The sequence below is a fragment of the Halobacterium rubrum genome (assembly GCF_021729015.1).
Classification (GTDB): Archaea; Halobacteriota; Halobacteria; order Halobacteriales; family Halobacteriaceae; genus Halobacterium; species Halobacterium rubrum.
In genome coordinates, this window is record NZ_JAJQQZ010000003.1 from 1 (window position 1) to 220,300 (window position 220,300).

The following is a 220,300-nucleotide window of genomic DNA, read 5'->3' on the forward strand; positions in this document are numbered from 1 at the left end:
TTCGGGCATAGACACTCAGAAAACGCTCCGCCTCGCCTTTCAATCCTTATCTGAACACCACCGTCACACCCGCCCACGCTTTTATGCGACCGTGCGCCGAATCCCGAGTATGGCCAGTGTGAACCTCCGCACGGACCTCGACCTCGACGACCCCACACTCGTCGAAGGCCTCCCCGGCGTCGGCCTCGTCGGCAAGATCGCCACCGACCACATCGTCGAGACCTACGACATGGACCTCGTCGCCAGCATCGACTGCGACGGCATCCCGAGCGTCGCCGTCTACGACGACGACTCCCGCGACGTCGTCCCGCCCGTCCGCATCCACGCCGACGAATCACGGGACCTCCTCGCGCTCCAGAGCGACGTCCCCGTCGCCCGCAGCGGCTCCAGCGACTTCGCCGACTGCGTCACCACCTGGCTGGACTCCCACGACGTCACCCCACTGTACCTCTCCGGGCTCCCCGACGAGAACCACGAACCCGGGGACCTCCCCGCAGTCTTCGGCATCGGCTCCGGAGACGGCACCGACCGCCTCGCCGACCACGACATCGACACCCCACCGGAACGCGGCGTCGTCGGCGGCCCCACCGGCGCCCTCGTCAACAGCGCCGCCGAAGCCGACCTCGACGCCATCGCCCTCGTCGTCGAATCCGACCCCCAGTTCCCCGACCCAGCCGCCGCCCGCCGCCTCATCGACTCCGCCATCGCCCCGGTCACCGGCATCGACGTCCCGACAGACGATCTCGTCGAACGCGCCGAGGAGATCCGCGACCAGAAAGAGAAACTCGCCCAGCGCATGCAGGAAGCCAGCGAAGAGGAATCGACGCAAGCGAAACCGATGCGGATGTTCCAATAGTACCTTTTTGCTGCGGGGGATTGCCTTGCTCGCGCCTGCGGCGCTCGCTGTGGGAATCCCCCTTGCAAAAAGCTACGCTAAAAACTCCCCGCGCTCACTTCGTTCGCGCGGTGAACCGCGAGCGCCGACGGCGCTCGCGGATGCTTGACGTGGCTGCCGGCAGTCTGGTCGGTCACAGTGACCGTGGGACCCGGATTGTGTGACACAAATCAGTTGTCCGGACAACAGTTAAGCGAGATCGCCGCGACGCGCCGGTATGGTCGACGTCGTCCTCTCGAAACAGGAGATAGCCGACGGGAAGACAGAGCGACTCCGGGAGTGGGCCGAGGAGGTACAGCGTCGCAGCGACGAGGCGGTAGAGACGCTGCGGGACGAGGGGATGCACTCGGAGACGGCGTTCGTCGAACACACCGACGACGGCGACTACCTCGTCTACTACATGAAAGCCGACGACATCGAGGCCGTGTACGAAGCGTTCGAGGCCTCCACGCACGACATCGACGAGGACCACAAGCGAGTGCTGGCGGACGTGCTCGCCGACGGCGAGGAAGTCGGCGACTACGAGTTCCTCTACCATCTGGAGAACCCCGAGCGCCAGTGAGCAGGCTGGTGCCACCGGACGGCTGCCCGGTTCGCCAAGAGTTATCAGGTGTCCCGTCCCCGTCTGTGGTATGACGGAGTTCTCCGAGCGCGTGGAGCAGGTCTCCATCAGCGGCATCCGCGAGGTGTTCGAGGCGGCGGGCGAGGACGCAATCAACCTCGGACTCGGGCAGCCCGACTTCCCGACGCCCGAGCACGCCCGGCAGGCCGCTGTCGACGCCATCGAAGCCGGGAAGGCCGACGGCTACACGTCGAACCGCGGGACGCCCGACCTCGTCGACGCCATCGTCGAGAAACACGCCCGCGACCAGGGCGTCGAGGTCGCGCCCGAGGGCGTCATCGCGACGGCGGGCGGCAGCGAGGCGCTGCACATCGCACTGGAGGCCCACGTCGACCCCGGCGAGGAAGTGCTGTTCCCCGACCCCGGGTTCGTCTCCTACGACGCGCTCACTCGCGTCGCGGGCGGCGACCCGGTCGGGCTCCCGCTGCGCGACGACCTGACGCTCGACCCCGAAACTGTCGAGGACCGCATCACCGAGGACACGGCCGCGTTCGTCGTGAACTCGCCGGCGAACCCCACCGGCGCCGTGCAGTCCCCCGACGACATGCGGGAGTTCGCGCGCATCGCCGACGAACACGACGTGCTCTGCATCAGCGACGAGGTCTACGAGCACATCGTCTTCGAGGGCGAGCACCGCTCCCCGATGGAGTTCGCGGAGACAGACAACGTCGTCGTCGTGAACGCGTGCTCGAAGACGTACTCGATGACCGGCTGGCGGCTCGGCTGGGTCGCCGCCAGCGAACGCCGCGCCGAGCGCATGCTGCGCGTCCACCAGTACGTCCAGGCCTGCGCCAGCGCCCCGGCACAGTACGCCGCCGAGGCTGCGCTGTCCGGCCCGCAGGACGTCGTCGACGAGATGGTCGCGTCCTTCCGGGAGCGCCGGGACGTCCTCCTCGACGGGCTCGAAGACATGGGGCTGGACGTGGCGACGCCCGAGGGCGCGTTCTACGCGATGCCCGAGGTCCCCGACGGCTGGGTGGACGAGGTCGTCGACCGCGGCGTCGTCGTCGTGCCCGGGGAAGCGTTCGGCGAGCACGGTGAGGGCTACGCCCGCATCTCGTACGCCACGGACATGGAGTCGCTGCGGGAGGCCGTCGACGTGATGCGCGCGGCGACCGACGCCGTCCAGTAGGACCCGACCGGGGCCCGGTGCGGGTTCTGCATCGTGCCCTGACAGTTATGCCGGCTCCGTTCATTGGTACCACCATGCACGTTTCGCGGCACGGCCGAGGCGCGCGAGCGTCCGTGGCCGCGCTGGCTTCCCAGGTCCACCCGGTGTTCATGCTGCCGCCGCTGGCGGCGTCGGCGTTCGGCGCCGTGCTCGCCGGCTCGTTCTCCCTCGGCGTCGCCGCCGTCCACCTCGCGGCGATGTTCTTCGCCGTCTACACCGCCCACGTCAAGGACGGCTTCGTCGACTTCCACGTGCGTGGCGAGGACGACGACCACCCGCTCACGAGGGCGGGCTGTCGGGCCGCACTCGCCGGTTCCTCGCTCGGATTCTTCGCGTGCGCCGGCGGCCTCTGGGGGCTCGTCGGTCCGGGTGCCGCCGCACTCGCGCTGCCGGCGTGGCTCATCGGCTACCACCACGCCCCCCAGCTGGACACGAACCCCGTCACGACGACGACGGGCTACCCCGCCGGCATCGCTGTCTCGCTGCTCGGCGGCTACTACGCGCAGGCCGGCGCCCTCGGCGTGCGGTCGCTGGCGTTCGCGGCCGTCCTGCTGGTTCTCCTGACCGGCGTGAAGGTCGTCGACGACTCGAAGGACTACGACTACGACCAGACCATCGACAAGCGAACGGTCGCCGTGGTGCTCGGCAAGCCCGCCGCACGACGCTTCGCGTACGGCCTGATGGGGGCTGCGATGGTCGGCGTCGCGGCGTTCGCGGCGCTGTCGGTGTTCCCGCCGAGCACCGTGCTCGCCGTCGCCGCCTTCGGCGTCGTCGCGGCGTTCGCCGCTCGCAGCACCCCACGCGTCGCCACGATGCTGCTCGTGCGGGGCTGCTACGTCTTCCTCGCCGTGCTCGTCGCCGCCGTCTGGTTCCAGCCGCTGGCCTGACGCCCCGTAGCCGGTGGCCTGAAGGCGTCCGACCACGACGCTCCGGACATGAGCGACTGGCAGGACGACGACGTGGTCGCCGACCAGTACGAGGACGCCGAGAACCTCGGCGCCCGCCAGGTGCTGCACACCCGCTTCTCCACCAGCGAGCGGTCCCTCCACGAGTGGCTGTTCGACCAGCTCGACCTCCCCGCGGACGCGTCGGTACTCAGCCTCGGTGCCGGCCCCGCGACGTTCTGGGCGACGAACGCCGACCGGGTGCCCGACGGCTGGGACGTCACCGTCACCGACGCCTTCCAGGGGATGGTGATGGACGCGATGGAGGCCCTCGAGGAGTTCCCCCGTGAGTTCAACTTCGACGTGGTCGACGCCCGCGACATCCCCTATCCGGACGACACCTTCGACGCCGTCACGGCGAACCACCTGCTCTACCACCTCGACGACGCCGACCGCGAGCAGGCGCTCGCCGAGATTCGGCGCGTCCTGAAGCCCGGCGGCGAACTCCACGCCGCGACGAACGGCGACGACAACCTCGCCGAACTCTGGGCGGTCGCCGCCGACTACGGCGACGCGCCCAACGAGCTCGGGTTCTCGCTGCAGAACGGCGGCGACCAGCTGCGGGAGTACTTCGACAGCGTCGAGTGCCGCCGCTTCGACACCGAACTGGTCGTCGACTCGCCGGAGCCGCTGGTGGCGTACGTGCTCTCACTGCCCGGCTTCGACCCCGAAATCGGCCCGGACGTGGAGCGCGACTTCCGGGAGCGCTTCGAGGACGGCGAACTCCGCGTCGAGAAGGACGTCGGCGTCTTCGTCGCGAGACTCGTCGACTGAAGCGAACGGAGCTGTTCCGGGCGGCTACTTCGCCGTGGAGACGATTTTGACCACGTCGCCCTCCTCGAGCTCGTAGTCTTCGCCGACCTCCCGCTTGGTCTTGGCGTTGACGGCGTGGAGGTAGCCGTCGCCGATGTCCGAGTGGACGGCGTACGCCAGGTCGACGGGCGTCGACCCGGACTCCAGCAGGAAGGCGTCGGGGAGGACGTTGCCCTTCGCGTCAGTCCACTTCGACTGGTCCTGGACGGGGAACGCCGTCACTATCTCCAGGAGGTCGTAGACGGCGTAGTCGAGCGCGCCCTGAACGCCCGTGCCGCCGTACGCCTGCATCGTCTCCCGGAGGTCCTCGAGGGCGTCGCGCTGGTCGCCGCTGACCTCGCCCGTAATCTCGAAGTCGTCGTCGCCGGGGTCGTAGTCGAGGAAGCCCGCGTCGTCGCCGCGCCGCAGCGCCAGCTCGCCCTGCGCCGTCGCCGGAATCACGGGCTTGTCGAGGTCCAGCAGGCGCTGGACGTTCTCCTCGGGCGCGACGTCGACCTTGTTGGCGACGACGACGATTGGCTTCGTGCGCTCGCGGACGCCTCGGGCCAGCGCCTCGCGGTCCTCGTCAGTCCACTGGATGGGGTCCTCGGGGTAGTCGATGTCCCGGAGCACAGCCGCGACCTGGTACTCGCTGGCGCCGAAGCCCGTCATCATGTCCGTGACGGCCGCCTCGATGTCGAAGCCCGGCGACCGGGACGCGCGCTCGACGCTCTCCCAGTTGTCCTCGACGATGCCCGCCAGCCAGAGGTCCATCTCCTCTTCCACGAAGTCGATGTCTTCGACCGGGTCGTGCTCGCCGATTTCGACGGGTTCGCCCTCCTCGTTCGTCCCGCCGGAGGCGTCGACGACGTTCACGATGACGTCGGCGTTCGACAGCTCGTCGAGGAACTGGTTGCCGAGCCCGCGGCCCTCGTGAGCGCCCGGAACTAGCCCCGCCACGTCGAGCAACTCCACGGGTACGTAACGCTTCCCGTCGTGGCAGTGCTCGTGGCCGCAGCGCTCCTCGCGCTCGAGACACGGGCACTCGGTCCGCACGTGGGTCACGCCCCGGTTCGCGTCGATGGTGGTGAACGGGTAGTTCGCCACGTCCACCTCGGAGCGCGTCGCCGCCGTGTAGAACGTCGACTTCCCGGCGTTGGGCTTCCCGGCGAGCGCGATAGACAGCATACCACTACCGTTGCCCGACCGCCGGAAAGCGTCTTTCGGTTGGCGGAACCCCACCGGGCGCGAACGCCCGAAAGAGTCACGGGGCTCTCTCCGAAACGGCTCCGGTGATGAACGGACTCGAGGTCGCTGTCCGACTTGTCGCCGGTGTCGCGCTGATACTGGCCAACGGCTTCTTCGTCGCTATCGAGTTCGCGCTCACTCGCGCACGGCAGTTCACCGAAGACGAGTTCGTCGACGGCAACAGACGTCTGGAGCGCGCCTGGGAGATGACCGACGACCTGGAACTCTACCTGACGACCTGCCAGGTCGGCATCACCGCCTCGTCCATCGCGGTCGGTATCGTCGCCGAACCCGCGCTCGCCGCCATCTTCGAACCACTCTTCGCGAACACGCTCCTCGCCTCGGTCGGCGGCGGCGCCATCATCGCGTTCCTCATCATCAACCTCGTCCACCTCACGCACGGCGAGCAGACGCCGACCTACCTCGGCGTCGAGCGCTCTCGGTTCGTGTCGAAGTACGGCGCCACGCCGCTGTACTGGTTCCACTACCTCATCTCGCCGGTCATCACGCTGGGCGACGGCATCGCGAAGGGGACGCTGCGGCTGTTCGGCGTTGAGATGACGGGCGCGTGGCTGGAGACCGAGGAGGACGTCGTCGAGTCCCGGGCGGACCTCCGGCACCGCCTCGACTCGGTGCTCGGGCGGGGCGACCTCTCCGAGGAACGCCGCGAGGAGGTCATCGGCGCACTCGACATCGACCGCATCTCCGTCGGCGACGAGGCCGTCCCGATCGACGAGGTCGTCGCCGTCTCGACGACCGACGACCTGGAGACGAACCTCGCCCGGATGGCCGACACACCCCACGTCCGGTACCCGCTGGTCGGCGAGTCGACCGAGGACTTCCGGGGCATCGTCTACCTCCCGGAGGTCTTCCGGGACCTCGAGGACCTCCGGGACGGCACGCTCACCCTCGAGGACGTCGCCCACCCGCCACTGGAGTTCGACGCCGAAACCTCCGTCAGCGAGGCCATCGACCGCTTCCAGGCCGAACGACAGGAGCTCGCGTTCGTCACCGACCCCGACACCGGCAGCGTCGTCGGCATGGTCACGATCACGGACGCGCTGGAAGCCATCGCCGGCGAGGTCGAGGACCCCTACGACGACGAGGCCGAGACGACACAGTCCTAATCCAGCCGGGTGGCAGCGCTCCCGACGGCCGCTGTGAGGAAGTAGACGCCGACGAACACGAGCGCGCTGTCCCACAGCAGACTGGGGACGCCGTATCCGACGTGCGCGGGGTTCGACTCGCCGAGCATCCACCAGACGCCGTGAACACCGGTGAGCAGCGCGAGTACGCCGAGCCACGCGAGTACCGCCGCCGGAAGCAGACGGAGGCCCAGCCACGGCGGACCGTGGTCGCTGTTCACCGACCGGTTCTCCGTACCGTCCCCGTCAGTGGAGGGCATCACCGCTGGCTGGTCGTGGAGCCGTCAAGAAACCCGGCGGTCCGACCGCGTCACTCGGCGTCCCGGTCGGCCGAACTCCCGAGGCGCATCTCGCCGCGAGCGCGGATGACGCCGTCGACGTCGGCGTCCTCGTCGATTGTGACGTCCTCGCCGGAGACGTCCCCGAGGACGACGGCGTCGCCCTGCACGTGGACGTCGCCGTCGCGGGTCGTCACGTCGCCGTGAATCTTCGTGCCGGCGCCCACCGCGACGTCCTGCTGGGCGCGCAGGCTCCCGAAGACGTTGTTCCCGGAGCCGACGTCGATCTCGGTCGCGCGGATGTTGCCGTGCAGCCGGCAGTCGTCGCCGATGGTCGCCGGCGTCGACACCCGCCAGGCGTCGTCGGAGACGCTCGCGGACCGCGGAATCGTCAGCGGGTCGCGGTCACCGTCCGCCGCCAGCTCCTGGACGAGCTCTTCGGCTTCCTCCTCCTCGCCGAGCTGCAGGAGGTGCGTGAGGTACATCACGAAGAACGTCAGCGTCGGCATCGGGTTCCGGATGACGATCCAGCCGGAAGCCTCGAAGCCCTCTTCGATGTCGACGTCGTCGCCGATGTCGAGGTCCCCGCCGACGACGAGCCGGCCCGTGATGTGGGCGCGCTCGCCGAGGTAGGCGTCCTGCTCTGCGAGCACGTTCCCGTCGACCTCACACCACATGTCCAGCCGGCAGTCGCCCTCGGCTTCGATGTCGCCGTCGAAGGAGACGCGTTCACCCGCGACGACGCTGCGGCCGCGAACCCCGAGTTCGACCGTCGACTGGCCGCCGACGAGGACGTCGCCGTCCGTGACGAGGTCGTGTTCCTCGACGGTGGTCTCGTCCGGAATCAGGAGCCGGTCGATCGGGTTCGGGCCGAGCACACCCGGTCCCAGAGCGCGCACCGCTATAAACCCCGCGAGAGCGTCAGACGACCGTCAGACGACGGTGTTTAGTCTGTGCGCGCGTACCTCCGGACATGACGACGCTCTCCTTCGAAGACGACGGCGTTGACGTGGTGTACGAGGGCACCGAGTTCTGGATGGAGAAAGACCTCATCGAGCAGGCGACCCAGAAAGACTACCAGAACGTCACCGACCACGAGGTCCTCCAGCTCGTGGAGCCCAACCCCGCGCTCTCCGGGGAGCCCCGCCGCATCGGCGACATCGTCGACTGACGCGAACGGCCGGTCGTCGCCGCCGCCGCCGACGTCGGCCGTTCTGATGGCAACGCTTACGGCGCGCCGCCCGGACACACGGGTATGGACGCGCTCGACCAGTTCGACCACGACTCGTGGTGGACGGCGCTGGGAACGTTCGTCAGCTACGGGCTCGTACTCGCCGCGATGACCGCGCTGCTGTTTCTCGTTCCGTACTTCCTGTTCACCGCGCTCTGAGGCGGACTCCGGCCACTACCCGGCACTCACTCGGTGACCACCGTGGAAGTTGTCGATTTCCCGTCTAGTGAGAGAGATTAACTAACGGGAAACCGTCTGTCCGGTGTGGCGATAGACGACTCCGCCGACCGCAGCGGGCCCGAGGAAACCGGGCGCGCTCGCGGTCACGACTCTCCGGACTCGGCGGCAGCCGCCGCCGACCTCGCGGCGGACCTGCGGGACGCCGTCGACGGCGACGTACAGTTCGACGAGTACGCACAGGTGCTGTACGCGACCGACGGCAGCGTCTACGGCGCCCGGCCGGCCGGTGTCGTCCTCCCCGAGGGCGTCGACGACGTGCGGGCGGCGGTCCGCGTCGCAACCGACCACGACGTGCCGGTGCTCCCGCGGGGCGCAGGGTCCTCGCTCGCGGGGCAGACCGTCGGTCCAGGGTGCGTGGTGCTCGACCTGAGCAAGCACATGGACGACGTGCTGGCCGTCGACCCGGAGGGGCGGCGCGCGACCGTCCAACCGGGCGTCGTGCAGGACGACCTCGACGCCGTCCTCGCCGAGCACGGCCTGCAGTTCGCGCCCGACCCCGCCTCGGCGAACCGGGCGACCATCGGGGGCGGCATCGGGAACAACTCCACGGGCGCCCACTCCGTCCGGTACGGCATCACGGACGCCTACGTCGAGGAACTGCAAGTCGTGCTCGCGGACGGGTCGCTGCTGCACGCCCGCGAGGTCGTCCTCGACTCCCCCGAGTGGGACGAAATCGTCGCTGGCGACGACCGCGAGGCCGACATCTACCGGACGGTCCGCCGGCTCGTCGAGGACAACGCCGACGAGATAGACGCCCGCTACCCGGACCTCAAACGCTGCGTCTCCGGCTACAACCTCCAGAAGGCCGTCTACGAGAACGACGACGGCGAGCGCGTCCTGAATCTCGCGAAACTCCTCGTCGGCGCCGAGGGAACGCTGGGCACCGTCGTCGAGGCGACGCTTGACCTGGTGACTGTCCCCGAGGAGACGGCGCTCGCGCTGTACTGCTTCGAGGACCTCGTGGACGCCGTGGCGGCGGTGCCGACGGCGCTCGACTACGACCCCAGCGCCGTCGAACTGATGGACGACGAGGTGTTCCGGCTCGCCGCCGACTCCCAGGAGTACGCGGAGTACGCCGCGCCCATCCCGGCGGGCTGCGAGACTGCGCTGATGCTGGAGTTCGACGCCGAGTGCCACGACGACCTCGCGGCCGCCATCGACGCGACGACCGCCGAGTTCGTCGCCGGCGGTGCCGCCTTCGACGTGCTCGAGGCCCACGAGCAGGCTGAGCAGGACGCGCTCTGGAAACTCCGGAAGGCAGCGATTCCCCTGTTGATGAGCCTGGAGGGCGACGCGAAGCCCTACCCGTTCATCGAGGACGCGTCCGTGCCGCCCGAGGAACTCGCCGAGTACGTCCAGGCCTTCGAGGCGGTCCTCGACGACCACGGCACGTCGGCGGCGTACTTCGCCCACGCCGGCGCCGGCACACTCCACGTCCGCCCCATCCTGAACCTCAAAGACGAGCGGGGCGTCGAGACGATGCACGCCATCACCGAGGACGTGACGAGTCTCGTGCTGGACCACCACGGCGCGTTCTCGGGCGAGCACGGGGACGGCCTCGCTCGCACCGAGTTCAACCCCAAGATGTACGGGCCGGAGCTCTGGGCGGCGTTCAAGGAGCTGAAGTCGGCGTTCGACCCCGACTGGCGGATGAACCCCGGCAAGGTCGTCTACCGGGACGAGGGCGACGTCGCGGAGCCGAGCGACCTGCGGCCGGGCGAGCCAGCGGACGCCCGTGAGTGGCTCCGCTACGGCGCCGACTACCAGTCAGTCGAGCCGACGACGACCCTGGACTTCGCCGACGAGGGCGGCTTCTCGGACCTCGTGGAGCTCTGCAACGGCTGCGGGACGTGCCGGCAGACCGGCTCCGACGTGATGTGTCCGACCTACCGCGCGTCCCGGAACGAGGTCGAGTCCACGCGCGGCCGAGCGAACATGCTGCGAGCCGCCATCTCCGGGGACCTCCCGGAGGACGAACTGTACTCCGAGCGCTTCCAGGCGGAGGTCCTCGACGTCTGCGTCGGCTGCAAGGCCTGCGCGAGCGACTGCCCGACGGGCGTCGATCTCGCGAAACTCAAGGCCGAAGCGAAACACCGGTACCACGAGCGTGAGGGCGCTGGCGTCCGCGAGCGACTGTTCGCCGACGTGCACCGCCTGCTCGCGCTCGGTAGCGCGCTCGCCCCCGTCTCGAACTGGGCGACCGCCCTCCCGGGGTCCGACTGGGTCGCCGCACGAGCACTCGGCGTCGCCCCAGAGCGCGACCTCCCGACGTTCCAGCGGGAGACGCTCACCGACTGGTTCGAGGCTCGCGACTCCAGTCCGCCGGCCGACCCCACGGACCGGGTTCTGCTGGTCCCCGACGCCTTCACCGAGTACACGAACGCCGCCCCCGGGAAGGCTGCCGTCGAGGTCCTCGAAGCCGCCGGCGTGGATGTCGCGCTCGCCAACCCACGACCGTCTGGCCGGCCGGCGTACTCGCTGGGGTTCCTGGACCGGGCGCAGCGCCGCGCGGCCGACGTGGTGGACGCGCTCGCACCGAGAATCGAGGACGGCTGGACCCCGGTGTTCGTCGAACCGGCGGACGCCGTGGTCGTGCAGGACGACTACCGGGACCTGCTGGACGGCGCAGCGGTCGACCGGGTAGCGGGAGCCACGCAGGGAATCATGGAGTACCTCGACAGGGAACGCCTGGACGAACAGATCGGCTTCGCGGCCGGGGACGAGCACCTCGCGTACCACGGTCACTGCAACCAGAAGGCCGTCGGCACCGACCACCACGCCGTCGGCGTGTTACGGCGCGCCGGCTACCGGGTCGACCCGCTGGACTCGACGTGCTGCGGGATGGCCGGGAGCTTCGGCTACGAGGCCGAACACTACGACCTCTCGCAGTCCATCGCCGACATCCTCGTCGATAAGGTCGCTGCCACAGACTGCGACGAGGTGGTCGCGCCCGGGACGTCCTGCCGCACGCAACTCGAGGGCAGGGACGACGTGGCGGCCGACGGTGACCCCCTGCATCCAATCGAGAAGGTGGCGCAGTCGCTGGCCGGTTGCGAGTGAGACGGCGAAAACCGCGAGAGCGGGAGAGACTTACGCGAACGTCCGGGACGGCTCGGCGGTCGCTTCTGCCTCGGTGTCCTGCTCGAGCTTCTCGCGGGCGGACTGGAAGTCCTGCATCGTCACTTCCTGGCGGTCGTCGCGGATGGCGAACATCCCCGCCTCCGTGCAGATTGCCTTCACGTCGGCGCCGGAGAGGTCGTCCGTCTCGGCGGCCAGCGCCGCGAAGTCCACGTCGTCGGCGACGTTCATCTCGCGGGTGTGGATGCGGAAGATCTTCTCGCGGCCCTCGACGTCCGGGACCGGCACCTCGATGAGGCGGTCGAACCGGCCGGGCCGGAGGATGGCGCGGTCGAGCATGTCGAAGCGGTTGGTGGCGGCGATGATGCGGATGTCGCCGCGCTCGTCGAAGCCGTCCATCTCGCTCAGGAGCTGCATCATCGTCCGCTGGACCTCGGCGTCGCCCGAGGTCTTCGAGTCCGTTCGTTTCGAGGCGATGGCGTCGATCTCGTCGATGAAGACGACGGCGGGCTCGTGGTCGCGGGCGACCTGGAAGAGGTCGCGGACGAGCTTCGCGCCCTCGCCGATGAACTTGTGGACGAGTTCGCTGCCGGCCATCTTGATGAAGGTGGCGTCGGTCTGCTTCGCGACGGCCTTCGCCATCAGGGTCTTCCCGGTGCCGGGTGGGCCGTGCAGCAGCACGCCGCTGGGCGGGTCGATACCCACGGTCTCGAACAGCCCGGGGTCCTTCATCGGGAGTTCGACAGTCTCGCGGACCTCGCGGAGCTGCTCGTCGAGGCCACCGATGTCCTCGTAGCCGACGTCGGGGGACTGGTCGACCTCCATGACGCGGGCGCGGACGTCCGCCTCGTCGTCCAGCCGGCGGACGACGGACAGCGAGTTGTTGACGGCCACGCGGGCGCCGGGTTCGAGGTCTTCGCGGAGTTCGTCCGTGACCTCGGTGAGGGCTTCCTGGTTGTTGCCGTGCTGTTTGATGACGGCGCCCTCGTCGTTGAGTTCCTGGACGGTCGCGATGAACAGCGGGGACTGCTTGAGTTTCTTGTTCTCGTGGGAGAGCCGCTCGAGTTTCTGCTGGTACTTGTTGTTCTCGGCGTTGGCGTCGAGCAACCGGTCGCGCATCTCCTCGTTCTCCTCTTCGAGGGTAGAGAGTTGCTCCTCTAGCGCCTCGAGCTTCTCCTGCTGAGAGGCGCTGTCGTCGTAGGGGAGCTCCACGTCCTCGACGGTGTCGGTCATCACACCGAGGTAGGGGGGTGCCGCACAAGAGGCTTCGGGTGGTCGTACCCCCACCCGACGAGATTACCACAGTGTATATTCAATTCCGAAACCATTATGCGGGTGCATTCGGTATCGGTAGGTATGAGCGCGACAGCCATCGACGCCGACACCGTGGAAGCCCTCGAAGACCTGCCGCCGAGCGCGAAGCTCGTCGCGAAGGTACTGGAGTACAACGATACCCTCTCGCAGAGCGAACTCGCCGAGGAAACGCTGCTGCCCGACCGCACAGTCCGGTACGCGCTGACGCGACTCGAGGAACACGACGTCGTCGAGTCGCGCTTCTCGTTCTCGGACGCCCGCAAGCGCCTCTACACGCTGAACTGACCCGGCCGCCGCCCTCCACGACGGCCCAGCCACCACTCCTGCATTCGAGGCCGCCCGCGCTCCCCGCGCTCACCGAACTACTGTCGAGCGCCGAAGCTTTATCCGCCGTACCGCTACACTCTGCCAGTACATGGCTCGCGTCATCCACACGGGGGACACCCACCTCGGGTACCGACAGTACCACGCCCCCGAGCGACGACAGGACTTCCTCGACGCCTTCCGGGCCGTCGTCGAGGACGCCGTCGACGAGTCCGTCGACGCCGTCGTGCACGCCGGCGACCTCTACCACGACCGCCAGCCCGGCCTCCGGGACATCCTCGACACCATCGCCGTGCTGCGGCCGCTCGCGGACGCCGGCATCCCGTTTCTCGCCGTCGTCGGCAACCACGAGGGCACGCGGGACGCGCAGTGGCTCGACCTCTTCGAGACGCTCGGGCTCGCCGAACGCCTCGACGACTCGCCCCGCGTGGTCGACGACACCGCCTTCTACGGGCTGGACTACGTCCCCGAGTCGAAGCGCGACGACCTCGACTACGCGTTCGACGGCCACGACGCGGACCGCGCCGCGCTCGTCTCCCACGGCCTGTTCACGCCGTTCCCGCACGCCGACTGGGACCTCGACGTCGTCCTGAGCGAGTCGACGGTGGACTTCGACGCCGTCCTCCTCGGCGACAACCACGCCGCCGACACCGCGCAGGTCGGCGACACCTGGGTGACGTACTGCGGGTCGACCGAGCGCGCGAGCGCGAGCGAACGCGACCCCCGTGGCTACAACGTCGTCGAGTTCGACGGTGAGGCCGACGGCGCCGGGAGGGACGGCGTCGCCATCTCCCGGAAGGGCATCGACACCCGCGAGTTCGTGTTCGTGGACGTCGACCTCGGCCCGGAGGACGGCACGGCGTTCGTCCAGGAGCGCCTGCGCGAGCACGACCTCACGGACGCCGTCGTCGTCGTGACCGTCGAGGGCGACGGCGAGAACGTCACGCCGGCCGAGGTCGAGCGCTTCGGCGACGACCACGGCGCCCTCCTCACTCGAGTGAACGACCGCCGCGAGGTCGACGACGAGACCGACGTCGACGTCTCCTTCGCCGACCCGGACGACGCCGTCAGGGAGCGCGTCCGCGAGATGGGGCTGAGCGAGCCGGCCCTCGACGTCGACGAGACCGTGCGGGACGCCACGGTCGCCGACGCGAACGTCCGGCAGCGAGTGAAGCAGCGCGCCGAAGCCGTCCTCGACGGCGACGACGCCGGACTCGACGCCGAGCGCGAGGAGGACGCCGACGCCGAGACGGAGGCGAGCAGTACGGAAGAGCCGGCTGTCGCCGCCGACGACGCCGACGTCGCCGACGACGACACCGCCGGCACCGACGACGGAGCCGAGCCAGACGCCCAGACTGCTACCATGGAGGACTTCCAATGAGGTTCACGCGACTGTCGCTGACGAACTTCAAGTGCTACGAGGACGCCGACGTGGCGCTGGACCGCGGGGTGACGGTCATCCACGGGCTGAACGGCAGCGGGAAGTCCAGCCTGCTGGAGGCGTGTTTCTTCGCGCTGTACGGCACCAGTGCGCTCGACAAGACGCTCGACGAGGTCGTCACCATCGGCGAGGAGGAGGCCGAAATCGACCTCTGGTTCGAGCACGCCGGCGGCGACTACCACGTCCACCGACGCGTGCGGTACACGGGCGACCGCGCCCAGACCGCCGACTGCGTACTGGAGACGCCATCGGGCCAGATCGAGGGCGTGCAGGACGTCGAGGGCCACGTCGCAGACCTGCTGCGGATGGACGCCGAGGCGTTCGTGAACTGCGCGTACGTCCGGCAGGGCGAGGTGAACAAGCTCATCAACGCCTCCCCGAGCACCCGCCAGGACATGATCGACGACCTGCTCCAGCTCGGGAAGCTCGAAGACTACCGGCAGCGCGCCGGCGACGCCCGCCTCGGCGTCGAGGACGTCAAGAGCAACGTCGAGGGGAAAATCGACCAGCTCGACGACCAGATTTCGGAGAAGGAGGCCGCAGACCCCCACGACCGCCTCGCGACCCTCAAATCCGAGCTCGCTGACGTGAACGAGGACATCGAGAACTTCGACGAGCAGCGCGAGCAGGCCCAGGAGACGCTGGACGAGGCGGAGGATGTCCTCGAACGCTACGAGGAGAAGCGCGAGGAGCTGGCGGGCGTCGAGGACACGATAGCGGAGGTCCGGGAGGCCGTCGTGGAGGCGGAGAGCGAGCGCGAGGACCTCGCCGACCGCGTCAGCGAGCACCGCGAGCGAGCCGGGGAACTCGACGACGAGGCCGCAGCCCTCGCAGACGAGGCCGGGCTCGACGACCCGGACGCCGAGTCGGCCGCGGCTGAACGCGACGCCGTCGCCGAACAGCGGGAGGCGGTGACCGAGCAGGTGAGCGACCTCGCGCCCGAGGTGTCGCGGCTCACCGAGCAGGCCGACAGCGCCGCCGAGCGAGCCGACGACCTCGAAGAGCGCGCGGAGGCGCTGCGCGAGGAGGCGGCCGACCTCGACGCCGAAGCGGACGACGCGGCTGCGAAGCGCGACGAGGCAGCCGACCGCATCGAGGCGCTGGACGCCGACATCGAGGACGCGAAGACGGCATTCGACGACGCACCGGTCGAGTTCGGTGACGCCGAGGCGTTCCTCGCCGACGCCGAGACCGAGCGCGAAGAACTGCGTGAGCAGCGGGAGGAGGTCCGTGCCGACCTCCAGTCGGCCGAGGACCGGGTCGCGGAGGCCGAGGAGCTCCTCGACGAGGGGAAGTGCCCCGAGTGCGGGCAGCCGGTCGAGGGCTCCCCGCACGTCGAGAGCGTCGACGAGTACCGCGAACGCGTCGCCGACCTCGAGGCCGACCTCGAAGCCGTCGAGCGCGACCTCGACGAGGTGGCCGAGCGCGTCGACCGCGCCGAGTCGCTGGTGGACGCAGAGCGCGAGGTCGCGGACCTCCAGCGGGACCGCGAACTCGCCGTCGAACGCCGCGACGAGCGGGACGAAGCCGCCGAAGCGAAGCGCGAGCAGGCGGCGGAGAAGCGCGAGCGCGCCGACGACCTCGACGACGAAGCCGAGGACGCACGCGAAGAAGCTGAGCAAAAAGAACAGAAAACTGATGAGAAACAGCAGAAGTTGGGTGAACTTCAGTCCGAGAAGCTGGAGCTCGAGCAACGAATCGAACAGTTGGACGACCTCGTCGACGTCCTCGAAGCAGCTGTCGAGGCACGGGAGACGGCCGAGCGCCTCACCGAGAAGCGCGAGTCGCTGGCCGACCAGAACGAGGAGCGCCGCGACCGGCTGTCGGACCTGCGGGAGCGCAAGCGCGCCCTCGAGAGCGAGTTCGACGACGACCGCGTCGAGGCCGCCCGCGAGGACAGAGAGCGCGCCGAGGACTACCTCGAACAGGTCGAGCCGAAACTCGAAGCCCTCCGAGAACGGAAAGACGACCTCACCGAGAACATCGGGGACCTCAAAGGAGAAATTAGACGATTAGAGGAGCTGCGCGAGGAGCGCGAGCGCGTGCAGTCCCGGTACGAGGACCTCCAGGCGCTGCACGACGAGGTCTCGGAACTGGAGTCGACGTACGGCGAGTTGCGGGCGGAGCTCCGCCAGCAGAACGTCTCGAAGCTCGAACGCCTCCTGAACGAGACGTTCGAGCTGGTGTACCAGAACGACTCGTACGCCCGCATCGAGCTCTCCGGCGAGTACGAGCTCACCGTCTACCAGAAGGACGGCGAGCCGCTGGAACCCGAGCAGCTCTCCGGCGGGGAGCGCGCGCTGTTCAACCTCAGTCTGCGGACCGCTATCTACCGGCTGCTCGCGGAGGGCATCGACGGCGAGGCGCCGCTGCCGCCGCTCATCCTCGACGAGCCGACGGTGTTCCTGGACTCCGGGCACGTCTCCCAGCTCGTGGAGCTCGTGGAGTCGATGCGCCGGCTGGGCGTCGAACAGATCGTCGTCGTGAGCCACGACGAGGAGCTGGTGGACGCCGCCGACGACGTGGTGCGCGTCGAGAAAGACGCCACCTCGAACCGGTCGAAAGTGGTCCGCGACGAGACTGTCCCGCTGGCTGACTAGTCCCGGAAGACTCCTTACCGTGGAGGGCAAGTGGCCACTATGCCGACGAGTCAGGGCACGTCCTCGGGCACCAGGACGACAACGACGACGGCGGGGGAAGCAGAGAACAGGGGCGGGAGCGCGGCGATGCGGCAGCTACTGTGGCTGGGCGGGGGACTCGCACTGCTCGGCGCCGCCCTCAGCGTCGGCGGTATCGCGGCGTCGACGCCGCTTTTGTGGGCGTTCGGGCTCGGAGCGGTGGCGGTGTCGCTGTCGGTGCTTGCGGTCACCGGCTATCACGGCCGCGCTCAGTCGGCCTGACGGAGTGCGTCGACGCCGTCGCGGCCGTCCGCTGTGAGTTCGTACGCGCGTTCGCCACCGACAGTCGTCTCCGCGAGGAGGCCGGCCGCGCGGAGTTCGGTGGTGGCGCCGAGGAAGTCGCTCTCGCAGGCCGCGGCGTCGGAAAGCAGTTCTCTGACCGGCTGCGGACCGTCGTCGGCGAGGGCGACGAGCAACCCGAACTGCCAGTCCTCGTGGCAGGAGCGGGCGACGCGGCGAGCGGGCCCGGGGACGCTGCTGGCGAGCGCCTCGAAGGGGGACTCGCCGCCCGCGGGCTCGAGCTCGTCGTTCGGTAGGAAGGCCTCCTCGCCGGTCTCGGGGTCTCTGACTCTGCTGCTCTCGGAGCTCTCTTTGAGGAGGAGCCAGCGGCGGCCGTCTGCGTCCCGTACCGTCTGCACGCCCGGCAGAACGAGGTCGGCGGCGTTAGTCCTTGCGGGTGTACGTGCGGTACCTGAAGCCGCCGTAGACCGAGAGGACGATGCCGGCCGCGAGCAGGCTGCCGCCGGCGTCCCAGTCCCCCTGGAAGCCGACGAGCATCGCGCCGATGCTCAGCGAGAGGATGGCGGCGTTGAAGACGAGGACGAGCGTCCAGAACTTGCGCTGGAGTTCGGTGCTGGCGGCCGACGCGTCCGGGATGTCGACCGAGGGTGCCAGCTCCTGCTCGGTCTCGGATTCTTCGTCGGCGAACGGGAGGTCGTCGAGCACGACGGAAACTGGGGTGTGTGGGAGGAAAGCGTTACTGGTTCTAGAGGGCGTCGCCCAGTGGCACGGCGTTCGTGCCTTTGAGCCACGCGAGCGGATTCTCCGCGTCGTAGAGTACGACCCCGTCGTCTGTGTCGTAGGCTTCGACGCTGTCTCGTGCGTCGTCACCCTCTGGCAGCTGTGGGACGTCGTTGTGGCGATGCCGGTCGCCCGCTGCGTGGTCTGTCACGTCTGTCACCTCGAAGTGTGGTATGGAATCACATGGTATAAGCCTTCTCCCCGTGTCCGTTTCTGCCGCGCCGAAGGGCGAGTTTTTAGGGGAGACGGACGAATCCGGGGACAATGGGAAACACCGAGCTCTCCGAGTTCATGCACGAGAGCGACGGGGGCGGCGGCAACGGCCCCGGCGAAGAGACGGTCCGCGAGGAGGCCGCGGTCGTCGCCGGTGACGCCGACCCCGTCGTGAACGAGGTGCTGACCGCGGAGAAGGACGCGCTGCCCGACGCCGAGGGCGAGGTCGAACTGATGGTGACGCAGGTCGACTACACCGTCGAGGGGTCGGGAGACCGCGAGCGACCCGTTCTCCACGTCTTCGGCCGCACGGCGGACAACGAGGCCGAGCACGTCCGCGTGCACGGATTCCGGCCGTACTTCTACGCGCCGACCGAGACGCTCTCAGAGGACGACCTCACCGACGAAGTCATCACCGGCACCGAGGACGGCTACGAGTCCATCCGGGGCGAGGAACTGACGAAGATCTTCGGTCGGACCCCGCGGGACGTCGGGAACATCCGCGACGAGTTCGAGCACTACGAGGCCGACATCCTGTTCCCGAACCGCCTGCTCATCGACAAGGACGTCACCGAGGGAATCCGGGTCCCCGAGCGCCGCGCCGACGACGGCGCCGTCTACGTCCACCACGACGAGGTCGAGGCCTGCGAGGTCACCGCCGACCTGCGCGTCAACACCTTCGACATCGAGGTCGACGACCGCAACGGCTTCCCGGAGGACGGCGAGGAGCCGGTCGTCTGCCTGACGAGCCACGACTCCTACCGCGACGAGTACGTCGCGTGGCTGTACACGGCCCCGGACGCGACCGTCGAGAGCCCCGAGGACGTTCCGGGCTACGACCCGCTGTCCGACGACTTCGACGTCGACGTCCGGGTCTTCGACAGCGAGGAGGCGATGCACGAGGCGTTCCTCGCGTACATCGAGGAGACGGACCCGGACGTCCTGACGGGCTGGAACTTCGACGACTTCGACGCGCCGTACCTCATCGACCGGCTGGACGAACTCGACTCTGGAACGAGTCACGACCTCGACTCCGACCGGCTGTCGCGCGTGAGCGAGGTCTGGACGTCCGGGTGGGGCGGCCCGAACGTGAAAGGCCGGGTCGTCTTCGACCTGCTGTACGCCTACCAGCGCACGAAGTACTCCGAACTCGACTCCTACCGGCTGGACGCCGTCGGCGAGCAGGAACTCGGCGTCGGGAAGGAGCGCTACCCCGGCGACATCGGCGACCTCTGGGAGGACGACCCCGAGCGCCTGCTGGAGTACAACCTCCGGGACGTCGAGCTCTGCGTGGAGATCGACCGCAAGCAGTCCATCGTGGCGTTCTGGGACGAGGCCCGCAAACTGGTGGGCTGCAAGCTCGAGGACGCGACGACGCCCGGCGACGCCGTGGACATGTACGTCCTGCACAAGGCGTACGGGAACTTCGTGTTGCCGTCGAAGGGGCAACAGGAGGCCGAGGAGTTCGAGGGCGGCGCGGTCTTCGACCCCATCACGGGCGTCCGGGAGAACGTCTCCGTGCTCGACCTGAAGAGCCTCTACCCGATGTCGATGGTGACCATCAACGCCAGCCCGGAGACCAAAGTCGACCCCGACGAGTTCGACGGGGAGACCTACCAGACGCCGACGGGCGTCCACTTCCGGAAGGAGCCGGACGGCATCATCCGAGAGATGGTCGACGAGCTCCTCACCGAACGCGAGGACAAGAAGGCACTCCGGGACGACCACGACCCGGACAGCGAGGACTACGAGCGCTACGACCGCCAGCAGGCCGCCGTGAAGGTCATCATGAACAGCCTCTACGGCGTGTTCGGCTGGGACCGCTTCCGGCTGTACGACCGCGCGATGAGCGCGGGCGTCACCTCCACGAACCGCGAGGTCATCTCGTTCACCGAAGAAGCCGCCGAGGACTTCGGCTACGAGGTCGCATACGGCGACACCGACAGCGTCATGCTCGAACTCGGCGGCGGGATGACCAAAGAGGAGGCCATCGAGGAGTCCTTCGACATCGAGGACCACATCAACGCCGCCTACGACGAGTTCGCCAGCGAGCAGCTGAACGCCGACGACCACCGCTTCCAGATCGAGTTCGAGAAGCTCTACCGTCGGTTCTTCCAGGCGGGCAAGAAGAAGCGCTACGCCGGCCACATCGTCTGGAAGGAGGGCAAGGACGTCGACGACGTCGACATCACGGGCTTCGAGTACCAGCGCTCGGACATCGCACCCATCACGAAGCGCGTCCAGAAGGAGGTCATCGACCTCGTGGTGCGGGAGGGCGACGTGGACGGCGTCGAGGACTACGTCCACGGCGTCATCGAGGAGTTCCAGGACGGCGACGTGGACCTCGACGACATCGGTATCCCGGGCGGCATCGGCAAACGCCTGGACAACTACGACACGGACACGGCGCAAGTGCGTGGCGCGAAGTATGCGAACCTCCTGCTCGGAACGAACTTCGACCGCGGCTCGAAGCCCAAGCGGCTCTACCTCGCGAAGGTCCACCCCGAGTTCTTCCGCGAGTTCGAGGCCGACCAGCCGGGCGCCGACGACGACCCGCTGTACATCGAGTTCAAGCGCGACCCGGACGTCATCTGTTACGAGTACGCCGACCAGATCCCCGACGAGTTCGAGGTCGACTACGACAAGATGCTGGACAAGACCCTCAAGGGACCCATCGAGCGCATCCTCGAGGCGCTGGACATCTCCTGGGACGAAGTGAAGTCCGGGCAGACACAGACCGGCCTCGGGAGTTTCACGTAGCGCTCCGGGCGCGGCCCGTCCCGCACTCGGTCAGAAGTGCGAGAACTTGTCCTGCCGGTAGACGTCGATTTCGCTGGTCGTCGCGGGCGGGTCCTGTGTGGCCGCGAACGCGATGGCGCCGGCGACGTCCTCTGGTTCGCAGACCTCGCCCTCGTCGAAGGCGTCCTCGAAGGCGGTGCCGTCGGTCTCGTTGAACCGGGTACGGACCTCGCTGGGGTTGACGACGGTGACGGCGACGCCGTCGTCGCCGTAGCGGGCTTCGACGCTGTGCGCGAACCCGCGGGTCCACCACTTCGTCGCGGCGTAGACGGGGTTGAACGGCCGGGGGTACTGGCCGGCGAAGCTCCCGACGAAGACGAGGTTCCCCTCGGACTCCTGGAGGTGGGGGAGCGCGGCGCGGGTGGCGTAGAACATGCCGTCGCAGTTCACGCGCATCATCTGGTGGTACTGGTCGTCGGTCATCTCCGTGACGCCCTCGCCGCGAGCGAGGCCCGCGTTGTTCACGAGAATGTCGAGGCTGCCGTACTCCTCGACGGTCGCGTCGACGAGCGCGTCGACGGCGTCCCGGTCCGCGACGTCGGTCGGGACGACGTGTGCGTCGGTGCCGTGCTGGGCGGTGACCGCGTCGGCCACGTCGCGGAGGCGGTCCTCGCTGCGGGCCGCGAGCACGACGTTCGCGCCCTCGCTGGCGAGGGCGTGTGCGGTCGCTTCGCCGATACCGCTGCTGGCGCCGGTGACGACGGCGATGTCGCCGTCCAGTTCGGTCGAGGCCATGTCTGGAGCGTCGTGCGGGAGGGTCTTGGTGGTTCGCCCGGCGAACAGTTATGGAGACCGCCAGCGTACGTTATTCTGTACCAATGTCAGGCAAGCAACTGCTGATGGTGACCGGCGACTTCACAGAGGACTACGAGACGATGGTGCCGTTCCAGGCGCTGCAGGCCGTCGGCCACGAGGTCCACGCCGTCTGCCCGGAGAAGGAAGCCGGCGAGACGGTGAAGACGGCGATCCACGACTTCCGGGGCGACCAGACGTACCTCGAGACGCGGGGCCACGACTTCGAGCTGACCGCGACACTCGACGAGGTCGACCCCGCCGACTACGACGGCCTCGTCGTACCGGGCGGCCGGGCGCCGGAGTACCTCCGGACGTACGACGAGGTCATCGAAACCGTCCAGCACTTCTTCGACGCCGAGAAGCCGGTGGCGACGCTCTGCCACGGCCCACAGTTGCTCGCCGCGGCGGGCGTGCTGGACGGCTACGAGCTGACCTCCTACCCCGCCGTCCGCCCCGAGTGCGAGGCGGCCGGCTGCACGTGGGTCGACGAGGTGACGACGGACGGGAACCTCGTGACGGCGCAGGCGTGGCCGGACCACGCCGAGTGGATTTCGCAGTTTCTGGACGTGCTCGGGACGACCGTCGAGCACGGGGACCCGGTGGCCGCCGACGACTGACGCGATTTTCCGAAACGGAAATTCATTTTTGCGGTCGAGAAAGCACTTACAGTGAAATCCGCAACGGTTATGGTGCTCTCTGACGTTGTTTAGGATGACCTAATCGATGGCTACGCTCGAACTCAAAGACGTACACGCGAAAGTGGCTGAGGACGGCGGCGAGACGATTCTCGAAGGCGTGGACCTCGAGATTCCCTCCGGAGAGATCCACGCCCTGATGGGGCCCAACGGCTCCGGGAAGTCCACGACGGCGAAGATCGTCGCCGGCCACCCCGCGTACGACGTCACCGACGGCGAAGTCCTGCTCACGCTCGAAGACGGTGACTTCGACGGCGTCGAGGCGGTTCCCGAGGACGAACGCACCTTCGACCTGCTGGAGCTGGAGCCGAACGAGCGCGCCGCGCTCGGCATCTACCTCGGCTTCCAGTACCCCGCAGAGATCGAGGGCGTCACCCTCGTGAACTTCCTCCGCACGGCGCTCAACGCCAAGCTCGAGGAACGCGAGGAGCTGCTCTTCGAGGACGAGGAAGAGGAGGCGGCTGACGACGACGACGAGGAGGACGCGGGCTACGAGACCTCCCCGATGGAGGGTCCCGCCGACGAGGGCGAGATCGGCGTCGCCGAGTTCCAGGAGATCCTCTCCGAGAAGATGGACGTCCTCGACATGGACGAGAAGTTCGCGAACCGCTACCTGAACGCGGGCTTCTCCGGCGGCGAGAAGAAGCAAAACGAGGTCCTCCAGGCCGCCATCCTCGAGCCCTCGATCGCGGTGCTCGACGAGATCGACTCCGGGCTCGACATCGACCGCCTGCAGGACGTCTCGAAGGGCATCAACGCCCTCCGCGACGAACAGGGCACCGGCATCCTCCAGATCACCCACTACCAGCGCATCCTCGACTACGTCGAGCCCGACCGCGTCCACATCATGCTGGACGGCGAAGTCGTCATGGAAGGCGACGCGGAGCTCGCACAGAAGCTCGAGGACGAGGGCTACGACTGGGTCCGCGACCAGGTCTACGAGACCGCGTAACGGCTCCCGGACACGCGACCCCCCACAAACACAACACATGAGTTCCGAAGACATTCAAGAGACCGACACCGAGGCGCGCTTCGAGTTCAAGAAGGAGGAGCACTCCGCCTTCGAATCCGAGAAGGGCCTGACCGAGGAGACCATCCGCGTCATCTCCGAGGACAAGGACGAGCCCGACTGGATGCTCGAGCGCCGCCTCCGCGCGCTCGAACAGTACAAGAAGATGCCGATGCCGACGGACTGGCCGGGCCAGCCGGACCTCTCCGAGCTCGACGTCGAGGAGATCATCCCGTACATCCGCCCCGACGTCGACAAGCGCTCGGGCGCGGACGAGTGGGAGGACCTCCCGGACGAGATCCAGGACACGTTCGAACAGCTGGGTATCCCCGAGGCCGAGCGCAACGCGCTCTCCGGCGTCGGCGCCCAGTACGAGTCCGAGGTCGTCTACCAGAACATGCAGGAGCGCTGGGAGGAGAAGGGCGTCGTCTTCTGCAACATGGACGAGGCCGTTCGCGAGTACCCGGAGCTCGTCAGAGAGCACTTCATGACGAGCTGCGTGCCGCCGAGCGACAACAAGTTCGCGGCGCTCCACGGCGCCGTCTGGTCCGGCGGGAGCTTCGTGTACGTCCCCGAGGACGTCACGGTGAACATGCCCGTGCAGGCCTACTTCCGGATGAACTCCGAGGGGATGGGCCAGTTCGAGCACACGCTCATCATCGCCGAGGAGGGCTCGGAAGTCCACTACATCGAGGGCTGTTCGGCGCCGAAGTATGCGAGCCACAACCTCCACTCCGGCGGCGTCGAGGTGTTCGTCGGGGAGGACGCTCACGTCCAGTACTCGACCGTGCAGAACTGGTCGCGAAACACGTTCAACCTCAACACGAAGCGCGCGGTCGTCGAGGAGAACGGCACGATGGAGTGGGTCTCCGGCAGCATGGGCTCGAAGGCCACGATGCTGTACCCCTCCACGATTCTGAAGGGGCGCGGCGCGACTGACAACCACATCACTATCGCGTTCGCGGGCGAGGGCCAGGACATCGACACCGGCGCGAAGGTCTACCACAACGCGCCGGACACGAAGTCCACCATCGAGTCGAAGTCCGTCGCGAAAGACGGCGGCCGCACGAACTACCGCGGCCTCGTCCACATCGCGGACGGCGCCGAGAACTCGAAGACGAACGTCGAGTGCGACGCGCTGATGTTCGACAACGAGTCCACCAGCGACACCATGCCGTACATGGAGATCAACGAGTCGAAGGTGGACGTCGCCCACGAGGCGACCGTCGGGAAGATCGGCGACGAGGACGTGTTCTACCTCCAGAGCCGCGGTCTCGACGACGACGACGCCAAGCAGATGATCGTCTCCGGGTTCATCGAACCCATCACGGAGGAACTGCCCATCGAGTACGCGGTCGAGCTGAACCGCCTCATCGAACTCGAGATGGAGGGGAGCCTCGGTTAATATGAGTACGCAGCTACACAAGGACATCTCCGAAGACACGGTGCGGCAGCTGGCCGAGGAACGCGACGAGCCCGAGTGGCTCCTCGAGGCGCGACTCGACGCCCTCGAGGCCATGGACGGCCTCGACTACCCGAGCGTCATCCAGACGCCGGGCCGCAAGTGGACGAACCTCGAGGACCTGGACTTCGATGCGCTCGTCGGCGACCCGCTCGCGCAGACCGAGGACAAAGACCAGGTCGGCGCCGAGAACGCACGCGTGGAGTCCTTCCACGACGCGCTCCAGGACGACGACCTCGCCGAACACGTCGAGGACGCGTTCGGGAGCGTCGTCGACCCCCAGCAGAACCGCCTGACGGCGCTGTCGACTGCGCTGTTCACGACCGGGACCGTCGTCTACGTCCCCGAGGGCGTCGACGCCGAGGACGTCACCATCCGGACGTCGATGAACTCGCGGTCGCTGTTCAACTACACGCTCGTCGTCACCGAGACCAGCGCCTCCGCCACCATTCTGGAGCGCCAGAACACCGGCGACGACGTCGAGGGCGAACGGTACTACTCGGGTATCGTCGAGGTCGACGCCGGGGAGAACTCCTACGTCCAGTACGGGAGCCTCCAGGACTTCGACGAGCAGACGTACAACTACACGGTCAAGCGCGGCGACGCCGACACCTACAGCACCGTCAACTGGATCGAGGGCAACCTCGGTAGCCGGCTGACGAAGACCAGCGTCTCGACGGAGCTCAACGGTGACGGCAGCGAGACGAAGATCGTCGGCGCGTTCTTCGGCCACGACGACCAGCACTTCGACCTCGACGCGAAGGTCTGGCACCGCGCCGAGCACACGACCGCCGACCTCGTGACCCGGGGCGTCATCGACGACGAGGCCCGCAGCGTCTACGAGGGCGTCCAGGACGTCGGCAGCGGCGCCTGGGACACGTCGAGCTATCAGCGCGAGAACACGCTGATGTTGAGCGACGAGAGCGAGGCCGACGCCTCCCCGAAGCTCATCATCAACAACCACGACACCGAAGCCAGCCACTCGGCGACGGTCGGGCAGGTCGACCAGGAGACCCTCTTCTACATGCAGGGTCGTGGCCTCACCGAGCAGCAGGCCACGGACATGCTCGTGGAGGGCTTCTTCGTGCCCGTCCTCGAGGAGGTCGAGGTCGAGGAGCTGCGCGAGGACCTCCAGACCCGCATCGCCGAGCGGCTCGCGTGAGCCGTCCCCGAGAGGGAACGGCTTAAGTCCGCTTCGGACGACTACTGACTCACATGGAGACTGTATCGCCCGCGAGGTGGCTGTTGCCGTGAGTTCGCTCGCTGCGCGCGTCGACTCCGACGCCCAGCTCGCGCGCCTGCTGCAGATCGGCGTCGTCCTCGAGGAAGTCGTGGAAGTGCGCGCTCACCGGCACTACCAGTCGCTGCCCGAGGCCGAGCGCGACGCGGACATCGAGGCGCTGCTGTCGGACGCCAGCGAGGAGTCCGCCGAGCACCGCGAGCGCCTCGAGGCCGTCATCGACGACCTCGACGCGGACAGCATCCCCTTCGACGAGGTCGAGGCGCTCGTCGCGGAGAGCTACGGGCAGACCGGGCCCGAGGACTTCGACGGCGTGCTCTACGACCAGCTGCACGGCGAGGAGACCGCGTACAAGTTCTACGACGACCTCGTCGACGCCATCGAGGCCAGCGAGGACGCCGAGTTCAGCGTCGACCGCGGCGAGCTGCTGGCGACGCTGACCGACATCCGGGAGGCCGAAGCGGCCGGCGTCGAGGCCGTCGCGGACCTGATGCAGGCCGAGGAGCCCAGCGACGACGACGGAGCCACCGAGGACTCGGAGGAGGCAGACAGCACATGAACACCGCCGACCAGTACCTGAAAACGATCTTCCTCGTGGAGGAACTGAACGACGGCCCGGCGGCGACCGGCGAGCTCGCCGACCGACTCGGCGTCAGCCCGGCGAGCGTCAACGAGATGATCGGGAAACTCGAGGAGCGCGGGCTCGTCACCCACGAGAAGTACAAGGGCGCCACCGTCACCGACGACGGCGAGGCGCGCGCACGGGACGCCCTCCAGACGTACTGCATCCTCGAGCGCTTCCTCGCGAACGTGCTCGACGTCGACGACTACCGCGCCGAGGCCCGACAGCTCGAACCGGTCATCGACGAGACGGTCGCCGACCGGCTGGACATGATCATCGACCGCGAACCCCAGTGTCCGGACTGCTTCGACGCCGATGCCGACGCCTGCGGCTACCTCGTCGAGGAGGAAGCCGTCGAAGCCAACGACTGACGGTCGGGCGACTGCGGAGGCTTTTCAGCCATCGCGACTCACTCGCAGTATGGACTGTCCGACGTGCGGGAAGTCTCTCTCGTCGGAACGGGGGATGCGCCAGCACCACACGAAAGTCCACGGCGACCCGCTCCCGAACCGGAACTGTGCGGACTGTGGGACTCGCTTCTACGACCCGAAAGCGAGGCGGACGTACTGTGACGACTGCTACTCGGAAGCCGGCGAGAAGAACGGCAACTACTCTGACGCGGGGGAGTCGGCGGAGTGCAAGCGCTGTGGCGACACCTTCGAGTACTACCCGTCGAACAAGGACGGCGTCTACTGTCCGTCGTGTGTGGCAGATAGCGACGACTTCCTCGGGACACCTTACGCGGACCTCCTCGATGTAGACCGGATTGCCCGAACGTGTGAGTACTGCGAGCAGGAGATGCACGTACTGCCGTCGACAGTCCGTCAGGGACACGGACGATTCTGTAGCAACGAGTGTCTCTACGCGTGGCTGTCAGAGGACGAAACGGCTGTCTACGACGGCCGGTGGCGGGAGATGCGACGGCAGGTTCTGGAGAGAGACAATCACAGATGCCAGAAGTGTGGTGAGACGGCGGAGGAAATCGGCCGGGAGCCGGATGTCCACCACATCAGGCCAGTTCGAACGTTCGACGCCCCACAGAACGCCCACGTACTGGACAACCTCGTCGCCCTGTGTCCGAGCTGTCACGCGACTGCGGAACACGGCAACATGGAGATACTGCCACCGAAGTAGTCACCGTCTCGCAATGCATATTAGACCAGACCAAGAACGGGCCAACGTGGAGCCCTGTGGTGTAGTGGCCAATCATATGGGCCTTTGGAGCCCATGACGGCAGTTCGAATCTGCCCAGGGCTATTTTGCCGTTTCAGGGGCTGAATGTAGTTTCCGGCCGCTGATGAATCACTGCGGTCATGACAGCTCACAATCAACTCCTTCGCGAGCATTCGTGATCGTAATCAACACCGTTAGGTGCGTGGGTTCGGTACGCGGTCCCAATGACCGAACGGGTCCGCGTGCTCCACGTCGACGACGAGCCCGGATTCGCGGAGCTCGCGGCGGAGTTCCTCGAACGCGAGGACGACCGAATCGAGGTGGTGACGGCGACGAGCGCGGCGGACGGGCTGGACGTGCTCGCCGACGAGCCGGTCGATTGCGTGGTCTCGGACTACGACATGCCGGGGCGCAACGGCATCGAGTTCCTGGAGGCGGTCCGGGGGGACCACCCGGAGTTGCCGTTCGTGCTGTTCACCGGGAAGGGCAGCGAGGAGGTCGCCAGCGACGCGTTCTCGGCGGGTGCGACGGACTACCTCCAGAAGGAGGGCGGCACCGACCAGTACACGCTGCTGGCGAATCGCGTCCTGAACTACGTGGAGACGGCCGCGGCGGAGGCCCAGCGCAAGCGCCAGCTGAACGCCATCGAGGCGGCACAGGAGGGGATCTCCATCCTCGACGAGGACGGCGAGTTCATCTACGTCAACGAGGCGTACACGGACCTCTACGGGTACGACCGCGAGGAGATGCTCGGCGAGCACTGGGAGCTCGTCTACCCGGACGACGAGGTGTCGTTCGGGTCGGACGTGGTGCTGTCGGCCGTCGACGAGCACGGGAGCTGGGGCGGCGAGTCCGTGGGTGAGCGCGCCGACGGCACGACGTTCGTGGAGAACCACACCGTGGCGGCGACCGACGCGGGCGAACTCGTCTGTACCGTCCGGGACATCAGCGACCGGAAACAACGGGAGCGCGCGCTGGCGGCGCTGCACGACGCGGCGACGGACCTGGAGGCGGCCGACTCGGAGGCCGCGGTGTACGAAGTGTTGCTGGAGGCCGCCGAGGACATCCTCGAGTTCGACCTGGTGGCCGTCGACGTGGAGGTCGACGGGGCGCTCGTGCAGAAGGCGTGGACGCTGGACCTGGACACGGAGGGGTACTGGGAGGAGACGCCGCTGGAGGAGGACACGTTCGCGACGCGGGCGTACAACCGCCAGGAGACCATCGTCGCGGACGACCTGCGGGCGTACGACATCACGCCGGCGGACCCGGAGTACCGGTCGGCGCTCACGGTACCGATCGGGGACCACGGGACGTTCCAGGCGGTCTCCCGGGAGACGACGGCGTTCGACGACGCCGACCGGGAGCTGACGGAGTTGCTCGTCGGGCACGCCCGGGAGGCCCTGGAGGGGCTGGCGCGGGAGCGCGAACTCCGGTCGCGGACGGAGGCGCTGGAGCGCCAGAACGCCCGCCTCGAGGAGTTCGCGACAATCGTGAGCCACGACCTGCGGGCGCCGTTGAACGTGGCCGACGGCCGGCTGGAGCTGGCCGCAGAGGACTGTGACAGCGAACACATCCAGGTGGTACAGCGGTCGCTGGACCGGATGGACGCGCTCATCACGGACACGCTGGCGCTGGCGCGGCAGGGCCAACTGGTGACAGACACGGAGTCCGTGTCGGTCGGGTCGGTCGCCGAGGAGTGCTGGGGGCGGCTGACGACCGGGGACGCGGAGCTGGAGGTAGTCGAGGGTGGAACTGTAGCGGCGGACCCGCAGCGGCTCCAGCAGGTCGTCGAGAACCTGGCGCGCAACGCCATCGAGCACGGCGGATCGGGCGTGAACGTGCGGGTCGGCGTGACCGACGACGGGTTCTACGTGGCCGACGACGGCCCGGGAATTCCGGCGGCGGACCGCGTGGAGGTGTTCGAGCGGGGGTTCACGACGAGCGACGACGGGACGGGGTACGGGCTCGCTATCGTGGCCGAAATCGCCGACGCGCACGGGTGGTCCGTGTCGGTGGGAGACAGCGACTCTGGCGGCGCCCGCATCGACGTGGTCACCGCCGACAGCGACGAAACCGGGGGCGAAGGTGACGGCGACGAGACTGCGGAGTCGGACGCCAGCGGGAGCGTCGACGCGTAGCCCGGCGCAGCGTTCAAGTGACCGGCTGGTAACGGTTCACGTGGGTCTGAACCATGGCAACCGGCACGGTTGACTTCTTCAACGACCAGAAGGGCTACGGCTTCATCGAGACCGAGGACGCCGACGACGACGTGTTCTTCCACATGGAGGACGTCGGCGGCGCCGATCTCGAGGAGGGCCAGGAGGTAGAGTTCGACATCGAGGAGTCGGAGAAAGGGCCGCGTGCGACGAACCTCACGCGGCTGTAGGCGGGTGACTGTTCGGCGCGGCGTTACGACCGTGTGGCGCGGGCCTCGCGGACGTCGGCGCCGTCCCGGACCATGTCGGGGCACTCGGGGCAGACGCGCGGGCGCTCGACGCCGGGCGGCGTGAAGACGCGAGCGTAGTCCGTGGTCACGAAGGACCCACAGTTCTTGCACTCCGGCATCTCGTTGAGAGCATGGAAGTTTCGGTATATATGCTTTGTGTGTATTTTCGGGGCGTGAATAAAACACTGGCCGGGAGCGACAGGCCTACCCGTAGCCGCCGCCTGCCGCCGGTATGAGCGATTCGCTGGGCTCGCTGCCCGACCGGCCGCTGCGACAGCGGGAGGTGACCGCGCTGAACCACGCCGACGCCTTCTCGCTGGTAGTGCCTGTCGACCGCGAGGACGCCGTCGAGGCCGACACCCGCGAGCCGGTGGTGGTGACCGAGCAGCTGATTCTGGGGACCGACGACTGGGTGAAGGGGCTCGTGTACGACGGCGGCTGGGTGACCGTCGAAACCGTCGCTATCGACGACCCCGACGAGGAGCGCTTCGACGCGATGCGGGAGTGCGAAGTTGCTGTCTCTGCACACGAGCGGTAGCTTGATTCCGGGGCGCGTCGATGCGTCGAGTGGAGTCCCCCGCTCCACGTTGCCCACTATGGACGCAACCGAAGTCACCGCCGAATTCGAGGCGACCGACAGCGACGCACCGTTCCAGCTCGAGAACAGCTACACCCTCTCCGTCGACGTCGACGGCTCCGTGCTGGCGAAAGCCGGCGCGATGGTCGCCTACGAGGGCGACCTCTCGTTCACCGGGAAGCGGTCGGCCGAGGGCGGGCTCACCGGGATGCTGAAGGAGGCGGCGACCGGCGAGGGCACCCCCGTCATGACCGTCGAGGGCGACGGCGAGGTCTTCCTCGCGGACGACCGGAAGAAAGTCCAGGTGCTGCACCTCGACGCCGACGACCGCATCACGGTCAACGGCGAGGACGTGCTCGCGTTCGAGGACGGCCTCGACTACGAGGTCACGACGATGGACAGCCTCGCCGGGTCGTTCGCCGGCGGGTTCACGAACGTCGAACTTGCCGGCCCCGGGTACGTCGCGCTGACGACGCACGGCGACCCGCTCGTGCTGGAGCCGCCCGTGACGACCGACCCGGCGGCGACGGTGGCGTGGAGCGCCACGTCCCCGACCGTGGACGTGAACGCCAGCCTCTCGGACATGGTCGGCCAGGAGTCCGGCGAGCGCTTCCAGATGGCCTTCGACGGCGACAGTGCCGGCGAGGGCGTCGTGGTCGTGCAGCCGTACGAGGAACACGGCGCTCAGTAATCGACCCCTCCCCAGACCCGCCGCCGGTCAGTCCCGGAGTTCGAACCGGACGCGCTCCTCGCCACTGCCCGCCGTCTCGCGGCCGGTCACGACGAACTCCCCGACGTCCGCCGTGTTCCCGACGTGCGTCCCGGCGCAGGCCGTCCGGTCGACGTCCCCGCCGCCGATGTCGACGATTCTGACCTCGGTCACCGAGTCCGGCAGGAGGTCCAGACGGGTGCGTTCGGGGTCCAGTTCTGTCTCGGCGGTCTCGCGGTCGAGCGTGTACCACTCGACGTCGTGGCCGGCATCGAGCACGTCGTTGACGGCGACCTCGAGGTCCGCGAGGTCGGTGTCGTCGAACCGCTGGTCTCGCGCGCAGTCCAGCCGGGCGCGGTCGGCGTACAGCTGGTTGCCCGTCGTCTCGGCGCCGTACTCGTCGAGCAGCACCGCCGACAGCACGTGCTGGGCGGTGTGGTACCGGCTGTGTGCGCGCCGCCGGTCGGCGTCGAGCTCGCCGACCACCCGGGTGCCGGGTGCCGGCGGCTCGCCGCCCTCGATCGCGTGGTGAACTGTCTGCCTGCCCGACACGTCGGTGACGCGCCACGCTCGGTTCGGCGCTTCGTCACCGGCGTCGCCACTGTCGTCGACCTTCCGCAGCTCGCCGGTGTCGTGTGGCTGCCCGCCCCCGGTCGGGTAGAAGTGCGTCCCGTCGAGTACGACGCTGCTGCCGTCGTCGGCGACCGCCTCGACGGTCGCCTCGAACTCGGTGACGGTGCTGTTCGTCAGGTATCGCTTCTCGGTCACGTCGGCGTGGACGTGGCGGCGCCACATAACCACGTGGGCTGCAAAAGGCCTAAGACCGAAACAGACCTCTGTTGATATAATGATACAGATAGTTCGCCGCGCAACGGAGGTGAGACGGTGGGCGTCGAGATAAAGGAGTCCCCGGTCGGGGACGCGGAGTTCGACGAGATGGCCGCGTTCGTCCGGGACTACCTCGAAGCCAGCGTCGAGAACGAGGACGACGGCGGTCGGATGCGGTGGTACCCGTGGCACTCCGCGGAGTACCGGTTCACGCACATCCTGAACGTCGTGGACATCGGGGAGCGCATCGCCGAGCGGACGGGCGCCGACGTCGACGTGGTGCGGGTCGCGGCGCTGTTCCACGACATCGCGAAGCTGGAAGCCGACCAGGAGACCCACGCCGAGGAGGGCGCGCGCATCGCCCGGAAGTACCTCGAGACGCACGGCGACTTCCCGCCGTCGTTCGTCGACCAGGTCACGGAGGCGGTCGCCCGCCACTCCTACCAGGACGACCTCGAGGACCTGCCACTCGAGATACGGTGTCTCGTGGAGGCAGACCTGCTGGACAAGGCGGGCGCGAACGGCGCCGCGCTGATGTTGCTGCGGATGGGCTACGAGGCGCGGACGCACGTCGACGCCGCCGAGATGGTCGACCGGGTGCTGGAGCGCGGCGAGGACGCCGCGGCCCGCGTTGAGTCGGACGCCGCCGAGTCCATCGCGCACCGGCGCCTGAAACGCGTGCGGTGGCTCAAGGAGTGGCTGGAGGAGGAAGTGCCCGGGATGGACGCCCGCAGCTAGCTACACGCCGGCCGCCGTCCCGAGGAACGCGACGCCGAACAGCGCCAGTACGAGCGCGCTGGCGTACGCGACGGCCGTGCCGAACGCGTCGACGCGGTCGCCGGCCGCCCGCAGCGACGCCGGGAACACTGTTATCCAGGCGAGGATACCGCCGAAGAATCCCGCGACCGTGAGCACGCCGTTCGCCGCCGGCAGCGAGTAGCCGAACGCTTCGATGCTGCCGGGGTCGAGCAGGCCGACGCCGGCGGTCAGCCACCACGTCACCTGGTAGGGGTTCGCGAGCGCGAGCGCGAACGCCTTCCGGAAGCCGCGGCCGTCCGCGGCCTCGGACTCGGAGAACGACCCGGCGTCCTCGACGGCGCCGTAGGCGTAGTACAGCATGAGGAGGCCGCCGACCGCGAACAGCGCCGCTTCCAGTGTCGGGTACTGCTGGACGACGGCGACGACGCCGACGAGCGCGAGCACGAAGAAGACGGCGTCGGCGGTCATCGCGCCGAGGCCGGCGGCGAACCCCGACGTCCAGCCGCGGGTGACGCTCTCCTCGGCGATGACGGCGTTCATCGGCCCGGGTGGTGCCGCCAGCGACAGGCCGAGGGTGACGCCGGCGACCAGCGAGACGGCGGCTTCGAACACACGCTGAGGTCGGTGTGCCTCGACTAAAGCCCGCCGGTCACGGCAGAACCACCAGCAGCGGGAGGACGGCGTCGAGGACGCCGGCGGCGACGGCCACCAGTTCCTCCCAGACGGAGAACCCGACGGTGACGGCAAGCACCGTGTCCAGTGCGAAGAAGAAGAACAGGGCGGCCGAGCCGAGGTGGGCCTTGCGGGCGTCGAACTTCCCGGAGAACCGGTCGAAGAAGTAGGCGTTCGCCATGCTGACGGGGATGATGGCGAGCATCTCGCCGACCCAGATGGCCGGCGTGGCGCCGTAGTCGGCGGCGAGCCCGATGGTGATGAGCTGGGTCTTGTCGCCGAACTCGCCGGCGAACATCATCGCGAAGATGGGGATGAAGCCGCCGGCGGCGGTCGTGAGGCTGTGCCCGAACAGGCTGGCGTTGCCGAGCCGGCCGCCGACGTCGACGACGCCGCCGTCGCTGGTCATCGGGCCGCTGGCGCCCTCGGCCGGCATCGACCGGAGGAGTAGCAGACCGAAGACGACGAAGAGGGCAGCCGTGGCGACGTCGAGGGCGACGCCGGGGACGACCCGCTGGAGGGCCTCGCCGACGAGAATCTCGATGGCGGTCCAGATGGCGAACGCCGAGCCGGCGGCGGCGACGACGACCTTCGGGTCGTACTCGGTGCTGAGGCCGGCGATGATGAACTGCACTTTCTCGCCGGGGAGGACGGCCAGCTGGGCGGCGAACGCGATGCCGGCGATCTCGAGGAAGGTGCTCACGCGTCGGCCACCTCCTGGTCGACGTCGGCGCCGGTGTCGGCCGGCCGGACCTCCAGCGTCTCGGCGACGCGCTCCGGGAGGTGGACGTCCTCGCCGTCGATGTGCACGACGAACATCCCGATGGGTGCGTGTTCGACGAGCTCGAGTTCGGTACCGGGCTGGACGCCGACGTCTGCGAGGTACCGGAGTTCGTCGTCGTTGCGGTCGCTGACGCGGGCGACGACGAGGCGGTCGCCCTCGTCGTGGTCGGCCAGCACCTCGGTGTCGGGGTCCTCGGGCGGTTCGAGGTCGGCACCCGGAATCGGGTCCCCGTGAGGGTCGACGGTGGGGTCGCCGAGCTTCCGGGCCAGCCGGCGTTCGAACTCCTCGCTGATGTGGTGTTCGAGCGCGTCGGCCTCGTCGTGGACCTCGTCCCACTCGTAGTCGAGGTGGTCGGCGAGGAACGCCTCCAGCAGGCGGTGGTGGCGCAGGACTTCCACGGCGACCGTCTCGCCGTCGGCGGTGAGTTCGACGCCCTTGTACTTCTCGCGTTCGACGAGGCCGCGGTCTTCGAGCTTCTCGACCATGCTGGTGACCGTCGGCGACGTCACGTCGAGGTGGTCGGCAATGGTGGAGGTCTTCACCGGCGGGCCGTGCTCGCGCTCGAGCGCGTAGATGGCCTTCAGGTAGTCCTCCATCACGTCAGAGAGCATCTGGGTACTACGGATTAGATACGTCTAAAGTAAATATTTGACGATGGGTGTACCCGGGTTTCGGGGTGTGCGTCTCTGTCGGTGAGACGTAGTTACGACCGCAAAACGAGGCCGGAGCGGGGGATTACGCGGACTCCGCCGGCTCCGTGGCGGGTGCCGTGCTGCGGCTCGCCCGGCGGTTCCGCGCGAGCAACGCAGCGAACACGACCAGCCCGACGCCGCGCAACAGGAGGTCGAGCGCGATGCTCGTCTCGCCGGCCGGCACCCCTAGCAGGCCGAGCACATCGTAGACCGCTGACACGGCGATGGAGGGCGCCATCAGGAGCAGTGCACTGAGTGCGTAGACCGCGCGCTCGGTCCGACCGACGTCCGTGTACACGAAGCCGATGACGGTCGCGGCGAGCGCAATCACGCCGAGGAACACGCCGACCACCGGGAGCAGAATCTCGGGCACCGAGTACCACACGTCCAGCAGGTCGGGGATGCCGACGACGCTGTACTGGTCGCCGACCGGCAGGTCGCCCTCGTTGCGCCGCAGCAACACGATGCCGGGGGTCACGACGAACGCGAACGGCACGATGGCCTTGTTCAGGGACAGCGAGAACGCCTCCACGCCCGTCTGGAAGGCGTCGGACTTCGCGATGCCGGAGGCGGCGTAGGCCGCGACGGCGACCGGCGGCGTGATGTCGGCGATGACACCGAAGTAGAGGATGTAGAGGTGTGCCGCCAGTTCGGGGATACCGAACGGTGTCAACACCGGCGCGAGCAGCACGGAGAGGATGATGTACGTGACCGTCGTCGGCATCCCCATCCCGAGGATGATCGAGGACACGGCGGTGATGGCGAGCACGACCACTATCGAGCCGCCGGCGACCGACCGGATGAGCGCCACCAGGTTCGGGCCCAGTCCGGAGATGCTGATGACGCCGGGGATGATGCCGGCGGCTGCGACGGCGACGACGACCGGTACGGCCGTCCGGGCGCCGTCCTCCATGGACTTCAGCGTGAACACGCCGTAGTTGAACAGCCCGTTCTCGGTGAGCGACGGGCGGCCCAGCTCCGCTGCGGTGATGTCGGCGGCGTCGTCGACCGCTTCGTCGAAGTTCAGGCGGCTGGCGTCGGCCTGCGGGTGGATGGCCATCGTGAGCACGCCGGCGGCGATGGCGAGCCAGCCGACGTCACCGAGCATCGCCGCCAGCGCGGCGTCCGGAGACATCGCACCGGTGCCGCCACCCGTGGCCGCCGCGACGAGGCTGCCGCCGACGAGCCACTCCGAGAGGAACGTCCCGCCGAGGAGCAGCGCCAGCAGCGCGGCGAGCAGCCACCGGGTCTCGTCGCCGTAGGCGGCGATGAGCGCCATCAGCGCGCCGATGGCGACGAGCGTGAACCACGCCGACCGCGCGACGGACAGCCGCTCGATGATGAGGAAGTACAACAGCAGGCCGATGGGCACCAGGTAGAACCAGCCAGCGACGAGGTGCGAGCGGATGTCCACGAGTTCCGAGGCGTCGAGGCCCCCGATGCCCTCCTTGCTGGCCTCGAAGTGCACCATCACCCAGACGCCGAAGAAGAACACGATGGCGGGGATGGTCGCGGCGACGATGACGTCGGCGAACGGCGTCTGCGTGTACTGGACGATGAGGAACGCCGCCGCCCCCATCACAGGGGGGAGAATCTGGCCGCCCGAGGACGCCGACGCCTCGACGGCGCCCGCGAACTCGGGGCGGTAGCCGGAGCGCTTCATCAGCGGAATCGTGAACGCGCCGGTCGTGACGGTGTTCGCGATCGAAGACCCCGAGATGGTGCCCATGAAGCCGGAGGCCAGGATGGAGGCCTTCGCCGGGCCGCCCTTCCGGGTGCCGGTAGCGGCGTACGCGAGGTCGATGAACCACTGGCCGGCGCCCGACATCTCCAGGAACGCCCCGAACAGGATGAAGATGTAGATGAACTGCACCGACACCGTCACCGGGATGCCGAACACGCCGTTCTCCGTGTTGTACCAGAGGTTCTGGACGATGCTCGCCCAGTCGAAGGGCGGAATCGAGAGCACGCCGACGTACTGAGCGTTCAGCGGGATGAGGTAGCCGAAGCGCGCGTACACGACGAACATCCCGACGATGACCATCAGCCAGAGACTGATGGCGCGACGGGTCGCCTCCAGGACGAGCAACACGCCGACGACACCGAGCACGAACGCGTAGGACGTGTCGGCGAGCGGCCCGAACAGCACCGAAACCGGCTCGAGGAACGTGAAAACCTCCTGTACCGGCCGGCCCGCCTCGAGACCGAACCGCCGCATGGTCCGGATCTCGGAGAAGTCGGTGACGAAGTACGCCGCCGCGAGCGCCGATAGCCCGGCGAACACGACGTCGATGGGCGAGATGTGGTTGAGGTCCTCGTCGACGACCGCCCACGCGAGGAACCCCCCTATCGACCGGACGGCCCGCGTGACCGGGTGGTCGGCGCCGAGACGGTCCTCGAGGCCGGCGGCGAGCGCGACGCAGCGCCGCGCGAACGGGCCGTCGCCGGTGCTGGCAGGGTACAGCAGGAAGGCCAGCACGAGCGCGAAGGCGACGTGTATCGCGTTGATCTGGAGCAACTGGAGTCTCGCGAGGACGAACTCCCCGACGACGGGGAGTGTCACGGAGAGCACGGACCCGCGGGCGGCCAGCCACATCTGGAAGATCGAGAACGCGATGCCCACGGCGGCCACCGCGACGACGGCCGCGCCCTCGAGGTCGCGTTTCCGTTCGATTTCTTGCAGTACCGAGTCCGCGTCGGGCGTGTCGTCTGTCGGTTGTTCGTTAGCCATAGATGCTGTGGAGAGTCTCTGTCAGTAGCGTCCGGTGGACGAGGTGGACGTCGACGGACTCCGCGTCGCTCACGGCCACGAGGTCGTAGGTCGCGCCGTCCACGTGGAGCTCGTGGCCGGCGACCCGACCCGGGGCGACGGTGAGTCTGGTCGTGTTCCCCGGCGGGTCGTAGACGAACGTGCCGTTCTCCTCGGTGACGTTCGCGCCGGCCGGCAGCCCCCAGCCATAGGACTCGAACTCCATGCGCGTCATCTCGAGGCGGTCCCCGCGGACGGTGTACCCGTCGTAGACTCTGGACTGCTCGACGCTGTGTGTGTACTCCAGTGCGACGGTCGACCCGTCCTCGACGGGCACGGTGAGGTACTGTTGCCCCGTCTCGGCGTCCTCGACGACGAGGACGCGCTCGCCGGGGACGGCCGCCGCAGCCGTCGCTGTCGCGACGGCGAGCGCGACCAGGACGAGGACGACCTGTCCGGAGCGTTGCATTCGAATGTGCGTGGGCGCCGGCTCGCTGACCGTTCTCGATGGCGTCGACGCCGCCCGGGCGACGGGTGTGAGCGCCCGGCAGCGAGCGGGCGCGCGAGACGAGCCGTACCGGGGCGGTCGTCGCGGTGGCGTCAGCCGAAGTAGGCTTCGGCGCCGGGGTGGAGTTCGATGGACATCCCGTCCTGGGCGGAGTCGGCGCTGATGAAGTCGGTCTTGATGGTGAGGTCGTCGACGTTGTCGAAGATCGCGGCCGTGACATCCTCGACGGTGCCGTTCTCGAGGCCGTCGTGGGTCGCAATCATCGCCTGCACGGAGACGGTTTCGACGTCCTCGCTGACGCCGGAGTACGTGCCGCCCGGGATGGTGTCGTCGGCGAACCACGACGCCGCGTCCTTGACGGCTTCCCGGTTCTCGCCCTCGATGGGGATGATGTGGATGTCGTTCGTGTTCGCGAGCTCCTCGATGGCGCCGACCGGCCAGCCGCCGACGACGAACGCCGCGTCGATGTCGCCGTTCCGGAGCTGGTCGGCAGCCTGCGAGAACGACGCGTTCTGTTCCTCGAAGTCCTCGACGCCGACGGCCTCCAGAATCTGGAGCGCGTTCACCTGCGTGCCGGACCCGAGGTCGCCCGTGTTGATGGTGGCGCCCTCGAGGTCACCGACCGTCTCGATGTCCGTGGTCTGGAGCGTCAGCAGCGTGATAGTCTCCGGGTAGAGCGTGGCGACGCCCATGATGTTCTCGACGGGGTCGTCCTGGAAGGCGTCGATGCCGGTGCCGTTCTTCGCGAAGAACGCGATGTCGTTCTGGATGAGCGCGAAGTCGGCGTCCTCGTCGGCGAGGCTGCCGACGTTCTCGACGCTGGCGCCGGTCGACTGTACGTTCAGGGTGAAGTCCGTGTTGTCCTCGACGACCGTCTTGACCTCGTTCGAGAGCGGGAAGTACGTCCCGCCCTGACCGCCAGCGTGCCAGGACAGTCGCGTGCCACCGCCGCCGCCGTCGCCGCCGAGGCAGCCAGCGAGGGCTGCGACGCCCGTGAATCCTGCCGCCTGCAGGAACCGCCGACGTGTACGGTTATCTGACATACGGTCCGTAGGTCGGGTCTCGTCCGTATGGTTATTTAGCGTGTACCCGGAGTAAGGCGGTCTTACGGCCGGTAGGGAGGAAATCCGGGTTTCGCTTCCCGAAACGGGCCCGACCAGTACCGTCGGTGCTTCAGATGCCCTTGCTCATCAGGTGCGACCGCAGCACGTCCGCGTCCTTGTTCGCGGTGCCCGTGTTCAGGAGCACGACGGTGTCGTCCTCGCCGAACGCGCCCCGGTCGGCGAGCTCCCACGCGCCGGACGCCGCCGCCGCGCAGGTCGCCCCCATCTCCACGCCCGCGCGGCTGGCGACGGCGGTGCCCGCCTCCAGAATCTCGTCGTCGCTGGTCGCGACCGCGCCGCCGTCGCTTTCCCGGAGCGCGTCCAGAATCAGCGGGCTGGCGCCGGGGTCGGGAATCTCGATGCCGCCACAGATGGTGTCCGGCGCGTCCCACGGCTCGTGGACGTCCCGCCCCTCCTGTAACGCCCGAACGACGGGCGCACAGCCCTCGGCCTGCGCGGCGTACATCGCGGGCAGGTCCTCGGTGATGCCGAGCTCTCGAAGCTCCGTCGCGGCCTTGTGCATCCCGACGAGCCCGACGCCGCCCCCGGTCGGGTAGACGACGTGGTCGGGGGTCTCCCAGTCCAGTTGCTCGACGGTCTCGTACAGCATCGTCTTCTTGCCCTCGTGGCGGTACGGCGTCACGAACGTCTTCACCGAGTACCAGTCGTCGCCGTGCTCGTCCATCGCGTCCTCGTAGGCCGCCCCGGCGTCGCCGATGCGGCCCTGCACGACGTTCATCTCGCCGCCGTGGACGTTCACCATCGCCTTGTTCGTGAAGCCCGCTCGCGACGGCAGGAACACGTGTGCGTCGAGGCCGGCGCGCCCGGCGTACGCTGCCGCCGACTGCCCGGCGTTCCCCGCCGAAGCCAGCGCCACGTCACTGGCGCCGTGCTGGACCGCCGCCGTCACCGCCACGGTCTGCCCGCGGTCCTTGAACGTCCCCGTCGGGTTCCGGCCCTCGTCTTTGATGTAGAGCTCCCCGACGCCCAGTTCGTCGGCCAGCCCCGGGCACTCGACGAGCGCCGTCCCGCCTTCGCCCATCGACACGGCAGACTCCCGCGAGAACGGCAACAGCTCCTCGTAGCGCCACATCGAGTCGAACCGCCGCGACTCGAACGTCTCGGCGTCCACGTCGATTGCGTCGAAGTCGTACGTCGGGTCGAGGATACCGCCGCACTCCGGACACCGGTGAGTGGCCGCCTCGGCCTCGAACGATTCCCCGCAGTCCACGCACTCCAGCCCCTCGAACGCCGGCGTCGTCTCCATACTCCGGGGTTCGGACGCCCGGACAAAGGCCCTGTCCCTTCCGGCACGCCCGCGCCGGAAGCACCCACGTTGATGACGACACCGGACAAACGACCAGCCATGACCGACGACGAGGACGTAGTCGTGGCGGGCGGAGGGCTGGCGGGGCTGGTGGCGGCGCGACACCTCGCCGAGGACGGGTTCGACGTGACGCTGTTCGAGCGCGAACCCGAGGTCGGTGGCCGGGTGCGGTCGACGCACGCCGACGGCTTCACGTTCGACCGGGGGTTCCAGGTGCTGTTCACGTCGTACCCGGCGGCGCGCCGGGAACTCGACTACGAGGCGCTGGACCTGCGGTCGTTCTCGCCGGGCGCAGTCATCTGCCGGGGGGACCAGCGGGCGGTGCTCGGCGACCCGCTGCGCGACCCGGGCGCGCTCGTCCCCTCCATCCTGAACCGGGAGGTGTCCACAGCGGACAAACTCCGGACGCTGCTGTTGAAGCGCGAACTCGCCGGAAAGTCACTCGACGACATCTGGAGCGACGAGGACGCGACCATCGAGCAGTACCTCGCCGCCCGGGGGTTCTCCGAGCGGTACGTCGACCGGTTCGTGCGGCCGTTCTACGGCGGCATCACGCTGGACCGGTCGCTGTCCACCTCCAAGCGCGTCTTCGAGTTCACGTTCAAGCTGCTCGCCGAGGGACAGACGGTCGTGCCCGCCGACGGGATGGGCGCCGTCACCGACCAGCTCGCCGACCGCGTGCGAGACGCGGGCGTGACCGTGGAGACGGAGACGCCCGTGGAGGTGGTGGACGGCGAGAGCGGCGACGCCACCGTCGAAGTGCCGGGAGAGACTGTGGACGCCGATGCCGTCGTCGTCGCCGCGGACCCCGACTCGGCCCGCGACCTCACGGGCGTCGACGCCGTCCCGACCGAGTGGAAGGGCTGTGTCACCCAGCACGTCGCGCTGCCCGCCGGCCACCCGCTGGCGGACAGCGACCGCATCCACCTCAACGCCGAGAGCGCGGTGCCCAACACCGTCGCGCCGATGTCCGGCGTCGCGCCCGAGTACGCGCCCGAGGGCCGGGAGCTCGTCGCCGTGACGACGCTCGGGACGCCCGACCGGCCGTCGACGGACCTCGCGGCGGCCGCCCGCGAGACGGTCGCCGGCTGGTACCCGCAGGCCTCCCTCGGCGAGTTCGAGGTGCTGCACACGCACCGGGTGCCGTTCTCGCAGTTCGCGCAGCCGCCCGGCATCCACGAGACGCTGCCGGACGCCCGCGACCCCGACGGTCCGGTGTACCTCGCCGGCGACTACACCCACAACTCCTCGATAAACGGCGCGATGGACAGCGGGCTGGCGGCGGCCGATGCCGTCCGCGCGGACCTACAGTAGCCCGCGCAGGTCGCCGAGGGCGGGGAACCCGAGCGCCTCGCCCTCGCTGACGACGATGGGGCGGTACGCCGCCGGGTCGGCCAGCAGCGGCGACACCGCCGTGCCGTCGGAGAGCGTCTCGACGGGCGTGCCCGCCGCCAGTCGCGTGAACGCCGGGAGGACGAGCACGTCGCCGTCCTCGTACTGGCCGGGGCCGTAGAGGAAACAGGGGTGGCGCCGACCCTCGATTTCGACGGCGGGGTGCTGGTGGCCGACGACGTAGCGGTCGGCGCCGGTCGGCGGCTCCTCGTGGCCGTGGCAGACCACCGTGCCGTCCTCGAGCTCGACGCTGTCGGTGGCGTCAACGGCGACGGCGTCCAGCATCGTGTCGTGGTTCCCGGCCAGCACGTCCAGCGCGGCGTCAGCGTCGTCGACGGCCGCGACCAGCTCGTCCACGGTGTCGCGGACGCCGTCGGGCACCGAGCCGTGGACGTGCAGGAGGTCGCCCGCCAGTACCACCCGAGCGGGCTCGAAGCGGTCGAGGTGGTCGGCGAGCCGGTCGAGGAGGTCCTCGCGCTCGCCCAGCGGGAGCGCCACGTCCGAGGCCGCGTCCCTGCCGGCGTGCACGTCGGCGAACACGAGCGCGTCGGCCGCCGGGAGGTAGGCGACGCGACGTCCGAACACCACCCAGTCCGGCGTCTGTGTCACGTCCGCCACTCGGGCGTCCGGCGAGTTAGGCGCGGCGGTCCACGAGCGACCGACGCACGCACCCACCCGACGCCGGAGCGCTCCGTCGCGGCCACACTCAGGACGCCTGCGTGGCCGTGGCGTACGCCTCCCGGACGCGCTCGAAGGTCTCCCGGTCGCCGCCGTGGTCCGGGTGGGACTCCTTGACCTGCTCCCGGTACGCCGCCTTCAGTTCGGCGTCGCTGGCACCCGCCGGAACGCCGAGCAACTCGAAGGCGTCCTCGACCGACTGCTGCTCGCCCTGCTCGCCGCCGCCGGCCGCGTCGTCGAACAGGTCCCCGGCGCTCGGCGTCTCGAACGGCAGCCGGCCGCCCAGCGCCCACCCCGGTAGCTCGTGTTCGGCGAGGACCGCGTGCGTCTCGGAGTTCCGGATGCGGAAGTAGGCTGGCGCGTCGAACGTCACCGCGACGTCCCGCCGTGGCAGGTAGAAGGCGACGTGCCGGCCCGCGACGAAGTGGTCCTCCGCGAACGGCTCGCCGATGGCGCGCAGGTACTCGCGGATCTCGGCGCGGCGCTTCCACTCGCCGGACCGCGCGGACGACGCCGTCGCCACGGGCTCCGTCGGGAACAGCCGCTCGCCGGCGACGAACACCGCAGCCACGAACACGGTGACGCAGCCGGTGATTGCCAGCCCCCAGGCGAGCCAGCCGGGTAACACACCACCCACTGGGGGCTGCTTGGAGAAGAATCGTTCGCCGGTGGCGGGGACCGACCGGCTGGACCGTCGGACAGCGGGGACCGGGACGTAGCGGCTACTGCTCGTCTAGCGTCAGGTCCGCCCAGGCGACGGTCTCTTGCTCGACGACGTTCGCGGGGTCCAGCTCCGGGGCGCCGAGGACCCGTGTCACGTTCGCCGGGAGGTTCTCCGGGGCCGACATCGCAAACGCCTCCGAGGAGAGGTCCGTCGTCTCCGGGTCGGCGACGACGACCCGCATCACCATCCCGAAGCTCAGGTGCGGGAGGCAGAGCACGTCGTAGACGCCGGCCGCCTCGAACTGGTAGAGCCACGACTCCCCGTCGACGATGGGCGGCGACGTGAACCCCTCGACGCCGTCCGGAATCCGGTTCGGCACGGGCCGCTGTGGAATGCCGTACTTCTCGTGGAACGCCGTGACCGTGTGCTCGCCGGCCGCCGACAGGAAGTGAACGACACCGCCGGGCGGGACGTGTATCCCGGCCGGGTCGAAGTAGAACTCGAGCGGAAACGGCTCGCCGCTCTCCGGGTTGAGCGGGAAGTTCTCGTGGACCCCTTCGCCCTCTTCGGTCACGAGTTCGACGACGGTGTCGATGTCGACGCTGTCCGTCTCGTCCGCCGCCAGCGGGTAGCCCCACGTCGGGTCGACGAGGTCCTCGACGAAGCTGCTGTCGTCACCGTCTTCGCCGTCCTCCTCCTCCTCCTCCCCGCTCTCGTCCCCGTCGTCCCCGTCGCCGTCGTCTTCCTGTGCTGTGCCGACGACGCTCGCACCGCCGAGCCCGGCGAGTGCGACACTCGCGCCCGTGGCCTTCAGCAGGGTTCGCCGCGACCAGTCCGCGAGCGTGCTGTTCGCCTCCTCGGTCGGGTCGCTGGTATCTCGGGACATCCACTGTCAATCTCGCCCGCCAGAATGAATGTTATTAGTAGTAATATTCTGCCGGGCGCTCGCCGACAGAAACGGGTCCGCCAGTAGTCACAGCAACGACACACGTCTGCGGCGGTCGAGGCGACGGCGAACCGTCCCCGGCGCTTCCTCTCTCGCCACCCTAAGCCACGATTTCTCCCGGAGAAGCCGCTGAAAGACGGCGTTTATGAAACGAACGTGTCAGCTCTTCGCTGCGGACGGCGGGCGACACTGTCCCCGCCCAGCTGTCCGGCCTTCAGCCGATGTACCGGAGGTCCTCGTCGCCGGGGCTCGGCCCGTCCTCCATATCCTGCAGGCGGGAGACGACCTCCTCCATCTCGTCGGCGCGGTCGTCCAGCGCCTCCTCGTCCACGTCGAACCCGAGGAGCTCCTCGAGCACCGCGAGGACAACCTTCGCGGCCTTCGGGTCGACGAGGTAGCCGGAGGTCTCGCCCATCAGACAGACCGCGTCGAACCCGCGCTTGCCGCCCAGCCCCACGAGCAGGCCGCTGGAGCCGACGATGCCGCCCGCGGGCTCCTCGCTGCGGAACTCCACGCCTGCCTCGGCCAGCTCCTCCTTGAGGTCGGCGTCCGACACCGACCCGACGACGTCGTGCTCCTCGACCAGTTCGCCCGTCGGGACCCCGCCGAGCGCGAACACGTCGGTCGTGTCGAACGTCTCGGCGACGTCGAGGAACGCGTCGGTCACGCGGTAGTGGCCGACGTTGTCCTGCGCCTGGTGGTTGCCCGTCAGAACGAGGAGGTCCCGGCCTTCGGTCTCGACGGCGTGAATCTCGGCGGCCGCCAGCTCCGCGACGCTGTCGTCGTCGACGGTGACCTGTGGCGGGAAGTGCTCGCTGTGCACGCGACACACGAGCTGGCTGTCGGCCTCCTCGACGACGTGCTCGGCGACGAGTTTGCCGACGTGACCGACACCCGGCAGCCCCTCCACGAACGCGGGGTCGTCGAGCTCCGGCTCCGCGACCCACTCCGTGCTGATTTCGTCCATACGCCTAGGCCCGGCGGCGCTCCTTAAGAGCGCGTCGGTACCTGCCGTGTGGGTCCTCGGGGTCGAACGGCGCCGGCGCGCTGTTCGCCACGTCGCCGCCGCACTCCGGACACGTCGCAGAAAGCGTGTACACCGGGCGGTCGTGGCGGTCGCGCCACGACGCACACACCCGGATGTCTGACTTCATTACTCGTCGTCGAGCTGGCGCTCCCGGTGGAACTCCCCACTCCCACCGACCTCGCCGATCTCCGCGACCGCGCGGTCGCCGGCTTCCTCGAGTTGCGTCTCCGCGGTCTTGTAGTTCGGCGCCTGCACGCGCAGCCGGTACTCGGGCGCGCCGACGTACGTCACGTCGAGGTCGACCTCGTCGGGGACCTCGCCGTTGCCCTCGGCCGCCTGCAGCGCCGCCTTCACGTCGTCGACGCCGTCGGCGTCCGGCGACGTCAGCGTGACGTACCCCGTGACCGTGACGTACGGCACGGAGACGTTCTCGCGGGCGGTCTCGACGACAGCGTCGACCTCGTCGTCGTCGAGCTCGGTGTCCTCGAGGGCCTCGTGGCCGTGGATGGCCGCCTGCTCGAAGCCGTCGTAGAGGCTCCCGAAGTCCGCCAGCAGGCCGTTCGCGATGCGGCGGAACTGGTCGTCGGCCATGTCCTCGCCGAACGCCAGCGTCAGCCACTTGTCGGCCTTCTGCTCGTTCTTCCAGTCCTGGATCTTGTCGGAGCGCTGGTGGTCGTTGACGTCTTTCAGCGACAGGTCGATCTGCTGGGACTCCGTGTCGACGTCGAGGACCTTCGCGACGACGGTCTGGTCTTCGTTGACGTGGTCGCGGACGTTCTTGATCCACCCGCTGGCCACCTCACTGACGTGGACCAGTCCGCGCTTGTCCTGGTACTCCTCGAGGTCGACGAAAACCCCGAAGTCCTCGATGTCGTCGACCTTCCCGACGACCAGTTCGCCCTCGTCGGGCCAGCCCTCGTACTTCATCTGGCCTCGACGGTTTCGACGACCTCACCGAGGAGGTCGGCCTCGCCGCCGGTCGGACGCGCGAGCGTCGTCCCGCAGACGGCACAGGCGACCTCCGTGGAGGCCTTCCCGAAGACGGTCTGTTCGTTCTCGCAATCCGGACACTCGACTTTGTAGAATCCTCCGGACATAGTTACTCCTGGAGCTTCAGTCGACCGGCGCGCCATCCTTCGCGGAGGTGGGCGTTGCCGCACTCGCTGCAGCGGTACTTCAGGTCGGTCCGGTTGGTCGGCTTGTTGCCGACCGGGACCTTCGAGAACCGGCCGTGGTTCCCGATGGACGCGTTCGCGCGCTTCGTGCGGCGAGCGTCCCACTTCATGCCAGACGAGCGGCCGGAGCGGACCTTCTCGACCTCGAGCTGGTGGTGTTCGTCACAGTTCGGGCAGTAGCTGTTGAATCGGCGTGGCATCTCCATAGGCGGAATCAGCTCTGTTGTCCCTCGCTATGACTCGGCTGTTTAAAATCCGTTTGGTTCGGGGGCGGCGGGACGCCCGAGACTTCCGGGGGAACTCCACCCGCCACGGAGAGTCAGCCTTTTCACAGGTCGCCGCGACCCAGCGAACGTGTCACCGCCCTCCCCACGCTGGTTTTCACCTACAGCGAGCGTCAGCCTCGCCGCGACAGTCTCCCTCCTCGCCGCCGTCACCGTCGCCGTGGCAGTCCTCACCGCCGGCGCTGCCGTGCCGGCCGCGGCGGCGCCGCCGCCGACGGACGCCTGTGGCGCCTGCGGAACGAGCTTCGAGGACGCCGCAGCAGCCGCCGGCGGCGACGACGTCACGGTCGACGCGTCCACGATGAACGTCCACGTCGCCGCGAACGGGAGCGCGCGCGTGACCGTCGACCTGACTGTCGGCTCCGGAGACGCCGACTGGCTCGCCGCCGACGCCGACGCAGTCATCGCCGAACTCGCGGCCGGCGACGACCCCGACGCCACCGCCGGCATCGCGCCAGTCCCGACAGCCGCCACCCTCACTGCCGACGGCGACACCGTCCGAATCCAGTACGACGCACCGGGCGTCGCGCACACCTCGCCGGGCGGCGTGGTCGTCGTCGACGCCTTCGCCGACGGCAGGACCACCGGCTGGGAGGTCGACGCCGACGCGGTCCGCCTGCACGCACCGACCGCCCACGCCGTCACGCACGGGCCCGCCGACGCGCCCGTGACCACGTGGACGAGCGGCGACCACGTCGACGACGTCCTCGTCGCGTACGCCGCCGACGACGGACTCCTCGCCACCGCTGCCACGCAGGTCGCCCTCGCTGTCGAGACGGGGCCGGCGTTCCTCCAGTACGCCGCTATCGTGCTCGCGCCGACGCTCGCCGTGCTCGCCGGACTGCTGTGGTCGACGCGCACGCTCGCCGCGCGTGTGCCGACCGTCGGTACCGCCCGAACCGGCACCGTCGTCGCTACCGCGGGTGGGGCCACTGCCGTCGCGCTCGTCGCCACGGGTGGGGTTTCCACGTACCTCGAGCTCCCGACGACGATCGCGCTGTTCGTCGCGCTCACCGCCACTGTCGTCGGTGCGCTCGCGGCGACCGAGCGGCTCCAGACCGCTCGCGGCCTCGCGGCGGCAGCAGTCGGTTTCCCGGTCGCGCTCGGCGCGCTCGGCGCCGTCGCCGGCGCGCTCGCACACCCGGAGGTCGCATCGTGGACCGTCGGCAGAGCAGTCACCGCAGGGGCCCTCGCAGCTCAGCTCGGCGCGTTCGTCGTGCTCGGTGCGACCCGAGACCGCCCCTCGACGGGCCGCTGGCGCCGGCTCGCCACCGTCCTCGCACCGGCTGTCGTCGTCGTCGCCACGCTCGGACCGACGGCGCTGCTCGTCGCCTGGCTCCCCGTGCTCGTCGTCCTCGCCCACCCCGCGTACTGGTTCGGGGGCACCGTCGCAGGGGGGCTTCGAAGCGTTTAATCCGCGTTACGCCGAACCCCGGCGCATGGAGCGGCTCATCATCCACGGCGACGCCGACGTCCGCCGGGAAGGCATCGTCGAGGTCGACGGCGAGGAGAAACACCTCTTCCAGGTCACCCGGAACGGCGACTGGCACGGCCCCGACGAGGTCCAGCTCTGGTGTATCGCCGGCGACGAAGACGAACTCGAGGACTACGAGAAGCGCAACTTCGTCCCTCACTGGCTCGACGTCACGGCCGTCGACGCCGAGGACGTCACCGTCAAGAAGCGCGCCGGCGACCTCGCGGTCTGACTTCTCGTCTCTGTCTCTCTCGGGTCTACGCTCGCCGGGCCGCCAGTCCGGACTGTGTCAGGTCCCCGGCTGCGCGTCCGTCAGCGCCGACTGGTTCACCTGGTAGACGACGACCGTCGGCGTCGCGTACGGCGTGCTGATGCCGGGCTCGTCGCCCATTCGCGCCACGTCGTAGCGCTCGCGCTCGACGGGACCGACCCAGACGTACTCGACGTCGTGCTTGCGGAGCAACGCGGCCCGCGACGCCGCGTCGGTCGTCTCGTAGACGATGCCGACGTCGCTGACGCGCTGGTCCCACGCCGACTGGCTGTGGTAGTTCGCCTCGTGTACCCAGCCGGCGACCGTCGGAATCCCGGTCAGACTCGACGCCGGGTTCTGCCACGAGTACGGCGTCGTCCCGGGCGCGGAGACGATGTGTGGCTGTCCGGGTTTCTCGTGCAGCCACTCGATGGCCGCTGCCTCGCCCGGCCGCTCCTCGTGGACGTACTCGAAGGCGTCGATGGTGGCCTCGCCGTCGGCGCTCCCGAAGTGCGCGGACAGCGCCAGCCCGCCGTAGATGGACGTCGAGACGACGAGCCCGACGACCAGCAGGGTGCCGCCGACCGACCGGGCCCGGGACGCCGACGGGACGCGCGACGCCAGCGCCGCCAGCGCGACGCCGGCGGGAATCGCCCAGAGCGCCCAGACCTGCGCGTACACCTTGAATATCGTGTTGAAGCGCTCGAAGGACGCCGCGTCGGCGAGGTAGACGTACTCCACGAGCACCACGAGCCCGGCGCCCGCGACCACCAGCACGCCCTCGAAGCCGACGCCGGCGCGCCGCCGGAGCGCCCACGCGCCGGCGAGCAGCGGTCCCGCGAGTAGCACCGCAACGACGCCCAACCGGACGCCGGCGACGACGGGGTCCACAGCGTACGCGAGGCCCACCAGTCCCAGCGCCGCGAGCCCGGCAGCCAGCCAGCCGGCGGCGCTGTCGGCGACCCGCGAGACGAGGTACGCCGCGAACGCCACGAGGAACAGCCCGTGGACGAACAGGAACGCCCCCAGCAGCGACGGCTCCGGGAACGCGGCCGGGTGCTGGTTGCTCGCGCCCGAGAGCAGGACGTTCCGCACGAACGGCCACGCGACCACGAGCGCGAGCGCGGCGACGACCGCCGCTGCGACGACCGCCAGCAGCACTCGCTGGACTTCCCGGCCGACCGTCGAGCCACGGTCTGCCCACGCCCGGGCGCGAGCGGGTAGCAGCGTCCCGGGTGCGGCGTCGGCGAGCGCGACGGACAGCGCCGCCACGCCGAGGACCGCCGGGAAGCTCCACGTGTTCACCGCGAGAATCGCCGCGGCGGCCACCGGGAAGCCGCCGAACAGCAACGCCAGCCGCCTGCCTCGTTGCTCGGGCGGCGTCCGGTAGTACGCCAGCCCGACCGCCACCGCGAGGAACAGCACGGGGACGCTCATCATGTGTGCGTGCAGGTCGCCGTTCAGGTACGCGAACAGCGGGAACTCGTTGATGCCGGTCTCCACGAACCGGCTGCCGTGCCAGGCGTCGAACTCGCTCGGTGTGATGGCGGGCTGTCGGTTCGAACTGATGCCCGCGGCCGCCACCGCGTCCCGGACGACGTCGACGCGCGCGGCGAGCAGCCGCACCGGCGTCCCGAGATTGCTCGCGAACCCGTAGACGAACGCCGCCAGCACGCCCGCTCGCACCCGCCGCGACCGCGTCACCGCGAGCGCCGCGCCCGCGGCCGGGAGCGCCAGCAACACCCAGTCGACGCCCGTCGCCAGCAGCATCGCCACGAACACGACGCCTGCGGCGCCGAGTGCGGTCGAGGCCCTGATTCGACCGGCAACCCGGTCGTCGTCCCCGGTGGCTGAACCGTCACCACCGTCGTCGCTGCCGAGTGCTGCGGCGAGCGTGCTGGCGAGGCCGTAGGCGGCCGTGACAGCCATCGCGTAGAAGCCCGCCAGCGCCGGGCTGTACGCGAGCCGCCCCTCGGTCGCCGTGAGGTGGGCGCCGATGGCCGTCATCAGGTGCCCGCCGTAGTAGTAGACGACGCGCTCGCCCGCGAACCACATGTCCTGTGGCGGTAGTCGACTCCCCCGCAGCAGGCTCTGGACCAGCCCCATGTCGAGGAACTTCTCGCCGCCGTAGGGGTGGACGCCGTCGGCCGCCACCCGAATCGTAATCAGGAACGCGAACGCGACTGTGAACACCGCCACGACCTCCGCGAACGCCCGCCGGGGAACGCCCACGCCGCCACGCGCGAGCCACGCCGACGCTGCCAGAAACGCCACGAACACGACGGCGACGGCGACCGGCCCGAACGCGACCTGGCCGACCCAGAGCGTCACCAGCGTCACCACCACCAGCGACAGCGGCATCGCCACCGACGCTCCCCGGTCGGGCGCGTCCGGCAGCAGGCGCGCCGTCAGCGGCAGTCCCGCCACCAGCAACACCTGGAAGAACAGCCACCACCGGACGACCACGCCGTACTCCATTGCCGGAGTCGTGGGCAGCACTCGCCAAACGCTTTCGGGTTCCGTCCGAGCGTCCCGCCCGCTCAGCTACCCCTCGTCGGTTGCCGGGATTCTGCGGACCGAATGGCTTAATCGGCGAAGCGGACTCCCGGAAGACAGACCGATGCCGGACAGCGCCGACGGCCACGAGGCGACGGGAGCAAGGGAAGCGGTACCCGACGAAGAGCGCGACGCGCTGTTGACTATCGCCCACGGCGCTGTCGTGACGTCTGGCGGCGTCTCCGCCCAGCGCGCGCTCGTCGCGGCGGTGGAGTTCGTGCTCGCGCGCGGCCTCGGCCCCGTCGCGTACGGCGTCTACGCGCTCGCGTGGCGGGTCGCACAGCTGCTGTCCCGGCTCGTTACCTTCGGTAGCGTCCCCACCCTCCAGCGGTACCTGTCCGCCGACGACGACGCCGAACGCCGCTCCCGCGTGACCGGGCTCGCCTACCTCACCACCGCCGGCGTCGGGCTCCTCATCACGTTCGGCGTCTGGCTGGCCGCGCCGTGGCTCGACGCCACCACCGTCGACCACCCGATGTTCCCGGCAGCGATGCGGTTGCTCGGCGCGTTCGTCCTGCTCGTCGGCCTCGTGATGGTGTACGCCGCCACCTTCCGCGCCGACGGCTCCGCTCGCGGCGAAGTGCTGTTCAACAAGCTCCTCCGGCCCGCCGTCCGGCTCGTCGGCGCGCTCGCGGCGCTCGCGCTCGGGTACTCTGTGGTCGGCGTCGCCGGCGCGTACGTCGCCAGCATGCTCGTCCTCGTCGTCCTCGGCTTCCCCATCACGGCTCGCATCACCGGTGTCACGCCCACGCTGCGAGGCTTGCGTCAGGACGCCCGCCAGTTCTACGACCACGCGGCCCCGGTCGCGATGAGCAGCTTCGGGAAGATCTTCCAGAACCGCGCGGACATCCTCCTCGTCGGCGCGCTCCTCACGGCCGTCGCGGCCGGGGTCTACAACGTCGTGCTCGTGCTCATCTCCGTCGCGTGGATTCCGCTGATGTCGTTCAATCAGCTCCTCCCGCCCGTCGCCTCGCGGCTCCACGCCAGCGGCGACGTCGAGACCCTGAACGCCGTCTACTCGTCGGTGACGCGACTCATCGTCACCACCGTCGTCCCGATTCTCGCCGTCCAGCTCGTCTTCGGCCGCGAACTTCTCGCGCTGTTCGGCCCGACCTACACGCGGGGGTACGTCCCGCTCGTCCTCTACCTCGCGGGCGTGTTCGTCGGCAGCGCCGTCGGCGCGACCGGCTGGCTGCTCATGATGACCGACCACCAGTACGCCCGCATGGCGCTGGACTGGCTGCTCGCCGTGCTGAACGTCGCACTCACGTACGTCTTCGTCCTCGAGTTCGGGCTCGCGGGCGCGGCGCTCGGCACCTCGCTGGCCATCGCCATCCAGAACGGACTCCAGGTGCTCCTCCTCCGGCGCTTCGAGGGCCTCTGGCCGTTCGACGCCACCTTCCTCCGCCCGCTCGCCGCCGGCGCCGCCATGACCGCCGCGATGTTCGGCGTCCGATCGCTGCTCGCCGACGGCCCACTGGCAATCGCTGCCGGCGCCGCTGTCGGCCTCCCCACCTACCTCGTGGCGCTCCACGTACTCGGCGTCGACCCCCGCGACCGCATCGTCGTCCGCGAACTCTCCGCGCGCTACCGCGACGACGTCGCCGACGCCGTCCCGCTCTGAGCGCGCGGACTACCCGGACGGCGAAACCCACACAGCCGAGACTGCGTGGTCGAACGTCCGAAGGAGAGTAGCGGGAGGGAGATTTGAACCGGGGCCAGACGGTTGCTCACTTCGTTCGTGCTGCGACTGGCTGGGTTCAAATCTACGCCCGGACTACACGGATGGAACCAACTGCGCAGACGAGACTGCGCAGTTGGTTTCGCAGGAGAAGTAGCGGGAGGTAGATTTGAACCGCCCGTCAGACGAACCTCGCTGCGCTCGGTTGCGACTGACGTGGTTCAAATCTACTCCGCCACATCGCAGGAACTCTCGGGACGCCTCGCACGGAGGCGAGGCTCAGGAGTCGAGTTCCAGAGGAGTAGCGGGAGGTAGATTTGAACTACCGATCTCCGGGTTATGAGCCCGGCGGAATCTCCTGGCTATCCCATCCCGCTGATTCCTCGTAACCCCGTTTTACAGTTAAGGGTTCTGATTCCGTCGCCGTATGGGAGATATCCCTACACGTCGAGTTCGTCCAGCAGGGTCTGCGCGGCAGCCGCAGAGGACGCCGGTCCGCGGGCCGTCAGCAGGTCGCCGTCGACGGTGACGCTGGTGTCCGCGTCGAGCTCCGCGTCCCAGTCGGCGCCCGCGGCCGTCACCTCGTCTTCGACCCAGTACGGGAGCTTCCGGCCGTCCGGCATCCGGTCGAGGTCGTCGACGATGCCCTCCTCCCAGGCGTTCGGGAAGCCCGTGACGGAGCGCCCGTCGACGAGCAGGTCGCCGTCGTCGTCGCGCGCCCACGCCAGGATGCCGACCGCGTGACAGACGACCAGCGCCTTCTCGCTGTCGCCGCCGACCGCGTTCCGGAGGATGCGGCGCGCGTCGACGTCCTGATTGACGTCCCACGCGGTGCCGTGGCCGCCCGGGAACACGACCGCGTCGTAGTCGGCGGCCGCCTCGGTGGCCACCGGCTCGGGGTCGTTCAGTCGTTCGTCGGTCTCGTGGACGTCGCGCACCCACTCGGCCGTCTCCTCGTCGACGTTCTCGGGGTCGACCGAGCGCTCGTCGAGGACCGCCGGGCCGCCGCTCGGTGTCGCGACCGTCACGTCGAAGCCCGCGTCGTCCAGCGTGGTCAGCGGCTCGACGCACTCTTCGCCCCAGTACCCTTCCTCGCTCACGACCAGTAGTGCCGAAGGCATAGCTGTCCCACCGTAGGTCGGGACGGAGGAAAAGCCGCCTGCCGCCCGCGAGTCCCGCCGGGTCCGTCAGTACCGGCCCAGTCCACCGAGTCCACAGGTCCCGGTCGGCTGTGCCGGGTCTGCCAGTGTCGCTCAGCTGGCTGGCGTGTCAGTCGTCGCCTTCCGCGTCGACGATGACGACGTCGCCGTCCTCGACGTCGACGTTGATGAGCGTCTTCACGTCGGTGTCCGTGTCGTCGAGTTCGTTCGGACCGGCCTTCTTGATGACGGCGACCACGTCAGCGACGTCCGCGCCGATGTGTTCGAGGGCGTCCGTGATGGCGCGCAGCGTGCCGCCCGTCGACAGCACGTCGTCCAGCACGAGCACGCGGTCGCCCTCGTGGACGTCGTTGATGTACATCTCGTTCTCCGAGTAGCCCGTCTGCTGGCTGAGCGCGACCTCACCGGGCAGGCCGTACTCGCGTTTCCGGATGACGACGATGGGGATGTCGGTCATCAGGGAGACGGCCGTGGAGATGTGGATGCCCATCGCGGCGGGCGTGACGATCTTGTCGACCTCGTCGAGTTCGGCCTTCCGGATGATTCGGATGACGATCTCCCGCAGCAGTTCCGGCTCCAGCATCGGGACGCCGTCACTGATGGGGTGGACGAAGTAGTGGTAGCCGTCCTTCTCGATGATGGGCGCGTCGAGCAGGGACTGCTTGAGCCTATCCATGCAGGGAGTACTCGCGGGGTGAGGAAAAGGTGACGGAACGAACCCCGCCGTGTGAGTGTCTACAGGGAGACGCTCGCGGCGACGAGCACGGCGAGCACGACGGCGACCAGCAGGATGCTCGTGCTGTAGTCCGCGCGCAGCGACACCGGGTCGTCGCTGCCGGTGACACGCCCGGCGACGGCGCCGGGTGCACGCACGGCGGCGGTCGTCGCGCTCGCGGTGGCGACGACGACGCGGTCGACGGCGGCGTACAGCTCAGTCACACCGACGACGAGGGCACGGGTCGCGTAGAACGTCACAGAGTTGTGGACGTTGTCGACGTCCGGCACGCGCCCGAGGCCCGACAGCGGCTTCTTGACGAGCGCGAACCCGACGAGGCCGAGGGCTGCCAGCGCCACGCCCTCGAGGATGTGACTGGTCGTGTACGTGTGGTAGACGTGGGCGACGACGGCCGCCGAGGTCACGTCGAACGGCAGCAGCGCGAACAGGGCGCCCGGGAACAGCCCGTAGACCACGCAGAGCGCGGCGACGGTGACCATCGCGACGGACTGCCCGCGGTTGGCGTCTCTCACGGAGCCGTCGTAGGTGCCGTGGAAGAACGCGTAGTAGCCGAACTTGATGAAGGACATGAACGTCCCGACGCCCCCGACGAGCAACAGCAGTTCGAGCGTGTAGAACTCACCGAGGACGACCGGCCCCTTCTCGAAGGCGTAGTGGCTCGCGGAGATGACGATACCTTTCGACACGAAGCCGTTGAACCCGGGGAAGCCGGCGATGGACAGCGCGGCGACCGAGAACGCGCCCGCGGTGATGGGCATCTCCGACGCGAGCCCGCCGAGCTTCTTCAGGCTCTCCTCGCCCGTGCGGTAGACGACGACGCCCGCCGTCATGAACAGCAGTCCCTTGTAGAGGATGTGGTTGAAGACGTGCGCGAACGCGCCGGCCTGCGCGAGCGCGCCGCCGATGCCGACGCCCGCGACCATGTACCCGACCTGCGACTGGATGTGGTAGGAGAGCAGGCGCCGCATGTCGTTCTGGAACAGCGCCATCGTCGCGCCGAAGACGGCCATCGCGCCGCCCATGTAGGCGACGGCGACGTTGCCGTCCTGCGGGAACACGCGGTACATGCCGTAGACGCCGGTCTTCGTGGTGAACACGCAGAGGAAGACGCTGGCGGCGACGTGGGGCCGGGGGTAGGTGTCGGGCAGCCACGCGTGCAGTCCGATAAAGCCGACGTTCACGCCGATGCCGAGGGCGGCGAGAACCGGCGCGACGCCGCCGGCCATCCCGGCGGTCTCCGGGCCGCCGGGCACCGAGCCGAACAGGAACGTCCCGGTCTCGGCGAAGTGCCAGATGACGGCGCCGAGCAGGAGCGTACCGCCGATGCCGTGCGCGAGCGCGTACCGGAAGCCCGCGCGGACGGCCTTCCCGCCGTAATGCCAGACGAGCAGCGTGCTGGTGACGGCCATCAGCTCCCAGAAGAAGATGAGGCTGAGCCAGTCGCCGCCGAAGACGGCGCCCAGACTGGTGCCGACGTAGCCCAGTGCGAACGCCGTCTGGAGGTTCTCGGCGTCGCTGGCGTACGAGTACAGCACGCCGATGGCGCCGATGAACCCGAAGATGACGCCCATCAGCGTCGAGAACGGGTCGACGTTGAACAGCACGGCGTCGAACCCGAACAGCTGCACCGGCAGGTGGGCGCCCTCGGTGACGAGCCAGACGTAGGGCACGACCGCCGCCGAGGCGAGCGCGCCGAGCGCGTGGCCCGTCCGGCGGCCGAGGAACGGCAGCAGGACGGCGGCCAGCAACACCGGGACGAACGGCGGGACGAGCGGGTCGACCATCAGACGACCACCCCCATCGCCGTCGCACCGGCGACGATCTCACGCACGACCTGCAGGAACACCGCTGCGTCCGGCACGACGCCGAGCACGACGGAGCCGGCTGCGGCGAACAGAATCGGTGCGACGACGAACCACGAGCCCTCGGCGCCGTTCGGCGCGCGCCGCTCGAACGGTCCGTGGTCGTCGCTCTCGCCGTGGTGGCCGCCGTCGGCGCGCGCCGCGCGACCGAACCGGCCGCCGAGCACGCCCGAGAGCAGCGGCTTCTCGTCGCTGTCGCCCTGCGACTCGAAGAACGCCGTGTAGACGACCGGCCAGAAGTACGCGATGTTGAGGACGCCAGACACCAGCAGGGCCGCCGTGAACACGAGGTCGCCGGCGGTGACGGTGCCCAGCAGCAGGAAGTACTTGCTCACGAACCCGGCGACGATGGGGATGCCGGCCATCCCGGCGGCGGCGACGGCGAACGCCCCCATCGTCAGCGGCATGCGTTTGCCGATGCCGGCCATGTTCGAGATGTCGTCGGTGTGAGTCTCGACGTGGAGCGCGCCGGCACAGAAGAACAGCGTGAGCTTCATGAACGCGTGTGCAGGGATGTGCAGCAGTCCGCCGACGAGCGCCCACTTCGTCGCCTCGCCGGGCGCAGCCGCGGCGCCTACCGAGAGCCCGAGCACGATGTAGGAGAGCTGGCTCACCGTCGAGAACGCGAGCCGGCGCTTGAGGTTGTCCTGGCGGAGCGCGATGACCGACGCGACCACGAGCGTGAACGCCGCGACGGCGGCCAGAACCGTGCCGACGCCCAGCGCGGCCACGAGATCGACGCCGAAGACGTCCAGCAGGACGCGCGCGATGCCGAACACGCCGCTCTTGACGACCGCGACGGCGTGCAGCAGCCCGGAGACGGGCGTCGGCGCGACCATCGCGTCCGGCAGCCACGAGTGCAGCGGCATCAGCGCCGCCTTCACGCCGAAGCCGGTGATGAGCAGCGCGAACGCCGCTCGCGCGAGCGTCGGGTCGGCGCCGGCGAGGCCGCTCATTCCGCCAGCGACGAACGTCGTCGTGCCGGCGAGGTGGACGACGAGCAGGATGCCGGCGAGCGCAGCGACCCCGCCGCCGAACGTGTACGCGAGGTACTTGCGGCCGGCCGCCCGGGCTTCGTCGGTCTCGTCGTGGGCGACCAGCGGGTACGTCGCGACGGTCAGCAGTTCGTAGAACAGGTACAGCACCACGAGGTTCGCGGCGAACGCCACGCCCACCGCAGACGCGACGCTGCCGGCGAACGCGGCGAAGTACCGGGTCTGGCTGTGTTCGCCGAGCCCCCGCATGTAGCCGACGCTGTAGAAGCTCGTCGCCAGCCAGAGTGTGCTCGCCAGCAGCCCGAACAGGATGCCGAGCGCGTCGGCGTGCAACGCGAGGTCGACGTACGGGACGAGCGACCCGAGTTCGGTGACGTAGACGTCGCCCGCGAGGACGCCGGGCACCATGCTCGCGACGAGTCCGAGCGTGAGCACGGACGCGAGCACGGTCCAGGCCTCCCTGAGGTTCGGGCGGGCGCCGGACGCCAGAATCGGCGCCACGGCGACCGCCGGGGCGAGTACCGCAGCGAGTGGCCGGAGTGAGGGGATTTCATTCATGGCGAGAGCAGGAGGCGTTCGATGGTCGGTTCGAGGAGTTCGCCGTAGCCGAACGCGGCGAAGCCGAGCGCTACCGCGAGCACGGCGGCGCCGACGACGGTCGCGTACATCCCGAGCGAGGCGCCGCGGGGGTCACCGCCGCCACCGTCGGCGACGGCGTCGGCCGGCTCCGCGGACGTCGTCGCGCCGGCCCGCTCGACGGCTGGCTGCGGCGCGGGCTCCCGGAAGAACATGCGTTCGACGAGCCGCGCGAAGTACGCGAGCGTGAGCAGCGTGCTCGCGACGATGACGGCGAGCAGCGCCCACGCGCCCGACTCGGCGGCGCCGACGGCGACGTACCACTTGCCTGCGAAGCCGACGGTCGGCGGGACGCCCACCATCGACACGGCGAGCACGCCGAACGCGCCGGCGCCGACCGGGCTGCGATCGACGAGGCCGTTGAACTCCTCGACGGTGCGAGCGCCCGTCTCGGTCGCGACGAGCCCGGCGGTCAGGAACAGCCCGCCCTTCATCACGGCGTGACCGACGAGGTGGATGGCCGCACCGACGAGCGCGGTGGTGTTCCCGATGGCGACGGCAGCGACGATCAGCCCGAACTGGGAGACCGAGGAGTACGCGAGCATGCGCTTGACCTCGGACTGGGACACCGCCAGCAGGCTGCCGACGACGATGCTGACGACGGCGCCGCCGACCAGCATCGCCTCCGCCACCGGGTTCGATTCGAGGAAGCCGGTGCCGAACACCGTGTAGACGACGCGCAGCAGCGCGTACGCCGCGACCGTCGACACGAGCGCGGAGATGAGGCCGCTGACCGTGTCCGGCGCGCCGGCGTAAGCGTCCGGCTGCCACGTGTGCAGTGGGAACACGGCGACCTTGATGAACAGTCCGACGACGATGAGCGCGAACGCCGCCTGCGCGAGCGTCGGGTCGACGGCGGCGCTCTCCGCGAGCTTCACCGCGAGGTCCGCCATGTTCAGCGTGCCGGTGCCGATGTACGCGTACCCGATACCGAGCAGGAACAGCGACGCGCCGAACGTCCCGACGATGAGGTACTTCAGCGCCGCGACGGGCGACCGACCGTCCTCGCCGGAGGCGACCAGCGCGTACGCCGCCAGCCCCGTGATCTCGAGGAAGACGTACATGTTGAACAGGTCGCCGGTGACCGTCATCCCCGAGAGCCCGGCGACCAGCAGCAGGTAGGTCGCGTAGAACGGGTTCGACCGCGGGCCCGCGCGGCGAGCGTACGCGAGCACGCCCAGCGCGACGCCGGCGACCAGCAGCAGCACCGTCGCCGACAGGCCGTCGACGACGAGCTCGATGCCGAACGGCACGTCGAAGCCGCCGACGACGTAACTGATGCGCTCGTCGCCGAACGCCGACGCCGCCAGCGTGCCCGCGACGGCGAGCTGGAGGACGGACGCGCCGACCGCGACCGCCCACCCGCTCTTCGACCGGAAGACGCCGGCGGCCAGCGCGACGATGGACCCGAAGATGGGGACCGCCACCGCGAACGGGACGAGGTCACTCACTGTGACGCACCTCCTGGAGGGTGTCCTCCTCGAGGGTCCCGTACTCGGCGTAGATGCGGACGATCATCCCGAGCGCCACCGCCGTCAGCGCCACGCCGACGACGATAGCGGTCAGGATGAGGACGTGGGGAAGCGGACTGACGTATGGTCCCTCCGTCGTCAGTATCGGCGGGTTCCCGCCCTCGACGTACGCCGACGCGATGAAGAACAGGAAGATGCCGGTCTGGAAGATGTTCATGCCGATGACCTTCTTCACCAGGTTGCCGGCAGCGATCATGACGTACGTCCCGATGCCGAGCAACAGGAACGTCGCGATGTAGTAGTCTTTCGCGGCGATTGCCTCTATCATTGGTCGTCGTCACCTCCGCTATTCTCGTCTTTCCCGGCGTCGATGGCGACGAACAGGCCGGTGATGGTGCCCGCGACGATGACGCCGATGAACAGCTCTACCGCTTCGATGCCGTACTTGCTGGCGTGGTGGATGCCGAGCGCGGGGTAGTCGAGGAACGCCCCGCCGAGCGCGACCGTGCCGACGGCCATGGCGAGGAACGCCGCGACGCCGCCAGTGACGATGCCGACGAGGACGGACTCGCCGACCCACTCCCGCAGCGGGTCGATGCCGAACGCGATGCCCAGCATCAACATCACGGTGGCGACGATGACGCCGCCCTGGAAGCCGCCACCGGCGGAGTCCGCGCCGTGGAACATCACGAACAGGCCGTACGTGAACACGAACGGCGACACCACGCGGACCGTCGCCATGATGATGGAACTCTCGACGTACGACCGACCCGCAGCCGTGGTGTCCGGTTCGGACTCGCTCACGCGAACACCTCCTTGCCGAGCACGACCAGCAGTCCGACGCCGGCCGAGTAGACGACGACGGCCTCGCCGAGGGTGTCGAACCCACGGTAGGCCGCGAGCACCGCCGTCACGGCGTTCTTCACGCCGGCCTCCTTGTAGGCGTTCTCGAGGTAGTACGTCGTCACCTCGGACGTGAGAACGGCGGTGTCCGGGCTGCCGACCTCTGGCAGTGCGCCGAGCGTCGTCAGCAGGACGCCGACCAGCAGCACGGACACGCCCAGCGCCGGGACGTCCAGCCGCTCGAAGACGCGTTCGCCGGTCGGCCGCACCGTCTTCGCGATGGTGAGCAGGAACAGGACCGTCGTCACGCCGGCGCCGACGGCAGCCTCCGTCAGGCCGACGTCCGGCGCCTGCAGCACCACCCAGACGACGGAGATGCCGAGGCTGTACGTCGCGAACGCGATGATGGCGCCCAGCACGTCCCTGAGGACGGCCGTCGCCAGCGCCGACGCGAGCACGAACGCCAGCAGTGGCAGTTCGATGTTCACTCGTTCCCACCTCCGCTCTCGTCGTCGTCGACGGTCCACGGCTCGATGCCCTGGTCCGCGGCGGCCCGAGCGATCGCGTGCGCGGCCGTCGGGTTCGTGACGAACATGAACAACACCAGCAGCGCCGCCTTGACTGTCGGCAGGTCTGCGCCGAACGTCACCGCCACGGCGGCCAGCGCCAGCCCAGCCCCGAGCGTGTCGCTTTTCGACGCGCTGTGGGTGCGCGTGTAGACGTCCGGCAGCCGCAGCAGGCCGACCCCGGCGACGAACGTGAAGAACACGCCGCCGGCGATTAGCACAGCGACCGCGATTTCGGTCGGCGTCACAGCACACCACCCCGCTCGACCGTGAACTTCGAGATGGCGATGCTCATCAGGAAGTTCAACAGCGCGTACACGATGGCGATGTCCAGCGCCGCCGGCGTGTCCGTCGCCGCCCCGACCAGTGCGAGGATGACCACGATGTTCGTCCCGATGGCGTTCACCGCGATGACGCGATCCTGCATCGTCGGCCCGTCGAGCACCCGGTAGAGCACGACCAGCGAGATCAGGATGAACGCGCTCGCGCCAGCCAGCAGGATGTCCGGGACGAGGCTCACTCGTCACCACCCCCGGAGTCGGCGTCGACCTCGACGCGCTCGACGGCCGACCGGACTTCCTCCGGCTCGTCGGTGCCAGCGCCGTCCACGCTGCCATCCGGTGTCTCACCGCGCTCCGCGGGCGTCGGCAGCCGCATCGCCGTCCGCCCGTAGAACACGAACCGGACCGCCCGCTCCAGACTGCCCGCGAGCAGGTCACTGCGAGCCCCCTTCGTCAGGCTGTGTACGGTGAAGTGGCGCTGGGTCACGTCGACGGTCAGCGTCCCCGGCGTCAGCGTGATGCTGTTCGCGAGCGTCGTCGCCGGCAGCTCCGACCAGACCGCCGCGTCGAACTCAACGACGGCCGGGTCGATAGGGAGCCGCGGATGCAACACGACCTTCGCGATGTCGACGTTCGCCTTCACGATCTCCCAGAGCAAGTACGGGACGTACACGACCATCCGGGCGACTCGCCCGGCGAGCTGGCCGAGCTCGACCGACCCCTGCGTGGAGATGCGGCGCAGCACCGCCGCCACGATAGTGGCTGTGACGGCACCGGTCGCGAGGTTGAACGGCGTCAGAGTGCCGGCGATGAGCAAGTAGAAACCGAACGTCGACCCGAACAGCAGCGCGAACTGGTCGAGGCCCGCCGGCCGGGTCAGCGGCCCGCGGCGGGTCGCACGGTCGACGGGCGCCAGCTCCACTGCCAGCCCCGCGCCCTCGAGCTCTCGCTCCAGCGGCGGGAGCAGTGGCGCCATCCCGAGCGGATTGAACTCGGGGTCGAGCACGACGGTGTCGACGTCGTTCCGGCGCGCGTACGCCACCAGCACGTCGGCGTAGTCGCCCGGGTTGAACAGGTAGACGTCTGCGCCGACGACGGCCGTCTCGACCGTCACCCGGGTGGGTTCCTCGCCGAGGTCCTCGTCTGCCCAGACCGCGACCCGGTCAAGGAGCTCCTCGGCTTCGCCCGCGACCGCACTGTCCTCGCCGCCCAGTGGCCGCTCCGAGACGGGACAGACGAAGTGCAGCGTCACCGCGCCGTCCGCGTCCCGCGCCCGACCGACGGCGTGCGCGACCGTCTGCCTGAGCGTCACGGAGTCCTCGACCGGGACGAGCAGACTACTACCCCCCGACATCTCTCACCTCCGGTGGTTCGGGCCGCAGACCGCACGGCGGCCGCGTGGCTGTCGTCATTGTCGTGTTCGGCAGGTGGGGGTGCCCGATGTTGATACCTTCGGTTTCCCGGATGGAGGCGGTACCGACGGCGGTCTCACTGCTGGACAGCTGGTCAGGCACCCGAAGCTCTCACTGCGGTACCTCGGTCACGCATCGGACGCCGGTGGGTCGAGGGCTCCGTAGTCGGGGCTTAGAGCCGGTCGGCGAGCTCGTCGGCGACCCGGCCGCCGAGTTCGCGCTTGTCGCCGACGTACTCCGTGGCGTCGTCGCCGGTGACGAACAGGGCGCGCGTCTGCTCGTCGCCCATCACACCGGCGTCGTTCGCCACGACGAACGAGAGCCCGCTGCGGTCGAGGATGCCACGGGCGGCCTCGACCATCGCGTCGTCGTCACCGCTGGTCTCGGCCTTGAAGCCGACGATGGGGAGGGCGGGGTGGTCGTCCCGGACGGCATCGAGGAGCTTCGGCGTCGGCTCGAGGTCCAGCGTCAGCTCCCGACCCGACCGGATCTTCTCCTCGCTTGGCTCGACGGTGTAATCGCTGATGGCGGCCGCCGACACGAGCGCGTCCGCGTCCTCGCAGGCGTCGAGGGTGGCTGCCGTCATCTCTTCGGCCGTCTCGACGTCCCGAACCTCGGCGTACGGGACGCCGCCGTCGCCGTGGACGAGCGTCACGTCGGCCCCACGGACGTAGCAGGCGGCCGCGACCGCTCGTCCCGTCTTCCCCGACGAGCGGTTCGTGAGCACGCGCACGGGGTCGATTCGCTCGCTCGTCGCTCCGGAGGTGACGACGACGTGTTCACCGTCGAGCGGCCGGTCGCCGGCGGCTCGCGCAGTCGCGAGCACGATGGCCTCCTCGCTGGCGATCTTCGCCTTCCCTTCCTCCACGCGCGGGTCGACGAAGTCGACGCCCCAGGACTCTACGCGCTCGATGGCGTCGAGCACGCCCGGGTGGTCGTACATCGGCTCGTGCATCGCCGGCGCCACCACGACCGGGACACCTGCGCCGAGCGCCGTCGTCGCCGTCGTCGTCACCGGCGAGTCGTCGATGGCGGCCGCCACCTTTCCGACGGTGTTGGCGGTCGCCGGCGCGACGAGGAACACGTCCGCCCAGCCGTCGCGGCCGCAGAGCTCGACGTGCTCGACGGCGCCCGTGATCTCCGTGACGACGGGGGCGTCGGTCGCGAACTCGACGGCCCACGGGTGGACGATTCCCTGCGCGCTCTCGGTCGTGACTGCGCGGACGTTCGCGCCGTGGCGGCGCAGCTCGTGGGCGAGCTCGACGACTTTCACCGCCGCGATGCTGCCCGTCACGCCGAGGGCGACGTTCACTCCGGAGAGCATTCGCGTGTGAGTCAGTGGGGTGAGAACTTAAATCGCGGCGGTGGCGGGCGCTGGCGGGAGGGGCTGACAGGCGACCCGGTCCCGGTGCGCTACTGGCCGCTGGTCAGTGTCGCGCGTTCGGCCGCCCGGCAGTGGGTCGCGCTCCCGCAGGGCTCCCGGGCGTCGACTGTCACGTCACGTCGCAGTCTGGCCCCGGCTTCCGGGAAGAAGGTTCGCCCCACCGGGCTTCGTCGCTCCGGCAGGCCAGTGTCGCGGTACGCCTAAACCCCCGGCGTCCGAGGTAGAAGCGTGGACACGCTCGAAGTGACTACCGACGTTCGCGTGCCGCCCGGCGAAGCGTACGCGTTCCTCGAGGACTTCCCGGGGTACGCGCGGTACTCGAAGTACCTCGAGTCGGTCCGGCAGCACGGCGACGGCGGCCCCGGCACGGAGTACGAGCTGACGTTCTCGTGGTGGAAGCTCTCCCAGACGTTCCGGTCGCGAGTGACCGACACCGAGGCGCCGTCGCGCATCGACTGGGAGGTGCTGGGAACGCTGAACGCCAGCGGCCAGTGGCTGGTCGAGGAGACGGCGGACGGTTGCCGGGTGTCGCTGGTGGTCACGTACGACTCGGGGAGCGCGCGTGGCGTGCTGGACCTCCCAGTGTTCGCGTCGTTCGACTGGGTCGCACAGCGCGTCGTCGAGAAGATCGCCGAAGAAGGGGAGCGCGTCGTCGAGCGCGTCGTCGCAGACCTCGAGGGACAGCGCCGGAACGTGGACCTCGACGTCGAGACGCGGTAGCGGAACCGAACGGGCTCGTTACTCCTCGATCTCGTAGTCGCCGCCGTACTTCATGAAGAAGTACGCCATGCCGAGCACGGACGTCATCGACCCGACAGCGGCGACGGCCATCGTCTTCGCGGAGTCCGGGACGATGGTCTGGTAGCCCTCGTTTTTCGGTGGGCTGTCCGTCACGATGATGGTGCCCTCCATGCCGACGGAGGCGTGAGGGTCACAGACGTACGTGTACTCGCCCATCGGCCCGTCGAACGTGTACTCGTACTCCATCGGCGGCCCGGTCACTTCGGTGTTGGCGCTCCAGTCGGCGCCGTCGGGGACCTCCGTCGCGTGGACGTTGTGGGGGCTGGACTCCCAGACGAACCGGACCGTCGTCCCGGGCGTGACGTGGAGTTCGGCCGGCTCGAAGACGTTCTGGCCGTTCGGGCCGACCTTCACGACCTTCTCGCTACCGCCGCCTCCTCCCTCCTCTTCCTGGGCAGCCGCAGTGCCAGTGGCGGCGGTCGCCGCGGCCGCGGCCGCGCCAGCGCGGATGACGCTCCGGCGGGAGACCTGCCCGTCGTCGCCGTCGTTCTCGGAGTTCATATCGCCCGCTAGGGAATCACGGGTACTGAATACTTTGGTTTGGGCCTACCCCAGAGTGGACCGGCTACCGGCCGTTCAGAGCGTGAAGTCCTCGGTCCCGTCGATGCTCTCGAGGAACGCCGTGGTGAGGTCGACGACGGCTTCGACGTCGTCGGTGTGGACCGCCTCGACGGGCGTGTGGAGGTACCGGGTGGGCGTGGAGACGGCGCCGACCGGCGTCGCGCCGTGGTTGCGCTGGAGCGGGCCGGTGTCGGTGCCGCCCGCACCGAGCACTTCCCGCTGGTGGTCGACGCCCGCCTGCTCGGCGACGTCGACGAGGTGGTCGACGACCTTCGGGTTCGGGATGACGACGCCGTCCTTGAACTTCACGCCGGCGCCCTCGCCGAGTTCGGTGACGTAGTCCTCCTCGTAGACGAACTGCGGGATGTCGTTGGCGACGGTGGTGTCGAGGTTGAGGACGAGGTCGGCGTCGAGGTCCACGCCAACCGCCTCTGCGCCCCGGAGGCCCACTTCCTCCTGCGTGGTCGCGACGTAGTGGACGGTCACGTCCGGCTCGACGCGCTCGGCGACCGCGAGCAGTTCGTAGACGCTCACGCGGTTGTCCAGCGCCTTCCCCGTGACGAGGTCGCCGACCGGCTCGAAGCGCTGGGAGAGCGTCACGGTATCCCCCACCTGCACCGCGTCCTCGACCTCGTCGGCGGGCAGCCCGAGGTCGATGAAGACGTCCCGGACCTCGTCTTTGTCCCGAGTGTAGGGGTTCTCGTCCGTGTGCGGGGGCGGCGACCCGATGACGCCCGGGAGGTCGCCGTCGTCGGCGTGGACGGTCGCGCGCTCCGCCCGCAGAATCCGTGGGTCCCAGCCGCCGAGCGCGTCCACCTGCACGAAGCCGTCGTCGTGGACGTGCTTCACGATGAACCCGATTTCGTCCATGTGCGCGGGCACGAGCACCTCGAAGTCGGGGTTATCGCTGCCCTCGACGGTCGCGACGAGGTTCCCCATCGCGTCGGTCCGGACCGCGTCCACGTCGTCCGGCAGGTGGCTCCGGACGACGTCACGAACCCGGCGCTCGTGGCCGGGCGCGCCGCTGGTCTCCGTCAGTTTTCCCAGAAGGTCGACATCGAGTGCCATACACAACCACGGGAACGGACGCGAATAAAGGCAAGCGTCCCGGTAGGCTGGGAGCACAGACTGCCAGCGAGCGGGGAAACTCCCCACAGGAGGTTGGGGGTTCCAGAACCCTTTTGCCGAACGCCAGAGACGTAACGCTCATGTCCGACACCGAAGCCGAACTCCGCGAGGAACTCACCGAGGCGTTCTCCAACGCAGACTACCCCGTCAAGAACCAGATGGGCCTCGTGCCCGCGCTCCCGAACGGCCCGTCGACGTCCTTCGAGGCGGGCGGCGAGTCCTGGACGGCGATGGAGCTCGCGACGAAGCTCTCCAGCCGCGCCGAGTTCCCCTACGACAACGTCGACGACCTCGTCGACGACGTCATCGAGGGCCTCAAGGACGAAGACGAGCTGTAAGCCCACTCCGAAATCCGGGAGCCAGCCCCGGTTCCCCGACCACAACTTCTTAGCGCGCGTCCCGCGTCCGGCCAGCCATGGCTCCCGACTGGATTGGCGACACCTTCACGAGCGACACCGGCTGGACGCACCTCGAACGACTCGTCGACGTGCGGAACCGGATGGCGGGCAGCGACGGCGAGCGCGAGGCCGCCGAAGCGACCCGGGACGCGCTCGCCGAGTACGCCGACGACGCGTGGCTCGACGAGTTCTCGATTCAGGGCTGGACGCGCGGCGACAGCGCCGTCGAGACGCCGACTGGCAGCGAGGAGGACGCCATCGCGCTCCCGCGGAGTCCGAGCGGCGACGCGACCGGCGAGTTCGTCGACCTGGGTCACGGCCTGCCCGAGGACTTCGAGGAGGCGGACCTCGAGGGCAAGGTCGTGATGGTGGCGTCGGACGTGCCGGACTGGTACGACCGCTACCTCCACCGCCGCGAGAAGTACTACCACGCCGTCGAGGCCGGCGCCGCCGGCTTCGTCTACCGGAACCACGTCGAGGGCTGCCTGCCGCCGACCGGCAGCGTCGGCACCTCCGAGGACCCCATCGGGGGAATCCCGGCCGTCGGCGTCTCCAGCGAGGTCGGCGCCAGGCTCGCCCGGCGATTCGACGACGACGAACTCACCGTTTCCGTCGACGCCGACGTGCACGACGCGACCAGTCAGAACGTCCACGCGACACTCGGCCCCGACACCGACGAGGAACTGCTCGTCACCAGCCACGTCGACGCCCACGACATCGCGGAGGGCGCGATGGACAACGGCGCCGGCACGGCGATGGTCGTCGAGGCCGCTCGCGCGCTCGCCGCCCGCGAGGACGAACTCGACACGACGGTCCACTTCGTCTGCTTCGGGTCGGAGGAGGTCGGTCTGGTCGGTGCCGCTCACGACGCCGAACACCGCGAGCTCGACGACGTCCGGGCCGTCCTCAACTTCGACGGTGTCGTGCGCGGCCGCACGCTGAAGTTCTACGCGCACGGCTTCGACGCCCTCGCCGACGCCGCGCGCTCACTCGGCGAGGACTTCGAGCACCCCGTCTCGGTGACGCCGAAGCTCGGCCCGCACTCGGACCACTGGGAGTACGTCCAGCACGGCGTCCCCGGCTACCACGTCGCCAGCGACACCGACGGCGCCGGCCGCGGCTGGGGTCACACGTTCGCGGACACTCTCGAGAAACTCGAACCACGGAACTTCCGCGAGCAGGCCATCCTCCTCACGGAGCTCGCCGTCCGCCTCGCCGACGACGGGTTCGCCGTCGCGCACGCCAGCGAGGCCGACATCGCGGCCGCCCTCGAGGACGAGGACCTCGCGGAAGGCATGAAGATCACGGGCGACTGGCCGTACTGACCCGGCCGCCAGCCACCCGTCACCGGAGACACCGAACCGGACTGCCGGTCCGCTACCGGCCCCGCGCCCGCGGGGTTTTTGTGACTGCCGCGCCCCACTCCGACCGATGACACGGACGCCGACCAGTGGGACACAGCCGGCAGCGAGGACGCCACGCGGCGGGTGGTTCCGGTGACGACGCGCGTCGCCGTCCTCGGGCCCGGCGCGACCGACGCGGCGGACACCGTCCGGGCCGCCGGCGGCACTGTCGTCGGGGCGCCCGCGGACGCCGACGTTCTCGTCGCACTCGGCGAGGACGCGCTCCTCGACGCCGCCGCGGCGGACGAGCAGTTCGCGCCGGTCCTCCCGGTCGGCGCCGGCCGCGAGTACGGCGGTGTCGCGCCCAGTGACCGTGAGGCAGCCCTCGACGCAGTAGCAGCGGGCGACTTCGTGGTCCGCGACCGCCAGACGTTCGCCGTCAGCACGCCGGACCGTGGGGCACGAGCACTCGCCGACGCGACGCTCGTCACGACCGAACCGGCGAAGATCTCGGAGTACACAGTCACCGCCGGCGACGACCGCGAGGTCGCGTCCGTGCGCGCCGACGGTGTCGTCGCCGCGACGCCGACCGGCAGCCGCGGCTACGCGACCGACGCAGGCGGCCCCCGCCTCGACCCCGAGGTCGACGCCGCTGCGGTCGTCCCCATCGCGCCGTTCCGCGTGGACCGCACGAACTGGGTCGTCGAGCCCCCGCTGTCCATCACCGTCGTCCGCGACGAGGCCACGGTCGAACTCCACGTCGACGGCCGCACCCGGGGCGAGATCGACGTCGGTGACGGCGTCACGCTCTCCCGGGGCGCCCCCCTGTCGGTCGCCGCCGTGCCCGCCAGCCGTCGGCCGCCGCAGGGCGATTGAGCGATTGGAAAAGACATAATACCGCGTCCCACCGAAAGCCGACTATGGTAGACCCCTCGGTCGCGCTCTTCGGACCTCTCGATACTCTGGTCGCGCCATACATCGAGTTCGTACTGCTGGCGCTCGTCCTCCTGAACTTCGTCAGCCGCCGCGTCGCCCACGGACAGCACGTCGAACAGGCCGAAGACGGCCCGGAGGCCATCACCCGACACCCGTTCCACTCGTTCACCTCGTGGGGGCTCATCCTCGCGAGCTTCTACTTCCTCACGCTCCACCACCACGCCGGCATGGTGCTGTCGACGCTAGTCATCGGTACGTATCTCGCGGACTTCTTCGAGTTCGAGGCCCGGAAAGTCGAAGCCCGCGAGGGCCACGGCCTCGACCGGCCGAAGGGTGCGCTCGTCGCGGCCTCCTTCACGTTCCTCTACGTCGGCTACCTCAGCGTGTTCTTCCTCATCGAACCGCTCTGGTCGGCGGTCATCTGAGGCTCTCTCCCACTCTCCGTAGCTGCTTCGGGCGTCCCTGATTCTCCGGCTGTCTGCTCTCCCGAGACCTTCTCGCCCCGCCGCGTGCTGTCCACCGACCACTGGAGTGGTGGCACCAGGCCGGCCGACTGGCGCTCTCTGGAGACGCCGACTGCGACCCACAACCCGGTAGTTCACTCACGGGACCGCCCGCACGGAGGCTCGGGCTGGGCAGACAAACACCGCTACTGGCAGTGGCGGCACCTGCGAGAGGACGGCGGGCGGTCGGTGACGGACGGACACCGGCCGGAGTCGTGGCTCCGCATCACTCCGGAGGCTCGCTCGCAGAGCCGCAGCTACGACAGGCAGTGAACCGGCTGGAACGCAGAACTCTCGGGAGGAGACTCGCCGATTACTCGCCGTTGTACTTCGCGTACAGCTCGCGGCCCAGCGGGATGCCGACCCAGAACAGGATGGCGCCGAAGATGGCGAGCCAGAACATCCCCTCGAGGAGAATGACGGCGAGCTGGTCGTACATCGTCAGGTTGTCCGGCACCGCGCTGGTGAGCTGTCCGCCGGCGAAGCTCGGCGTCTTGTACCAGCCAGCCAGCACCATCCACACGAGGCCCGCACCGCTCAACAGGCCCAGGCCCTTCATGAACTCGTCAGCCATTGTCCGCTGATTGGTCGTCGCTGTCCTTATCCGTTGCCATTCCGCGAGCCCGGAACCGGGACGCGAACGCGTACACCACGCCGCCCGCCGCGATGAGCGCGACGCCGAGCAGCGACATCGGCACGCTCACCTCCTCGGGCGCCGCCGACCCGGTGTCGGTCGCCACGTCCAGCGCCACGAACCCACCGACGACCGCGACGACGGCGAACAGCGTCGAGAACACCGTCACGGTCTTGTAGAGGCGCTCGGGGACGACGACGTCGCGCTCGCGGGAGTCGTCTGCCATCGACGACCACTCGGGCTGCTGGCTACTTTACTGCGGCGGAACCCCCGCCGTACACGCACTCCGCACGACGACACGGACAGGGCCGGCGCCACCACTGCTGGTCGAGTGCAACGAGCGCGCGACTCGCCACGAAGAACCGCGAGAACGAGAGCCGAATCGACGCCAGCAGCGCGAACGGACTGCGGCCGGTTACTTCGGCGGCCGCAGCTTGTAGTACCGCCGGTTCAGGTCGTACATGTAGCCCTCGCGCATCGTCTTCAGCAACGCGTACGCGATCGCGCCTGCGATCGGCGGCACGAGGAACGTCAGGTCGAACAGCAGGTGGGGGTCCAGCGGGATGAGGTTCTTCGCGGAGTACGTGCTGATGGTGAACGCGAACACCACGCCCATCACGCCGACGGACGCCCAGAACGGCTGCTCGACGGGGCGCCGGGCGCTCCCCTTGTTGAGGAACGGCACGATGGCGATGAACCCGACGATCACGACGTTCGCGAGCACGCCGTACGTCCGGTCGGCGAGCAGTTTCTCGCCGCCGAGGATGGCGAGCTCGGGGTTCAGCGGCCCGAGCTTCAGCAGGCCGAACGACCAGTACAGGTACCAGTCCGGCAGGATGATACTCGGCGTCGTCGACGGGTTCGCCGGGTCGCCGAGGTGCGGCGGCAGCGTCGCCGCCAGGAACAGGATCATCCCGACGAAGAAGCTCGTGAGCGCGAGGTTGCGCACGAGCTCGTGGGGCCACGTCGGGAACGCCAGCACGTCGCGTTCCACGTAGTCGGACTCCTCGCGGAGGTCCTGGTCCTCGCGGCGGGACCGCTCGAAGTACTCGTACGTCAGCCGGGACAGTCCCGTGGTGCGCTCCTTGCGCTCGCTCCACGTCGGGGTCTCGTCGTCCGGCGGGACGATGCCCGTGCCGTCGGTGCGAGCCTCCTTCTCGGTGGTTTCGTCGTCAGTCATTGTGTTCTTAGTGGGGTTCCGCGATGCCCTGCATCCAGACCAGTCCGAGGTGGATGGCGATGACCGTCGTCACCACGAACGGGAGCAGGAACACGTGCAGCAGGTACATTCGCTGGAGCGTCGCCTGACCGAGCGAGAAGCCGCCGAACAGCAACTGGGCGACCCACTCGCCGATGAACGGAATCGAGAGACTCATCTCGACGCCGATCTGGCCCGCCCAGTACGCCAGCTGGTCCCAGGGCAGGAGGTAGCCAGTGTACCCGAAGACCATCGTCAGGCTCAGCAGGACGATGCCGACGAGCCAGTTGACCTCGCGGGGTTCCTTGTACGCGCCCGTGAAGTAGACGCGCAGCATGTGCAGGAAGACCGCGGCGGTCATCACCTGCGCCGCCCACCGGTGCAGCGACCGGAGGAAGAACCCGAAGTTCAGCTCGGTCATGATGGCTGCGACGGTGCTGTACGCGACCGTCGCGCCCTCGATGTCGGCCGCGCCGGCTGCCGCCGACGGCGAGTAGTAGAATCCGAGCAGTGCGCCGGATATCGCCGCGACGACGTACGCCAGCGTGGAGAAGAACCCCAGCGAGTACAGCGGGTACCAGTACCAGAACTTGTTGTCGAGGTTGTACTGTTCGGTGTGGCTCTTCGGCATCTGGAGGTTGACCCGGTAGTACAGCGTCTCCAGCAGTTCCAGGTAGTCGACGATGCGCAGCCGGCGGTCGAGCCAGACCAGCACCGTCAGGAACGTGCTCTCGACGGCCGTCAGGTCTTTCTCCTGGATCCAGGCTTCGTGGTCGTGTTCGTCCTTGCGTTCGATGCTCATTGTATCAGTTCTCCGGCCGCGCGAACGCGACGAAGCTCCGTTTCACGATGCTGAACGGGTCGTACAGCGACTGGTGGCACTGGCAGTAGATCTTGTCCTCGCCACCGCCGTAGGACGCCGTCCGGAAGCCACTCGGCGCACAGCAGAAGTGCGTGCACTTGTTCAGGATGGCCATGAAGCCGCTGTCCGTGGCGGCCTCCAGCCAGTCGACGACCTCGCCGTCCTCGGACTCGATGGTGTCCTCGAGGACGGTGCTCCGGATGATCTGGACGGGGATGGTGTTGTCCGTGCCGTCCGACCGCCAGGTCGCCTTCGCCGGCTTCCCGATGCCGGCCTCGCCGTAGTCGTTCTCCCAGGTGTCGTAGTCCTGGAAGTCGTCGACGTTCACCTTCCCGGAGCCGGGCTGCCAGTCGTACGTCGACGTGCCCGAGTACCGGAGGTAGTTGTCGCCGTCGTAGTCCGGCCGCAGGCCCTCGTAGCCCTGCACGCCGCAGTACTGGAACCAGTCGGTGCTGTACTCGATGCCGCCGAGTTCCATCCGTGGCTCCTCGACGATCTCCCCGGTGTCGGTCTCGACCTCCTGGAGGTCGGGGTAGACGCCGCGGAGGTTGCCCTCGTCGTCGATCTCGATGGGGAGCATCGGCATCCCGCGCGGCGCGGGGCCCGCGGTGTTCTCGACGGCGTAGTAGTCCGTCGGCCCACCGCCCGCTCCCGTGGGGCTGGTCGTGGTCTCGATGGCAGCGACGCCCGCCGTCCCGGCGCCCGCTAGCGTCGCGCTTCCCACGACGCCCTTGACGAATCGGCGGCGACCGGAGCTCTCTGGGTACTTGTCAGACATTGTTATTTCTCCTTGTAGGGGTAGACTGCCTTCTTGAACTGCTCGACGGTGTCGCCGAACAGCGACGTGCCGTCAGCCTGTTCCTCCCGGATGTAGAGGTCCTCCCACTTGCGGCGGCGCTTCTTCACAATCATCACGTCCGGCAGGAACTCTTTCCGGTAGAGCATGAGGACGAACGAGAGGTCGATGAAGATGGCCGCGAGCAGGAAGCCGAGGTACATGTTGCCGACCGGGTCGGTACCGAGGCCGGTGACGAGTCCCCACGTGAACAGGGCAACGAGCACCACCTCGATGATGGTGAGCAGGACGATGGCGATCATCGCCGCCGTGCTCTCGCGGGCAGGTTCGTACCGGTGAATGTCGCCGTAGTTGGAGCCTTTCGAGGACATTATTCCTTGCTAGGTGCGCTGGCGTGCTGGGACTCGCCGTACTTCAGCACGAAGAACGTGTACACCAGACTCACGATCATCATGAGAATGGTGGCGATGCCGACGAAGTGCGCCTGGAACGGCACACCCATCTCGTGGGGCGTCCGTTCGGCTGCGCCGCCTTCGCCCTCCGGTGGTGCGCCGGACTCGTTGACCACGACTGTCCCCTCCATGCCGACGGAGGCGTGAGGGTCACAGACGTAGTTGTACTCGCCCGTCGGGCCCTCGAAGGTGTGGGAGTACTCGAACGGCGCCGAGACGACCTCCGTCTGGGCGCTCCAGGCCGCTTCCTCGGGGACGTCCGTCGCGTGGACGTTGTGGGCGACCGAACCCTGCCACTCCCACTTGACGGTGTCACCGGGAGCGACGTAGACGGTCTCGGGGTCGAAGACGTTCTGGTTGTTCGGTCCGACTGCGACGGTCTTCGTCGTGCCGCCGCCACTGTCCCCCTCGCTGCCGGACGTGGTCGTACCGTTGCCCGCTGTGCCATTGCCCGTCGTCGTGCCGTTCTCCGTGGAGTTGTTACCCTCCTCCTGCTGCAGGACGGCTGACGAGGACGAGGACGACCGCGCACCGGCTGCTCCGACGGCCGCCGCGCCGCCGGCCGAACCGGTCGCAATTTTCAGAAAGTCCCGCCTCTTCATACACTCCAGAATCAGGATGGGAACTGCATAAACCCACCGATGGCTCGGTGCCGCTACGACGCCCGTATCGGCGTCTTACGGGGCGTCTTCGTCCGGTTCGGCGTCCCGGTCGTAGCCGTCGGTCTCTGGCACGAACGGTGGCCGTTCCCCGCCGCCGACGCCCGCCGACCGAAGCCGGTTCCGGAACTCTTCTGCCCGGAAGCGGTCCGACAGCCGAGCGTTCGCCACGAGCATCAGCATGAACACGCCGAACACGACGAACCCGACGCCGGCGATGGCGGCGATGACCGCCGAGTCGCCCAGCGGGTGGAGGTTCATCGTCACACCTGCAATCTCACACGCGCGAGCGGACGACCCCTGCACTGGAGGGCAGCCCCGGACGAGCGGGTCGTAGATGAACGGCGACAGGAACAGCAGGACGCCGGCGGCCAGCTGTACGATGCCGACGTACTGGAGCAGCGACGTGCCCAGCCCGCCGCTGCCCTCGGGAATCTCTGCCGGGTCGGGGAGGCCCGCGCCCTCGGGTGGGTCGGGCGTGTCGTAGGTGTCCATCGAGCAGAGCGCGACCGTCGGTTTGACGTCCCGCAGCACCGTCCCCGACCCCTGCACGGTGCCGTCCGGGTAGACGACGGCGTACCCCTCGTCGGAGTACGCGAGCACGACCGGTTCGCCGTCGATGCTGTCGCGTTCGACGACGGCGAACACGTCACGCGTGGCGACCCGGTGGCGGAGGTCGTCAGCCACGCGGTCGAGCAGGTCGGCGCCCGTAATCCAGGTGTCGGGGTCGAACGCCGCCTCCCACTCGTCGGCGCTCATCTCCGCCATCTGCTGTGGCCCGAACTCCTCGAAGTCGTACTCCTCGTCGACCTCGGCGGCGATGTCGCTGGCGGTCACCGACTCGACAGTCCGGTCGGCGCCGTCGCCGTCCTCGTCGCCGCCGCTGCTACCGTCGCTCACCCGCGCTGCGTGGTCCGCCGGCTCCGTCTCGTCCCCGCCGGCGCTGGAGTCCGTCATCGACTGGAGGTTGCGGGTCGAACGGGTAAACGCTTCCGACCGACTACACCGCCGTCAGGCTGACACTCGTGTCGTTCTCGGCCACCGTCAGCCGGTAGTACTCGTACCCCCGGACCGCTCTGTCGAAGACGACCGCCCCGTCGCGCTCGACGACGACGCGGACATCGTGGCCGCGGTCGTGAACGGGCTGCGTCAGCCAGTGCTTGTCGCCGCCGAAGAGTTCGAACTGGGACCTGTTGCCGTCCGGCGCCACCGTGGCCGTGACACCGTCGACGTCGCTCGCCACTCGCACGGAGAAGTGGTCTCCTGCATGTGTTGTCCCACGCGCGGTGTGTAGCTCGGTCGTGTCCGTCGCCGTCGTGGCTGGTGCCGTCGTCGCTCCGGTCGTCGGCGTACTGGCTGTCGGTCCGCCTCCGCTGTTTGGTGTGCCGACGCCCGCACAGCCGGCCAGCACCACGAGGAGCGCGAGGACCACTGCAGGTCGGGGTGACATGTTCGGACCTTCCGGGAATGCTGGAATGCGTCTCGTGGGCCGCGAGTCGAACGCGTTTTGTCGCGTCGGTCGAACGACGATACATGGTCGAGGACGTGGTGGTCGCCAGTGTCGCCGGGCTGCTGGTCACCCTGAGTTTCCCGTTCTACATCTACGGCGCCTGGATTGTCATCGACGAGGAGACCGTCACGTGGGGCGTGCTCCGCCACCACCTCGCGTACATCTTCGTCGGGCTCACGCTCAACACGGTGCCCGTCGCGGTCTGGATGATACCCCGGCTGTTCGAACAGCTCGGCGGGTTCGCCGCGCTGCACGCGTTCTTCGGCGTGCAGGCGTACGCCTTCCTCGCGTTCGCGCTCACCGGCATCGTCCCGATTCTGCGCGCGAAACGCGAGTACAACCTCTACAACGACCCCGACCCCACGCTGGACATCGACGACATCCACGAAGACATGGGGGCGTGGCGGATGCGGCTCCGCGCCGGGGTCGCGGGCTACGTGCTCTGCTGGCTGATCGCGTGGGTCCTGGGCGTCATCCGGTGGGCGATGCGGTACCCGGAGATACCGGTCTAGCGCTGCCGGTACCAGGCGTACCCGAGGACGACCGCGAGTACCAGCAGGCCGCCAGCGAAGAACAGTACCCCGGGCGGAATCCCGCCCGCGGCGGCGTCCGCTACCTCCGCCGTGTAGTTGACCGCCCCCGAGTCGCCCGCTTCTCTCGCTGTCTCCGTCGTCGTCTCGACCGCGTCGTTCGACGCGATGCCGACGGCGTCGTCTCCCCCACCGCCGCCGTCGGTCGCCTCGGTGGCCGTCCCGTCGCCGGGCTGCCCGCCCAGCAGCCGCTGGACGACCAGACTCGCCGCGCCGAGCACGCCGACGACGCCGAGCAGCCTCGCCAGCCGGCTCTTCAGGGACGGCGAGGAGGCCTCGTCGGACGCGAACAGGACCAGCGAGTCGCTGGCGGGCGCGTACACCTTCATCTCGCGGCCCTGCTCGGAGTACCACGTGTCGGCGACCTCGACCAGGTCGGCGTCGACGAGCTTCTCGATGTGGTAGCTGGCGTTCTGCAGGGACGTGTCGACCCGGTCGGCGACGCTGGACGCCGTGTCGGGGTCCTCGTAGAGCGCCGCCAGTATCTCGCGGGCCGTCCGCGAGGACAGGGCCTCGAACACCTCGTCGGCGGCGTCCTCCCGGATGCTCACGACCTCCGAGCCGTCGCCGGTCTCGACGGACGAGCCGCCCGGGAGAAGACGGTTCGCTGTCATTAGCGTGTGTCTTGTCTCTCCCGTAGTAAAACTACTCGCGAAACTAAAACCACGGTTTCACCCCGGGGGTTCCGGGGACAAACGGCGACTTACCGCGCGTAGTCCCGCGGTTACCACTCGCTGCCGTCCGCCAGATCGACGTCGTGGTCCTCTTTCGACGACGGACAGACGTCCTCGAGCACGCAGCTCCCGCAGTCGGGGTTCCGGGCCGTGCAGGTGTCGCGGCCGTGGGAGATGAGCCAGTGCGTGTAGTTCTTCCAGTGCTCGCGGGGAACCAGCGGCATCAGGTCCTCCTCGATGGCCTCCGGGCGCTTCTCGTCGGTGATGCCGAGGCGGCGGGAGAGCCGCTGGACGTGCGTGTCGACGACGATGCCCTCGGTCAGGTCGTGGCCGTGCTGCAGGACGACGTTCGCCGTCTTCCGCCCGACACCCGAGAGGTCGGTCAGCGCCGACATCGTGTCCGGCACCTCGCCGTCGTGCTCCGTGAGAATCGACTGTGCGGCGCTCTTGATGTAGCCCGCCTTGCTGTTGTAGTACGTGATGGAGTTCAGGTCCTCCGCAAGCTCCTCCTCGTCGGCTTCGGCGTAGTCTTCGACCGTCTCGTACTTCTCGAAGAGGTGTTCGGTCTCCGTGTTCACGCGCTCGTCCGTGCACTGCGCGGACAGAATCACGGCGACCAGCAGCTCCATCCGATTCGAGAAGGTCAGCGAAATCTCGGGGTCGGGGTACTCCGCAGAGAGGCGGTCGATTACCTCCTCGACCTGTGCCTCGCGCGACTCCAGACGTGTGCCCATACCGTCGACTGGGCGTCGCCGCCCTTCGCTGTACCGGAACCGGGCGAACGTTCAAGTGCGGAGCCGGGACCACACCCGCCACGGCAGTGACCTGACCACTGCGGCGGGGCGTCCGCGGGAGCGCGGCACGCCGCCCCGCCGACCGCCACGTGCCGCCTGTCAGCCCCCAATGGAGAGCCACTCCGTTGCCCAGCCGCTACTCCCGGGGCGCTTCCGGGACGTTTATGCGCGCGACCGACCCGGGTCGAGGTATGAAAGCGACCGCGCGAGCCCACCCCATCCAGGGGCTCGTGAAGTACCACGGGATGCGCGACGAGGAGCTCCGGTTCCCCTACCACGACTCCATCAGCCTCTGCACGGCGCCCAGTAACACCACCACGACGGCGGCATTCGACCCGGACCGCGACGAGGACCACTACGTCGTCGACGGCGAGGTCGTCGACGGCCACGGCGCCGACCGCATCCGGAGCGTCGTCGACGAGGTCCGGGAGCGCGCCGGCTTCGACTACCGCGTCCGCCTCGAGAGCGAGAACAGCTTCCCGACGAACATCGGTCTCGGTTCTTCCTCGTCTGGCTTCGCGGCGGCCGCGCTGGCGTGCGTCGAAGCCGCCGGTCTCGACCTCTCGCTGCCCGAGGTCTCGACCATCGCGCGCCGCGGCTCCTCCTCGGCGGCTCGCGCGGTCACCGGCGGCTTCTCGGACCTCCACGCCGGCATGAACGACGAGGACTGCCGCAGCGAACGCCTCGACGCGCCCGCAGACTTCGCCGACGACGTGCGCATCGTGGTCGGGGAGGTGCCGGCGTACAAGGAGACCGAGGCGGCCCACGAGGAGGCCGCGGACAGCCACATGTTCGACGCGCGGCTCGCGCACGTCCAGGACCAACTCGTCGAGATGCGTGACGCAGTCCGCGAGGGCGACTTCCACCGCGTCTTCGAGACGGCCGAGCACGACTCGCTGTCGCTGGCCGCCACGACGATGACGGGGCCGGCCGGCTGGGTGTACTGGCAGCCCGACACGCTGGAAATCTTCGAGACGGTCCGGGACCTCCGCGAGGACGACGACGTCCCCGTCTACTTCTCGACGGACACCGGCGCGACCGTCTACGTGAACACGACGGCCGAGCACGCCGACGAGGTCGAGGCGGCGGTCGCGGACTGCGGCGTCGACACCGAGGTCTGGGAGGTCGGCGGTCCTGCGCGCGTGGTCGACGACGAGTCCGACGCGCTGTTCTGAGGCCGGCCTCGCCGCCGGGCGTACGGTTTTCCCGCCGCACTCCCTAGCGTGGGGTATGCGTGTCGCTGTGCTCGGCGCTGGCTACGCGGGCGTGGTCGTCGCCAACCGACTGGAAGACCTGCTGCCGGCGGACGCAGATTTAGTCGTCGTCGACGAACACGACTACCACCTCGTCCAGCACGAGCTCCACCGCGTGATCCGCCGGCCCGAGCTGGCCGAAGACGTGCGCGTCCCGCTGGCGGACGTCTTCGACCGGGCGCGGGTTCAACAGGGCCGGGTCGACGCCGTCGACCGGGACCGCCGTGTCGTCGAGTTCGCCGACGGCCGCGAGCTCGAGTACGACGCGGCGGCGGTGTGTCTCGGCGCGGAGACGGCGTACTACGGGCTGCCGGGCGTCGAGGAGCACTCGATCCCACTGAAGCGGCTGGGTGACGCCGACGCTATCCGGTCGGCGTTCGCGGACGTGCTGGAGACCGGCGGGACGGCCGTGGTCGGTGGCGCGGGGCTGTCTGGCGTGCAGACTGCGGGCGAGCTGGCGGCGTACGCTCGCGAGGAAGACGCCGAAGGCGACGTCGACGTCGTGCTCCTCGAACAGGAGGCACAGGTGGCGCCGTCCTTCCCGCCGGCGTTCCAGGACGCCGTCCGGGAGGAACTCGAGCGCGAGGGCGTGGACGTCAGAACTGGCGTGACCGTGACGGAGGCGACAGCAGACGCCGTGGAGACGGAAGCCGGGACGATTCCCCAGGACGTGTTCGTCTGGACAGGAGGCATCCAGGGTCCGGCTGCGCTCGGCGGCGAGCGAGCGGCCGTCCGAGCGGACCTCACCGTCGACGACCACACGGCGGTCGTCGGGGACGCCGCCCGGGTGGTCGACGCCGAGGGGAGTGCGGTTCCAGCGAGCGCGCAGACCGCCGTCCGGGAGGCGAGGGTGGCGGCGGAGAACCTCGCCTCGCTGGTCGTCGAGCGCGGCGACGGCGAGCTCGGACCGCGGCTCTCGCGGTACACGTTCGAGTCGCCGGGCTGGCTCGTGTCGGTCGGCGACGGCGCCGTCGCGCAGGTCGGACCGAGCGTGTTCCGTGGGACTGCGGCCACAGTCGCGAAGGCGGGTGTGGGCGTCGGGTACCTGGCGACCGCCAGCGGGGTCGAGGACGCGGTCGGGCTGCTGCGCGAGGAGTTCGACATGACCAACCCACAGAAGTAGCGGCCTACGTCGCTTGCGGGAGGTCGACGACGACGGTCGCGCCCGGTGCGTCCGTGTCTTTCGCCCAGGCGTCGCCGCCGTAGTGGTCGACGAGCGTCCCGGCGAGCCGGAGGCCACCGGCGTCGTCGACGGCGTCGATGCTGTCGTGGACGGCCGAGTCGTCGAACCCGGGGCCGTTGTCGGTGACTTCGAGGCGGGTGCGGTCGCCGTCCCGCTGCACCGCGACCACCACACGGGGGTCGTCGGCGTCGTTGTGCTCTGCGGCGTTCTCGACGAGGTTGTGGACGACGGAGCCGACGCCGTCGTCGGCGACCACGGGCGCCGAGTCCGGGAGGTCGGTTTCGACGGTGACGTCGTGGGCACCGGCGACCCGATCTGCGCACTCGACGGCGACGTCGGCGAGGTCGACGGCGTGGAGGTCTGCGTCCTCGGTGAGCGTCGCGACCATCTCGCCCGCGCTCTCGATGCGGTGGAGGGCCTCGTCGGTCTGGTCTTGGATGGCCGTCGCGCGTGACGCTAGCTCGCCGTTGTCGGTGCGTTCGGCGACCAGCGAGGCGTTCCCGTTGACGACGTTCAGCGTGTTCCGGAGGTCGTGACGGAGGACGTCGTTCACGAACGAGAGCGCGTCGTTCGCGCGGCGGGCGCGGTCGGCGTCTGCGAGCGCCCGGACGTAGAAGTAGCCGGCGACGAAGCCGGCGGCACCGCCCATGCTCGCCGACAGGAGCAACGAGAAACTCGGTTCGGCGAGCGTTCGTCCCTCGTGAGCGCGGATGGCGAGACTCGCGCCGGTGATGGTGGTGAACGTGACGGCGCCGAGGCAGCAGCAGACGAGCACGCGCCACTCGTGGTCGCGAGAGTACCCGGCCCGCTGGAGCCAGACGCTCGCGTAGACGAGTCCGCCGGCGGGGAGGGCGTCGAGCGCGAGCGAGAGCAGTGGTCCTGTCGGTTCGCTCACCGCTGTGAGTTCACTGGCGTGGTGGACGACGGCAGTGGCTGCGAGCATCACCCCCAGCAGAGCGACGAGTCTCGACGGACCGGCGACGGGCTGTCTCACGGTCGACACTTGATGGCGGGGTCGTCTTAACTCTTTGACACTCGCGGCTGGGTCACACCTGCCCGAGGCACCCCCGCCGCTCTCGGAAGTGCACGGACGGCGGTGTCGATGGAAACGACGTGGAACTATCCGGTGTCGGATAGGTCTCTCGCGTTGCTGGTAGAAACGCCGGCGTTACCCGCCACTCCGTCCTGCTGGCCCCCTCCTCGTGAGGTCGTGTCACAGGCGGAACGAATTTATATTATACCCACGCAAGGTCGTGGTATGACACAACGAATCAATCGTCGCAACGTCATTCGTGGCATCGGAGCGGCAGGCATCGCAGGCCTCGCTGGCTGTACGGGAGACGGCGGTGGTGGCGACGGCGACGGCGGCGAGGATACGACGACCGAGTCCGACATGGGCGGCGGCGAGGACACGACGACCGAGTCCGACTCGGGCGGCGACGGCGCCGACATGAGCCGCACCATCATGCAGGGCGTCCTCCTGCCGACAACCGGCGACCTCGCCGACCTCGGCGGCCCCATTCGGGACGGCGCCGTGCTCCCCCAGATCGTCCTCGAAGGAGAGACGGACTTCGAACTCGACTTCCAGGTCGAGGACACTCAGACGGACCCGAACGCCGCACAGTCGGCTGCCCAGTCGCTGCGCGCGGGCGGCTATCCTGCGGTGACGGGCGCGGCCTCCTCGGAGGTCACTATCTCCGTCGCGGAGAACGTCTTCATCCCGTCCGGAATGGTGGGGTGTTCGCCAGCGAGCACGTCGCCGGCCATCACCGACCTCGAGGACAACGACCTCATCTATCGGACGCCGCCGACGGACGCCCTCCAGGGCGAGGTGCTCGCACAGGTCGCCCAGGAGCGCCTGGACGCCTCGAACGCGGCGACGATGTACGTGAACAACTCCTACGGCCAGCTGCTCTCGGAGAGCTTCGTCACGGCCTTCGAGGAGATCGGCGGCTCGGTCGGGAGTCAGGTGTCTTTCCAGAAGGCGCGGTCGTCGTACACGTCCCGGCTGGAGTCCGCGCTCGCGGACGACCCCGGTGTCGTCGTCGTCATCGGGTACCCGGAGAGCGGCAAGCAGCTGTTCCGGGACTTCTACTCGAACTTCGACGCCAGCACCCCGATTCTCGTCACGGACGGCCTGCGGTCCTCGAGCCTCCCGTCCGACATCGGGAACCCGATGGACAACGTCACGGGCACCGCGCCGCTGGCAGCCGGGCCCGGCCGTGAATTCTTCGACGAGCAGTACCAGGCCGAGTACGGCGAGGAGCCGGGCGTGTTCACGTCGCAGGCGTTCGACGCGACCGCGGTCTGCCTGCTAGCGAACGCGGCCGCCGGCGAGAACGACGGCGCCGCCATCGCCGAACAGATGCGGGCGGTCGCCAACCCCGGCGGCGAGGAGGTCACGCCGAGTACGCTGGCCGACGGTCTCGCGATGGCCGCCGAGGGAACCGAAATCCAGTACAAGGGCGCGTCCAGCGCCGTCGACTTCGACGAGAACGGCGACCTGACGGCCGCGACCTACGAGTACTTCGGCTTCCAGGAGGGCGGCGGCATCGAGACCATCGACGAGATCCAGTTCTCGGCCTGAGCCCGACCCACCACGTTTCTTTCGCGCTCACCCCCACCAGCGCCGCAGCCCGCCGTCCAGCGGTGAGACGACAGCGACTTTCCTGCTCGCACTGGAACTGACGTACGTGACAGACACGCCCTCCGACTCGTTCGGCCCGGACGCACTGCTCGTACCCGCGCTGGCGTTCGCAATCGGAACGCTTGCCGCGGGCTACGCGACGCTGACCGCGTGGACGAACGCGTACCTCAACGCGAACCCCGAGACTGGCACTGTCTCCGGCGGCTCCGGGTCCTTCACGCTCGGCCTGTTCGTCGTGGGAGCGGTTGTCGCGTTCCTCGCGGTGTTTGTCGCACTGCACAGGACCGTCGACGCGAGCGAGTAACGGTCTCGGAGAACCGGCGACGGCCGGTCAGCCGCCGAGGAACTCCTGGCGGACCTCCTCGTCGCCGAGGAGCTCGTCGCCGTCGTCCATGTAGCTGTTCTCGCCCTGCACGAGCACGTAGCCGCGGTCGCAGCGCCGCAGCGCCTCCTTCGCGTTCTGCTCGACCATCAACACGGAGGTGCCGTCTGCGTTGATGCGGTCGATGCGGTCGAACATGTCCTCGACGAGGTCGGGCGCGAGGCCCGCAGACGGCTCGTCGAGCATCAGGAGGTCGGGGTCGAGCATCAGCGCCCGCCCCATCGCCAGCATCTGCTGTTGGCCGCCGGACAGCGACCCGGCGGTCTGCTGCTTGCGCTCCTCGAGAATCGGGAAGCGCTCGTAGACCGCGTCCAGCGCGTCCTGTGGGACCTCGTCGAGGATGTACGCGCCCATCTCGAGGTTCTCCTGGACGGACAGCCCCGCGAACACGTTCTCGTTCTGGGGGACGTACCCGATGCCCTCGTGGATGATGTCCTCGGGGTTCGACCCCTGAATCTCGGCGTCGTCGAACGTGACGGTGCCGCCCATGTACGTCGTCAGCCCGAACACGGACTTCATCACGGTCGACTTCCCCGCGCCGTTCGGGCCGACGATGGTGACGTACTCGCCGTCCTGGACGTCGAGGTCGACCTCGGAAAGCACCTGGAGGTCGCCGTAGCCGGCGTCAAGGTCCCGGACGGACAGCAGCCCCGCCTCGTCGTCCGGCAGGCGGGCCTCCCGGGACGCCTGTGCGCCGCTCATACTTCACCCCCGAGGTAGGCCTCGACGACGTCCTCGTTGGCCTTGATCTCCTCGGGCGTCCCCTCGTCGAGGACGCGCCCCTGGTGCATGACGATGACGTGCTCGCAGTTCTCCATGATGAGGTCCATGTCGTGTTCGACGAGCAGGAAGGTGAGGTCCTCCTGCTCGCGCAGGTCGTGGATGCGGTCCAGCAGCTTCTCCTCCAGCGTCGGGTTGACGCCGGCGAACGCCTCGTCCAGCAGCATCATCTCCGGGTCGGTCATGAGCGCGCGAGCGAGTTCTAGCAGCTTCCGCTGCCCGCCGGAGAGGTTGCCGGCGTACTCGCCGGCGAGGTGGTCGATCTCGAAGAACTCCAGGGTCTCCCAGGCGTCCTCGCGGAGCTCCGACTCCTGGCGGACCACGTCGCCGCGCAGCCCCGGCAGCACGGACCGCGTGATGGACTCGCCGCGCTGGTGGCCGGGCGCCAGCATCAGGTTCTCGAGGACCGTCATCTCGTCGAGTTCGCGGGCGATCTGGAAGGTGCGGACGAGCCCGCGGTTGGCGATGGCGTGGGGGCGTTCGCCGGTGATGTCCTCGCCGCGGAACTGCACGGTGCCGGCGGTCGGCTCGTGGACGCCCGTGATGCAGTTGAACGTCGTGGACTTCCCGGCGCCGTTCGGCCCGATGAGGCCGGTCAGCGAGGCCTCCTCGACGCTGAACGTGGCGCCGTCGACGGCCGTGATGCCGCCGAACTCCTTGCGGAGCCCCTCCACCTTCAGGGGGACGCCGCGCGGAACGCGCTTGGCGGCCTCCTCGACGGCCGAGTCGTCGGCCTCCGGTTCGAGGTCCTCGGTGTCGGGCGCGTCGACGTCGTCGGGGAGGTTCGCGTCGGCCGGCCCGTCGCTGCGTTCACTCATCGCCGTCACCTCCGCCGTCGGCGGCGGCAGTCGGACGTTCCGGTGCCGTCCCCGGTCGGGTGTCGTCGGCGAGGCTGACGGCGGACGCCGTCTCCTTGCGGGCGCCGAGCAAGCCCTCCGGCCGCCGCTGCACGAGCAGGATGAGCAACACGCCCATGCCGATGAACCGGAGCGTGTCGATGTTGTTCAGCAGGAACCCCGCCAGCGGCATCAGATCCCCTTCGACGACCGGGGCGAGCGCTTCGACGAGGTTCGCGGGGTCGGCGGCGACGTCGAAGCGGTCGCCGATGATGGCCGCGATGCGCGGCGGCGCCTCGAACAGCAGCGAGGCGAACAGCGCGCCGCCGAGGATGGAGCCGGTGTTCGACCCGGAGCCGCCGATGATGAGGGCGATGAAGATGTAGAACGTGAGCTCCGGCCGGAAGTTGACGGGGACGATCGAGGCCCGCGGTCCCATTGCGTACCAGAGGATGCCCGCCAGCCCCATCAGCCCGCAGCCGAGGCCGAACGCCCGCACCTTGAAGTTCTGCGTGTCCTTGCCGAGCGAGCGCGTCGCCACCTCGTCCTCGCGGATGGCTTTCAGTACGCGGCCGAACGGCGACCGACCGATGCGTTCCAGCAGCAGGTAGACGCCGAGCAACACGACGAGCGTGCCGACCGTGTAGACGGTGTTGACGACGGTGAGCCGCTGGATGCCGTACTCGGTGGCCAGCGAGAAGATGGGCTGGCCCAGCGGGGTCGGGTCGGAGATGATGCTACCGGGTTCGGTCAACAGCAGCGTCCGGACGGGGTTCGTCGGCAGGTTGTCGAAGCCGCTCGCCCCACCAGTCACGTTCGCGAACGCGGGGGAGTTGAACGTGATGCGGATGATCTCGGAGATGGCGACGGTGACGATGGCGAGGTAGTCGGCTTTCAGCCGGAGTGCGGGGAGCGCCGCGACGAGCCCGATGACCGTCGCAGCCAACACGCCGCCCAGCACCCCGAGTGGGAGCGGGAGCCCGAGGCCCGGCGGGCTGCCACCCGGCGACCCGGACAGCATCGCGGTGCCGTACGCGCCGACGGCCATGAAGCCGGCGACACCGATGTTGAACAGGCCCGCGTACCCCCACTGGATGTTCAGCGCGAGCACCGCGAGCGCGTACACCGCCGAGAGGAACGTCACGCGGCGCACGAGTGCGAGAATGAACGGGTCGGTGTACCCGAGCTGGTTGCCGAACCAGTAGAACAGCAGCCAGATGCCCGCGAACATCGCGAACACCTTGACTGCGTCCGGCGCGAACACGCGCTCGAGGACGCCGCGGGCGTCGTCGACGGCGCTCATGCGGTGCTCACCCCACCGAAGATGCCCGACGGCCTGAACAGCAGGATGAGGATCATCAGCGCGAACGCGGCCGGACTAGTGAACGACGAGAAGTCACCCTGCAGCCAGACGAGGGAGACGCGGCTCGCCAGCCCGATGACGAGGCCGCCGGCGATGGCGCCGTAGATGGACCCGATGCCGCCCATGATGACGGCGGCGAAGATGAGCAGGAGGAGCCGCCAGCCGGTCGTGAACCCGAGGCCGGCCTGCGAGAGCACGAGCAGGAAGCCGGCGGCGCCCGTGAGGCCGGCGCCGAGCATCCAGGTCGTGCGGATGACGCGCTCGGTCGGGATGCCGGTGACGCGGGCGAGGTCGCGGTTGTCCGCCATCGCGCGCATCGCCTTCCCGAGCTTGGTGCGCTGGAGGAGGACGTGCATGCCGAGCATGAGCAGGATGGCGACGACGACCAGCGTCACCTCGTGGGCGTCGATCCGGGTGCCGATCAGGGTGACCTCGGGGAGCTGGTCCGTGGAGGTGACGATGCGGCGGCTGTTCCCGAACACGAGCGCGACGAGATACCGGATGCCGAACGCGACACCGATGGAGGCGATGAGCAGCGAGATGCCGTCGGCACCCCGGATGGGTTTGTAGACGAAGCGGTCGATGACGAGCGCCATCGCGATGGTGAGCACCACAGCGACGGCGAGTCCAACGACGACCGCGATGGGGGACAGCCAGACGTTCGCCCCTGCGGTGCCCGGTGGCGTTTCCAGGAGCACGAGACTGACAAGGTCGGTGTTCCGGATTGTGCGCTGGCCGACGCCGGTGACGGCGTGGACGGCGGACTCGACGATGGGGAGGAGGCCGCCGAGGCCGGCGATGATGTAGGTGGCCGCCCACCCCGAGAACGCGCCGGCAGTGAGGTAGTCGCCGTGCGCGAAGTTCGCGAAGTTGAGGATGCTGTACGTCAGTGACAGCCCGATGCTCGCCAGGCCGATGACGAGGCCGATGACGAGGCCGTCCCACGTGTAGCTGACGAGGCGCGTGAACGGCATCTCGCCGCCGAACGGACCGAGGTCGATGCCGGCGACCGTCAGCGGTCCCAGACTGAACCCCACCAGTTTGGCGAGGAGGTCGAGGAGGAGAATGGCGCTGAAAGCGACGACGGCGGTGGCACCGGGGCTGGTCCGAACGTACCGGACGCCGTGGTCGAGTGCGTTGGTTCGGTTCATGTGTACGAGTCTCGTGGGACCGTGGGACACGGAAGAATAAATAAACCTCGCATACCCCGGCAGGATCTGCCTGAAATCACGGCGTCTCACCGCGAGTGACCGGTCAGAAGAGCGACGGACCGACGCTGTACGCCCACGTCGACGTGCCGATGGCGGCCAGAGCGAGCGCGCCGCCGGCGAGCGCGACGTTCTTGAGGAAGCCGGTCATCTCGTCCTGGACCTGGTCGTCGGGGACGGCCCAGAAGTCGTGCATGGTGGCCGCCGAGACGAGCAGGAACGTCGCGAGGGCGAACCCGGCCAGCACGGGGAACGCGCCGAGGGCGACGGCGAGGCCCGCGAACACGAGGAGGCCGCCGGAGAGCAGCACCGACAGCCGGGGTGCGGGCAGGCCCTTGTGCTCGGCGTATCCGGCCATGCCGTCGACCTGCTGGAAGTGGTTGAGGCCCATGAACGCGAGGACCCCGCCGAACAGCAGGCGCGCGACGAGGAACAGCAGTCCCTCGGTGCCGCCGGCGACCATCAGGCCGCCACCTCCCGGGAACCGGCGAGCAGTCTCGATTCCGTACTGGCTGATGTGTAGTGAGTAGGTTTCACGACGTTACTTGATTCACTCGGGCACCTACTTGTAGATTCGGCGACGGCAGCGCCACCGGGTGACACCGACGTCGCCGTCTCAACAGCGGCCTGACCGGTTTCGTCGTCGAGTCTGCACCGACCGCCAGCCGTGCCCCGTGCTGCCGTACCACACGACTATGGGCAGCGAGTCCGAAGGCCCGTGTATGCAGTCCCTAGAACGCCCGAGTTTCCGGTCGGAGGCTGCCAAACACGTCTACCAGTACGTCGAACGCCACGGCACTGCCGCCCGCCACCGCGCCCGCAGCGTCCTCGACCTCTCCCCCGAGACGTTCCGGACCGAACTCGAGTGGCTCCTCCAGAAGGGGTACCTGGAGGACGACGGCGGCACGCTGCGCGTCGGCTTCAACGCCGGCTCCGTCGAAGAGCACGTCGGCGGCGACATCACGTACACCGTCCGGCCCGCGCGCCAGGAGGACTTCGAGGGGCTGCTGGACACCATCCGGGCCGTCACCGCCGAGGACACGTACGTCGTCGCCGAGAGCGTCGCGGAACGCCTCCTCTACGAGGACACCGTCGCCCGCCACAACACCGTCGAGTCCCGGGTGTTCTTCGTCGCCACCGACGACGGCGACATCGTCGGGTGGACGCACCTCGACGTCCCACAGGTCGAGAAGCTCAAGCGCGCCGCGAAGCTCACGGTCGGCGTCCGCCCGGGCTACCGCGGCGACGGCGTCGGCAGCCACCTGCTGGAGCGCGCGCTCGACTGGGCGGAAGCAAACGGCTACCAGAAGCTGTACAACTCCGTCCCCTCGACGAACGACGAGGCGCTGTCGTTCCTGGAGTCTCACGGCTGGCACACCGAGGGCATCCGGCGCGACCACTACGAGATCGACGGCGACCCCGTCGACGAGGTGATGATGGCGTACTCGCTGTGAGTGTCGGTCGCTCCCGTCAGACGCCGGCGCCGGTGTCGGCGTCCGGCAGGTCGGCGGGCTCGGCGTCGATGCCGAGCTCCTCGAGGGCCTGCTCCATGTGGCGGTCCTCGGCGTAGTCGGCGCCGTCCGCCTCGCGGATGCGCTGGGCGGTCGCCAGCACCTCACCCCGTCGGTCGTCCGGGATGTCGTACTTGTCCGCCGCCAGTTCGACGATGAGCCCGTTGTTGTCCTGCGTGTACAGCGAGAAGAAGATGCCCCGGTCGAAGACGTTGTAGCCGTGCCCGGCGTCGTCCAGTGCGTCCATCACGTCCTCGAAGTCCTCGGCGGCGATGGAGAAGGAGAGGTGGTGAACCCCTCCGACCTGCGTGCGGAGGCGGCCGTGGTTCGACGACCGCTCGTCGCTGACGAAGACGGTGAGGATGCGGCCGTCGCCGGTGTCGAAGAAGAGGTGCGTCTGGGACGGGTCGTCGAGGTTCGGCTGCCGCATCACGAGCGGCATCCCGAGCAGGTCGCGGTAGAACGCGATGGTGTCCTCGGCGTTGCTCCCCCAGACCGTGATGTGGTCGGTGCCAGTGGTTCGGAACGGGCTGTCGGGCGCGTCGGCGCTCACGGGAATCGAGTCGTCTGCCATACCGCTAGTAGGCGCCGCCCGGGGAAAAGGACTCGCGGGCGTCCGCGCCACCCGGTGACGGCCGTGTCACCCCGGTCGCGACCGCGTCTGCCACCGGTCCGAGCGACGCGGTTCGCGGCGGAGCGCCACCGCTTTATTCCGGACCTGCCTACCGGGAGGCGTGCAAGTCGTCGGGTACGAGACCATGCCGGGCGAGGGGGCTGCCGCGCTCCGCGTCGCCGACGCCGGGACCGTCGACCGCGTCCCGCTCGAAGCCGGGTCGGAACTCGCCTACGCGCTCGGCCCCCGTCACTGCGCGGGTGTCGACCGTGGCGAAGAGGGCCACCAGTCCTGCCAGCAGCCCGACGCGCCGTACTGCGACAGCCACACGTCGACGTGGCCGTGCGCGCGCTGCACGGGGAACTGCACGAAGCCCCTGGAGTCCTGCGACGAGGAGCACGCCGTTTACCTCGCGGCGTTCGCGCCCGACACGTTCAAAGTCGGCGTGACGCGCTCGTGGCGCCTCGACACCCGGCTCCGCGAGCAGGGCGCCGACCGCGCGGCGCACATTCGGACCGTCGAGGACGGCAGGCGCGCCCGCCGCGTCGAGGCCGGCATCGCCGACCGCGTCCCAGACCGGGTGCGCGTCCCCACCAAACTCCGGGGGTTCGACGACGACGTCGACGAGTCGGCGTGGCGCGCGCTCGTCGCCGACTTCGACCCCATCGAGGAGTTCGCCTTCGACTACGGCGTCGACGTCGACAGCCGGCCCGTCGCGGAGACGATGCTCACGGGGACGGTCCGCGGGACGAAGGGTCGCGTGCTCGTGCTGGACCGCCGCGGGACGACCTACGGCGTCGACATGCGGGACCTCGTCGGCCACGACCTCACCGAGGGTGCCGACGACCGCGAGGTCCAGTCGAGTCTCGGCGCGTTCTGACGGCGGGCGGCGGCGGTCGACCGGGAAGCCGGCTTTTTTCAGTGCGGGCGGCGAATCTGTGGGCATGGCAGACGAAGACCCAGAGACAGGTGACGCTGCCGAGAACGGTGACGACGACGGCGACGGGGAGGAGAAGTCCTTCCGGGAGCGCGTCGAGGAGATCCGCCAGGAGCGCGCCGAAGGGCGCGACGAGGGCGAGGGCGAGGACCCCCGCGAGCGCATGGCCGACGCGATGGGCGGCGGCGGTGGCGGCCCGCCGGGCATGGGCGGCGGCGGCGGCGGTGGCGGCGGCGGCGGCAACCCGTTCGCGCAGATGATGGGCGGCATGATGGGCGGCGGTGGCGGCCCGCCGGGCATGGGCGGCGGCCCGGGCGGCGACGAGTCCGCGGGCGGCGGCACCAGCGAGAAGGCCGAGCGCGAACTCGAGATGCTGCGGAAGGAACTGGAGCGCACGAACAACAAGCTCGACCGCATCGCGAACGCGCTCGAGGACTAACCCAGCAGGTCGCGGTAGCGGGCGGCGAGGCGGTCGATGGCGCGCGCCACGCCGACGTCTTCTCTGCGCGCCAGACAGTTCTCGGAGAGGCGCTCGTGGTCGTCGAGCGTCCGCCGTATCGCGCGCCGGAACCCCGGGATGTTCCCGGGCTCGTAGTGGTAGCCGGTCTCGCCGTCGACGACCGTCTCGGAGAGCGCGCCGGCGTCGACGCCCGCCACCGGCGTCCCGCAGGCGTTGGCCTCCAGCGCGACCAGTCCCTCCGTCTCGACGGGGCTGGGGAACGCGAACGCGTCCAGCGCCGAGTAGAACGCCGGCAGCTCCGCGCGGTCGAGGAACCCCAGGAAGTACGCGTCGACGCCGCGCTCCTCGGCCTGGGTTTCGAGGTCGTCGCGGGCGGGGCCGTCCCCGCCGAACACGACCGGGACGTCGAGGCGTTCGGCGGCGGCGACGAGGTCCGAGAGGCGCTTCTCGTAGCCGTGGCGGCCGGTGTAGCCGACCAGCGGCTCGTCCTCGGGGAGGTCGTGGGCGTCGAGGAACCCCGCGGGGTCGGTCGGCTGGAAGTGCTCGGTGTCGACGCCGTTCGGCATCGCCTCCACGGGCGTGCCCACGCCGAGGTCCCGGACCTCGTCGCGGGTGCGCTCGCTCGGCGTCAACACGAGGTCCGCGCGCCCGAGGAACCACCGCTCGTAGCGCTCGCTCGCCCGACGCACGGTCTGCGTGACGGCGTCCGGCCCGACGTACTCGGCGTACTCGGCGGTCGGCGTGTGGTAGGTCGCGACCAGTGGCACGTCGTTGCTGCGGGCGAACCGGAACGCCGCGAGCCCGAGCCCGAACGGCGTGTGGGCGTGCACGAGGTCGGCGTCCCTCACGGCGTCGGGCGCGCTCGGCAGCGCCATCCGGTAGCCGTCGTAGAAGGGGAACGGCAGGCTCGCGACAGGGTGCTCGCCGTCCCGGGGGTCGTGACTCGACCGGGGGTAGACGACCGGCATCCGGCCCCCGCGGGCCTCGTACTCGTCGTGCCACGTCGAGACGGTGTACGTCACGCCGTTGACCGTCGGCAGGTAGGAGTCGGTGAACGCCGCGACGGTCGGCAGGTCCCCGGACACGCTACCCCTCCGAGGTCGTCGTCGTCGTGCTGGCACCGGCGGCCGTCGCGACGTCGCCGTCGAGCAGGGCCTCGTAGACGCCGGCGAGCTCGTCGCCGATGCGGTCGAGGCTGTGGGACTCGGCGGTTTCGCGGGCGTTCTCGCCGAGGCGCTCCCGCAGCTCCGGGTCGTCGGCGAGGCGTTCGAGTGCCTCCCGGAACTCCGCGAACGTCGAGCACATCAGACAGTCTTCGCCGTCCGTGAAGAACTCCCGAAACACGTCGATGTCCCGGAGGACGACCGGCTTCCCGCAGGCCATCGCCTCCAGCACAGCGATGCCCTGGTTCTCCACTTTCGCCGGGAACAGGTAGACGTCGCCCGCGCCGAACGCCGCGCGCTTGTCCTCCATGTAGCCCGTGAACGTCACGTTCTCGGGCGGACTGTTCACCCACTTCCGGGTCGCCCTGCCGGCCTGCGGGCCCTCGTCGTAGGGCCCGAACCACGCGAAGTCGTAGTCCGTCGCCTTCGCCAGCTCGCAGAACATCGTCAGGCCCTTGCGCTCGAACACCTCGCCGACTGCGTACACCACCATCCCGTCGAGGTCGAAGCGCTCCCGGGTCTCGTCGCGGAACCCCTCGTAACCCTGCATGCTCTCGACGTCCACGCCGTTCGAGAGCTGGCGTATCGGCGCGTTCACGGGGTAGTCCTGGAGCACGCCCTTCGTGTACTCGCTGGGGCACAGCACGAGGTCGGCCTGCGAGTAGAACCACCGCAGGTACGGTTCGAGGGCGGGCGCCAGCGTCGACGACCCACGGAAGGACTCCGCGAAGTCCTCGCGGGTCAGGTGCGCGTGCAGCACCAGCGGGATGTCTTCGCGTTTCGCGTGCCGGGCGACGGCGACGCTGCCGGGCCCGACGAGGTTGCAGTGCGCGACGTCGAATTCCGTGAAGTACCCCTCGCCGGCGAACAGTGTCCCCAGCGACTGCACGGGGTTGCCGGCGCGCCACGGCGTCTCGACTACCTCGACGTCGGTCGTCCCGAGGGCCGTCCGCTGCTGGCGGGCCGCAGTCAGCATCCCCCCGCGGACGGTCTCCTCCAGTTCGAGGTAGTTCAGCGCTCGCATCATCGGGTGGACGAACGCCGCCGCCGATAACCCTACCGGAACTGTCTTGGGTCGGACACGCCCACTCCCGGTATGTCCATCGCGGCCGAGCGAATCGACCGCCTGCACGCGCTCGCCCGGGAGGCGGCGCGCGCCGGCGACGACGACCGCGCCCGCGAGTACGTCCGACTCGCGCGGCGGCTCGCGGAACGCAACCGCCTCCGGCTCCCCCGCGAGTTCCGGCGGTTCACGTGCGACGCCTGCGACGCCTTTCTCGTCCCCGGCCGGAACGCCCGCGTCCGCACCCGCAGCGGCCACGTCGTCGTCACCTGCGACTGCGGCCAGCAGGCCCGCTACCCCTACGAGGACTGACCGCTGCCGCTATCCTGTCGCGTCCCGGCAGCCGACCGGTCGCCATGCAACAAGCTTCAAACAGCCCGGGCCGCAAACAGAACGAGTATGTCCGACGATCTGGCGACGAAAGCCCACGAGGCGGACGTCACCGTCTGGGTGGGGAAGGCAGGAATCGAGTCCGTCGTCGACGAGCTGCACGACCAGCTCGACGACCGCGACGTGGTGAAGGTGAAGTTCCTCCGGTCGGCCCGGGGTGGCGACGAGACGGCGGACCTCGCAGCTGACCTCGCCGAGCGCGTCGGCGCGGAGGTACTGGACGTCCGCGGTAACACGGCGGTGTATCGCTGATGGCGGTCGACCCGCTCCCGTTCGTCGAGGACGTGGCGGGCGGGTACGCCGTCGGCATCACGCAGGCGGTGTACTTCGTCGTCGCGTTCCTCGCGGTCTACTTCGCGGGCCGGCTGGTCGTCCAGCCGCTGTTCACGCGCGTGCTCCGGCGCCGGAACCTCGACGAGCACGCCCGCAAGCCGCTGAAGAAGGTCCTGAGCGGCGGCATCGTCTTCATCGCGGTGTCGGTGGCGTTCGGGTTCGCGCAGTTCGGGGACTTCCTGACAGCGCTTGCGACCATCGCGGCAGCCGCGACGCTCGCCGTCGGGTTCGCGCTGCAGGACGTCATCGCGAACTTCGTCGCGGGCGTGTTCATCTACACCGACGAGCCGTTCCGCATCGGCGACTGGATCGAGTGGGACGGCAACTCGGGCGTCGTCGAGGACATCAGCCTGCGCGTGACCCGCGTCCGGACGTTCGACAACGAACTGTTGACCGTGCCGAACTCCTCGCTGACCGACGGCGTGGTCAAGAACCCGGTGGCGAAAGACCGGCTCCGGCTCCAGTTCCTGTTCGGCATCGGGTACGACGACGACATCGACAGGGCGACGGAGGTCATCGTCGAAGAGGCCGAGGCGCACGACGGCATCCTCGACGACCCGGGCGTGACGGTTCGGCTGACGGAGCTCGGCGACTCCCACGTGGGCCTCAAGTCCCGGTTCTGGATTGCGGACCCGTCGCGGGCGGACTTCGTGAAGGTTCACGGCGAGTACGTGCAGGCCGTCAAGGAGCGCTTCGACGAGGAAGGCATCGACATCCCGTACCCGGTCCAGACACTCGACGGCGACGTCGAGGTGGCTGTGACCGGGGACGCGGTGACCGACCACCTCGACGCGTAGCGTCGGACGCACACTCTCTGTTTCGTTCTCCGCGACGCCGACGAGGCAGCCGTTCCGGCGGCGACCGCGTCGGCCGGCACCGAGTGGCCGGCCGGGCAGTAATCCGGCTGAAGTTGGGTCGAGTCGTCCGTGGTCTCCTGCTGGGTCGTCTCGACCCGGTGTTGATGTTACTTCTGGTAATATACTGGCTGCAGTCGCGTCACGACTCCGTTCGTGCAGAAGAGAAACGCCGGGTTCCGGTGGACTCAGGGCTCGACGTCCGTCTTCACGACCGTCAGCGGCCGGTGGGTGAGCCGGAGCACGCGGTCGGTGACGCTGCCGAGCAGCGACCGGTACTCGTCCGGGCGGCGTTTCGTTCCGAGCACGAGCAGGTCGGCGTCCTCGTCGTCGGCGTACTGCACGACCGCCTCGGCCGGCCCGCCGTACAGCATCTCGTCGACGACTTCGACGCCGGCGTCCGCGGCGAGCTCGCGGACGCTGTCGAGGACGTCCCGGCCGTGCTCTTCGAGGCCGTGCTCCGGGCCCTCGGCGCCGTCGACGTACTCGTCGCCGCTGTACGCCGTGGTTACCGCCTCGTCGACGACGTACACGACGTGAAGCGTCGCCCCGACCGACGCGGCGAGGTCGACGGCGTGCGCTTCTGCGTCCTCGGAGGCGACACCGCCGTTCGTCGCGAGCAGGATTGTCTCGTACATACTCTCAAGTGGCACGCGACGAACAATAAATTCGACCCGCGGTTCTCGCCGACCGAGACGAACCAACGGGCGTCCGCGAGCGCCACGAGACGGAGCGACCCACAGCCCCCGAAGCACGACGACCGGCTCGGACTGTCGCGGAGCCGTCGCTGCTGTTGTCGTTGTTGTTGCTGTCGCCGTAGCTGCGGCTGTCGCCGTTGCCGTAGCTGTCGCGGTCTTTTAGCGTAGATTTTACGAGCCCGAGCCCGCGGCTCGGGCTCGTAAAAGGTACGTATGAATGGTCGGACAGCCGGGGTGGCCCGGCGTTCCCGGCCGGGTAGTCCCGGTCGCCTCCTCCACCCCGCGACCCTCCGAGCGACGGGCGTTCGGTGGTCCGCTGCTCACTTCCGTGCCTGGCGGGCTGCCACCGTCGAACCACGACGGAACGCCCCTGCGGGCGCACGCCGTGGACCGCCGTCCCCGAAGGACGAGGCTTCCACGTTGGCTTCCGGGGCCCGACCGCGTCGGTCGGACGCGCCCGGTGTTCGGCCCCCGCTAATGACTGTCTCACGGGTGGAGGGCGGAGCCAAACCGCCCGGCCTAGTCCACTTCCCCCTACCCGGGTCGTTCTTAAGGGCCTTTCGGGTTCGAGCGTTCGCAGTACGGTACCGTGTCTCGAATTAGCACTATTTGCGGGGCGGTGGAAGCAAGGAGTATGTCCGCGCTGCCAGCGCACTACGAGGCCCTCCGCGACGCGTTCGGGTACGACCAGCCAGCCGTCGACGTCGGTGACCTGGACCGTGGGGTCGTCGAACGGGCGTTCGCCGCGACGACCAACGAGAGCGCGCTCAGTGCTGCGGCCGGTGGTGACGGCGACGGCCGGGAGACGCTGTTCGTCGCGAGCGCCGGGCTGTCCGGGACGCCACACGTTGGAACCGTCGCGCAGATGTTCGCCGTGAAGCGCCTCGAGGAGGCGGGCTTCGACACCGAGTTCCTGCTCGCGGACTACGAGAAGGTGGCGGCCAGCGGCCGCGACCTCGAGGCCGTGCGGCGCCTCGCCGACGACTACCGGGCGTTCCTCGACGGCATCGGGTACGAGGGCAGCGTCCGGACGCAGTGGGGCGCGACCGACGTGATGCAGACGGCGCTCCGGCTGGCGCCCCACGTCGACCTCGCGGACACGCCGGAGTTCGACGTGGAGCCGACCGAGTGGGTCGACGCGCTGCAGGCGGCGTACAGCGAGCACAGAGACGGGCCCGAGGACGAAGCTGACACGACCGACCTCGGCGGCGACCTCGCCAGTCTGCTGTGTCTCGCGGACTTCGTCCACCCGACGCTCGCCGACGGCTACGACCAGACGGTGTTCGTGCTCGGCGTCGACGAACACGCGCTCGTGCTCGCGAACGACCACTACCTCACCGACGCGCCGTTCGACGCGGCCTTCGAGGGGCTGTTCACGCGCATGGTGCCCGGGCTCGACGGCCACCCGAAGATGGCCAAGACCATCCCCGGGTCGGGCATCACGATGGACCAGGACCCGAGCGACGTGCGGCGGCTCGTCCACGAGGCCCACGCGGCCGACGGCGACGTCCCACCGGCGGAGTCGACCGTCTTCCAGATGCTGTGTCTCGTCTCCGACTACGGCGCCGACCGGCTCGCCGACGTCGAGGCGGCCTGCCGGCGCGGCGGCGACGACTGGGAGGCCGCCGTCGACGCGTACGCCGACGACCTCGCGGCCCTCTCGCGGGCGTGGCCGGCGTAGGGAAACGGTCAACCCACAGGGACTGCTAGGCGGTAGTATGGGATTCGGTTCGACCGCGAAGAAGCTCCAGAAGGTCACGGAGATGGCGGACAAGCTCTACGAGCGCTTCGAGAAGCTCCGCGAGCAGGTCAGCGACCTCACCGGCACCGTCGAGGAGACTAACGACCGGGTCGCGGACCTGGAGGCCGAGCTCGCCGAACAGCGCGCCATCGTCGAAGCGCTCGCCGAGCGACGCGGCGTCGACGTCGATACAGTCGTCGAGGACGCCACTGCCGGCGAGGAGGCGGCCGCAGACGGCGGAACCGGGGGCGAGTAGCGCGTCCGAGACGCCGGCAGCCGCGGCCCGGATGGCAACGACTAAAGAACGCAGGCAAAAATTTCCGACTCGATGACCACCCACCGGAAGCCGCTGGAGTCCGTGCTCGACACCGTCGGTGAGACGCCGCTGGTCCGCGTACAGGCCGCACCGGAGTCGGTGCCGGTGTACGCGAAACTGGAGTCGTTCAACCCCGGCGCCAGCATCAAGGACCGCATCGGCCTGTACATGGTCGAACAGATGCTCAAGTCCGGCGAGCTTTCCGAGGGCGGCACAGTCGTGGAGCCGACCGCCGGCAACACCGGCATCGGGTTCGCAGTCGCCGCCGGCCAGCTCGACGTCGACGCCGTCTTCGTCGTGCCAGAGCGGTTCAGCGTCGAGAAACAGCAACTGATGCGCGCACTCGGCGCCGACGTCATCAACACCCCCACCGAGGACGGCATGGGTGGCGCCATCCAGCGCGCCCACGAACTCGCCGAGGAGCTCGACGACGCCGTCGTCCCCCAGCAGTTCTCCAACCCCCTGAACGCCGAGGCGCACTACGAGACGACGGGCCCGGAGATCGACGAGGCGCTCGACGGCGAGGTCGGCGCGCTCGTCGCCGGCTGTGGCACCGCTGGCACCCTGATGGGGACCGGCCGGTACCTCCGCGAGCAGGTGCCGGGCCTCCACGTCACGGCCGTCGAACCACAGGGGTCGCTGTACGGCTCCACGAAGGGCCAGGACCTCGAGGAAGCCGAGTACAAGACCGAGGGCATCGGCACCCACGACCCGTCGACGAACGAGCTGTTCGACCCCGAGTTCGTCGACGACGTCGTCCAGATTCCCGACGAGGACACCCACGCCGAGATGCAGCGACTCGCCGCCGAGGAGGGCCAGCTCGTCGCGTCCAGCGCCGCCGCCAACAGCCTCGCCGCGCTCGACGTCGCCGAGCGCGCCGCGGCCGGCGACATCGACCTCCCCCACGACTGCGTGGTCACCGTCTTCGCCGACTCCAGCGAACGCTACCTCTCGAAGGGCGTCTACGGCAGCTACGAGGAGTGGGAGGGCTGACGCCCGGCCACAGCCGGACGGGCTTCCGCCGGTCAGTGCTTCAGCCGGCCGTGCTCGACTTTCATGCACTTGTCCTGGACGACGCGCAGCCCCGCGTCCTCCGCGCGCGCCGCCGCCTCGTCGTCCGTGATGTCTAACTGCAGCCAGACGGCCTCGACGTCGCTGCGCTCGATGGCTTCGTCGACGATGCCGGCGACCTCCTCGCTCGGCCGGAACACGTCCACGACGTCGACATCCTCTTCGACGTCGGCCAGCGAATCGTAGGCCGCCCGGCCGAATATCTCGTCGGCGAACGGGTTCACGGGAACCACGTCGTAGCCGTGCTCGCGGAGGTACGCCGGCACGTCGTGGGCGGCCTTCCCGGGCGAGGTCGAGCACCCGACGACTGCGACGGTCTCCAGGTCCAGAATCTCGGCGAGCTCGCTGTCGGATTCGACGGGCATGCCGGCGACTACGCCGGCCCCGAGGATAAGTCTACAGTTCGCGCCAGGCGTCGTCGTCGCCCACACCCAGCAGGCGCGTGCGGAACCCCTCGTCGTGCTCCTCGACGGAGATGACGCCGTCGAACAGCTGCTTCAGCGTGCTCACCGTCTGCTCGTCGTGGGCGGTCGAGTCGACGACGAACACGCCCAGCGCGTCCGCTGACTGTACGCGCCCCGTGAACACGTGCATGAAGCGGAAGACGGTCTGGAGGTCGGAGTACATCAACAGCGTCGACAGCGAGTGCAGCAGAATCCGGTTGCGCGTGACGTTGCGCTGCTCGTACAGCGCCCGCAGCAACTCGGAGAGCTCGATACCGATGCCGGTCAGGTCGTTCGGCGAGGACGCGTACCGCACGAGGTCCGACTCGCGGCGGTCGCCCATCCCCTGCTGTTTCGTGACGCAGTCCACGACGCCGACCGTCGCGTCCGCTACCCCCGCCGCGTCGGCGAAATCCGTGACGACGCGGTCGGCGCCGTCCTTCGTCGTCACGACGATGGCGCCCTCGCCGTTCTGTACGCCGTCGGCGAGAATCTGGAACCCGAGGTCGCGCTTGCCGCTCATCGGCGGTCCCTCCACGAGGAGATTCGTCCCCTCCTCGACCTCGATGCCCGAGAACGCCGCCCCTAGTTCGTACATGTCAATCGTCACCTCCCGACTGTGGCCGGGGGCGGTCCAGTCGGTCCTGTGACTCCCCCGTACTCATCTGCCCTGATTGTGTTCAGTTTCAGTTATATTCCTTTTGATTGGGCCGTCACGTCGGCGCCAGCCGACCGACGACGAACGCCGCCGCCGCGAGCAACTGCCCGACCTTCAGGAGCCGCTGGCCGGCCGCAGCGTCCCCGAAGCTCCGGGACGCCGCTGCCAGCATCACGACGTCGGCCGGCACGACCACGACGAGGTACCACCAGCCGAACGTCCCAGCGAGGTACGGTACGGGGCTGGCGGCCACCGCGACCGCGAGCAACGCCGCCCCCAGCAGGAGCGCGCGCCGCTCGCCGACGGCGACCGGGAGCGTGCGCAGTCCCTCCTCTCGGTCGCCCGCCACGTCCTCGACGTCTTTCACCACCTCTCGCGTGAACGTCGACAGCGCCGCGAGCACCGCCAGCACCGCGCCCGCCAGCGGGTCGCCGACCGCCGCAGCCCCGAACAGGAACGTGCTCCCGCCGAGGTACGCCACCAGCGCGTTCCCCGCGCCCGGCAGCCCCTTGAAGTACTGCGTGTAGGTCACTAGGCCGAGGAGGTTCACCGCCGCGATGGTGAGCGCCAGCACCGGCAGCGTCACAGCCAGCGCCGTCGCGCCGACGAACAGCACGAGGCTGTACGCCAGCGCGCCACGCGCCGACACCGCCCCCCGAGGTATCGCGCGCTCCGGGTCGTTGATGCGGTCGACCTCGCGGTCGAAGTAGTCGTTGATGGCGTTCCCGCCCGCCGTCGCCAGCCACGTCGCACCCACGGCAGCAGCCGTCGCCGTCGGGTGGGCGAACGCCCCGCCCGCCACGAACGCTCCGATGAACGTCAGCAGCCCGGCCGCCAGCGTGTTCACTGGCCGCGCAAGCTCTACCAGCCCACGAACCGTCTCCCCGGCCGTCGTCATTGCTCGAACCCGCGAGTGCCCGCCACAAAAAGCGAGCGAAACCGCCGTCGGCTCCACCCGCTCCGCCCCGGCACACTCCCGGCCCGCTGGCCGCCCACCGGCACTTCCGAACCACGGGGTTTAAATTCGACCTCCGAGTATCCGGGAGTGCAGGGCGCTTAGCTCAGCTTGGACAGAGCACTTGGCTTCGGACCAAGATGCCGCGGGTTCAAATCCTGCAGCGCCCATTCCTTTGCGGTGCGACGATCGTCCGACACCAGCTGGAAACTCCCAGTCGAACGCCGTTTCGTCGCTATCGTTTGGTAGCGTCTGAAACAGGTCTCTCAGGGCTCGCGCACGGCCAGTACCGCTGGAATCAGATTCGTTCGGTGTGGACAGCTGGTGCAGCCAGTACGGGACAATTGTCCGCGGACGACTCCCGGCGCAGTGTCGCTGGCTCCGTTCGCGTTCCTTGGGGCTGCAATAGGTTCGAGGGACTGGAAACCCAACAGTCACTAGATGCGGTCCGTCATCCAGAATCTCCAGCCCGATGTTCCGTACCGCGTGAGACAGTTGCTCGGGCCGGGATTCACTCGACTCGGGCGGACTCTCGGACAGCCCGAGTACCGCCTCCGGGATACCGAGTACGTCGGTACCGTCCAGCAGCCACTAGACGAGTTCACGGAGACACTCCGGGACAACGGGTTCGAGTGGGACCCGCTGGCGTGGTACCACCAGCCGTCAGTCGGGTCGGACCCGAACGGTAGCTGGACGTATCGACGGACCACGCTGGCCGACAGACAGCTCCACGTCATCCTCATCGCTCACTCGCCGGAGTACATCGACGTCTTCGCCCACGATGAGTACAACTGGGTGCGACATCCGATCAGACATCTCCGGCAGGTCGGCATCGAGCGGGAGGCCGGTCGGAGTGAAATGCGACGCTGGGTCAGGAGTCACGGCATTGAACTCGACGTCAATTCGCGTCACCGTCGACAGGTCACCGACGCGGTGAGAGACCTCCGGAAGTACGTTGGGTCTATCGTCCGGTAGCGTGGATTCGACCCATGCCTCCGTCTCCGTAGTTGCCGGTCTGGCGAGGAGCGACGTGCGCCACGATTCAGCAGGCACCCGGGGACGGTTCCCCGCCTGAGTGGTTCAACTGGGGCCCATAGCGCGCATTCTGCTGCGACGGAACAGAGCGGAATCGCGGCGCGGTCAGACGAACTCGGTGTTCCGGGGGCCGTTCGTGATGTGGACTTCGAACGGCTGAGTGCTGGGGTCGTTCCGTTCGACGAGGTGCCAGTACGTCTCGGCCAGCTCGTCGGGGTCGAGGAAGGTGTCGTCGTCGCGGTCGGGGAACTGCTCGCGGACGCCCGGCGTGTCGATCTGGCCGTCCACGACGACGTGGGCGACGTGGATTCCGTCGGGACCGAACTCCTGTGCCATGTCCATCGCCATGCCGCGGGCGGCGAACTTCGCGGCCGTGAACCCGATTGCGCCGCCGAGGCTCCGCACCGCCGAGGTCGCGCCGGTGAAGATGACCGTCCCGCCGTCGGTCTCGAGCATGTCGCCGACGGCTTCCTGCGAACAGGCGAACGCCCCGCGGCCGTTGACCGCCCACGCCGCCTCGAACTCCTCGACGCTGATTTCCATGAGCCCGCTCCAGGAGGCGGCGCTGGCGTGGTTCACGAGGACGTCGACGGGACCGAACGCCTCGCGGACCGCCTCGAACCCCTCCCGGATCTGGTCGACGTCCGTGAGGTCGGTCCGTACGGCGAGTCCCTCTCCGGGGTCGGGCAGGTCGTCGGCGAGGCCTTCGATGTAGTCCGCCGACCGGGCGAAGAGTGCGACTTGGCAGCCCTGAGCTGCGAATTTTCGGGCGAGCGACTCACCGAGCCCGGGACCGACACCCGCGATGACTGCTGTGCGAGTCATACGCTAGCCTACAGTTCGAACCGGCAAAGTCGTGCTGACCGAACCGTCTGGTTCGTGACCGACGGTCGCAACGACATCCCCGCCGCCGCCGGCGGCTCCGCTAGTGGGAGTGGCTGCCTCGAGTGAACTGGCCGGAGAACGCGCGCTGGACGACCTCCGGCAGCGCGGGATGGATGTGGATGGACTCCCGGATGTCCTGTACCGTCCCGGACCCGACGGTCATCGCGGTGACGACCTCCTGAATCAGGGTGGACGCGTCGGGGCCGACGATGTGGCAGCCGAGAATCTCGCCGTCGAGGTCGATGATTGCTTTGACGAAGCCGTCGGCGTGCATCGCGTCGCCGCGAGCGGTGTCTGCGAACGCGTAGGTGTTCGTCGCGTACTCCCTGTCTGCCTGTTGGAGGGCCGACTCGGTTGCGCCCACGCCGGCCACCTCGGGCGACGCGAACACCGCGTACGGCATCGCCGAGTAGTCCACCGGCGTCAGCTCGTCGCCGAAGACGTTCCGGGCGACCGCCCGCGCCTCGTGGTTGGCGTTGTGTTTGAGGAGGTACTCGCCGACGATGTCGCCGAGCGCCCAGACGCCGTCGGCGTCGGTCCGCAGGTACTCGTCCGTCTCCACGAACCCCTGGTCGTCCGTCTCGATGCTCGTGTTCTCGAGGGCGAGGGTGTCCGTGTTCGGGCGCCGGCCGGCCGCGACGAGCAGCTCGTCGCCCGTCACGCGAACCGGCTCTGCGTCCGCCACAATCCCGCCGTCCTCGCCGTACTCGTACTCGCGAGCCTCGACAGTAATCGCTCCCTCGGACTCCGAGACGCTGGTCACCTCGTGGCCGGTGTGGACCTCGAAGCGGTCGGCGTAGCGCTCGGTGAACGCTTCGGCGACCTCCTCGTCGGCGTCCGGGAGGAGAGCCGGGCGCCGCCCGACGATGGTCACGTCGGTGCCGAACGTCCCGAAGAAGTGCCCGAGCTCCGCCGCGATGTAGCCGCCGCCGACGACGACGAGGCTGTCTGGCCGCTCGGTCAGCGTGAGCGCGTCGGTGCTCGTGAGGTAGTCGACGTCCTCGATGCCGTCGATGGGCGGAATCGCGGGCCGCGTCCCCGCCGCGACGAGAATCACGTCCGCACGCAGTCGGGCGCCGTCGTCGTCGCCGCCGTGGACCTCGACGGTGTGGTCGTCGACGAACCGCGCCTCGCCGTCGAACAACTCGTGGCGCTCCGAGGACTCCAGCCCGCGCCGAATCGACTCGGCGTCCCCGTGGACGTCCTCGGTGACCTCCTCGACGATGTCCGCGAACGCCACGTCGTCGACGGACGCCTCGATGCCGAACTCGCCGGCGCGCTCGATGGTCTCCAGCACGTCGGCGTGGTACAGCAACTGCTTCGACGGAATACACCCCCGGTTCAGGCACGTCCCGCCGACCCGCCCCTTCTCCACGATGGCGACCGACTGTCCCTGATTCGCCGCGACGTTCGCCACGTCCAGCCCCGACCCAGTGCCGATAACGAGGAAGTCGAACTCCTGCATACCTCCGGGTACGCTCGCTCGCCCCATCAAAGACGGGTGGCTCCGGGGACACGCTGCAGTCCAGCGTCGCTCGGCGCGCTGGCGGCGGCCGCGGGGAGAGCGAAACTGATTCACCGCTCTGCGACACAGCTTCCGACGATGAACGAGGCTCTGCGCCGGCTCAAGCGGCCGCTGCTGTACCTGATGGCGCCGGCGTACGTGGTCGCTGGCGTCCTGCACTTCGTGGTGCCCGAGGTCTACGTCCAGATCGTCCCGCCGCAGCTCCCCGCTGCGCTCGCGCTCGTCTACCTGTCGGGCGTCGCCGAGATAGCCGTCGGTGTGGGGTTGCTCGTGCCGCGGACGCGACGGTATGCGGCGTGGGGAACTGTCGCGTTGCTCGTCGCGGTGTTCCCAGCGAACGTCTACATGGCGACCAGTGGCGTGGTCGTCGAGGGAGTGCCGGGCGGGGGCGACCCGTCTGCGCTCGTCCGCTGGGGGCGGCTGCCCCTGCAGGGCGTGCTGATGCTGCTCGCACTCTGGTACACGCAACCGCCGGCGGACGCGAACCGCGACTGAACTGGTAAGCCGCAGTTCGACGTGGAATCTCGGCGGCCAGCGGCGCCGCTGGCTGCGGGGCTGTGCGACCTCGGCGGCATCGGTCGTTCCACAGCACGTGTCGTAGCCAGAGCCCACCCGGACGGACCGGATGCTCGCTCGGAGAACGACCACCGCGTTCAAGACGGCAGCCGCGGAACAGGTCGTATCCGCACCGACGATGGTCTCCCTCCAGGCGCTCGTGGCGGTCTCGGTGAAGGCGGCTGCAGTCGCGTTGCTCGCGTCGGTCACGCTGACGGCCGTCCGTGCGCGAGCGCGACCGAGCGCGGCGCCGTTCGCGACGTTCTCCGGGTCGCTGACCGTTTGGGCTGGCGCCACCTATCTGGGGCAGCTTCCGGAGGTGGTGCTCGTCGGACCGACCGGGGCGCTGCTGGGGCTGGCGTCGCTCGGTGGCGCACTCGCCGTCCCGGCGACGCTGGCGTTCTACGCGCTCAGCTACACCGGTCGGGGCGTCGGGCTGACGTGGCGGCGGGGCGTGGTGCTCGTGCTCCTCGCTGTCCCCGTCTTCGTCGCCACCGTCGTCGTCGGCGCGCTCGGGCCCGACTCGGGGGTGGTGCCGGAGCTCCTGCGGGCGCTGCTCGTGTCGGAGGTCTCGCTGCTGGTGGTGTTGTTCGTGTACGCCGTCTACCTCCTCGTGGGGCACGCGCGGAGCCGGACTCGCGTGTCGATGCTGCAGGTGGGGATGGTGCTTGCCGCCGCGACGGCGCCCCTGTTCGGCAGTGACTCGGCGTCGGCGGTGACGGTGCTCGACGGCGAAGCGTGGGTAGTCCTCGCGTCCGGCGTTCTGCTGACCGTCGCAGTCCGGATGTACCCCGTCCTGACCGGGTTCCCGAAGGCGAACCACGTCGCTCGGTCGCGGCTCGTCGAGGACCTCCAGGAGGCCGTACTCGTGCTGGACTGGGACGACCACGTGCTGGACGTGAACGAGTCGGCGGGCCGGCTGTTCGGGTTCCGGCGGGCGGACGTGGTCGGTGAGCCGCTCGGCGACCACGTCGCGGGGCTCGCGGGACGGTCTCTGCCCGCCGGCGACGCGGGGACCGTGGGGCTACAGACCACTGCAGGACGCCGGGAGTTCCGGTACAGCGTCTCGGCCGTCGGCGCCAGCGACGCCGGTGACAGCCGTGAGGCGGCCCGCCGGAGGGGGCCGAGTGCCGCAATCGACTCCGCCCGTGACCCGGTCTCCAGAGTGCTGCTCCTCCGGGACGTGACCGACCGAGAGACCCGTGGACAGCGGCTCACCGTCCTGAACCGGGTGCTGCGGCACAACCTCCGGAACGGCCTCGACGTCGTCCTCGCGCACGCCGACCACGTCGAAGACGCCGACACCCGGGCGAGCATCCGGTCGACGACCAGCGACCTGCTCGCCGTCGCGGACAAGGCGCGTGCCGCCGAGGAGTGCATGGCGGCGACGACCGACCCGCCCGAGTCCGTCGACCTCGCGGCGGTCGCGGCCTCGGTCGCCGAGCAGCACCGCGAGCGCGCCGGCGACCTCACCGTCGACGCCCCCGACAGCCTCGTCGTCGAGTCCCACCGGCCCGTGCTGGAGCGCGTGGTGTCGGAGCTGGTGGACAACGCAGTCACGCACACCGACGACCCCGACCCGACCGTCGAAATCACCGCTCGCACTGTCGACGGGCCACAGACGAGGGGTCGTGGCATCGGTGGCGGTGGGGGCCGCAGCACCGGTGAGGGGGCTACCGGCCAGAGCGGTGAGACGGTCGAAATCGCCGTCTCGGACGACGGCCCGGGCATCCCCCAGCACGAGCGGGACGTCATCGACGCCGGCACGGAAGCCCAGCTCCAGCACGGCAGCGGAATCGGCCTCTGGTTCGTCGACTGGGCGGTCACCCAGCTCGGCGGCGACCTGTCGTTCGGCGAGTCGACGACGGGCGGGAGCCGCGTGTCGGTTCGGCTCTATCGTGCCGTCGACCACGACGAGTGACCGGCGGGGCGCTCGCGACAGACCCCGCAGTCGGTGGTCACGCGAACCGGTCGGTAAACCGCCTGATTCCGTCGTTGGTGCCGGCGACGACCAGTTCGTCGCCGACCCTGATACGGACCTCCGGCCCGACCTCGGTGAGCGTGTCGCCGTCGCGCTCGACTGCGACGATCGTACATCCGGTCTGGGTGCGGACGAGCGCGTCGCCGACGCGCTGGCCGACCAGCCCCGGTGCGGGAGTGCGCACCACCTCGATCTGGCTGTCGAGCGCCAGCACGTCCTCGTCCGCGAGGATTGTCGAGGCGATCATGCGGCCGCTGACCGTCGCCAGCGAGAGCACGTAGTCGGCGCCCGCGCGGTACATCTTCTGGATGCTCCCGGGTTCTTCGACGCGAGCGATGACCTCCGTCTCCGGGCTGACGTCCCGCACGACGAGCGTCGCGAACTCCGTGGTGGTGTCGTCTGGGAGCGCGAGGATGACCGAGCGTGCGTCCTCGATGCCTGCCTCGTGTAGCGTCTCCGGCTCCACGGCGTCTCCGACCACGTCGACGCCGTCGACGTCGCGCTGGTCGACGACGGTGTGCTGGATGCCGGCGTCTGCGAGCTCCCTGGCGATCGCCCGTCCGACCTGCCCGTACCCCACGACGATTGTCTCGCCGCGCTCGAACCGCCGGAACTCCGACTGCGTGAGCTCGACGAGCTGCTCGAGCTGGTCCTCGCGCCCCGTCACGAGCAACACCGTCCCGGTCGTGAGCCGCGTCTCGGGGTCCGGCGGCGTCTCGAACTCGCCACCGAACCACGCCCCGACGACGTTCACGCCGGAGCGCTCCCGGATTTCGCTGTCCGCGAGCGTCGAGCCGAGCAGTTCGCTGCCGCGGTGAATCGGGAGCTCGGCCATCTCGAAGCCGTCACCGATCTCGACGGCGTCGGCCGCGTCCGTAGACACCGACATCGTCACCTTCGACGCGAGACTCCGGCCGAGCAGCGGCCGCGGCGACAGCACGTCGTCGGCGCCCGCGAGCCGGTGGTATGCCGCTCGGTCGGGGTCCTCGACGACGCTGACGACGGGGACGTCCTCTGCGACCTCCTGTGCGGCGAGGACGATGCTGGCGTCGACGCGGTCGGAGACGTCGGCGACGAGCGCGCGGGCCGACCCCAGATTGGCGGCCTCCAGGCCCTCGACAGACTCGGGGTCGGCGTGCACTACGTCGAAGTCGTCCTCGTAGAGCTCGGTGGCCTGCTCGCGGTCGGGCTCGACGACGACGTAGTCCGCGTCCCGCGATTCGAGGTCGTCGACCAGGGCCTCCGCTCGCGACGTGTACGTGCAGATGACGACGTGACTCTCGAGGTCACCGTCGACGGTTCGGGGGACGGTCGTCGAGAACGCTTCCTCCATCAGCGGGAACACCAGCACGGGCAGCGCGAGAAAGATGAGCGCCACCCCGGTGAGGTCCATGATGGCGACGAAGGCGTTCATCTGGGGGGTCTCCCAGGGCGCGTCGGACCCGTAGCCGGTCGTCGTGAACGTCTCCACGACGACCCGCAGCGAGTGCAGGAACGTCTTCGGTTCGCCCTCGAACACCCGCATTCCGTGGTGGTAGGCGACGGCGAACGCCAGCATCAGGGCACCGAGTGCCAGCGAGTAGTAGGCGGTGCGGCGCTGCCACTTGTCCATGGGTTTCCTCTCGCACGCAGCACATTAAACGGCCCCGGGAGCGTTCGGCGACCAACTGTCCCGGAAGCGTCCGATGACCGACCCGCGGCGTTTTTCCGCGAGCGCGGCGGCTATCTGTGTATGGCTACGCTCGGCGCGAAACTCGTGGGGATGGACGCGGTGCCCGCGACGCTGCACTACGAGGACGGCGGACTTGACGGCCCACTGGAACTCCGGCACGTACAGGTCGAGGAGGGATCGGACGGCGGCACAGACACCGTGCAGGCGGTGGTACACGTGCAGGCCGGCGGCACGCAGTCGCTGGCTCGCATCGTCGGGTCCGTCGAGGCCGAGGAGCTCGAACTCCAGATTCCGACCGAGCCCCGGGAGTTCGACTCCGTGGAGGCGTTCCTGGCGGCCGACGACATCTTCGAGACGGCCAGGACCGTCGTCGACGTGACGACCGACCTGTAGGTCACCCGCCAACAGCCCCTTAGGACGGGGGCGCGTCACACGCACTCGATGCCGGACGACGAGCGACCCGGGGACGGGTCGACGGCTGTCGAAGGCGACGGCGAGGCCGACGACGCGACTGCGCCCGACGGCGCCGACGACCGCGTCTACTACGTCGTCAGCGACCTCCACGTCGGCGGTGACGAGCAACTCGGCGAGGTGGAGTTCCTCGACGAACTCCTGGGGTTCCTCGCGGACCTCGAGACGACCGACGAGAACGCCGAACTGGTCGTCAACGGCGACGCCTTCGGGCTCTGGGAGCTGACCACAGCCGAGGGTGTCGAGAAGTTCGACGTGCTCGTGGAGTCGTACCCCGAACTGTTCGAGCAGCTCCGGGAGACGGGGGCGAACGTCCAGATCACGCTGCTGCCCGGGAACCACGACCACGAACTCGCCGCCTACGACGAGTACGTCGAGCGGTTCGCCGAGTACAACGTCGACCTCGTGCCAGAGCAGTCGATGCAGCGCCGGGTCGGCGACAGCGTCGTGCACTTCGAGCACGGGAACCAGCAGGACCCGAACAACCGCATCGAGGACTGGGGGAACGAGCACGCGACGCCGCTGGGGTACTACTACAACACGCTCGTGACGAGTCGCGCCGGGCAGCTGTCGGACCGCGGCCGGTACAACTGGCTGAAGGACGTACAGGCGGTGACGCCCACCGAGCGGATGCCGGTGTGGCTGCTGTCGAAGTACTTCTACCGCGAGATGAACCCCGTGCTTCGGTACGCGCTGGTGCCGTTCCTGCTGCTGTTCAACGTCAGCGCGGTGCTCGCGGTGCTGGCGGGGCTGGACCTCGTCGGCGTCTGGTCGACGCCCGTGGAGTGGGCGACAGCGATGCTCGGCCAGTTCGGCACCGCCGGCACCGCAGTCTGGTTCCTGCTGGCTATCAACGTCACCGTCACGGGCGTGGTCCTGCTGGTCGGGGTGCCGCTGTACTTCCTGCGGCGGGACGTCCGGAAGACCATCGACCGCTTCGGCGTCTTCGAGACGGACCTCACCGTCGACCACGAGGCGCCCTACGAGCGCGCCGCCCTCGAGACGTTCGACGAGAACGGCGACGTCCGAGTGTTCTGCCACGGCCACACGCACCGACCGTCCGTCCAGTCCGTCGACGGCGGCGTGGTGGTGAACAGCGGCACGTGGCTGAAGCGGCTGCACCGCCGCGACGGCGTCATCGGGATTCTGCCGCCGGTGTTCTACCCCTCGTACCAGCTCTGTGCCGTCCGTATCGAGACCACGGGCGGTGACGGGCAAGTCGGGAACCCGGAGCGCGGCGGCGGCGTCGCCGTCGAGCACGTCCCGGTGAAGAAGCCGAGTCCGAGCCCGGAGGAACTGACGCTCACCGAGCGACTGCTCACGCTCGGGCGGAAACCCGACCCGGGGCTCCCGGGTGGCGTCGTCGTCGAGCCCGACGGGTCGGTGCGGACTCGCGGCGGCGATTGACCGAGCGGACACGAACCTGTTCGCCACCGACGTGGTTCGGGCGAACATGTTACCGTCGAGTGTCGTTCGGCAGGATTCGGCTCTCCATTCATTGCGCTGCAGGCGAACGCTGAAACATGCAGCTCGAACGCTCAACTATTGCGAAGGTCATCGCCGTCGCGTTCGTGTTCAACCTCGTCGTCATGGGTGGCGGTGCGTGGTTCGCCTACCAGGAGGCGCCGCCCATCCCCGAGCAGGTCGTCGGCCCCGACGGCGAGACGGTCGTCACCGACGAACAGATACGTGACGGCAAGCGCGCGTTCCAGCAGAACGGCCTGATGAACCACGGCTCGATTCTCGGCAACGGCGCGTACTACGGCGAGGACTACACCGCCGACGCGCTACAGCTGAAGACCCAGCACATGCGGTCGTACTACGCCGAAGAGCGCTACGGCACCGAGTACGACGCGCTCGACGCCGAACGGCAGGCAGCCGTCAACGAGGCCGTCAAGCAGGACCTCGACGGCGCCTACGGCGGCGGCAGCATCGAGTACTCCGCCGCCGAACTGTACGCCCACAAGCAGGTCCGCGAGACGTACGTCGACCGCTACCACGACGGCAGCCACGAGCGCGGCGTCGCCGAGGAGATGATCGACTCCGAAGTCGACGCCCGCGAGTTCGCCGACTTCGCCATGTGGACGGCGTGGTTCTCTCACACCGACCGCCCCGGCGGCGACCACTCCTACACCAACGACTGGCCGTACGCGCCCGGCGCCGGCAACGACGCCACCGGCGCTGCGATGACGTGGAGCGTCATCGCGATGGTATTGCTCGTCGGCGCCGCCGGCGCCGGCATCTGGCTCTATCAGGCCGTCGAGCTGCCCGAGCCGTCGACCGACGGCATCTCCGTCCCCGAACCCGGCGACGTCAGCGTCTTCCCCAGCCAGCGCGCCGCGCTCCGCTTCGTCCCCGTGGCGGCGGGGCTGTTCCTCGCGCAGGTTCTGCTCGGCGGGCTGCTCGCGCACTTCTACATCGAGCGCGCCGGCTTCTTCGGCATCGAGGAGGTCTTCGGCGTCCACATCCTCCAGCTGGTGCCGTTCGCCATGGCGAAGACCTGGCACATCGACCTCGGCATCCTCTGGATCGCCGCCACCTGGCTCGGCGCCGGCCTCTTCCTCCCGCCGCTGTTGACCGGCCACGAACCGGACAACCAGGCCACCTACGTCAACGGCCTGCTCGGCGCCATCGTCGTCGTCACGGTCGGCGGCATGGCGGGCATCTGGCTGGGCTCCAACGGCTACCTCCCGGGCGACCTCTGGTGGCTCCTCGGCAACGAGGGCCTCGAGTACCTCGAAGTCGGCAAGGTCTGGCAGGCCGGCCTGCTGGCCGGCTTCCTGCTGTGGGCCGTCCTCGCGGTCCGCGGGCTCAAGCCGCTGCTCGACCGCGAGCCCGTCTACGGCCTCGCGCACATGATTCTGTACGCCGGCGGCTCCATCGCGTTGCTGTTCACCGCCGGGTTCCTGTTCACGCCGTCGACGAACATCGCCGTCACCGAGTTCTGGCGGTGGTGGGTCGTCCACATGTGGGTCGAGGGCGCCTTCGAGTTCTTCATCGTCGCCATCGTCGGCCTCACCCTCGTCTCCATGAACCTGCTGTCCCGCCGCAGCGCCGAGAAGGCCGTCATGCTGCAGGCGCTGCTCGTCATGGGAACTGGCGTCATCGGCGTCAGCCACCACTACTGGTGGGTGGGGATGCCGGACATGTGGATCCCCATCGGGAGCGTGTTCTCCACGCTCGAACTGCTGCCGCTGGTGTTCATCCTCTACGAGGCGCTGGGCCAGTACGCCGCGATGACCGAGAGCGGCGACTTCCCCTACAAGCTGCCGTTCATGTTCATCGTCGCCAGCGGCGTCTGGAACTTCGTCGGCGCCGGCGTCCTCGGGTTCTTCATCAACCTCCCGCTGGTGAACTACTACGAGCACGGCACCTACCTCACCGTCGGCCACGCCCACGCCGCAATGTTCGGCGCGTTCGGCCTTCTGGCGCTCGGCATGGTGACGTACATGCTCCAGCTCTCCATCGACGCCGACCGCTGGGACGGCTCGTGGCTGCGCGCGGCGTTCTGGTGCTGGAACGTCGGGCTGGCGCTGATGGTGTTCGTCTCCGTGTTGCCCGTCGGTTTCATCCAGCTGGAGGCCGCGTTCACGGAGAGCTACGCCGTTGCCCGCGGCGTCGAGTTCTACGCGCGCCCCCTCGTCCAGGACCTGTTCTGGGCGCGGCTGCCTGGTGACACGCTCATCATCATCGGCACCGTCATCTACGCCGCCGACCTCGTGCGGAAGCGCTTCGTCCTCCGTGGCACCGAGGACGAGCCCGGCGTCGACGACATGGCGGTCGCCGAGGGCGTACTCAGCGACGACGACGACGACTGAGGAGTCCCGGCGTCCGTACCCTTGTTTTGCCCGCCGTCCTCCGGCACTGGTACAGCGTCGCTAGCCGGAACGGGGCGGCGTGGCCCCGTCCGTTCAGAACAGGCCGTCGACGGAGCCGTCCTCGTCGTCGACGGTGATGTCGGCGGCAGCGGGTTCGCTCGGCAGCCCCGGCATCGTGAGCACGTCGCCGGTGAGCGCGACGACGAACCCGGCACCGGCGGAGGGGTAGAGCTCCCGGACCGTCAGCTCCCAGTCCTCGGGGACGCCGCGCTTGCCGGGGTCGTCCGAGAGCGAGCTCGGCGTCTTCGAGATGCAGACCGGTACGTCGTCCAGTCCGAGGTCCCGGATGTCCTCGAGGTCGGTGCGGGCGCCGGACGTGAACTCGACGCCGTCGGCGCCGTACACCTCGGTGGCGACCGCTCGAATCTTCGACTTGACGTCCTCGCTCGGGTCGTAGACCGGCTGCAGACGGCCGGTCTCCGCCTCGACTGCCGCGACGACCTTCTCGGCGAGGTCGACGCCGCCCTCGCCACCGTCGCGGTGCAGCGTCGACACCGCCACCTCCACGCCCCGCGCCTCGCAGTGGTCGACGATGGCCTGCACCTCCTCGTCGGTGTCGTCAGGGAAGCGGTTGACTGCCACCACCGGCGGCAATCCCCACGACCGGACGTTGTCGACGTGGTGGTCGAGGTTCGGGAAGCCGGCCTCCAGCGCCGAGAGCGAGTCCTCGTCGGCGTCGACGGCGGGCGCACCGTGGTGTTTCAGGGCGTCGGTCGTCGCGACGACCACGGCGGCTTCGGGCGGCACGCCCTCGCGGGCGACGATGTCCACGAACTTCTCGGCGCCGAGGTCGGCGCCGAACCCGGCCTCGGTGACGAGGTAGTCCGCGAGACGCAGCCCGACGTGGTCCGCGAGCACCGAGTTCGTACCCGTGGCGATGTTCGCGAACGGGCCGCCGTGGACGAACGCCGGCGTCCCCTCGATGGTCTGCACGAGGTTCGGGCGCAGCGCGTCCTTCAGCAGCGCCACCACCGACCCCGTCGCCTCGATGTCGTCGACGGTCACGGGCTCGCCGTCGGTGTCGTACGCGACGACGATGCGAGCCACACGCTCCCGGAGGTCCTCGATGTCCGTCGCGAGCGTCAGCACGGCCATCAGCTCCGAGGACGCCGTGATGGAGAAGCCGTCCTCGCGGGGCGGGCCGTTCGCCGACCCGCCGAGGCCGACGACCGTCTCCCGCAACGCCCGGTCGTTCACGTCCAGCACCCGCCCCCACGTCACGCGGTCCGGGTCCACGTCGAGGCCGTTGCCGTGGTGGCGGTGGGCGTCCAGCATCGCCGACACGAGGTTGTGCGCCGCCGTCACGGCGTGGATGTCGCCCGTGAAGTGGAGGTTGATCTCCTCCATCGGGAGCACCTGACTGTACCCGCCGCCCGCCGCGCCGCCCTTGATGCCGAACACCGGCCCGAGCGACGGCTCGCGGATGGCGACCGCGCTGTCCTCGCCGAGGCGGGCGAACGCCTGCCCGAGTCCGACGGTCGTGACTGTCTTCCCGGCGCCCCGGCGGGTCGGGGTCATCGCCGTCACGAGCACGAGGCTGCCGTCGGCCGGCCGGCCGAGCGCGCGCTGGACGGCCGGCCACGTCAGTTTCGCCACTTCGTCACCTCGAATCTCGAGGTCGTCGGCAGTCAGTCCGAGGTCGCCGGCGACGTCCTCGATGGGGCGTCGGTCCACCTGTTCGGCGATGGCCGCGTCGGTCGGGAAGTCGTCGTCGTCCATACCTCGACGTTACCACGCCAGCCCGTAAACGCGTACTCCGGTTCCCGGCGGCTGGCAACGGCCCGAGCACGCGACGAACGACGGACGGCGCTGGTGAGGACGGAACGCGGTCGAAGAAAATCGGCTGCAAGTATCGGGTGGTTGCTGCTCTGTGGCGCGCTGCCTACCGGCGCGGCGCCGGACCGGGCCCCGAGTTCGGGCCGCTGGGCTCGGGCATCGGCGTCCGCTCGCCGGTCACCAGGTAGTCCACGAGGTTCCCGAGGAGGACCTCGTTGTCGGCGACGTACGCCCAGTCCGGGTCGAGGACCGAGCTGTCACCGAGCACCGCGAGGTTCCCGGAGCGTGCGAGCACGCCGTACGCCTCGGCGTCCCGAGTCGTGGAGAGTTCGGCGGACGAGTCCGTCCGCAGCAGGACGTTCTCGCCGGACACGGGCGTCGCCTCGTGCACGACGACTTCCTCGACGCCAGCCGTGAGGTTCCCCTCACCGGCCGGCGACACGCGGAGGTTCGCGTGGTTGTTCACGTTGTCCGTCGTGTCGTAGAGGTAGCCGCTCCCGACGGTCAGCCCGTGCGGGGACAGCGCGGGCGCGAACTCGGCGCTGGACGCACCGCCGCCTCCGCTGAACGCGATGCCGAAGACGCCGCCGCCGAGGCTGCTACCTTCCGGCTCGCCCGCCGCGAGCACACGGCCGCCGGCGTCGAGGAACGCCTCGATGGACTTGGATTCACTCGTGGAGAAGCGGTTGTCCGGAGCGACCGACACGAACGCGTCGGCGCCTCGGAGCGTCTCGTTCAGCGTCTGCCCGCTCGGCCCGCGGTCCGGCCGATAGAACCGCACCTCGTGGCCGTTCTCGGTGAGCGCGTTCACGAGTGGGCGCAGCTGAATCTCGTCGACGTCGTTGCCGTGGGCGTCGTCGATGACGACGACCTTCCCGCTCGTCGACGCGGAGACGCCTATCGTCCCCTCTTCGGTGGGCGGGCTGGCGATGTCGACCGACTGGTGGGCGTCGACTGTGAGTTCGTCGGCGGAGTACCCGCCGCCGCTCCCGCCGGCGACCATGCCGCTGCCGACGATGGCGCCGGCGACGAGGATTGCAACCAGCACGAACGCGCCGACGCGAGAAGCGAGGTCAGCAGGACGCATTCATGATCACCTCCAGGTCGGGGCCGGCCTGCGGAGCGTAGGCGAGGTACTGCTGGCCGCAGAGGCTCGGTGCTGCGAACGCGTCCTCGCTCTCGACGTCTTCGCCGTCACCGCTCCCGACGAGCAGCCCGAGCAGGCCGCCCGCCGCGGGGTTGCGGTACGTGACGTCGTAGTTCGAGAGGTCGGCGCGGTCGGCGGCGTCCTGGATGGCCGCCTCGGTGCCGCCGATCTCGTCGGCGAACCCGAGCTCGACCGCGCGGTTGCCGGCGTACAGCTTCGCCTCGCCGACCGTCTCGCGGTCCACCTCGAGTTCGTCACCGCGTTCGTTCATCACGACGTTGAGGAAGGACTTCCGGAAGGTCGCTGCGCGGGCCCGCGACACGTCGGCCGGCCCGGCCGTCCCCTTGTCGGGGGCGGACTTCCACCGCGACGGGACCTTCTCGTTCTCCGTCACCGAACTGATCACGCCGACGCTCCCGACGAGCGAGCCGGGCGAGGCGTAGATCTTGTCGGCGGGGATGGCGGTGTAGTAGCCGCCGGAGGCCGCGTAGTCGCGGACGCTCGCGACGACCGGTTTCTCCTGCGCGAGTCGCTTGACCGCGCGGTACTGTACTTCACTCCCGGTGATGGAGCCGCCGGGGCTGGCGACCCGGAGGACGACCGCGTCGATGGAGTCGTTCGTGCGGACCTCCCGCAGCTCCCTCGCGGTCGTGTCGGCACTGCTGCCGGTAATGGACATCGAGTCGAGCGTGACGACCGCGACCGAGCTGTCGGACCCACCGTCCGAGCCCGACTGGAGGGCCACACCGCCGACGCCGCCGACGATGGCGGCGAGGACGATGACGACCGTCCAGCTGGTCGCGAGCGTCTTCGCGTGTTTGTCTATTGGGTTCGTCATGTCTGTCTGCGGACCGTCTGTCGGAGGACAGGACGGCGTCCACGCTGGCCCACTCGGCGCGCTAACTTAAAGGCGGAACCGCGCTCGCAGCCCCTGCGAACCTCACCGCAGTCCGACAATTTAATCAGCCAGGGTCAGTCGCCGCGGGCCATCGCGTAGAACTCGTCGTTCGGTCGCATGTCGGCGACCGTCGCCAGCCGGTTCGAGAGGTTGAAAAAGGAGACCACCGCCGTCACGTCCCAGACCTCCTCGCGAGAGAAGCCGGCGTCGCGCAGCGCCGCCACGTCCTCGTCGGTGACCCGCCCGGGGGACTCCGTGAGCTTCACGGCGAAGTCCAGCATCTCGCGGTGTGCCTCGGAGAGGTCCGCCTGCCGGTGGTTGGTCGCGAGCTGGTCGGCGAGCTTCGGCGCCTCGGCGTACACCCGGCAGAGGGCCCCGTGTGCGACCACGCAGTAGAGGCAGTCGTTCACCCCCGAGGTCGTCACGATGAGCATCTCCACCTCCTCGCGGGCGAGGCTAGTGTCGTCGACGAGCGCGTCGTGGTAGTCGAAGAAGGCCCGGAAGTGGCTCGGCTTGTACGCCAGCGCCGAGAACACGTTCGGCGTGAAGCCGGCGCGCTCGGTCTCCTCGTCGATGCGCTCCCGGAGGTCCTCGGGGAGGTCGTCGTACTCGGGCACGGGGAATCGCCCCATCGCGTCGTCGTTCATACGTCGACCGCCGGGTGCCGCGACCAAAGCCGTTGTGCCGGGCCGGCGAGTCGTGTCCCTCCACGCCGGGCGCTGCGTCAGACGCCAGGTCTGCTACCGGAGGCGGTCTGCGGCGGCGAGCCCGCTCTCGACGGCGGCGTGGACGCGCGCCTGCCCCGCCACCCAGTCGCCGGCGACGTGCAGGCCGGCCTCGCGGGCGGCTTCGACCGGCGAGGCCGGGACGGCTTCGTCCGGGAGCGCGTACCGCCACCCCTGCGTGTCGGTCCAGTCCGGGTCGCGCAGGCGGTCGTCGTCGAGCAGGTCGGCCGCCCGATTCGTGGCCACGGCAGTCTGCTCGCTCGCTGGGGTGTCGTATTGTTCCTGCGACCAGTCGGGTGCCATCTGGACGACGAGCAGTTCCTCGCCGTCCGGGACGTGGCCGTCCTTGCAGGCCTCCCGGGAGAGCCAGCCGACGTCGTGGTCGTCGTCGACGTTCACGAGCCCGTACCACTCCCGGTCCAGTTCGAACGGGTAGTGCAGGACGGCGGTGACGATGCTCCGGTACGGCACGCCAGCGACGGCCGACTGGAGCGCCTCACGGCGCTCGTCGGCCCAGTCGGTGGCGGCCAGCAACTCGGCCGTCTGCGGCGCCGGCGGCGTCAGCAGCACGTCGTCGAACTCGCCGAAGCGCCTCGCGTCCGTGTCGGTCAGCGTCCAGCCGTCCGGGGTCCGGGCTAGCGAGTCGACTCTCGTCTCCTTCCGGACGGTCGCGTCCGTCCGGGCGAACAGCCGCTTCGCGAGCTGCGTGAGCCCCGTCTCCCACGTCCACTTCGCCCCCTCGTTCTCCCGGCCGGGCGCAATCTCGCCGGCGCCGTCGAACGTCCAGACGGGCTCGTCGATCTCGACGAGGCCGTCCTCGCCCAGCTCCCGGACGAGGTCCGCGACGGGGCCGTCCCCGGGCTTCACGTAGTTCGCGCCGTAGTCGTAGTGACAGCCGCCCCTGCGGCGGGTCGCGGCCCGCCCGCAGACGCCCCGCGACTTCTCGAACACCGTCACGTCGCGGTCGGCGCCGCGGAGCCCGTACGCGGCCGCGGCCCCCGCGGCGCCGGCACCGACTATCGCCAGTGAATCCATACGCCTGCTAGGGGATGCGACCGGAAAAAGCCCGACGCGGACGACTGTGGTCTCTCGGCCGGGTCAGTTCGTGTCGTCGTCGTCGTCGGGACCGACGACCATCACGGGGACGTCGGCCTCGCGCTGGACGCGCGGCGCGAGCGTGTCGGGGTTGACCAGCCGACCGAGGCCGGTCGGCCGCTCGGAGCTGACGACGATGAGGTCGACGCCGTGGGCGTCGGCGTAGTCCAGCACCTGGTCGTGGCCGTGGCCGTACCGGAAGCGCTTGCGGACGTCGACGCCCGCCGCGGCGCCGCGCTCGGCGACCGTTTCGACGGCGCTCTCGCCGACGGACTCCTCGCGCTCGACCACGACGTCCCAGTGGGTGGCGGTGTCGACGACGTAGAGGGCGTCGACCGCGGCGTCGAATCGGGCCGCCACCTGCACGGCGGTCTCCGCGGCGGCGTCCCCGTGTGGGCCGTCGTCTGTGACGACGAGCACGCGGTCGAACAGGGCGTCCGTCGCGGCGGCCGCTGCGGCGTGGTCGGTCGCGGGCGAGGCGGTCTGGGTGTGCGTTGAGTCAGTCGACATCTGTCTCGTGCGCCGGCGGTCGGCGCGTGTTCGGATTCGGGTAGTTGCGCCGTACGTATACAGTTTTTCGCGGCTAACGACTATTATAATGAACTATTACCCCTTCGACTGAGTGCTTCCGGCACCTGATTTCGGGAAAAACGAAACGAATGTCACGTACTGGTGCGCGAGTCGGTGTGCACGTCCGCAGAACACCGTCGAACTGGCCGCTCTGTCGGGTTTCGAGCCAGAAACGCTCCGTTCGTGTGGTCTGGGCGGGGGACGACCAGAAGAGAAAACGGTATGAGCGAGTCCCCGTCATCGAAGACCATGAAAGTGCGAATCGGTGGCGGCGCGACCGACTCCGAGGCCGAGGCGGTCGCGGCCGCGCTCGCCGAGCACGTCCGCGACGACGTCGAGGTGTACCTCGGCGACGCAGACGAACCGGCGGCAGTCCACGAGGCGCCCGAGGACGCCGGCGAGGGCGCGCCGGCCGGCGGCGACGGGACCGACGGCGACGACCTCGGGCCGACCGAGCGCGAGGAACTGCTCCGCGAGGAGATCGCGGACATCCTCGAGGGCGGCCCCGAGAAGTACAAAGAGCGCCTGCCCGACCAGGACAAGCTGTTCGTCCGCGACCGCCTCGACCTCTGGTTCGGTGACGAGGAGGACGGTGACGGCGACGGCGACCTCCTGTTCGAGGACGGGAAGTTCGCGCACTTCGACGGCTGGCACCCGAACAGCCCGGACGTCGACGAGGCCGACGACGGCACCCGCCTGCCCGCCGACGGCCTCATCACGGGTGCGGCGGACTTCGACGGCCGCGACGTCCACTTCATGGCCAACGACTTCACCGTGAAGGCCGGCTCGATGGCCGAGCGCGGCGTCGAGAAGTTCCTCCGGATGCAGCAGCGCGCGCTCAAGACCGGCAAGCCCGTGCTGTACCTGATGGACTCCTCCGGGGGCCGCATCGACCAGCAGTCCGGCTTCTTCGCGAACCGGGAGGGCATCGGGAAGTACTACTTCAACCACTCCCGGCTCTCCGGCCGCGTCCCCCAGGTCTGCGTACTGTACGGGCCCTGCATCGCCGGCGCTGCGTACACGCCCGTGTTCGCCGACTTCACCATCATGGTCGAGGGGATGTCCGCGATGGCCATCGCCAGTCCCCGGATGGTGGAGATGGTGACGGGAGAGAACATCGAGATGCAGGACCTCGGCGGCCCGAAGGTGCACGCCGAGCAGTCCGGCAGCGCCGACCTCGTCGCCCGCGACGAGGAACACGCCCGCGAACTCGTCGCGAACCTCGTCCAGTACCTCCCCGACAACAGCGACGAGCAGCCGCCGAGCCAGCCGGCGAAGCCGCCGGCGAAGCCGACGTCGGGCATCGACGGTCTGATTCCCGAGGCGCCGAACCGCGCCTACGACATGCACGACCTCATCGACCGCGTGGTCGACGAGGACTCCTTCTTCGAGCTCCGGCCGGAGTACGGCAAGGAGATTCTCACGGGGTACGCGCGCATCGACGGCCGCACCGTCGGCATCGTGGCGAACCAGCCCGCGCAGCGCGCCGGCGCCATCTTCCCGGACGCCGCCGAGAAGGCCGCGGAGTTCGTCTGGAAGTCCGACGCCTACAACATCCCGCTGCTGTACCTCTGTGACACGCCCGGCTTCATGGCCGGCTCGTCGGTCGAGAAGGACGCCATCCTCGAGAAGGGCAAGAAGATGATCTACGCCACCAGCGAGGCGACCGTCCCGAAGCAGTCGGTGGTCGTCCGGAAGGCGTACGGCGCCGGCATCTACGCGATGTCCGGGCCCGCCTACGACCCCGAGTCCACCATCGCGCTCCCCTCCGGCGAAATCGGTATCATGGGGCCCGAGGCAGCTATCAACGCCGTCTACGCGAACAAGCTCGACGCCATCGACGACCCCGAGGAGCGCAAACAGCGCGAGCAGGAGCTCCGCGAGGAGTACCGCGAGGACATCGACGTCCACCGGATGGCCAGCGAGACCGTCATCGACGAGATCGTGCCGCCCTCGGAGCTCCGGACGGAGCTCTCGAACCGCTTCGACTTCTACGAGGACGTCGAGAAAGACCGGCCGTCGAAGAAGCACGGCACCATCCTCTGACGGGCCGGTGCCCTACTCGTTGCGGAGCGCGTCGACGAGCACGGCCAGCGCCAGCCCCGTGAGGCCGACGTCGCGGGCGACGACGTCACCGAACGCGCCGGTGTCGAGCCAGACGACCGCGAGGTAGGCAGTCGTCGCGGCCAGCGAGACGGCCGCTACGAGCGCTGCGAACGCCGTATAGCGGTCCGCGAGCAGGAGCGCGGCGAACCCGAGTTCGAGGTAGCCGTTCGCGAGCATGAACGTCGTCGGGGAGACGACGAGCAGCGGCGCCAGCCAGTCCGTAACGTAGACGGTCCAGCCCGCGGGGTCGAGGAGTTTGTGCGCGCCGGCCGCGACGAGCATCAGCCCCAGCCCCCAGCGGGCGAGCGCCGACGGAGCCGGTGCGCTCGCGGCGAGGCCGCTCACCCGGTCGCCGAGCGCGTCGACTCGGTCGCCTGCGGTCACGGCTACTCAGTCTCCGGTCTCGGCGTGCTCGCGCTTCAGTGAGAGCACGGTCCGGTCGAACTCGCAGATCAGCGGCTCGTCCTCGCGGTTCACGGCGAACGCCTCGACGTGGAAGGTGACGACGCCGCGCTCGCCGTCGCTGGTCTCGCGCTTGTCGGTGACGGTCGACTGCACCCGGATGGTGTCGCCGTGGAAGACGGGTGCGGGGTGCTCGACGTCGTCGTAGGACAGGTTCGCGACGATGGTACCGTCGGTCGTCTCCGGGATGGTGATGCCGACAGCGAGGCTCATCGTGTAGAGGCCGTTGACGATGCGCTCGCCGAACTGCGTGTCTCCGGCGAAGTCGGCGTCCAGGTGCAGCGGCTGCTGGTTCATCGTCATGTCGCAGAACTCCTGATTGTCCGACTCCGAGACGGTACGTCGGGTGGCGTGTTCGATGGTCTCGCCGACCTCGAAGCCCTCGTAGTAGCGGCCGGTCATGTCTGGGAGGTGGACGGCGGCGGTCAAAGTCGCTCCGGAAACGTACAAGGCGGGGGCCGTCGTCGTCCCGTACATGGTTCGACGCAGCGTGCTGTTCTCGCCCGGTGACCAGCCCGACCTGATGCGGAAGGCCCCGAGGGCCGGGGCGGACGTCGTCGTCTTCGACCTCGAAGACGCCGTCGCGCCCGGGCAGAAAGACGACGCCCGGCAGGCGGTCAGCGACGTCCTGAACGACCCCGAGTTCGCGCCGGACTGCGAGGTCTGTGTGCGCGTGAATCCCGCCGGCGCCGGCGCCGGAGCGGACGTCGACGCGGTACTGGCGGACGCCGGCGCGAGCGTCGACTCGGTGATGCTCCCGAAGGCCGCCGACCGAGAGGACGTCGAGACACTCGGCCGACTGCTCGGTGAAGTCGACGCCGAGGCGCCGGTGCTCGCGCTCGTGGAGTCCGCGGCGGGCGTGCTGAACGCCCACGAGATCGCCCGGGCCGGGCCGACGGACGCGCTCGTGTTCGGCGCCGAAGACCTCTCGGCGGACATCGGCGCCACCCGCACAGACGAGGGCACGGAGGTCCTCCACGCCCGCGAGCACGTCGTGCTCGCGGCGAGCGCGGCCGGTGTCGACGCCATCGACACCGTCTACACGGACATCGAGGACACAGAGGGGCTGGCCGAGGAGACCAGGTTCGCGGCCGGCCTCGGCTTCGACGGGAAGATGGCGATTCACCCGGCGCAGGTCGACCCGATCAACGACGCCTACACGCCCGCCGACGATGAGGTCGAGTGGGCCGAGCGCGTACTGGCAGCGAAAGCGGAAGCTGAGGAGGCGGGACGGGGCGTGTTCCGGGTGGACGGCGAGATGATAGACGCTCCACTGGTTGCGCAGGCCGAGCGCGTCGTCGAGCGCGCCCGGGCCGCCGACAATTAATATACCTTAAATCACGTATTATCATACACAATCCGCCATCCTTATTCGTCGGGTCGAAATCGGTCCTAGTAATGCCGGAAGCTAACCCATTCGAGAGTCTGCAGGAACAGATTGGGGACGCCGGCGAGTTCCTCGACGTCGGCGACGACGTCCTCGAACGTCTCAAACACCCGGAGCGCGTCCTCGAGACGACGCTCTCCGTCGAGATGGACGACGGCACCATCGAGACGTTCAAGGCGTTCCGCTCGCAGTTCAACGGCGATCGCGGCCCCTACAAGGGCGGCATCCGCTACCACCCGGGCGTCACCCGCGACGAAGTGAAGGCGCTCTCGGGCTGGATGGTGTACAAGACGTCGGTCGTCGACATCCCGTACGGCGGCGGGAAGGGCGGCATCGTCATCGACCCCAGCGAGTACTCCGAGGGCGAGCTCGAACGCATCACGCGAGCGTTCGCCGCGGAACTCCGGCCGTTCATCGGGGAGGACAAGGACGTCCCCGCGCCGGACGTCAACACCGGCCAGCGGGAGATGAACTGGATCAAAGACACCTACGAGACCCTCGAGAACACCACCGCGCCCGGCGTCATCACGGGGAAGGCCCTCGAGAACGGCGGGAGTGAGGGTCGCGTGGAGGCGACCGGCCGCTCGACCATGTTCGCCGCTCGCGAGATCTTCGACTACCTCGACCGCGACCTCGAGGGCGCCACCGTCGCCGTCCAGGGCTACGGGAACGCCGGCAGCGTGGCCGCGAAGCTCATCGACGACCAGGGCGCCGACGTCGTCGCCGTCTCAGACTCCTCGGGCGCCATCCACAACCCCGACGGCTTCGACACGCGCGCGGTCAAGGACTTCAAGAACGAGACCGGCAGCGTCACCGGCTACGACGAAGCCACCGAGGAGTTCTCGAACGGCGACCTCCTCACGATGGACGTCGACCTCCTCGTCCCCGCGGCCCTCGAGAACGCCGTCGACGAGGACCTCGCTCGCGACGTCGAGGCCGACGTCGTCGTCGAGGCCGCCAACGGCCCGCTCACGCCGGACGCCGACGACGTGCTCACCGAGCGCGGCGTCACCGTCGTCCCGGACATCCTCGCGAACGCCGGCGGCGTCACCGTCTCGTACTTCGAGTGGGTGCAGAACCGCCAGCGCTTCCAGTGGACCGAGGAACGCGTCAACGAGGAACTGGAGGCCGTCATCACCGACGCCTTCGACGCGATGACCGACGCCCACGAGGACGCCGGCACGCCGAACCTCCGCACCGCCGCCTACGTCGTCGCCGTCCAGCGCGTCGTCGACGCCTACGACGGCAGCGGTAGCTGGCCGTAGCGACTCGGCGACGACCCCCAGCGCCGGACCACCGACGTTTTTACTGATACTCACCGGTCTCCAGCGGCCGCTCCGCTCACTGGCGCCAAAACACCACTGCAGAACAGGCGGGGCCGAGCGAGCCAGCTACAGGTAGCCGGCGTCGACGAGCCGCTCGACGGCTTCTTCGAGCCGCTCGGTGCTGGCGGCGTAGGAGAGCCGCGCGTAGCCGGGGGCGCCGAACGCCGACCCGGGGACGGTAGCGACGTGGGCGTCTTTCAGCGCCTCCTGGCACCACTCCTGGTCGTCGTCGGCGACCGGGAGCATCAGGTAGAACGCGCCGTCGGGGGTCGAGACGTCCTTGCCGTGCTCGGCGAACAGGTCGACGAGCAGGTCGCGTCGCGACTCGAAGGCGTCGACCATCTCGTCGATTGCGTCGTCAGTGTGCTGGATCGCTTCGACGCCCGCGCGCTGCACGAAGTTCGCCGCCGACGAGACCGAGTGCGACTGCACTTTCCCGGCCTGACTCACGATCTCCTCGGGCGCGGCGAGGTAGCCGAGCCGCCAGCCCGTCATCGAGTACGCCTTCGAGAACCCGTTGACGGTGACCGTGCGCTCGAACATGCCGTCGAGGCCGGCGAGGCTGACGTGCTCGGGGCCGTAGTTGATGTGCTGGTAGATCTCGTCGGAGATGACCGTGACGTCGTGGTCGACGGCGAGGTCGCGGACGCCCTCCATCGCGGCCCGCGAGTACACCGCACCCGTGGGGTTGCTCGGGGAGTTCACGACCAGCAGCTCGGTGTCGTCCGAGACGGCCTCGGCGAGGTCGTCGAGCGCGGGCTCGAGCTGGAAGTCGTGGGGGGCGAGGTCGACGCGGTTCAGCTCGCCGCCTGCGAGCTTCGCCATCGCCTCGTAGGACACCCACGCCGGGTCAAGGAGGACAACCTCGTCGCCTGCGCGGGACGACGTCCCGCGGCCCGACGGGCCGACGACCGTCTGGAACGTCTCGTACAGCGCCTGCTTCGCGCCCGGCGTCACGATGACGTTGTCCGCCTCGTAGCCGAGGCCGTCGCCCTGCAGCTTCTCGGCGATGGCGTCCCGGAGTTCGGGGACGCCGTTCGACGGCGCGTAGCCGGTGTGGCCGGCGTCCATCGCCGCCTTCCCGGCTTCCACGATGTTCTCCGGCGTGTCGAAGTCTGGTTCGCCGACCGAGAGGTCGACGACGTCCACGCCGTCCGCTTCCAGTTCGCTCGCGAGGTTGCTAACCGCGAGGGTCGCACTCGGTTCGACGCTGGTGACTCTGTCACTGAATTCCATCATAGTGCCTCCGTCAGACTGACCGCGCTCTCGACTGCCTCCGCTCCCTTCTCCACACGCTCTCGGGCTTCCGCGCCGGACATCCCGGGGCCGGCGACGCCGAACGTCACCGGCGTGTCCCGGTCGAGGCTCACGTCCGTGAGCTTCTCGGCCGCCGCACTCGCGATGACCTGGTCGTGGTCCGTGTCCCCCGTGACGATGGCGCCGACGACCGCCACGGCGTCGACGTCGTCCCGTCGGGCGAGCCGGTCGGCCGCCAGCGGCGCGTCGTACGCGCCCGGCACGTGGGTCGTCGCTACGAGTTCGGCGCCGGCGTCGGCCGCCGCGTCGCGGGCCGCCGCCTCCATCTGTTCGGTGACGCTGCGGTTGAACTCCGCAACGACCAGCCCGAGCCGTGTCATACCAGACCCGTCACCGGGCGGCGACTAATGCCTACCGTTCCCGCCGCCACGGCGACACGGAAAACTTGTATGCACCCCGTTCCCTTGCACGGACGATATGGACTCGACGGGCCGTCGCCGCCGCCGCGTCGTCGCTGCCGCCCTCGCCGTCGTCGTCGCCGCCGCACTCGCCCTCCGGTTCGTCGGCCTCGGCGACCGGGTGTTCCACTGGGACGAGGCCCGCGTCGGCTACTGGATTCTCCAGTACCGGGCGACCGGCGAGTGGGAGTACCGGGCGTTCGTCCACGGGCCGTTCCTCTTCCACGTGAACGAGGCGCTGTTCGGCGTGTTCGGGAACTCGGACGCCGCCGCTCGCGCCCCGGTCGCGCTCGTGGGCGGGCTGCTCCCGGGCGTCGCGTGGCTGTTCCGCACCCGACTGGACGACACCGAAGTGCTCGCGCTCGCGGGGATACTCGCGCTCAATCCCGTGCTCGTCTACTACTCGCGGTTCATGCGCAACGACGTGCTCGTCGCGGCGTTCAGCCTCGCCGCGCTCGGGTTCGCCGTGCGCGCCTACGACACCGGCCGCCGCCGGAACCTGCTGGCGGCCGGCGGCATGCTCGCGCTCGCGTTCACCACGAAGGAGAACGCGCTCGTCTACCTCGGGATGTTCGTCGGGGCGGCGGCGCTGCTGTTCGACGCCCGACTGTTCACTGCTCGCGTCGAGGGCGAGTCCTGGCGGTCGCGGACCGTCGGGTACGCGTCCTGGGCCGTCCGCGGGCTCTGGGACTGGCGGCGTACACTCGTCGGCTCGCTCGTGGTCTTTCTCGCCGTCTTCGTGGCGTTCTACGCGCCGCGGCCGGCGCTGTACGACGCGCTCGCGAACCCCACGGAGCTCCCCGCCGCGCTCGGGGCGGGCACGGTCGGCGCCGCGAACGAACTCTGGGGCGTCTGGGGGATCAGCGGGTCGGCGAGCCGCGACCACAGCTACGTCGCGTTCCTCAGAGAGGCCGTCGCGACGATGGGGTCGGCGGCGCTCGTCGTCTGCGTGGCGGGCGTGTTCGGCTTCCTCGCCGAGCGGTACGTCGCCGACGACCCCCGCGACCTCGTGCTGTTCGCGGGCTACTGGGCGGCGGCCTCGGTCGTCGTCTACCCCGCCATCACGGACATCGCCGGCGTCTGGTCGGTGACCCACGCCGTCGTGCCGCTGACGATTCCGGCGGCCGTCGGCATCGCCCTCGTCGTCGGCAAGGGCCGGAGCGCGCTCGCGTCCGACGACCGGGTCGGCGTCGCGCTCGCGGCGGTCGTCCTGTTCGCCGTGGTCGCCCAGATGGGCGTCGTCACGGCGGAGACGTCGTTCGTGATGCCGCAGGACGACGACAACGACCTCGTGCAGTTCGGGCAGCCGGCCAGTGACATGACCGAGACGCTGGCGACGGTGGAGTCCGTCTCGACGGCCCACGACGACGGGACGGACGTGGTGTTCTTCGGCGACCACTTCTACGTCGCTCAGGACTACGACCCCAGCGACCCTGCGAGCGTCGCGGGCACCGACTGGTTCAATCGCCTGCCGCTGAACTGGTACCTCGAGCGTGGCGGCGCCACCGTCGATTCCACCCGGACGACCACCGCCCTGACGGCCTGCGGCGGCGACGCGGCACCCGACGGCTCCGACATCTGTGACGCGCCCGTCGTCGTCATGCGCGTCAGCCACTACGACGACCTCGCGCCGTCGCTGACCGAACGTGGCTACGAGAGCCGCACGTACGAACTCACCTCGACGAACACCGTCATCGTCGTGTTCGTCGACACCGACGCGCCCGGCTACCAGCCACACTGACCCTCATTCTACACACGTTTGTGGATACTCGCCGGGACAGTTCGGCAATTCTTATGCAGGAGTAGGCGGAAGCCGGAGGTGATGCAACGCGTGCCCGGTGCGACCGTCGGCGTCGTCGGCGGCGGCCAGCTCGGCCGGATGCTCGCCGAGGCCGCCAGCCCCCTCGGCGTCGACGTGGTCGCGCTCGACCCGACCCCGGACTGTCCGGCCGTCCCGCCGGCCGGCGACCAGGTCGTCGCCGACTTCGACGACCCCGACGGCGTCCGCGAGCTCGCCGAGCGGGCGGACGTCCTCACGTACGAGATCGAGCTCGCCGACCCGGACGTGCTCGCCGACGTCGCCACGGCCCACGACGTCGAGGTCCACCCGACGCCCGAGACGCTCCGGACGATTCAGGACAAGCTCGTACAGAACCGCGCGCTGGCCGACGCCGGCGTCCCCGTCCCGGAGTTCCGCGCGGTCGACGGCGCCGACGACCTCGAGGCGGCGTTCGACGCGCTCGGCTCGCCGCTGATGCTGAAACGCCGCACCGGCGGCTACGACGGCCGCGGCAACGCCCCCGTGGACTCCGTCGCCGACGCTCGCGAGGAGTTCGGCGACGACCTCCGGAACTTCGTCGCCGAGGACCTCGTCGACTTCGAGCGCGAACTCTCCGTCATCGCCGTCCGGGGCGACGGCGAGACGGCGACGTTCCCCGTCGCGGAGAACCTCCACGAGACCGAGATTCTCCGGGAGTCCGTCGTCCCCGCGCGGACCAGTGAGACGGTCCGCGAGCGAGCGACCGAAGTGGCCGAGGACGTCCTCGGGGCGCTCGACGGCCGGGGCGTCTTCGGCGTGGAACTGTTTGAGTGCGTGTCCCCACGGAACACGGAAGAGACGGGCGGCGGCAGCCGCGAGCACGACGGGCGCGTGCTCGTGAACGAGATCGCGCCCCGGCCGCACAACTCCGGCCACTACACCATCGAGGGCTGCCGGACGTCGCAGTTCGAGCAGTGCGCTCGCGCCGTCCTCGGCCTGCCGCTGGGGGACACGACGCTCCGCGAGCCGACCGTGATGGCGAATATCCTCGGTGAGCCGGACGCCGAGACGCGACCCGCTGTACTCGGCGGGGTCCCGAGCGCCCTCCGCGACGGCGGCGTCACGCTGCACTGGTACGGGAAACGCGAGGTCCGCCCGCTCCGGAAGATGGGCCACGTCACTGCCGTCGGCGGGGACGACCGCGGCGACCTCCTGACCCGAGCGCGAGCAGCCCGCGACGCCGTCTCGTTCGCCGACCAGCACGACGCCGACCACGACTTCACTACCACCCAGTCATGACCACCGTGTCCGACCTCGTCGACCTGTTCGAAGCGGAGGCAACGCGCGACCGACCGTCCGAGGAGACCCCGGACGTCGGCGTCATCATGGGCAGCGACAGCGACCTCGACGTGATGGCCGGCGCCCACGACGCCCTCACGGACCTCGGATTCACCGAGGTCACGGACTACGACGACCCGCCAACGGGGTACTCCTTCGAGTCCTGGGTCGTGTCCGCCCACCGGACGCCGGACCTGATGTACGCCTACGCCGAGACGGCCGCCGAACGGGGACTCGACGTCATCATCGCGGGCGCCGGCGGGAAGTCCGCCGACCTCCCGAACATGACCGCGTCGCTGGCCTACCCGATTCCGGTGGTCGGCGTCCCCGTCCAGGAGAAGTCCGTCGACTCCGTCATCGGCATGCCGACCGGCGCCCCCATCACGGCCGTCGACGCCGGGAAGTCGTACAACGCCGGCCTCTCCGCCGCCCAGTTCCTCGCCACCAGCGACCCCGCCCTCGCCGACCGGCTCCGCGACCTCCACGCCGACCGCCGCGACGGCGTCGCCGACGTGTCCGAGCGCCTGCATAAACGCGGTACCGAAGGCTTTCGGGCGGACCGAGACTGACGACCCGGCGCCGCCCGGGCCCCGCAGGAGGCTTGAAACCCTCGAGAGCGCCGTTCTACGCCCGTAAGGCCATAAATCAACGTTTATGGGTGTGCGGTTCGAACCCCAGTTCGTCACGGAGATAATCCTATGAATCCATGGATCGCCATCGGTATGCTGGCGCTCGTATCCGTTCTCATCCCCGTCGGGATGCTGAGCGTCTCGGCACTCATACGGCCCAGCGTACCCGAGCAGGGAAAACGAGCCACGTACGAGAGCGCGGAGGTACCGACCGGAGACGCGCGACTCCAGTTCAACACCCAGTACTACATGGTCGCGCTGCTGTTCCTCGTCTTCGACATCGAAACCGTGCTCATCTTCCCGTGGACCGTCATCTACCGCGACGCACTCGCGATGGAAGGCGTCGGCCTCGTCGAGGTACTCGCGCCGATGCTCGTCTTCATCGGCATCCTCGTCGTCGGCCTCGCCTGGGCCTGGCGCAAGGGCGTCGTGCAGTGGATGCGGACCCCGGCACACGAACGGAGGACCACACATGAGTAGTGACCAACCAAGAGACAGTATCACCGGTTCGAGCGACCCGCTGACGTCGACTCGTGACGCCCGCATGGGAGAGGGCGTCGACAGTCGATTCAACTCCCGGCTCCGGGAGGCGTTCGGCTCCACGCCGTTCATCCTCACCAAGTTCGACAAGTTCATGAACTGGGTCCGGGGGTCGAGCATGTTCATGCTGCAGTTCGGTATCGCGTGCTGCAGCATCGAGATGATGCACACGTACTCGGTCAAACACGACCTCGACCGCTTCCACGCGGGGGTGCCGCGCGCCTCGCCGCGGCAGGCGGACGTGATGATCGTCCCCGGCACCATCGTCTCGAAGTTCGCGCCGCGCATGAAGCGCGTCTACGACCAGATGCCGGAGCCGAAGTTCGTCGTGAACATGGGGAACTGTTCCACCTCCGGCGGCCCGTTCCAGGAAGGGTACAACGTCGTGAAGGGCGCCGAGGAGGTCATCCCCGTGGACATCCACATCCCGGGCTGCCCGCCGCGGCCCGAGGCGCTCGTCTACGGCGTCGCGAAGCTCCAGGAACGCATCGCGAACGGCGAGACCTCGCCGGTCACGGTCAAACCCTACGAGCTCGAGGAGTTCGGCGACCTCGACCGGGACGAGATCGTCGACAAGCTCGCCGATGACATCGACGAGGAGACCCTCGTCATGCGGTACAACTGGGCTGATTCGCCATGAGCACGCAGAAAGAAGAAGAAACGGAGGGCGCCGACGCGCCGGTCGCGGCGACCGAAGCGGGCGCCGACGGCGACGCGCTCGAGGCGCTCGTCTCCGAGCACGTCCTCGAACGCGAGGACCACCTGAACGCGCCCGGGTTCGTCATCCGTGCAGACGCCGTCCAGGACGTCCTCTCGACGTTCAAGGAGGAGGCCGGCTTCGACCACCTCTCCTGTGTCACGGCCGAAGAGCACGAGGACCGCTTCGAGAGCATCTACCACCTCCGGAAGTACGACGACCCGACCCAGGAGGTGTCGGTCATCGTCCCGACGAGCCGCGAGGAACCCGTCAGCGAGACGGCCGAACCGGTCTTCCGTACCGCCGACTGGCACGAACGGGAGGCCCACGACCTCGTCGGCGTCGAGTACGACGACCACCCGAACCTCGAACGCATCCTGCTGCCCGACACCTGGCAGGGCCACCCGCTGGGGCTGGACTACAACCAGGACAAGCCCCAGATTGTCACCTTCGAGGAGAACAAGAACCCCCTCGAAGACCACGAGCGGGCCGCCGGCGACTCGGACACGATGTTCCTGAACATCGGCCCGCACCACCCGGCGACCCACGGCGTGCTGCACGTCGAGACGGTCCTCGACGGTGAGCAGGTCGCGGACGTCAACCCCGACATCGGCTACCTCCACCGCTGCGAGGAGCAGATGGCGCAGAACGGCACGTACCGCCACCAGATCATGCCCTACCCGGACCGCTGGGACTACGGCCCGGGCGGCATCATCAACGAGTGGGCGTACGCCCGCGCGGCCGAGGACCTCGCGGACATCGAGGTCCCAGAGTACGCGCAGGTGCTGCGGACGATGGGCTCGGAGCTGTGCCGCATCGCGTGTCACATGCTCGCCCTCGGGACGTTCTGTCTGGACATCTACGGCGACTTCACCGCTATCTTCATGTACGCGATGCGGGACCGCGAGGTCGTCCAGAAGCTCCTCGAGGACCTCACCGGCCAGCGGATGATGTTCAACTACCTCCGCCTGGGCGGCGTCGTCTGGGACGTCCCGGAGCCCCGCGAGGAGTTCTTCGAGAACGTCCGGGACTTCCTCGACGAGCTCCCGGAGCGCCTCGACGAGTACCACGACCTCATCACGGGCAACGAGATCTTCCAGGCCCGCACCATCGACACCGGCGTCCTCGACGCCGAGACGGCCAAGAACTACGGCGTCACCGGGCCGGTGGCTCGCGGGTCGGGCGTCGACTACGACGTCCGCCGCGACGACCCGTACGGCTACTACGAGGAGCTGGACTGGGACGTCGTCACCGAGGACGGCGGCGACAACTACTCGCGGCTCCTCGTCCGGATGCGGGAGGTCGAGCAGTCCGCGCGCATCATCGAGCAGTGCATCGACCTGCTCGAGGACTGGCCGGAAGACGAGCGCAACATCCAGGCCAACGTCCCGCGCACGCTCAAGCCCGAAGCCGGCAAAGAGACGTACAAGACCGTCGAGGGCGCGAAGGGCGAACTCGGCATCTACATCCGCGCTGACGGCACGGAGAAGCCCGGCCGCTTCAAGATCCGGAGTCCGTGCTTCTCGAACCTCTCCGCGCTCAAGGAGATGTCCACCGGGGAGTACATCCCGGACCTCGTCGCGACGCTGGGCAGCCTCGACGTGATTCTCGGGGAGGTGGACCGATAGATGACGGCGACACCGCTCCCCGACACCATCGCCGACCTGCTCGGCGTCGAGGGCTTCCTCGGCGAAGCCGTCGCGATGCTGCTGGCGGCCGCGCTCGTCGGCACCATCATGCTGACGATGACCGCGTTCGCCGGCCCGTGGGCGAAGCGGAAGATCACCGCGTCGTTCACTGACCGCATCTCCGTCAACCGCATCGGCCCCTGGGGACTGGGGACCATCATCGTCGACGCCGTCCGGCTGCTCTCAAAGGAGCTCGTCATCCCGGAAGGCGTCGACCGGCCCGCCTACGACATCGCGCCGATCGTGCTCGCGGGCTCGGCACTGTTCGCGTTCGCCGTCATCCCGATGGGCAGCGGCATCCAGCTCGCCGACCCCGAAGTCGGGCTGGTGTTCGTGTTCGCCATGGCGTCGATTGCGAGCCTCGGCCTGCTCATGGGCGGGTACGCGTCGAACAACAAGTACAGCCTGCTCGGCGGCCTGCGCGCCGTCGCACAGAACATCGCGTACGAGATCCCGCTCGTGCTCACCGCGGCCTCGGTCGTGCTGTTCACGGGGACGCTGCAGCTCAGCGAGATCGTCGCAATCCAGCAGAACACCACGCTCGTAACCCTCGCTGGCGTCCGCATTCCGGCGTGGTTCGCGTTCGTGAACCCGTTCGCGTTCGCGCTGTTCCTCGTGGCGAACCTCGCCGAAGTCGGGCGGAACCCGTTCGACACGCCCGAGGCACCGACCGAGATCGTCGCCGGTTACCAGACCGAGTACTCGTCGGCGTACTTCGTGCTGTTCTACCTCGGCGAGTTCGTGCACATCTTCCTCGGCGGCGCCATCATCGCGACGCTGTTCCTCGGCGGCCCCGGCGGGCCGTTCCTGCCCGGGTTCGTCTGGTTCACGATCAAGATCTGGGCGGTCTACCTCTTCACCCAGTGGTGCCGCTCGGCGATTCCGCGCGTGCGCATCGACCAGCTCATCGGCATCGGCTGGAAGGGTATGCTCGTGCTGTCGTTCGCGAACCTCGTGCTCACCGCGGCCATCCTCGGGGTGACTGGAATATGATCGGCCTACTCAAATCGATGGCAACGACGATGAAACACGCACTCGACGGCGACACGTTCACCGTCGAGTACCCCGAGGAGGCGCCGGAGGTCTCGGCGCGCTTCCGGGGCGTCCACAAGTTCAGCCAGGAGCGCTGCATCTGGTGTCGCCAGTGCGAGAACGTCTGTCCGAACGACACCATCCAGATCGTCACGGACAAGCAGCGCAACGGCGAGCAGTACAACCTCCACGTCGGCCAGTGCATCTACTGCCGGCTCTGCGAGGAGGTCTGCCCCGTCGACGCCATCCTGCTGACGGAGAACTTCGAGTTCACCGGGGACACGAAACACGACCTCGTGTTCAACAAAGAGCAACTGAAGAACGTACCGTGGTACAACGACATCGACCCGCTCGCCTCCCGCGAACCCGACCGCGGCGCCTGGATCGGTGAGGGCGAGGGCGAGGTCGACTACCAGTAAGAGAGCGTCTCGAAACCTACATAGGGCGCTCCATCAATCCATCAGGTGACTAATCCAATGCCATACGAGACACTCGCGTTCGCGCTGTTCGCCCTGATTACGGTGGCGAGCAGCCTCGGTGTCGTTCTCGTGCGGGACGTGTGGCACTCCGCGCTGTTGCTGGGCGTCGCGTTGCTCAGCATCGGCGTCCACTACGTGATGCTGCAGGCGCCGTTCCTCATGGCGATGCAGGTTCTCGTGTACGTCGGCGGAGTGCTCATCCTCATCACGTTCGCCGTGATGCTCACGAAGAAACAACCGGGGGTGGCGTCGTCGTGACGTCGCGCCCGGAGTTCGCGGACGACCTGGACTTCCTGCCCGGGTTGGCCGCAGTTGCGCTGTTCGCCGTCATGGCCGTCGTGTTCGTCACGGCTGCCTTCGAGTCGACGACCGCCGGGTTCCCGGCAGACCCGTCCATCACAGCGAGCCTCGGGTACGTGTTGATGGACCTCAACGGCACGACGCTGGCGGAGGCCACCCCGGGCTTCCTCGCGGCGCTCATCATCGTCGCGGTGCTGCTCGACGCAGCCCTCGACGGCGCCGTGTTCCTCGCGAACCGCGACGACGAAAGCAGCCAGGGAGGTGACCGGTGATGGTGCCGATGGAGTACTACCTCCTGCTGTCCGCCGCGGTCTTCTGTATCGGCGTCTTCGGCGTGCTGACGCGCCGGAGCGCGCTGATGTTCCTGATGTCCGTCGAGCTAATGCTGAACGCGGCGGGCATCAACCTCGTGGCGTTCTCGTGGTTCCACGGGAACCTCTCGGGGCAGGCGTTCACGCTGTTCGTGATGGCGCTGGCCGCCGCCGAAGTGGCGGTCGGTCTCGGCATCATCCTCACGCTGTATCGGAACTTCGACGACATCGACGTGACAAACGCGACGACGATGAGGTGGTAAGATGGCAGGTGCACTCGACTTCACTCCGGCGATTCCGTTGCTGCCGTTCGCGTCGTTCCTCGTCGCTCTGCTGGCGGGCTACTTCGCGCCCAAGCTGCTGCCGAAGGGCGGCGCGATTCCCGGCATCGTAGCGACCGCTGGCTCGCTCGTGCTGTCCGTCTGGACGTTCTTCGCGGTGAGTCAGGGAGACTACCTGTCCGAGACCCTCTACACGTGGGTCGTCGGCCAGGACACGTTCAGCCTCCACTTCGGCGTGCTCGTGGACCCGCTGGCGGCGATGATGCTCGTCATCGTGTCGCTGGTGGCGTTCCTCGTGCACGTGTTCAGCCTCGGGTACATGAACGACGAGGGCGAGACGGGCCTTCCCCGGTACTACGCCGGCCTCGGCCTGTTCACGTTCTCCATGCTCGCCTTCGTGGTCGCGGACAACCTCCTGATGGCGTTCATGTTCTTCGAGCTGGTGGGGCTGTGCTCGTACCTGCTCATCGGGTTCCACTTCCGCGAGCAGGGCCCGCCGAGCGCGGCGAAGAAGGCGTTCCTCGTCACCCGCTTCGGTGACTACTTCTTCCTCATCGGCGTGGTGGCCGTGTTCGCGACGTTCGGCACGGCGCGGTTCGTCGCCACGGGCGACGGCGCACACGCCTTCCCGCACATGGCCGAGCAGGCGCTGGCCGCCGCGGGCGGCGAGGGCACGATGCCCGGTCCCGTCGCGGACTTCCTCGACGTGGTCGGCATGAGCGCCCAGAACTGGTTCAGTGTCGTTGGCCTCCTCGTGCTGGGCGGCGTCGTCGGGAAGTCCGCGCAGTTCCCGCTGCACACGTGGCTGCCCGACGCGATGGAGGGTCCGACGCCCGTCTCCGCGCTCATCCACGCCGCGACGATGGTGGCGGCCGGCGTCTACCTCGTCGCGCGCATGTACGGCTTCTACGCGCTGCTCCCGACCGTCCTCGCCATCATCGCGCTGGTCGGCGGGTTCACGGCGCTGTTCGCCGCGACGATGGGCGTCGTCAAAGACGAACTCAAGCAGGTGCTCGCGTACTCCACCATCAGCCAGTACGGCTACATGATGCTCGGACTGGGTACTGGTGGGTACATCGCTGCGACCTTCCACCTGATGACCCACGCGTTCTTCAAGGCGCTTCTGTTCCTCGGCGCCGGGTCGGTCATCATCGCGATGCACCACAACGAGGACATGTGGGACATGGGCGGCCTCCGCGAGAAGATGCCCGTGACGTACTACACGTTCCTCTCGGGCAGCCTCGCGCTGGCCGGCATCGTGCCGTTCGCGGGCTTCTGGTCGAAAGACGAGATTCTCTACGAGGCGCTCATCTACGGCGCCGGCGAGAGCCCGATTCTGCTCGTCGCGTACGCGATGGGTCTGCTCGCGGTGTTCTTCACCGGGTTCTACACCTTCCGGATGGTGTTCCTCACCTTCCACGGTGACGCCCGCTCGGAGACCGCGAAAGACCCCCACGGCGTCGGCTGGAACGTCAAGTTCCCGCTCGTCGTCCTCGGGATTCTCGCGGCGACGGTCGGCCTCGTGAACATGACGCCGGTCGCGAAGTTCACGGGCGCCCACATCGAGTTCCTCAAAGACTGGCTCGCCGGCACCGAGGGCACCGCGTTCTCGAACCTCGGCTACGAGCACTACCACCACCTGCTCGTGGACTTCGCCGGCTACGGCGCCGCGGACATCGCGCCCTACGTGCCGGCGGCGATCTCGCTGGCGCTCGCACTCGGCGGCGCCGGCCTCGCGTGGGTGCTGTACAACGTCGACGAACCCGTCGAGCACACGGAGAAGCTCGGCGGCGCGAAGACGGTGCTGTACAACAACTACTACCAGGACGAGTACCAGGTGTGGCTCGCAGAGGGCGTGACGCTCCCGCTGGCTCGCGCCGCCGACGCCTTCGATCAGGGTGTCGTCGACGGCGTCGTCAACGGCATCAGTAGCGTCAGCCTGTTCTCCGGCAGTCGCATCCGCCGCATCCAGTCCGGCGTGGTCAGCCACTACGCCGCGATGCTGACGCTCGGGCTGGTCGCGTTACTCGTCGTCTTCGGCGTCACGGGGGGGTGGTTCTAGATGATGATAGAAGCGCTAATCGGTGTCACGCTGCTGTCGGCGTTCGTCGTGATGCTCGCGCCCGACCGGGTCGCGGGCAAGCTCGCCGCCGGCCTCAGCCTGCTCCCCGTCGCGGGGAGCCTCTGGATGTTCGGACAGTTCGACGGGAGCGGCAACGCGCTCTTCGAGAGCGGGACGCTCGCGTTCGAGACGATGACGCGCTGGATCACGATCGGGCCGTACACGCTCAACTGGCACGTCGGCATCGACGGCATCAGCATGCCGCTGGTCGTCCTGTCGACGATTCTGACGACGCTGGCCATCATGAGCGCGTGGACGCCCATCGACGAGCGCGAGAGCCAGTTCTACGCGCTGATGCTGTTCATGGAGGCCAGCCTCCTGGGCGTGTTCACGGCACTGGACTTCTTCGTCTGGTTCGTGTTCTGGGAGTTCGTGCTCGTGCCGATGTACTTCCTCATCGGCATCTGGGGCGGCCCGCGGCGGAAGTACGCCGCCATCAAGTTCTTCGTGTACACGAACGTCGCAAGCCTGGTGATGTTCATCGGGTTCATGGCCCTCGTGTTCGGCCTCGACGTGAACACGATGGACATGCCCGCGATTGCGCAGGCCATCGAGGCCGGCGCGTTCACCACGACCTACGGCCTCGGCGAGGAGACCCTCAAAGTCGTCGCGTTCTTCGCGATGTTCTTCGGGTTCGCCGTGAAGGTGCCGACGGTGCCGCTGCACACGTGGCTGCCGGACGCCCACGTGCAGGCCCCGACGCCGGCATCCGTGATGCTGGCGGGCGTCCTCCTGAAGATGGGGACGTACGCCCTGCTGCGGTTCAACTTCACGATGCTGCCCGGGGTCGCCTCGGACTACGCGGTCCTCATCGCGGCGCTGGCGGTCGTCTCCGTCATCTACGGCGCGATGCTCGCGCTCGCCCAGCAGGACCTCAAGCGCATCGTCGCGTACTCCTCGGTGTCGTCGATGGGGTACGTGATTCTGGGGCTCGTGGCGTACAACGTCTACGGGCTCGGCGGCGCGACCTTCCAGATGGTCGCCCACGGCCTCATCTCGGGGCTGATGTTCATGTGCGTCGGCGTCATCTACAACACGGCGCACACGCGCATGGTCGGCGACCTCTCCGGCATCGCGGACAAGATGCCGGTGACCGCGGCGGTGTTCGTCGCCGCCGCCTTCGGCTACATGGGCCTGCCGCTGATGGCCGGCTTCGCCGGAGAGCTGTTCATCTTCCTCGGCGGCTTCAGCGCCGAGTTCGCGTACGCACAGCTGTTCACGGCGCTGGCGATGTTCGGCATCGTCATCGTCGCGGGCTACCTGCTGTTCGCGATGCAGCGGGTCCTGTTCGGGCCGTTCAGCGCGGACACGGACTACGACATCGTGCCGGCATCGACCCACGACACGGTGCCCATCGTCACGCTCGTGTTGCTGGTCATCGTGCTCGGGACGGTCCCCGAGCTGTTCTACGGGATGATTCAGGACGCTGTGACGCCGATGGTGGACGCGATGGCGTCTGCCGTCGCCCCGGTCTTCGGAGGTGAGCTACTGTGACGGAACTCCCACCACTGACGCCGCAGCTCGTGCTGGCCGCGACGGCGCTGGTCGTCTTCGGCATCGACACGCTGTCGCCCGACGACGACACCAACACGCTGCTGGCCGGTGTCGCGACTACCGGGACCCTGCTGTCCGCGGGAATCGCGGCGTGGTTCCTGTCGGCGGGGACGGGCGACTTCTCGTTCGTGCAGTTCGACGGGGCGCTCGTCGTGGACGCGCTGTCGCTGTTCTTCGCGTTCGTCGTCGGCACCGTCGCGACGCTCGTCGTCGTGGCGAGCCACGACTACCTCGCCGACCAGGAGCACGTCGCCGAGTTCTACTCGCTGACGCTGCTGGCGGCGACCGGGATGTCGCTGATGGCCTCGGCCAACAGCCTCGTCACGGTGTTCATCAGCCTCGAACTGGCGAGCATCCCGTCGTACGTGCTCGTCTCCTATCTGAAGACCAACCGCGGCAGCGTCGAGGCCGGCCTGAAGTACTTCCTCGTCGGCGCGCTGTCCTCGGCCATCATGGTGTACGGCATCAGCCTCATCTACGCCGCGACTGGCGTGATGGGGCTGGCGCCCATCGCCGAGACGTTCGGTAACGGCGTCGAGTTCGTCGGCGTGCTCGGCCTCGGCATCGTGATGCTGGTCGCCGGGTTCGCGTTCAAGACCGCCTCCGTGCCGTTCCACTTCTGGGCGCCGGAGGCCTACGAGGGCGCGCCCGCGCCGGTCTCGGCGTTCATCTCGTCGGCGTCGAAGGCCGCCGGGTTCGCCGTGCTGTTCCGCGTGTTCACGACCGCGTTCCCGCTGGAGGTCATCGCGGGTTCGGTCGTCGACTGGTCGCTGCTGTTCGCGGCGCTCGCGGTGGTCACGATGACCCTCGGGAACTTCGCCGCGGCGACCCAGGAGAACGTCAAGCGGATGCTCGCGTACTCCAGTGTCGGCCACGCGGGCTACGTGCTCATCGGCCTCGCCGCGCTCCAGAGCGGCGGCGGCGCCGAGAACTCCTTCGTGCTCGGCGCGTCGATGATGCACCTGCTCGTGTACGGCTTCATGAACACGGGCGCGTTCCTGTTCGTCGCGCTCGCCGAGTACTGGGGCGTCGGCCGGACGTTCGAGGACTACAACGGCCTCGCCGAGCGCGCGCCGGTCGCGTGCGTGGCGATGACCGTGTTCATGTTCAGTCTCGCTGGCCTGCCCGTTGGCGGCGGCTTCCTCTCGAAGTACGTCCTGTTCGCGGGCGCGGTCCAGTCCGGCTTCGCGTGGCTCGCGGCCGTCGCGGCCATCAACAGCGCGCTGTCGCTGTTCTACTACTCGCGGGTCGTGAAGGCCATCTGGATCGAGGACCCGAGCGACGACCTCGCGCTGACCGGGCAGCCGACCGGCCTCTACGTGGCCGTGCTGGCCGCTGCGGTCGGCACGGTCGCACTGCTGGTGGCGTTCGACCCAGTCGCGCAGACCGCGAACCACGCAGCCGACGTCCTGTTCCAGCTGTAGGAGCGGGCGTCGCGGTTTCGGTCACTGGCGACAACGGTACTTTTTAACGGTTTCGCCAGTAACGACGGGCAACGAATGGTTTCTCGGCTGGTGCTCGGCTGTGGAACGACCGGGCACGCCGTGGTCGACACGCTCGCCGACCGTCGCGGCGACCTCTTCGTTCTGGATGGCGACGAGAGCCGCGTCGAGAGTCTCCGCAACGAGAAAGTCGCCGCCGAGGTCGGGGACGTGACCGACCGGGCGGCCATCGAGCGCGACGACCAACCCGTGGACGTCGTGGTCGTCGCGGGGGACGTCGCCGACCGGAACCGGCTGGCCGCGACGGCGGCCCGCGACGTCTACCCGGACGCCGAGCTCGTCGTCTACGTGGGGTTCGACGCAACCAGCGACGACCACCGGGCGATCGAGCGCGTCGCGGACCGCGTCATCGACCCGGGCGAGGCGCTGCTGGACCACGCCGAGGAGGTGACGGCGTCCGGGGCGTCCGAGCGCCTGCAGTCACTCCGCGAGACGCTACAGCGCGTCGACGGCGAGCTCGGCGTCTTCATGCACGACAACCCCGACCCGGACGCCATCGCTGCGGCGGTCGGCCTCCAGCGCATCGCCGAGGACGTCGGCGTCGACAGCGAGGCGTGTTACTTCGGGGAGATCTCCCACCAGGAGAACCGGGCGTTCGTGAACCTCCTGGACCTCGACGTCCGGAACGTCGCGCCCGACGAGGACTTCGAGTTCGACGCCATCGCGCTCGTCGACCACTCCGGCCCGGGCGTGAACGACCAGCTCGACCCTGAGACGGAGGTGGCCATCGTCGTCGACCACCACCCGCCGAAGACCGAGGTGGACGCCGAGTTCGTCGACATCCGGCCGGAGACCGGGGCGACGGCCACGATACTCGTGGAGTACCTGCGCGGGTACGGCATCGACGTCGACACGGACATCGCGACCGCGTTGCTGTACGGCATCCGGGTCGACACGAAGGACTTCTCGCGGGAGATCACGACCGAGGACTTCGACGCGGGGGCGTGGCTGCTGCCGAAGGCCGACACCGACGTGCTCGAGCGCATCGAGAGCCCGTCGCTGAGCGCGGACACCTTCGACACCATCGCGTACGGCATCCGGAACCGGGAGCTGGACGGCTCCGTGCTGGCGTCCTGCGTCGGCCAGATCGCCGACCGGGACACGCTCGCGCAGACCGCCGACCGGCTGCTGACGATGCGTGGCGTGACGGTGACGTTCGTCTACGGGTACACGGACGGCACCATCTACATCTCGGCGCGCTCCCGGGGCAGCGACCTCAACCTCGGGGGGGTGTTGCGGTCGGCGTTCGGCGAGCTCGGGTCGGCGGGCGGCCACGCCGACATGGCGGGCGCCCAGCTTCCACTGGGACTGTTCGACGACGTCGGCGGGGACGCCGAGGCGACGCTCACCGAGATGGTCGAGGACGTGGTCGCGACGCGGTTCTTCGAAGCGGTGCGGAGTGGGTGAGCTATTTCCCGGTCGGCGACGTACGGCCGAGTGATGGACGAGGCGCTGGAGCACAAGGACGGCGAGAAGCCCGTCGTCGGCGAGTACATGACACGCGACGTGGCGACGGTGTCGCCGGACGACACCGTCGAGGACGTTGCGCACCGCATCTGTGAGAGCGACCACAACGGCTTCCCGGTGACCGACGGCCGCCACGTGGAGGGGTTCGTGTCGGCGCGAGACCTCCTGCTGGCCGACCCCGGGGAGTTGCTGTTCAAGGTGATGACCGAGGACCTCGTGGTCGCGCACCCGGAGATGAAGGTGACAGACGCCGCGCGAGTCATCCTGCGGTCGGGCATCCAGAAGCTCCCCGTGGTCGACGACGCGGGCAACCTCGTCGGCATCATCTCGAACGCGGACGTGATCCGCTCCCAGATCGAGCGCGCGACCCCGGAGAAGGTGGGGAAGCTCAAGCGCACGCTGGAGACGATTCACGGCATCGAGGCGACCGAGGAGCGTCGCACAGTCGACCTCGACGAGCTGGTGCCGACGCAGGGGAAGGTGTACGCCGACGAGCTGGAGGGCCGCCGGTACGAGCTCGACCACGGGCTTGCGGAGCCGCTGGTCGTCATCGACAACGGGAGTACGGGCGACGACGGCAGTCTCCTGCTGGCGGACGGCCACCACCGCGTGATGGCGGCGGAGCGCGCGGGCATCGAAGATATGGACGCGTACGTCATCGTGCTGGAGCGCGCCGTGGACCTCGGGATGGCGCGGACCGCACAGAAGGAGGGGCTGGACTCCATCGAGGACATCGACGTCGTGGACTACGCGCGCCACCCGCTGGTCGAGACCATCGAGCGCCTCCAGTAGCCGCCACCTACTGACAGCACAGTTACAGAAGCCTCGTTCTGGAAGTTCGCGAACAGAACCGTCATTCTCCAAACGGTTAATGTCCGGTCTGCCCTGCGACTGTGTATGAGTCAGACGACAGACCGCCCACAGCAAGCCGACGACGACGACAGCGACGCATCGTCGTCGGCGGCGTCCGTGCAGTCGACGGCCCCCACCGGCGACACGGTCCTCTCGGTCAGCGACCTCCGGAAGACGTACGGCGACGGCGAGGACGGCGTCACGGCCGTCGACGGCGTCTCGCTGGACGTGAATCGCGGCGAAGTCGTCGGCGTCCTCGGGCCGAACGGCGCCGGCAAGACCACGACCATCAAGTCGATTCTCGGCCTCGTCGTGCCGTCGTCGGGGTCGGTCGAGATTGCCGGCGTCGACGCCGACGACGACCCCCGGGGCGTCTACCGGCACGTCGGCGCGATGCTGGAGGGCGCGCGCAACGTCTACTGGAAGCTCACCGTCCGCGAGAACCTCGAGTTCTTCGCCGCACTCGGCGGCAACGACCCGGAGGCCGCCCGCAGCCGCCACGACAAACTCCTCGACCAGTTCAACCTCGCCGAGAAGGCCGACGACGCGGTCAACGAGCTGTCCCGCGGCCAGAAGCAGAAGGTCTCGCTGGCGGCGACGCTCGCGCGCGGCACCGACGTCGTGTTCCTCGACGAGCCGACGCTCGGCCTCGACGTCGAAGCGTCTCTGGAGTTGCGCCGCGAGCTCCGCCGGCTCGCCGACGAGGACGACATCACCGTCGTGCTGTCCAGCCACGACATGGACGTCGTCGAGGACGTCTGCGACCGCGTGGTCATCCTCTCGGACGGCCGCGTCATCGCCGACGACCCCGTCGAGGAGCTGGTCGGGGTCTTCGAGACGCAGGCCTACCGGGTCGTCGCCGCCGGCCAGCTCCCCGGCGAGGTCCGGTCGCGGCTCGTCCGGGACTACCGCGTGGAGAACTTCGACGTGCTCGACGACCGCACGCGTTTCGACGTCACACTGGGCGACGACGACAGCCTCCACGGCGTGCTCGGCGTGCTCGACGACGCCGGCCACGACCTGCTGGACGTCGACGGGCTCGAACCCGACCTCGAGGATGTCTTCCTCGACGTCACCGGCCGCGCCAGTGGAGGTGACGGCCAGTGAGCGCCCCGACGGCCGACGCCAGCGTCGACACCGGCGCCCGCGGCTACCTCCGGTTCTTCGCGGCGTCGCTCCGGAAGCGCGTCCTGTTGATGGTGCGGTACCCGGTGAACTTCTTCTCGACCATCGCGAACATGCTCATCCTGTTCGCGGCGGTGTTCTACGGTGGCCGCGCCATCGCGCCGACCGCCATCTCGAACTCCATCGAGGGCATCATCGTCGGCTACCTGCTGTGGACGCTCTCGATGAGCGCGTTCTCCGGGCTGTCGTGGAACGTCACCCGGGAGTCCCAGTGGGGCACCCTCGAACAGCTGTTCATGTCGCCGTTCGGGTTCGGCCGCGTGATGCTCGCGAAGACCGTCACGAACGTCCTCGTGTCGTTTTTCACGGGGTCGCTGGTGTTGCTGTTCATGATGACGGTCACCGGCCGGTGGCTCGCCATCGACCCGCTGACGCTGCTCCCGCTGGGCGTGCTCGCGGTGGCGCCCGCCGTCGGGATCGGATTCGCGCTCGGCGGGCTCGCGATCCGGTTCAAGCGCGTCGAGAACCTCTTCCAGATCATGCAGTTCGTGTTCATCGGCCTCATCGCCGCCCCCGTCTCCCAATACCCGCTGCTGAAGTGGCTGCCGCTCGCGCAGGGCAGCCAGCTCCTCCGGACCGCGATGAAAGACGGCGTCGCGCTCTGGGCCCTCCCCGCCGGTGAAATCGGCGTGCTCGTCGTGACCGCCGTCGGCTACCTCGGGCTCGGGTACGCGGCGTTCCACTACTGCCAGCGGTGGGCGCGCCGCGAGGGCGTCATGGGCCACTACTGACCGGCGCCGGTGGCCGCCGAGCGGCACCCTCCCCGGGACTACCGAATCCTTGATGAATCTGCCGGCAGATTTTACAGGCACATGTACGACGACGACGACCTCGCGGACATCCGCGAGGCCCGCGAGGACTGGGAAGAAGAGACACTCGACCCGGTCCTCGACGCGTACGGCGAACGCAAGGACCGCTTCGCGACGGTCTCGAACATGGAGGTCGACCGCCTCTACACGCCCGACGACGTCGCCGACACGGACTACGAGGAAGACCTCGGGTTCCCGGGCGAGTTCCCGTACACGCGTGGCGTCTACCCGACCGGCTACCGCGGCCGCACGTGGACGATGCGGCAGTTCGCGGGCTTCGGCACGGCCGAGGAGACCAACGAGCGCTTCCACTACCTCATCGACGAGGGCCAGACCGGGCTGTCGACGGCCTTCGACATGCCCTCGCTGATGGGTCTGGACAGCGACGACCCGATGAGCCTCGGCGAGGTCGGCAAGGAGGGCGTCGCGGTCGACACCCTGCGGGACATGGAGATTCTCTTCGACGGCATCGAACTCGACGAGGTCTCCACGAGCTTCACCATCAATCCGAGCGCGCCCGTCATCTACGCGATGTACCTCGCGCTCGCCGACCAGCAGGGCGTCCCCCGCGAGGAGATCCGGGGAACCCTCCAGAACGACATGCTCAAGGAGTTCATCGCGCAGAAGGAGTGGGTCGTCCCGCCACAGCCGTCGCTGGACCTCGTGACGGACGTCGTGGAGTACTGCGCCGAGGAGACGCCGAAGTTCCACCCCATCTCCATCTCGGGCTACCACATCCGGGAGGCGGGCTCGACGGCCATCCAGGAGCTGGCGTTCACGCTCGCCGACGGCTTCGCGTACGTCGAGGACGCCATGGAGCGCGGCCTCGACGTCGACGAGTTCGCCCCCACCCTGAGCTTCTTCTTCAACTCCCACAACTCCATCTTCGAGGAGGTCGCGAAGTTCCGCGCCGCCCGACGCATCTACGCGAACGTCATGGACGACTGGTACGACGCCGAGAAGGAGGCCTCCAAGCAGCTGAAGTTCCACACGCAGACCGCCGGCCAGAGTCTGACCGCCCAGCAGCCGAAGAACAACATCGCCCGTGTCACGCTCCAGGCGCTCGCCGCCGTCCTCGGCGGCAGCCAGAGCATCCACACGAACTCCTTCGACGAGGCGCTGGCGCTCCCCAGCGAGGAGGCCGTGCGTGTCGCGCTGCGCACCCAGCAGATCATCGCCGACGAGTCCGGCGCCGCCGACATCGTCGACCCCCTCGGCGGCAGCTTCGCCGTCGAGTCTCTCACCGACGAGGTCGAGGAAGAAGCCATGGAGTACATCGAAGAGATCCGGGAGATGGGCGACGGCTCGATGCGGGACGGCGTCATCGCGGGCATCGCGGACGGCTACTTCCACCGCGAGATCCAGGAGTCCGCCTACGAGTACCAGTCGCGGGTCGACGACGGCGAGGAGACGGTTGTCGGCGTCAACGAGTACGAGGTCGAGGAAGACACCAGCCCGGACCTCCTGCACGTCGACGAAGACGAGACCCGCGACCGCCAGCTCGGCCGCCTCGAGGACGTCAAGGAGGAGCGCGACGACGACGAAGTCGAGGCCACTCTCGACGCCCTCCGCGAGGCCGTCCACTCCGACGAGAACACCATCCCGTACATCGTCGACGCCGTGAAGGCGTACGCGACGATGGGCGAGATCATGCAGGTCTTCGAGGACGAGTTCGGCGGCTACCAGGAGACCGCCGCGGCCGCCTGACCGCGGCGACTCCCCGACGAGACCGTCAGAGGTACGCGGCGTCCCAGCGGGTCTCCCGGCGCTCGTTCCCGCAGTTGTTGCACGCGACCCGCCCCATCGTGTTCATGGCGGTGTCCGCCGTCTCGCAGTTCGAACAGTAGAAGCCGTACTTCTCGGTGCGCTGCTCGTCCCGGTAGGCGGTGTAGAAGGGAGCCGCCGAGCCGCGTTCGCGCTCGTCGAACGCCACCCACAGCGTGCCGGCGTCGGTCTCCCGCTGCTCGGCGAGCTCGACGTCCTCCTCGCCCTCCGGGAGCTTCACGTAGAGGTGTTCGGTGTGGGTCTCGTCGCCGACGTCCAGTCCCCGGTCGCCGGTCCGCGCGTACCCGTGGTCTTGATAGAACTCGTTGCCGGGCTCGTTCGCGGCGAGCACGCGCCCCTCCACGCGGTTCGCGCCGCGTTCCAGTAGATCGGTCTCCGTGTGCTCGAGCAGCTGGACGCCGACGCCCTCGCCGCGTGCGTCCGGGTGGACGTGCAGCCACTGGATGGCCGCCGCGGCGTCACCGTCCAGTTCGCTCTCCGAGAACCCGACCACGTTCCCGTCGTCGGTCTCCGCCACGAGGTACTGGACGTCGTCGGCGTCCAGCCGGTCCGCGAGACGGTTCTCGGCGTACCACTCGTCGGCGGCCTTGTCGACGATGTCCTCGCCGAGCGGGCTCGCGTACGAGGCGCCCAGAGACGCGTCGGCCACCGCCCGGATGTCCGCACCGTCTGCACGCGTGGCTTCTCGAATCTCCATGCTAACACGTTGGGCTGCCGACCACATATAGGTAGGCACCGGCTTACGCCACCGAATCGACCCGCTCGGAGACCACGATGATGGCCGCCAGCCCGACACCGAGGCTCACGCCCACGGCGACCACGCCGAACACTGCGAGGTTCACCGGCGTCAACTCGAACACCACCGGCCCGACGCTCCCGTAGTCGGGCGTCGCCCCCTGCGCCAGCGGGCCCGCCGTCCCGCTGCCCGCGTACACGATGACGCCGAGCACGTACCCGAACACGCCAGCCGTCGCGACGGCGGCCGCGTACATCCACAGCACGACGCGACGCCCCGTCGTATCGCTGTCACTCACGACTCCCGATTGGCACCGGAGTGGGTAGCCTTTTGCGGTGTCACGCCCAACCGCGGGACATGGAGGACAAGGAAGTACTGATGCTGGTACTCGCGGGTGTCGCCGTCCTGATGTTCGTCACTGGGTTCGTGCTCGTTCTCGCGTAACACACGGCAGAAACGTCGACGGCAGCCGGACTGCGACTGCTACTACTGCTGTTCGTCGTCGTCGTCGCCGTCGACCGGTTCGCCGCCGTCGGTGACCGCTTCGTCGCCGTCCTCGCTGCCGCCGTCCGGCAGCACGTCGGTGTCTTCCTGCGTGCGGAACCACGCCCAGTCCTTCGTGAACTGGTCGGTCTCCTCGAGGTTCCACGGGTCAGTTGAGTCGACGCGGCGGCCCTCCCGCCACGACGTAGCCATGTTGAACAGCCAGAACAGCGTCGAGATGCCCATCAGGAACGCGCCGGCGGTGGCGATCTGGTGGGCGTTCGTGAACTGCGGCAGGTAGGTGGCGTACCGCCGCGGCATGCCGCCGTAGCCCAGCCACAGCATCGCGAGGAACGTCAGGTTCGAGCCGACCAGCGCCGTCCAGAAGTGCGCCTTCGCAAGCTTCTGCTGGTACATGCGGCCAGTGACCATCGGGAACCAGTAGTAGGTCCCTGCGAACAGCGCGAAGCCGATGGCGCCGTACACGATGAAGTGGAAGTGACCGACGACGTAGTACGTGTCGTGGAGAATGAGGTCCACGGGGATGGCGGCGAGGAAGATGCCCGTGACGCCACCGATGATGAAGTTCTGGACGAACCCGATGCAGAACAGCATCGGCGCCGTCAGCCGGAGCTTGCCGTTCCACATCGTCGTGATCCAGTTGAAGACCTTCACCGCCGATGGTATCGCGATGGCGAGCGAGACGGCCATGAAGCTGGCCCGCAGCCGCGGGTCGATGCCCGTCGTGAACATGTGGTGGGCCCAGACGCCGAAGCTCAGCACGCCGATGGCGAGCGTCGAGTAGACGACGAACTTGAACCCGAACAGCTTCCGTCCCGAGAACTTCGGGAGGATGAGGCTGACCAGCCCCATCGGCGGCAGCACGAGGATGTACACCTCAGGGTGGCCGAAGAACCAGAAGAGGTGCTGCCAGAGGATGGGGTCGCCGCCCGCGACCGTGAAGAACGTCGTGCCGAAGTTCCGGTCGAGCAGCAGCATGATGAGCGCGCTACCGAGCAGCGGGAACGCGAACAGGATGAGGCCGGACTGGGTGAGCATCGTCCACGAGAAGATGTCCAGGTTCGGCCAGCCGACGTCGTCGCCGCGCTCCGTGAAGATGGTCGCGATGAAGTTGATGGCGCCCATCGTCGCGGAGACGCCAGTGAGGTGGAGGCCGAGCAGCATCGTGTCGACGGCCGCCGACGACATCTGGATGGACAGCGGCGTGTACATCGTCCACGCGGTCTGGGCCGTCGCGATGCTCGGGATGAAGAAGCCGGCCCAGATGAGGAGCGCACCCGGCGGCAGCAGCCAGAACGCGATGGCGTTGATGCGCGGGAACGCCATGTCGTCGGCGCCGATGAGCAGCGGGATGAAGTAGTTACCGAACGCCGCGATCATCGGCGTCCCGAACAGGAACAGCATCGTGATGCCGTGGCTCGTCAGCAGGCCGTTGTACAGTGCGGGCCCGATGATGTTCTCGGCGGGTGCTGCCAGTTCGGTCCGCATCAGGAGCACGGAGACGCCGCCCCACGCGAACGCGATGGTGCCGTAGAGTCCGTAGAGGATGCCGATGTCCTTGTGGTCGACGGTAGTGAACCACCGGATGAGGCCACCCGGTTTCTCTTCGTGGCCGTAGCCGGTGCGCTCCCCGAGCGCACCGCCCACGTCGCTGAGGGGCGTGTAGGACCGCCAGTCCTCGAGGCGCGCGAGGACGGCGACCACGCCGACGAGCAGCACGCCCATCAGCACGGTTAGCACAAGTGATGACGTAGCCGGAGCCATGGACGCTAGTCAGGATTGGACGGTAAAGAAAGCTTAGGATTGGTCGCGGTCGTGTCGGGGTCCGGATAGCACGGCTGCCGGGGGAAACTGCAGTGAGAACGGTGTGGCGGTTCGTTCGGTCCGCAGTCAGTGTTCGGCGGCTTCTTCCTCGGCGTCGTCCTCGGTCTCGATCGCCTTCGCGGCGTAGTACGTGAGGATGGTGAGCCCGACGAACATCCACCCGACGAGCACGAACTGCAGCCCTCGTTCGAGCGTGAAGCCGCTACCCCAGGGGTTGAGGGCGATGAACACGACGAAGAAGAACCCGAGGATGGCCAGCGGTACGATGTTCACCGTCAGGTCCAGGAGCGTGTCTCGGTCGAAGAGGCGTGCTGACATTGGTAGCCAGTCCGCGGGGCTGACGGATATAGGTTGAGGATTCAGAGCCGGCCGGACTCGTAGAGGAACGCCGCCAGCGACGCTGCGGCGACGACCACGCCCGTGCCCATCATCGCCGTGCTGCGGGTGAGGGCTTCCGTGCCGGTGTACAGCACTGCACCGACGACGACGAAGAGGACGGCGACGGTGAGCGTGGGTCGCCAGAGGGTGTCTGCGAACTGGGACTCCCGGGTGATGCCGACGACGGAGGTGGCGAACAGCAGCATGCCGGCGACGGCGACCGGCACCAGCCCCTCGAAGACGATGCCCAGTTCGGTGACGACGAGCCCGAGGACGAGCGGAATCGGCCACGGACTGGCGCGCGTGTACTGGTCGCTGAGCCCCTGCTCAGTTCGTTCGGCCATGCACTCCCGTATGGGCGGCGACGTTAGAAAGCCACCGGTTCCGTCACAGGCCGACGACAGCGTACAGCATCAGGAACCCGAAGTACAGCAGGACGAGGGCGGCCAGCGCTCGTAGTCGGAAGGACTGCAGTGACTCGGTCTCGGCCTCGTAGGCGGCCTCGTAGGCGGCCCGGTCGTCGTCGTCGAGGACGTCGTAGTGCTCGAGGCCCCGGTGGAGGTCCCGGAGCTGCTCCGTCGGGAAGCGGTCACCGCAGTACTCGCAGGTGGCGTCGTCGTCGTCCTCGCCGTGAGCGTGGTCGTCGGTGGCCTCGACGGCCGTGGTCGTGTTGTCTGCTGTCATAGGAACGGGGGGCTGCCGGCTGGCTGGCTGACGATCCAGAGGCTGCTCATCGTGTAGAACACCATCACGGCGGTGAGCGCGTACTGGCTGCGGACGGCCTGCAGGCGGCCGGGGAGCTCGTCGAAGGCCGTGCCGTGGGCGACCCAGATGGCGAGCAGGTGGCCCAGGAGGACGGCGGCGACGCCGACGCCCGACAGCCACCCGGGCAGGACGAGCCTTCGGGCGATGGGCGGGTCGAGCGGAGCGAGCACGGCGCCGAACAGCGAGGGGGAGAGGCTGAGGAAGTACACGAGGTAGTGCGCGAGGTGGTAGCCGGCGGCGATGGCCAGCAGGGACGGCGCGAACCGCACGGCCAGCGTCTCCACGTCAGTGTACGTCGGCGCCGTCTCCCGGGCTTTCCGGGCGGCCCACCAGTACAGCCGGTGGAACGCGAGGAAGCCGCCGACGAGCGCCGCGGGGTAGAGCAGCTGGGCGGGCACACCGGCGTTCACGACTGTGCGCGCGAAGCCCGCCCACGCGGGCGTGCCGACGAGGCCGTCGTAGGTGGTCCCCCAGAGCACGGCGACGACGAACGCCACGCCGCCGCGCGTGTCGACGACGCGCTCGGTGAGGCGAGCCGCTGGCACCCGCAGAGAGAGCCCGCTCTCTGTGCGTTCGACCGGGGCGACCGCGCCGTACGAACGGAACAGCCGCGCGACCGGGTCGACCTCCCCGAACCAGGTCTCGTGGCCGACGGCGACCACGCCGCCGGCAGCGACGCCGAGATACGCCAGCGTGACGCCGGCGAGCAACGGCGGGGCGTCCGCCAGCGGGCTGACGACCTCCACCCAGACGAGCGCCAGCAGGAACGCCGTGCTCGTCCACGCCGCCGCGTTCGCGTCGAGGTCGCGGGCGCCGTCGGTCACTCGCGCAAGCGGCCGCGTCAGCGTCCGGAACGGGTCCAGTGCCGGCCACGTGTTCCCGACGAGGTACGTCGCCATCACGAGTCCCGCCCACCAGCCGACCCAGACGAGCACGATGGCGGCGTTCCGCAGGGGCTCGGTCGGCCCGGCGAATCCGGCGACGACGAGCACGACGAACGCGGCGAGACCGACCAGCCGGCCGGCCCACGCCAGCAGCCGACGGGGCGCAGGCACTGACCGCGTCCAGCCGTGGACGCTCGCGACGAACGCCCGGTCGGTGACGAAACTCGCCAGCAGGAACGACGCGCCGACGACCGCACCGCCGGTCGAGAGGAACAGCCACGTCGGCACCGCCAGCGAGTCCCCGGACGCCCCCCGGAGGCTGCCGCCGTGCGCGACCGCCACCCCACAGACGGCGGCGAGACCGAGGACTGCACCGAGCGGGCGTGCGAGGCGCCGAGACATGAGCGACGATTAGACTGGACCGCCCCTGAGGGTTGCGGTCCGCCGGCCGCCCCAGTTGGATGGGTTTTTAGTACTCGCTCCGCAAGCCGGTGGTATGAGCGTAGCGGACGACTCGACCGACGACCACGGCCACCACCTGCCGGCCGTGGAGGACTGGCCGAAGGGCTTCGGGGAGGCCAGCTGGTGGCCCTTCATCACCGCAATGGGGGCCGCGGGCTTCTACATCGGCGCGGCACTCTACGTGCTCGGCCAAGGCACCAACGCACTGGTTGGACCGATGGTCGGTCCCGCCGTGTTCGTGGCGAGCGCCTTCGGGTTCCTCGCCGGTCTGTACGGCTGGGTGTACCACGCCTTCGTGAAGGCGTACTGGAGCAACGACGGGCACGGCTCGACCGCCCTCCGGTGGGGGATGATTCTGTTCCTCGGCACCGAAATCGCGACGTTCGGCGCCGGGTTCACGTACTACTTCTTCATCCGTGCCGGCTCCCAGTGGGCGGACGCGGTCTCCGCCGTCCCCGAGGGCTTCCTCGGCGCGCTCGTCGTCGCGAACACCGTCATCCTGGTCATCTCCAGTTTCACGCTGCACTACGCCCACGTCGCGCTCCGGAAGGGCAACCGCAGCCGGTTCCTCGGGCTGCTGGCGACGACGCTGGTCCTCGGCGTGGTGTTCATCGCCGGCCAGATTTACGAGTACTACGAGTTCATCGTCCACGAGGGCCTGTCGTTCTCCGGTGGCGTCTTCGAGAGCGCGTTCTTCGGCCTGACGGGCCTCCACGGCCTCCACGTGTCGCTGGGCGCGGTCCTCATCGGCATCATCACCGTGCGGGCCCTGAAGGGCCAGTACTCGGCCGAGCGCCACACGTCGGTCAGCACCGTCTCGATGTACTGGCACTTCGTCGACGCCGTCTGGATCTTCCTCGTCGTCGTGCTGTACGCGGGCGCCGTCGTCTAAGCGCGGACTTTTTTCGGCGCAGCCTCGAACCGTGGGTATGGTAGTCGACCCCGACGAGCTGTGGGAGCGCGTCGACGCGCCGCTCTTCTACCGGGAGACGTGTCCGAGCACGAACGACATCGCACGCGCCGAGGGCCGGGACGGCGCCGCCCACGGGACGTTCGTCGTCGCCGACGAGCAGACGGCGGGCCGCGGCCGCACCGGCAACGTCTGGGCGAGCCCGCCGGGCGGCGTCTGGTCGAGTACGCTCGTCAGGCCCGGCTTCGCCGCGAGCCACGTCGGTCGGCTCACGTTCGCGGGCGGGCTGGCGGCGGCCGAGACCGTCGAGGCGTTCGGCGTCGAGGACGCGCGCCTCAAGTGGCCCAACGACGTGGTCGTCGACCGCGACGACGGTACCCGCGAGAAGCTGTGTGGCATCCTCACCGAGGCGGTCGTCGACGAGGTTCCGGTCGCCGGCAAGCCCGTCGACGACGTGCTTCCGGGCACCGACCCCGAGACCGCCGACCTCTCTTTTGCCGTGCTCGGCGTCGGCGTGAACGCCGACCTCGACCCCGGCGACCTCGACGTCGGTGACCGCGCCGTGACCACGCTCCGCCGCGAAGCCGACGACCGTGACGGCATCGACACCACCGACGTCGCCGCGACGCTACACGACCGGCTGCTGGCGTGGACGGAGACGGTCGAGACCGACGACGGCTTCGCCGACGCCGTCGACGCGTTCTGCGACCGCAGCGCGACGCTCGGCGAACGCGTCCGCGTCACCCGCAGGAATCAGGCCGACGACGACGACGACGACCCGCTGGTCGGTGTGGCGGTCGACGTGGACGAACGCGGAGCGCTCGTCGTGGAGACGAGTGACGGGCGACGCGTCAACGTGACGGAAGGAGAGTGCCGGCAGCTACGGCGAACCTAGACGGACGTGTTCTCCGGGTCCTCGACGTAGTCCTCGTACGTCTCCCGGTCGACGACCTCGATCTCGCTCAGCATCTCCGAGTGACCGACCCCACAGAACTCGGCGCAGTACAGCTGGTAGGTCCCCTCCTCGAGGTCGTTCGTGATGATGTAGTTCTGCTGGCCGGGCAGCGCGTCAGCCTTCAGCCCAAGCTCGGGCGCGTGGAAGGCGTGAATCACGTCCTGGGACTCGGTCCGAATCACGACCTTCGTGTCGGCCGGCAACACAAGCGGCTGGTCGCCGACGGTGTCGCCAGTGGCAGCGCCGGTCGTCGTCGAGAGGTTCTCGCCGACGTACTCGTAGTTCCAGTACCACTGGACGCCCTCGACGTCGACGGTGACCGTGTCTTCCTGGGCCATCGCAGTCTGGGCGTCCTGTCCGGTGGCGGTGACGGCGGTCTGCCCCATCACGCCGTAGGCGGCGACGCCGACGAACAGCAACACGACGGCGGTGGCGACGGTCCACGTGATCTCCAGCCGGCGGTTCTCCTTGGTCGGCTTCGCCTCGTCGGCGTTCCGGAACTTCCAGACGGTGTAGACGAGGATGCCCTCCACGAGCAGCGTAATCGGGAGCGCTGCCGCGAGCATCATGGAGTTGAGGTCGCGGATGAGCTCCTCGGTCACCGACTGGTACCCCGACGCAGCGACCGGGTCCACGAACGCGGCGAGGACACCGACGACGGCGACGAGAACGGGTACGAGCCGCTTGCCTCTCATGTTGGTCCGAAGTTGGGATTGGGTCCATAAATAGGTGCTGAATGGGGTTCGGTGCGAGTCGGACAGGCTAAGTGGCCGCGCTCGTAACCTCCGGAAGAGAGACGCACGTGAACAGAAACACCTCCAGCCGGTTCGTCGCCGTGCTCGCCGCCGCCGCGATGGGCGTCTACTCCCTGCTCGTGCTCGGCGCGACGACTTCGCTGACGGGCGCCGCGAACGCATGCCAGACGTGGCCCGCGTGTGGCGGCCAGTGGTTCGCGGTCGGGTCGCTGGACCTCGCCGTGGTCTGGGGGCACCGGACGGCCGCCGCGCTGACGGCCGTCCTGGTCGTCGCCGCCACCGTCCTCGCGTGGCGCCGCGGCGAGTCCCGGCGAGTGCGGGCGGCCGTGACGGCTGCGCTCGCGCTGTACCCCGTGCAGGTCGCGGTCGGCGCGTACACCGCGACGACGCCCGGGTCGGCGGCGCTGGCCAGTGGTCACCTGGCGCTGGCCGTCGGCATCTTCGCGGCGCTCGTGCTCGCACTCGCGTGGACGCTGGACACCCAGACGGGCCACCTGCCGTCCGCCGAGTGGGAGGGCGAGGGTCGCCACGACGGCGACGACGGCGGTAGCGACCCCGGGACCGGTCCGCTCGCGACGGTGCGGGCGTACGTCCGCCTGACGAAGCCGCGGCTGATGTGGCTGCTGTGTCTGGTCGCGGGCGCCGGGATGGCGCTGGCGGGCGGCAGACAGCTGGCCGTGGAGACTGTCGCGCTGACGCTGGGCGGCGGCGTGCTGTCCATCGGCGCGTCGGGGACGTTCAACCACGTCCTGGAGCGCGAGAAGGACAAGAAGATGGCGCGCACCGACGACCGGCCGGTCGCCACCGACCGCATCCCGCCGCGGAACGCGCTCGCGTTCGGCCTGGTGCTGGCTGCCGCGTCGCTGGCGGCGTTCGCGGCCGTGAACCTCCTGACGGCGTTCCTCGGGCTGACGGCAATCGTCTTCTACTCGGTCGTGTACACACTCGTGCTGAAGCCGAACACCCGCCAGAGCACGGTCATCGGCGGCGCTGCGGGTTCGCTGCCGGCGCTCATCGGGTGGGCGGCGGTGACGGGGGAGGTGGGCGTGGCGGGCCTCGCACTCGCCGCCGTCATCTTCCTGTGGACGCCGGCGCACTTCTACAACCTCGCGCTGGCGTACAAGGACGACTACGAGCGCGGCGGCTTCCCGCTGATGCCCGTCGTCGAGGGCGAGGCGAAGACCCGCCGCCACATCGTCTACTACCTCGGCGCGACGCTGGTCTCGGCCGTCGTGCTCGCAGTACTGACCGGGCTCGGCCCGCTGTACGCCGGGACGACGGTCGCGCTGGGGGCGGTGTTCCTCTACTTCGCCATCCGGCTGCACCGCGAGCGTGACCGGCGGGCGGCGATGCGGTCGTTCCACGCGTCGAACGCCTACCTCGGCTGCCTGCTGGTCGCCGTCGTGCTCGATGCGATGGTGGTCTGAGTGAGCACGAGAACCGTCTCCACCGACCAGCTCGCCCCCGACCGGGGGACGCTGCTCACGTGGGCTGCCGTGCTGAACGGCGAGCTCGTCCTCGTCCTCCTGTACTTCGCGCTGTCGTCGGCGACGCCGACCGACGCAGTGTCGCTTGCGTACCCGTTCGTCTGGCTGAACGTCGCCGCCTGGGGCGTCAGCCGCGTCGGCGTCCCGGAGGCGTCCCGTCGACAGTGGCTCGCCGCTGGCGGCGTCGGCGCGGCGTACTTCCTGCTGCTCGGCGGCGTCGGCGGGCTCTACATGCTCCACGGTGACGCTCTGGGCACCCGAATCGCGTGGCTCGCGCCGGGCTGGGGGCCGGCGTTCATCTACAGCGGCGCCGACCTCACCGTCAGCCTGCTGCCGTTCAAGCTCGGCGGCTACGCGGCGCTGGCGTACCTCGTCGCGGTCACCGTCGTCGACACCGCCCGGACCGGGTTCGCGGGGCTGGTCGGGCTGTTGTCCTGCGTGAGCTGCACGTGGCCGGTCGTGGCGACGCTCGCCGCCGGGCTGTTCGGGAGCGCGTCGACCGCGGCGGTCGTCGCCGAGAGCCAGCCGTACGCGCTCTCGACGGCCGTGTTCGTCTCCTCCGTGCTGCTGTTGACGTGGCGGCCCGGCCGCCGGTAGCCGGCTTCCGCAGTCCTTTATTCGCCGGACGCCCAGGCGGTGGTATGGACCCGGTACTGGTCGCCGACGACGTCGAGAAGTCGTACGGCGACGACGCCGTCGCGCTCGACGGCGTGTCGCTGTCCGTCGACGCTGGCGAAGTGTTCGCGCTGGTCGGTCCGAACGGCGCCGGGAAGACGACGCTCGTGCGCTGTCTCACTGGCACGACCGACCCGGACGCCGGCACCGTCCGCCTGCTCGGGGAGCCGCCACGGGAGGCGCGCAAGCAGCGCGTGGGGCTGCTCCCGCAGGCGTTCGCGCCGCCGGACCGCCTGGCGGCTCGCGAACTCGTTCGCTACTACGCCGGCCTCTACGACGACGCCCGCGACCCGGATGCGGTCCTCGACGAGGTCGGCCTCGACCCCGAGGAAGGAACGTGGTACGGCGACCTCTCGGGTGGCCAGCGCCGGCGCGCCTGCGTCGCCGCGGCGCTCGTCAACGACCCGGACGTGCTGTTCCTCGACGAGCCGACGACGGGCGTGGACCCGGCCGGCCGGCGCGCGCTCTGGTCGCTGTTCGCCGACCTCGCCGCCGCCGGGACCACCATCCTCCTCACGACCCACGACATGGCCGAGGCCGCTCGCCTCGCCGACCGCGTCGCCCTGCTCGCCGGCGGCCGGGTCGCCGCGACGGGGACGCCCGAGCACCTCGTGGCCGAGTACGCCGGCGACGCCCGCCTCGTGGTCGACACCGACGCCGACCCCGAGATCGCGGGCTTCGACGGCGAGCGCACGGACGAGGGCCTCGTGTTCCACGGCGTCGACCCCGCCGAGGTCGGGGACGTGGCGGCGGCACTGGAGGACGCCGGCGTCGACTTCGGTGCGCTGTCGTGGCGCGAACCCGGCCTCGAGGACGCCTACATGGCGCTGGCTGGCGACGCCGAGCGCGGGGAGGTGACCCGGCGATGAGTGGCTCGCTCGCTCGCGTGCGGGCGGAGGCGACCGGCGCGATGCGGACGTTCCTCCGCCGCCGCACTGCCGTGTTCTTCACGTTCTTCTTCCCCGTCGTGCTCATCGTCATCTTCGCCGGGCTCGTGCGGACGCAGGGCGCCGGTGGCGGCGCCGGGCTGTTCTCCGAGCCGACCGGCTACTACCTGCCGGCGTACCTCGCAACCGTGGTGTTGTTCACGCCGCTGTCACGGGTCGGCAGCGAGGTCGCTCGCCACCGTGAGGACAACCGCTTCGAGAAGCTCGCGACGACGCCGCTGACGCGCGCCGAGTGGCTCGCCGCCCACGCGCTCGTGAACGTCGTGCTCATCGTCGCGGCGTCCGTCCTGCTGGTCGTTGCGCTCCTGTTGACGGGCGCGAACTTCGAGTTGTCGCCGTGGCTGGCGTTCTTCGTCCCCATCTCCTCGGTGCTGTTCTGTGGCGTCGGCGCGATGCTCGGCAGCCTCGCGGAGGGCCAGGACGGCGCCATCGCTGCGAGCAACGGCATCGCGTTGCCGCTGTTGTTCCTCTCGGAGACGTTCGTCCAGCCGGCACTGTTCCCCGAGTGGTTCCGGCCGCTGCTGGACTTCTCCCCCCTCGTGTACTTCTCTCGAGGGGTGCGCGCGGCGACGTTCCCCGAGGCGACTGACACGGCTGGGTCGGCCGGCGTCGTCGCGACGAACGCGGGCGTGACGCTGGTGCTGGCCGTCGTCGCGTTCGCCGTCGGCGCGGCGCTCATCCCCTGGACGGAGTAACGGAGTCAGGCGTCGCTGGCAGCCAGCCCGAACGTATCCACCAGATGCGCCAGCAGCGCGACGACCAGTGCGACCGCCGCGAACCCACCGAGGAGGAGTGTCGCACCCCAGAGCAGCGAGGAGAGGACCGACGGTGACGGGAGGACGACGGTCACGCCGCCGACCAGACCCGTGCAGCCGGCAGCGAGCAGGAAGGTCCGTGCCGAGGCCGACTTGACGTGTGCGAGCCGGGTGGCGGTGACGTCGGCGCCGGAGGCCGGCGTGTTCGAGAGACCGGCGAGGTGGGTGCCCGGCCCCGAGACGCCGTCGGCGCCCTCGCCGGCGACGAACGTCGTCCCCCAGCAGCGCTCGCAGGGCGGGTCGGGGTCGCGCTGGACCGCCCCGCAGTCCTTGCAGCGCCAGACATCGGCCTCGTCGTCGCCGTCGCCGGCTCTGCTGCTGGCGTCGCCCTCGTCGCCGCCCTCGCCGTCGTACGGCTCGACCGCCATGCTGTCGACGGGAGTTCTCGGGGCGGCGAGCAAATAGGTGTCGGTGCTACCGGGGCACCCAGGCGTAGACGTGGTTCAACATCACGTACGTGACGACGCCGAGGAACAGTGAGACCGCCCAGGACGCGACGGCGATGCGGCCGTACTTCGCGTGGCTGGTCTCCCGGAGCTCCTCGGGCGTGTGCGTCAGCCCGAGGACCACGGCGTACAGCACGACCGGCACGGCGACGACGGAGAGGACGATGTGGATGGCGAGCATCAGGAGGTACGCGATCTCGACGACGCCGGCGAACTGCCCGAGGAACATGCCCTGCTCGATGACGATGGACTTCTCGAAGCCGCCGCCGACCTTCCAGAGGTACAGCACGAGGAACGTCAGAATCAGCGTGAACGCGGTGAGCATCGCCGCGCGGTGTTTCTCGACCTCGCCGCGCTTGATGAAGGCGACGCCGGCCAGCAGACTGGTGAGCGCGAGCGTGTTCACGACGGCGATGAGGTCAGAGAACAGCAACACGGTCTCCCGGGAGAGGTCCGGGAAGATGGGGAGCAGTCCCTCGAAGGCGCCGATGACCAGCGCGTATCCGATGACCGAGAGTGCCGCGGTGACGCGTCTCGGGTGAGTCCTCGCGTAGCCGGAGGCGTCGGCCGTTGCCATGTCCGCCCGTTGGGACGGGGGTGGCAACCCGTTTTCGCTTCAAGCCCAATTGCGATAGTACAACCGTAACTGTAATACAAGTCCGTTAGAGTGAAACGGACATGCGGCGATTCTTCGGCCATGAGCGAGGAATCCCAGCAGAACATCCGCTGTCTCGTGGCCAAGGTCGGACTCGACGGTCACGACCGCGGCGCACACGTCATCACGCGGGCGTTCCGGGACGCCGGCTTCGAAGTCATCTACTCGGGGCTCCACAAGGCGCCCGAGGAGATCGTGCAGGCGGCCGTTCAGGAGGACGTCGACGTCCTCGGCATCTCCATCCTCTCCGGGGCACACAACACCCTCGTCCCGAAGATCATGGAGGGTCTCGAGGAGTACGACGCCTTCGAGGACACGCTTGTCATCGTCGGCGGCATCATCCCGGACGAGGACCGCGAGGGCCTCGAGGAAGCGGGCGTCGACGCCATCTTCGGCCCGGGCACGCCGATGGAGGAGACCATCGAGTTCATCGAGGACAACGCCCCGCAGCGTGACTGAGATGGCACCCGACCAGCCCGAACTCGTCGAGGACCTCCTCGACGGCAAACACCGGGCGCTCGCCCGCGCCATCACGAAAATCGAGAACCGAAGCCCGGGCTACCGCGAGGTCGTGTCGGCGCTGTACCCCCACACGGGCGGCGCCGACGTCATCGGCATCACGGGCAGCCCCGGGTCCGGGAAGTCGACGCTCGTGGACAAACTGGCCAAGCAGTACCGCGACCAGGGACTGACGGTCGGCGTCATCGCCGTCGACCCCTCAAGCCCGTTCACGGGCGGCGCCGTGCTCGGCGACCGCATCCGGATGGCGTCGACCGCGACGGACATGGACGTGTTCTTCCGGTCGATGTCCGCCCGCGGCAGCCTCGGCGGGCTGTCGACCGCCACTGCGGACGCCGTGAAGGCCCTCGACGCCTTCGGCAAGGACAAGGTCATCATCGAGACGGTGGGTGCCGGCCAGAACGAGGTCGACATCGTGAAGACCGCCGACACCGTCGCCGTTCTGGTTCCGCCGTCGTCCGGTGACGACGTCCAGATGCTGAAGGCCGGCATCCTCGAGATCGGGGACGTGTTCGTCGTGAACAAGGCCGACCTCGAGGGCGCGAACAGGACGGTCACCGAACTCCGGAACATGCTCGACCTCCGCGACGGCGAGGAGGGCGACTGGGACCCCGAAATCGCGGAAACAGTCGCGGAGAGCGGCGAGGGCGTCCCGGACCTGCTGGAGACCTTCGACGACCACACGACGTGGCTGGACGAGTCTGGCCGCCGCGAGGAGAAACGCCACACCCGCTACGCGGAGGAACTCCGGAACCTCCTCCGGGAGGACGCCAGCGAACTCCTGGAAGCCGAACTCGAGGCCCGGGGCGGCATCGACGAACTCGTCGCCCGCATCGACGCCGGCGAGACGACACCCTACGAGCTCGCGGACGACGTCGTCGAGCCCGTCAGGGACGCGCTGGCCGACGACTGAAACGGCGGTTCTGTACTTCTCACTGCTCGCCCGTTTCCCGTCGCCCGCGAGTCGACGCAACGGCTAAACGACTGGCAGCCGTCGCTTCGCGCATGCGACTCCGTAGACTCCTCGCTGGCGCGACCGCCGGCGTCGCCGCCACAGCCGCCGCGAACCGCCTCCTGCGCTCCCGGACCGGCGACTTCGAGCCCTCGCTCGCCGGCGACCAGGGGACGTACCGCTGGCGGGGCTTCGACGTGGCGTACACCGAGGCCGGCGACCCCGGAGCGCCCGACGTCGTGCTCCTGCACGGCATCAACGCCGCAGCGTCCAGCCACGAGTTCGCGGGCGTCTTCGACGCGCTCGCCGACGACTACCACGTGCTTGCGCCCGACCTCCCCGGGTTCGGCCACAGCGACCGCCCGCCGGTCGCGTACACGAGCACGCTGTACGAGGGGTTCGTCGCGGACTTCCTCGCCGACGCGGCCGACGACCCGGTCGTGGTCGCGTCCTCTCTGACCGGGTCGTGGGCGGCGATGGCCGCAGCCGACGACGAAGCCACCGGCGGCGCCGGCGTCTCCGGGCTGGTGCTGGTGTGTCCGACCGCCGACACCGGCCAGCGCCGGCCGAGCGTCCGCCGGCTGCTCCGGGCGCCCGTCGTCGGCACGGGCCTCTTCCACGCGCTCACCAGCGAGCGCGGCCTCCGGTGGTTCAACCAGCGCGACGCCTTCTACCGGCCCGAGAACGTTCCCGAGGGCTTCGTCCAGCACCAGTACCGCGCCAGCCACCAGCCCGGCGCGCGGTTCGCACCGGCGTCGTTCGCCGGCGGCTTCCTCGACCCGAACGTCGACCTCGCCGAGACGCTCGCCGGCATCGACGCGCCGGTGACGCTGGTCTGGGGCCGGGAGGCCGCCATCACGCCGCTCTCCGAGGGCAAGGAGCTGGCGGACGACGCGGACGCACGGCTGGTTGTCCTCGACGACACCAGCCTGCTCCCGCACGCAGAACAGCCCGACTCGTTCCTCGAAGCGGTGCGCGACGAGCTACCGCGGCTCGAACGTCACTAGCCGCTCGCTCGTCGTCGCCGTTTCGCCGACGCCGGCGGCAACCTCGTCGCCGATGGCGACCGAGTCGGGGTCCGCCCGCACCTGACCGGTGAGCCGCACCGGCCCGAAGTCCACCACCGCGACGACGTACGGCGCGTCGTCGACGAACGCCGGCGTCGCCACGTGCACCGTCGAACACGAGTCCACCGTGCCGGTCTCGGGCAGCGGCGTCTCGGTCAGGTTGTCGCTGCCGCAGTGCGGGCAGACGTGGCGCGGCGGCAGGCTGCCGTGGCCCTCGCTGCACTCCAGGTAGAAGCCGTCGCCGTCAGCGAGCGCGTCGAGGAAACCGTCGTAGCCGGCGTCCCGCACGTCGTCGCTCATGCTCCCACCTCCTCGTCCTCGACGGCTTCGAGCACGTGCACGACGGCACTGGCGACCGTCCCGCCGGCGTTGTGCGCGACTGCAGTGTCGGCGTCGGCGACGTACTCGCTGTTCACGTGGTCGCCGCGCAGCAGCTTCGTGAGCTCCGCGACCTGACTCGCACCCGTTGCGCCGACCGGGTGCCCCTTCGCCTTCAGGCCGCCCGAGAGATTCACCGGCAGGTCGCCGTCCCGGGTCGTCACGCCCTCGCGGGCCGCCGTGACGCCCTCGCCGGTCTCGAAGAAGCCCAGCGACTCGGTGGCGAGCACTTCGGCGATGGTGAAGCAGTCGTGGACCTCGGCGACGTCCACGTCGTCGGCGGAGACGCCGGCGTCGGCGTAGGCCTCCTCGGCGGCGTCGGTCGCGGCGGGCGACGTGGCCACGTCGTCGCGGTCCTGGAGCGCCATCTTGTCGCCGGCCTGCCCCGTGCCCGTGACCGCCACGCCGGCGTCGAGGTCGTGTTCGGCCGCGTAGTCCTCGCTGACGAGGACGAGCGCGCTCGCGCCGTCGGTGACCGGGCAGGCGTCGTAGAGGTGCAGCGGCTCCGCGACCGGCGGCGACTCCAGCGCGTCCTCGACCGTAATCTCTCGCTGGTACTGGGCGTGGTCGTTGCCCAGGGCGTTCGCGTGGTTTTTCACTGCCACGTGTGCGAGGTCCTCGCGGCTGCCCCCGAACTGCTCGAAGTACGCCGCCGCCATCAGCGCGTACGCCCCCGGGAACGTCATCCCCGCCCGCACCTCGTAGAGGTCGTCCGCCGCGATGGCCAGCGCCTCCGTCGACTCGGCCGTCTCGAGGTTGTTCATGCGCTCGGCGCCACCCGCGACGACGACGTCGGCCTCGCCGTTCCGGACGTCCCGGACGGCCTGCCGGAGCGCCACACCGCTGGACGCACACGCCGACTCGTAGCGGGTCGCCGGCACGTCAAGCCCGAGCGCCTCGGCCGCCAGCGGCCCCTGGTGGCCCTGGTGTTCGCTCAGTTCGCCCATGAAGTTCCCGTAGTGGACGGCCTCGACGTCCGCTCGGTCGACCCCGGCGTCGTCGAGCGCGGTCAGTCCCGCCTCGCCGAAGAGGTCGCGGCTCGTCCGCTCCGGGTGGACGCCGAAGTGCGTCAGCCCCACGCCAGCCACGCGCACGTCTGTCATGTACGACCGTACTACAAGTGGGTTCAAAAGGTGTGCGGAACCGACGGCTACCGCCGTCGACTACATGCCCATGTCGGCTGCGGCGTCCGGCACCGGGAGGTCGTGTTCGCTGACCCCCAGCAGCTCTGCCGCGTGGTCCAGCGCCATGTCGAAGCCGTAGTACCGCTCGAGCTCGTCGCCGTCTGCCGACGGCCGCACCTTCAGCATCGCGTACCCCTCGACGTTCTGCGCGACGGCCGCCGTCGCCCCGCCGTCGCCCGTGAACTCCAGGACGCGCTCGCTGTCGGTCTCGTAGTACCGCGCCGCGATGCCGTCGGCCTCGGCGGTCTCTCCCTCTGTCATTGTCCGTAGTTCGTCCGGCGTCGGCAAAAACACGGCGACTACTCTCCCGTCCGGAACCGTCTCCGACTCCGGACCGTGACCCTGGTCGCCCGCGGGAACGTATATATCGTGTACCGACGAACTGGTGACACATGACCCCGGAGTCCGCCAGCCATGGCTGACGCAGTGTTCTGGGCGCTGGTGGCGTTCGCCACCGGAACAAGCCTCGTCACGGCGTGGACGCTCGGCGCGAACAGCAACTCGCCGCCGTTCGCCCCGGCCATCGGAGCGAACGCCGTCTCGACGATGCGGGCGGCGTTCCTCATCGGCATCCTCGCCGCCGCCGGCGCGCTCACGCAGGGCGGCGCCATCTCGGAGACCGTCGGCGCCGGCCTCGTGAACGGCGTCTCCATCACGTCGCTGGCAGCGACGGCCGGCCTGCTCACCGCCGCCGGATTCATGGCGTTCGGCATCTACTCCGGCTACCCGGTGCCCGCGGCGTTCGCCACCACGGGCGCGATGGTCGGCGTCGGCCTCTCGCTCGGCGGCGACCCCGCCGTCGCTACCTACCAGCAGATTGCGCTGTTCTGGGCGCTGGTTCCGCCGGTCTCGGGTGGTCTCGCCTACGGGACAGCGACGCTGCTGCGCCGCGACGACATCCCGGAGACCGTCTCGATACCGCTGCTCGCGGCGCTCGTCGCGGGCATCGTCGCCAACGTCCGGCTGAGCCTGCTGCCGGCCGCGCCCGGTGCCAGCCAGGGGTCGGTCGCCGGCGCCGTCGCGCGAGCGGTCGGCGGCCCCACGGTCGGCGGCGTCGACGTCGTCGCCGTCGCCGTCTCGCTGGCGTTCGCCGCGCTCGGCTTCCAGTTCGTCCGGGTGCGCACGCAGGCGTCCGTCGACCGCGGCGTCAAGACGTTCCTGCTCGTGCTCGGCAGCATCGTCGCGTTCTCCAGCGGCGGCAGTCAGGTCGGGCTGGCGACCGGCCCACTGGAGAACCTCTACACCGCCGAACTCGGCCTCCCCGGAACCGTGTTGCTCGCGCTCGGCGCCGCCGGCATCCTCGGCGGCGCGTGGATGGGCGCCCCCAGACTCCTGCAGGCGACCTCCCGCGAGTACGCCCAGCTCGGCATCCGGCGGTCCATCGCGGCCCTCGTCCCCGGGTTCGTCATCGCGCAGGCGGCCATCTTCCTCGGCATCCCCATCTCGTTCAACAACATCATCATCTCCGGCGTCATCGGCGGCGGGCTCGCCGGCGGCTCTGCCGGCGTCTCCCGCGAGAAGATCGTCACGACGGTCACGTTCTGGCTCGTCACGCTCGTCGGCTCCGTCCTCCTCGGCTTCGGCGTCTACCGCGTGCTCGCGACGTTCCTGGCGTCGTAGCAGTCAGCGAACGACCGTGACCGACACCGGCGCCTCGGTCACGACTTTCGACGCGACTGTCCCGAGCAGCCGCTCGGCCAGCCCGCCGTCCGGACCGCCGTGCCCGCCCATCACCACGTGGTCGACGTCGTGCTCCTCGACGTAGGCCAGAATCGTCTCCGCCGGCTCCCCGGTCTCCACGACGGTCTCGACGGTTTCGCCCTCGCTGGCCGCCGTCTCTGTCGCCCGCTGCACCAGCCTGTCGGCCCGCTGCGTGGCCTCGGCTTCTCGCGCCCTGTCGCCGGCCCCGAGGACGCCGCCCTCGATCATCCCCTCGTCTAGCGGCGTCACCACGTTCAGGACCACGATCGGCCCGTCGAACAGCGCCAGCGCCTCCCGGAGCGCCTCGTCGGCAAGCGGCGACCCGTCCAGCGGGACCAGCACCTCGCTCTCGCTCATACCGGCCGTTCGCGGCCGACGCACAAGTAGCCCACCGCCGAACGGCGGCGCAGACTGCGTGCTCCGGTCCGTAGCAGAGCCGTCGCTCCGACCCAAATACGCGTTTCAGTCCCCCCGATGCCTTTCGTCCCGGGCAGCGACGGTGCAGTATGGACCTCCAGAATCGGCCCGCTACGGCGGTGTGCGCTGTCGTGTTCCTGTTGCTCGCGGGCTGTCTCTCTGTGGGCGGTGTCGGCGGCAGCGGCGGGCAACCACAGACGACGACGGCCGAGCAGCCCAGAACGCCGACGCCCGTGGAGAGCGGGTGTCCGACGGGTCTGGCGTTCTACGGGCTCGGCAGCCCCGGCGACTTCGGCTGGTCGTCTGAGGCGGTCGCTGTCGGCTACTCGCTCCCGCCGGACAGCAGTGCCCTCCTCGTGGCGTTCGACGGTGAGACGGTGCTCGGAACCACGAAGGTCCACAACACGAACCCCGAGCACGCGCTGGCGGCGGACGGCCACAGGGTCGCCCTCGACGACCCGCTGGACGGCTCACACGAGATTCGCGTCACGGCTTTCCGGGACAGCGATGGCGACGGTGAGTTCGACCCCGAAACGGACGCGCCCTGTCTGGGCGACGACGGCGAGCCAGTCACGACCGGCCCCCACCTGATCGACTTCGAAGCGCTGCAGACGCAGACGACGGACTGACCAGTCTGAGCGCGCTCAACGTCGCTCCACCGACCAGAACCAGACGCGACTTCGGCCCCCAGAGGGCCGCGCTCCCGCACTCGTCAGTCCAGCAGCTCCCGCGAGATCGTGTTCCGGAGAATCTCGGAGGTCCCCTCGTAGATCTCGTTGAGCTTCGCGTCCCGGTAGTACCGCTCCACGTCGAAGTCCTTCGTGTACCCGTAGCCGCCGTGGATCTGGATGCCCTCGTTGGCGACCTCCCGGGAGATCTCGGAGGCGTGCAGCTTCGCCTGCGCGGCCTCCTTCACGAACCGTTCGCCGCGCATCTTCCTGTCCGCGGCCTTGTGCATCAGGAGCTCGGCCGCCTGGACCTTCGTGTCCATGTCGGCGAGCTTGTGCTTGATGGTCTGGAAGTCGCTGATCGGCTGGTCGAACTGCTCGCGGTCCTGAGAGTACTCCAGAGAGTCCTCCAGCGCCGCGCGAGCCAGCCCGATGGAGCGCGCCGCGATGGTGATGCGGCCGCCGTTCAGCGTCTCCAGCGCGTGCACGAAGCCGTCGCCCTCCTCGCCGAGGATGCGGTCGGCGGGAATCCGCATGTCGTCGAACCGGAGCTCGGCGGTCGGACAGCCCTTGTCGCCGAGCTTGTCCTCCGTCCCCTCCACGATGAAGCCGTCGTCCTCCTCGGGCCGCACGACGAACGACGAGATGCCGCGGTGGCCCGCGTCCGGGTCGGTCTTCGCGAACACGGTCACGGTGTCCGCGACGCTCCCGTTCGAGATCCAGAGCTTGTCGCCGTTCAGGACGTACTCGTCGCCGTCCCGCTCGGCCGTCGTCTGCATCGACGGCACGTCGGAGCCGGCGCCCGCCTCCGAGAGCGCGAACGCGCCGATGTCGTCGCCGCGGTTCAGCGCCGCGAGGTACTCCTGTTTCTGGTCCTCGTCGCCGTACTCGTAGAGCATGTTCCCCGCGAGGCTCGTGTGCGCGGCGACGATAGTGCCGAGTCCGCCGCTCCCGCGAGCGACCTCCTCGAGCGCGGTGGCGTACGCGTGGTAGTCCAGCCCCGCGCCGTCGTACTCCTCGGGGAACGGCATCCCCATCAGCCCGAGGTCGCTCATCTCGTCGACGAGGTCCCACGGGAACTCGTCTTCCTTGTCGATTTCGGCCGCGCGAGGCTTGACCTCCTCGTCGACGAACTCCGCGACCATGTCCGCGATCTGGCTGTGCTCGGCGGAGCGGGTGAAGTCCATACTCGTAGCTTCGTCGGTTCGTCCTTTACTGTTCTCATACCGGCGCCCACGAACGTGACCTCGCTCCGCCCACGCAACCGCAGGTGGGGCCGGTCGCCCCCATCCCTTTTGTATTCCCCCACCCTAACCCGACCACGAGTGATGGACGGCCGACAGTCCCACCAGCCGACCGCGTCGGACCGCGAGTGGTGTCACAGCGCGGTACAGGACGTTTCCCGCACGTTCGCGCTCACCATCGACGCTCTCGAAGAGCCGATGGCCACGCGCATCTGCGTTGGCTACCTCCTGTGCCGGGTCGCCGACACCGTCGAAGACGCCACGTCGATTCCGCCCGCCGAGCAGGCAGCCCTCCTGGAGACGTACGACGCCGTCCTCGACCCCGAATCCGCGACGACGGCCGCCGACTTCCAGCGCGACGTCGACGAGCACGTCCCCGACGACCCGGACGCCGACTGGCGCGTCGTCGCGGAGGCAACGCGCGTCCTCGCCGCCTTCGAGACGCTGGACGAGGACGCCCGGGAGGCCATCCGGCCAACCGTCCGCGAGATGACGACCGGGATGGCGTCGTTCGTGGAACGGTACGCCGACGCCGGCGGCCTCCGCATCCAGTCGCCGGCTGAACTCGAGGAGTACTGCTGGTACGTCGCCGGCACCGTCGGCGAGCTCGTCACGGAGCTGCTCGCCCGCGACGCCACCCCGGACGCCGCAGACGCCATGCGGGAGAACGCCCGGTCGTTCGCGCTGCTCCTCCAGCTTGTGAACGTCGCCAAGGACGTCCGGCCCGACTACGAGGAGGAGAACAACGTCTACCTCCCGCAGTCGTGGCTCGACGAGCACGACCTCGACCCCGACGAGGTCGCCGACCCCGAGAACGCCAGCCGGGTGGCGTCTGTCGTCGAGCGCGTCACGGACCGCGCCCGCGGCTACGTCGACGGCGCACAGCGCTGGCTGGAAGTGATGCCGACCAGTCAGGGGAACACGTTCGCGGCGTGGGCGGTCCCGTTTCTGCTGGCGGTGGGCACGATGCGCGAACTCGGCGACCGACCCGCCGACGTCGTCCGGGAGGGCGACGTGAAAGTCGACCGCGAGGAGGTCCACGCCGTGCTCGCGCTGTTCGCCGACGACTTCGACCGGAGCACCATCGGCGCCGTCCGCGAGCGAATCGCTTCCGGTCGCCTCGGCTGACACGGCGACCCGGCTCCGAGACCGCTTCTCCGTCCATCCGCTCGCCCACAGCCCACATCAGACGAGCCGTCGGCTACGAAGGTTCAAATACCAGCACGGGACCAGCACCCGCTGTGACGTGACGACCACCGCGGGCGGCGCCGAGGCGGGAGCACAGCACACCCGCCCGCGGGCGAACGCCGCGTGCTGTCTGTCAGCCCGATACCGGCCGCCGACGGCGACGACGCCTCAGTCGTACTCGTAGAAGCCTTTGCCCGTTTTCTTCCCGAGGTCGCCGGCGTCGACCTTCCGCTTGAGCAGGTAGGCGGGCTTGTAGCGGTCGCCGAGTTCCTCGTGCAGCGTCTGGCTGGCGTCCAGACAGATGTCGAGGCCGATGTGGTCGGCGAGCTCGAGGGGCCCCATCGGGACGTTCGTGCCGAGCTTCATCCCCTTGTCCATGTCCTCCTTCGTCGCGACGCCCTCGTCGAACGCCCGGATGCCCTCGTTGATCCACGGCATCAGGACGCGGTTCGTGACGAAGCCCGGCTTGTCGTCGGACTCCCAGGTCTCCTTCCCGAGGGCCTCGGCGAACTCGTGGGCGAACGCCGCCACGTCCTCGTCGGTCTTCTCGCCGACGACGACCTCGACGCCCGTCATGATGGGGACGGGGTTCATGAAGTGGAGGCCGACGACCTGCTCCTCGCGCTCGGTCACGGACGCGATGGTCGTGATGGAGAGCGTGGACGTGTTGGTCGCGAGCACGACGTCGTCGGGGACCGCCTCGTCGAGGTCCGCGAAGATGTCCTGCTTGACGTCCATGTTCTCGACGGCCGCCTCGACGACCACGTCGCAGTCCGCGAGGTCCGAGAGTTCGGTCGTCCCAGCGATGCGGTCGACGATGGCGTCGGCCTCGTCTTCGCTCAGTTCGTCCTTCGAGACGAACCGGTCCAGTGAGGACTCGATGCTGTCGAAGCCGGACTCGACGTAGTCCGCTTCGATGTCGCGCATCACGACGTCGTAGCCTTCAGTCGCGGCGACCTGGGCGATGCCTGCGCCCATCGTGCCGGCGCCGACGACGCCGACGGTGTCGATGTCTGCGAGCTCTCGCATACCCGGTGCTGGAACGGGCCCGAACCTAAGGGTGCCGGAAACGTGGAAACACTCAAGCCGCTCCGGTGGCACCATTCACCCAACTGTGCCACCCGCTGACGCGCACGAGAGTCTCCGGGAGCTCCAGTTCGTCGGTCCGTCGACAGCGGCCGTGCTGGCGGACGCCGGCGTCTCGCCCGAGGACGTGGCCGGCAAGCGCGTCTCGCACGCCCAGCTCGTCGAGTACGGCGTGAACCCCGGCGTGGCCGCACGAATCCGCCGCGAGCACTCCCTGCAGTGGTCCTTCGAGGGCGGCGAGGACCTCGACCAGCGCGCCGAGCAGGTCCGCGGGCTGCAGGACGACGAGCGACAGTGGGTTGCCGCGAGCTACGGCGAGGAAGCTGACGAGGACGCGGAAGCCGACGGGAGCGGGGACGCCACAGCTCAGGAGGCGGCGTGGCAGGCGGGCGCCGTCGACGGCGACGACCAGCCCGCGACGGGCGAAGCCGGCGCCGGGTCGAACGAAGCGGACGACGGCGAGGCGGCGTGGCGCGAGGAGGCGTCGTGGCCGGACGGCCGCGTGGACGAGTCCTTCGAGCGAGAAGAGGCGGCGTGGCGGGAAGCGTCCTCGCCGACGCCGGTGTCCGCACTGAACGATGTCGACGAGGACGCGGCGAAACTGCTCGCGAGAGCCGGCATCACGTCGGTGCGGAGTCTGGCGACCGCACACGTCGACCAGGTCGCGGACTCGCTGGGGGTGTCTAGCGACCGGGTGGCGGCGCTGCGGGACGCCGCCCGCGAGCACGTCCGGTAGTTTACTCGGACCGTAGTCAAAAACGGCGGAATACGGCGGTCAGCGGGCCGCACAGAGGGTTAGACTCTTATCCCTCTCCGTCGCAGTTTGACGTGATGCGACCCTTCGAGGACTCACCGATCTCTCGCGACGGGAAGGTACTGATTCTCGCGTACGACCACGGCCTCGAGCACGGCCCGGTCGACTTCGAGGCGGTGCCCGAGACGAAAGACCCCGAGGCGGTGTGGGACGTCGCGACCCACGACGCCGTGTCCGCGATGGCCGTCCAGAAGGGCATCGCGGAGGCGTACTACCCGTCCTACGCGGACGACGTGAACCTCCTCGCGAAGCTCAACGGGACGTCGAACCTCTGGATGGGCGAGCCGGACTCGGCCGTGAACTGGTCGGTCGACTACGCCGCCGAGGTCGGCGCCGACGCCATCGGGTTCACGATGTACGGCGGGTCGAACCACGAGGTCGAGATGGCCGAGGAGTTCCGGAAGGCACAGGAGACGGCACGCGAGCACGACCTGCCCGTGGTGATGTGGTCGTACCCGCGCGGACAGGGCCTCAAAAACGACAAGAAGCCCGACACCATCGCGTACGCGGCGCGGCAGGCGCTGGAGCTGGGCGCCGACATTGCGAAGGTGAAGTACCCCGGTAGCGACGACGCGATGGCGCACGCCGTGGACATGGCGGGGCCGACGGAGGTCGTGATGTCCGGCGGGTCGAAGACCAGCGACCGCGACTTCCTCGAGACCGTGAAGGGCGCCGTCGACGCGGGCGCGAAGGGGCTCGCCGTCGGTCGGAACGTCTGGCAGCGCGGGAACCCGGCGGCGTTCCTCGACGGGCTGGAGGCAGTCATCTACGAGGAGACCAGCGTCGAGGAGGCGCTGTCGCGAATCTGATGGCGGACGTCGTCGACGGGGTCTTCGACGCGGTCGCTGGTGCGGCGCCGGACGTCCGGGCGGGCCTCCCGGAGCGACGCGCGAAGCGCGACGCGGAGAACGTCTCCGGAGACACGCAGCTGGAGGCTGACGTGTGGGCGGACGACCTCCTGTTCGACCGGACGGAGTCCATCGAGGGCGTGAACTGGTACGCCAGCGAGGAGCGCGACGCAATCGTCACGGTGGGCGACGCCGACGAGGGGTATGCGGTGGCGCTGGACCCGCTGGACGGTTCCTCGAACGTGAAGTCGAACAACCCCTGTGGAACGGTCGTCGGCGTGTACGACCAGCCGCTGCCAGCGCCGGGTTCTAGCCTCGTTGCCGCCGGGTTCGTGCTCTACGGGCCGACGACGACGATGGTGGTGGCCCGGGACGGCGAGGTCCGGGAGTACCTCGTCGACGAGGACGGCGACCGCACCGACCTCGGGACAGTTGAGCTCCCCGAGGACCCGACGGTGTACGGGTTCGGCGGCCGGGTGCCGGAGTGGACGGAGGACTTCGAGGCGTTCGTGCGGGACGTCGAGGACGACCTCAAGCTCCGGTACGGCGGCGCGATGATCGCCGACGTGAATCAGGTGCTCGTGTACGGCGGCGCGTTCGGCTACCCGGGCCTGCAGTCGGCGCCAGAGGGGAAGCTGCGCGCGCACTTCGAGTCGATGCCGATGGCGTACGTCGTGGAGACGGCTGGCGGAGCGTCCTCGGACGGCAGCGGGTCGCTGCTGGACCTCGAGCCGCAGCGCCTCCACGAGCGCACGCCGACGTTCGTGGGCAACGAGCGCGTCATCGACGACCTCGAGGCCGCGCTACCGGACTGACTAAGCGCCCGGAGCCCCTCCCGTCGGGTATGTGTGGCCGGTACGCGCTGTTCTCCGACCCATCCGACCTGCGGGACGCGTTCGGACTCGACGAGGCGGGCTTCGAGTCGACGTACAACGCCGCGCCGAGCGAGGAGTTGCCCGTGATTCTTAGCGAGTCGCCAGACCGCCTGACGAGCGCTCGCTGGGGGCTGGTGCCGGAGTGGTCCGAGGGTCCCCGGGCGGACCCCGACCCCATCAACGCTCGCGCCGAGTCGCTGACAGAGAAGCGCCACTTCAGCGAGGCGTACGAGCAGCGGCGGTGTCTGGTCCCCGTCGACGGCTTCTACGAGTGGGTCGAGGGGGGAGACGGCGGGAAGACGCCGTACTTCGTCTCCCGGGCAGACGACCGGCCGTTCCTGCTGGCGGGGCTCTGGGAGACGTGGACGCCCGAGCAGACACAGACCGGGCTCGGCGAGTTCGGGGGCGGCGACGGCGAGCCGAACCGGGACCCCGAGCCGGTGCAGTCGTTTACCGTCGTCACGACAGAACCCAACGACTTCCTCGCCGACTACCACCACCGGATGGCGGTGCCCCTGGACCGCGAACTGGGCGACCGATGGCTGACGGCTGACAACCCGGAGGAGTTACTGGAGCCCCGGGAATTCGGATTCGAAGCGTGGCCGGTGTCTTCGGCGGTCAACGACCCGTCCAACGACCACGCTGGCCTCGTGGAACCGGTCCCGTGAACTCGGAACTGGCCGAACACACTTCACGGTCGCCAGTGAATTTTCACGGGCACATGACTGGCATCGAGTACGAGGACTTCGTCGACGAAGGCTACGAGCCCCGGGACACGGACCTGGTCTGCCAGTTCGTGCTCGACCCGGGTGAGGGAATGGACATGGTGGACGCCGCCGGCCGAGTGGCGTCCGAGAGTTCGAACGGGACGTGGGCGGCGCTGAACGTCCCGGAACGAGTCACGGAGCTGTCGGCGACGGCCTACGACATCGGCGACGGCGAGGTGACGGTGGCGTACCCCGGCGACCTCTTCGAGGCGGGGAACATGCCCCAGATTCTGTCCTGCATCGCGGGCAACATCATGGGCATGAAGGCCGTCGACTCTATCCGGCTGGCGGACTGCGAGTGGCCGGCGGAGCTGGCGACGTCGTTCCCGGGGCCGCAGTACGGCAGCGACGTGAAGACCGAGATTCTGGACGCCGAGGGCCGGCCGGCGACGGCGACGGTTCCGAAGCCGAAGGTGGGGCTGTCGACCGAGCAGCACGCACAGGTCGGCTACGACGCGTGGGTCGGCGGCGTCGACCTCCTCAAGGACGACGAGAACCTCACGAACCAGTCGTTCAACCGGTTCGACGACCGCGTCAAGCAGTCCTTCGAGATGCGGGACCGCGCCGAGGACGAGACCGGCGACCGGAAGGACTACCTCGTGAACATCACGGCGGACACCGAGACGATGCTCGACCGGCTCGAACTCGTCGCCGAGCAGGGCGGCGGGTTCGTGATGGTCGACGTCGTCACCTGCGGGTGGTCGGCCGTCCAGACGGTCCGCGAACACGCGGAGAAGCACGGGCTCGCCATCCACGCGCACCGGGCGATGCACGCGGCGTTCGACCGGCTGGACCACCACGGCGTCTCGATGCGCGTGCTCGCGCAGGTGGCGCGTCTCACGGGCGTCGACCACATCCACACCGGGACGGCGGGCCTCGGGAAACTGGAGAACGAGGACACGCCCGGCATCAACGAGTGGCTCCGCGGCGACCTCCACGGGCTCAGTGACGTGCTGCCGGTGGCGTCCGGCGGCCTCCACCCGGGCACCGTCGCGCCGCTGCTGGACGCGCTCGGCTCCGACATCATCGTGCAGGTCGGTGGCGGCATCCACGGCCATCCCGACGGGACGGAGGCCGGCGCTCGCGCGCTCCAGCAGGCCATCGACGCCTACCAGCGCGGCGTCGACGCCGAGGCGTACGCCGAGGACGGCCACGGCGAACTGGCGACGGCGCTGGACAAGTGGGGCACCGGGTCGCCGCGCTGAGGACGAGCCGCTGGCTGGGACGTATCGAGAGGGCTCCGGTGGCCGGCCGGGCAGGCCGGCGCGGAGCATGTCAGAGGCACAGCCGGTGCGAGTGCACCAGCATGCGGCTGGATGGCGCCGCCCGACATTAGTTTACGTTCTGGGACGTCGTGCAGGCAGCGAGTAACGGCATATAAATGTACTGGCCATTCAAGTAGAAAGGCTTTTTCAGCCAACAGGTACTCGCCGGGAACGATGACGGACGCCGGGCCGCCGCTGGAACTGCTCGCGCAGCGCGCCGAGCTGCTGCGAGCGGTCCGCGACGACCCCTCCCGGAAACCGGAACTGGCCGACGAACTCGCCGTCTCGCGGTCGACGGTCGACCGCGCCGTCCGGCAACTCGAAGCCAGCGGGCTCGTCACCCGGGCCGGCGGTAGCGTCTCGCTCACGCTGAAAGGGCGGCTCGCGCTGGACAGCTACGAGACGTTCGCGGCCCACCTCGCGGGACTGAACGCGGCCGACGCCGCCATCGAGCCGCTGCCGAACGACGCCCGCGTCGCGCCCGTCCTGTTCCGTGACGCGACCGTCGTCGAGGCGACGGCCGTCGCGCCCCAGCGACCCACCGAGGCCTACCGGTCGCTCGTTGCGGACGCCACCCACGTCCGGGGGTACGCCAGCCGACTGCTGGACAGCACGGTCCCGACGCTGCGGGACCGAATCGTCGACGAGGGCCTCGAACTGGACCTCGTGTTCGACCCGGACGTACTCGACGCGGTCCTCGGCGGGCACGGGGATGCCGTCGCCGACGCGCTCGACACCGGCCGGCTCACGCTCCGCCAGACGGACGACGGTCTCGTGTACAGCCTCATGGTCCTCGACACGCCGACGTCGACGTACGCCTGTGCGCTGTTCTACGACGACAGCGGACACGCCGGTCTCCTCTACAACGACGACCCGGACGCCGTCGAGTGGGCCGATGGCGTCTACGAATCCCTCCGCGAGGACGCCGACACGCTCTCGCCGTAGGCGGGCCGCCACGGGGTGCGGGGCGCTGCCGATTACCCAACCCTCAAGCGGCCCCCGTGCTTCCACCCGTCCATGATTTCGGTCAGGGGCCTCCAGAAGCGGTACGGCGACGTCACCGCCGTCGATGGCGTCTCCTTCGAGGTCGACACCGGTGAGGTGTTCGGCCTCGTGGGGCCGAACGGCGCCGGGAAGACCTCCACGCTGAAGATGCTGTGCGGGCTCGTCGAGCCCTCCGCGGGCGACGTCACCGTCAACGGCTTCGACGCCGGTGAGACGGAGATGCGGCGGTCGCTGGGCTTCCTCCCGGAGGAGTCGCCGCTGTACGACGAGATGAGTCCCCGCGGCTACCTGCGCTTTTTCGCGGACCTCTACGACGTCGACCGCGAGACGGCGAACGAACGCATCGAAGCCGCTCTCGACCGACTCGACCTCGACGCCCGCGACCGGCCCGTCGGCGACTTCTCGAAGGGCATGAAGCGGAAGGTCGCCATCGCGCGGTCGCTCGTGAACGACCCGGACGTGCTCGTCTACGACGAGCCCGCCAGTGGCCTCGACCCGCTCACGACGAACACCGTCGTGGAGTTCACCCGGGAGCTCGCCGACGACGGCAAGACAATCGTGTTCAGCGCCCACGACCTCCACCACGTCGAGAGCGTCTGCGACCGCGTCGCCATCATGCGTGACGGCCAGCTCGCCGCCACCGGGACGCTGGCGGACATCCGCGAGGAGCACGGCGACGTGTCCTACCGGGTGTTCACGGACGTGCCCGTCGAGCGCTCGGAGCCGGCCGGCGACCGCCACGTGACCGCCGTCGACTCGATGGACGACGTCGAAGCCATCCGTTCGGCGGCCGCCGACGCCGGCGGCGAGGTCGTCGACATCCGTACCGACGAGTCGACGCTGGAGGACGTCTTCCTCGACGTGACCGGCACATGAAGGCCCGGAACGTCCTCCGGGTCGCCCGCTGGGAGACCACCCGGAGTGCGGGCGACATCGACCGCGAGACCGCCGTCGCGTTCGTCGTGGTGTTGCTCGCGCTGGCCGCCATCGTGCCGGCGCTGGTCACGATGGGGCCGACGCCGGGCGAGGGCATCTACCGGGTCGGCGTCACGGAGGACAGCCAGTACGCCGACGTCGTCGCCAGCGACCCGCAGCTCGTGGCCGTCGACCCCGGCGCCGACGCCGACGTGGTCGTCACCGACACCACCATCACGTACGACGACACCGCCAAGGGCCGAGCGGCGCTGTCGACGCTCAGGTCCGCGACCGTCGGCTACAACGACTTCCTGATGCGCCAGGAGCCCGACCAGAACGCCGCCTTCCCGGTCGTGGTCTCGCTCACCTACCGCCCGCAGTCCATCGACGTTACGGGCACGCAGACCGGCGACGACGCTACCGACGACGACGACGACCTCGACGGGAGCGAGGGCGGTGCTGGCGCCGGGACTGGCGGCGACGACGGCCAGCAGGCCGGTGGCGACGGCGGCGGTGACGGCGTCGCCGGCGGCGACGATATCCCGGCGACCGGCGGCGGCCTGAGCGGCCTGCTCGGGCAGGCGCAGTCCGGCACGCCGTCCTCGATTTCGCCGCCGTTTCCCCTGCAGTCGCTCGTGTTCGCGTTCGCGTTCCTGTTGCCACTGAACATCGTCATCCAGGCCTACGGCTCCAGCGTGCTCGCCGAACGCATCAACCGCCGCGGCGAACCGATGCTCGTCGCGCCGATCTCCCGGGGCGACATCGTCGCCGGGAAGACGCTACCGTACCTCCTCGGCGCGCTCGCGCTCATCTCCGCCATCGCCGCCGCGACTGGCGCCAGCGCGCTGGCCGTGCTCGCTGTCGCGCCGCTCGCGGCGCTGTTCCTCGCGGCGACGTTCTTCGGCGCGATGCTCGCCCGCTCGTACAAGGAACTCACGTTCGTCACCGTCACCGTCAGCGTCGCGCTCACGGCGTACGCGTTCGTGCCCGCCGTCTTCGCCGAAGTCCACCCCATCGCCGCCATCTCACCGCTCACGGTTGTCGTCGACTCTATCACGGGCGACGGCGTGACCGCCGGCCAGTTCGTGCTCTCGACGGTTCCGCCGGGGCTGGCGGCGTTCGTGCTGTTCGGGCTCGGCACGGGCGTCTACCGCGAGGAGGACATGTTCACGCAGCTCCCGATTCCGTCGAAGCTGCTGGACGCGCTGGCCGCGCCGCTCACGACGCGGTGGCGCGCCGGCCTCTGGACGGCGCTGTTCCTGCCGTTTGTCTTCGTCGCCGAACTGTTCGCCGTCGCCGTGCTGTTCGTCGCCCCGGTCTCCATCTCGATACCGCTGTTGCTGGGCACGGTGGCCGTCATCGAGGAGGTCGCCAAGAGCATCCACGTGTTCGCCGGCTTCGAGCGCGGCCAGTACGACCGGACGTTCCGGAACGCGCTGGTCGTCGGCGCCGCCTCCGGCGTCGGCTTCTTCCTCGCGGAGAAGCTCCTGCTGGTCACCCAGCTCGTCGGCCTGCCGGAACTGGACGTCGCGCAGGCGGCGTTCTCGCCGGAGCTCCTCGGAGCGTCGCCGGGCCTCCTGCTCGTCGCGCCGCTGGCGCTGCACGTCGTGACGGCGGCGGTCTCCGCTGTCGGCGCGGCCCGGTCCCGGCTGGCGTACCTCGGCACGCTCGCGCTGGCAATCGTCTTGCACGTCGCGTACAACCTCGCCGTGGTGGTGGTCTCCCTTGGGTAGCCGCCTCGTCCTCGCGCGGCGCACGCTCGGGTCGCTGCGCTCCGAGAAGACCATCGTGCTCGCGCTCGTCATCCAGCTGTTCATCGCGGGGTTCTCGTCCTTTCTGGTCGTCGGCCTCGTCTCGCTGTACGACCCCGGCTCCACTGAGAGCGGCGCCCTCGACGTCGAAGTCGGCGTCACCGGGAACGCTTCCGCGGAGGTCGCTACCGCGATAGCCGGCGACGACGGCCGCAGCGCCGTCCCCTACGGGTCGCAGTCCGCCGCCAGCGCCGCCTTCCAGCGAGGCGAGGTACAGGCGCTCGTCCACGCCACCCAGCAACCGAGTGGACGCATACTGGTGGAAGCGACAGCGCCGGAGGGGTCGTTCCGCACGACGCTCGTCGTCACGGAGCTCAAGGACGCGCTCTCCACGCTGGAGCGCGAGCAGCGCGCCACCTTCTCCCACCGGCTGGAACGCCAGCCGATCGCGCTGCCGCCCGAGGAGCAGTCCAATCCGTACTTCTCGTTCACCTACACGGTCTTGCTCCCGCTGCTGGCGTTCCTGCCGGCGTTCATCTCCGGGAGCGTGATGGCCGACTCGCTCGCCGAGGAGGCCGAACGCGGCACGCTCGAGCTGCTGCGGGTCGCGCCGCTGTCGCTGCGGGACGTCGTCGACGGGAAGGCCATCGCGCTCGTCGGGCTGGCGCCGGCGCAGGTCGCGCTCTGGCTCGCGTTGCTCTCGTACAACGGCACCGCCATCGCGAACCCGGTGGCGGTGCTCGCGCTCGTCGCCGGCGTCGCCGCCGTGCTGGTCGCCGGTGGCGCCGCGCTGGCGCTCCGCATCGGCGCGCGCCGGGAGGCGCAGTTGCTGTACTCGTTCGTCGCGCTGGGCGCGTTCGGCGCCGCCAGCCTCCTCCCGCAGAGCCCCCAGAACCTCGTCGCGCGGCTCGCCGTCGACAGCCCCACGACGTTCACGTGGCTCACGCTCGCGGCGACGCTCGCGCTCGCCGCAGCGGCGTACGCCGGCCTGCGGTGGCTGGCGGGCGGCGGCGAGACCTGACTGGCCGGTCGTTCGCGCAGGCTGCTTCCGGCCGGAGTCAGGACCGGACGTACTTGACGGCGGTCAGGAGGACGCCCACCAGCCCGACTGCGACGAGCTTCACCGGCGTGTCCGTCCGCTGGTTCTTCAGGAAGGCGTTCCCGGGGGTCGAGGGGTCGACGTACGCCGTCACCGTGCCGCCGGCCTCGTACTCGGCGACGACCTCGCGGGCCGCCGACTCGGTGTCGTAGTCCGGCGTCACCGACCCCGGGAACACCGAGTTCCCGGTGTAGTCCTCGCCGTCGTAGCTGTACTCGAAGGTCGCCGTCGGTACGTGGTCGACGCGTCCACGGCGCCCGGACTCCTGCTCGACGCCCGTCTCGACGACCGTCGCGTCGACCTCGACGGAGTCCCGCACTGCCTCGGACTGCTGGAGGTAGTCGTAGCCGCCGTAGCCGGCGACTGCGACGCTCACGACGAGGAACACGAGGACGCCGCGGGAGGACTCGCTGTCGCCGTTACCGATGTTGATTCTCGGGGACACGTCACCGACTGCCGGCGCCGGGCCCGTAAACCGTGGCGGGCATTCTCCGAGCCTGCGTCACCGGGACCACCGCTCGCTCCCGGAGCGGGCCACCCCATCGAACCGCCGGCTGGCAAACCACTATGCCGACGGGAGACGACGACCCGGGCATGGAGTACACGACACTCGGCGACACCGGCATGGAGGTCTCGAAGATCTGTCTGGGCTGCATGAGCTTCGGGTCCTCGGACTGGCGACCGTGGGTGCTCGACGAGGAGGAGGCCCGTCCCGTCATCGAGCGCGCCATCGACCTCGGCGTGAACTTCTTCGACACGGCGAACATGTACTCGAACGGCGAGAGCGAGCGCGTGCTCGGGAACGTCCTCGCGGACTACGACCGCGACCAGCAGGTCGTCGCGTCGAAGGTCTACTTCCAGATGGACGAGGACGACCCGAACTCCGGCGGGCTCTCCCGGAAGACCATCGAGCAGGAGCTTCAGGCCTCCCTGGACCGCCTCGGGATGGACACCATCGACCTCTACCAGACCCACCGCTGGGACTACCAGACGCCCATCGACGAGACGCTGTCGGCGCTCACCGACGCCGTCCGCCGCGGCGACGTCCGGTACGTCGGCACGTCCTCCCAGTGGGCCCACCAGTTCGCCGACGCCCTCCACACCGCCGACCGCGAGGGCTACGAGCGCTTCGTGAGCATGCAGAACCACTACAACCTCGTCTACCGCGAGGAGGAACGCGAGATGCTGCCGCTCTGTCAGCAGGAGGGCGTCGGCGTGATTCCGTGGTCGCCGCTCGCCCGCGGCTACCTCACCCGTCCCCACGAGGAGATGGACGCGACGGCGCGCGGCGAGAGCGAGGATCGGATGCGCCAGCACCCCTACGTCGAGGGTGGCGGCCGGGCGATCAACGAGCGCGTCCAGGAACTCGCCGCCGAGCACGGCGTGACGATGGCCCAGATCTCGCTGGCGTGGCTGTTCCACAAAGACTGGGTGGACGCACCCATCGTCGGCACGACGAGCGTCGAACACCTCGAACAGGCCGTCGAAGCCCTCGACATCAGCCTCTCGAGTTCGGACCTAGCGTACCTCGAGGAGCCGTACGAGCCGGTGGCGGTCTCCGGCCACGAGTAGTCCGGCACAACTGTTACCACCAGCCGAAACGAACCTCGACGTGTGACCGCCCAGCTGGAGTGGCTGTTGATTCTGGTCGCGGCCGTCGGCGTGACGGCGTACGGCCTGTACACCGTCTACAATCTCTCGAACGCGCTCGGCGACGTACTCCGCTCCTGAACACGGCCCGCTGCGCCGTCGTCGCCGTGGGAACCACAAGACCGAACCCGGTCGCGTCGCCACTCCGAGCTATGCAGCCGGGCACCTACACGCTGCTCGTCTCGCTGTCAGAGCCGGCGACCGTCGAGTTCGGTGCGGCGGGCATCTACGACCTCGACGCCGGCTGGTACGCGTACACCGGGTCGGCGTTCGGCGCGGGCGGCCTGAAGCGGGTCGAGCGCCACCGCGAGGTCGCCGCCGGCGAGCGCGAGGCCCGCCACTGGCACGTCGACTACCTCCTCGGCCACCCGACGGCGACCGTCGACGCCGTCTACGTCACCGAGGAGGCGGACGTCGAGTGCGAGACGGCCCGTCGGCTCGCCGACGACGCCGAGCCGGTCGCCGGACTCGGCGCGTCGGACTGCGACTGCAAGACGCACCTCGCGTACGCCAGCGAACGCGACGCTATCGAGACTGTCGCGTCTGCGTGCCACGACCGCCGCTGGCGCGAGTGACTACTCCGGGAGGTCGTGGAGGAACGTCTGGACTTCCAGCGTTCGGCCTTCGGGGTCCTCGCCGAAGAACTGGTAGATGTCGTAGGCGTCGTTCTCTCGGGGCTCGTCGACGGCGACGTCCGCGAGTTCGTCGTACCGCTCGTCGACCGCCTCGCGGGTGTCGTAGTACAGCGTGACGATGCCGTCGGTGTCGAAGTCGGCCTCGCTGTCGGCCGCACAGAAGCCGAGTTTGAGGTCGTCGCCGTGCCGGAGGATGGTGCAGCCGGCGTCCTGTTCGAGCCACACCTCGAAGCCCAGTCGGTCGCGGTAGAACTCGACGACGCGCTCGCGGTCTGCCGTCCGGAAGAAGACGATACCGCTCACGGCGTGCTCACTCCTCGAGGGGGACCCAGCCGGTCGGCGTGTCGGTGACGCCACGGACGCGGGCCTCCTGCCCGCCGTCCTCCGGCACCCGGACCTCGAGGACGCCGTCGAACAGCTGGCTGATGGTGTTGATTGTCTGGTCGTCGTGGCTCTCCGGGTCGACGGCGAACACGCCCAGCCAGCCCTGGCTCTGGATCTGGCTGGTGAAGACGTGCAGGAACCGGAACAGCCGCTGGATGTCGACGTACATCAACAGCGGGGACAGCGAGTCGAAGCCGACTCGCAGGCGGTCGACGCCCGCCTCCCCAGCGGCCTCGGCGACGCCGGAGAACTCGATGCCGATGCCGGTGAGGTCGCCCGGCGAGGAGACGTGGTGGACGCCCTGTGCCGCCGTCGCGCTCCCGGACTGCGTGCTCACGCAGTCGACGACGTGCAGGAACGAACTCGGGCCGCCGAGAACGCCCTCGTACTCGTCGACGATCTCCTCGGCGGGGTCCCTGGACGTGACCAGCACCGACCCCTCGCCGTCCGACTCGCCGTGAGCGACGAGCTCGAGGAGGGTGTTGCGCTTGCCCGACATGGCCGGCCCGCTCAGGAGGAGATTCGTGCCGTCGTCGAACTCCCGACAGAGCGCGTCCGGCAGTACGCCTGTGGCGTCGTACGGCATCTTTGTACCCCGCCGAACAGTGATTCGGCGCTGTCACCCTCTCCGAACCGGAGGCACATAAGTGTGGGCGAGACGGCGACGGAACCGAAGCGTTATCGGCCGACCTGCCGTCGGAGCGGCCGTGACGGGACAGACACCGGATGAGCCCAGTAGAGCGGGACTGGCGCCGACGGGAGCGAGGGTCGCTCGCCTGTCGGGCGTCGCCGCTGTCACAGTGGCGTTCGTGGGTATCCTGACGGCCGTAGCGTCGGCACCGTGGTTCTCGTGGGCGTCGAACGCGCTCTCGGACCTCGGAGTGGCTGGCGGGCTCACTGCCGCGCTGTTCAACTACTCGCTGACGGCGGCGGGCGTGGTCGCGTTGCCGTTCACGTGGTGGCTCGCGGCGACGGCGCGGTCGCGGTTCGACTACGCTGCCGCCGTCGGGTTCGCGGTGACGGCGGTCTGCATGGCGGGCGTCGGGCTGTTCCCCAGCGACACGGCGCTGCACGCGCCGGCCGCCATCGGCACCTACCTCGGGCTGACGTACACGCTCGCGCTCGACGCCAGCGCCGCAGTCGTGGTCGGCGAGGCCCGCCGTGCGCTCGCCGGGCTCTGGGGCGCCCTCGGGCACGTCACGGCGTGGCTGGTCTGGGCGGCCGCCGGTCCGGCCGTCGGCGTCGACGGGCTCGCACTCCCGGAAGTCGCGGGCGCCCTCCTGCTGTCGGCGTGGGTGGTCGGAACCGCGCGAACGCGACCCGTAGACGGCTGACTGCGACCCCGAACGTTCACGGGGCGAGCGCGACAACACAGCGGCGTGACCGTCGCCGACACACTCGTCGTGGGCGCGCTCGGAGTCTGGTTGGGCAGCATCGTGTTCTTCTCGTTCGTCGCGGCGCCGGCGCTGTTCGACCAACTCGGCAAGGAACGGGCCGGGGACGCCGTGAACGTCGTGTTCCCGCGGTACTACGGCTTCGGGCTGGCGACGGCCGCCGTCGCGCTCGCGGTCTGGCTCGCTGGGCCGCTGGTCTTCGACGGGGCCGCCGAGCCACCGCTGGCCGCGGCCGCCGGCGTCGTCGCCGGGACGGCCGCGAACCTCTACGCCCGGTACGTTCTCGTTCCGAAGATGGAGGCCGCCGGCTCCGACGCCTTCGCACAGTACCACCGGCAGTCCGTGCTCCTGAACCTCGTGACGCTGGTCGGCGTCGCCGCCGCGCTGGTCGCCGTCACGCTCTGACCCCGGTCTCTACTCCCGCCAGCACTTTGGGAACCAAAGCTCGGGAGGCCGTGGGCAGAACGTTCGAAGGGAGAAACCGCTTCAAAGAGGGTCACGTAGGACACAGTAATGACTGACAGAACCGCGCGCATCGACGTCGGCGGCATGACCTGCGCGAACTGCGCGGGCACCGTCGAAGACGCCGTCCTCGGCGTCGAGGGCGTCCGTGAGGCGGACGCGAACTTCGCCACCGACGGCGCCAGCGTCACCTACGACCCCGACGAGGCGACACTCGCCAGCATCTACGACGCCGTCGAGGACGCCGGCTACGACCCCATCACGGCCGAGACCACCATCCCCGTCCAGGGGATGACGTGCGCGAACTGTTCGAGCACCGTCGAGGACGCGCTCGACGGCACTCCGGGCGTTGTCGACGCCGCTGCGAACTTCGCCACCGACGAGGTCCACGTCACGTACAGCCCCGCCGCCTTCGACCGCGAGGCGGCCTACGAAGCCATCGAGGACGCCGGCTACGAGCCCGTCCGGGACACCGGCGGCGAGGACCGCGACGCCGACCGTAGCGCCGCCGACGAGGCCCGGCAGGCGGACATGCGCCGCGAGCGCAACCTGACGCTGTTCGGCGCCGTGCTGTCGGCGCCGATGCTGCTGTTCATCGCGGACAAGTTTCTCCTCGGCGGCAGCGTCTTCCCGGAGACGCTCGCTCTGGGCGGCGTCGAGTTCGCGTTCGGCTGGGTGGAGTTCGCGCTCGCCACGCCCGTCTACGTCGTCCTCGGCCGCGAGTTCCTGGAGAACTCCTACACGGCGCTGGTGACCAACGGCACTGCCAACATGGACGTACTCATCGCGCTCGGGTCCACGACCGCCTACGTCTACTCGGTGGTCGCCCTGCTCGAGATTCTCCCCGGAGCCGGGCTCTACTTCGACACGGCGGCGCTCATCCTCGTGTTCATCACGCTCGGGAACTACCTCGAGGCGCGCTCGAAGGGGCAGGCCAGCGACGCGCTCCGCGAGCTGCTGGAGATGGAGGCCGACACCGCGCGTCTGGTCGACGAGGACGGCGAGGAGCGCGAGGTCGAGGTCTCCGAGGTGGAGGTCGGCGACCGGATGAAGGTCAAGCCCGGCGAGCAGATTCCGACAGACGGCGTCGTCGTCTCCGGCGAGTCCGCCGTCGACGAGTCGATGGTGACCGGGGAGTCCGTCCCCGTCTCGAAGGAGCCCGGCGACGAGGTCGTCGGCTCGACCATCAACGAGAACGGCGTGCTCGTCGTGCAGGCCACCAAGGTCGGCGCCGACACCGCCATCCAGCAGATCGTCGACACCGTCCGGGAGGCCCAGTCCCGGCAGCCCGACATCCAGAACCTCGCCGACCGCATCAGCGCGTACTTCGTGCCCGCCGTCATCGCGAACGCCGTCCTCTGGGGCGTCGTCTGGTTCTTCGCGCCCGGCGTGCTGGCGGACGTCGTCGCCGCGCTCCCGCTGTGGGGGCTCGTCGGTGGCGGTCCGGTGGCCGTCGGCGCCTTCGAGTTCGGCGTCGTCGTGTTCGCTTCGGCTGTGCTCATCGCCTGTCCCTGCGCGCTCGGGCTCGCCACCCCGGCGGCGACGATGGTCGGGACGAGCATCGGCGCGCAGAGCGGCGTGCTCTTCCAGGGCGGCGACGTCCTCGAGCGCGTCACCGAAATCGACGCCGTCGTCTTCGACAAGACGGGCACCCTGACCACGGGCGAGATGGAGCTCACTGACGTCGAAGTCGTCGAGAGCGACGCAGCCCCGGACGGCGGTGCCGTCGAACAGACCGTCGACGAGGGGTTCGTCCTCCGGCTGGCTGCCGCCGCCGAGTCCAACAGCGAACACCCGCTGGGCGAAGCAATCGTCGCGGGCGCCGAGGACCGCGGCCTCGACGTCCCCGACGTCGACGACTTCGAGAACGTCCCCGGCAAGGGCATCGAGGCGACTGTCGAGGGCCACGACGTTCTCGTCGGCAACCGCGCGCTCCTGGAGAGCGAGGGCGTCGACCCGTCGTCCGCCGACGACGCGATGGAGCGCCTCGAGCGCGAGGGGAAGACCGCGATGCTGGTCGCCGTCGACGGGCGCGTCGCCGGCGTCGTCGCGGACGCCGACACCGTCAAGGACTCCGCGAAGCGCGCCGTGGGCGAACTCCGCGAGCGCGGCCTCGCTGTCCACATGATCACCGGCGACAACGAGCGCACCGCGCGGGCCGTCGCCGAGGAAGTCGGCGTCGACCCCGAGAACGTCCGTGCCGGCGTGCTCCCCGACGAGAAGGCCGACGCTGTCGCCGCCATCCAGAACTCCGGCGCGGAGGCGATGATGGTCGGCGACGGCGTCAACGACGCGCCCGCACTCGCCGCAGCCCACGTCGGCGTCGCCATCGGCTCCGGCACCGACGTCGCCATCGAGGCCGCCGACGTGACGCTGATGCGCGACGACCCCTACGACGTCGTGAAGGCCGTCCGCGTCGGCGAGGGCACCCTCGCGAAGATCAAGCAGAACCTCTTCTGGGCGCTCGGCTACAACACCGCCATGATTCCGCTGGCGTCCCTCGGGCTCCTCCAGCCCGTGCTCGCCGCCGGCGCGATGGCGATTTCGAGCGTCAGCGTGCTCACGAACAGCCTCCTGTTCCGGCGCTACACGCCGGACGAAGACTATCGACTGTTCGGTCGGTAGTCGAGGCGGTGTGTCGCACGGAAGACTGCGTCTTCCCACGCTACACGCCGGACGACGGTTACCGGCTGTTCGGTCGGTGCTCCGAGCTCGAGCCGCTCGGTGTCGGCTGTTCGCTCCTTCGTCCTGGCGTTCGCGTCCCCTCTTCGCGTGGCCGCTCGTCGCTGGAAGCCGCAAGACCCTAATCAGTCGACCGAGTAGCGCCGGTAGCATGTCGAAGACTCTCTCCATCGACGGGATGGGCTGTGACGGCTGCGAGGACATCGTCGAGAGCGCGCTCGGGGACGTGAGCGGCGTCTCGGACGTCGAAGCCGACCACGAAGCGGGCGAAGCGACCATCGAAGGCGACGCCGCCGACGAGGACCTGCTGCGGAGCGTCGAACTGGCCGGCTACGAGGCCGACCTGGGCGACGACTGACGGCACAGCCCCTTCTCGGAGACTGGTGTGTCAGGGTCGTAGCTGCAGGACTCCGCCGAACCGGGTTACCGGCTGGTAACCGGCTCACACCGGCGTTACCGAGCGCCTAAGAGGGCGGCGTCCTTTTAGACGAGTGAATGAGCTCGACCGACGACATCGTCCAGGACCTGCCGCCGAGCGCGAAACTCGTACTGAAGGTACTGGAGTACAACGGTGGGCTGACGCAGAAACAGATCGTGGAGAACTCCCGGCTGTCCCAGCGCACGGTCCGCGACGCGCTGGACCGCCTCCAGGACGCTGACGTGGTCGAGAAAGACATCTACATCCCGGACGCTCGGCAGAACCTCTACCGGCTGAAAATCGAGGACGAAGACGCAGCGGCCGAGGAGGAGACCGTGGACGCCGAAGAGGCTGAGGCGGCCGAAGCCAGCGCCGTTCTCGAGTAACGCGGCCTAGACGACCGACGCGGCTTCTTCGTCGACGGGGTCGAGGTGTTTCTGTCCCCACTCTGCCATGGACATCACCACTGGCTCCAGCGACTCGCCGAGCTCGGTGAGCGCGTACTCGACGCGCACGGGTTTCTCGCTGACGATGGTGCGGGAGACGATGCGTTTGTCCTCGAGGTCGTCGAGGCTCTCCGAGAGCACCTTGCTGGAGATGCCGTCGACTTCCTCCTGGAGGGCGTTGAAGCCCAGTGGGCCCTCGCTGAGGAGGCGATGGATGATGACGGGATGCCACTTCTTGCCGACCAGCGACGCCGTCGTCGTGATCGAACACCAGCCGTCGCCGGGACACCAGGCTGGCAGCCGCTCCATGTCTGGCATGCTTCCGAGTAGGCGCGCGGTCGTGTTAAGGCTACCTGACCACACCCGGTTACGGATCCGTAACGTGACTGACCGGGGCGGGCCGACAGCGACGGGCAGCCCGGCACTCAGAGGTCGCCGGCGGCGGCGCGTCGCCGGACGCGGCGGGCGCGCTCGCGTATCTCGGGGAGGGAGCCGGCCTCGCGTTTGTCGTCGAGGTGCGAGTACACGAGCCCCATCCGGTGGTTCGACCGGAGGCGGTCCTCGTGGGTGGCGAGGAAGTCCCAGTAGAGGCTGTTGAACGGGCAGGCGCGTTCGCCGGTGGTGCTGTCGGGGTCGAACGCGCAGCCCCTGCAGTGGTCGCTCATGCGGTCGACGTAGTTCGCGGACGCGGCGTACGGCTTGGTCGTGAACGCGTCGGTACCGAAGACGCCCATGCCGACGACGTTCGGCGTGACGACCCAGTGGTAGGCGTCGACGAAGCCGCCGTGGAACCAGTCGTTGAGCGCCTGCGGGCTGGCGCCGTACGTGAGCGCGAAGTTCGACAGCAGCATCAGGCGCTCGATGTGGTGGGCGTAGCCGCGGTCGTAGACGCGGCCGACGGCCGACCCGAGACACGCCATGTCGGTGGCGTCGGGGTCCCAGTACAGCGGCGGGAGGTCGCGGTCGGCGCCGAGCTGGTTGGCCGACGCGAGCCCGGGCATCTGGTGGCGGTAGACGTGGCGCACGAACTCCCGCCAGCCGACAATCTGACGAACGAACCCCTCCACGGAGTTCAGGGGGACGTCGTCGCGTGAACGGTACTCGTCGATGGCCGCCTCGACGACTTCCTCCGGGTCGAGGAGGCCGACGTTCAGCGCCGACGAGAGCAGGCTGTGTTCGAGGTGCCAGTCGTCGGCGAGCACGGCGTCCTCGTAGGGGCCGAAGCCCGGCAGGCGGTGGTCGAGGAAGTCCTCGAGCGCGCGCTCGGCCTGCTCGCGCGTGACCGGCCAGTCGAACCCCTCGGGGTCACCCCAGGTGTCGAACTCGTCGGCGACCCACTCGCGGACGGCCGGGACGTGCTCGTCGTGGTCGAACGAGGGCACCGGCGGCGACTCGTAGTCGCTGGGCGGCGTCTCCCGGTTCTGGTCGTCGTAGTTCCAGTCGCCGCCCTCGGGGCTACCGTCGTCGTCCACGAGGTAGCCGGTCTCGCGGCGCATCTCGCGGTAGAACGACTCGTGGTCGAACGGCGGCTCCGTCCCCTGCCACTCGTCGAACTGCGCGGGCGGACAGACGAAGTTCGCGTTCGCCACGACGTCGAGGCTGCCGCCCCGAGCTTCGACGAGGCGCCGGAGACGGTCGGCTGACCCGTGGCTCGCCGGCCGCTGGACGACGAGGTCGTCGCCGGGGTACTGCTCGAAGTACGCGTCCAGACCCTCGCCGAACGTCTCGGCGCGCTCGTAGACCACCTCGACGCCGTCCTCTCTGAGCTCGTCCCGGAGGTGGCGCATCGCCGCGAACACGAGCACGAGCTTCTGGGGGTGGTAGCGTCGCCGGCGCGCGAACGCCGGGGCTTCCACCATCACGACCCGGTCGGGGTCGTCAGCGAGCGGTCCCTGCCGGCGGGAGAGCTGGTCGCCGAGCACCCAGACGGCGGTCATACCTCGATACAGGGACGGCCGGACAAAAGAACTGGCGAGTGAGCGACAGCCGCCTCCCGGAGGCCGTCAGCGCAGCCGGTCGTAGACTTTCGCCACCGTGTTCACGCCGACAGACCCGGTCTGGAGGGCGTAGTAGGGCACGAGGTCCGGCGCGAACTTCGCCTTGTAGGGGTAGATGCGCTCGTGGTTCGCGCCCATCAGATCCAGCGCGTCGAGGCCGCGCTCGATGCCGTCGACGCATACTCGCCACTCCAGCAGGTCGTTGACGGGGACTGGCGCCTCGGTCTTCCCGGTGAGCAGCCAGGCGCCCGCGCACGTGTCGGTCTCGACGTCCACGAGCCCGCCGACGACCTCGCCGTCGACCCGGCAGACGTACGGCCGTATCGCGCCCGCCGGGAGCGCGTCGGCGAGGTCGCGCACGAACGACGCCGTCACCGGGAACGACTCGCCCTGCTCGCGGTGGCGCTCGCGCGTGAGCTCGACGATTGGCTCGATGACGTCTGTCCCGCCCTCCGTGACCTCGTAGCTGGCGTCGTAGTCGTCCCGGACGCGCTTCCGCAGGTCGGCGCTGAACCGCGCGAGCAGGTCCTCGGGGGTCGTGTCGAGGTCGACGACGTACGTGTACCGGGGCGTGACGTCGTAGTCGCGCCACTGGAACGGCCGCACGTCGTCGTACCCGACCGGCGTCCGGAGGTTCACGAGGCTCGGGGCCAGTGCCTCGTCGACCCAGTCGAGGGCGGCGTCGACGAACCGGCGGTGGCGGCGGTCGCGTTTGCGGCGCTTGAGCTTGTCCGTGTTCACCATCGCCGGCCCGAGGTACGGGAGCTTGAGGTCCGGTGGCGGCGACACCGCCAGCGTCGCCGGACCCTTCCGCACCTCGAAGACGGGGAAGACGCCGACCGGCTCCTCTCCCTTGAATCCCACGAGCCGGTGGAGGTCGGCGTCAGCGTGCTCGGCGAACACGTCCAGTGCCGCCGCCCGGTGGAACGGCGTGCCGTGCGGGGAGTCGGTCACGATGTCGTCGTACCGCTCGTCGTCAGAGATTGGGCGAATATCGACAGTCATGGGTCGTCGAGGTAGCCGAGGTCGGCGAGCCGCCGTTCGACCGCCCGGTCGTCCGTGCTGCGCGCCGGTTCGTCCTCGTAGTCGTCGTAGCTGGCGGGTGGTACGGCGTCGACGACGGGCAGCGGTTCGCCGTCCATCGCGTCGCTCGGCGGGACGCCGAGCGCGGACAGCACCGTCGGCGCGACGTCGAAGAGGTGGGCGTCGCCCAGTTGTGCGTCTGTGTCGACGCCGTCGCCGACGGCAGCGAACAGGCCGTCGCGCTTGTGGTTCCAGGACTCCGACGCGGGTCCGAACGCGTCGCCGCGCAGCGACGCCGTGAGGTAGGTGTCGAAGCCGTCGGGCACGACGACGACGTCGGCGGCGTCTTCGACGTGCTCGCCGTCGAAGTACGTCTCGCGGGGCTCGACCGCCGAGAACACCGGGTCGCCGTCCGGCGTCCGGGCCCCACGAAGCACCGCAATCAGGTCCTCCCGGACGTCGTCGTAGTCCTCCGGGGCGACCGTTCCCTCGGGCTCCCTGCCTTCGAGGTTGATGCGGACGCCGAGCTCGGTCCGCGACCGCATGTACGCCGTCGACTCGGCGAAGTCGACGCGCTCGGTGCCGGCCCGCACCGTCTCCGTCGAGACGACGCGCAGCGCGAGGTCCGCCAGCCCGAGCGCCGACAGCACGCGACCGATTCGCTGGCTGGTCAGTCCGACGGCCGCGGCCCGAGCGACCAGCCACGCGCTCAGGGGCTGCCCGCCGCCGTCTTCGGCCCCGCCGGCTTCGCCGTCGCGGGTCCGTTCGTCCCGGTGCAGCGAGGTCCACGACGGCATCCCGCCCTCGCCGCGGGTCGTCTCGACGTAGCCCGCCTCCCGGAGGTATTCGTTCACGCGGAACTCGTCAGGAGCGTACGGCCCGATGCCGTGGTCGCTGGCGAGAATCACGGTGTCCGGGTCGCAGGCGTCGAGGACGGCGCCGACCTCGTCGTCGACGGCTTCGTAGACGGCGCGGACGGCGTGGTCGTCTCCGGGCCGCTCGTGGAAGACGGTGTCCGTCTGCTGGAACTGGAGGAACCCGAACTCGGGGTCGAAACGGTCGGCGAGGTGCCGGAACGCCGCGCCCCGCATCTCGGTGAGGCGCTCGTACCACGCGACCTGCTCGTCGCTGCCGTCCTCGACGTCCCGTGGGGCGTACACCCGGTAGTCGCCCAGTTCCCTCCGGAGGTCCTCGAGTAGCCCCTCGGGGTGGGTCGGCGGCGACTCCGGCGCGACGTAGCCGGGGACGAGCGCCCCGTCGAACGCCGTCGGCGGCGACGTCACGGGCACGTTCACGACGACGCTAGTCAGTCCCTGTTCGGCGAGCAACTCCCAGAGCGCGCGCTGCCGGACGTGCGTGTGGTTGACCACGTCCCAGTCGTAGCCGTCGAACGCGAGGAAGTCGAAGACGCCGTGCTTGCCGGGGTTCGTGCCGGTGTACAGCGAGGGCCACGCGCTCGGGGTCCACGGCGGAATCTGTGACTGCAGCGGCCCCGCCGCCCCGCTGTCGACGAGGTCCCCCAGAACCGGGAGTCGCCCGTCCGCGACCAGCGGCTCGACCACCGGGAGGCACGCGCCGTCCACCCCCACGAGCAGCGTCCGCAGTCCGGTCGAGTCCTGTGTGCTCACGACTCTCCAGTCCCAACACACGCCATTTGTTACGCCGTTACTATCGGGTGCGTTAGGCGCCACAAACCACGTCAGCCGAGGGCGAACAGGCCCGTGGGGCGGCCGTGGAACGGCTCCGGCAGCCGTCAGCGGTGCCGCCGCGCGAGTGCAGTGCCGGCGAGCGCGATCAGTGTCGCGAACAGGGCGGCGTCGAGCGTGAACCCGGGTACCATCGCGGGCGCGTCCTCCCTGTCGTCGTCGGTCACCGTCGCCGAACCGTCGGTGTCGTCGACGACGGTGATGGAGACCGTCTGCCCGGCGACGCTCGCGGTGTAGGTGCCGGGCGCGCTCAGCCGGCGCGTGAACGTGACGGTGCGCGTCTCGCCGGGCGGCACCGGCACCGTCTCCACCGCCACCACTTCGCCGAACAGTTCCAGCTCGACGTCCAGCGAGCCCACACGCCCGCCATCGTTCCGGATGGAGGCGTTGACGTGCAGCGGGTCGCCGGGCGCCACTTCCTCGGCGCTGGCCGTCACCTCGGTCACGGAGAGCCGGGGGTCCGCCGGCGTCACCTCGACCTCGACGTGGCTCGCGTTCTCCGCGCCGACGAGGTACGACCCAGCCGTCTCGAAGCGGTGGCTGACGGTGACCGTCGTTCGCTCGCCTTCGTCCAGTTCGACGGTCTCGGTCGCGAGCGTGTCGCCGTCCAGCGTGAACGTCACGTTGGTCGTACCCGACGCGTTACCGGTGTTCGCGACGCCGACGCCGAACGTCGCGTTCTGGCCGGCGACCGGGTCGGCGTTCGTCACGTTCAGTTCGCCGACCTCGAACGCCGGCTCACCGCCTGCGTCGTCCGGCGGGCCACCACCGCCGCCGCCGCCCACGTCGACACCCCCACCGCCTCCACTGCCACCACTACCGCCGCCGCCTCCGCCACCACCGCCACCACTACCGCCTCCACCGCCGCCACTACCGCCGCCTCCGCCGCCACTACCGCCGCCTCCGCCGCCACTACCGCCGCCTCCGCCGCCACTACCGCCGCCACCGCCGCCACTACCGCCGCCTCCGCCGTTGTCTGGTTCGGAGACGACGATTTGGAGTGTCGCCGTGTCGTTCCGCGGCTCGCTGTCGTCGTCGTCGTCGTCGTCAGCGCTGCCGGTCACGGTCAGCTCGACCGTGTACGTCCCGGGGTCGTCGTAGGCGTGGTCGGCTGTCTCGCCGGTGGCGGTCTCGTCGTCACCGAACGCCCACTCGTAGGTGTCGATGGCGTCGGCGGGCGTCGACCCGCTGCCGTCGAAGGTCACCGGCTCGCCGGGTTCAGTCTCGGTCGCGGACGCCTCCGCAGCCGCCGACAGGTCGACCGTCTCGTTGGCCGTCTCGACCTCGATGCTCGCGGTCGCCTCGTCGGTCGCGCCGGCGTCGTCAGTGACGACCAGGGAGACATCGTACGTCCCGGCGTCGTCGAACGAGTACGTCGTCGACGGCCCGGTCGTCGTCTCGTTCAGGACTGCCGTCTCGTTCTCGTCGGTCACGCGCCACCGGTACTCGACGACAGCGTCGTCGTCACTGGAGTTCGACGCGTCGAACGTGACGGACTCGTCGACCGTGGCCGACGACGGCACCGACAGCGCGGCGGTCGGCGGGCTGTTCGGCTCCACCACGGTCAGCGCCGCGCTGGCGTTCGCGGTGTTCCCGCCGTCGTCCACGACGGTCACGTTCGCGGTGTAGTTCCCCGTCGCGTCGAAGCTGTAGGTCGCCGTCGGCTGGTCGGCTGCCGTGGTCGCGTCGACGGCGCCGTCGCCGTCGAAGTCCCACTGGTACTCTGCCACCCCGAAGTCGTCGCTGGAGCCCGACGCGTCGAAGGCCACCGACTCGCCGACCACCGGCTCCTCGGGCGCCGTCAGGGACGCAGTCGGCGGCCGGTCTTCGGCCACAGTCACCGTCGACGTCGCCGTGTCCGTCGCGTTCTGGGTGTCGACGGCGGTCACGCTGACGGTCCGCTCGCCGACGTCGGCGTAGCTCGTCGTGACGGTCGACTCCTCGGTCGTCCGGTCGACCTCGCCGTCGCCGGTGGTGTCCCACTGGTACTCGACGACGCCGTCGTCGTCGGTGGTGTTCGACGCGTCCAGCGTCACGGTCTCGTTCGGTCGCACGCGGTCCGGCGCGGAGAGATTGGCCGACGGCGGCTGGACGACCGACACGTCGACGCTCGCACTGTCGCTGTTCGCGTACTCGTCGAACACCGTCACCGACGCCTCGTACTCGCCGGCCGCCTCGTACTCGTGTGTCAGGGTCGGCCCCGTGGTGGTCGCCTCCACCGTGCCGTCGCCGTCGACGTCCCACTCGTAGCCCGCCGCGTCGCCGTCCGGGTCGACCGACCCCGACGCGTCCAGCGTCACGGCCTCACTGGTCGTGGCGTTCGCCGGGCCGTCCAGCGACGCCTCGGGCGCCGACCCCGAGCCGCAGGCGTCGTGGTGGACGAACGCCCGCCGGTCGAGCGCGAGGTCGGCGACCACGTCGCCGCCCGGCCCCCGGAGCGTCCACGCGTTGATCTCGTACTCCTCGCTGCCGGAGTAATTCCAGCTCCCCCAGTAGGTGGCTTCCTCGTTGTACGCCGGATCGATGGTGATCGACTCGAAGCCGTCGCCCTCCAGCCCCCGGAACGCGGCGCCGTCGGTGCGGTTGCTGCCGTACAGCCAGTCGATGTCGGCCGTCGCGTCGCCGTCCTCGTAGCCGAAGTTGTCGTCCTGCGTGCCGTTGGCGTAATAGTCGTCCTGAACGGCGAGGTCGCCCCCGGGCGGCAGGCCGGACAGCGACCACGTCACGGTAGTGCCGCCAGCCTCGTCGCCCACTTCCCCGTGGACGACGACGAGGCTCGTGCCGTTGGCGCCGTCGTAGACGAACAGCGAGGACGTGTTCGTCGACTGGTACTCGGTCGTCCCGTACGAGCTGTACGTGTGGTTGCCGGACTCGTTGGAGTTCTCGGGATTCCGGTAGTCGTAGAACGCCTCGACGGTCTCGCTGCCGTCGCCCGCGGGGTCGACGGTGTAACAGTTCGTGCCCTGAGCGACGGCGACGGTGTCCGGCGCGTCCGCTGCAGCCGGCGTGGCGAACACGACCAGCCCCGGGACCGCGGTCACCGCGCCCATCGTGACGACGGCCGCGAGCGCGACTGCGAGCGCCCACCGGCCGGAGTCGGGTGTGCCGGTCATCGTCGCTGCGTACCGCCGAGGACGGTATTGTTATGGGCTGGCTGCCGGCCGCTACCGGCGAGAAACAGCCGAGAGAGGTGGGCACATGTCGGCCGCGGGCGGGACGGTCACACGGTGTCAGTAAGTACGTCCTGCGGGCGCAACGGAGTCGCTATCACGGAGTACGTTCTGTGTAACGCGGCCGTCTCCGGTGGACGCCGCTATCCGCGAACGGTCCTCGGGAACGCGTCTGTCGGCAAACGCCTAAGTCCCGACTGGCCGACCGGTCGAGTGATGCCCTCCATCGTCTCCCGGGCCGCCCGCATCGCCGGACGCGTCGCCCCCTACGCTGCCGTGCCGTTCGTGCTGTCGCTGCTCGCCGTCCAGAAGGTGTCGTCGGCCACCGGCGCCAGCGACGTCGCCTTCAGCCTGAAGTTCGCGCTGCCGGCCGACGTCGCGACGCTGTGGACGGTCGTCGACCCGCCCGCGGGAGGAGCCGCCGTCCAGAGTTCGGTCCCACTGGTAGCCGTGCCGGTGTTCCTCGTCGTCGAGGCGGCCGTCGTCGCCGGCTTCCTCGGCGGTGTCAGGGACGCCTACCGGGGCGACCGCCCCGACTTCGTCGCTGCCGCCAGCGACCACTGGGTGTCCGTGCTCGGCGTGCGCGTCGTGCAGTTCGTCGTCTTCGTCGGCCTCGGCGCCCTGCTCGTGACCGGCGGCCTGTTCGGCGTCGTCGTCGGGTTCCCGCTGTTCATCCTGCTTGGCTACCTCCTCTGGGGGGCGCCGTACCTCGTCGTGCTCCGGAACAGCGACGCGCTCACCGCCATCGCGGAGAGCGTCGAACTCGCGTCGGTCGGCGACCGCTACCTCTGGTTCTCCGTCGGCTACGCCCTCGTGGTCGCCGCCGCCTCCGTCCCCGCCTCGCTGCTCGTCTCGACGGGCGGTATCGCTGGCGTCGTCGTCGGCGCAGCCGCCGTCGCGTACCCGGCGCTGGTTGGGTCGGCGGCCGCCACTATCGTGGTCGACGAGACGGCCGAACTCGTCGCGTCTCGGGGTGCTTAAGCCGCCGACTCGCCTACCGGGTGGCGTGCAGAACGTCACGGACCGAACGAGCAACCCCTTCGACATGCGGCCGCCCTGCGACGCCTCCGTGCCGGGCTACGGCGACGCCAACGCCGACTTCCACGTCGTCGGCGACCACCCGGGCGTCCACGGCGGCGCCGACACGAGCGTCCCGTTCACGGACTCGCTCGCGGGCGACCGCCTGCGCGCCGCGCTGCGCGCCGGGGGCGTCATCGGTGACGACGAGGACGCCTCGGAGAACATCTTCTTCTCGTACCTCCACGCCTGCGTCCCGAGCGACGGTGAGCCGACGGACGACGACTACCGCGAACTGGAGCCGTTCTTCGACGCCGAACTGCGGGCAATCACCGCACACGTCCTGTTGCCGGTCGGCGAGCGCGCGACCCGCCACGTCCTCGAGACGTACACCGCCATCGACCCCGACGACGCCGCGCTCTCGGAGGTTCACGCGACGGAACTCCACGGCAGCGGCTGGCTCGTCGTGCCCTGTCTGGACCCCGCGGGCTGGAGCGACGACCAGGAAGCCGGCTACGTGAGCGCGCTCCAGACGGTGGTCTCCCAGGACTACCAGCGCGAGGCCGACCTCGGGCGGTTCCTCGTCGCCCCCGAGCCGTACACGGTCCGGTAGCCGGGTTAACTCCGGGCCGTACGCAGTCGGGGGCCCGGAGCGACCACGCCGAACCACCGACAGCCCGTTCAGGTAGGCCTATGTCGGGGTAGCGGCTACGCCGGAGCGTGCACCACCTCCAGCTGACGAACGCCGCCTTCGAGGGGCGAAACAGCATCTACCTCCTCGGGGCCGGCGACGACGCCGCGCCGACGACGCTCGTCGACACCGGCATCGCCACGCCGTCCGTCGAGGCGGAACTCCGGGCGGCCCTCGAGGACTGCGGCGCGTCCTTCGCCGCCGTCGACCAGATACTGCTGACACACTGGCACCACGACCACGCCGGCCTCGCCGGCAGGATTCAGGCCGAGAGCGACGCCACCGTCCACGTCCACGAGGCCGACGCCCCCATCGTGGCTCAGGACCCCGACGCCGTCGCGTCGATGGAGGCCCGGCAGGCCGACTACCTCGACGAGTGGGGGATGCCGGCCGACAAGCAGGCGGAGCTCGAAGACTTCCTCCAGACCCACGACGACCTTCAGGGCGAGACCGCCGACGTCACGCCGCTGACCGACGGCGACACCGTCGACCTCGGCTACTTCGAGGCAGAGGTCGTCCACCTCCCCGGGCACGCCGCCGGCCTCGCCGCCTACGCCTTCGAGTACGACGGCCGCCGGGAGGCGTTCGTCGGCGACGCCGTCCTCCCGAAGTACACGCCGAACGTCGGCGGCGCCGACGTGCGCGTCGACCGCCCGCTCCAGCAGTACCTCGACAGCCTCCGGCGCGTCGAGTCGCTGGCCCTCGACCGGGCGTGGCCCGGCCACCGCGGCCCCATCTTCGCGCCGACCGAGCGCGCCCGCGACATCGCCGCCCACCACGACGAGCGCACCGACCGCGTCGTCGACGTCGTCCGCAAACGGGGCCCGGTCTCGGCGTGGGAAGTCAGCGCAGCGCTGTTCGGCGACCTCCGGAACATCCACGTCCTCCACGGCCCCGGCGAGGCCTTCGCCCACCTCGACCACCTCGTCCACGAGGGCGTCCTCGAGGCGACCGACGACGGCTACACCCTCGCGTAACCCAACGGTTTTTCGACCCGGTCACGTTACGTCTCCGCATGGTTCAGATGGAATCCGACGAGGAACTCGAAGCCGGCGACCGCGCCCCCGACTTCGACCTCCGCGGCACGGACGGCGAGACGTACACCCTCGACAGCTTCGCCGACCACGAGGCCGTCCTGCTCGTGTTCACGTGCAACCACTGCCCGTACGCGAAAGCGAAGTTCGACACCCTCAACGACATCGCCGCCGACTACGACGACGTCGCCGTGGTCGGCGTCAACCCCAACGACGCCGACGAGTACCCCGACGACTCCTTCGAGCGAATGCAGGAGCTCGTCGACGACGGCACCATCCAGTACGACGCCTACCTCCGCGACGACACGCAGGAGGCGGCCCGCGCCTACGGCGCCACCTGTACCCCGGACCCGTTCCTCCTGCGGAACACCGGCGAAGGGTTCGAGCTCGCCTACCACGGCCGGCTGGACGACGCCATGAACCCCGACGACGAGCCGACTCGCGAGGGCGGCGACGCCCGGGACGCCATCGACAGCGTGCTCGCCGGCGAGCCCGTCGAGACGGACTTCCAGCCGTCCCGCGGCTGCTCCATCAAGTGGACCGACGACGACTGACCCGCTGACCGGCGACTGCGCACTGCTGGTGGGTCGGCTCTGGTGGTGTGACCGCCAACGACTAACTGTCGGGCTGCCGTCACCCCGGCCATGAGCCTCGTTCTCGGCGACGACGTCGAATCGCTGCTCGCCGCCGCGAACCCCCAGCCGTCGGCGCTGCTCGCGGAGATGACCGAGCACGGCGACGACCGGAACTTCCCCACGCTCGGGCCTGACGCCGGCCGATTCCTCCGGCTGCTGGCGACGCTCGCGGACGCGGACCGGGTCTTCGAGTTCGGCTCCGGGTTCGGGTACTCCGCGGCGTGGTTCCTGCCCGCACTCGGGTCCGAGGGCGAACTCGTCCTCACCGACTACGACGAACAGAACCTCGCAGAAGCACGCGAATTCCTCGACCGCCTCGACCCGGCCGCCGACGTCCACTACGAGGCCGGCGACGCCATCGAGACCTTCGAGCGCTACGACGGCCCCTTCGACGTCGTGTTGCTCGACCACGACAAGGAGCGGTACGCCGAGGCGTTCGACCAGGTGGTCGAGGACCTCGCGCCCGGGGGCGTGGTCGTCGCCGACAACATCATGCAGGGGCCCGTGAACACGGCGGATGTCACCGATGCGCTCCGCGGTGGCGACCCGGTCGACGACGCCACTGCGGGCGTCGCCGCCTACGTCGAGCGAGTGCGCGACGACCCGGACTTCGAGACGGCGGTCGTGCCCCTCGGTGAAGGCCTCGCCGTCAGCACGCCGACCCGCTGAACGGGCGCAGCACGTCGCCCACCACGGCTCAGACCGCTTTCGCTCCGGTGTAGAGCACGTACGCCGTCAGCGTCGACCCGAAGAGCGTCGCCACCCAGCTCGCGAGCGTGCCGGCGTACTTCCGGGTGTCGACGCCAGCCCCGCCGCCACTGGCGGCGAACCCGCAGCCTGCGATGCTGTTGATGATGATGTGGTTGTACGAGATGGGCACACCGAGCACGTTCGCGATGACCTGCACCATCGGAATCGCCGTCACGAGCACAGCCAGCGACGTGCGCTGGCCGAGACTCGCGTACTGGCGGCCGACGGCCTGCAGCATCACCGGACTCTTCACCCACGCGCCGAGCGTGATGCCGAGTCCGCCGAACGCCATCAGCGACAGCAGACTGAACCCGAGGTCGTCGACCGTGCCGACGAGGGGTCCGACGGCCAGACCCACCTGACTGCCGCCGCCGATGAACGAGAACACGACACCGGCGAACAGCACGGCGCTGTCGACCCACCGCTCGACACGCGGCGACTCGGGCACGAACCGCTTGAGGGCGACTGTGACGCCGTACGCCAGTACGACGGCGACGACGCCCGACGCGACCCACGCGCCGAGCGTGAGCGCCCAGTAGTCGAGGTTCGCGCTGTAGTCGGCAGCGAACCCGACGCCGGCGACGGCGCCGAACGTCGAGAACGCCACCGGTATCGAGTGTTCGAAGTAGATGCCCAGTCCGACGAAGACGCCGATGACCACGAGCGCGACCGTCCCCATCCCGAACGTCACGGGCCCGGAGACGATCTCCGTCCCGACCCCCCGAGTGACGGCGGCGCCCTGCGCGACGGCGCCGACGAACCCGACGGCGCCGACGACGAACGCCCCACGAAGGACCGTGATGGAGTTCGACCCGACTGCGGGCGCCATCGACACCGAGACGCTGCTGGCACCCGTCACTGCTGCGACGGTGAACGAGATGAGAAACGCCCCCACCAGGAGAATCAGCGAAGGCACGTACTGGCCGGCAGTAGACCTCGTCGCGCTCAAAAACGTGGCGGATTCGGTCCGTGCGACGGTTTCCTGCGTCCGAGGATTTAGGTGGCTTCGCGCGCACCTCCCCGGCGCCGACGCGGCTGACGAATCGAGCCGAGTGAGCGACCTGCGGCTACGACACCAGTCACGTGCCCGGTGAAACCCAGACCACGTCGTCGCCGTCCACACGAATCGTCTCGGAATCGCTGCGCGGCCCCCGCCTACACGAGTTCAGTCCGCCGGTACGCCCGTACGTGGAACGGGTCCGCGAACTGCTCGGTGGCCGGGATGTGAGCGGGCCAATCGCCGGCTGACCGGCGGCGCCGCGCCACGGCCGAGTGAGCGCCCGATTCAGGGCTCGGCCTCGACACTCGCGGTCCGCTCTTTGAACTCCTCGACGCGCGTCAGCGCGGCGTCCTCGCTGCCGACCTCCACGCGCTCGTACGCCGACCCGTCGCCGGCCTGCTCGAGGCGGTCGTACGTGACCGCCCAGTCGCCGCGCGCGGTCTGCCGCAGCCGGATGACGGCGTGGCCGTCCTCGCGCTCCCACTCCCGCCCGGTCTGCCGGTCGACTTCGTGCCACTCCATGCCCGCGAGTTCGGGCGCTCCGATGTAAGCGCGGCGCATCCGGCGCGAGGTGCTCCTACTCGTCTGGCGACTCCCAGTCCGGCGCCCGGTGCTCCTCGGTCGGTTCGACCTGCTCCAGTACTACGCCCTCCACGAAGCCGCCGCGCTCCTCGGTCTTCGCGGCGCGCATGTCGTCGAGGTAGTCGCGGTCGACGTCGCGGGCGGCACAGATGGCGTCGACGACGTCGAGCACGTCCCCGATCTCGGCGACGGTGCGGTTGTCAGCGAACTCCTCGGCCTCCTCGACGAGCTTCGCCGCGAGTCGGTCGCGGTACTCCTCGCCCTCGGCGCGGTGGGTCACTGGCGTCTCGCCGTCCTCGCGGATGACGTCGGGGACTTCGTCCCGGACCAGTTTGTCGTACTCTCGGCTCACAGGGGCAGTGACGGGGACACCGACAAAGTGCTGTCGACTACGCGGCGTCCTCGATGGCGGCCAGCACCTCGTCGGCGTGCCCGTCCGGGTCGACGCCCTCGAAGGCAGCCTCGATGGTGCCGTCCGGACCGACGACGTACGTGTTCCGGTGGGTGACGTCCATCACGTCGCCCATGATTTCGCGTTCGCCGTAGGACTCGTAGGCGGTCGCGACCTCGCCGTCCGCGTCGCTCAGGAGGTCGAACGGCAGGCTGTAGTCCGAACTGAACTCGGCGAGGTCCTCGACGGGGTCGTCGCTGACGCCGACCACGGGGACGTCGGCGTCCTCGTAGCGGCCCCAGTTGTCCCGGAACTCGCAGGCCTCCATGGTGCAGCCCGGCGTGTCGGCACGCGGGTAGAAGTAGACGACGACGTACTGGTCGTCGAAGTCGGAGAGCGCGACCGTGTCGCCGTCCTGGTTCGGTAACTCGAAGTCGGGAGCGGTGGTGCCTTCGGCGAGCATACCCCGGGGTTCGCGGGCAGCCCGGGAACCAGTTACGGAACCAGCGAGAGCGCGTACAGCGCGAGCATCCCGACGACCACCGTCGCGAGCATGTCCTCGGTCTTCCAGGCGACGGCGGCGGCGACCAGCCCCGCCAGCAGCCGGTCGTTCCCGAGCGAGACTGAGAGGCCGCCGTCGCCGTACAGCACGAGCTCCGGGAGCACGAGCGCCGCGAGGACCGCCGGCGGCACGAACGCCAGCACGCGCTTGACGCGCGCCGGCACCTCGTCGGCGCGCCCGAGCAGCGTCACGAACGACACCCGGAGCAGGTAGGTTCCGAAGGCGGCGGCGAACACCACCAGCCAGAGTTCCATCACTGCCCCACCCCCGCGACGTCGGTGAGAGCCGCCGCCGCCACGCCGGCCAGCGCGGCGACCACGATGCCGACGTTCATCGGCAGCCCGGCAGCGGCGACGGCGACGAAGCCGCCGACGGCGGCCGCGACGCTCGTCGCCTCGTCCGTGATCGAGGGGACGAGCAACGCGAGGAACAACAGGGGCACGGCGAAGTCCAGCTGGAGCCCCTCGGGGACGGCGTCACCGGCGACCACGCCGGCGGCCGTCCCGGCGACGTACCCGACGTAGATTGTCGCGGACTCCCCGAGATAGTACGACAGCTCGTCCGTCGACTCGTCGCGCTCGTACTCGGTGACGGCGATGGCGAACGTCGTGTCGACGAGGAACTGGCTGGCGAACAGCCGCGCCTTCGACCCGAACTCCCGGAAGTACGGCGCGATGGCGGCGCTGTACATCACGTACCGAAGGTTCACGACGACGGCCGTCAGCACGACGATGGCCAGCGGCGCGCCGGCGTCCAGCAGGTCGATGGCGGCCAGCTGGCTCGCGCCGCCGAAGACGAACGCCGACAGCGCCACCGCCTGCAGGTCACTGAACCCCGCCTGCACGGCGGCCGCGCCGGCGACGAACCCGAACGGGACGTTCGCCGGCAGCGTCGGCACGGCGTCCCAGGCGCCCGCGAGGAAGTCCCGTCGGTCTGTCGGTGTCACTGGCTCCGGGTAGACGCCACGGCGGACAAGAGCGTTCCCGTTCCGGCAGGCGGGGTCACGCGAGCGCGACCAGCGCGGTCTCGCCCTCCTCGACCTCGGCGACCGTGTACAGCGTGCCGTCGTCGAGCACGGGGCCGGGGCCGACGCGACCGGCGAACGAGTGCTCGAACCGGAGCGCGGGGCCGCCGTCGGGGTCGCCGCCGGGCGTCGCGTCGAACGCGTACAGCGCGGCCCCGCCGACGAAGACGGTGTCGCGGGCGGCGGTCGGCGCCGTGTGCCGCCAGTCGCCGGTGGCCTCGCTCCACGCCGTCGACCCGGAGCCGGTGTGGACGGCCTCCAGTGTCCCGCCGTTGGCCACGAGCGCGAGGCCGTCGACGACCGCCACGCCGCCGTCGGCCCACCCGGTGTCGGCGCTCCACCGCTGCCCCATCTCGGAGCCGTCGCTGTCGTCTTTCAGTGCGTACGTGTTGCCGTCCTCGCAGTTCACGTAGACGGACTCGGCGTCGGCTGCCGGCGGCGCGACCGGGCGCGCGGGCAGCTGCCACTGCCAGCTCCCCACACCGTCGCGGTCCAGCAGGTAGACGCGGCCGGCGTCGGTCGCGACGACCGCCCAGTACCCCGACAGGAACGCCGCGTGGTGGTGGACCTGCCCGAACACCGTCTGGGTCCACACCTCGTCGCCGGATTCCGGGTCGAGGCCGAGGACGCGTTCGCCGACGCCACACACCAGCTGGTCGCCGCCGTACGTCGACGGCGACGTGACCTGCCCGGGGCCGTCGAACTCGCGGGCCCAGACCACCTCGCCGCTGTCGGCGTTCAGCGCCCGCAGCGTCCGACTCCGTGCGGCGTACACCACGCCGTCGAGCACGAGCGGCGGCGCGTCGGCGCCGTCGGCACTCCAGCGTTCGTCGCCCGTCTCGGCGTCCAGCGCCCGCAGGCGGTCTCTGGTCGCCACGTAGACGGTGCCGTCGGCGACCACGGGCTCCTGGTGGGAGAGCTGCGGGAACGGCGCCCGCCACTGCTCGGTGACGCCGTCGATCGGCGCCCGGCCGTCGGCCACCTGCCTGTTGTTGGCGGCGTTCGCGCCGAACGACGACCAGTCGCCGGTCGCGCCGTACACGTGTCGGTCGCGCTCCCCCAGCGAGACGTCACCAGACGGCGGCGGGTCGTCCGGCGTCCCTCCCCCTGAGAGAGACGCGCAGCCGGCGAGGAGCGCCGACGCCGCGGCTGCGGTGCTGCTCGCGAGAAACGACCGTCGAGTGGAGGGCATCGCCTCGGAGTTCTCCCGCTCGGCTGAAGTGCTTTCGGGAGCGCCCAGCCCGTTCAGAACGAGTAGTCCGACTCGCGGAGCTGCGCGTACCGGCCCTTCCGCAGCCCGAACTTCGTCTTCCGGTACTTCCCGTAGAGCTTGAGGCCGCCAGCAGCCGAGCGCGCGTTCGACTTCGAGATGATCTGGCCGTCGTCGCTGGCCGCCAGCATCTCCCGCGTGACGTGGATGGTGTCGTCCCAGTCGTCCGGGTCGAAGTCACTGACCACGTCGGCCATCGCGACGTTCCGCTTGAGCTCCTCGCCGATGGCGTCGTGCCACGCGTCGTTGTAGTCCTCGAGGCGTCCTTCGGCGGCGAGCCGACCGGCGAGCAGGCCGGTGCGGTGGGCGACGTGGTCGCCGCCCTCGTGGAACGCCGACGTGGTGCCCATCGCGCCGCCCGCGACGGCAATTCCGGCCTCGACGGGGGACTCGATGGGGCGCGTCGACGAGATGGGGTACGTCTCCGTCCCCTTCGATTTCCCGTGGCCGTTCGCGAGCGGGAAGTCCGCCTCGACGTCGTACTCGTCGCCGTACAGCTCCTCGAGCAGCCGCCGGATGTACTCCGAGCCCGACGGGATCTTCTCGTCGTCCTCGCGGAGCAGCCGCCACTCCGAGGCGTCGAAGTCCTCGACGTCCAGCCCGATGGGCATCGTCAGCCCGACCCGGGCGACGTTGTCCCGGTTCGGGAACACCCACGGGTAGGCCGTCTCGCCCGGCATCCAGCCCCACCAGAACTTCAGCGAGTCGTCGTCGAACAGCTCCTCGGGGAACCGCCGGTACTCCTGGTACGCGATGTGGTTGGCGCTCGGCGGGCTGAGGACCTCACTTGCCTGCTTGCCCTCGGGCAGCAGCGGGTCGAGGACGCGCATGGTCACCTGGCGCTGGGGACCGTCCGCGAGCACGAGGTACTCCGCGGTCACCGTCTCGCCGTCGCCCAGGTGCAGCGTGTGCTCGTGGCCGGTCCCGGAGAGCTGCGAGTCGACGCCCGTCACGCTCGTCCCGGCCTCGTAGCGCGCACCGGCGGCCTCCGCTCGCTCCCGAAGCCAGTCGTCGAACTTCGCGCGGTGGAAGGTGAAGCCGAAGTGCTCGTAGTCGCTGTCGATACCGGTGCGGTCGACAGTCACGCGCTCGCTGGGCCCGATGAACTCGGCGTCGACGAGCTCCTGCTCGACGACGTCCTCGGGGACGTCCTCGACGTCGAGGTCGGCGACGTCCAGCCAGTAGTCGAGGAATCCCGCCGCGTCCGTCGAGTCCGGCCCGAGTCGCTCCCGGTCGTCTCTCGGAACGCCTTTCTCGTAGACCACCGCGTCAGCGCCAGCCTCCGCGGCCGCGTAGGCGGCGGTCGACCCCGCAGGCCCGCCACCCACGACAGCTACGTCCACGTCAGTCATACCTCCACCCTGACCGCGCTGGTCTTAAAGTGCTTCGAGTTTTCGACCGCCGACCAGGTACGGTCGGGTGCCGGATTCCACTCCGGGTGCCCCCACGCTGAAGCCGCCGGCGCCCGTGTGTCGGTCTGTGACGCACCTCGACGACCAGGTGGCCGTGGGCGGGCTGCGGCTCCGGAACCGGCTGTACCGCGCGCCGCTGCTGGAGTGTGCGGGCACCGGCCCGGACACCGCCGAGACGCTCCGCGACGAACTCGAACCCGCTGCGGCGGCCGGCGCGGGACTCGTCTGCCAGGGCGCGACCATCGTCCGTGGCGAGGGCGGCTGCGCCGCCCCCGGCATGACCCGGGTCCACGACGACGACTTCGTCGCCGGGCTCTCGCCGGTCCCCGAGGCCATCGAGGCCCACGGCGGTCGCGTGTTCGCGCAACTCGAACACGGCGGGCTGCGCTCGATGGAGGTCTGGCACGCCGGCTACCGGGACGCCCACCCCGACCTCGACCAGCTCGCCGTCTCCCGGCCGCCGCTCCCGCTCCGGGCCGCCGACCGACTCGGCCTGCTCGACGTCTCGCCGCGCGTGCTCTCCACGGACGACGTGTACGAGCTCGCCGCGGACTTCGGGCGCGCGGCGGGCCGGCTGGCCGACGCCGGCTACCACGGCATCCACGTCGCCGGCGCGAACATGGGCATCGTCCAGCAGTTTCTCTCCCCGTTCTACAACCGCCGCAGCGACGAGTTCGCCGACGGCTTCCGGTTCCTCGAACTCGTCGCCGAGGAGGTCCGCCAGCGCACCGACCTCTCGCTCGTGACGAAGATTCCCGCCGAGACCCGGGCGCCGCCGGGCATCCGCCGCCACCTCACCGCCGACGACTGCGTGCGGCTCTGCGAGCGCGCCGTCGAGGACGCCGGCTTCGACGCCGTCGCGCCCGTCTCCGGCAGCGTCTTCTGGGACATGCACGTCGTGAGAGGGGAGTACCCCGAGCGTGCGTGGCGCGACGACCAGTTCCAGGCGGGCTACGCCGACGCCTTCGGCGGCCGGTGGCGCGCGAAGCTGGTGTCGCTGGCGAACCGCCTGCAGGCCCGCCGCGCGACCTTCGAGCCCGCGTGGAACGCCGACCTATGCCGGCGCGTCCGGGAGCGCGTCGACGTCCCGGTGATGCTGGAGGGCGGCGTCAGGGAGCGAGCCCGCATCGACCGCCTGCTCGGGGACGCCTGCGACCTCGTCGGGATGGGCCGGCCGTTCTACGCGGAGCCCCGGTTGCCGGCGCGACTGCTCGACAATTCCGGGGCATCCGTGGCCTGCGAGAACTGCAACAACTGCACTGTGCCGCAGGCCGCGGGCGCCGACGGCGTCTGCCGCACGCCGTCGGTGCTCGCCGAACGCGGCCGCCTGGCTCGCGAGGGCGCGTACGATACTGGGCAGGTGTGAGCGAGGCGACTCAGTTCGGAGTGGTGTCGCCGCGGGCTCTCACGGTGAGGACCGCGTTGAAGGCGAGCGACAGCGGGATGAACGCGCAGCCGCCCGTTACGACTGCGCGGCCGACAATGTGGGAGACGATTTCAGTAAGGCAATGCCGGTGAGGAGAAATCTGCTGAGTCACTCACCGGCCTCTACTTCTTCATTCGTATCTTTGGGACGTAGTTACTAGGTCTCGATGAATCCCTCCTCACCGTCTCAACTCCCTCTAGACTCACCGACTCTTCTCTTAGGTCACGTGCAGGAACCTCGTATGTATGGCATCTAGTCGTTTCTTTGACGACAATAACCGCCACCTGTTCGCACCTGGACTGAGCAACTGTTGAAGACACCTTTACATCCAGATTCCGCACCAATCTTGGGATACTTATAGCCAACCGAGGGAATATCCCGGGTTGGACAAATCCTTGAGTGGATGTGAATAGTCCTCTATTACGAGAGTGTGGGGTCTAGCGGAGAAAATAGAAGCTTTGCGAGTGCTGCTAGTACGGCTATTATTAGTACGGCAACCTCAGAGCGGTTCAGATCATAATTCAGATTTGGGATGTCTGGGAAGAATTCGTCAAGTTCTTCCAGAGACGAATAGATGTAGGCCTCAAGTTGTTCTTCCCACTCCGCCATCGTGGCAGTTGGGCCGATCCCACACCAGCGATGGCAGAAGTCTAGCGAATCAGACCCGATGTAAGAACATTCCTCAACAGGCTGGTATCCCATCCATAGATCGATTGAAATCGTATAGCTGGTACCAGCCGCTGAGATAGTAACCCCCTCAATTTCGGCACCTGCCAGAGTTTTATTTTCCCCATTACATGTAGCGAATACCTTGGGAGACACCTCACCGACTTCAGCACACCAAGTCGAATACTCAAACCACTCTGGGCCGACCGATATGCATTCTTTTCCCCCTGAGTGGGTGTAAGAGGGATCGTCAACCCAGTCAGGAGCGCTACCTCCCGGAGGCTTTATGATTTGGTCTGGGTCGAACGAGGGGGTGCTTTGCACCTCCTCTATGCCGGGCATGGGTTCCTTTTCTTTTACAGTAGTCGGCTTACCAACGCTACCACTCATGACGGAGACTTTTCTCACTTCACTGTTCTGCCAGAATCGAAGCTCCGTTGGCGATTTCCAGCGAATATTTCGGACAGATCCGTCATCTTTGCCAGCCACCCGGATGATATCTGCTGGGGTATCATCTTGCGAGGTGGTTCCTGTAGCTATGTACAGTACCCTAGTAGCTTTGTCAAGGGTCGTGTATGCAAGGATATCCTGATTCGTGTTGGTTGCTTTCTCAACGAGGATGTCTGGCACTTCTTCCGCCGCGAATGCTGAACCAACACCCGGCAGCGATATCGTTCCTACGGCGCCAGAGCCGATTCCGAACAGGAGTTTGCGTTTTGAGAACTTCATATCACCTCCAACATCCGACGTTATTAATTTTTTCCAGATTTCAACTAAATTGAGAAGGAGATTAGGAATTAGAAACATACTTAGAATTAATAGACTCAACTACAGTAGAAAAGAACACTAACAAGATCGGAACAATCGATGGGAGAGAATCCCCCAACTCAACAAAGCGAATATATATCCAACTTAGTGTCGCCGTACCCAGAATAATGATATTCACTGCGAAGGGGATTGGAGTATCGTAATTCGCTCTACTGAGCGCGAAATGATAATACATTGTAATTGGTGATAAAACTAGAAACAGGAGCCCCGCAGTAGCGATAGCGAGTTGCCGCTGGGAAAGTACGACTAATATTACGTACACTATCAACGCCCCAGCAAATATACGCTGCAACGCGTTGTAGGATCGAGTGAATTGGTCAGTTCCTACTTCCATCCTGAATCTGCATTCTCGATATGTGTTCTAAACCTTTGTGGCTGGAAAGAATAACTCGGACGGCGGGACCGAACGCTCGTGACCATCTCCGTGCTGCTGGACGACTATCGAAGATGAGGCAAACCGAGAACTAGAGCGTTTACGACGAATTCACCCACCATCAACGGTCACGACACAGTGCCACTGTTGGAGCCGAGACGACCACGGAGCCTCGGTGGTCTGCGAGAACTGCAACAACTGTGCGGTGCCGCAGGCCGCGGGCGCCGACGGCGTCTGCCGCACGCCGTCGGTGCTGGCCGAGCGCGGCCGGCTGGCCCGCGAGGGCGCCTACGAGACGGCGGAAGACGGAGCCACCGACAGCACTCGCCGATAGCAGACTGGCTACCGGGAGCGCTCGGCGACGACGGTTCGGACGAACCCCAGCACGCGACGGTCCTCCTCGAGTAGGTCGGCGTCCGCCGCGAGGGCGTCCCGGGCCGCGGTGACTCGCTCGTCGAGCGTCCCCGAGGCGTCGCGCCCGTCGGCTCCGCCGGGCGCGCCGGCGGCGACCAGCGAGTCGAACACGCGGTTCAGTCGGCCGCCGACGGGGTGCGTCGAGCGCGTCGCTTCGAGCACGGCGACTCGCCCGCCCGGGTTCAGGCAGTCCAGCCACGCCCGCATCCCTGACACCGGGTCGGCGAGCATCCCGACGACGAACGTCCCGAGCACGGCGTCCACGTCGTCGACCGGTGGCCGGGCGGCGTCGCCACACACGAGGTGGACGTTCCGCCAGCCCGCCGTTTCGACTCGCTGGCTGGCGCGAGCCAGCATCCCCGGCGTGAGGTCGACGCCGACGACGGTCCCCGACGGGCCGACGGCGTCCCGGAGGTGGGGGAGGTTCGCGCCCGTCCCGCAGCCGATGTCCACGGCGGTGTCTCCCGGAGAGAGGTCGAGGCCCGCCACGGCGCGCGCCCGCAGGCCGTCCAGTCCCGGGAGCAGGCGCACCAGCCAGTCGTAGGCCCGCGCCCACCGGCCGTACGCCGCCTGCGTCTCCGCGACAGTCGTCACGCCTCCCGGTTCGGCGCCGGCGGGCAAAAGCAGTCCGCCGCCAGACCCGAACGCATAACTCCGTCGACACCAGATAGTCGCCCGATGGACCGGGTCCGGCTCGGCTACGACCTCGTCAGGGCGTACGTGTACGCGCTCGTGCTGGCGGCCGTCGGCACTGGCGTGTGGTTTCTCGCGCCCGACGTCGCGGCGTCGCCGCAGGTCGCGTCCCTCTGGTTCGCCATCGCCGGGTTCGGAATGCTCGTCCTCGTGACGTTCGTGCTCACGCAGTACGCGCGCCGGACGGCCTGAGCCCGTACGAGAGCGCGCCGACCAGTCCGAGCGCGAGCGGGATGCCGACGCTCGCGTACAGCAGGAGGCCGGCGTCCCAGTAGGCCGCCAGCCGGCCGGCCCGCCACAGCGTCCCGAGGAAGGCCAGCCACGCGAGCGCACCGAACCCGAGGCCCGCAGCGAGCGCGCGCGGCCACGACGACGCGAGCAGTCCGACGGCCACGCCGCCGACCAGCAGCCCGAGCCAGTGGACCGACGCCAGTGCCAGCGACGCGACGACTGCCACCACCGCGACCAGCACCTGCTCTCGGTCCATCACTCACCACCCCCGAACTCGATGCGGGGTCCGCGGAACTCCCGGTCGAACGCGTAATACTGGCCGTCTGCCCACGCCCGGAGCTGGTCGCTGTACTGGTCGCTGAACGGGTCGCCGTCGTTCCCGCCGGGCAGGACGACCGACGCGTCGGCGCCGTCGGCCATCGGGACGACCATGCGCCACGAACTGCCCGCGTCGCTGTCCCGCCGGAAGTTGTTCAGCGACGCCGGGGAGCCGTCCGTCGCCAGCCGCGGATAGTTCAGGAAGGGCTGGTCGAAGGGATGGTCGAGTGCGACGACGTTGTAGTCGCCGTACGTCGTCCAGCCCTCGTCGGCGACGCGCGCTGCTGCCGCGTCGAGTGCGGTCCGCATCGCCGCTGCGGCCGACTCCGGCGTCTCCTCGCGGTCGAACCATTCAGCGTCGTCCGCGAGGGTGACGGTCACCCAGTCGTTCGGCCAGTAGTCCTCGCTCAGGTCGGCGTCGGCGAATCCATCACTGTACAGCGCCTCGCGGTAGGCGTCGAGGACGACGGCGAACGCCAGCGCCGCCTCGCTGTCGCGGTCCATCCGGTAGTCCCACTCTTCGAGCGCGTCGAACGGCGCGCCGGCCGACTCGACGTCGACGGCGTCGAGGAGTCTGGGGACGAGCCGCCGGGCGCGCGTGTCGACGGTGTCCCGCTGGAGGTCGCGCATGTCCCCGGGCGTCGTGCCGGCCTCGCCGTCTCCCGCCCAGTCGTCCAGCACTTCGTTGAGGCGTTCGCCGCGGAACGGCGGGCTGTACCCCTCGGAGAGGTAGTACTCGGGGTCGTCGACGATGCGCTGGTTCGCCGTGCCGACGTAGCCCGGGTTCACCGCGCCGGGCTTGGCGTCGAACGGCACGAACCCTTCCCACGAGGACTCACCGTAGGGCGTGTAGCCCGGCCACTCCCCCGCTCGCTCGGAGCCGTCGAACACCTGCCAGCCGGGCACGCGCTCGCCGTCGGTGTGCCTGACGGGAATCCGGCCCGTGACCTTGTGGTAGGTGTTGCCGTCGCGGTCGGCGTAGACGACACACTGCGTCGGCAGGTCGAAGTCCCGGACGGCCTCCCGAAAGTCCTCGAGGCCGTCGCTGTGTGCCATCGCGTGTACGGCGTCGGTGGTCGCTGTCGCGGACAGGCCGGTCCACGCCACGCCGACCTGCTCGCCCTCGCGCTCGACGACCGGGCCGTGGACCGTCTTCCGCCTCGTCACCGTCACGTCCTCGGCGCCGTCGACGGCGATGGTGTGCTCGTCGGTCTCGAAGTCCCGGTACTCGTCGCCGTACCGGTACTGGTCGCCGTCTGTCTCGTACGTGTAGCAGTCGAGGACGTCGGCGCCGGCGTTCGTGAACCCCCACGCGCCGGCGTCGTTCTCCCCGATGATGACGAACGGCACGCCGGGGAACGTCACCCCGCGGACCCAGCCGTCGCCCCAGTCGAGGTGCTGCTGGTACCAGACGGGCGGCGCGAGCAGCGACAGGTGGGGGTCGTTCGCCAGCAGCGGCTCGCCGCTCTCGGTGTGCTCGCCGCTCACCACCCACGAGTTCGACCCGATGCCGGGCGGCGACTCGAAACTCGACAGCCAGCCCGCGAAGTCACTGGAGACGCGAGACGTCCCCGACGCCTGCTCGCTCCGACCTGGCGTCGCGCTCGCCGCCCCGGAGCCGCTGTTGCCACGCAGAATCGGGCTGTCGTGGTCGTACCGCCGCGGGAACAGCTCGTCGACCGCGTCCGCACCGAGTTCCCCGGCGAGCACGTCCCGGCGCAGTGACGCGAAGCTCCCGGTGAGTGTCCACGAGATCTGCAACTGCAACAGCAGCGTGTCAGTCGGCGTCCACGCTGCCGGCTCGTAGTCCAGCAGGACGAACTCCGGCGGGAGCGACTGGTCCTCGCGTGCCGCGTTCACGCCATCCGCGTACGCCTCCAGCAGCCCGGCGACCTCGGGGTCGCGGTCCTGGAGCGCCCCCCAGTTCGCGTCGGCTGCCTGCGCGAAGTCCATCTGCACGCGGAACTCGTCGGAGTCCAGCGCGGCCTCGCCCACGACCGCCGACAGCTGGCCGCGCATCAGCCGGCGCTGGAGGTCCATCGCGAACAGCCGGTCGGTCCCGTGAGCGTACCCGACGGCGTGGTACAGCGCCGCCTCGTCGTCCGCTTCGACGCGCGGCACCCGGTTCCCGTCGTACTGGACCGTCGCCGGCCCGTACTCGCTGTCCACTGTCCCCGGCGGCTCGTCGGTCGTCGCGGCCCAGACGTCCCCCGAGAGCGGCGCGAACTGCTCGAGATACGTGGACGCTGGCGTGAAGAAGCCGCCCGCCGCGACGCCGCCGAGCACGGCGGCAATCAGCCCACGGCGCGCGGTGTCGACGTCGTCCATACCACCCGACTGATTGCCGCCACCCCATAACTGTGCAGGATGCTACGCAGTCACGCAGTACCGCCCCGGGGAGCGAGAGCCGGGGTAGCTACTCCTCGGACTGGCCGTAGGATTCGAACTTCGCTTCGACGGCTGCCAGCTGGTCGTCGGTGAGCTCGTTGGGCTCGCCGTGCTGGCGCGCCCGCAGGTAGACCTTGCAGAGTTCCTCGACGTGGACGGTGTTCTCGATGGCCGTCGGCAGGTCCTCGCCGACGACGACGAGGCCGTGGTTCGCGAGGATGCAGGCGTCCGACTGGGCGGCCTCCATCTCCTCGACGACGAGTTCGGCGAGGTCGTCGGTGCCGTAGGGGGCGTACCCCGCGACGGGCACCTTCCGGCCGACCGCGGTAATCATGTAGTGGACGGGGGGCAGCTCCTCGCCGAGCACCGCGAGCGTCGACGCCCACGGCGAGTGCGTGTGGACGATGGCCCCTGCGTCCAGCCGCCGGTAGATGCCGGTGTGCATCGGGACCTCGCTCGTCGGGTCCATCTCGCCCGCCACCACGTCGCCGTCGAGGGTGACGACGGGGACGTCGCTGGCGTCGAAGCCGTCGTAGGGGACGCCGGTCGGCGTCGCGGCGAACCGGTCGCCGTCCCGGACGCTCAGGTTCCCGGTGCGGCCCGGGGTGAGGTCACTCAGCAGCGGTGCGTGGTCGACGACGTCGACGCGTTCGCGAGCAAGCATGGTTACAGTACGACGTCCGTAACCTCGGGGAAGGATTCAATCCTGTGGTCCGGCCGCTCGCGGTGGTCGAGGCCGGTCGCGTCGCTGTTGAACAGGACGGTCGTCAGCCCCAGCGCGTTCCCGCCCTCGATGTCCGACGAGACGGAGTCGCCGACCATCACCGTCTCGCTGGGCCTGACGTCCAGTTGCGCCATCGGCAGCGTGAACATCACGCTGGAGGGCTTCTCGCGGCCCGTCTCCTCGCTGGTCATCACGAGGTCGACGTGGTCGTCGATGCCGAGCTCCTCGATCTTCTTCATCTGGATGCGCGTCGTCAGATTCGTCACCACCGCCACGGCGAGCCCGGCGTCCTGGAGCGCGGCCAGCGTCTCGACCACGCCGTCGAACAGCTCCATCTCGTCGACGTAGGCGTCCCAGTACGCCTCGCCGAGCGCCAGCGCGTCCTTCGCGTCGTGCGTTCCGGTGTGGATCTGGATGGCGCGCTTGAAGTAGAGAAAGCGCTCGTGGGCGCTCGCCGTGCCCGCGAGCTCGCGTTTGACCTCCCGGCGAGCCTCTAGATAGAGCTCCTCGAAGTCGTCGCGGCTGGACTGGTAGCCGAGTTCTTTCGCCTTCTCCCAGGCCGCCGCCTTCCCGGCCTCGTTGCACTCGTCGTACGGGTAGAGGGTGTCGTCGAGGTCGACGAACACCGCCTCGAAGGTCATGCTCCCGCGTCCACGTTCGACCGGGTTAACTCCTCGGTCCACAGGCGGCGTACGGACGCGGGCGATTACGGAACGACGCGAGCTACTCCTCCCACTCCGGGGTTGTGACGCCCGTCAGCAATCGGTAGTGGACGGTTTCGTTGCCGCCCGTGACGCTGGCAGCTCCGAAGGCATACTCGCCGCGCGTCGGGCTCTCGTGGAGCGCGAACGACGCCGCGCTCCCGTCGACGCTCGCGGTCACGTAGACGATGTCGCCCGGCTCGAGTCGGGCGTCCGTCGTGACGGTCCCGCTACGGTCACTGCTCGGGTGAATGCGATGCTTCACGACCGGCTCGTCGTGACCGGCGACACTGAACGTCGTGTTCGCCGGGAGAGCTGTCCCGCCAGTGTTCCGAATCTCGACGGCGTGGCCGTCCTCGACGATGGACAGCGAGAGGTGCGAGACGTCGGTTGTCCACGACGGGGAACCGCACCACTCGACGTCGGTGTCGAGGGTTACCGAGCCCTCGTAGCGTTTCTCGATGGTGCCGTTCGTGCCCGTCCCGAAGGACTCCTCGACTTCGTGGACGACCCCCTCGGGCGTGACGAGCGCCGTCCCGTCGTACGTCACGAACGAGTCGCGCGTCCAGGGAGGAGATCCCTCGGTGGCGGTGAGCTGGACGAACGTTCGACCGTCGCGCTCGACGGTGCCGTTGACGGTGTAGTTCCCCCTCGCGAGGAACCTCTCGAGGCTGCTCTGAGGACCGAACGTGTCGTCTCTCGTCCAGGCGCTGCCGTGGTAGCTGGTGTTCTGTCCGACCTGGTAGAGCGTCTCGTTCTCACCGGTGAACTGGAGGTAGTGCTGCGAGCCCGTCACGTACAGCCTCTCCGTCTTCGGGGTGTCGCTTCCCGAGGTCGTCCCGTCGAACGTGCTGTAGTACGTGGACGGATCGGGACCGGACACGATTCGCCTGACGAAGTCCTTGTTCGGGTCCTCCCAGTCGACAGAGAACCCCGTCGACCGGTTCGCCGTCTCGTCGAAGTGTGCGTTAGCGAGGACGGAGGCGTTGCTGAGCGTGCCGTTTCCGGCGACGCCCTGCGGGTACTGGTCCACCGAGGCGTTGGGCGACCAGGTGCCCGTTTCGGTCGCAGCAGCCGTGCTGGCGTTGTACGTGCAGCTCTCGGCCGTGTCGTCAGTGCTGTCGGGCGTGGACGAGGTGCTGCCGTCGCTCGGATTCGTCCCGCCGAGACAGCCCGCGGTGACGAGGAGGACGGCGACGCCGACGGCGAGCGCCGCGCGTCGTGTCGGGGACTCCATCGGCTTTTCCTGCGCCAGAGAAGTGTAAAACAATACTGGCTTCAGGCCGACCTCGTCTGTCCGGCCTGCTGCCGACCGTTCCCGCCGTCGCCGACGCTGACCGCTCTTACGGGAACAGCCCGCGGTACTCGTGGGCGTCCGCGCTGCGCTCTAAGGCGATGGTGTAAGCGGCCGTGCGGAGCGTCGGGATGTCGCGGGCCTCGTAAGCGCCGAGCATCTCGTCGAACGCGCTCGTGAGCCGCTGGCGGAGGTCGCGGTTGACCTCCTCGACGTCCCAGGAGTACTGCTGGCTGTTCTGCACCCACTCGAGGTAGGAGACGATGACGCCGCCCGCGTTTGCCAGGATGTCCGGCACGACGGGCACGTCGCGCTCCTGCAGGATCTGTGCGGCGTCGAACGTCGTCGGGCCGTTGGCGGCCTCGACGACGACGTCGGCCTCCAGCCGTTCGGCGACGTCGACGGTGATGACGTCCTCGATGGCCGCCGGAATCAGGGCGTCGACGTCCAGCGTCAGCAGGTCGTCGTTGGAGATGGCCTCAGCGTCGTAGCCCTCCAGCCGGCCGTCGTTGGACTCGACGTACGCCTGCACGTCCTCGATGTCGAGGCCGTCCGGGTCGTAGATGGCGCCGCTGACGTCGGAGACGGCGACGACGTTCGCGCCGCGCTCGGTCAGCAGGTCGGCGGTGACGCTGCCGACGTTCCCGAAGCCCTGGATGGCGACGTCCGCGTTCTCGACGTCCGTGTCGAAGTACTCGAAGGTCTCCTCCGTGGTGATGGCGACGCCGCGGCCGGTCGCCTCGACGCGGCCGTCGGTTCCACCGATCTCCGGCGGCTTGCCGGTGACGACCTCGGGAACAGCGTACCCCTGGTAGACGGAGTACGTGTCCATGACCCACGCCATCGTGCGCTCGTCGGTGTTCATGTCCGGCGCGGGGATGTCGGTCTCCGGACCGATCATCCGACGGATTCCCTCGGTGTAGCGGCGCGTGAGCTGCTCGACCTCGTTGTCGGAGAGCTCCTTCGTGTTACAGACGATGCCACCCTTCGCGCCGCCGAACGGCAGGTCTACCAGGGCCGTCTTCCACGTCATCCAGCCGGCGAGCGCCGAGACCTCCTCCTCGGAGACGTTCGGGTGGTAGCGGATGCCGCCCTTGTACGGGCCGCGGGCGCTGTCGAACTGGCAGCGGTAGGCGTCGAAGACCTCGACGGACCCGTCGTCCATCCGTACCGGGAGACTCACGGACAGCGTCCGCTCCGGGGACTTCAGTCGCTCGAAAATACCGTCGTCGATGTCGACGTACTCGCGGGCCTGCTCCATCTGCGCGAGCATGTTCTCCAGTGGACCACTCTCGGTCATACCCCCGCAAAATCTGCCGTCGTTCAAGTACGTCTCGGCTCGGACCGGCCGTGCTACGGGAGGACACGCCGCCCGGCCGCTACTCGTCGAGGTCGTCGGCGTCCGGAAGTTTCAGGACGTTCTCCCGGCCGATGCGGAACTTCTCGATGGCGTCGTTCTCGTGCATCTCGCTGACGACCTGGCTGGTCTTGGCCTCCGTCCAGTCAAGCGCCTCCACGACAGCCTGCTGTTTCGCGCGGCCGCCCTCGGACTCGAGGAACTGTTCGACGCGCTCCTCGTTGCTCAACAGCTCGGACGGCGGTCCGCCGTCGTCGCCGCTGTCGTCGTCACCGCCGCTGCCAGCACCGGCGCCCGCTGCAGCACCAGCCGCTTCGCCAGTACCGCCACCGCCTGCACCGTCGTCGGGCTCGGTCGTCCCTGCGACCGGCGGACTCGACCCCTCGCCGGTGTCGTGCTGGCGGACGTACAGCCAGCCACCCGCACCCAGCACGACGACGGCGACGAGCGCGCCAATCGCCGCCGGCACGACGAGGCCACCACTGTCGCCCGTCGACTCGTCGCTGTCGTCACCGCCCGAGCCGCCGGTGGTCGTCGTCGTCGTCGTCTCTTCCGGTGCCGGCGCCACAACGACCCGCGGCTCGTCCGGGCCGAACTCTACCGGGCCGCTCCAGCGCACGGCGCCCTCCTTGGGCTGGCTCCCCACCGGGTCGACGGATTCGAGCGCGTAGCCGCTCGGCCACGACACCGTCAGCGACGTCTTCTCGTCGAGGTAGAACCCCTCGAGGGCGTCGCCGGCCGTCACCCGCTCGCCGTCGGTCTCCGCGAACCCGCGCCACTGGAAGCTGTACGTCACGACACCCAGCGACTCCTCGTTGAGGCTGTTGACGCGCGTCGACACGGAGACGTTCTCGACGGCCATCTCGCGGCCAGTGGCGTTCGCCGCGGCGTCGACCGTGTTCGTGATGCGCCCACGGAACCGGTCGAGGTAGTCCGAGGTGTTGGCGTTGATGTCGTCCCGGAGGTCCTCGAACGCAGCCGTCTCGTTGTCGGTCTCCAGTCGCATCCGGTACGTGAACTGCCACTCGGCGTCGCCGTCGGCGGCCAGGTCCGCGCTCAGGGAGACGGTGTCGGGGTCGAACTCCTGGGGGAGCCCGAACGCGTCTCCGTCCTGCGCGCTCACCGACTCTGCAGCGGGCGCTCCGGCAGCCGACGCGCCCGGCGCTACGACGGCGAGCACGACGATTGCGGCGACCAGCCAGCACGCCACTCCTCGCTCCATAGGGGGACCGATGCGGGGCGCGCTTGAAAGAATGACGGCTCGGCAGGCGTGCTCTCAGCGCCCCTGCCAGTCGGGCTCGCGGTCCTCGAGGAAGGCGTCGATGCCCTCGTCCTTGTCGGCGGTCGCGAACAGGCCCGCGAACAGTTCGGCCTCGTACTCGATGCCGGCGTCGAGGTCCATCCGACTGGCCGCCTTCACGGCGTCCTTCCCGCGTTCGAGCGCGAGCGGGCTGTGGTCGGCCATCGACGCCGCCAGCTCCCGGACGGCGTCGTCGAACTCGCTGTCTGCGTGGACGTCCTCGACGAGGCCGATGTCCTCGGCTTCCCCGGCGTCCACGAGGTCGCCGGTGAGCACGAGCTTCATGGCCTGCCCCTCACCTACCAGCCGGGGGAGTCGCTGGGTCGCGCCGCCGCCCGGGATGATGCCGAGGTTGATCTCGGGACTGCCGAGTTTCGCGTCCTCGTGGGCGACACGGACGTCGCAGGCCAGCGCGAGTTCGAGGCCGCCGCCGAGCGCGTGGCCGTTGATGGCCGCGATGACGGGCTGGCGCAGCGACTCGACGGTCTCGTACACCCGGGGGCGTTCGCTCGCCCGGCGCTGCTCGGCGGCGTCGCGCTCCCGGAGTTCGGTCACGTCCGCGCCGGCGACGAACGCGCCCGACTCGTCGCTGCCGGTCAGCACGGCGACTCGGGCGTCCTCGCTGTCGTCGACTGCCTCGCAGACCCGCTTCAGCTCGTCGCGGACCTGCGCGTTCAGTGCGTTCCGGGCGTCCGGTCGCTCGATGGTGACGGTGACGACGTGTTCGGGGTCGTCCTCGGTCACGGCGACGAACTCGCAGTCGGCTGCGGTCTCGGAGACGGTCACTCCGACACCCCCACGATTTCGCCGTCCGCCCAGACGTAGAACCCCTCGCCGGTCTTCTGCCCGAGCTTGCCCGCGCGGATCTTCCGCTTGAGAATCTGGGGCGGCCGGAAGCGCTCACCGAGCTCCTCCCGGAGGTGTTCGAGGATGTCCAGTCGCACGTCCAGCCCGACGACGTCCCCGAGCTCGATGGGGCCCATCGGGTGGTTGTACCCGAGTTCCATCGACTGGTCGAC

General features: G+C 69.2%; 232 protein-coding genes, 3 tRNA genes, 1 other RNA gene and 1 pseudogene (1 of these 237 cut by a window edge). 115 read left to right on the forward strand and 122 right to left on the reverse strand.

The annotated features are described in order from the left end of the window. Positions 1–109: 109 nt before the first annotated feature. From LT971_RS11350 to LT971_RS11370, 5 genes are all read left to right on the forward strand, one after another. A complete protein-coding gene (locus LT971_RS11350; protein WP_237007047.1) occupies positions 110–856 on the forward strand; it encodes a proteasome assembly chaperone family protein in 747 nt (248 codons plus the stop codon). Positions 857–1,112: 256 nt separating this feature from the next. After that, positions 1,113–1,457 carry a DUF6176 family protein gene (locus LT971_RS11355; RefSeq protein ID WP_237007048.1) on the forward strand — a complete coding sequence of 115 codons (345 nt, stop codon included), beginning with the start codon at positions 1,113–1,115 and terminating at the stop codon, positions 1,455–1,457. 70 nt (positions 1,458–1,527) lie between these two features. Beyond that, positions 1,528–2,649, forward strand: a complete 1,122-nt coding sequence (locus tag LT971_RS11360; RefSeq protein WP_237007049.1) for a pyridoxal phosphate-dependent aminotransferase — start codon at positions 1,528–1,530, stop codon at positions 2,647–2,649. A 74-nt stretch (positions 2,650–2,723) separates the two neighbouring features. Continuing rightward, the gene (locus tag LT971_RS11365) at positions 2,724–3,575 is read left to right on the forward strand and encodes a UbiA family prenyltransferase (protein ID WP_237007050.1); all 852 of its coding nucleotides are present in this window, start codon (positions 2,724–2,726) and stop codon (positions 3,573–3,575) included. A gap of 48 nt (positions 3,576–3,623) precedes the next feature. Beyond that, positions 3,624–4,406 carry a class I SAM-dependent methyltransferase gene (locus LT971_RS11370; RefSeq protein ID WP_237007051.1) on the forward strand — a complete coding sequence of 261 codons (783 nt, stop codon included), beginning with the start codon at positions 3,624–3,626 and terminating at the stop codon, positions 4,404–4,406. A 24-nt stretch (positions 4,407–4,430) separates the two neighbouring features. Here LT971_RS11370 and LT971_RS11375 read toward each other — a convergent pair whose 3' ends face one another. Continuing rightward, positions 4,431–5,612 carry a redox-regulated ATPase YchF gene (locus LT971_RS11375; RefSeq protein ID WP_237007052.1) on the reverse strand — a complete coding sequence of 394 codons (1,182 nt, stop codon included), beginning with the start codon at positions 5,610–5,612 and terminating at the stop codon, positions 4,431–4,433. Positions 5,613–5,719: 107 nt separating this feature from the next. Between LT971_RS11375 and LT971_RS11380 the strand changes: the two genes are divergently transcribed. Then, the gene (locus LT971_RS11380; protein ID WP_237007053.1) at positions 5,720–6,799 is read left to right on the forward strand and encodes a hemolysin family protein; all 1,080 of its coding nucleotides are present in this window, start codon (positions 5,720–5,722) and stop codon (positions 6,797–6,799) included. Here the strand turns inward: LT971_RS11380 and LT971_RS11385 are convergent. Together LT971_RS11385 and LT971_RS11390 are read right to left on the reverse strand one after the other, a co-directional pair. Next, positions 6,796–7,077 carry a hypothetical protein gene (locus LT971_RS11385; protein WP_237007054.1) on the reverse strand — a complete coding sequence of 94 codons (282 nt, stop codon included), beginning with the start codon at positions 7,075–7,077 and terminating at the stop codon, positions 6,796–6,798. The two genes, LT971_RS11380 and LT971_RS11385, sit on opposite strands and share 4 nt — an antisense overlap. Positions 7,078–7,127: 50 nt before the next feature. Continuing rightward, a complete protein-coding gene (locus LT971_RS11390) occupies positions 7,128–7,973 on the reverse strand; it encodes a polymer-forming cytoskeletal protein (RefSeq protein ID WP_237007055.1) in 846 nt (281 codons plus the stop codon). Positions 7,974–8,068: 95 nt separating this feature from the next. Between LT971_RS11390 and LT971_RS11395 the strand changes: the two genes are divergently transcribed. From LT971_RS11395 to LT971_RS11400, 3 genes are all read left to right on the forward strand, one after another. Then, complete coding sequence (locus LT971_RS11395; RefSeq protein WP_237007056.1) at positions 8,069–8,266, forward strand: DUF5800 family protein; 198 nt, start codon at positions 8,069–8,071, stop codon at positions 8,264–8,266. Positions 8,267–8,350: 84 nt separating this feature from the next. After that, the gene (locus LT971_RS16455) at positions 8,351–8,485 is read left to right on the forward strand and encodes a hypothetical protein (RefSeq protein ID WP_272904820.1); all 135 of its coding nucleotides are present in this window, start codon (positions 8,351–8,353) and stop codon (positions 8,483–8,485) included. Between the two features lie 105 nt (positions 8,486–8,590). Continuing rightward, the gene (locus tag LT971_RS11400) at positions 8,591–11,626 is read left to right on the forward strand and encodes an FAD-binding and (Fe-S)-binding domain-containing protein (protein WP_237007057.1); all 3,036 of its coding nucleotides are present in this window, start codon (positions 8,591–8,593) and stop codon (positions 11,624–11,626) included. A gap of 30 nt (positions 11,627–11,656) precedes the next feature. Here LT971_RS11400 and pan1 read toward each other — a convergent pair whose 3' ends face one another. Beyond that, positions 11,657–12,877 (reverse strand): proteasome-activating nucleotidase Pan1, encoded by a 1,221-nt coding sequence (pan1, locus tag LT971_RS11405; RefSeq protein ID WP_237007058.1) that lies wholly within the window; start codon positions 12,875–12,877, stop codon positions 11,657–11,659. Between the two features lie 123 nt (positions 12,878–13,000). On the opposite strand from pan1, the gene LT971_RS11410 reads away from it, so the two are divergent. The 4 genes from LT971_RS11410 to LT971_RS11425 all read left to right on the forward strand — a co-directional run bounded on the left by LT971_RS11410 (position 13,001) and on the right by LT971_RS11425 (position 17,623). Further along, the gene (locus LT971_RS11410) at positions 13,001–13,243 is read left to right on the forward strand and encodes a MarR family transcriptional regulator (protein ID WP_237007059.1); all 243 of its coding nucleotides are present in this window, start codon (positions 13,001–13,003) and stop codon (positions 13,241–13,243) included. 130 nt (positions 13,244–13,373) lie between these two features. Beyond that, positions 13,374–14,663, forward strand: coding sequence for a DNA double-strand break repair protein Mre11 (mre11, locus tag LT971_RS11415; protein WP_237007060.1), 1,290 nt, complete (start codon positions 13,374–13,376; stop codon positions 14,661–14,663). Further along, positions 14,660–17,323, forward strand: coding sequence for a DNA double-strand break repair ATPase Rad50 (rad50, locus tag LT971_RS11420; RefSeq protein WP_237007061.1), 2,664 nt, complete (start codon positions 14,660–14,662; stop codon positions 17,321–17,323). Before mre11 ends, rad50 begins: the two co-directional genes overlap by 4 nt. Before the next feature lie 39 nt (positions 17,324–17,362). Beyond that, positions 17,363–17,623, forward strand: a complete 261-nt coding sequence (locus tag LT971_RS11425; protein ID WP_237007062.1) for a hypothetical protein — start codon at positions 17,363–17,365, stop codon at positions 17,621–17,623. Here the strand turns inward: LT971_RS11425 and LT971_RS11430 are convergent. The 3 genes from LT971_RS11430 to LT971_RS11440 are packed head-to-tail and all read right to left on the reverse strand — an operon-like array spanning position 17,611 to position 18,581. After that, positions 17,611–18,039: a DUF7346 family protein gene (locus LT971_RS11430; RefSeq protein WP_237007063.1), complete on the reverse strand. Its 429-nt coding sequence runs from the start codon at positions 18,037–18,039 to the stop codon at positions 17,611–17,613. The genes LT971_RS11425 and LT971_RS11430 overlap by 13 nt on opposite strands. Positions 18,040–18,064: 25 nt before the next feature. Next, complete coding sequence (locus LT971_RS11435; protein ID WP_237007064.1) at positions 18,065–18,346, reverse strand: DUF7322 domain-containing protein; 282 nt, start codon at positions 18,344–18,346, stop codon at positions 18,065–18,067. A gap of 40 nt (positions 18,347–18,386) precedes the next feature. Further along, the gene (locus LT971_RS11440) at positions 18,387–18,581 is read right to left on the reverse strand and encodes a DUF7331 family protein (RefSeq protein WP_237007065.1); all 195 of its coding nucleotides are present in this window, start codon (positions 18,579–18,581) and stop codon (positions 18,387–18,389) included. A gap of 104 nt (positions 18,582–18,685) precedes the next feature. Here LT971_RS11440 and LT971_RS11445 point away from each other — a divergent pair, with 104 nt between their 5' ends. After that, positions 18,686–21,394 carry a DNA-directed DNA polymerase gene (locus LT971_RS11445; protein ID WP_237007066.1) on the forward strand — a complete coding sequence of 903 codons (2,709 nt, stop codon included), beginning with the start codon at positions 18,686–18,688 and terminating at the stop codon, positions 21,392–21,394. Positions 21,395–21,424: 30 nt separating this feature from the next. Here the strand turns inward: LT971_RS11445 and LT971_RS11450 are convergent, their stop codons facing one another. Further along, entirely contained in the window at positions 21,425–22,168 is a 744-nt protein-coding gene (locus tag LT971_RS11450; RefSeq protein WP_237007067.1) for an SDR family oxidoreductase, read from the reverse strand. Between the two features lie 83 nt (positions 22,169–22,251). On the opposite strand from LT971_RS11450, the gene LT971_RS11455 reads away from it, so the two are divergent. From LT971_RS11455 to LT971_RS11500, 10 genes are all read left to right on the forward strand, one after another. Further along, on the forward strand, positions 22,252–22,845 hold the full coding sequence (locus tag LT971_RS11455; RefSeq protein ID WP_237007068.1) for a DJ-1/PfpI family protein: 594 nt from the start codon (positions 22,252–22,254) through the stop codon (positions 22,843–22,845). Positions 22,846–22,951: 106 nt separating this feature from the next. Further along, positions 22,952–23,875, forward strand: a complete 924-nt coding sequence (locus LT971_RS11460) for an ABC transporter ATP-binding protein (RefSeq protein WP_237007069.1) — start codon at positions 22,952–22,954, stop codon at positions 23,873–23,875. 37 nt (positions 23,876–23,912) lie between these two features. Next, entirely contained in the window at positions 23,913–25,337 is a 1,425-nt protein-coding gene (sufB, locus tag LT971_RS11465) for a Fe-S cluster assembly protein SufB (protein WP_237007070.1), read from the forward strand. Between the two features lies 1 nt (position 25,338). Continuing rightward, positions 25,339–26,556 carry a Fe-S cluster assembly protein SufD gene (gene sufD / locus LT971_RS11470; protein ID WP_237007071.1) on the forward strand — a complete coding sequence of 406 codons (1,218 nt, stop codon included), beginning with the start codon at positions 25,339–25,341 and terminating at the stop codon, positions 26,554–26,556. A gap of 88 nt (positions 26,557–26,644) precedes the next feature. Beyond that, on the forward strand, positions 26,645–27,193 hold the full coding sequence (locus tag LT971_RS11475; RefSeq protein WP_237007072.1) for a ferritin-like domain-containing protein: 549 nt from the start codon (positions 26,645–26,647) through the stop codon (positions 27,191–27,193). Beyond that, complete coding sequence (locus LT971_RS11480; RefSeq protein ID WP_237007073.1) at positions 27,190–27,627, forward strand: metal-dependent transcriptional regulator; 438 nt, start codon at positions 27,190–27,192, stop codon at positions 27,625–27,627. Before LT971_RS11475 ends, LT971_RS11480 begins: the two co-directional genes overlap by 4 nt. A 49-nt stretch (positions 27,628–27,676) precedes the next feature. Beyond that, positions 27,677–28,390, forward strand: coding sequence for an HNH endonuclease (locus tag LT971_RS11485; protein WP_237007074.1), 714 nt, complete (start codon positions 27,677–27,679; stop codon positions 28,388–28,390). Between the two features lie 50 nt (positions 28,391–28,440). Then, positions 28,441–28,513 (forward strand) — tRNA-Gln (locus tag LT971_RS11490). A 140-nt stretch (positions 28,514–28,653) separates the two neighbouring features. Next, a complete protein-coding gene (locus LT971_RS11495) occupies positions 28,654–30,567 on the forward strand; it encodes a hybrid sensor histidine kinase/response regulator (RefSeq protein ID WP_237007075.1) in 1,914 nt (637 codons plus the stop codon). Positions 30,568–30,620: 53 nt separating this feature from the next. Continuing rightward, positions 30,621–30,815, forward strand: coding sequence for a cold-shock protein (locus LT971_RS11500; protein WP_237007076.1), 195 nt, complete (start codon positions 30,621–30,623; stop codon positions 30,813–30,815). A 23-nt stretch (positions 30,816–30,838) separates the two neighbouring features. Here LT971_RS11500 and LT971_RS11505 read toward each other — a convergent pair whose 3' ends face one another. Continuing rightward, positions 30,839–30,994 carry a DUF7563 family protein gene (locus tag LT971_RS11505; RefSeq protein WP_237007077.1) on the reverse strand — a complete coding sequence of 52 codons (156 nt, stop codon included), beginning with the start codon at positions 30,992–30,994 and terminating at the stop codon, positions 30,839–30,841. A 113-nt stretch (positions 30,995–31,107) separates the two neighbouring features. Here LT971_RS11505 and LT971_RS11510 point away from each other — a divergent pair, with 113 nt between their 5' ends. Together LT971_RS11510 and LT971_RS11515 are read left to right on the forward strand one after the other, a co-directional pair. Beyond that, positions 31,108–31,413: a DUF7964 domain-containing protein gene (locus LT971_RS11510; protein ID WP_237007078.1), complete on the forward strand. Its 306-nt coding sequence runs from the start codon at positions 31,108–31,110 to the stop codon at positions 31,411–31,413. Positions 31,414–31,471: 58 nt separating this feature from the next. Continuing rightward, positions 31,472–32,143 (forward strand): AIM24 family protein, encoded by a 672-nt coding sequence (locus LT971_RS11515; RefSeq protein WP_237007079.1) that lies wholly within the window; start codon positions 31,472–31,474, stop codon positions 32,141–32,143. 27 nt (positions 32,144–32,170) lie between these two features. Here the strand turns inward: LT971_RS11515 and LT971_RS11520 are convergent, their stop codons facing one another. Then, positions 32,171–32,929 (reverse strand): alanyl-tRNA editing protein, encoded by a 759-nt coding sequence (locus LT971_RS11520; RefSeq protein ID WP_237007080.1) that lies wholly within the window; start codon positions 32,927–32,929, stop codon positions 32,171–32,173. 117 nt (positions 32,930–33,046) lie between these two features. Here LT971_RS11520 and LT971_RS11525 point away from each other — a divergent pair, with 117 nt between their 5' ends. Next, positions 33,047–33,727, forward strand: coding sequence for an HD domain-containing protein (locus tag LT971_RS11525; protein ID WP_237007081.1), 681 nt, complete (start codon positions 33,047–33,049; stop codon positions 33,725–33,727). On the opposite strand, the gene LT971_RS11530 is transcribed toward LT971_RS11525, so the two are convergent. From LT971_RS11530 to LT971_RS11560, 7 genes are all read right to left on the reverse strand, one after another. After that, a complete protein-coding gene (locus tag LT971_RS11530) occupies positions 33,728–34,360 on the reverse strand; it encodes a LysE family translocator (RefSeq protein WP_237007082.1) in 633 nt (210 codons plus the stop codon). Between the two features lie 37 nt (positions 34,361–34,397). After that, entirely contained in the window at positions 34,398–35,123 is a 726-nt protein-coding gene (locus LT971_RS11535; RefSeq protein WP_237007083.1) for a TMEM165/GDT1 family protein, read from the reverse strand. Continuing rightward, positions 35,120–35,815 carry a metal-dependent transcriptional regulator gene (locus LT971_RS11540; protein WP_237007084.1) on the reverse strand — a complete coding sequence of 232 codons (696 nt, stop codon included), beginning with the start codon at positions 35,813–35,815 and terminating at the stop codon, positions 35,120–35,122. Before LT971_RS11540 ends, LT971_RS11535 begins: the two co-directional genes overlap by 4 nt. A gap of 124 nt (positions 35,816–35,939) precedes the next feature. Further along, positions 35,940–38,627: a TRAP transporter permease gene (locus tag LT971_RS11545; protein ID WP_237007085.1), complete on the reverse strand. Its 2,688-nt coding sequence runs from the start codon at positions 38,625–38,627 to the stop codon at positions 35,940–35,942. Then, positions 38,620–39,114, reverse strand: coding sequence for a DUF1850 domain-containing protein (locus LT971_RS11550; RefSeq protein WP_237007086.1), 495 nt, complete (start codon positions 39,112–39,114; stop codon positions 38,620–38,622). The genes LT971_RS11545 and LT971_RS11550 overlap by 8 nt, the downstream gene beginning before the upstream one ends. Positions 39,115–39,245: 131 nt before the next feature. Beyond that, positions 39,246–40,196 (reverse strand): TAXI family TRAP transporter solute-binding subunit, encoded by a 951-nt coding sequence (locus tag LT971_RS11555; RefSeq protein WP_237007087.1) that lies wholly within the window; start codon positions 40,194–40,196, stop codon positions 39,246–39,248. Between the two features lie 130 nt (positions 40,197–40,326). Then, positions 40,327–41,523 (reverse strand): threonine synthase, encoded by a 1,197-nt coding sequence (locus LT971_RS11560; RefSeq protein WP_237007088.1) that lies wholly within the window; start codon positions 41,521–41,523, stop codon positions 40,327–40,329. 99 nt (positions 41,524–41,622) lie between these two features. Here LT971_RS11560 and LT971_RS11565 point away from each other — a divergent pair, with 99 nt between their 5' ends. Further along, positions 41,623–42,897, forward strand: coding sequence for an NAD(P)/FAD-dependent oxidoreductase (locus LT971_RS11565; RefSeq protein WP_237007089.1), 1,275 nt, complete (start codon positions 41,623–41,625; stop codon positions 42,895–42,897). On the opposite strand, the gene LT971_RS11570 is transcribed toward LT971_RS11565, so the two are convergent. The 8 genes from LT971_RS11570 to LT971_RS11605 all read right to left on the reverse strand — a co-directional run bounded on the left by LT971_RS11570 (position 42,889) and on the right by LT971_RS11605 (position 47,671). Beyond that, a complete protein-coding gene (locus LT971_RS11570) occupies positions 42,889–43,584 on the reverse strand; it encodes a metallophosphoesterase (RefSeq protein ID WP_237007090.1) in 696 nt (231 codons plus the stop codon). The genes LT971_RS11565 and LT971_RS11570 overlap by 9 nt on opposite strands. 97 nt (positions 43,585–43,681) lie before the next feature. Beyond that, entirely contained in the window at positions 43,682–44,281 is a 600-nt protein-coding gene (locus LT971_RS11575) for a J domain-containing protein (RefSeq protein WP_237007091.1), read from the reverse strand. 94 nt (positions 44,282–44,375) lie between these two features. Further along, complete coding sequence (locus LT971_RS11580) at positions 44,376–45,203, reverse strand: plastocyanin/azurin family copper-binding protein (RefSeq protein ID WP_237007092.1); 828 nt, start codon at positions 45,201–45,203, stop codon at positions 44,376–44,378. 274 nt (positions 45,204–45,477) lie between these two features. Next, entirely contained in the window at positions 45,478–46,230 is a 753-nt protein-coding gene (locus LT971_RS11585) for a proteasome assembly chaperone family protein (protein WP_237007093.1), read from the reverse strand. Positions 46,231–46,234: 4 nt separating this feature from the next. Then, positions 46,235–46,417, reverse strand: coding sequence for an RNA-protein complex protein Nop10 (locus tag LT971_RS11590; protein ID WP_237007094.1), 183 nt, complete (start codon positions 46,415–46,417; stop codon positions 46,235–46,237). Continuing rightward, positions 46,417–47,217, reverse strand: a complete 801-nt coding sequence (locus LT971_RS11595; RefSeq protein ID WP_237007095.1) for a translation initiation factor IF-2 subunit alpha — start codon at positions 47,215–47,217, stop codon at positions 46,417–46,419. Before LT971_RS11595 ends, LT971_RS11590 begins: the two co-directional genes overlap by 1 nt. Continuing rightward, a complete protein-coding gene (locus tag LT971_RS11600) occupies positions 47,214–47,387 on the reverse strand; it encodes a 30S ribosomal protein S27e (protein WP_089668252.1) in 174 nt (57 codons plus the stop codon). The genes LT971_RS11595 and LT971_RS11600 overlap by 4 nt, the downstream gene beginning before the upstream one ends. Positions 47,388–47,389: 2 nt before the next feature. Then, positions 47,390–47,671: a 50S ribosomal protein L44e gene (locus LT971_RS11605; protein ID WP_237007096.1), complete on the reverse strand. Its 282-nt coding sequence runs from the start codon at positions 47,669–47,671 to the stop codon at positions 47,390–47,392. 148 nt (positions 47,672–47,819) lie between these two features. Between LT971_RS11605 and LT971_RS11610 the strand changes: the two genes are divergently transcribed. Together LT971_RS11610 and LT971_RS11615 are read left to right on the forward strand one after the other, a co-directional pair. Then, positions 47,820–49,163 (forward strand): hypothetical protein, encoded by a 1,344-nt coding sequence (locus LT971_RS11610; RefSeq protein ID WP_237007097.1) that lies wholly within the window; start codon positions 47,820–47,822, stop codon positions 49,161–49,163. 25 nt (positions 49,164–49,188) lie between these two features. Continuing rightward, complete coding sequence (locus LT971_RS11615; RefSeq protein ID WP_237007098.1) at positions 49,189–49,455, forward strand: HAH_0734 family protein; 267 nt, start codon at positions 49,189–49,191, stop codon at positions 49,453–49,455. A 57-nt stretch (positions 49,456–49,512) separates the two neighbouring features. On the opposite strand, the gene LT971_RS11620 is transcribed toward LT971_RS11615, so the two are convergent. After that, entirely contained in the window at positions 49,513–51,951 is a 2,439-nt protein-coding gene (locus LT971_RS11620; protein ID WP_237007099.1) for a DUF2298 domain-containing protein, read from the reverse strand. A gap of 142 nt (positions 51,952–52,093) precedes the next feature. On the opposite strand from LT971_RS11620, the gene LT971_RS11625 reads away from it, so the two are divergent. Continuing rightward, positions 52,094–53,653, forward strand: a complete 1,560-nt coding sequence (locus LT971_RS11625; RefSeq protein ID WP_237007100.1) for a lipopolysaccharide biosynthesis protein — start codon at positions 52,094–52,096, stop codon at positions 53,651–53,653. 359 nt (positions 53,654–54,012) lie between these two features. Here the strand turns inward: LT971_RS11625 and LT971_RS11630 are convergent. The 13 genes from LT971_RS11630 to coaBC form a co-directional block, all read right to left on the reverse strand. Beyond that, a tRNA-Met gene (locus tag LT971_RS11630) sits at positions 54,013–54,087 on the reverse strand. Positions 54,088–54,150: 63 nt separating this feature from the next. After that, positions 54,151–54,831 (reverse strand): DJ-1/PfpI family protein, encoded by a 681-nt coding sequence (locus LT971_RS11635; protein ID WP_237007101.1) that lies wholly within the window; start codon positions 54,829–54,831, stop codon positions 54,151–54,153. 148 nt (positions 54,832–54,979) lie between these two features. After that, the gene (gene hpt, locus LT971_RS11640; protein ID WP_237007102.1) at positions 54,980–55,546 is read right to left on the reverse strand and encodes a hypoxanthine/guanine phosphoribosyltransferase; all 567 of its coding nucleotides are present in this window, start codon (positions 55,544–55,546) and stop codon (positions 54,980–54,982) included. A gap of 59 nt (positions 55,547–55,605) precedes the next feature. Next, complete coding sequence (locus tag LT971_RS11645) at positions 55,606–57,390, reverse strand: Na(+)/H(+) antiporter subunit D (RefSeq protein WP_237007103.1); 1,785 nt, start codon at positions 57,388–57,390, stop codon at positions 55,606–55,608. After that, positions 57,390–59,021, reverse strand: coding sequence for a proton-conducting transporter transmembrane domain-containing protein (locus tag LT971_RS11650; RefSeq protein WP_237007104.1), 1,632 nt, complete (start codon positions 59,019–59,021; stop codon positions 57,390–57,392). Before LT971_RS11650 ends, LT971_RS11645 begins: the two co-directional genes overlap by 1 nt. Next, positions 59,018–60,550: a monovalent cation/H+ antiporter subunit D family protein gene (locus LT971_RS11655; protein ID WP_237007105.1), complete on the reverse strand. Its 1,533-nt coding sequence runs from the start codon at positions 60,548–60,550 to the stop codon at positions 59,018–59,020. The genes LT971_RS11650 and LT971_RS11655 overlap by 4 nt, the downstream gene beginning before the upstream one ends. After that, a complete protein-coding gene (locus LT971_RS11660; protein ID WP_237007106.1) occupies positions 60,543–60,899 on the reverse strand; it encodes a cation:proton antiporter subunit C in 357 nt (118 codons plus the stop codon). Before LT971_RS11660 ends, LT971_RS11655 begins: the two co-directional genes overlap by 8 nt. Further along, positions 60,896–61,375, reverse strand: coding sequence for an MnhB domain-containing protein (locus LT971_RS11665; RefSeq protein WP_237007107.1), 480 nt, complete (start codon positions 61,373–61,375; stop codon positions 60,896–60,898). The genes LT971_RS11660 and LT971_RS11665 overlap by 4 nt, the downstream gene beginning before the upstream one ends. Beyond that, complete coding sequence (locus LT971_RS11670; RefSeq protein WP_237007108.1) at positions 61,372–61,902, reverse strand: DUF4040 domain-containing protein; 531 nt, start codon at positions 61,900–61,902, stop codon at positions 61,372–61,374. The genes LT971_RS11665 and LT971_RS11670 overlap by 4 nt, the downstream gene beginning before the upstream one ends. Next, positions 61,899–62,228, reverse strand: coding sequence for a monovalent cation/H(+) antiporter subunit G (gene mnhG / locus LT971_RS11675; protein WP_237007109.1), 330 nt, complete (start codon positions 62,226–62,228; stop codon positions 61,899–61,901). Before mnhG ends, LT971_RS11670 begins: the two co-directional genes overlap by 4 nt. Further along, the gene (locus LT971_RS11680) at positions 62,225–62,500 is read right to left on the reverse strand and encodes a cation:proton antiporter (RefSeq protein ID WP_237007110.1); all 276 of its coding nucleotides are present in this window, start codon (positions 62,498–62,500) and stop codon (positions 62,225–62,227) included. The genes mnhG and LT971_RS11680 overlap by 4 nt, the downstream gene beginning before the upstream one ends. After that, positions 62,497–63,615 (reverse strand): monovalent cation/H+ antiporter subunit E, encoded by a 1,119-nt coding sequence (locus tag LT971_RS11685; RefSeq protein WP_237007111.1) that lies wholly within the window; start codon positions 63,613–63,615, stop codon positions 62,497–62,499. Before LT971_RS11685 ends, LT971_RS11680 begins: the two co-directional genes overlap by 4 nt. A gap of 230 nt (positions 63,616–63,845) precedes the next feature. Beyond that, on the reverse strand, positions 63,846–64,997 hold the full coding sequence (gene coaBC / locus LT971_RS11690; protein ID WP_237007112.1) for a bifunctional phosphopantothenoylcysteine decarboxylase/phosphopantothenate--cysteine ligase CoaBC: 1,152 nt from the start codon (positions 64,995–64,997) through the stop codon (positions 63,846–63,848). A 288-nt stretch (positions 64,998–65,285) separates the two neighbouring features. Between coaBC and LT971_RS11695 the strand changes: the two genes are divergently transcribed. Further along, positions 65,286–65,777, forward strand: coding sequence for an SRPBCC family protein (locus LT971_RS11695; protein WP_237007113.1), 492 nt, complete (start codon positions 65,286–65,288; stop codon positions 65,775–65,777). 18 nt (positions 65,778–65,795) lie between these two features. Here the strand turns inward: LT971_RS11695 and LT971_RS11700 are convergent, their stop codons facing one another. Together LT971_RS11700 and LT971_RS11705 are read right to left on the reverse strand one after the other, a co-directional pair. Beyond that, on the reverse strand, positions 65,796–66,359 hold the full coding sequence (locus LT971_RS11700; RefSeq protein WP_237007114.1) for a plastocyanin/azurin family copper-binding protein: 564 nt from the start codon (positions 66,357–66,359) through the stop codon (positions 65,796–65,798). Between the two features lie 75 nt (positions 66,360–66,434). Continuing rightward, positions 66,435–67,487 carry a M42 family metallopeptidase gene (locus LT971_RS11705; RefSeq protein WP_237007115.1) on the reverse strand — a complete coding sequence of 351 codons (1,053 nt, stop codon included), beginning with the start codon at positions 67,485–67,487 and terminating at the stop codon, positions 66,435–66,437. A gap of 140 nt (positions 67,488–67,627) precedes the next feature. Here LT971_RS11705 and LT971_RS11710 point away from each other — a divergent pair, with 140 nt between their 5' ends. The 4 genes from LT971_RS11710 to LT971_RS11725 all read left to right on the forward strand — a co-directional run bounded on the left by LT971_RS11710 (position 67,628) and on the right by LT971_RS11725 (position 70,649). Further along, a complete protein-coding gene (locus LT971_RS11710) occupies positions 67,628–67,885 on the forward strand; it encodes an MTH865 family protein (protein ID WP_237007116.1) in 258 nt (85 codons plus the stop codon). A 77-nt stretch (positions 67,886–67,962) separates the two neighbouring features. Further along, positions 67,963–69,270 carry a M28 family peptidase gene (locus LT971_RS11715; protein ID WP_237007117.1) on the forward strand — a complete coding sequence of 436 codons (1,308 nt, stop codon included), beginning with the start codon at positions 67,963–67,965 and terminating at the stop codon, positions 69,268–69,270. Between the two features lie 171 nt (positions 69,271–69,441). Next, positions 69,442–70,164, forward strand: a complete 723-nt coding sequence (locus LT971_RS11720; RefSeq protein WP_237007118.1) for an NAD(+)/NADH kinase — start codon at positions 69,442–69,444, stop codon at positions 70,162–70,164. A 44-nt stretch (positions 70,165–70,208) separates the two neighbouring features. Continuing rightward, positions 70,209–70,649 carry a DUF7313 family protein gene (locus tag LT971_RS11725; protein ID WP_237007119.1) on the forward strand — a complete coding sequence of 147 codons (441 nt, stop codon included), beginning with the start codon at positions 70,209–70,211 and terminating at the stop codon, positions 70,647–70,649. A gap of 391 nt (positions 70,650–71,040) precedes the next feature. Here LT971_RS11725 and LT971_RS11730 read toward each other — a convergent pair whose 3' ends face one another. From LT971_RS11730 to LT971_RS11770, 9 genes are all read right to left on the reverse strand, one after another. Further along, positions 71,041–71,301, reverse strand: coding sequence for a DUF7314 family protein (locus tag LT971_RS11730; RefSeq protein ID WP_237007120.1), 261 nt, complete (start codon positions 71,299–71,301; stop codon positions 71,041–71,043). Then, on the reverse strand, positions 71,294–71,587 hold the full coding sequence (locus LT971_RS11735; RefSeq protein WP_237007121.1) for a DUF7315 family membrane protein: 294 nt from the start codon (positions 71,585–71,587) through the stop codon (positions 71,294–71,296). The genes LT971_RS11730 and LT971_RS11735 overlap by 8 nt, the downstream gene beginning before the upstream one ends. A 189-nt stretch (positions 71,588–71,776) precedes the next feature. After that, complete coding sequence (locus tag LT971_RS11740) at positions 71,777–72,541, reverse strand: cytochrome b family protein (RefSeq protein ID WP_237007122.1); 765 nt, start codon at positions 72,539–72,541, stop codon at positions 71,777–71,779. 7 nt (positions 72,542–72,548) lie between these two features. Then, complete coding sequence (locus LT971_RS11745) at positions 72,549–73,361, reverse strand: cytochrome b (RefSeq protein WP_237007123.1); 813 nt, start codon at positions 73,359–73,361, stop codon at positions 72,549–72,551. 4 nt (positions 73,362–73,365) lie between these two features. Continuing rightward, positions 73,366–74,205, reverse strand: coding sequence for a ubiquinol-cytochrome c reductase iron-sulfur subunit (locus LT971_RS11750; RefSeq protein WP_425293283.1), 840 nt, complete (start codon positions 74,203–74,205; stop codon positions 73,366–73,368). Continuing rightward, positions 74,202–74,588, reverse strand: a complete 387-nt coding sequence (locus tag LT971_RS11755) for a DUF7318 family protein (protein ID WP_237007125.1) — start codon at positions 74,586–74,588, stop codon at positions 74,202–74,204. The genes LT971_RS11750 and LT971_RS11755 overlap by 4 nt, the downstream gene beginning before the upstream one ends. Further along, positions 74,588–75,271, reverse strand: coding sequence for a plastocyanin/azurin family copper-binding protein (locus LT971_RS11760; protein WP_237007126.1), 684 nt, complete (start codon positions 75,269–75,271; stop codon positions 74,588–74,590). Before LT971_RS11760 ends, LT971_RS11755 begins: the two co-directional genes overlap by 1 nt. A 75-nt stretch (positions 75,272–75,346) precedes the next feature. Beyond that, entirely contained in the window at positions 75,347–76,285 is a 939-nt protein-coding gene (locus tag LT971_RS11765; protein WP_237007127.1) for a DUF7319 domain-containing protein, read from the reverse strand. Between the two features lie 43 nt (positions 76,286–76,328). Next, positions 76,329–76,778 carry a hypothetical protein gene (locus tag LT971_RS11770; protein ID WP_237007128.1) on the reverse strand — a complete coding sequence of 150 codons (450 nt, stop codon included), beginning with the start codon at positions 76,776–76,778 and terminating at the stop codon, positions 76,329–76,331. An 83-nt stretch (positions 76,779–76,861) separates the two neighbouring features. Here LT971_RS11770 and LT971_RS11775 point away from each other — a divergent pair, with 83 nt between their 5' ends. Then, a complete protein-coding gene (locus LT971_RS11775; protein WP_237007129.1) occupies positions 76,862–77,350 on the forward strand; it encodes a DUF7321 family protein in 489 nt (162 codons plus the stop codon). Here the strand turns inward: LT971_RS11775 and LT971_RS11780 are convergent. Beyond that, positions 77,347–78,042, reverse strand: a complete 696-nt coding sequence (locus LT971_RS11780) for an ArsR/SmtB family transcription factor (RefSeq protein ID WP_237007130.1) — start codon at positions 78,040–78,042, stop codon at positions 77,347–77,349. The genes LT971_RS11775 and LT971_RS11780 overlap by 4 nt on opposite strands. A gap of 110 nt (positions 78,043–78,152) precedes the next feature. After that, positions 78,153–78,836, reverse strand: a complete 684-nt coding sequence (gene nth / locus LT971_RS11785; RefSeq protein WP_237007131.1) for an endonuclease III — start codon at positions 78,834–78,836, stop codon at positions 78,153–78,155. A gap of 251 nt (positions 78,837–79,087) precedes the next feature. Between nth and mvaD the strand changes: the two genes are divergently transcribed. Next, complete coding sequence (mvaD, locus tag LT971_RS11790) at positions 79,088–80,071, forward strand: phosphomevalonate decarboxylase MvaD (protein WP_237007132.1); 984 nt, start codon at positions 79,088–79,090, stop codon at positions 80,069–80,071. A 55-nt stretch (positions 80,072–80,126) separates the two neighbouring features. Next, positions 80,127–81,272, forward strand: coding sequence for an NAD(P)/FAD-dependent oxidoreductase (locus LT971_RS11795; protein WP_237007133.1), 1,146 nt, complete (start codon positions 80,127–80,129; stop codon positions 81,270–81,272). Positions 81,273–81,276: 4 nt separating this feature from the next. On the opposite strand, the gene LT971_RS11800 is transcribed toward LT971_RS11795, so the two are convergent. After that, complete coding sequence (locus LT971_RS11800) at positions 81,277–82,326, reverse strand: ATP-binding protein (RefSeq protein ID WP_237007134.1); 1,050 nt, start codon at positions 82,324–82,326, stop codon at positions 81,277–81,279. Between the two features lie 264 nt (positions 82,327–82,590). Here LT971_RS11800 and LT971_RS11805 point away from each other — a divergent pair, with 264 nt between their 5' ends. Together LT971_RS11805 and LT971_RS11810 are read left to right on the forward strand one after the other, a co-directional pair. Next, a complete protein-coding gene (locus LT971_RS11805) occupies positions 82,591–83,919 on the forward strand; it encodes an ABC transporter substrate-binding protein (protein ID WP_237007135.1) in 1,329 nt (442 codons plus the stop codon). A 106-nt stretch (positions 83,920–84,025) separates the two neighbouring features. Then, entirely contained in the window at positions 84,026–84,283 is a 258-nt protein-coding gene (locus LT971_RS11810) for a hypothetical protein (RefSeq protein ID WP_237007136.1), read from the forward strand. A 27-nt stretch (positions 84,284–84,310) separates the two neighbouring features. Here the strand turns inward: LT971_RS11810 and LT971_RS11815 are convergent, their stop codons facing one another. From LT971_RS11815 to LT971_RS11835, 5 genes are all read right to left on the reverse strand, one after another. Continuing rightward, entirely contained in the window at positions 84,311–85,063 is a 753-nt protein-coding gene (locus tag LT971_RS11815; protein WP_237007137.1) for an ABC transporter ATP-binding protein, read from the reverse strand. Continuing rightward, a complete protein-coding gene (locus LT971_RS11820) occupies positions 85,060–85,959 on the reverse strand; it encodes an ABC transporter ATP-binding protein (protein WP_237007138.1) in 900 nt (299 codons plus the stop codon). Before LT971_RS11820 ends, LT971_RS11815 begins: the two co-directional genes overlap by 4 nt. Further along, the gene (locus tag LT971_RS11825) at positions 85,952–87,280 is read right to left on the reverse strand and encodes a branched-chain amino acid ABC transporter permease (protein WP_237007139.1); all 1,329 of its coding nucleotides are present in this window, start codon (positions 87,278–87,280) and stop codon (positions 85,952–85,954) included. The genes LT971_RS11820 and LT971_RS11825 overlap by 8 nt, the downstream gene beginning before the upstream one ends. Next, complete coding sequence (locus tag LT971_RS11830) at positions 87,277–88,491, reverse strand: branched-chain amino acid ABC transporter permease (protein WP_237007140.1); 1,215 nt, start codon at positions 88,489–88,491, stop codon at positions 87,277–87,279. The genes LT971_RS11825 and LT971_RS11830 overlap by 4 nt, the downstream gene beginning before the upstream one ends. Positions 88,492–88,594: 103 nt before the next feature. Continuing rightward, the gene (locus LT971_RS11835; protein ID WP_237007141.1) at positions 88,595–89,011 is read right to left on the reverse strand and encodes a DoxX family protein; all 417 of its coding nucleotides are present in this window, start codon (positions 89,009–89,011) and stop codon (positions 88,595–88,597) included. Between the two features lie 259 nt (positions 89,012–89,270). On the opposite strand from LT971_RS11835, the gene LT971_RS11840 reads away from it, so the two are divergent. Further along, positions 89,271–90,002: a GNAT family N-acetyltransferase gene (locus LT971_RS11840; protein ID WP_237007142.1), complete on the forward strand. Its 732-nt coding sequence runs from the start codon at positions 89,271–89,273 to the stop codon at positions 90,000–90,002. Positions 90,003–90,018: 16 nt separating this feature from the next. Here the strand turns inward: LT971_RS11840 and LT971_RS11845 are convergent, their stop codons facing one another. Further along, positions 90,019–90,633 carry a VOC family protein gene (locus LT971_RS11845; protein WP_237007143.1) on the reverse strand — a complete coding sequence of 205 codons (615 nt, stop codon included), beginning with the start codon at positions 90,631–90,633 and terminating at the stop codon, positions 90,019–90,021. 160 nt (positions 90,634–90,793) lie between these two features. Here LT971_RS11845 and LT971_RS11850 point away from each other — a divergent pair, with 160 nt between their 5' ends. Further along, entirely contained in the window at positions 90,794–91,552 is a 759-nt protein-coding gene (locus LT971_RS11850; RefSeq protein WP_237007144.1) for a DUF2797 domain-containing protein, read from the forward strand. 64 nt (positions 91,553–91,616) lie between these two features. Further along, on the forward strand, positions 91,617–92,048 hold the full coding sequence (locus LT971_RS11855) for a hypothetical protein (protein WP_237007145.1): 432 nt from the start codon (positions 91,617–91,619) through the stop codon (positions 92,046–92,048). Here LT971_RS11855 and LT971_RS11860 read toward each other — a convergent pair. After that, the gene (locus tag LT971_RS11860) at positions 92,045–93,154 is read right to left on the reverse strand and encodes a glycosyltransferase (protein WP_237007146.1); all 1,110 of its coding nucleotides are present in this window, start codon (positions 93,152–93,154) and stop codon (positions 92,045–92,047) included. The genes LT971_RS11855 and LT971_RS11860 overlap by 4 nt on opposite strands. Before the next feature lies 1 nt (position 93,155). Continuing rightward, on the reverse strand, positions 93,156–94,256 hold the full coding sequence (locus LT971_RS11865; protein WP_237007147.1) for a glycosyltransferase family 4 protein: 1,101 nt from the start codon (positions 94,254–94,256) through the stop codon (positions 93,156–93,158). A 72-nt stretch (positions 94,257–94,328) separates the two neighbouring features. On the opposite strand from LT971_RS11865, the gene LT971_RS11870 reads away from it, so the two are divergent. The 3 genes from LT971_RS11870 to LT971_RS11880 all read left to right on the forward strand — a co-directional run bounded on the left by LT971_RS11870 (position 94,329) and on the right by LT971_RS11880 (position 95,815). After that, complete coding sequence (locus LT971_RS11870) at positions 94,329–94,607, forward strand: ribonuclease P protein component 4 (protein WP_237007148.1); 279 nt, start codon at positions 94,329–94,331, stop codon at positions 94,605–94,607. A gap of 87 nt (positions 94,608–94,694) precedes the next feature. Continuing rightward, positions 94,695–94,937 (forward strand): YhbY family RNA-binding protein, encoded by a 243-nt coding sequence (locus LT971_RS11875; protein WP_237007149.1) that lies wholly within the window; start codon positions 94,695–94,697, stop codon positions 94,935–94,937. Next, on the forward strand, positions 94,937–95,815 hold the full coding sequence (locus tag LT971_RS11880) for a mechanosensitive ion channel family protein (RefSeq protein ID WP_237007150.1): 879 nt from the start codon (positions 94,937–94,939) through the stop codon (positions 95,813–95,815). Before LT971_RS11875 ends, LT971_RS11880 begins: the two co-directional genes overlap by 1 nt. Positions 95,816–96,060: 245 nt before the next feature. On the opposite strand, the gene LT971_RS11885 is transcribed toward LT971_RS11880, so the two are convergent. Both LT971_RS11885 and ffs read right to left on the reverse strand, forming a co-directional pair. Further along, complete coding sequence (locus LT971_RS11885; protein WP_237007151.1) at positions 96,061–96,510, reverse strand: universal stress protein; 450 nt, start codon at positions 96,508–96,510, stop codon at positions 96,061–96,063. A 279-nt stretch (positions 96,511–96,789) separates the two neighbouring features. Then, an RNA gene (gene ffs, locus LT971_RS11890) (signal recognition particle sRNA) lies at positions 96,790–97,100 on the reverse strand. A 104-nt stretch (positions 97,101–97,204) separates the two neighbouring features. On the opposite strand from ffs, the gene LT971_RS11895 reads away from it, so the two are divergent. The 3 genes from LT971_RS11895 (at position 97,205) to LT971_RS11905 (ending at position 99,620) form a co-directional block, all read left to right on the forward strand. Next, a complete protein-coding gene (locus LT971_RS11895; protein WP_237007152.1) occupies positions 97,205–98,251 on the forward strand; it encodes a nucleotidyl transferase family protein in 1,047 nt (348 codons plus the stop codon). A 37-nt stretch (positions 98,252–98,288) separates the two neighbouring features. Continuing rightward, positions 98,289–98,567, forward strand: a complete 279-nt coding sequence (locus tag LT971_RS11900; RefSeq protein ID WP_237007153.1) for a DUF5798 family protein — start codon at positions 98,289–98,291, stop codon at positions 98,565–98,567. Positions 98,568–98,639: 72 nt separating this feature from the next. Further along, positions 98,640–99,620 carry a PLP-dependent cysteine synthase family protein gene (locus LT971_RS11905; RefSeq protein ID WP_237007154.1) on the forward strand — a complete coding sequence of 327 codons (981 nt, stop codon included), beginning with the start codon at positions 98,640–98,642 and terminating at the stop codon, positions 99,618–99,620. Positions 99,621–99,652: 32 nt separating this feature from the next. Here LT971_RS11905 and LT971_RS11910 read toward each other — a convergent pair whose 3' ends face one another. The 3 genes from LT971_RS11910 to LT971_RS11920 all read right to left on the reverse strand — a co-directional run bounded on the left by LT971_RS11910 (position 99,653) and on the right by LT971_RS11920 (position 101,697). Next, positions 99,653–100,063 (reverse strand): CoA-binding protein, encoded by a 411-nt coding sequence (locus tag LT971_RS11910; RefSeq protein ID WP_237007155.1) that lies wholly within the window; start codon positions 100,061–100,063, stop codon positions 99,653–99,655. 31 nt (positions 100,064–100,094) lie between these two features. Further along, entirely contained in the window at positions 100,095–100,739 is a 645-nt protein-coding gene (locus LT971_RS11915; RefSeq protein ID WP_237007156.1) for an RAD55 family ATPase, read from the reverse strand. 115 nt (positions 100,740–100,854) lie between these two features. Next, complete coding sequence (locus tag LT971_RS11920; protein WP_237007157.1) at positions 100,855–101,697, reverse strand: geranylgeranylglycerol-phosphate geranylgeranyltransferase; 843 nt, start codon at positions 101,695–101,697, stop codon at positions 100,855–100,857. Between the two features lie 152 nt (positions 101,698–101,849). Here LT971_RS11920 and LT971_RS11925 point away from each other — a divergent pair. Beyond that, positions 101,850–101,924 (forward strand) — tRNA-Arg (locus tag LT971_RS11925). Between the two features lie 271 nt (positions 101,925–102,195). Further along, positions 102,196–102,729, forward strand: coding sequence for a hypothetical protein (locus LT971_RS11930; RefSeq protein ID WP_237007158.1), 534 nt, complete (start codon positions 102,196–102,198; stop codon positions 102,727–102,729). A 165-nt stretch (positions 102,730–102,894) separates the two neighbouring features. Here LT971_RS11930 and LT971_RS11935 read toward each other — a convergent pair whose 3' ends face one another. Further along, positions 102,895–103,614, reverse strand: coding sequence for an SDR family NAD(P)-dependent oxidoreductase (locus LT971_RS11935; RefSeq protein ID WP_237007159.1), 720 nt, complete (start codon positions 103,612–103,614; stop codon positions 102,895–102,897). Positions 103,615–103,714: 100 nt separating this feature from the next. After that, positions 103,715–105,139, reverse strand: a complete 1,425-nt coding sequence (locus LT971_RS11940) for a dihydrolipoyl dehydrogenase (protein WP_237007160.1) — start codon at positions 105,137–105,139, stop codon at positions 103,715–103,717. A gap of 138 nt (positions 105,140–105,277) precedes the next feature. Here LT971_RS11940 and LT971_RS11945 point away from each other — a divergent pair, with 138 nt between their 5' ends. Further along, the gene (locus LT971_RS11945; RefSeq protein ID WP_237007161.1) at positions 105,278–105,694 is read left to right on the forward strand and encodes a DoxX family protein; all 417 of its coding nucleotides are present in this window, start codon (positions 105,278–105,280) and stop codon (positions 105,692–105,694) included. Between the two features lie 130 nt (positions 105,695–105,824). Then, on the forward strand, positions 105,825–107,675 hold the full coding sequence (locus LT971_RS11950) for an ATP-binding protein (RefSeq protein WP_237007162.1): 1,851 nt from the start codon (positions 105,825–105,827) through the stop codon (positions 107,673–107,675). 37 nt (positions 107,676–107,712) lie between these two features. Here the strand turns inward: LT971_RS11950 and LT971_RS11955 are convergent, their stop codons facing one another. Further along, positions 107,713–109,347 (reverse strand): potassium channel family protein, encoded by a 1,635-nt coding sequence (locus tag LT971_RS11955; RefSeq protein ID WP_237007163.1) that lies wholly within the window; start codon positions 109,345–109,347, stop codon positions 107,713–107,715. Positions 109,348–109,467: 120 nt separating this feature from the next. Here LT971_RS11955 and LT971_RS11960 point away from each other — a divergent pair, with 120 nt between their 5' ends. The 3 genes from LT971_RS11960 (at position 109,468) to LT971_RS11970 (ending at position 113,696) form a co-directional block, all read left to right on the forward strand. Then, positions 109,468–109,800, forward strand: coding sequence for a hypothetical protein (locus tag LT971_RS11960; RefSeq protein ID WP_237007164.1), 333 nt, complete (start codon positions 109,468–109,470; stop codon positions 109,798–109,800). A 48-nt stretch (positions 109,801–109,848) separates the two neighbouring features. Next, positions 109,849–111,285: a metallophosphoesterase gene (locus tag LT971_RS11965; RefSeq protein ID WP_237007165.1), complete on the forward strand. Its 1,437-nt coding sequence runs from the start codon at positions 109,849–109,851 to the stop codon at positions 111,283–111,285. Between the two features lie 116 nt (positions 111,286–111,401). After that, complete coding sequence (locus LT971_RS11970) at positions 111,402–113,696, forward strand: nitric-oxide reductase large subunit (protein WP_237007166.1); 2,295 nt, start codon at positions 111,402–111,404, stop codon at positions 113,694–113,696. A 93-nt stretch (positions 113,697–113,789) separates the two neighbouring features. On the opposite strand, the gene LT971_RS11975 is transcribed toward LT971_RS11970, so the two are convergent. From LT971_RS11975 to LT971_RS12000, 6 genes are all read right to left on the reverse strand, one after another. Continuing rightward, positions 113,790–115,475, reverse strand: a complete 1,686-nt coding sequence (locus tag LT971_RS11975) for a formate--tetrahydrofolate ligase (protein WP_237007167.1) — start codon at positions 115,473–115,475, stop codon at positions 113,790–113,792. Between the two features lie 163 nt (positions 115,476–115,638). After that, positions 115,639–116,619, reverse strand: a complete 981-nt coding sequence (locus LT971_RS11980) for a hypothetical protein (RefSeq protein WP_237007168.1) — start codon at positions 116,617–116,619, stop codon at positions 115,639–115,641. Continuing rightward, a complete protein-coding gene (locus LT971_RS11985) occupies positions 116,606–117,517 on the reverse strand; it encodes a S49 family peptidase (RefSeq protein WP_237007169.1) in 912 nt (303 codons plus the stop codon). The genes LT971_RS11980 and LT971_RS11985 overlap by 14 nt, the downstream gene beginning before the upstream one ends. A gap of 134 nt (positions 117,518–117,651) precedes the next feature. Beyond that, entirely contained in the window at positions 117,652–118,224 is a 573-nt protein-coding gene (locus tag LT971_RS11990) for a peroxidase-related enzyme (protein ID WP_237007170.1), read from the reverse strand. A gap of 93 nt (positions 118,225–118,317) precedes the next feature. Next, positions 118,318–119,337 carry an NAD(P)/FAD-dependent oxidoreductase gene (locus LT971_RS11995; protein WP_237007171.1) on the reverse strand — a complete coding sequence of 340 codons (1,020 nt, stop codon included), beginning with the start codon at positions 119,335–119,337 and terminating at the stop codon, positions 118,318–118,320. Between the two features lie 63 nt (positions 119,338–119,400). After that, positions 119,401–119,907: a universal stress protein gene (locus LT971_RS12000; RefSeq protein WP_237007172.1), complete on the reverse strand. Its 507-nt coding sequence runs from the start codon at positions 119,905–119,907 to the stop codon at positions 119,401–119,403. Positions 119,908–120,216: 309 nt separating this feature from the next. Between LT971_RS12000 and LT971_RS12005 the strand changes: the two genes are divergently transcribed. Then, on the forward strand, positions 120,217–122,013 hold the full coding sequence (locus tag LT971_RS12005) for an acyl-CoA carboxylase subunit beta (RefSeq protein ID WP_237007173.1): 1,797 nt from the start codon (positions 120,217–120,219) through the stop codon (positions 122,011–122,013). Positions 122,014–122,025: 12 nt separating this feature from the next. Here the strand turns inward: LT971_RS12005 and LT971_RS12010 are convergent, their stop codons facing one another. Both LT971_RS12010 and LT971_RS12015 read right to left on the reverse strand, forming a co-directional pair. After that, complete coding sequence (locus LT971_RS12010; RefSeq protein ID WP_237007174.1) at positions 122,026–122,457, reverse strand: DoxX family membrane protein; 432 nt, start codon at positions 122,455–122,457, stop codon at positions 122,026–122,028. A gap of 6 nt (positions 122,458–122,463) precedes the next feature. Next, positions 122,464–122,937: a MaoC family dehydratase gene (locus LT971_RS12015; RefSeq protein ID WP_237007175.1), complete on the reverse strand. Its 474-nt coding sequence runs from the start codon at positions 122,935–122,937 to the stop codon at positions 122,464–122,466. A 73-nt stretch (positions 122,938–123,010) separates the two neighbouring features. On the opposite strand from LT971_RS12015, the gene LT971_RS12020 reads away from it, so the two are divergent. Both LT971_RS12020 and LT971_RS12025 read left to right on the forward strand, forming a co-directional pair. Then, complete coding sequence (locus LT971_RS12020) at positions 123,011–123,862, forward strand: HpcH/HpaI aldolase/citrate lyase family protein (RefSeq protein ID WP_237007176.1); 852 nt, start codon at positions 123,011–123,013, stop codon at positions 123,860–123,862. A gap of 71 nt (positions 123,863–123,933) precedes the next feature. Beyond that, on the forward strand, positions 123,934–125,187 hold the full coding sequence (locus LT971_RS12025; RefSeq protein WP_237007177.1) for a Glu/Leu/Phe/Val family dehydrogenase: 1,254 nt from the start codon (positions 123,934–123,936) through the stop codon (positions 125,185–125,187). A gap of 126 nt (positions 125,188–125,313) precedes the next feature. Here the strand turns inward: LT971_RS12025 and LT971_RS12030 are convergent, their stop codons facing one another. Beyond that, on the reverse strand, positions 125,314–126,483 hold the full coding sequence (locus tag LT971_RS12030) for a pyridoxal phosphate-dependent aminotransferase (protein WP_237007178.1): 1,170 nt from the start codon (positions 126,481–126,483) through the stop codon (positions 125,314–125,316). Then, positions 126,483–126,884 (reverse strand): 6,7-dimethyl-8-ribityllumazine synthase, encoded by a 402-nt coding sequence (gene ribH / locus LT971_RS12035; protein WP_237007179.1) that lies wholly within the window; start codon positions 126,882–126,884, stop codon positions 126,483–126,485. Before ribH ends, LT971_RS12030 begins: the two co-directional genes overlap by 1 nt. Positions 126,885–126,981: 97 nt before the next feature. On the opposite strand from ribH, the gene LT971_RS12040 reads away from it, so the two are divergent. The 19 genes from LT971_RS12040 to LT971_RS12130 all read left to right on the forward strand — a co-directional run bounded on the left by LT971_RS12040 (position 126,982) and on the right by LT971_RS12130 (position 147,214). Then, entirely contained in the window at positions 126,982–128,703 is a 1,722-nt protein-coding gene (locus LT971_RS12040) for a flippase activity-associated protein Agl23 (RefSeq protein WP_237007180.1), read from the forward strand. 24 nt (positions 128,704–128,727) lie between these two features. Then, positions 128,728–130,020, forward strand: coding sequence for a 5-(carboxyamino)imidazole ribonucleotide synthase (locus LT971_RS12045; RefSeq protein WP_280337929.1), 1,293 nt, complete (start codon positions 128,728–128,730; stop codon positions 130,018–130,020). Then, positions 130,017–130,628: a 5-(carboxyamino)imidazole ribonucleotide mutase gene (gene purE, locus LT971_RS12050; RefSeq protein WP_237007182.1), complete on the forward strand. Its 612-nt coding sequence runs from the start codon at positions 130,017–130,019 to the stop codon at positions 130,626–130,628. Before LT971_RS12045 ends, purE begins: the two co-directional genes overlap by 4 nt. Before the next feature lie 129 nt (positions 130,629–130,757). Then, entirely contained in the window at positions 130,758–131,168 is a 411-nt protein-coding gene (locus LT971_RS12055) for an NADH-quinone oxidoreductase subunit A (protein WP_237007183.1), read from the forward strand. Then, positions 131,161–131,868, forward strand: coding sequence for an NADH-quinone oxidoreductase subunit B (locus LT971_RS12060; RefSeq protein ID WP_237007184.1), 708 nt, complete (start codon positions 131,161–131,163; stop codon positions 131,866–131,868). Before LT971_RS12055 ends, LT971_RS12060 begins: the two co-directional genes overlap by 8 nt. Further along, a complete protein-coding gene (locus LT971_RS12065) occupies positions 131,865–133,553 on the forward strand; it encodes an NADH-quinone oxidoreductase subunit D (RefSeq protein ID WP_237007185.1) in 1,689 nt (562 codons plus the stop codon). The genes LT971_RS12060 and LT971_RS12065 overlap by 4 nt, the downstream gene beginning before the upstream one ends. Then, positions 133,554–134,606 carry a complex I subunit 1/NuoH family protein gene (locus LT971_RS12070; RefSeq protein WP_237007186.1) on the forward strand — a complete coding sequence of 351 codons (1,053 nt, stop codon included), beginning with the start codon at positions 133,554–133,556 and terminating at the stop codon, positions 134,604–134,606. Beyond that, positions 134,603–135,064 (forward strand): NuoI/complex I 23 kDa subunit family protein, encoded by a 462-nt coding sequence (locus tag LT971_RS12075; RefSeq protein ID WP_237007187.1) that lies wholly within the window; start codon positions 134,603–134,605, stop codon positions 135,062–135,064. Before LT971_RS12070 ends, LT971_RS12075 begins: the two co-directional genes overlap by 4 nt. A gap of 57 nt (positions 135,065–135,121) precedes the next feature. Continuing rightward, positions 135,122–135,382, forward strand: coding sequence for an NADH-quinone oxidoreductase subunit J (locus tag LT971_RS12080; RefSeq protein ID WP_237007188.1), 261 nt, complete (start codon positions 135,122–135,124; stop codon positions 135,380–135,382). Continuing rightward, a complete protein-coding gene (locus tag LT971_RS12085; RefSeq protein WP_237007189.1) occupies positions 135,379–135,696 on the forward strand; it encodes an NADH-quinone oxidoreductase subunit F in 318 nt (105 codons plus the stop codon). Before LT971_RS12080 ends, LT971_RS12085 begins: the two co-directional genes overlap by 4 nt. Next, positions 135,696–135,998, forward strand: a complete 303-nt coding sequence (nuoK, locus tag LT971_RS12090; protein WP_237007190.1) for an NADH-quinone oxidoreductase subunit NuoK — start codon at positions 135,696–135,698, stop codon at positions 135,996–135,998. The genes LT971_RS12085 and nuoK overlap by 1 nt, the downstream gene beginning before the upstream one ends. Position 135,999: 1 nt before the next feature. Beyond that, on the forward strand, positions 136,000–138,078 hold the full coding sequence (gene nuoL / locus LT971_RS12095) for an NADH-quinone oxidoreductase subunit L (RefSeq protein ID WP_237007191.1): 2,079 nt from the start codon (positions 136,000–136,002) through the stop codon (positions 138,076–138,078). After that, positions 138,079–139,632: a complex I subunit 4 family protein gene (locus LT971_RS12100; RefSeq protein ID WP_237007192.1), complete on the forward strand. Its 1,554-nt coding sequence runs from the start codon at positions 138,079–138,081 to the stop codon at positions 139,630–139,632. Further along, positions 139,629–141,116: an NADH-quinone oxidoreductase subunit N gene (locus LT971_RS12105; protein ID WP_237007193.1), complete on the forward strand. Its 1,488-nt coding sequence runs from the start codon at positions 139,629–139,631 to the stop codon at positions 141,114–141,116. The genes LT971_RS12100 and LT971_RS12105 overlap by 4 nt, the downstream gene beginning before the upstream one ends. 75 nt (positions 141,117–141,191) lie before the next feature. After that, positions 141,192–142,601: a DHH family phosphoesterase gene (locus LT971_RS12110; protein ID WP_237007194.1), complete on the forward strand. Its 1,410-nt coding sequence runs from the start codon at positions 141,192–141,194 to the stop codon at positions 142,599–142,601. Between the two features lie 33 nt (positions 142,602–142,634). Further along, positions 142,635–143,453 (forward strand): CBS domain-containing protein, encoded by an 819-nt coding sequence (locus LT971_RS12115; RefSeq protein ID WP_237007195.1) that lies wholly within the window; start codon positions 142,635–142,637, stop codon positions 143,451–143,453. A 105-nt stretch (positions 143,454–143,558) separates the two neighbouring features. After that, the gene (locus LT971_RS12120; RefSeq protein ID WP_237007196.1) at positions 143,559–144,620 is read left to right on the forward strand and encodes an ABC transporter ATP-binding protein; all 1,062 of its coding nucleotides are present in this window, start codon (positions 143,559–143,561) and stop codon (positions 144,618–144,620) included. After that, positions 144,617–145,429: an ABC transporter permease gene (locus LT971_RS12125; protein WP_237007197.1), complete on the forward strand. Its 813-nt coding sequence runs from the start codon at positions 144,617–144,619 to the stop codon at positions 145,427–145,429. The genes LT971_RS12120 and LT971_RS12125 overlap by 4 nt, the downstream gene beginning before the upstream one ends. A gap of 81 nt (positions 145,430–145,510) precedes the next feature. Then, positions 145,511–147,214: an acyl-CoA mutase large subunit family protein gene (locus LT971_RS12130; protein ID WP_237007198.1), complete on the forward strand. Its 1,704-nt coding sequence runs from the start codon at positions 145,511–145,513 to the stop codon at positions 147,212–147,214. A 25-nt stretch (positions 147,215–147,239) separates the two neighbouring features. On the opposite strand, the gene LT971_RS12135 is transcribed toward LT971_RS12130, so the two are convergent. The 7 genes from LT971_RS12135 to LT971_RS12165 form a co-directional block, all read right to left on the reverse strand. Further along, positions 147,240–147,989, reverse strand: coding sequence for a GNAT family N-acetyltransferase (locus tag LT971_RS12135; protein ID WP_237007199.1), 750 nt, complete (start codon positions 147,987–147,989; stop codon positions 147,240–147,242). A gap of 43 nt (positions 147,990–148,032) precedes the next feature. Then, entirely contained in the window at positions 148,033–148,326 is a 294-nt protein-coding gene (locus tag LT971_RS12140) for a DUF7520 family protein (protein ID WP_237007200.1), read from the reverse strand. A gap of 188 nt (positions 148,327–148,514) precedes the next feature. Next, positions 148,515–150,296, reverse strand: coding sequence for a cytochrome c oxidase subunit I (gene ctaD / locus LT971_RS12145; protein WP_237007201.1), 1,782 nt, complete (start codon positions 150,294–150,296; stop codon positions 148,515–148,517). 126 nt (positions 150,297–150,422) lie between these two features. Then, the gene (locus LT971_RS12150; protein WP_237007202.1) at positions 150,423–150,674 is read right to left on the reverse strand and encodes a DUF6684 family protein; all 252 of its coding nucleotides are present in this window, start codon (positions 150,672–150,674) and stop codon (positions 150,423–150,425) included. A 41-nt stretch (positions 150,675–150,715) separates the two neighbouring features. After that, positions 150,716–151,078, reverse strand: a complete 363-nt coding sequence (locus tag LT971_RS12155; RefSeq protein WP_237007203.1) for a DUF7541 family protein — start codon at positions 151,076–151,078, stop codon at positions 150,716–150,718. A gap of 43 nt (positions 151,079–151,121) precedes the next feature. Continuing rightward, the gene (locus LT971_RS12160) at positions 151,122–151,418 is read right to left on the reverse strand and encodes a DUF7410 domain-containing protein (protein ID WP_237007204.1); all 297 of its coding nucleotides are present in this window, start codon (positions 151,416–151,418) and stop codon (positions 151,122–151,124) included. Continuing rightward, positions 151,415–152,785 carry a hypothetical protein gene (locus tag LT971_RS12165; protein ID WP_237007205.1) on the reverse strand — a complete coding sequence of 457 codons (1,371 nt, stop codon included), beginning with the start codon at positions 152,783–152,785 and terminating at the stop codon, positions 151,415–151,417. The genes LT971_RS12160 and LT971_RS12165 overlap by 4 nt, the downstream gene beginning before the upstream one ends. A gap of 94 nt (positions 152,786–152,879) precedes the next feature. On the opposite strand from LT971_RS12165, the gene LT971_RS12170 reads away from it, so the two are divergent. Both LT971_RS12170 and LT971_RS12175 read left to right on the forward strand, forming a co-directional pair. After that, positions 152,880–153,737, forward strand: a complete 858-nt coding sequence (locus LT971_RS12170) for a cytochrome c oxidase subunit 3 (protein ID WP_237007206.1) — start codon at positions 152,880–152,882, stop codon at positions 153,735–153,737. 37 nt (positions 153,738–153,774) lie between these two features. Further along, positions 153,775–154,650 (forward strand): biotin--[acetyl-CoA-carboxylase] ligase, encoded by an 876-nt coding sequence (locus LT971_RS12175; RefSeq protein WP_237007207.1) that lies wholly within the window; start codon positions 153,775–153,777, stop codon positions 154,648–154,650. Here LT971_RS12175 and coxB read toward each other — a convergent pair. Then, positions 154,647–155,405 carry a cytochrome c oxidase subunit II gene (gene coxB / locus LT971_RS12180; RefSeq protein WP_237007208.1) on the reverse strand — a complete coding sequence of 253 codons (759 nt, stop codon included), beginning with the start codon at positions 155,403–155,405 and terminating at the stop codon, positions 154,647–154,649. The genes LT971_RS12175 and coxB overlap by 4 nt on opposite strands. Positions 155,406–155,563: 158 nt before the next feature. Here coxB and cyoE point away from each other — a divergent pair, with 158 nt between their 5' ends. The 4 genes from cyoE to LT971_RS12200 are packed head-to-tail and all read left to right on the forward strand — an operon-like array spanning position 155,564 to position 159,269. Further along, positions 155,564–156,892, forward strand: coding sequence for a heme o synthase (cyoE, locus tag LT971_RS12185; RefSeq protein WP_237007560.1), 1,329 nt, complete (start codon positions 155,564–155,566; stop codon positions 156,890–156,892). Beyond that, on the forward strand, positions 156,893–157,549 hold the full coding sequence (locus LT971_RS12190; protein ID WP_237007209.1) for a DUF7546 family protein: 657 nt from the start codon (positions 156,893–156,895) through the stop codon (positions 157,547–157,549). It begins immediately after the preceding gene. Positions 157,550–157,593: 44 nt separating this feature from the next. Then, positions 157,594–158,496, forward strand: coding sequence for an ABC transporter ATP-binding protein (locus LT971_RS12195; RefSeq protein WP_237007210.1), 903 nt, complete (start codon positions 157,594–157,596; stop codon positions 158,494–158,496). Continuing rightward, on the forward strand, positions 158,493–159,269 hold the full coding sequence (locus tag LT971_RS12200) for an ABC transporter permease (protein ID WP_237007211.1): 777 nt from the start codon (positions 158,493–158,495) through the stop codon (positions 159,267–159,269). Before LT971_RS12195 ends, LT971_RS12200 begins: the two co-directional genes overlap by 4 nt. Positions 159,270–159,274: 5 nt before the next feature. Here LT971_RS12200 and LT971_RS12205 read toward each other — a convergent pair whose 3' ends face one another. Next, positions 159,275–159,757: a hypothetical protein gene (locus tag LT971_RS12205; RefSeq protein ID WP_237007212.1), complete on the reverse strand. Its 483-nt coding sequence runs from the start codon at positions 159,755–159,757 to the stop codon at positions 159,275–159,277. A gap of 46 nt (positions 159,758–159,803) precedes the next feature. Then, positions 159,804–160,412 carry a DUF420 domain-containing protein gene (locus LT971_RS12210; protein WP_237007213.1) on the reverse strand — a complete coding sequence of 203 codons (609 nt, stop codon included), beginning with the start codon at positions 160,410–160,412 and terminating at the stop codon, positions 159,804–159,806. 120 nt (positions 160,413–160,532) lie between these two features. Between LT971_RS12210 and LT971_RS12215 the strand changes: the two genes are divergently transcribed. The 3 genes from LT971_RS12215 (at position 160,533) to LT971_RS12225 (ending at position 162,968) form a co-directional block, all read left to right on the forward strand. Then, complete coding sequence (locus LT971_RS12215; protein WP_237007214.1) at positions 160,533–160,949, forward strand: cobalamin B12-binding domain-containing protein; 417 nt, start codon at positions 160,533–160,535, stop codon at positions 160,947–160,949. A 1-nt stretch (position 160,950) separates the two neighbouring features. Next, positions 160,951–161,922 carry a methylmalonyl Co-A mutase-associated GTPase MeaB gene (gene meaB / locus LT971_RS12220; protein ID WP_237007561.1) on the forward strand — a complete coding sequence of 324 codons (972 nt, stop codon included), beginning with the start codon at positions 160,951–160,953 and terminating at the stop codon, positions 161,920–161,922. Between the two features lie 92 nt (positions 161,923–162,014). Continuing rightward, positions 162,015–162,968 carry an alpha/beta fold hydrolase gene (locus LT971_RS12225; RefSeq protein ID WP_237007215.1) on the forward strand — a complete coding sequence of 318 codons (954 nt, stop codon included), beginning with the start codon at positions 162,015–162,017 and terminating at the stop codon, positions 162,966–162,968. Here the strand turns inward: LT971_RS12225 and LT971_RS12230 are convergent. Genes LT971_RS12230 through LT971_RS12240 form a run of 3 tightly spaced genes read right to left on the reverse strand, consistent with a single transcriptional unit; the run spans position 162,945 to position 164,851 of the window. Continuing rightward, entirely contained in the window at positions 162,945–163,328 is a 384-nt protein-coding gene (locus tag LT971_RS12230) for a Zn-ribbon domain-containing OB-fold protein (protein ID WP_237007216.1), read from the reverse strand. The genes LT971_RS12225 and LT971_RS12230 overlap by 24 nt on opposite strands. Next, the gene (locus tag LT971_RS12235; RefSeq protein ID WP_237007217.1) at positions 163,325–164,509 is read right to left on the reverse strand and encodes a thiolase domain-containing protein; all 1,185 of its coding nucleotides are present in this window, start codon (positions 164,507–164,509) and stop codon (positions 163,325–163,327) included. Before LT971_RS12235 ends, LT971_RS12230 begins: the two co-directional genes overlap by 4 nt. A 60-nt stretch (positions 164,510–164,569) precedes the next feature. Beyond that, positions 164,570–164,851 (reverse strand): DUF7111 family protein, encoded by a 282-nt coding sequence (locus tag LT971_RS12240; RefSeq protein WP_237007218.1) that lies wholly within the window; start codon positions 164,849–164,851, stop codon positions 164,570–164,572. Positions 164,852–165,004: 153 nt separating this feature from the next. On the opposite strand from LT971_RS12240, the gene LT971_RS12245 reads away from it, so the two are divergent. Next, positions 165,005–166,210, forward strand: coding sequence for an inorganic phosphate transporter (locus tag LT971_RS12245; protein WP_237007219.1), 1,206 nt, complete (start codon positions 165,005–165,007; stop codon positions 166,208–166,210). 3 nt (positions 166,211–166,213) lie between these two features. On the opposite strand, the gene LT971_RS12250 is transcribed toward LT971_RS12245, so the two are convergent. Continuing rightward, complete coding sequence (locus tag LT971_RS12250) at positions 166,214–166,648, reverse strand: universal stress protein (RefSeq protein WP_237007220.1); 435 nt, start codon at positions 166,646–166,648, stop codon at positions 166,214–166,216. 149 nt (positions 166,649–166,797) lie between these two features. On the opposite strand from LT971_RS12250, the gene LT971_RS12255 reads away from it, so the two are divergent. Next, positions 166,798–167,337 carry a hypothetical protein gene (locus LT971_RS12255; RefSeq protein ID WP_237007221.1) on the forward strand — a complete coding sequence of 180 codons (540 nt, stop codon included), beginning with the start codon at positions 166,798–166,800 and terminating at the stop codon, positions 167,335–167,337. Between the two features lie 83 nt (positions 167,338–167,420). On the opposite strand, the gene LT971_RS12260 is transcribed toward LT971_RS12255, so the two are convergent. Then, the gene (locus LT971_RS12260) at positions 167,421–168,563 is read right to left on the reverse strand and encodes an acyl-CoA dehydrogenase (RefSeq protein WP_237007222.1); all 1,143 of its coding nucleotides are present in this window, start codon (positions 168,561–168,563) and stop codon (positions 167,421–167,423) included. A gap of 141 nt (positions 168,564–168,704) precedes the next feature. Between LT971_RS12260 and LT971_RS12265 the strand changes: the two genes are divergently transcribed. Beyond that, entirely contained in the window at positions 168,705–169,748 is a 1,044-nt protein-coding gene (locus LT971_RS12265; protein WP_237007223.1) for a phytoene/squalene synthase family protein, read from the forward strand. Positions 169,749–169,976: 228 nt separating this feature from the next. Here the strand turns inward: LT971_RS12265 and LT971_RS12270 are convergent, their stop codons facing one another. Then, positions 169,977–170,837: a 3-hydroxyacyl-CoA dehydrogenase family protein gene (locus LT971_RS12270; RefSeq protein WP_237007224.1), complete on the reverse strand. Its 861-nt coding sequence runs from the start codon at positions 170,835–170,837 to the stop codon at positions 169,977–169,979. 85 nt (positions 170,838–170,922) lie between these two features. Between LT971_RS12270 and LT971_RS12275 the strand changes: the two genes are divergently transcribed. From LT971_RS12275 to LT971_RS12315, 9 genes are all read left to right on the forward strand, one after another. Further along, positions 170,923–171,630: a DUF7409 domain-containing protein gene (locus tag LT971_RS12275; RefSeq protein ID WP_237007225.1), complete on the forward strand. Its 708-nt coding sequence runs from the start codon at positions 170,923–170,925 to the stop codon at positions 171,628–171,630. A gap of 95 nt (positions 171,631–171,725) precedes the next feature. Next, the gene (locus LT971_RS12280) at positions 171,726–172,517 is read left to right on the forward strand and encodes a class I fructose-bisphosphate aldolase (protein ID WP_237007226.1); all 792 of its coding nucleotides are present in this window, start codon (positions 171,726–171,728) and stop codon (positions 172,515–172,517) included. After that, complete coding sequence (locus LT971_RS12285; RefSeq protein WP_237007227.1) at positions 172,517–173,371, forward strand: class 1 fructose-bisphosphatase; 855 nt, start codon at positions 172,517–172,519, stop codon at positions 173,369–173,371. The genes LT971_RS12280 and LT971_RS12285 overlap by 1 nt, the downstream gene beginning before the upstream one ends. Before the next feature lie 29 nt (positions 173,372–173,400). After that, positions 173,401–174,099, forward strand: coding sequence for an SOS response-associated peptidase (locus LT971_RS12290; protein WP_237007228.1), 699 nt, complete (start codon positions 173,401–173,403; stop codon positions 174,097–174,099). A gap of 53 nt (positions 174,100–174,152) precedes the next feature. Next, a complete protein-coding gene (rbcL, locus tag LT971_RS12295; protein ID WP_237007229.1) occupies positions 174,153–175,403 on the forward strand; it encodes a type III ribulose-bisphosphate carboxylase in 1,251 nt (416 codons plus the stop codon). A 234-nt stretch (positions 175,404–175,637) separates the two neighbouring features. Continuing rightward, a complete protein-coding gene (locus LT971_RS12300; RefSeq protein WP_237007230.1) occupies positions 175,638–176,408 on the forward strand; it encodes a helix-turn-helix transcriptional regulator in 771 nt (256 codons plus the stop codon). Positions 176,409–176,480: 72 nt separating this feature from the next. Further along, a complete protein-coding gene (locus tag LT971_RS12305; protein ID WP_237007231.1) occupies positions 176,481–177,344 on the forward strand; it encodes an ABC transporter ATP-binding protein in 864 nt (287 codons plus the stop codon). Continuing rightward, a complete protein-coding gene (locus tag LT971_RS12310; RefSeq protein ID WP_237007232.1) occupies positions 177,341–179,116 on the forward strand; it encodes a PrsW family intramembrane metalloprotease in 1,776 nt (591 codons plus the stop codon). Before LT971_RS12305 ends, LT971_RS12310 begins: the two co-directional genes overlap by 4 nt. Next, positions 179,109–180,155, forward strand: a complete 1,047-nt coding sequence (locus LT971_RS12315) for an ABC transporter permease (protein WP_237007233.1) — start codon at positions 179,109–179,111, stop codon at positions 180,153–180,155. The genes LT971_RS12310 and LT971_RS12315 overlap by 8 nt, the downstream gene beginning before the upstream one ends. A gap of 37 nt (positions 180,156–180,192) precedes the next feature. Here the strand turns inward: LT971_RS12315 and LT971_RS12320 are convergent, their stop codons facing one another. Beyond that, positions 180,193–180,678, reverse strand: coding sequence for a DUF3592 domain-containing protein (locus LT971_RS12320; protein WP_237007234.1), 486 nt, complete (start codon positions 180,676–180,678; stop codon positions 180,193–180,195). 149 nt (positions 180,679–180,827) lie between these two features. Between LT971_RS12320 and LT971_RS12325 the strand changes: the two genes are divergently transcribed. Both LT971_RS12325 and LT971_RS12330 read left to right on the forward strand, forming a co-directional pair. Beyond that, on the forward strand, positions 180,828–181,805 hold the full coding sequence (locus LT971_RS12325; RefSeq protein ID WP_237007235.1) for an aldo/keto reductase: 978 nt from the start codon (positions 180,828–180,830) through the stop codon (positions 181,803–181,805). 230 nt (positions 181,806–182,035) lie between these two features. Beyond that, on the forward strand, positions 182,036–182,458 hold the full coding sequence (locus LT971_RS12330) for a GIY-YIG nuclease family protein (protein ID WP_237007236.1): 423 nt from the start codon (positions 182,036–182,038) through the stop codon (positions 182,456–182,458). Here the strand turns inward: LT971_RS12330 and LT971_RS12335 are convergent, their stop codons facing one another. Together LT971_RS12335 and LT971_RS12340 are read right to left on the reverse strand one after the other, a co-directional pair. Continuing rightward, entirely contained in the window at positions 182,459–182,821 is a 363-nt protein-coding gene (locus tag LT971_RS12335; RefSeq protein WP_237007237.1) for a VOC family protein, read from the reverse strand. It abuts the gene before it with no gap. Positions 182,822–182,828: 7 nt separating this feature from the next. Continuing rightward, a complete protein-coding gene (locus LT971_RS12340) occupies positions 182,829–183,488 on the reverse strand; it encodes an RAD55 family ATPase (protein ID WP_237007238.1) in 660 nt (219 codons plus the stop codon). A 121-nt stretch (positions 183,489–183,609) separates the two neighbouring features. Here LT971_RS12340 and LT971_RS12345 point away from each other — a divergent pair, with 121 nt between their 5' ends. The 5 genes from LT971_RS12345 to LT971_RS12365 all read left to right on the forward strand — a co-directional run bounded on the left by LT971_RS12345 (position 183,610) and on the right by LT971_RS12365 (position 188,244). After that, positions 183,610–184,236 carry a DUF998 domain-containing protein gene (locus LT971_RS12345; protein ID WP_237007239.1) on the forward strand — a complete coding sequence of 209 codons (627 nt, stop codon included), beginning with the start codon at positions 183,610–183,612 and terminating at the stop codon, positions 184,234–184,236. A 45-nt stretch (positions 184,237–184,281) separates the two neighbouring features. Continuing rightward, positions 184,282–184,701 carry a DUF4149 domain-containing protein gene (locus tag LT971_RS12350; protein ID WP_237007240.1) on the forward strand — a complete coding sequence of 140 codons (420 nt, stop codon included), beginning with the start codon at positions 184,282–184,284 and terminating at the stop codon, positions 184,699–184,701. A 108-nt stretch (positions 184,702–184,809) separates the two neighbouring features. After that, positions 184,810–187,383: a heavy metal translocating P-type ATPase gene (locus tag LT971_RS12355; RefSeq protein ID WP_237007241.1), complete on the forward strand. Its 2,574-nt coding sequence runs from the start codon at positions 184,810–184,812 to the stop codon at positions 187,381–187,383. Between the two features lie 208 nt (positions 187,384–187,591). Then, positions 187,592–187,798 carry a heavy-metal-associated domain-containing protein gene (locus LT971_RS12360; protein ID WP_237007242.1) on the forward strand — a complete coding sequence of 69 codons (207 nt, stop codon included), beginning with the start codon at positions 187,592–187,594 and terminating at the stop codon, positions 187,796–187,798. A gap of 137 nt (positions 187,799–187,935) precedes the next feature. After that, complete coding sequence (locus LT971_RS12365; RefSeq protein ID WP_237007243.1) at positions 187,936–188,244, forward strand: MarR family transcriptional regulator; 309 nt, start codon at positions 187,936–187,938, stop codon at positions 188,242–188,244. Between the two features lie 6 nt (positions 188,245–188,250). Here the strand turns inward: LT971_RS12365 and LT971_RS12370 are convergent, their stop codons facing one another. The 5 genes from LT971_RS12370 to LT971_RS12390 all read right to left on the reverse strand — a co-directional run bounded on the left by LT971_RS12370 (position 188,251) and on the right by LT971_RS12390 (position 196,143). Further along, a complete protein-coding gene (locus tag LT971_RS12370) occupies positions 188,251–188,622 on the reverse strand; it encodes a winged helix-turn-helix transcriptional regulator (protein ID WP_237007244.1) in 372 nt (123 codons plus the stop codon). 107 nt (positions 188,623–188,729) lie between these two features. Further along, complete coding sequence (locus tag LT971_RS12375; RefSeq protein ID WP_237007245.1) at positions 188,730–190,241, reverse strand: cryptochrome/photolyase family protein; 1,512 nt, start codon at positions 190,239–190,241, stop codon at positions 188,730–188,732. A gap of 66 nt (positions 190,242–190,307) precedes the next feature. Next, positions 190,308–191,306, reverse strand: coding sequence for a GNAT family N-acetyltransferase (locus tag LT971_RS12380; RefSeq protein ID WP_237007246.1), 999 nt, complete (start codon positions 191,304–191,306; stop codon positions 190,308–190,310). Next, complete coding sequence (locus LT971_RS12385) at positions 191,303–192,952, reverse strand: alkaline phosphatase family protein (protein ID WP_237007247.1); 1,650 nt, start codon at positions 192,950–192,952, stop codon at positions 191,303–191,305. Before LT971_RS12385 ends, LT971_RS12380 begins: the two co-directional genes overlap by 4 nt. Positions 192,953–193,077: 125 nt before the next feature. After that, positions 193,078–196,143, reverse strand: coding sequence for a PKD domain-containing protein (locus LT971_RS12390; protein ID WP_237007248.1), 3,066 nt, complete (start codon positions 196,141–196,143; stop codon positions 193,078–193,080). 273 nt (positions 196,144–196,416) lie between these two features. Here LT971_RS12390 and LT971_RS12395 point away from each other — a divergent pair, with 273 nt between their 5' ends. From LT971_RS12395 to LT971_RS12415, 5 genes are all read left to right on the forward strand, one after another. Beyond that, entirely contained in the window at positions 196,417–197,181 is a 765-nt protein-coding gene (locus LT971_RS12395; RefSeq protein ID WP_237007249.1) for a hypothetical protein, read from the forward strand. Between the two features lie 25 nt (positions 197,182–197,206). Next, complete coding sequence (locus LT971_RS12400) at positions 197,207–197,830, forward strand: uracil-DNA glycosylase family protein (protein WP_237007250.1); 624 nt, start codon at positions 197,207–197,209, stop codon at positions 197,828–197,830. A 107-nt stretch (positions 197,831–197,937) separates the two neighbouring features. Continuing rightward, positions 197,938–198,885 carry an MBL fold metallo-hydrolase gene (locus LT971_RS12405; RefSeq protein ID WP_237007251.1) on the forward strand — a complete coding sequence of 316 codons (948 nt, stop codon included), beginning with the start codon at positions 197,938–197,940 and terminating at the stop codon, positions 198,883–198,885. 38 nt (positions 198,886–198,923) lie between these two features. Continuing rightward, on the forward strand, positions 198,924–199,496 hold the full coding sequence (locus LT971_RS12410; RefSeq protein WP_237007252.1) for a thioredoxin family protein: 573 nt from the start codon (positions 198,924–198,926) through the stop codon (positions 199,494–199,496). 90 nt (positions 199,497–199,586) lie between these two features. Then, entirely contained in the window at positions 199,587–200,246 is a 660-nt protein-coding gene (locus tag LT971_RS12415) for an O-methyltransferase (protein WP_237007253.1), read from the forward strand. 28 nt (positions 200,247–200,274) lie between these two features. On the opposite strand, the gene LT971_RS12420 is transcribed toward LT971_RS12415, so the two are convergent. The 8 genes from LT971_RS12420 to LT971_RS12455 form a co-directional block, all read right to left on the reverse strand. After that, on the reverse strand, positions 200,275–201,243 hold the full coding sequence (locus tag LT971_RS12420) for an inorganic phosphate transporter (RefSeq protein WP_237007254.1): 969 nt from the start codon (positions 201,241–201,243) through the stop codon (positions 200,275–200,277). A 369-nt stretch (positions 201,244–201,612) separates the two neighbouring features. Next, positions 201,613–201,849, reverse strand: coding sequence for a DUF7543 family protein (locus tag LT971_RS12425; protein WP_237007255.1), 237 nt, complete (start codon positions 201,847–201,849; stop codon positions 201,613–201,615). 55 nt (positions 201,850–201,904) lie between these two features. Next, positions 201,905–202,261, reverse strand: a complete 357-nt coding sequence (locus LT971_RS12430) for a nucleoside triphosphate pyrophosphohydrolase (RefSeq protein WP_237007256.1) — start codon at positions 202,259–202,261, stop codon at positions 201,905–201,907. Positions 202,262–202,298: 37 nt separating this feature from the next. Next, positions 202,299–202,763: a thioredoxin-dependent thiol peroxidase gene (gene bcp / locus LT971_RS12435; protein ID WP_237007257.1), complete on the reverse strand. Its 465-nt coding sequence runs from the start codon at positions 202,761–202,763 to the stop codon at positions 202,299–202,301. Positions 202,764–202,795: 32 nt separating this feature from the next. Beyond that, complete coding sequence (locus tag LT971_RS12440; RefSeq protein WP_237007258.1) at positions 202,796–203,116, reverse strand: AzlD domain-containing protein; 321 nt, start codon at positions 203,114–203,116, stop codon at positions 202,796–202,798. Beyond that, positions 203,116–203,808 carry an AzlC family ABC transporter permease gene (locus tag LT971_RS12445; RefSeq protein ID WP_237007259.1) on the reverse strand — a complete coding sequence of 231 codons (693 nt, stop codon included), beginning with the start codon at positions 203,806–203,808 and terminating at the stop codon, positions 203,116–203,118. The genes LT971_RS12440 and LT971_RS12445 overlap by 1 nt, the downstream gene beginning before the upstream one ends. Positions 203,809–203,863: 55 nt before the next feature. Further along, entirely contained in the window at positions 203,864–205,078 is a 1,215-nt protein-coding gene (locus tag LT971_RS12450) for an outer membrane protein assembly factor BamB family protein (RefSeq protein WP_237007260.1), read from the reverse strand. Positions 205,079–205,131: 53 nt separating this feature from the next. Further along, positions 205,132–206,508 carry an NAD(P)/FAD-dependent oxidoreductase gene (locus LT971_RS12455; protein ID WP_237007261.1) on the reverse strand — a complete coding sequence of 459 codons (1,377 nt, stop codon included), beginning with the start codon at positions 206,506–206,508 and terminating at the stop codon, positions 205,132–205,134. Between the two features lie 127 nt (positions 206,509–206,635). Between LT971_RS12455 and LT971_RS12460 the strand changes: the two genes are divergently transcribed. Continuing rightward, a complete protein-coding gene (locus LT971_RS12460) occupies positions 206,636–207,934 on the forward strand; it encodes an oxidoreductase (protein WP_237007262.1) in 1,299 nt (432 codons plus the stop codon). A 480-nt stretch (positions 207,935–208,414) separates the two neighbouring features. Here LT971_RS12460 and LT971_RS12465 read toward each other — a convergent pair whose 3' ends face one another. Then, positions 208,415–209,389 (reverse strand): hypothetical protein, encoded by a 975-nt coding sequence (locus LT971_RS12465; RefSeq protein ID WP_237007263.1) that lies wholly within the window; start codon positions 209,387–209,389, stop codon positions 208,415–208,417. Positions 209,390–210,036: 647 nt separating this feature from the next. Between LT971_RS12465 and LT971_RS12470 the strand changes: the two are divergent. After that, positions 210,037–210,195, forward strand: a pseudogene (locus LT971_RS12470) (oxidoreductase); the annotation flags it as partial. A gap of 8 nt (positions 210,196–210,203) precedes the next feature. Here LT971_RS12470 and LT971_RS12475 read toward each other — a convergent pair. Further along, on the reverse strand, positions 210,204–210,869 hold the full coding sequence (locus LT971_RS12475) for a class I SAM-dependent methyltransferase (protein WP_237007265.1): 666 nt from the start codon (positions 210,867–210,869) through the stop codon (positions 210,204–210,206). Positions 210,870–210,953: 84 nt separating this feature from the next. Between LT971_RS12475 and LT971_RS12480 the strand changes: the two genes are divergently transcribed. Beyond that, entirely contained in the window at positions 210,954–211,160 is a 207-nt protein-coding gene (locus tag LT971_RS12480) for a hypothetical protein (protein ID WP_237007266.1), read from the forward strand. Here the strand turns inward: LT971_RS12480 and LT971_RS12485 are convergent. The 9 genes from LT971_RS12485 to LT971_RS12525 form a co-directional block, all read right to left on the reverse strand. Continuing rightward, entirely contained in the window at positions 211,132–211,455 is a 324-nt protein-coding gene (locus tag LT971_RS12485) for a hypothetical protein (RefSeq protein ID WP_237007267.1), read from the reverse strand. The genes LT971_RS12480 and LT971_RS12485 overlap by 29 nt on opposite strands. Further along, positions 211,455–213,845 carry a penicillin acylase family protein gene (locus tag LT971_RS12490; protein ID WP_237007268.1) on the reverse strand — a complete coding sequence of 797 codons (2,391 nt, stop codon included), beginning with the start codon at positions 213,843–213,845 and terminating at the stop codon, positions 211,455–211,457. The genes LT971_RS12485 and LT971_RS12490 overlap by 1 nt, the downstream gene beginning before the upstream one ends. Positions 213,846–213,933: 88 nt before the next feature. Next, positions 213,934–214,569, reverse strand: a complete 636-nt coding sequence (locus tag LT971_RS12495) for a ribulose-1-phosphate aldolase (RefSeq protein ID WP_237007269.1) — start codon at positions 214,567–214,569, stop codon at positions 213,934–213,936. Positions 214,570–214,571: 2 nt separating this feature from the next. Further along, on the reverse strand, positions 214,572–215,270 hold the full coding sequence (locus tag LT971_RS12500) for a ribulose-1,5-bisphosphate 5-phosphatase (RefSeq protein WP_237007270.1): 699 nt from the start codon (positions 215,268–215,270) through the stop codon (positions 214,572–214,574). A gap of 82 nt (positions 215,271–215,352) precedes the next feature. After that, on the reverse strand, positions 215,353–216,567 hold the full coding sequence (locus LT971_RS12505; protein ID WP_237007271.1) for a hypothetical protein: 1,215 nt from the start codon (positions 216,565–216,567) through the stop codon (positions 215,353–215,355). A 106-nt stretch (positions 216,568–216,673) separates the two neighbouring features. Beyond that, positions 216,674–217,924 carry a Glu/Leu/Phe/Val family dehydrogenase gene (locus LT971_RS12510; protein ID WP_237007272.1) on the reverse strand — a complete coding sequence of 417 codons (1,251 nt, stop codon included), beginning with the start codon at positions 217,922–217,924 and terminating at the stop codon, positions 216,674–216,676. A 79-nt stretch (positions 217,925–218,003) separates the two neighbouring features. Then, entirely contained in the window at positions 218,004–219,203 is a 1,200-nt protein-coding gene (locus LT971_RS12515; RefSeq protein ID WP_237007273.1) for a helix-turn-helix transcriptional regulator, read from the reverse strand. 54 nt (positions 219,204–219,257) lie between these two features. Continuing rightward, entirely contained in the window at positions 219,258–220,067 is an 810-nt protein-coding gene (locus tag LT971_RS12520; protein ID WP_237007274.1) for an enoyl-CoA hydratase/isomerase family protein, read from the reverse strand. Then, a protein-coding gene (locus tag LT971_RS12525) for a 3-hydroxyacyl-CoA dehydrogenase family protein (RefSeq protein WP_237007275.1) crosses the window boundary here: on the reverse strand, positions 220,064–220,300 show its final stretch. The gene runs 633 nt beyond the window's last position; 237 of the gene's 870 nt are visible here — the last part of the coding sequence; its start codon lies off the right edge, out of view — the gene reads right to left on this strand; its stop codon occupies positions 220,064–220,066. The genes LT971_RS12520 and LT971_RS12525 overlap by 4 nt, the downstream gene beginning before the upstream one ends.

Excerpts from the sequence above, each read along its gene's own strand:
- mre11 (WP_237007060.1), top strand. The coding sequence starts at position 13,374 with ATGGCTCGCGTCATCCACACGGGGGACACCCACCTCGGGTACCGACAG.
- LT971_RS12300 (WP_237007230.1), top strand. The coding sequence starts at position 175,638 with ATGACGGACGCCGGGCCGCCGCTGGAACTGCTCGCGCAGCGCGCCGAG.
- LT971_RS12175 (WP_237007207.1), top strand. The coding sequence starts at position 153,775 with ATGGTAGTCGACCCCGACGAGCTGTGGGAGCGCGTCGACGCGCCGCTC.
- LT971_RS11900 (WP_237007153.1), top strand. The coding sequence starts at position 98,289 with ATGGGATTCGGTTCGACCGCGAAGAAGCTCCAGAAGGTCACGGAGATG.
- LT971_RS12480 (WP_237007266.1), top strand. The coding sequence starts at position 210,954 with ATGGACCGGGTCCGGCTCGGCTACGACCTCGTCAGGGCGTACGTGTAC.
- coaBC (WP_237007112.1), bottom strand. The coding sequence starts at position 64,997 with ATGCTCTCCGGAGTGAACGTCGCCCTCGGCGTGACGGGCAGCATCGCG.
- LT971_RS12160 (WP_237007204.1), bottom strand. The coding sequence starts at position 151,418 with ATGACAGCAGACAACACGACCACGGCCGTCGAGGCCACCGACGACCAC.
- LT971_RS12370 (WP_237007244.1), bottom strand. The coding sequence starts at position 188,622 with ATGCCAGACATGGAGCGGCTGCCAGCCTGGTGTCCCGGCGACGGCTGG.
- LT971_RS12135 (WP_237007199.1), bottom strand. The coding sequence starts at position 147,989 with ATGGAGATTCGAGAAGCCACGCGTGCAGACGGTGCGGACATCCGGGCG.
- LT971_RS11885 (WP_237007151.1), bottom strand. The coding sequence starts at position 96,510 with ATGTACGAGACAATCCTGCTCGCGACGAACGGCGGTGTCGCCTCCGAG.
- bcp (WP_237007257.1), bottom strand. The coding sequence starts at position 202,763 with ATGCTCGCCGAAGGCACCACCGCTCCCGACTTCGAGTTACCGAACCAG.
- LT971_RS11650 (WP_237007104.1), bottom strand. The coding sequence starts at position 59,021 with ATGAATGAAATCCCCTCACTCCGGCCACTCGCTGCGGTACTCGCCCCG.
- LT971_RS11880 (WP_237007150.1), top strand. The coding sequence starts at position 94,937 with ATGGCGGTCGACCCGCTCCCGTTCGTCGAGGACGTGGCGGGCGGGTAC.
- LT971_RS12485 (WP_237007267.1), bottom strand. The coding sequence starts at position 211,455 with ATGGACCGAGAGCAGGTGCTGGTCGCGGTGGTGGCAGTCGTCGCGTCG.
- LT971_RS11620 (WP_237007099.1), bottom strand. The coding sequence starts at position 51,951 with ATGGAGTACGGCGTGGTCGTCCGGTGGTGGCTGTTCTTCCAGGTGTTG.
- LT971_RS12100 (WP_237007192.1), top strand. The coding sequence starts at position 138,079 with ATGATGATAGAAGCGCTAATCGGTGTCACGCTGCTGTCGGCGTTCGTC.
- LT971_RS11980 (WP_237007168.1), bottom strand. The coding sequence starts at position 116,619 with ATGCGTCCTGCTGACCTCGCTTCTCGCGTCGGCGCGTTCGTGCTGGTT.
- LT971_RS12515 (WP_237007273.1), bottom strand. The coding sequence starts at position 219,203 with ATGGAGCGAGGAGTGGCGTGCTGGCTGGTCGCCGCAATCGTCGTGCTC.
- sufB (WP_237007070.1), top strand. The coding sequence starts at position 23,913 with ATGAGTTCCGAAGACATTCAAGAGACCGACACCGAGGCGCGCTTCGAG.
- LT971_RS11945 (WP_237007161.1), top strand. The coding sequence starts at position 105,278 with ATGAACGAGGCTCTGCGCCGGCTCAAGCGGCCGCTGCTGTACCTGATG.
- LT971_RS12165 (WP_237007205.1), bottom strand. The coding sequence starts at position 152,785 with ATGTCTCGGCGCCTCGCACGCCCGCTCGGTGCAGTCCTCGGTCTCGCC.
- LT971_RS11965 (WP_237007165.1), top strand. The coding sequence starts at position 109,849 with ATGCCGGACGACGAGCGACCCGGGGACGGGTCGACGGCTGTCGAAGGC.
- LT971_RS11375 (WP_237007052.1), bottom strand. The coding sequence starts at position 5,612 with ATGCTGTCTATCGCGCTCGCCGGGAAGCCCAACGCCGGGAAGTCGACG.
- LT971_RS12215 (WP_237007214.1), top strand. The coding sequence starts at position 160,533 with ATGAGCGAGGAATCCCAGCAGAACATCCGCTGTCTCGTGGCCAAGGTC.
- LT971_RS11705 (WP_237007115.1), bottom strand. The coding sequence starts at position 67,487 with ATGGCACTCGATGTCGACCTTCTGGGAAAACTGACGGAGACCAGCGGC.
- LT971_RS12150 (WP_237007202.1), bottom strand. The coding sequence starts at position 150,674 with ATGTCAGCACGCCTCTTCGACCGAGACACGCTCCTGGACCTGACGGTG.
- nuoK (WP_237007190.1), top strand. The coding sequence starts at position 135,696 with ATGGTGCCGATGGAGTACTACCTCCTGCTGTCCGCCGCGGTCTTCTGT.
- LT971_RS11355 (WP_237007048.1), top strand. The coding sequence starts at position 1,113 with ATGGTCGACGTCGTCCTCTCGAAACAGGAGATAGCCGACGGGAAGACA.
- LT971_RS11660 (WP_237007106.1), bottom strand. The coding sequence starts at position 60,899 with ATGATAGAGGCAATCGCCGCGAAAGACTACTACATCGCGACGTTCCTG.
- LT971_RS11700 (WP_237007114.1), bottom strand. The coding sequence starts at position 66,359 with ATGAACTCCGAGAACGACGGCGACGACGGGCAGGTCTCCCGCCGGAGC.
- LT971_RS11710 (WP_237007116.1), top strand. The coding sequence starts at position 67,628 with ATGTCCGACACCGAAGCCGAACTCCGCGAGGAACTCACCGAGGCGTTC.
- LT971_RS11905 (WP_237007154.1), top strand. The coding sequence starts at position 98,640 with ATGACCACCCACCGGAAGCCGCTGGAGTCCGTGCTCGACACCGTCGGT.
- LT971_RS11380 (WP_237007053.1), top strand. The coding sequence starts at position 5,720 with ATGAACGGACTCGAGGTCGCTGTCCGACTTGTCGCCGGTGTCGCGCTG.
- LT971_RS11410 (WP_237007059.1), top strand. The coding sequence starts at position 13,001 with ATGAGCGCGACAGCCATCGACGCCGACACCGTGGAAGCCCTCGAAGAC.
- pan1 (WP_237007058.1), bottom strand. The coding sequence starts at position 12,877 with ATGACCGACACCGTCGAGGACGTGGAGCTCCCCTACGACGACAGCGCC.
- sufD (WP_237007071.1), top strand. The coding sequence starts at position 25,339 with ATGAGTACGCAGCTACACAAGGACATCTCCGAAGACACGGTGCGGCAG.
- LT971_RS11820 (WP_237007138.1), bottom strand. The coding sequence starts at position 85,959 with ATGAGTGAACGCAGCGACGGGCCGGCCGACGCGAACCTCCCCGACGAC.
- LT971_RS12410 (WP_237007252.1), top strand. The coding sequence starts at position 198,924 with ATGGTTCAGATGGAATCCGACGAGGAACTCGAAGCCGGCGACCGCGCC.
- LT971_RS12310 (WP_237007232.1), top strand. The coding sequence starts at position 177,341 with ATGAAGGCCCGGAACGTCCTCCGGGTCGCCCGCTGGGAGACCACCCGG.
- LT971_RS11990 (WP_237007170.1), bottom strand. The coding sequence starts at position 118,224 with ATGAACGACGACGCGATGGGGCGATTCCCCGTGCCCGAGTACGACGAC.
- LT971_RS11565 (WP_237007089.1), top strand. The coding sequence starts at position 41,623 with ATGACCGACGACGAGGACGTAGTCGTGGCGGGCGGAGGGCTGGCGGGG.
- LT971_RS11760 (WP_237007126.1), bottom strand. The coding sequence starts at position 75,271 with ATGAAGAGGCGGGACTTTCTGAAAATTGCGACCGGTTCGGCCGGCGGC.
- LT971_RS11585 (WP_237007093.1), bottom strand. The coding sequence starts at position 46,230 with ATGGACGAAATCAGCACGGAGTGGGTCGCGGAGCCGGAGCTCGACGAC.
- LT971_RS11385 (WP_237007054.1), bottom strand. The coding sequence starts at position 7,077 with ATGCCCTCCACTGACGGGGACGGTACGGAGAACCGGTCGGTGAACAGC.
- LT971_RS12060 (WP_237007184.1), top strand. The coding sequence starts at position 131,161 with ATGAGTAGTGACCAACCAAGAGACAGTATCACCGGTTCGAGCGACCCG.
- LT971_RS11425 (WP_237007062.1), top strand. The coding sequence starts at position 17,363 with ATGCCGACGAGTCAGGGCACGTCCTCGGGCACCAGGACGACAACGACG.
- LT971_RS12285 (WP_237007227.1), top strand. The coding sequence starts at position 172,517 with ATGGCGGACGTCGTCGACGGGGTCTTCGACGCGGTCGCTGGTGCGGCG.
- LT971_RS12170 (WP_237007206.1), top strand. The coding sequence starts at position 152,880 with ATGAGCGTAGCGGACGACTCGACCGACGACCACGGCCACCACCTGCCG.
- LT971_RS12200 (WP_237007211.1), top strand. The coding sequence starts at position 158,493 with ATGAGTGGCTCGCTCGCTCGCGTGCGGGCGGAGGCGACCGGCGCGATG.
- LT971_RS12340 (WP_237007238.1), bottom strand. The coding sequence starts at position 183,488 with ATGCCGTACGACGCCACAGGCGTACTGCCGGACGCGCTCTGTCGGGAG.
- LT971_RS12235 (WP_237007217.1), bottom strand. The coding sequence starts at position 164,509 with ATGACAGACGTGCGCGTGGCTGGCGTGGGGCTGACGCACTTCGGCGTC.
- hpt (WP_237007102.1), bottom strand. The coding sequence starts at position 55,546 with ATGGATAGGCTCAAGCAGTCCCTGCTCGACGCGCCCATCATCGAGAAG.
- LT971_RS12490 (WP_237007268.1), bottom strand. The coding sequence starts at position 213,845 with ATGGACGACGTCGACACCGCGCGCCGTGGGCTGATTGCCGCCGTGCTC.
- LT971_RS11445 (WP_237007066.1), top strand. The coding sequence starts at position 18,686 with ATGGGAAACACCGAGCTCTCCGAGTTCATGCACGAGAGCGACGGGGGC.
- LT971_RS11685 (WP_237007111.1), bottom strand. The coding sequence starts at position 63,615 with ATGTCGGGGGGTAGTAGTCTGCTCGTCCCGGTCGAGGACTCCGTGACG.
- LT971_RS11515 (WP_237007079.1), top strand. The coding sequence starts at position 31,472 with ATGGACGCAACCGAAGTCACCGCCGAATTCGAGGCGACCGACAGCGAC.
- LT971_RS12210 (WP_237007213.1), bottom strand. The coding sequence starts at position 160,412 with ATGGCAACGGCCGACGCCTCCGGCTACGCGAGGACTCACCCGAGACGC.
- LT971_RS11970 (WP_237007166.1), top strand. The coding sequence starts at position 111,402 with ATGCAGCTCGAACGCTCAACTATTGCGAAGGTCATCGCCGTCGCGTTC.
- LT971_RS11845 (WP_237007143.1), bottom strand. The coding sequence starts at position 90,633 with ATGGCAGACGACTCGATTCCCGTGAGCGCCGACGCGCCCGACAGCCCG.
- LT971_RS11805 (WP_237007135.1), top strand. The coding sequence starts at position 82,591 with ATGACACAACGAATCAATCGTCGCAACGTCATTCGTGGCATCGGAGCG.
- LT971_RS11770 (WP_237007128.1), bottom strand. The coding sequence starts at position 76,778 with ATGTCACCCCGACCTGCAGTGGTCCTCGCGCTCCTCGTGGTGCTGGCC.
- LT971_RS11775 (WP_237007129.1), top strand. The coding sequence starts at position 76,862 with ATGGTCGAGGACGTGGTGGTCGCCAGTGTCGCCGGGCTGCTGGTCACC.
- LT971_RS12440 (WP_237007258.1), bottom strand. The coding sequence starts at position 203,116 with ATGGAACTCTGGCTGGTGGTGTTCGCCGCCGCCTTCGGAACCTACCTG.
- LT971_RS12250 (WP_237007220.1), bottom strand. The coding sequence starts at position 166,648 with ATGAGCGAGAGCGAGGTGCTGGTCCCGCTGGACGGGTCGCCGCTTGCC.
- coxB (WP_237007208.1), bottom strand. The coding sequence starts at position 155,405 with ATGAGAGGCAAGCGGCTCGTACCCGTTCTCGTCGCCGTCGTCGGTGTC.
- LT971_RS12355 (WP_237007241.1), top strand. The coding sequence starts at position 184,810 with ATGACTGACAGAACCGCGCGCATCGACGTCGGCGGCATGACCTGCGCG.
- rad50 (WP_237007061.1), top strand. The coding sequence starts at position 14,660 with ATGAGGTTCACGCGACTGTCGCTGACGAACTTCAAGTGCTACGAGGAC.
- LT971_RS11495 (WP_237007075.1), top strand. The coding sequence starts at position 28,654 with ATGACCGAACGGGTCCGCGTGCTCCACGTCGACGACGAGCCCGGATTC.
- LT971_RS11725 (WP_237007119.1), top strand. The coding sequence starts at position 70,209 with ATGGTAGACCCCTCGGTCGCGCTCTTCGGACCTCTCGATACTCTGGTC.
- LT971_RS11595 (WP_237007095.1), bottom strand. The coding sequence starts at position 47,217 with ATGAAGTACGAGGGCTGGCCCGACGAGGGCGAACTGGTCGTCGGGAAG.
- LT971_RS11540 (WP_237007084.1), bottom strand. The coding sequence starts at position 35,815 with ATGCTCTCTGACGTGATGGAGGACTACCTGAAGGCCATCTACGCGCTC.
- LT971_RS11460 (WP_237007069.1), top strand. The coding sequence starts at position 22,952 with ATGGCTACGCTCGAACTCAAAGACGTACACGCGAAAGTGGCTGAGGAC.
- LT971_RS11940 (WP_237007160.1), bottom strand. The coding sequence starts at position 105,139 with ATGCAGGAGTTCGACTTCCTCGTTATCGGCACTGGGTCGGGGCTGGAC.
- LT971_RS11590 (WP_237007094.1), bottom strand. The coding sequence starts at position 46,417 with ATGAAGTCAGACATCCGGGTGTGTGCGTCGTGGCGCGACCGCCACGAC.
- LT971_RS11550 (WP_237007086.1), bottom strand. The coding sequence starts at position 39,114 with ATGCAACGCTCCGGACAGGTCGTCCTCGTCCTGGTCGCGCTCGCCGTC.
- LT971_RS12015 (WP_237007175.1), bottom strand. The coding sequence starts at position 122,937 with ATGACCGGCCGCTACTACGAGGGCTTCGAGGTCGGCGAGACCATCGAA.
- LT971_RS11855 (WP_237007145.1), top strand. The coding sequence starts at position 91,617 with ATGGCAGACGAAGACCCAGAGACAGGTGACGCTGCCGAGAACGGTGAC.
- rbcL (WP_237007229.1), top strand. The coding sequence starts at position 174,153 with ATGACTGGCATCGAGTACGAGGACTTCGTCGACGAAGGCTACGAGCCC.
- LT971_RS12000 (WP_237007172.1), bottom strand. The coding sequence starts at position 119,907 with ATGTCGACTGACTCAACGCACACCCAGACCGCCTCGCCCGCGACCGAC.
- LT971_RS16455 (WP_272904820.1), top strand. The coding sequence starts at position 8,351 with ATGGACGCGCTCGACCAGTTCGACCACGACTCGTGGTGGACGGCGCTG.
- LT971_RS11600 (WP_089668252.1), bottom strand. The coding sequence starts at position 47,387 with ATGTCCGGAGGATTCTACAAAGTCGAGTGTCCGGATTGCGAGAACGAA.
- LT971_RS11920 (WP_237007157.1), bottom strand. The coding sequence starts at position 101,697 with ATGACGACGGCCGGGGAGACGGTTCGTGGGCTGGTAGAGCTTGCGCGG.
- LT971_RS12465 (WP_237007263.1), bottom strand. The coding sequence starts at position 209,389 with ATGAAGTTCTCAAAACGCAAACTCCTGTTCGGAATCGGCTCTGGCGCC.
- LT971_RS12305 (WP_237007231.1), top strand. The coding sequence starts at position 176,481 with ATGATTTCGGTCAGGGGCCTCCAGAAGCGGTACGGCGACGTCACCGCC.
- LT971_RS11995 (WP_237007171.1), bottom strand. The coding sequence starts at position 119,337 with ATGGATTCACTGGCGATAGTCGGTGCCGGCGCCGCGGGGGCCGCGGCC.
- LT971_RS12290 (WP_237007228.1), top strand. The coding sequence starts at position 173,401 with ATGTGTGGCCGGTACGCGCTGTTCTCCGACCCATCCGACCTGCGGGAC.
- LT971_RS11975 (WP_237007167.1), bottom strand. The coding sequence starts at position 115,475 with ATGGACGACGACGACTTCCCGACCGACGCGGCCATCGCCGAACAGGTG.
- purE (WP_237007182.1), top strand. The coding sequence starts at position 130,017 with ATGACCACCGTGTCCGACCTCGTCGACCTGTTCGAAGCGGAGGCAACG.
- LT971_RS12240 (WP_237007218.1), bottom strand. The coding sequence starts at position 164,851 with ATGACAGAGGGAGAGACCGCCGAGGCCGACGGCATCGCGGCGCGGTAC.
- LT971_RS11935 (WP_237007159.1), bottom strand. The coding sequence starts at position 103,614 with ATGACTCGCACAGCAGTCATCGCGGGTGTCGGTCCCGGGCTCGGTGAG.
- LT971_RS12500 (WP_237007270.1), bottom strand. The coding sequence starts at position 215,270 with ATGACCTTCGAGGCGGTGTTCGTCGACCTCGACGACACCCTCTACCCG.
- LT971_RS11510 (WP_237007078.1), top strand. The coding sequence starts at position 31,108 with ATGAGCGATTCGCTGGGCTCGCTGCCCGACCGGCCGCTGCGACAGCGG.
- LT971_RS12455 (WP_237007261.1), bottom strand. The coding sequence starts at position 206,508 with ATGACTGACGTGGACGTAGCTGTCGTGGGTGGCGGGCCTGCGGGGTCG.
- LT971_RS11830 (WP_237007140.1), bottom strand. The coding sequence starts at position 88,491 with ATGAACCGAACCAACGCACTCGACCACGGCGTCCGGTACGTTCGGACC.
- LT971_RS11815 (WP_237007137.1), bottom strand. The coding sequence starts at position 85,063 with ATGAGCGGCGCACAGGCGTCCCGGGAGGCCCGCCTGCCGGACGACGAG.
- LT971_RS12260 (WP_237007222.1), bottom strand. The coding sequence starts at position 168,563 with ATGGACTTCACCCGCTCCGCCGAGCACAGCCAGATCGCGGACATGGTC.
- LT971_RS11955 (WP_237007163.1), bottom strand. The coding sequence starts at position 109,347 with ATGGACAAGTGGCAGCGCCGCACCGCCTACTACTCGCTGGCACTCGGT.
- LT971_RS12270 (WP_237007224.1), bottom strand. The coding sequence starts at position 170,837 with ATGCGAGAGCTCGCAGACATCGACACCGTCGGCGTCGTCGGCGCCGGC.
- LT971_RS11730 (WP_237007120.1), bottom strand. The coding sequence starts at position 71,301 with ATGGCTGACGAGTTCATGAAGGGCCTGGGCCTGTTGAGCGGTGCGGGC.
- LT971_RS12080 (WP_237007188.1), top strand. The coding sequence starts at position 135,122 with ATGCCATACGAGACACTCGCGTTCGCGCTGTTCGCCCTGATTACGGTG.
- LT971_RS11840 (WP_237007142.1), top strand. The coding sequence starts at position 89,271 with ATGCAGTCCCTAGAACGCCCGAGTTTCCGGTCGGAGGCTGCCAAACAC.
- LT971_RS12395 (WP_237007249.1), top strand. The coding sequence starts at position 196,417 with ATGCCCTCCATCGTCTCCCGGGCCGCCCGCATCGCCGGACGCGTCGCC.
- LT971_RS11825 (WP_237007139.1), bottom strand. The coding sequence starts at position 87,280 with ATGAGCGCCGTCGACGACGCCCGCGGCGTCCTCGAGCGCGTGTTCGCG.
- LT971_RS12120 (WP_237007196.1), top strand. The coding sequence starts at position 143,559 with ATGAGTCAGACGACAGACCGCCCACAGCAAGCCGACGACGACGACAGC.
- LT971_RS12205 (WP_237007212.1), bottom strand. The coding sequence starts at position 159,757 with ATGGCGGTCGAGCCGTACGACGGCGAGGGCGGCGACGAGGGCGACGCC.
- LT971_RS12110 (WP_237007194.1), top strand. The coding sequence starts at position 141,192 with ATGGTTTCTCGGCTGGTGCTCGGCTGTGGAACGACCGGGCACGCCGTG.
- LT971_RS12040 (WP_237007180.1), top strand. The coding sequence starts at position 126,982 with ATGGACTCGACGGGCCGTCGCCGCCGCCGCGTCGTCGCTGCCGCCCTC.
- LT971_RS11350 (WP_237007047.1), top strand. The coding sequence starts at position 110 with ATGGCCAGTGTGAACCTCCGCACGGACCTCGACCTCGACGACCCCACA.
- LT971_RS11715 (WP_237007117.1), top strand. The coding sequence starts at position 67,963 with ATGGCTCCCGACTGGATTGGCGACACCTTCACGAGCGACACCGGCTGG.
- LT971_RS12070 (WP_237007186.1), top strand. The coding sequence starts at position 133,554 with ATGACGGCGACACCGCTCCCCGACACCATCGCCGACCTGCTCGGCGTC.
- LT971_RS11870 (WP_237007148.1), top strand. The coding sequence starts at position 94,329 with ATGTCCATCGCGGCCGAGCGAATCGACCGCCTGCACGCGCTCGCCCGG.
- LT971_RS12360 (WP_237007242.1), top strand. The coding sequence starts at position 187,592 with ATGTCGAAGACTCTCTCCATCGACGGGATGGGCTGTGACGGCTGCGAG.
- LT971_RS12130 (WP_237007198.1), top strand. The coding sequence starts at position 145,511 with ATGTACGACGACGACGACCTCGCGGACATCCGCGAGGCCCGCGAGGAC.
- LT971_RS12245 (WP_237007219.1), top strand. The coding sequence starts at position 165,005 with ATGGCTGACGCAGTGTTCTGGGCGCTGGTGGCGTTCGCCACCGGAACA.
- LT971_RS12425 (WP_237007255.1), bottom strand. The coding sequence starts at position 201,849 with ATGGAGTGGCACGAAGTCGACCGGCAGACCGGGCGGGAGTGGGAGCGC.
- LT971_RS11910 (WP_237007155.1), bottom strand. The coding sequence starts at position 100,063 with ATGCCCGTCGAATCCGACAGCGAGCTCGCCGAGATTCTGGACCTGGAG.
- LT971_RS11605 (WP_237007096.1), bottom strand. The coding sequence starts at position 47,671 with ATGGAGATGCCACGCCGATTCAACAGCTACTGCCCGAACTGTGACGAA.
- LT971_RS12055 (WP_237007183.1), top strand. The coding sequence starts at position 130,758 with ATGAATCCATGGATCGCCATCGGTATGCTGGCGCTCGTATCCGTTCTC.
- LT971_RS12450 (WP_237007260.1), bottom strand. The coding sequence starts at position 205,078 with ATGCCCTCCACTCGACGGTCGTTTCTCGCGAGCAGCACCGCAGCCGCG.
- LT971_RS11835 (WP_237007141.1), bottom strand. The coding sequence starts at position 89,011 with ATGGTCGCCGGCGGCACCGAGGGACTGCTGTTCCTCGTCGCGCGCCTG.
- LT971_RS11360 (WP_237007049.1), top strand. The coding sequence starts at position 1,528 with ATGACGGAGTTCTCCGAGCGCGTGGAGCAGGTCTCCATCAGCGGCATC.
- LT971_RS12155 (WP_237007203.1), bottom strand. The coding sequence starts at position 151,078 with ATGGCCGAACGAACTGAGCAGGGGCTCAGCGACCAGTACACGCGCGCC.
- LT971_RS11755 (WP_237007125.1), bottom strand. The coding sequence starts at position 74,588 with ATGTCCTCGAAAGGCTCCAACTACGGCGACATTCACCGGTACGAACCT.
- LT971_RS12325 (WP_237007235.1), top strand. The coding sequence starts at position 180,828 with ATGGAGTACACGACACTCGGCGACACCGGCATGGAGGTCTCGAAGATC.
- LT971_RS11985 (WP_237007169.1), bottom strand. The coding sequence starts at position 117,517 with ATGACGAACCCAATAGACAAACACGCGAAGACGCTCGCGACCAGCTGG.
- LT971_RS11500 (WP_237007076.1), top strand. The coding sequence starts at position 30,621 with ATGGCAACCGGCACGGTTGACTTCTTCAACGACCAGAAGGGCTACGGC.
- LT971_RS12020 (WP_237007176.1), top strand. The coding sequence starts at position 123,011 with ATGGTTCGACGCAGCGTGCTGTTCTCGCCCGGTGACCAGCCCGACCTG.
- meaB (WP_237007561.1), top strand. The coding sequence starts at position 160,951 with ATGGCACCCGACCAGCCCGAACTCGTCGAGGACCTCCTCGACGGCAAA.
- LT971_RS12230 (WP_237007216.1), bottom strand. The coding sequence starts at position 163,328 with ATGAGCGACGACGTGCGGGACGCCGGCTACGACGGTTTCCTCGACGCG.
- LT971_RS12330 (WP_237007236.1), top strand. The coding sequence starts at position 182,036 with ATGCAGCCGGGCACCTACACGCTGCTCGTCTCGCTGTCAGAGCCGGCG.
- LT971_RS11645 (WP_237007103.1), bottom strand. The coding sequence starts at position 57,390 with ATGGTCGACCCGCTCGTCCCGCCGTTCGTCCCGGTGTTGCTGGCCGCC.
- LT971_RS12030 (WP_237007178.1), bottom strand. The coding sequence starts at position 126,483 with ATGGAATTCAGTGACAGAGTCACCAGCGTCGAACCGAGTGCGACCCTC.
- ctaD (WP_237007201.1), bottom strand. The coding sequence starts at position 150,296 with ATGGCTCCGGCTACGTCATCACTTGTGCTAACCGTGCTGATGGGCGTG.
- LT971_RS11780 (WP_237007130.1), bottom strand. The coding sequence starts at position 78,042 with ATGACAGCGAACCGTCTTCTCCCGGGCGGCTCGTCCGTCGAGACCGGC.
- LT971_RS12255 (WP_237007221.1), top strand. The coding sequence starts at position 166,798 with ATGGACCTCCAGAATCGGCCCGCTACGGCGGTGTGCGCTGTCGTGTTC.
- LT971_RS12365 (WP_237007243.1), top strand. The coding sequence starts at position 187,936 with ATGAGCTCGACCGACGACATCGTCCAGGACCTGCCGCCGAGCGCGAAA.
- ribH (WP_237007179.1), bottom strand. The coding sequence starts at position 126,884 with ATGACACGGCTCGGGCTGGTCGTTGCGGAGTTCAACCGCAGCGTCACC.
- LT971_RS12495 (WP_237007269.1), bottom strand. The coding sequence starts at position 214,569 with ATGCTTGCTCGCGAACGCGTCGACGTCGTCGACCACGCACCGCTGCTG.
- LT971_RS11485 (WP_237007074.1), top strand. The coding sequence starts at position 27,677 with ATGGACTGTCCGACGTGCGGGAAGTCTCTCTCGTCGGAACGGGGGATG.
- LT971_RS11560 (WP_237007088.1), bottom strand. The coding sequence starts at position 41,523 with ATGGAGACGACGCCGGCGTTCGAGGGGCTGGAGTGCGTGGACTGCGGG.
- LT971_RS12375 (WP_237007245.1), bottom strand. The coding sequence starts at position 190,241 with ATGACCGCCGTCTGGGTGCTCGGCGACCAGCTCTCCCGCCGGCAGGGA.
- LT971_RS11960 (WP_237007164.1), top strand. The coding sequence starts at position 109,468 with ATGGCTACGCTCGGCGCGAAACTCGTGGGGATGGACGCGGTGCCCGCG.
- LT971_RS11765 (WP_237007127.1), bottom strand. The coding sequence starts at position 76,285 with ATGACGGACTCCAGCGCCGGCGGGGACGAGACGGAGCCGGCGGACCAC.
- LT971_RS12510 (WP_237007272.1), bottom strand. The coding sequence starts at position 217,924 with ATGACCGAGAGTGGTCCACTGGAGAACATGCTCGCGCAGATGGAGCAG.
- LT971_RS11450 (WP_237007067.1), bottom strand. The coding sequence starts at position 22,168 with ATGGCCTCGACCGAACTGGACGGCGACATCGCCGTCGTCACCGGCGCC.
- LT971_RS11505 (WP_237007077.1), bottom strand. The coding sequence starts at position 30,994 with ATGCCGGAGTGCAAGAACTGTGGGTCCTTCGTGACCACGGACTACGCT.
- LT971_RS11455 (WP_237007068.1), top strand. The coding sequence starts at position 22,252 with ATGTCAGGCAAGCAACTGCTGATGGTGACCGGCGACTTCACAGAGGAC.
- LT971_RS11580 (WP_237007092.1), bottom strand. The coding sequence starts at position 45,203 with ATGTCCCGAGATACCAGCGACCCGACCGAGGAGGCGAACAGCACGCTC.
- LT971_RS11795 (WP_237007133.1), top strand. The coding sequence starts at position 80,127 with ATGCGTGTCGCTGTGCTCGGCGCTGGCTACGCGGGCGTGGTCGTCGCC.
- LT971_RS11875 (WP_237007149.1), top strand. The coding sequence starts at position 94,695 with ATGTCCGACGATCTGGCGACGAAAGCCCACGAGGCGGACGTCACCGTC.
- LT971_RS12005 (WP_237007173.1), top strand. The coding sequence starts at position 120,217 with ATGAAAGTGCGAATCGGTGGCGGCGCGACCGACTCCGAGGCCGAGGCG.
- LT971_RS12505 (WP_237007271.1), bottom strand. The coding sequence starts at position 216,567 with ATGGAGTCCCCGACACGACGCGCGGCGCTCGCCGTCGGCGTCGCCGTC.
- LT971_RS11740 (WP_237007122.1), bottom strand. The coding sequence starts at position 72,541 with ATGACTGACGACGAAACCACCGAGAAGGAGGCTCGCACCGACGGCACG.
- LT971_RS11625 (WP_237007100.1), top strand. The coding sequence starts at position 52,094 with ATGCCGGACAGCGCCGACGGCCACGAGGCGACGGGAGCAAGGGAAGCG.
- LT971_RS12195 (WP_237007210.1), top strand. The coding sequence starts at position 157,594 with ATGGACCCGGTACTGGTCGCCGACGACGTCGAGAAGTCGTACGGCGAC.
- nuoL (WP_237007191.1), top strand. The coding sequence starts at position 136,000 with ATGGCAGGTGCACTCGACTTCACTCCGGCGATTCCGTTGCTGCCGTTC.
- LT971_RS11865 (WP_237007147.1), bottom strand. The coding sequence starts at position 94,256 with ATGCGAGCGCTGAACTACCTCGAACTGGAGGAGACCGTCCGCGGGGGG.
- LT971_RS11555 (WP_237007087.1), bottom strand. The coding sequence starts at position 40,196 with ATGTCAGATAACCGTACACGTCGGCGGTTCCTGCAGGCGGCAGGATTC.
- LT971_RS11365 (WP_237007050.1), top strand. The coding sequence starts at position 2,724 with ATGCACGTTTCGCGGCACGGCCGAGGCGCGCGAGCGTCCGTGGCCGCG.
- LT971_RS11480 (WP_237007073.1), top strand. The coding sequence starts at position 27,190 with ATGAACACCGCCGACCAGTACCTGAAAACGATCTTCCTCGTGGAGGAA.
- LT971_RS12415 (WP_237007253.1), top strand. The coding sequence starts at position 199,587 with ATGAGCCTCGTTCTCGGCGACGACGTCGAATCGCTGCTCGCCGCCGCG.
- LT971_RS11735 (WP_237007121.1), bottom strand. The coding sequence starts at position 71,587 with ATGGCAGACGACTCCCGCGAGCGCGACGTCGTCGTCCCCGAGCGCCTC.
- LT971_RS11930 (WP_237007158.1), top strand. The coding sequence starts at position 102,196 with ATGCGGTCCGTCATCCAGAATCTCCAGCCCGATGTTCCGTACCGCGTG.
- LT971_RS11395 (WP_237007056.1), top strand. The coding sequence starts at position 8,069 with ATGACGACGCTCTCCTTCGAAGACGACGGCGTTGACGTGGTGTACGAG.
- LT971_RS11745 (WP_237007123.1), bottom strand. The coding sequence starts at position 73,361 with ATGAGCATCGAACGCAAGGACGAACACGACCACGAAGCCTGGATCCAG.
- LT971_RS12380 (WP_237007246.1), bottom strand. The coding sequence starts at position 191,306 with ATGACTGTCGATATTCGCCCAATCTCTGACGACGAGCGGTACGACGAC.
- LT971_RS12225 (WP_237007215.1), top strand. The coding sequence starts at position 162,015 with ATGCGACTCCGTAGACTCCTCGCTGGCGCGACCGCCGGCGTCGCCGCC.
- LT971_RS12025 (WP_237007177.1), top strand. The coding sequence starts at position 123,934 with ATGCCGGAAGCTAACCCATTCGAGAGTCTGCAGGAACAGATTGGGGAC.
- LT971_RS12390 (WP_237007248.1), bottom strand. The coding sequence starts at position 196,143 with ATGACCGGCACACCCGACTCCGGCCGGTGGGCGCTCGCAGTCGCGCTC.
- LT971_RS12115 (WP_237007195.1), top strand. The coding sequence starts at position 142,635 with ATGGACGAGGCGCTGGAGCACAAGGACGGCGAGAAGCCCGTCGTCGGC.
- LT971_RS12065 (WP_237007185.1), top strand. The coding sequence starts at position 131,865 with ATGAGCACGCAGAAAGAAGAAGAAACGGAGGGCGCCGACGCGCCGGTC.
- LT971_RS11950 (WP_237007162.1), top strand. The coding sequence starts at position 105,825 with ATGCTCGCTCGGAGAACGACCACCGCGTTCAAGACGGCAGCCGCGGAA.
- LT971_RS11370 (WP_237007051.1), top strand. The coding sequence starts at position 3,624 with ATGAGCGACTGGCAGGACGACGACGTGGTCGCCGACCAGTACGAGGAC.
- mvaD (WP_237007132.1), top strand. The coding sequence starts at position 79,088 with ATGAAAGCGACCGCGCGAGCCCACCCCATCCAGGGGCTCGTGAAGTAC.
- LT971_RS11545 (WP_237007085.1), bottom strand. The coding sequence starts at position 38,627 with ATGGCTAACGAACAACCGACAGACGACACGCCCGACGCGGACTCGGTA.
- cyoE (WP_237007560.1), top strand. The coding sequence starts at position 155,564 with ATGGGCGTCTACTCCCTGCTCGTGCTCGGCGCGACGACTTCGCTGACG.
- LT971_RS11895 (WP_237007152.1), top strand. The coding sequence starts at position 97,205 with ATGTCCGCGCTGCCAGCGCACTACGAGGCCCTCCGCGACGCGTTCGGG.
- LT971_RS11915 (WP_237007156.1), bottom strand. The coding sequence starts at position 100,739 with ATGTACGAACTAGGGGCGGCGTTCTCGGGCATCGAGGTCGAGGAGGGG.
- nth (WP_237007131.1), bottom strand. The coding sequence starts at position 78,836 with ATGGGCACACGTCTGGAGTCGCGCGAGGCACAGGTCGAGGAGGTAATC.
- LT971_RS12280 (WP_237007226.1), top strand. The coding sequence starts at position 171,726 with ATGCGACCCTTCGAGGACTCACCGATCTCTCGCGACGGGAAGGTACTG.
- LT971_RS12075 (WP_237007187.1), top strand. The coding sequence starts at position 134,603 with ATGATCGGCCTACTCAAATCGATGGCAACGACGATGAAACACGCACTC.
- LT971_RS11635 (WP_237007101.1), bottom strand. The coding sequence starts at position 54,831 with ATGCCTTCGGCACTACTGGTCGTGAGCGAGGAAGGGTACTGGGGCGAA.
- LT971_RS11615 (WP_237007098.1), top strand. The coding sequence starts at position 49,189 with ATGGAGCGGCTCATCATCCACGGCGACGCCGACGTCCGCCGGGAAGGC.
- LT971_RS12265 (WP_237007223.1), top strand. The coding sequence starts at position 168,705 with ATGGACGGCCGACAGTCCCACCAGCCGACCGCGTCGGACCGCGAGTGG.